The organism is Roseixanthobacter pseudopolyaromaticivorans (genome assembly GCF_043195145.2).
Taxonomy (GTDB): Bacteria; Pseudomonadota; Alphaproteobacteria; order Rhizobiales; family Xanthobacteraceae; genus NCEH01.
Genome location: NZ_CM195539.1, coordinates 3,966,613 through 4,195,609, shown reverse-complemented (window position 1 = coordinate 4,195,609; position 228,997 = coordinate 3,966,613). Strand labels below are relative to the sequence as shown.

Below are 228,997 nucleotides of genomic sequence, written 5' to 3'. Positions count from 1 at the left end.
ATCTCAAGGAGAATATCGCCGCGACCGAGGTCAAGCTCACGCCGGCGCAGATCGCCGAGCTGGACGCCCTGTTCGCGCCCGATGCGGTCGCCGGCACGCGCTATCCGGAAGCGGCGATGGCCAGCCTCAATCTGTGATCGGCGCCTGCGGGCTGCGGCCCGCCCCGAGCTCAAGCCCTCTCCCGCATGCGGGGGAGGGCGTTCGCCTTGCGCTCACGGGTGGCGCTGCACGAACACCCGGCTCTCGAAATCGAACACCAGCACCCCGTCCTGATTGGTGCCGGTGTTGTAGGCGATCAGCATGCCCCAGTCCGGCCGGCTCTTGGGCAGGAGCTTATCGCGGGCTTCGGTGGCATAAGTAATGACGTCGCCGGCATAGACCGGCTTCAGCCAACGCAGGTTCTTGAAGCCGGGCGAAGGCCCCGTCACCGGTACCGCGACGCCCTTGGCCACCCGTTCGGCGGCAGTGCGCTGCTGGTAGGCGACGAAATATTTCATCCAGGTGGCCGCGGTGTGCCAGCCGGAGGCGCACAGGGCGCCGAAAATGCTGCGCCGGGCCGCCTCTTCGTCCACATGGAAGGGCTGCGGATCATATTTGCGGGCGAACGCCACGATCTCGTCGCGGGTGAAGGTGTGGGTGCCCAGAATCTCGCGGTCGCCCACCTGGATCTCGTCGAAGAAGTTCATGCGAGGCGCGCTCCCGGATTGCGGCGGTTGAACAGCACCACGCATTCCTGTTCCAGCGCCACGCTGCCCGCCGGCTTCAGCAGCTCCAGCTTCAAGGTCACCAGCCCGAGGTCGGGACGCGACTTGGAACTGCGGCTCTGCAGCACCGTGCGACGCAAGGTGACGACGTCGCCGGGGAAGATGGGCTCGCGCCATTTGGTTTCGGTCACGCCCGGCGAGCCCTGGCCGGCGGCGCGCAGCAGGAAGCCGTCGCACATCAGCCGCATCATGATGGCGCAGGTATGCCAGCCCGAGGCGGCGAGCCCCCCGAGCATGGAGGCCTTGCCCGCCGCCGCATCGAGATGCATCGGCTGGGCGTCGAACTCGCTGGCGAAGGCGATGATTTCTTCTTCGGTGACTTCGTAGGAGCCGAAGGTCTTCACCTCCCCCTCGACGAAGTCCTCCCAAAAGATATCGGGCATCCCACCTCCTCCTGCTGGTTCCAGATGAGAGGGGAGGCGCGGGGCGCGGTCAAGCCGTGCGCGCCATCCTCGTCATGTGCCGCGCGCTAATTGGCGAAGCGGAAGTGCAGCACGTCGCCGTCCTGCACCACATATTCCTTGCCTTCCAGCCGCAGGCGCCCGGCATCGCGCGCGCCGGATTCGCCCTTGTATTGGACATAGTCCGCATAGGCGATGGTTTCCGAGCGGATGAAGCCCTTCTCGAAATCGGAATGGATCACGCCCGCCGCCGCAGGCGCCTTGGTGCCCTTGGTGATGGTCCAGGCGCGCGCCTCCTTGGGGCCCACGGTGAAATAGGTCACGAGGTGCAGCAGATCGTAGCCGGCGCGGATCACCCGGTTGAGGCCTGGCTCGTCGAGGCCGATGGCGTCGAGATAGTCCTTCTGGTCCTCCGCCGGCAGCACGGCGATCTCGCTCTCGATCTTGGCCGAGACCACCACCGCCTTGGCGCCTTCCTCGGCCGCGCGCTTGAACACTTGCGCGGACAGCGCATTGCCCTCCAGCGCCGAGGCTTCCTCCACGTTGCAGACGTAGAGGACGGGCTTTGCGGTCATCAGGCCGAGCATGGAGAAGGTCTGCTCTTCCTCGGGCTTGCGTTCCACGAGGCGCGCCGGCTTGCCCTCGCGCAGCAGCACCAGGGCGCGGTTCATCAGGTCCAGGGTTTCCTTGGCTTCCTTGTCGGCGCCGTTCTTGGTCTTCTTCTCCAGCGCCGTGGCGCGCTTTTCCAGGCTTTCGAGATCGGCCAGCATCAGCTCGGTCTCGATGGTCTCGATGTCATCCACGGGGGCGATCTTGCCTTCCACATGGGTCACGTCGCCATCCTCGAAGCAGCGCACCACATGGGCGATGGCGTCGCATTCGCGGATGTTGGCCAGGAACTGGTTGCCGAGCCCCTCGCCCTTGGAGGCGCCGCGCACCAGGCCCGCGATGTCCACGAAGGTGAGGCGGGTGGGGATGATCTGGCCCGAGCCGGCGATGGACGCCAGCGTGTCGAGGCGCGGGTCGGGCACGGCCACTTCGCCCACGTTGGGCTCGATGGTGCAGAAAGGATAATTGGCCGCCTGCGCCGCGGCGGTCTGGGTGAGCGCGTTGAAGAGGGTCGACTTGCCCACGTTCGGCAGGCCGACGATGCCGCATTTGAAGCCCATAGCTCAGCGATCTTTCAGCGAAGAGAAGACGGTCTCGATGTCCGTCGTGAAGGGATTGATCACGGTGGTGCGCTCGATGGCGAGGCCGTCTTGAAGATCCTCGCTCACCAGCAGCCGGCAATCCGCAAGGAGCGCGGATGCAATCATCAGGCAGTCCCACCATTCGAACTTGAAGCGATCCTCGATGTGGAAGGCCCGCCCCATCAGCTCGCTGGGCGAGGCGGAGTGGCAGGCCGGCATCAGATCGCCGAGGAAGTCCCGTATGGCATGGCGCGGCACGAAGGGAAACCGGTCGATGGCGAGCGCATAGAACTCGTTCGCCACCTGCGGGGTGATCACCAGCTCGGCGTGGCGGCGGATCGAGCGCAGGCTATGCCTCGTCAGCGCCCGCTTGCGGGCCGCGCTGCGGTCCTGGAGGTAGATCAGCATCCGCGCGTCCACCAAGCATCGCAGGCTCATGGCTGTCCTCACGCATCGGGGGTGGGGGTCCCTCCGGGTCCCAGCCCGGGCCGGAGAGCCAGCGGTCGAACGGGGCGAGCGGATCGGAATGGCCGCCCAGGGCGCGGCTGAGGCGGTCGGCGATGAATTTGGAAAGGCTCTTGCCTTCCCGTGCGGCGGCGAGGCGCACCTGGACGGTAAGTTCGTCGGACAGGGTGATGGTGATATTCTTCATGGGCGGCCCCCGCATGCGCCGGCCAGGATGCCCGTCCACAGTGGCGTCAGGCGCGCGGATCGCCAACGGTTTTCTTGTCGCTGAAGCCCTGCGCATCCAGGAACAGATGCGCGCGGTTCTGGAATTCCTCGGGCTTTCCGGCCACCAGCTGCTCGGCGAAGTCCGCGCATGCCTCGCACACCCCCTCGACCCAGGGCTTCTCGCTCTTGGCGAAATCGCCCAGGACGTAAGGGTGCACCAGCGTCTTGTCGCCCGGATGACCGATGCCGAGCCGCACCCGCCAATAGTCGTTGCCGCAGTGTGCGGTGATTGAGCGCAGGCCGTTGTGGCCGGCATTTCCGCCGCCCTTTTTGGTGCGGATCTTGGACGGGGGCAGGTCCAGCTCGTCGTGAAACACGAACACCCGCTCCAGCGGGATCTTGTAGAAGCGCATGGCTTCCGCGACCGCGCGGCCGCTTTCGTTCATGAAGGTCTCGGGCAGCAAAGCGAGCACCTTCTCGCCCGCGATCTCGCCCTCCGCGACGGCGCCCTGGAAGCGGCGGCGCCAGGGGGAAAGGCGATGGCGGCGGGCCAGGGCCTCCACCGCCATGAAGCCGATATTATGCCGGTTGCCGACATATTTCGGGCCGGGATTGCCGAGGCCTGCGAACAGGATCACGGTTCAACTCCGGCCCGAGAGGTCGATCAGGACTTGGTGGAGGTCGCGGCGGCGGAGGCGGCGGCGGCAGCCGCATCGTCCGCTTCAGCGTCCTTCAGGCCCGACGGCGCCACGACGGTGGCCAGGGTGTCGTCGCCATGCAGCGCCGAGACCACGCCTTCCGGCAGGCTGACCGACGACAGATGCAGCGACGCGCCGAGCTGAACGCCCGTCAGGTCCACGGCGATGTGGTCGGGAATGGATTCGGCCGGGCAATCCAGCTCCACCGCATGGTGGACGATGTTCAGCGTGCCGCCCGCCTTCAGGCCGGGAGAGGCTTCCTGCTTCACAAAGTGCACCGGCACTTCCACCGTCACGCGCGCACCGGCGGACACCCGCAGGAAGTCCACGTGCAGCGGCTGATCCTTGACGGGATCGAGCTGGTAGTCGCGGGGGATGACGCGGTGCTTCTTGCCGTTCACTTCGATGAGGAAGAGCGTGGTCAGGAAGTGGCCGGCGTAGATGGTCCGGGTGATCTCCTTGTGTTCCAGGGAGATGGTGATCGGATCCTGCTTCTCGCCGTAGATCACGGCGGGCACGCGTCCGGCGCGGCGCTCTTCACGGGCGGCCCCCTTGCCGGCCCGTTCGCGCGCCACAGCCTTCAATTCTTTGATGGCGGTCATGGCACTTAATCCTAATGTAAAAGGGTTCTCAAAGGCCAACGGCCGCTCGCGCGGCCGTCCGGCTTTCGCATTCGGCACGCCTCCAGGGGGGCGCATGCCAAAACGAAGGCGGGCTTATAGCCGCGTTGGCCCGCAAACGCAACAAAGGCGGGCAGGGGAGGGGGTTATGAGGGGAGGCGGTTTGGCACGGGCGGCATTGGTCGCGGCCGGCATCCTGATCGGAATGGGACCGGCCTGGACGCAGGGCGCGGCACCCCCGGCGGGTGGGGCGCGGATCATCGAATGGGATATTCCGCAGATCAGCACCTTGCCCGACGACGAATTCGGCCGCCTCGTGCGGTTCGGCCGCTCGGTGCTGGAGGCGACCTATGCCCATGTGGGGCCCGCTGTCGCCGATCCCGCCCTGCGCTTCGCCGGCAACAATCTGGCTTGCGCCGATTGCCATCTCAATGACGGGCGCAAGAAGTTCGGCCTGCCCCTGGTCGCCGCCTCCGCTGATTATCCCGCCTATTCGGCCCGCACCGCCCGCGATCTGACCCTCGCCGACCGGGTGAACCAATGCATGATCCGCTCCATGAACGGGCGCCCCATGCCGGCCGACGCGCGGCCCATGCAGGCCTTGCTCGCTTATCTCACGGTGCTGTCCACCAACATTCCCGCGGATGCCAAGATCTCCGGGAGCGGGGCGGGCTCCATGCCGGAGCTGGATCGCGCCGCCGATCCGGTCCGCGGCGCCGGCATTTTCCGCACCCAATGCGCCGATTGCCACGGAGCTTCCGGGCAGGGCGTGCGGCGCAATGTGGCCGATGCCGCGCTCGGCTATGGCGTGCCGCCGCTGTGGGGGCCGGACAGCTTCAATGACGGGGCGGGCATGAGCCGGCTCATCACCTTGGCCAATTTCGCCCACAACAACATGCCCAACGGCACCGACTGGCTGATGCCGCAATTGAAGGTGGAAGACGCCTGGGACGTGGCGGCGTTCGTGGATTCCCAATCCCGACCCGCCTTGGCGGGGCTGGAGCGCGACTTTCCGGACCTGCTGTTGAAACCGATCGACGCGCCCTATGGGCCTTATGCGGACGGCTTCTCCGCCGAACAGCACAAATACGGTCCCTATTGGCCGATCCGGGCGGAGATCGCGCGACTGAAGGCGGAGAAGGGCAGCGTGCCCAATCCCAACCTGAAATAGGCTATTTCGGCAGCGGCTCGGCGGAGCAGGTCTTCGCCGGGGTCACTTTGAACCAGTCGCCGCACTTGTCGCAGCCGGCGAGGCCGAGGCCGAAGCCCACCACGAGGGCGATCTGAAGAATACGGCGCATGTCGCGCTCCCTAATCCTGCGTCGCGGCGCACCATAAAGCAGGGCGCGCCGCTTTCAACCGGCGCGTTGGGGAAGCGCCCCGGCGCGGGGTCACAGAAAGCTCAACGGGTCCACGTCGATGGCCACCCGCACATTGCCCGTGGGCTTTGGCGCGCTTTCGCGCCAGCGCCGCAGATAGGCGGACAGATCGAAGGCGCGAGGCGAGCGCACCAGCAGCCGCCAGCGATGGCGTCCGCGCAGCAGAGCGAGCGGCGCCTCGGCGGGGCCGAGCACGCGCACGTCGGCATGCAAGGGCGCGCTCGCGGCCAGCCGGCGCGCATGGCCTTCGGCGGCATGGGCCTCGCTCGCCGAAACGATCAGGCTGGCCATGCGGCCGAACGGCGGCAGCTGGGCCTCCGCGCGGGAGGCGATCTCGCTTTCGTAGAAGGCCGCGCGGTCCCCCAGCATCAGCGCCTTCATCACCGGATGTTCGGGCATGTGGGTCTGGATGAAGCCGCGCCCCTCGGTGGAACCGCGCCCGGCGCGCCCGGCCACCTGATGCACCAGCTGGAAGGTGCGCTCCGCCGCGCGCGGATCGCCATGGCCGAGGCCGACGTCCGCATCCACCACCCCCACCAAGGCGAGGCCGGGAAAATTGTGCCCTTTCGCCACCAATTGGGTGCCGACGATGATGTCCACCTCGCCCTTGGCCACGGCGTCCAGTTCTGCCCGCATCCGCTCGACGCCGCCGGAAAGATCGCTGGAGAGCACGAGGCTGCGGGCGGCGGGAAACAGGGTCTGCACCTCTTCCTGGAGGCGCTCGACGCCGGGGCCGCAGGGAATGAGGCTGTCCTTGGCGCCGCAGGCGGGGCAGGTGTCGGGGATCGGCGCCTGATAGCCGCAATGATGGCAGGCAAGGCGGCGGCGGAAGCGATGTTCCACCAGCCAGGCCGAGCAGGAGGGGCACCGCATGCGGTGGCCGCACGCGCGGCACATGGTGAGCGGGGCATAGCCGCGCCGGTTGAGGAACAACAGCGCCTGGCCGCCTGCCGCCATCGTATCGGTGATCTCCGCCTCCAGGCGCGGGGCGATCCAGCGCCCGCGCGGCGGGCCTTCCTTGCGCAAATCGATGGGCGAGAGCCCCGGCACCTTGGCGCCGCCGAACCGCTCCGGCAAGGCGAGGCGCTTGTAGCGGCCGCGCCGCGCGTTCACTTCGGTCTCGATGGAGGGCGTGGCAGAGGCGAGCACGATGGGCGCTTTCGCGAGCCGCGCGCGCACCACCGCCATGTCGCGGGCGTGATAGGCGACGCCGTCATCCTGCTTGTAGGCGGGGTCGTGTTCCTCATCGACGATGGTGAGGCCGAGATCGCGGAACGGCAGGAACAGGGCCGAACGCGCGCCCGCGACCACGCTCACCTCCCCGTTGGCCACGCCCCGCAGCACCCGCGCCCGGCGTTTTGTGGAAACACCGGAATGCCATTCCGCCGGCTTCACGCCGAACCGGCGCGTGAACCGGTCCATGAAGGCCTGGGTCAGCGCGATTTCGGGCAGCAGGATGAGCGATTGCCGCCCTTCCATGATGGCCTGGGCCACCGCCTCGAAATAGACTTCGGTCTTGCCCGAGCCGGTGACGCCATCCAGCAGATGGACACTGAAGTCGCGCGCCTCCACCGCTGCGCGCAGCGCCTGCGCCGCACCAGCCTGCTCCGGCGAAAGCTCGGGCACGGCATGGGCGGCGTCCGGCGGATAGGCGGCGGGCTCTGGGGGGAGGACGAGGGTTTCCAACGCCCCGTCGTCCACCAGCCCGTCCACCACGGATGGGGAGACGCCCGCCTCGCGCGCCGCCTCGCCCTTGCCGCGTACGAATCCATCGGCAAGGAAGGCCAGCAACCGCGCGCGAGCGGCGGTCATCCGCTCCGGCGTGCGGCCGGTGGCGCGCACGCCCACCCGCTCGCGGCCGGGCCCTGGGCTTTCATCATGACGCAGCGCCATGCGCAGCACCATGCCGCGTGGCGCCAGAGTATAGTCGGCTATCCAATCCACGAGCCGGCGCAATTCCTCCGGCAGAGGGGTGTGATCGAGCTTGGCCTTGACGCTCTTGAGCTTGGCCGTGTTCACCCCGGCGGCATTGCCACGCAGCGCCCACACACACCCGACCATGCCGCGCGAGCCGAGCGGCACATGCACGAGATCGCCCGGGGCGAGCACGAGCCCGTCCGGCACGGCATAGGAATAGGGGGCGTCGAGGCCGAGGGGGAGCAGGACATCGACGAGGCGTTCGGTCATGTTCGCTTTTTGGTCCGAGCGGGCGGAAAGGTCAAAGGGGAGGGGGTGAACGCCCGCTTGGTACCCGCCCACCCGCACGGCGGCTCAGCGAAACCACGAAAACATAGCATTCACGCCGCGCCGGCCTTGCCTTCGCCATCACGCGCCGTTACCTGCAAGCCATGAAATTCCTCGATCAAGCCAAGATATATGTGCGCTCCGGTGATGGCGGGGCGGGGTGCGTCTCGTTTCGGCGCGAGAAGTTCATCGAATTCGGCGGTCCCAACGGCGGCGACGGCGGGCGCGGCGGCGACGTGTGGGTGGAGTGCGTCGATGGCCTCAACACCTTGATCGACTACCGCTACCAGCAGCACTTCAAGGCCAAGAAGGGCGAGCACGGCATGGGCGCCAACCGCACCGGCGCCAAGGGCGCCGACGTGGTGCTCAAGGTGCCGGCTGGAACCGAGATCCTGGACGTGGACGAGGAGACCGTGCTTGCCGACCTCACCCAGGTGGGCCAGCGCATCCGCCTGCTCGCCGGCGGCAATGGCGGGTTCGGCAATGCCCAGTTCAAGACCTCCACCAACCAGGCGCCGCGTCGGGCCAATCCGGGCCTGGAGGGCGAGGAGAAGTGGATCTGGCTGCGCCTGAAGCTGATTGCCGACGCCGGCCTCATCGGCCTGCCAAACGCCGGCAAGTCCACGTTTTTGGCGGCAACCACCGCCGCCAAGCCGAAGATCGCGGATTATCCCTTCACGACGCTGCATCCCGGCCTCGGCGTGGTGCGGGTGGACGACCACGAATTCGTCCTGGCGGATATTCCGGGCCTGATCGAGGGTGCCCACGAGGGGCATGGCATCGGCGACCGGTTCCTCGCCCATATCGAGCGCTGCCGCGCCCTGCTGCATCTGGTGGACGGCACCTGCGAGCACGCCGGCAAGGCCTATAAGACCGTGCGCGCGGAGCTTGCCGCCTATGGCGCCGGGCTCGACGAGAAGCCGGAGATCGTCGCGCTCTCCAAGATCGACGCGCTCTCTCCCGAACTGCTGAAGCAGCAGAAGGAGCGGCTGCAGCGCGCGGCGAAGAAGAAGCCGCTGCTGCTCTCGGCCCAGTCCGGCCAGGGCATGCAGGATGCCTTGCGCATGCTGTTCAAGGTGGTCACCGACGGCCGCGTGGAAGAAGCGGAAGCCGCGCCCAAGGCCGAGTGGCGGCCATGAGCGGCGGCGGGCAGCCCGGATTTTCAGTACAGGCGGGCCGATGATGGCGGGAGAACGCTTCGAACGCCATCGCCAGCCCTGGACCTCCGAGGAGATCCAGAAGCTGCACGCCTGCGCCAAGAAGGGCATGTCGCTGAAGGGGATCGCCCAGGCGCTGACCCGCAGCGAGGAATCCGTGAAGATCCGCGCCAAGGCCGACGGTCTCACCATCGCCAAGCTGCGCTGAACGCTCGGGGCGTTTGGCGCGGGGGCTTTGGCCTGGAGCGCGCGGCAGCCTCGCCTTCGCGCCTCTGGTCCCAAGAGCCGGCTTGGGATATCTGAGGCGGCTCCCGCCCTGCGCCGCCGACGGGCACCCCCGGACGCCGGCTGAAGTGAAGACCCGATCCGTGACCTCTGCCGTTCCCTCCCTCGCCGATTTCCGCCGCATCGTCATCAAGGTGGGCTCGGCCCTGCTGGTGGATTCCGCGCGCGGAAAAGTCCGCCTGCCGTGGCTGACCTCGCTGGCCGAGGACATCGGCGCGCTGCATGCCGAGGGCAAGGATGTGCTGGTGGTCTCCTCCGGCGCCATCGCCCTCGGGCGTACGGTGCTCGGCCTGCCGCGCGGCGCCCTGAAGCTGGAGGACAGCCAGGCGGCCGCCGCCGTGGGACAGATCGCGCTCGCGCGCACTTGGTCGGAAATCCTCGCCCATGAGAACGTCACCGCAGGACAGATCCTGCTGACCCTCAGGGACACCGAGGAGCGTCGACGGTACTTGAATGCCCGCTCCACCCTGGCGCGGCTTTTGGAATATCGCGCGGTTCCCGTCATCAACGAGAACGACACCGTGGCCACCAGCGAAATCCGCTATGGCGACAACGATCGCCTCGCCGCCCGCGTCGCCACCATGGCGAGCGCGGATCTTCTGATCCTGCTCTCCGACATCGATGGGCTCTATACCGCCCCGCCCGCCACCCATCCCGACGCGCGCCATCTGCCGGTGGTGCCGCGCATCACCGCCGAGATCGAGGGCATGGCGGGTGCCGCCGGCTCGGAGCTCTCGCGCGGCGGCATGCGCACGAAGATCGAGGCGGGCAAGATCGCCACCTCGGCCGGCACGCACATGGTGATTGCATCCGGCCATGTGAAAAATCCGCTGCGGGCGATCCTCGAAGGTGGGCGCTGCACCTGGTTCCTCAGCGGGGCCACCCCGGCGCGCGCCCGCAAGGCCTGGATCGGCGGCACGCTGGAGCCGCGCGGCATTCTCCATCTGGACGAAGGCGCGGTCGCGGCCCTGCGGCGCGGCGCTAGCCTGCTGCCGGCGGGCGTCACCCGCGTGGAAGGCCTGTTCGAGCGTGGCGACGCGGTGCTGCTGCGCGGGCCGGACGGCGGCGAGATCGGCCGCGGGTTGGTCGCCTATGACAGCGACCATGCCGAGCGCATCATCGGCCGCGCCAGCGCCGAGATCGAGGCCATTCTCGGCTTCCAGGGCCGGCTCGAACTGATCCATCGCGACGACATGGCCGTGGGCGCGGAATAGGCCTAACGCAAACGGGCTACCCTTGGGGACGCGCCTGCGTTATGCGTGGAGCCGGTGTGCGAGGCCTGCGGTTGCGCAACTTCCGTCTCCACGCCACCTGATGGTAAGGCTTGCGGCCGCTTCGCTTTTCCGGGCGACGGCCCGATCAGAGAGTTCGCCATGTCCATGTCCAGCGCCGCCCGAGTGAACGCCCCCGCGATCGCCGATCGCGCGGTGCCGCCGTCGGACATGGCCGGCGCCATGCTGGATATGGGCAAGCGCGCCCGCGCCGCCGCGCGTATTCTCGCCGTCGCGGATGCGGAGACGAAATCACGGGCGCTTCTGGCCTCTGCGCGCGCCATCCGCGCCGCCACGCCCGAGATCCTCGCCGCCAATGCTGACGACCTGGTGCGCGCGCGCGCCGACGGCATGTCCGCCGCATTCCAGGACCGGCTCGCCCTTACCGAGGCGCGGGTCGAGGCGATCGCCGCCGGCATCGAGGCGGTGGCCGCTTTGCCGGACCCCGTCGGCAAGGTGACGGAACGCTGGACCCGCCCGAACGGCCTCGTCATCGAGCGCGTGCGCACGCCGCTCGGGGTCATTGGCGTGATCTATGAGAGCCGGCCCAATGTGACGGCGGACGCGGCGGCGCTGTGCGTGCGCGCCGGCAATGCCGTGGTGCTGCGCGGCGGCTCCGACAGCCTGGGGTCGAGCGGCGCCATTCACAAAGCGTTTGTCGCCGGCCTCGCGGAAGCCGGCCTGCCGGCGGATGCCGTGCAGTTCGTGCCGTTCGCCGACCGGAGCGCGGTGGGCGAGATGCTCAAGGGGCTCGGCGGAAACCTGGATGTGATCGTGCCGCGCGGCGGCAAGGGCCTGGTGGCGCGGGTGCAGAGCGAGGCGCGCGTCCCCGTGTTCGCCCATCTCGACGGCATCGTCCATGTCTATGTCCACGCGCCCGCCGATCTCGACATGGCGAAAACCGTGCTGCTGAACGCCAAGATGCGCCGCACCGGCATCTGCGGCGCCGCCGAGACGCTGCTGGTGGACGAAGCGAGCGCGCCGACCCATCTCACGCCGCTGATCCAGATGCTGCTCGACGCCGGCTGCGAAGTGCGCGGCGATGCGGCGGCGCAGGCGGCCGATCCGCGCGTGTTGCCCGCAGACGATGCTGACTGGGACACGGAATATGAGGACGCGATCATCTCCGTGAAGGTGGTGGCGGATCTCGATGCCGCCATCGCCCATATCGAGGGCCATGGATCCCATCACACCGATTCCATCATCACGCAGGACGAGGCGGCCGCCCGCCGCTTCCTCTCCGAGGTGGATTCGGCGATCGTCATGCACAATGCCTCCACCCAGTTCGCGGATGGCGGCGAGTTCGGCTTTGGCGCCGAGATCGGCATCGCCACGGGCCGCATGCACGCGCGCGGTCCGGTGGGCGCGGAGCAACTCACCTCGTTCAAATACCGTGTGCACGGGGCCGGACAGACCCGTCCGTGACCTGCATGAAAAGCGCGCGCGCCCCGGAGGGACCGCCGGCAGCGTCGCTCAGCGAGAGCGCCGCCACGCGCCTGCCGCTGACCACGGCGGGCATGCGCATCGGCCTGTTCGGCGGCAGCTTCAATCCCGCGCACGGCGCCCATCGCGCGGCTAGCCTGCTGGCGCTGCGGCGTCTCGGCCTCGACCGGGTGTGGTGGCTGGTCACTCCCGGCAATCCCCTCAAGGATAACCGTAATCTGCCCTCCCTCGCGGCGCGGGTGGCCTATGCCCGCACGGTGGCGCACCATCCGCTGATCGATGTCACAGGCATTGAGGCGCGGCTCGGCACGCGCTACAGCTACGAGACCGTGGCGGCCCTGCGGGCGCGCTTGCCGCAGGTGCGCTTCGTGTGGCTGATGGGGGCGGACAATCTCGCTCATTTCAGCCGCTGGCAGCGCTGGCGGGATCTGGCGAACCTTCTGCCCATCGCCGTGGTGGATCGCATGGGCGACAGCCTCGCCGCCACCGCCTCCCTTGGCGCGCAGGCGCTGGGGCGGTTTCGAATCGACGAGAGCGACGCGGCCATCCTGCCCACTCTCGATCCGCCCGCGTGGGTCTTTCTCCACGGAATGAAATCCCCAGTTTCCTCAACGGGAATTCGCGCTGCACAACAGGCCGCCGGCTGGCCGGCGCGCGGGGCACTCGGCCACAAGTCTTGATTTTTCGTTGATTTGAGCGCATTTTACCTGCGTGGCCTCAGGGTTCGGCATCGCCTGCCCCAGGAGTCCGCATTAATTTTCGAGAGGATTTGGACCACTGTCCACGACGGCTCTCATGGCGGCCGCCCCCAACCCGGCGCCCGCATCGATTTCCGAAGCGCCCGACGCTGAGGAAGTCCTCGCCCTCGTTACCGCCCAGCTGGACGACGACAAGTCGGAAGACATCGTCTCCATTGACCTGCGGGGCAAAACATCGATCGCCGATTATATGGTGGTGGCGTCCGGCCGCTCGCAGCGGCATGTCGGCGGCATCGCCGAGCACCTCATCGAGGCGCTCAAGGCGGCCGGTGTGCGCGACGTGCGGGTCGAAGGCCAGCCGGCCTGCGATTGGGTGCTCATCGACGCCGGGGATGTGATCATTCACATCTTCCAGCCCGAGGTTCGCAGCTTCTATTCCATCGAGAAGATGTGGTCCGGGACCGCGCGCGCCTGATGGCGCGCGGCGTTTCCCGTTCGGGCTGAGCACGCGGTGCGCATTCTGCTGGTGTGCATCGGCCGGCTGAAAGCTGGGGCCGAGCGGGATCTTGTGACACGCTATGTCGAGCGGGCGCGGGCTTCGGGCCGCGCGCTCGGGCTGACCGGCTTCGAAACCCTGGAATTTCCAGAATCCGCCGCGCGCCGCGCGGAAGACCGCATGAGCGAGGAAGGTGCCACCTTGCTCGCCGCGATTCCCCCCGGCGCGGTGGTGGTGGCGCTCGATCCGCGCGGCCGCGCACTCTCCAGCGAGGATTTTTCCGCCCGCATCCAGGCCGAGCGCGATACCGGCGCCTCCGTCTTTTGTCTCGTCATAGGCGGTGCGGACGGGCTTGCCGATCCGGTGCGAGACCGCGCGAAGTTGATGCTGGCCTTCGGCGCCGCCACCTTCCCCCACCAATTGGTGCGGGTCATGCTGGCCGAGCAGCTCTATCGGGCCACCACCATTCTCTCCGGGCATCCCTATCACCGCGCTTGAAGCCCTCGCCCGCCTCAGCGTTCGGGCTGTGTCGCGGGCAAAGCTGTTTGATGGTTTACACATCCTCAACTTCGCACGCTTAAGTCTGCGTTCATGATGTTTCGCCCCGGGCCCTTCCTCTGCGTGGTGGCGGTCGGCCTCGCTCTCGCGCAGGCCGGGCCGGCGCGCGGCCAAGCGGCCGCGCCGGGAGCGGGCGCACCGGTGCCGGTGCCGCGCGCAGCAAAGCCCGCGCCGCGTCCGGCCGGCACCCCCGCTGTCGATACCGAAGCGTTGCAGAATGACGTGCGCCGCAATGCGGCTTTTCAGGCTCAGCTCCAAGCGGATCTGGCCAGCGCCACCGGCGATCGGGGCAAGCTGTCCCAGATGCTGGTGGACACCACGACGCATATCCGCGAGGTCGAGCAGAAGCTGACCGACGTGGAAAGCCGCATGGCGGAGCTGGACCGCAGCCGTTCCGCGCTGGCCGCCTCGCTGATGAGCCGGCGTGAGGTTCTCGCCGACGTGCTGTCCGCGCTGGTCCGCATGGGCCGCAATCCCCCGCCGGCCTTGCTGATGCGGCCCGACGATGCGCTCGATGCCGTGCGCTCCGCCATCCTTCTCGGGGCGTTGCTGCCGGAAATGCGGGTCGAGGCGGAGACGCTCGCGACCGACCTTGCCGAATTGAACCGGGTGCGCACCGAGTTGACCAGCGCGCGCGACACCCTCGCCACCCTGCGGTCATCTCTGGGCGAGGATCGCGCGCGCATCGCCGCGCTCGTCACGGAGCGCCAGCGGCGCCAGGCGGAGAGCGGGACCACCCTGCCGGCGGACAAGGCCCAGGCCGATTCCCTCGCCAAGGCCAGCGGCGACGTGCACGATCTCGTGACCCGGTTGGAAACGGAAGTGGCGCCCGCCGCGCGTGCCGCCGATGCCGCCCGCACCGCGCCTCAGGATGCCCCAGCGGCAGGAGGGGGCGGAAAAGCCCAGGTCGCGGCCTTGACCAACCCGGCGCGGCTTGCGCCCGCAATCGCCTTCACAGAGGCCAAAGGCTTGCTGCCATTACCGGTTGCCGGGGTGCGGCTGCGGGAATTCGGCGCGCCCGACGGGCTCGGCAGCACGGAAAAGGGCCTAACCATCGGCACTCGGGCGGGCGCGCAAGTCGCAGCCCCGAGCGACGGCTGGGTGGTATATGCTGGTCCATTCCGCTCCTATGGCCAACTCTTGATCATAAATGCGGGCGGGGGCTACCATATTCTTATGGCGGGAATGGAACGCATCACCGTGGACCTCGGGCAGTTCGTATTGACCGGGGAGCCCGTGGCGGTGATGGGAAGCGGTCCCCGGGCGGCAAATTCGGCCTCGGGACAGCCCCATTTGTATGTCGAGTTCCGCAAGGACGGAATTTCAATCGATCCCGCCCCATGGTGGGCGGCAACGGACAGTCAGAAGGTGCGCGGATGATGCGTCGTACGTCTCTATTTCTCTTTGGCGTTGCGGCCGGCGCCCTGGTGGCCGTCGCGGCGACCCAGCCTGGCATGCTTTCGAGCATGACCGCCCAGGCCGCGGCTTCTGATACCTACCGTCAGCTCAACCTGTTCGGTGACGTGTTCGAGCGGGTGCGTTCCGATTATGTCGAGAAGCCCGATGACAGCAAGCTCGTGGAAAGCGCCATCAACGGCATGCTCCAGGGCCTCGATCCGCACTCCTCCTACATGGACGCGAAGAGCTTCCGCGACATGCAGGTGCAGACTCGCGGCGAGTTCGGCGGCCTCGGCATCGAGGTCACCATGGACGACGGCCTCGTGAAGGTCATCGCGCCCATCGACGATACGCCGGCGGCCAAGGCGGGCGTTCAGGCGGGCGACATCATTACCAAGCTCGACGACGACCAGGTGCAGGGCCTGACCCTGAACCAGGCGGTGGAGAAGATGCGCGGCGCGGTCAACACGCCGATTCGCCTCACCATCGTGCGCAAGGGCCAGGACAAGCCGATCGAGATCAAGGTGGTGCGCGACACCATCAAGATCCGTGCAGTGCGTTCGCGAATCGAGAATGGCGACATCGCCTATCTGCGCGTCACCTCGTTCAACGAGCAGACCTTCGACAATCTGAAGAAGGCCATCGAGGACACCACCGCCCAGATCGGCCCGGATAAGATCAAGGGCTATATCGTCGATCTGCGCAACAATCCCGGCGGCCTGCTGGACCAGGCGATCGCGGTCTCGGACGCGTTCCTGGAGAAGGGCGAAATCGTCTCCACCCGCGGCCGCAATGCCGACGAGACCCAGCGCTTCAACGCGCGCGGCGGCGATCTGACCAAGGGCAAGCCGGTGATCGTGCTGACAAACGGCGGCTCCGCCTCGGCCTCGGAAATCGTCGCCGGCGCCCTTCAGGATCACAAGCGCGCCACCATCCTCGGCTCGCGGACGTTCGGCAAGGGCTCGGTGCAGACCATCATCCCGCTCGGCGGCAACGGTGCGCTGCGGCTCACCACGGCCCGGTATTACACGCCGTCGGGCCGCTCGATCCAGGCCAAGGGCATCGAGCCCGATATCGTCCTGATCCAGGATCTGCCGGAAGACCAGAAGGCCAAGATCGGTGCCGCCGGAGGCGATACCACGCGCGGCGAAGCCTCGCTGAAGGGCCATCTGAAGAACGGCGACGACGAGCAGACCGGCTCGCCGTCCTACGTGCCGGCCGATCCGAAGGACGACACGCAGCTGAAGATGGCTGTGGATCTGCTGGAAGGCACCATCAAGAACGCCGCCTTCCCGCCGAATCCGAACAAGACCACCTCCGCCAACTGAGGCGAATCCGGGCGGCTGCCGCGCAGGCGCCGCCCCTGCGTAAACGACCCGCCGGTTCTGCCGGCGGGTCTTTTTTTGCCGGAAAAAGAGTGTTTCCCTTTTGCGCTGCACCCACGGCGCGATGGCTTGCCGGCAGCGCGTTTTGCGGGCAAAGCTGCAGTACAAAAGGAAAATTTCTGCCCTAAGGGCAGGGAATTGCCGGTTTCGCGAGGCTGCGGTGCGTCAATGCGGCACTGTGCCCTTCACTCGGTCGTGTTGCCGCTTCGCAAAGCCTGTGTTAGGCAACCCCGACTTCCGGAGACCGGCCCTGCCGGCCTTTCGGGGGACAACATCGATATTCCCAACAGATCAAGGGTTTGGGTCTCCAATCGCGCGGATCGCGCGGCGGAGGTTGCGGACCCGAGAGAGGCGCGGGTGGCGGAGACGATCGTGTCAGGCATGGCGGGGCGCTATGCGACCGCACTGTTCGAATTGGCGAACGAGGCGGGAACCCTCGACGCCGTGCAGGCAGACCTCGGCACGTTGTCGGGCCTGATCGCGGAGAATGCCGACCTCGGCCGTCTCGTGCGCAGCCCGGTCTTCGGCGCGGAGGAGCAGTCCCGCGCCATCGCCGCTGTGATGGCGAGCATCGGCATCACCGGCATCACCGCGAATTTCGTGAAGCTGGTTGCGAGCAATCGCCGCCTGTTCGCGCTGCCGACCATGATTTCCGCTTTCAACGCTCTGGTCGCCGCCCATCGCGGCGAGGTGACGGCGCAGGTGACTGCCGCCGAGCCGCTGAGCGACACCCACATCGCCGCGCTCAAGGAAGCGCTGGCTCAAAAGACCGGCAAGGACGTGAGCCTCGACGTAACCGTCGATCCGTCCATCATCGGTGGTCTGATCGTGAAGCTCGGCTCGCGCATGGTCGATGCTTCTTTGAAGACCAAACTCAATTCTATCCGGCATGCGATGAAAGAGGTCCGCTGATGGACATTCGAGCCGCTGAAATCTCTGCCATCCTGAAAGAGCAGATCCAGAATTTCGGCCAGGAGGCGGAAGTCTCGGAGGTCGGTCAGGTTCTCTCCGTAGGCGACGGCATTGCGCGCGCTTATGGTCTCGACAACGTCCAGGCGGGCGAGATGGTCGAGTTCGAGAACGGCACCCGCGGCATGGCGCTGAACCTCGAAATCGACAATGTCGGTATCGTGATCTTCGGCTCCGATCGTGAGATCAAGGAAGGCCAGACCGTCAAGCGCACCGGCGCCATCGTGGACGTGCCGGTCGGCAAGGGTCTGCTGGGCCGCGTCGTGGACGCGCTGGGCAATCCGATCGACGGCAAGGGCCCGATCGAATACACAGAGCGCCGCCGCGTGGACGTGAAGGCGCCGGGCATTATCCCCCGCAAGTCCGTGCATGAGCCCATGCAGACCGGCCTGAAGGCCATCGACGCGCTCATCCCCGTCGGCCGCGGCCAGCGCGAGCTCATCATCGGCGACCGCCAGACCGGCAAGACCGCCGTCGCGCTCGACACCATTCTCAACCAGAAGCCCATCAACCAGGGCACGGACGAGAAGGCCAAGCTCTATTGCGTCTATGTGGCGGTGGGCCAGAAGCGCTCCACGGTCGCGCAGTTCGTGAAGGTGCTGGAAGAGCAGGGCGCGCTGGAATATTCCATCATCGTCGCCGCCACCGCTTCCGACCCGGCCCCCATGCAGTTCCTGGCGCCGTTCTCCGGCACCGCCATGGGCGAATTCTTCCGCGACAACGGCATGCACGCTTTGATCGTCCATGACGATCTGTCCAAGCAGGCGGTCGCCTATCGCCAGATGTCGCTGCTGCTGCGTCGCCCGCCGGGCCGCGAAGCCTATCCCGGCGACGTGTTCTATCTCCACTCGCGCCTGCTGGAGCGCGCGGCCAAGCTGAACGACGCCAACGGCGCCGGCTCGCTGACCGCCCTCCCGGTGATCGAGACCCAGGCCAACGACGTGTCGGCCTATATCCCGACCAACGTGATCTCCATCACGGACGGCCAGATCTTCTTGGAATCCGACCTGTTCTACCAGGGCATCCGCCCGGCGGTGAACGTCGGCCTCTCAGTGTCGCGCGTCGGCTCCTCCGCCCAGATCAAGGCGATGAAGCAGGTGGCGGGCAAGATCAAGGGCGAGCTCGCCCAGTATCGCGAGCTGGCGGCCTTCGCCCAGTTCGGCTCCGACCTCGACGCCTCCACCCAGAAGCTGCTGAACCGCGGCGCGCGCCTGACGGAACTGCTGAAGCAGGGCCAGTTCTCGCCGCTGAAGGTTGAGGAGCAGGTGGTCGTGATCTTCGCCGGCACCAACGGCTATCTCGACCCGCTGCCTGTGTCCAAGGTGCGCGAGTTCGAGGCCGGCCTGCTGCTGGCGCTGCGCTCGCAACACCAGGACATTCTCGACACCATTCGCACCTCCAAGGAAATGTCCAAGGAGACCCAGGAGAAGCTCACGAAGGCCATCGAGGCCTTTTCCAAGAGCTTTTCCTGAGCCTTTCCTCGAGATTGATGGACGGGCGCAATGGCGAGCCTGAAAGAACTTAGAAACCGGATCGCCTCGGTCAAGGCGACGCAGAAGATCACCAAGGCGATGCAGATGGTCGCCGCGGCGAAGCTGCGTCGCGCCCAGACCATGGCGGAGGCCGCGCGTCCGTTCGCCGAGCGGATGGATGCGGTCCTCGGCAATCTGGCCTCCGGCGTCACGGTCAGCGCCGATACGCCCCTCCTTCTGGCGGGCACGGGCAAGGACGAGAAGCATCTGCTGCTCGTCTGCACCTCCGAGCGCGGCCTGTGCGGCGCCTTCAATACTCAGATCGTGCGTTTCGCGCGCGAGCGGGCCTATGCCCTGATGGCCCAAGGGAAGGACGTGAAGTTCTTCTGCGTCGGCCGCAAGGGCTACGACCAGCTGCGCCGCACCTTCCCGAACCAGATCGTCGAGCTGGTTGACCTGCGGGCGGTGCGCACGCTGGGCTTCGTGAATGCGCAGGATATCGCGGAAAAGATCATCGCCCGCTTCAACAAAGGCGAGTTCGATGTCTGCACCCTGTTCTTCTCGCACTTCAAGTCGGTGATCTCGCAGATCCCGACCGCGCAGCAGATCATCCCCGCCACCTTCGAGGAGAAGGCCGGCGAGGCGAGCACCTATGATTACGAGCCGGACGAGGGCGAGATCCTCGCCGACCTGCTGCCGCGCAATCTCGCGGTCCAGGTGTTCCGCGCCCTGCTGGAAAATCAGGCGTCTTTCTATGGGTCGCAGATGAGCGCCATGGACAACGCCACCCGCAATGCGGGCGAGATGATCAAGAAGCAGACCCTCATCTACAACCGCACGCGCCAGGCCATGATCACGAAGGAACTCATCGAGATCATCTCCGGCGCAGAAGCGCTCTGACGGCAGCGCGGTCGAGACACAAGGACGACGAACTATGGCCAACCCCACCGGACGCATCTCTCAGGTCATCGGCGCCGTCGTCGACGTGCAGTTCGACGGCCACCTGCCGGCAATCCTCAACGCCCTGGAAACCACCAACCAGGGCAACCGCCTGGTGCTCGAAGTGGCCCAGCATCTCGGCGAGAGCACCGTGCGCACCATCGCCATGGACTCCACCGAAGGCCTGGTACGCGGCCAGCCGGTGACCGATACCGGCGCCCCGATCCAGGTGCCGGTGGGCGAAGCCACCCTCGGCCGCATCATGAACGTCATCGGCGAGCCGGTGGACGAGCTCGGCCCGATCGTCGGCGAGATGGTCCGCGCCATCCACCAGGAAGCCCCGACCTACGCCGAGCAATCCACTGAAGCCGAGATCCTGGTCACGGGCATCAAGGTGGTGGACCTGCTGGCGCCTTACTCCAAGGGCGGCAAGATCGGCCTGTTCGGCGGCGCCGGCGTGGGCAAGACCGTGCTCATCATGGAGCTGATCAACAACATCGCGAAGGCGCACGGCGGCTATTCCGTGTTCGCCGGCGTGGGCGAGCGCACCCGTGAGGGCAACGATCTCTACTACGAAATGATCGAGTCCAAGGTGAATGTGGACCCGCACGAGCATGACGGCTCGGCCGCCGGCTCCAAGTGCGCCCTGGTCTACGGCCAGATGAACGAGCCTCCGGGCGCCCGCGCCCGCGTCGCGCTGACCGGCCTCACCGTCGCCGAGCATTTCCGCGACCAGGGCCAGGACGTGCTGTTCTTCGTGGACAACATCTTCCGCTTCACCCAGGCGGGTTCGGAAGTGTCGGCGCTGCTCGGCCGCATTCCCTCGGCGGTGGGCTATCAGCCGACGCTGGCGACCGACATGGGCGCGCTGCAAGAGCGCATCACCACCACCACCAAGGGGTCGATCACCTCGGTGCAGGCCATCTACGTGCCCGCCGACGATCTGACCGACCCGGCGCCCGCCGCCTCGTTCGCCCATCTGGACGCGACCACCGTTCTGTCGCGCTCGATCGCGGAAAAGGGCATCTATCCGGCGGTGGACCCGCTGGACTCCACCTCGCGCATTCTCTCGCCGCTGGTGATCGGCGACGAGCATTACAATGTGGCCCGTCAGGTTCAGCAGACCCTGCAGCGCTACAAGTCGCTTCAGGACATCATCGCCATTCTCGGCATGGATGAGCTGAGCGAAGAGGACAAGCTTGTGGTGTCGCGCGCCCGCAAGATCGAGCGCTTCCTCTCCCAGCCGTTCCACGTGGCCGAAGTGTTCACCGGCTCGCCCGGCAAGCTGGTCGATCTCGCCGACACCATCAAGGGCTTCAAGGGCCTGGTGGAAGGCAAGTATGACCACCTGCCGGAAGGCGCCTTCTACATGGTGGGCACCATCGAGGAAGCCATCGAGAAGGGTAAGAAGATGGCGGCTGCGGCCGCCTGAGTTCAAGCGCCTGAGCCTTCGGGCCTGAAGGTTGATAGAGGCCGGCCCCATGTCCCGCGCAAGCGGATGCGGGGCCGGCATCGAACGCATCAAAGGCCCGCGCGGTCGGAGACACACAGATGGCCACCTTCCCCTTTGAGCTCGTCTCGCCCGAGAAGCTCCTCTTTTCCGGCCAGGTGCAGGAAGTGGGCGTGCCCGGTAGCGAAGGCGATTTCGGCGTCATGGCCGGCCATGCGCCGTTCATCGCCACATTGCGCCCGGGCATCCTGACCATTCATGCCGACGGTGGCGCAAAGCGCCTGTTCGTGCGCGGCGGCTTCGCCGAGGTGAACCCCACCGGCCTTACCGTTCTCGCCGAGCGCGCGGTGCCGGTGGAAGAGATCAAGCCGGAGATGCTGCGCCAGCTCATCAAGGACGCGCAGGAAGACATCGCCGACGCCCGCACCGATGAGGCGCTTCAGCGCGCCGAGGCGCAGGTCGCCGATCTCAAGCAGGTGCTGGACATTCTGGTGCCCGGCGAAGCGCCGCTGCCCCATTGAGGCATGTCGGCCCTTCGGGCAGGTCAGGAAAAATTAAGGCCCGGCATTGCCGGGCCTTTTTGTTTGGATGGGTCATCCGTCCCTAACCCGCTGCGCAGAAGGCCCTCGCTCTAAAGGCCGAGGCGACACCGAGCACCGCGTCACGACGAGCACAGGGTCATCCGCCCCGCCAAATGCATACAACGGCCCGCGCTGCGTCGGTCAGGGCATGGCGAAACGGCGGAAATCGTGGATGACCCGCTCGTAGACGGCGCGCTTGAAAGGCACCACCAGCTCTGCCGTGCGCTCCAGGTTCTCCCAGCGCCAATGGGCGAATTCGGGCCTGTGCTGGCCGCCGCCCGGCTTGAGAATGTCGATCTCCCCGTCCGTTCCGGTGAAGCGTAGGGCGAACCAGCGCTGCGTCTGCCCGCGATACTTGCCCTTCCATGCCTGCCCCGCGATGCGGCCGGGAAGGTCATAGTTCAGCCAGTCCTCGACTTCCCCGAGCCGGACCACCGAGCGGATCGAGGTTTCCTCATACAATTCACGCAACGCTGCCGCGAAGGGCTCTTCGCCCGCATCGATGCCGCCCTGGGGCATCTGCCAGGAATGAACCATGTCGACATGCTCAGGGCCGCCCGGACGCTGGCCCATGAACACTTGGCCAGCCTGGTTGAACACGGCAAGGCCGACGCATCGACGATAGGGCAGATCTTCCTGACGCTTCATGGGGCACCTCGTGTGGTTTCCGGCGGCGCGTTCGCGGCCCTGCTTAGCAAATCCGCGCCCCGTTTGCGCGGGACGTGAGCAGGGGCGCGCGCGGAAAATGACGCGCCCGATCCCACGCCCGCATGCCGCGCCGGAGGCCCGAGCGCGCGGCGTCAGTGCGCCCGCATTCCCCGCGGCAGGGCGGTCGCCGCCCAGGCGCGCAGCGACACCCAGGTGCGACGGTCGAGCAGGAAGCGGTCCACGGGCACGGAAGCGGCCAGCGCCTTCACCCGGCACAGCCCGGCGCCGCACCATTGGAACGCGCACTTCTCCAGCACCCGCCGGGAGGCGGGATTGACGACGCGGGCGGCGCCTGCAATCTGCGCGACAGCGGTTTCGGAAAAGGCATAGTCGATCACCGCCCGGGCCGCCTCGGTGGCGATGCCGCGGCCCCAGAACGGCTCGCCGATCCAATAGCCAAGCTCGGGCGCAGGCTCGCCGGGCCGGCGCGCGAACCCGCACATGCCGACCAGGGTGAGCTCCCCTTCCTGCTTCAGAAGCACGGCGAAGGTGGCGGCTTCCTCGCCCTGGGGCGCGTTTGCCACGAAGCTTGCCGCATCTGCGATGCGATAGGGATGGGGCAGGTTGGCGGTCATTTCCGCAATGCGCCGGCTATTGGCCAGCGCCGCAATGGCATCCACGTCCTCGATCTTGGGCGCGCGCAGCACCAGCCGCGCGGTCTCGAGGACGGGAATACAGCTTTCCTGCAGCGCAACTCCGGGTGGCGTCTCGATGATGGTCATGGCGGGCTCCAGGCCAAGGCAAAAGAAAACCGGGAAGACGTGCCCGTCTCCCCGGTTCATCGGAGCCCCAGCTTCCTGGTTCAGGCTCCCTCCGGTTCGACGAGACCGGCGGGATCCTGCATTTTCAGGTCTCGCCGGTTATTCAGCCGCCTCAAGGGCGGGGGTAGCTACAACAGAGACGAACGTGCGGTCGTTGGCTTTGGTGCGGAATTCAACTCGGCCTTCAATAAGCGCGAACAAGGTATGGTCCTTGCCCATGCCGACATTGGTGCCGGGATGCCATTTGGTGCCGCGTTGACGCACGATGATGTTGCCGGGAACAACTTCCTGGCCGCCGAAGCGCTTCACGCCAAGGCGACGGCCGTCGGAATCGCGGCCGTTGCGGGACGAACCGCCTGCTTTTTTATGAGCCATTTGCGCTCTCCGTTCTCAGATCAAGCTTCGGCCGCGGCCTGTTCGGCCGGCGCAGCTTGGGTTGCGGGGACGACGGCCTTGCCGTCGGTTCCGAGAATCTCGGTGATGCGCACGACGGTGAGGTCGGCGCGGAAGCCACGCTTGCGGCGCGAGTTCTGCCGGCGGCGCTTCTTGAACGCGATCACCTTGTCGCCGCGGGTCTGTTCGACCACTTCCACGGTAACGGAGGCGCCGTCCACGAGCGGGGCACCGATCACGGTGGTCTCGCCTGCCAGCATGAGCACGGGGAGCGACAGAATCTGGCCGGCTTCGGCGTCGATGATCTTGTCGACGGTGATGACGTCGTGCGGGGCGACGCGGTACTGCTTGCCGCCCGTCTTGATGACCGCGAACATCTTTGTCTCGCTTTCGTGTTCCACCCGCCTCGAAGGGAGGGCTTCTTTCGGTCGATTGGGAATATGGGCGCAAAGGCCCACGCGAAGCGGCTCGTGTACCCTTTGCCGGGTCGGTTTGTCAATGCGCCGGCTTGCGCAAAAACATGGAGCGGTGCCGGTTTGCGTCCGGCGGCGTGGTGTCTTAACCCTGCGTTTGAAACATCTTCAAGCGGGTTCCCATCACAGGTCCGCCACCTCCGCCACGCCAGGTTCGATTCGCAAGGGTCCCATCATGCACGACAAGCAGGCCGAAATTCCGGACGGCATGCCCGCCATCCGCACCATCGCCATGCCGGCGGATACCAATCCGAGCGGGGACATCTTCGGCGGCTGGCTGATGTCGCAGATGGATCTGGCGGCGGGTAACATCGCCGCCCGCCGGGCCCGCGGACGCTGTGCGACGGTGGCGGTGGAGGCGATCACCTTCCTCGGCCCGGTGTTCGTGGGAGACGAAGTGAGCCTGTTCGCCAACATCCTGTCGGTGGGCCGCACGTCGATGCGGATCGAGGTGGAAGCCTGGCGCCGCGCGCGCGAGGGCGAGGACACGCGCAAGGTGACGGAGGCGGTCTTCACCTTCGTCGCCATCGACGCCCACGGCAAGCCGCGCCCAGTCGGTGATGTCGCCTGAGCGGTGCTCGACGTCCGGGCGTGGAAAGGGTGTGCAGGGCGTCTTGTGCTTGTTTCCCGGCTCGGTTAGAAGCGCAGGACCACATAAACGGGCGCGGCGCGCCCGTGCCCCGGCTGGAGAGGTGGCAGAGTGGTCGAATGCACCGCACTCGAAATGCGGCATACGGGCAACCGTATCGGGGGTTCAAATCCCTCCCTCTCCGCCAATCACTGCGGTAAGTCGTTGAAAATAAAGACTTATCTATCTCAGGCGATGCCTCTCCCCACATTGCGCCCCACATTTTGAACGTGCTGCTCTCGCGTGCGCGCGAGGCGATCATCTCGCGTCGATGAACGCGTTCTGAGCCTCAGCGTTGAGCAGCGATTTCGATTGTATCGGGCGTCATACCTGCCTAAAGCGCGCTCTCGCGGGCAAATCAGATACATCGCCGCCTCGAACCGCTGAGGTTCAAATACTCAAGCGTGATTTGAGGTTCGATTTAACGTAAAAAAGCCCCCTCAGCACGATCTTATTGACAAAACGACGGTATTATGATACAATGTAGAGGCGGAGACTGCCGCCAGCCTCACGAAAGATCGCATCATGACTGTCAAATCTCAGACCACCTCGCACGGCATTCTCGTGCTCTTCAATGCGACGCCGTCCCAGGCCGCAAAGTTCGAAGGCGAAGCCGCTGAAAAGGCGCGCGTTGCTGCCGAGGGCCTCGGCCATCGCAGCGTCACGCTGAATCCGGCGAAGGACGCCAAGCTCATCACGAGTCTCGCGCGCGGCGCCTTCGACAAGGAGGGTGCTCCCCTGCTCGGCGCGGTCACGCCCCGCATGATCAGCGAGCTCTCAGCCGTGGTCGAGAGCGCGGCCAAAACGGCGCCTGTCGTGTCATTGATTCCGAAGGCCGCTGAGGCCAAGGCGGCAACAAAGGCGACGACGCCTGCGCCGGCCGTCGAAACGGCCGCTGAGGCCGCCTCGGGCGCCACGGACAAGCCTGTCTCTGCCGTGGCCATCGCATCGCAGAACATGCTCGACGGCGGCAATCTCGGTGTTGTCAGTAAGGAGGTCGCCGTGGGGCTCTGGCCCGAGATTGCCAGCGGCCATCTGGTGCTGGCGCCCGACTATGAAGAGGGTGCGTTCAACGGCTGGTGGCCGGCCGAGGTGATCAATCGCGACGCGACCCGGGCCACGCTCAAATGGCACGGCTTCGACGATCTGCCGGTGATCACGCGGCCGATCAGCCAACTCGCCCTCATGCATCCCGATTGCAAGGCGTGAGCGGGAAGCTGGGAGGCCTCATGGCCTCCCAGCACTTATTACCTGGGACCGGGCGGACAAAGACTAAGGCCGCTTGCGACCACCCTTCAGTGGCGACGGTGGCACTGCATCTGCCGGAGGCTTCTGCAGCAGATCGGCAACGGGCACTTCGAGCACATCCGCCAGTCTATCGAGAAGATCTATCGTGGGATTTTCCGTCTGGCGCTCGATGCCACCGACATAAGCGCGATCAATGCCGGAATCAGCCGCGAGTCGCTCTTGCGAGACTCCGCGAGCCACGCGCAATGCGCGGACGTTCCAAGCCAAAATAGCGCGCCCCTTCATGCGCTCGAAAGCAGCAGCCAGATGGCTATTAAACCACTGGCTATTGCCATCATGTATGAATATCTTCGTCGCGAAATACCTCCACGCCTCAGAAAGGAACCCCTCCGATGGCCTCTCCCAGGCTGATCAGGACGCTTGCGCTGTGCGGCAGCCTCGGCCTGCTCGCCAGCCCCGCCTTGGCCCGCTCCGAGTATGGCTACAAGGACCGGATCTTCGAGCAGAAGTACGTCCTGCCGGAAAAGCTCAGCGACGATGAGCTCGTAATGCTCCGCCTGCTGTTCATGACGATCGGCACCACCCCCGCGCAGATCGAGGCGTTCTTCGGCGCGGAATTGGCCCAGGCCATGGGTGGCGCGTGCGACACGGTCGTGATTTTGAAGAAGGCGATCTCCGCGCCGCCCCTCTCGCCGGCGCAGGACATGATCGCCAAAGCCGCCCAATCTTCGCCGGCCCCGACATCGAAGCCGCAGCAATCCGGATTGTCCGCCGACGAGCTCTGCCTGGCGCAGACGGTTCTGTTCAAGTTCGCCTATGCCGACAGCCTGTCGACCGACCGGCAATTGAGCGATCTGGCGGCCGCGACCCGCAGGCGCTTCGCGGCGAACTGGGTGTCGTTGGCCGAGTTGCAAAAGGCGGAGACGCAGACCGCCGCCGGCAGGCTCACCAATATCCGGTCGCGTGTGGCGCGCCTCGCTGCTGTCGGGGTCGTCGTTTCCGCCGCCGATGGGGGCGCCATGCAGGACAGCCCCGTCAAGGAGACCCTGAAGCAGCTTGTGGGAGATGAGCCCTACACCACCATCGATCGCCGCCTGACCGAGATCGAAGAGGAGGCGGTGCGCTCCCTTCAGGCGCACGAAGCGGCGCGCCGACAGGAAGAATTGCGGCAGCAAGAGGAAGCGCGCCTTCAGCAGGAAACGCGGCGCCAGGATGAGGCGCGGCGTGAGGAAGAAGGCCGCGCAATGCGCGATGCGGAGGCGCGCGAGAGGCAGGCACAGGCCACTGCCACGGCTGCCGCCGATGCTTTGGATGCCGCTCAAGCGCGTGTCGCGCGAGCACGCCAAGCCGTGCAGGCGGCCGAGCGGCGCTTGCAGGAGCGGTCCGCCGCGATACAGGCCGATCAGGCGCGCCGCATGCAGAGCCTGGCCATGGGCATGGCGCGGGGACCGTCCGGCATGGCGCAAGCGTTCCAGGATCTGGCGGGCGGCGGCGGTCCCGATCCCCTGGAAGGAGTGCGGCGCGAGCGAGCACAGGCGCAGCGCGAGCTCGATCAGGCCTTGGCCGCGCTCGCCACGCTGCGGTCAGCCCCAAAGACGGCTTCGGCGTCGAAGGCCGCATCCGTCGCACAGCCGGGCGAGGAGCGCTGCGTCGAAGGCGGCCGCTGCACCATCGTCGAGCGCACGGTCTTCTGCCGCACGCCGCAGCAGCTCACAGCCATCCTGTCGGAGCGGCCGGGGCCGGCGCGGCGCAGGGTGCGCGATCTCTTCGCCAGCACGGGCGACTGCACCATCCTCGACGTCGGCGACACGCTGCAATGGGTCGACGCCATCGTCGTCATCCAGCCGAAGGGCGAGGCGCCGGCCGAACTCATCCCGGTCGCACGCGCCGACGGCCAGCGCGGGCTCGTGCTCAGCGGCGGCGTGGGGATGGCCGCGCCCGCCACGGCGCAGCGCTGAGCCGCGATCTCACGCGCGTTTCCATCGCGTCATCAAACATCGCTTCATCACATCATCGCGTCACTACTTGGGGGAAAGCATGAAAGTTCTGATGAAAAACCCGAAGACGGGCGAGCTCAAGCGCATCAAGGTCGGCTGGAGCTGGGTCCTGTTCTTCTTCTCCACCTTCTTCGGCATTCCGCTGTTCCTGCGCCGCCTCTATGTCTGGGGCATCCTCATCAATGTGATCAACTTCTCCACGACCATCAGCCAGAGCCTGGCGGACCTGGAGCCGAAGGAGGTGGGGATGATGGTGGTCATGGTCTGCATCCTCGATCTCGGCCTGATGATCTTCTTCGCGGTCAAGGGCAACGAACTCACCGCCAAGAATTATCTGGAGCACGGCTGGGTGTTCGCCGATCCGGATTCGCAGGAGACCTGGTACGCCAAGACCAGATGGAGCCTCGCCATCGACCGGCCGCCGTATCGCACCGAGCCGCATCCCATGGAGCCGAACCGCACCGAGCCGACCCTACGGAGCGAAGGATGATTTTTCGCGAGAAACGCATCTTCGCGAGCCTCGCCTTCGTCGCCCTCCTGGCGGTGGCGGCTCCCTCCAGCCGGGCGCAGGCGGAAGAACCGGATTGCGAGGCGCCGGACTATCGCCCCGCCGATTTGCGCAAGCCCATGCGCTTCTTCTCTCCGCCGAATGCGATCTGCAGCGGCAATGCCGTCGAGCGCGCCGACCTCGCCGTCGGCATGATCACGCCCGACACGCCGCAGGCCTTCGCCGTCTTCGCCCGCGACAATCCCGATGGCGGCATGCTGCGGTTCGTCTCGCCCGGCGGGGATCTTGCCTCCGCCGCCAAGCTGGGCGAACTGATCCGCAAGGCGGGCTTCGGCACCAGCCTCGGGGAGATCTGCGTCGGCGCCTGCGCCTATGCCATCCTCGGCGGCGTGAAACGCTACATGATCACGCAAGATCCCGGCGCCGAGGACCAGGGGGACCAGTTCGACCGCTTCGAGGGCGCCACCGGCACCCGGCTCGGCGTGCATCAGTTCTCCTTCTCGGGCACGACCGCCTATGCCCAGCAGATCATGGGGCGGCTGATCGACTATACGCTGAGCATGGGCATCGATCCCCGCTTTCTGGCGATGTCGGCCAAGACGCCGGAGGGCGCACCCCGCTGGCTCACGGCGGACGAGATGCGCGCCTGGAACGTCGACAACACGGCGCGCCGCTATGCACCCCTCAGCCTAGAGGCCGCCGGGGGCATGGGCAGAGACATCGGCGCCACTGCCGAAGTGGCCACGAGCCGCTTCGACGATACCACCCGCCTGCGCCTGTTCTGCCGCAGAGGCCGCAAGAACCCGCTCGTCGCCTTGGTGTTCCAACCGGGCTCGCGCGATACGGCGCTCGGGCAGAAGACCGGCCGGCCGGACGATGTGCTGAGCATGCTGGAGAACCTCGACATGGAGGTGCGCTTCGAGCGCGGCGGCACGCGCAAACTCGCCGCGCGCGTGCTCGACATCAAGCCCAGCCCCACCGCCGAGGCGCCGTTTCAGCTCATCGCCGTTCTGGAGCTCTCTGGCGTGTCATTCCAAGAGCTGGAAGCCATAGTCGCTGTCTCCTTCCAGGACGCGGGCGATCTCTCCCGCGCCGACTGGTCGATCCAGGACGCCCTGCGCTTCCGCGTCTTCGGCGACCGCCGCTTGATCCACCTTGCCATGGCGAACTGCACCGAGTGAACTCTTGCCAATGAGGAGGCCTTCGATGAATCCACCAGCCATTCTGCGTCGCTTGCTGATCGGCATCGGCGCTGTCACCTTCGCCGTCCTGCTCTCTTGGCCGACGCTGCCTGCGACCGTCTCAAGCTGATGGACAAGGCCGCCTATCTCGATTTCGTCGTCGAGATCATTCGCCGCCGCGACGTTGCCAAGGGCTTCGAAGTGCTGCCGCGCCGCTGGGTCGAACCGATGGCGCTGCCTCCTGCGTCACAACGAGCGTCGGGTCGAGATCTCAAAGGCCATGATCCTCGTCGCTATGGGCGGAAATCTCGCCCGCCGAAATGCGCCCGTGATTTTCCAAAAAGGCTCTCAGTCACCCAAACACTTCCACTAGATGGTTCAGGATCACGCGGGTCTTGGGCGGCATACGACGGCCCAGGGGGATGAGGGCATGCACCGGCGGACCTTGCACATCCGCTTCCGGGAGGAGGTGAACAAGTTCGCCGGCCGTAACATGAGGGTTGGCGACCCGGTCGTAGATCTGCCCGATGCCGAGCCCGTTGATGGTGGCGTCCACATAAGCCCTGCCATCCCCCGTGATGAGGCTGGCTTCAGGAGAGATTTGGAGCATCTTTCCCCCATCTGCCACAGACCAGGGACGAATGGTGCCGGAGCCGGAGCGGAAGACGATGCCCTCATGGTCTCGAAGCTCGGCGATGGCCCCGATGGGGCCGCGCCGCTTCAGATAGTCCGGCGAAGCATAAAGGCCGAGGCGGATGTCGCACAGCTTGCGAACGGTCATGCTGCTGTCCGCCGCAAGCGCGCCGGCACGGATGACGATATCCCAGCCCTCTCCCACAGCATCGGACTGGCGGTCGCTCAGGGACAGTTCGAGCGTCACCTTCGGATAGCGCGCCCGCACGGAGGCGAACGTCGGCAGCAGCAGCTTGCCGAAGCCGATGGGCGCGTCCATCCGCACGCGCCCCACGGGCTCCGAGCGGCGGGCCGAGAGGGCGACCTCCGCCTCCCCGAGAGTGTCCAAGGCCCCGCGGGCTGCGTCGAGATAGGTCTCGCCCTCCTCCGTGAGGCGCACGGCGCGCGTCGTGCGTTGAAAAAGCCGGGTGCCGAGCCGCGCCTCCAGGCGCTGCACCGCCTTGCCCACATTGGACTTGCTGGTGGCGAGCTGCTCGGCGGCGCGCGTGAAGCTGGCATTTTCGGCCACGGCCACGAAGGCGGCGATATCCTGGATCGGCGGAGGGTTGCGGTTCATTGGAAGCTCGCGGGCGGATAAGCTGCGCTGAATTCAGAATTATCACCTTATCGGCTCCAATCCCATTCCGATCCTCATCTGTCGGTCGGATTGGAGTTATAAAAACTGTTTAACTTCAACATGTTAATTCGTCTGTCTCCGCGCGGGATATAGAGCGTCGCCATTCTTCAAGTTTATCGCGCCCAGGCACCAGCGCATATCCATCGCACACCGACAATGGCACCGATGCGCCCGCCGCGTGCGAGAGTAAAATGCAAAGACACATTCTCACCCGGGAACTGATCGAGGCCGACGGCATCGATGCGATCGCCGCCCGCGACGCACCCACGCTGCGGATCCTCTCGCCTTCGGAGCGCGCAGCCTCGCTGCGCGAGACCCTTGCCGAGCGGCCGGAAGGCGATGTCTGGCTATTCGGCTATGGCTCGTTGATCTGGAATCCGTCGATCCAATTCGTGGAGCGCCGCACCGCGCGCGTCGAGGGTTGGCATCGCGCCTTCTGCCTTTCCACTTTGGTGGGTCGAGGCTCGATGGACAATCCGGGGCTCGTTCTCGGCCTCGATGAGGGCGGTTCATGCGCGGGTGTCGCGTTCCGCATCGCCGAGGAGATGCTGGAGGCTGAGCTCTCTCTTGTTTGGAAGCGCGAGATGCTCGCCGCCGCCTACGTTCCCCGTTGGGTGGATGTGCGCGACGATGCCGGTGCGCGCTTCGGCAATGCCATCGCCTTCACCATCGACAAGGCAGGCCGCCATTATGCCGGCGGCCTCCCGGAAGACGAGGCGATCCAACGTATCGCCACCGCTTCGGGTGCGCTCGGCTCCTCGGCCGACTATCTGTTCCAGACCTGCGAAGGACTGCGCGCCCACGGGATCCCGGACACGGAGCTGGAAGAGCTTGCGGCCCGCGTCGCCGCGGTGCAAGCCGCCGCTGCGGATTGATCACTGTCGCCTCAAGGGAGACAGAGCATCGCGTTCGGATGCGTTTATCCGGCGCACAGCAAGGACCAAGTCGGAGACTTCCGCGGCTGCGTGCCGCTTCTGGATAAGCCTCCCTCATGGACCAATCGTTACCCCCACCGGTTTCGGGCCGGATTTCCGTCGTCGCCATCGTGTGCCTGGCGGCCCTGATCCTCCCTCTCAGCTTCTCCGGCGGCGCTGTCGCAACCCCGGCCATCGGCCGCGATCTCGGCGGCGATGCGGCGGCGCTGACCTGGATCACCAACGCCTTCATGCTCACATTCGGCAGCCTGCTCATGACCGCCGGCGCCCTCGCCGACAGGTTCGGCCGCAAGATGGTGTTCACCGGCGGCGTCGCGCTATTCGTGGCCTTCTCCCTGGCGCTGAGCTTCGCGCCGTCCATCGTCGTCATCGACGTCCTGCGCGCGGCGCAAGGGATCGGCGCCGCGGGCGCGCTGGCCGGTGGTTCTTCTGTCATGGCCCAGGAATTCCAGGGGCGTCGGCGTGCGCTCGCATTCAGCATGCTGGGCACCACTTTTGGCCTTGGGCTCGCCTTGGGGCCCGTCATTGCCGGCCTTCTCATCGATGCTTTCGGGTGGCGGTCCATCTTCCTCACCAGCACCGGCATCGGCGCGCTCTCCCTTCTCCTCGCCTTGCCGGCCTTGCGCGAGACGCGGGATCCCGATGCCACGCGCCTTGACCTTCCCGGCGCGCTGAGCTTCACCGCAACGCTCTCGCTCTTCACCTTCGCCGTCATCGAGGGGCCCGGGCGGGGCTGGGGCGATGTGCGGGTGCTGGCGCTTTTCGCCGGCGCGGCGCTGATGTTCGGAGCGTTCATCTGTATCGAGGTCCGGGCAACGCGCCCCATGCTGGATCTCAGCTTGTTCCGCTATCCCCGCTTCCTCGGGGTCCAGCTCCTGCCGGTCGCCACCTGTTACTCCTATGTGGTGCTGCTCATCCTGCTTCCGCTGCGCTTCATCGGCATCGAGGGCATGAGCGAGGTCGAAGCCGGGTGGCTCATGACGGCTCTTTCCGCGCCGATGCTGGTCGTCCCTTCTCTCGCCGCGACGGCCACTCGGTGGATCTCGGCCGGCCTCATGTCCGCCATCGGCCTTGCTGCAGCATCGGTCGGGCTCGTCTGGCTTGGTTCCGTGCCTTCGGGCGCAGGCCTCGGCTTCGTCCCGCCCATGCTTGTCATTGGGCTTGGCGCCGGCGTGCCGTGGGGACTGATGGACGGTCTGGCCGTGAGCGTCGTGCCGAAAGAGCGCGCCGGGATGGCAGCGGGCATCTTCAACACGTCGCGCGTGGCGGGGGAGGGCATTGCGCTCGCCAGCGTCAGCGCAGCTCTGGCCACCCTTACCGCGCTCGGTGCGGGCATCCTCGCGCCGGACTTGCCGCCGGCCCAGCTTGCCGAGATCGCGCAGCGCTTGGCTGCGGGTGACCTCGCTCACGCCCTGGCTGCGGCACCAGGCGTGCCCGTCGCGCAGCTCGTGGCGAGCTACAGCCGCGCCTTCGCCGGACTTGCCGGCGGGCTCGCGGTCATCACGCTCCTCTCAGCTTTCGCCATCTACATGTTCCTGCGGCAGACCGCTCCGGCCACGAGAGAGCCGGGCGGTGCGAGCGAAGCGACCATTGCCGGCTGACGGAGCCGGCCGGTCGCGGTCATGCGCATTCCGAACACAAGCGAAGGGGGCCCATGCCGGCCCCCTTCTCGCGCCTCGTGCATTTCACCGGCGATGTTCGGCCTGGACGGCGGCGCGCCCTCATTGTCTCCCCCAAAGAGACAGAGCATGGCGGTGCAGCTTGTTTATCTCTCCGGTGCGAGCGGCCATGTTGCCACCACGGGCGGCCATCAGGCCGAAACCTCCACAAGAGTAATTCCGAACCCATCCGTTCAGAACTCAAGGCGCGAAAGTATTGGCGAAGGCCGGCTGCGAAGTCGGCGGGCGTCGATGGCATTCGCCCGGACGACAGAAAGTCCCGAACATGAAGCGACCCATCTTGTCTCTACAGCTCGCGGCGGTCAGCCTTCTTGCGCTGATGGTGGCTGCCTGCGAGCCGAGCACCGTTGCAGCGCCCGCGCCTCCGACCGTCTCCGCCAGCATGCCGATGCAGCGGGAAGTCACGGGCTGGGACACGTTCACCGGCCGGCTCGAAGCCGTCGACACCATCGAAGTGCGCCCGCGCGTGGGCGGATATGTCGAGAAGGTCGCGTTCCGCGACGGCGATTACGTCCGCCGCGGCGACCTGCTGTTCGTCATCGATCCGCGACCCTATCAGGCGGCGGTGACCCAGGCCGAGGGGCAGCTCGCCCAGGCCCACGCCCAGCTCGATCTCGCCGGGAAGGAGCTTGAGCGTGCCACCTCGCTGGTGAAGACCCAGGCGATCTCGACCGCCACCGTGGACCAGCGCCAGCAGGCGCAGGACGAGGCCAAGGCGGCGGTCATGACCGCGACCGGAGCCCTCGATCGTGCGAAGCTCGATCTCGAATTCACCAGCATCCACGCGCCCATTGACGGCCGCATCAGCCGCAAGCTGGTGGGCGCGGGCAATCTCGTGGCCGGCGGCGATGCCGGCGCGACGCTGCTCACCACCATCGTCTCGCTCGACACCATCGACGCCTATTTCGACATCGATGAGCAGAGCTATCTGCGCTACCGCAGGCTGGCCGAGAAGGACGGTAACACCTCGATGGTGGAGCTCGGCGGCCAGGTGCAGGTGGCGCTTCCGGGCTGGAGCACCGCGCGCTTCACTGGCACGCTGAACTTCGCCGAGAACCGGCTGGATGCCTCCACCGGCACGCTGCGCCTGCGGGCGCGCATCGCTAATCCCGGCCATGCGCTCAATCCGGGACAGTTCGTCCGCATCTCCATGGTGGCGGACGCCCCGCATCCGGCCCTGCTTGTGCCCGCCTCCGCGGTGACGAGCGATAGCGCCCAGCAGGTCCTCTATGTGGTCGGCACGGACGACAGTATCGTCGCCCGCCCGGTCACGCTCGGCCGGGTGTTCGGGAAGATGCGCGAGGTCACGGGCGGTCTGGAGGCGAGCGACCGCGTGGTCGTCTCCGGCCTCCAGCGGGCCCAGCCCGGCGCCAAGGTCAATGTGAAGGTCGAAACACTCGATCCCAAGCAATTCGCGTTAAATGGAGGTGTGTTATGAACCTCGGACAACTCTCCGTCAGGCAGCCGATCCTGGCGATCGTCCTTTCCATCGTGACCATCATCGTCGGCGGCATCGCTTATCTAAGCTTGCCGGTGACGGAATATCCCGATGTCGTGCCGCCCACCGTGGTGGTGTCGACGAGCTATCCCGGCGCCTCCGCGCAGACGGTCGCGGATACCATCGCGACCCCCATCGAGCAGGAGGTGAACGGCGTTGAGGACATGCTGTATCTCTACAGCCAGGCCACCTCCGACGGCGGCCTCACCCTGACCGTGACCTTCAAGAGCGGCACCGATCTCGACAAGGCGCAGGTGCTGGTCCAGAACCGCGTGGCGCTCGCCGTCCCGCGCCTGCCCGAGCCGGTGCAGCGCAACGGCGTGTCCGTGAAGAAGTCGTCGCCGACCATCCTCTCCGGCGTCTTCCTCTATTCGCCGGACGGTAGCTACGACCAGCTGTTCGTCTCCAACTTCGCCCTGCGGCGCGTGGTGGACGTCATCAAGCGCATCGACGGCGTCGGCGACATCCAACTGTTCGGCGTGCGCGAATATTCCATGCGCATCTGGCTCGATCCGGAGCGCGCCGCGTCCTTCAATCTGACGCCCGCCGACATCCGCCAGGCGGTCAACGCCCAGAACACGCAAGTGGCCGGCGGCGTGGTCGCCGAGCCGCCGGTGGCGAGCCAGGCCTTCCAGCCGACCCTCATCTTCGAGGGGCGCCTCAAGAAGCCGGCCGAGTTCGGCGAGATCATCGTCAAGCGCGGCGCGGGCGGACGGATCGTGCGCCTGAAGGACGTTGCGCGCACCGAGATCGGCGCACTCACCTACACCACGGACAGCTATCTCGGCGACAAGCCGGCGGTGGCGCTCGCGGTGCTCCAGCGACCCGGCGCGAACGCGCTCTCCACTCAGGATGCCATCGCCCGCACCATGGCGGAGCTGAAGAAGGATTTTCCGCGCGGCATCGACTACGACATCGGCTACAACCCCACCGCCTTCATCGGTGACAGCATCCATGAATTGGTGAAGACCATCTACGAAGCCATGGTGCTGGTGGTGCTGGTGGTCGTCGTGTTCCTCCAGGGCTGGCGCCCTTCCATCATCCCCATCCTGGCCATTCCGGTCTCGCTGGTTGGCACCATGGCGGTGATGGGCGCGCTCGGCTTCTCCATCAACAATCTGAGCCTGTTCGGGCTCGTGCTGGCTGTGGGCGTGGTGGTGGATGATGCCATCGTCGTGGTGGAGAATGTGGAGCGGCACCTCGCCGAGGGCAAAACGGCGCGCGAGGCGACGCTTCTGACCATGCAGGAAGTGGGCGGCGCACTGGTGGCGATCGCCTTGGTGCTGGCCTGCGTGTTCGTGCCCACCGCCTTCATTCCCGGCCTGTCGGGCCAGTTCTTCCGCCAGTTCGGCATCACCATTGCCGTGGCCACCATGATCTCGCTGTTCAACTCCTTCACGCTTTCGCCAGCCCTGGCCTCCATGATGCTGAAGCGGCATGCGGCCCATGACGACCACGCGCCCAAGCGTGGCCTCGCCGCCCTGGGCACCCGCGCCGCGGACGTGTTCAACGCCGGCTTCGAGCGGCTCTCCGGACTCTATGGCGCGGCCGTGGTCCGGCTCGTGGCGCATTGGAAGGTCATGCTGGCGCTCTACGTCGTCCTGCTGGGCGCGACCGCCTATCTCCTCCTGACCACGCCCAAGGGCTACATCCCCACACAGGATCGCGGCTACATCATCGCGATCCCGCAGCTTCCGGCGGGTGCCTCGCTGGAGCGCACCACGGAGGTCGCCAAGGAAGTGGGGCGTATCGCGCTCGACATCCCCGGCGTCTCACACCTGCCGACCTTCTCGGGCTTCTCCGGCGCCACCCAGACCATATCGTCTTCCTCGGCCGCCGCCTATGTGGTGCTGGAGCCGTTCGAGGAGCGGATGAAGCATGGACAGACGGCCCAGTCGATCCTAGAGGAACTGAAGACGCGCGTTGCCCACATCACCGGCGCCAGCATCCTTGTTGTGCCGCCGCCACCGGTCTCGGGCATCGGCAGCGCCGGGGGCTTCTCCATGCGGCTCGAGGATCGCGGCGGCGTCGGCACAGAGGCGCTCGACAAGGCGACCAACGACCTTGTCGCAGCAGCCAATGCAACGCCCGGGCTGGTGGGCGTCTACACCACCTTCTCGGCCAACACGCCCCAGATCAAGGTCGCCATCGACCGTGAGCGGGCGGAAATGCTCTCCGTGGCGAGCGCGGACGTGAACAGCGCCATCGAGAGCTATTTCGGCTCCAGCTACATCAACGACTTCAACCTCTATGGCCGCACCTATCGCGTCACCGCCCAGGCCGACCTTCCGTTCCGCACCACGGCGGAGGATCTGGCCCGGATCAAGGTGCGCAATGCGGCGGGCGACATGGTGCCGCTCGGCAATGTGGTGACGCTCGCCGATGCCTTCGGCGCCGACCGCGTGCCGCGCTACAACCTCTATCCCGCGACCGAGGTGAACGGCGACACCTTGGCCGGCTTCGGCGCGGCCTATGGCATTACCAAGATGGAGGAATTGGCGAAGCAGGTGCTGCCTGCGGGCGTCAGCTTCGAATGGACCGACCTCAGCTACCAGCAGACCACCGCGGGGAGTATCGGCCTCCTGGTGTTTCCGCTGTGCGTGGTGTTCGTCTATCTCGTGCTGGCCGCCCAGTATGGAAGCTGGAGCCTGCCGCTCTCCATCCTCCTGATCGTCCCCATGGTGCTGCTCGCCGGTTCGGCCGGCGTGCGGGCGCTGGGGCAGGACATGAACATCCTGACCCAGATCGGCTTCATCGTGCTCGTGGGCCTTGCCGCCAAGAACGCGATCCTGATCGTCGAGGTGGCACGCCAGCTCGAGCAGGAAGGCCATGCCACCGTCGACGCGGTGGTGAAGGCCGCCCGGCTCAGGCTGCGCCCCATCCTCATGACCTCCTTCGCCTTCATCCTGGGCGTGCTGCCGCTGGTGACCTCCAGCGGGCCGGGCGCCGAGATGCGGCAGGCCATGGGCGTCGCGGTGTTCTCCGGCATGCTGGGCGTCACCTTCTTCGGCCTCGTCTTCACGCCCGTCTTCTACGTGGCGATCCGGCGGCTGAGCGGGGGGCGCAAGCCGAGCGTGGAGGGCACTCCTTCGCAGGCCGTGCACGCCTGAGAACGGGCAGAGCAGAGGCGAAAATCGAGGCGTCGCAAGTCCCACCTGCGGCGCCTTTTTTTCATCTCTTCATTGTCGCTCCAGAAGCGAAAGAGCGTCCGATTTTGGAGCATTTATCGCCAGCGCTGCGACGTCGATAAAGGGCCATCACACGCGGCGCCGAACGACGCGCCGCCCACAGCAAGGACGCTTCTCATGAAACTCTACATCGCCGACAACACCTGCTCCCAGGCGGTCCAGATCGTCGCCAACGAGCTTGGGATCGATCTCGACCTCGTGCATTTCGACGTGGTGGGCAAGACCACCTCCAATGGCGAGGACTTCGCCGCCCTCAACCCCATGCTCTACGTGCCGGTGCTGAAGACCGGCGATGGACGGGACGATCTCCTCTCCGAGACGATCGTCGTCACCTCCTACCTCGCCGACCAGCATCCCGACGCCGGACTGATCCCGGCGCGCGGCACGTTCGAGCGGGCGAAGTTCGACCAGCTCCTGGTCTTCATCGCCACCGAGATCGCGCAGAAGCACATCCCCCTGATGCGTAAGCTCATGAGCGAGGAGGGCATTGCCTGGGCCCGCGGCAAGATCGTCAGCGCCTACAAGATGCTCGACGACCGCCTCGCTGACGGCCGCCCCTTCCTGACCGGCGAGAAGGTGAGCGTGGCTGACGCCTATCTCTGGGCCACCTTCTGGCACAAGCGCTCCGGCGCGCTCATCGAGCACTTGAAGCACGTGATGGCCTGGAAGGCCCGCATGGATGCGCTTCCCTCGGTGCGCAAGGCGCTGAAGGAGGAGGCCGCGGTGGTCGCTCAGCACAAAGGCCGGCTCGCGGCGTGACCTTCATGCCCAAAAGAAAGGGCCCACGGCGTGCCGCGGGCCCTTGTTCTTGCGCGCATTTATAGTGGTCTTGGGAGGCGTAACTGAAGCATCTTGCGTTGTGGTGCCTAACACACGCCTAAGGACACACCGTAAAAAGGTTGTAGTAACTCAACTAGGTGTAGAATCGGGAGCACCACACTTCAACGGTGGGTCGGCACAGATAACGACAAGGCAGCGCTAAGCGCTCAACACCAATTCATCCCGGCCACCCTAACCATCTGCGGGGGGCCACGTCTCCCGTTCATAGTGCGTTGACCGGCTTGGTGCTCTCAGTGGTATCAAGTGAGGATCGGGGCGAGGAGGGCGCGTCCATTACCCCGCCAAGCTCCTCGCGACCGCTTTGGGCCAGTTCTGCCCTGGACATTGATCAGCGATATGTCCGCTTCTCGCTTGAAGGACCCAATAGCGGATAGTCTGCTACCGGCCCGAGGCTGTGTGAAAACCCCTGATGATGCTATGATCTGGCAGTGCTTCGGGGTGCCATATGGGACGTTTCGTTGAAGCTGCTGACCGCCGCCAAGCAAGCTTTTTGCCGACGTGCCTGGAAGACTATGTGGATGCTGACAACCCGGTCCGCATCATTGACGCCTTCGTCGATGAACTCGATCTGGCCGAACTCGGCTTTGCTCGCGTGCAGCCGGCATCGACCGGCAGACCCGGTTATGCCCCGGGCACCATGCTCAAGCTTTATGTCTATGGCTATCTGCACCAGCTGACCTCGAGCCGGAAGCTGGAGCGCGAGGCGCGCCGCAACATCGAACTGATGTGGCTGACCGGCAAGCTGGCACCCGACTTCAAGACGATCGCGGACTTCCGCCATGACAATGCCAGCGCGATCCAGATCGCGTGCCAGCGCTTCGTCGCCATCTGTCGTGCCCTTGGCTTGGTCGGTGGTGGCATGGTCGCGATCGACGGATCACGCCTGCGCGCAGTGAACACGCACGAGAAGAACTACACCAAGGGCAAGCTGGCGCGCCGTAAGGCCCATGTCGAGGAGAGCATCGCGCGCTATCTCGCCGAGCTTGAGGAGACCGACAGGGCGGAGACCGGCCCGGCCACTTCCAGGATTCATCACCTGACCGAGCGACTGGCGTCGCTGCGTGGTCGGCTTCGCGAACTCGAGGAGATTGGCCAGCAACTGCAAGCCGCTCCCGATGAGCAGGTGTCGCTCACCGATCCCGATGCCCGTGCCATGGCGACCGGGAGCGACCATCGCGGGGTAGTCGGCTACAACGTCCAGGCGGCCGTCGATACCCGACACCACATCGTCGTCGCCAATGCGGTGACCAACCGCGGTCATGACCGCTCGCATCTGCTGGAGATGGCCACAGCGGCCCAGGCCGAGACCGGCGCTGCCGAAATGATCGCCCTGGCAGATCGTGGATACTATGAGGGCGAGCAAATCCGCGCTTGCGCCGAAGCTGGCATCATCCCGATAGTGCCCAAGCCAAATACCTCACCGGCTCAGGCGCGCGGCTTCTGGGGCAAGGCTAGGTTCGTGCATGAGCCGCAGACCGACACCTATCGCTGCCCCGCCGGTCAACAGCTGCAGAAACGCTTTGCCCGGGTGGAGGGCGGCAAGCTCATCAGCGTCTACTTCAACCAGAAGGCCTGCAGCGCCTGCCCGTCGCGTCCCCTGTGCACAGCCGGCAAGGAGAAGCGCATCCGCCGATGGGAGCATGAGGCCGTGCTTGATGAGATGGAGCGCAGGCTTCAAGCGATGCCCGAAGCCATGGCGGTTCGCCGCTGTACCGTCGAGCACGTCTTCGGCACCATCAAGGGCTGGATGGGTGCGACCCACTTCCGAACGCGCGGCCTCAAGCACGTCGCCACCGAAGCCAGCTTGGCGATACTGGCTTACAACATGAAGCGTGCCATTGCCGTGGCCGGCGTGGCCCCAACACTCAAGGCGATAGCCGGGTGACCGGAGCCGACGCGCACCATGGAAAAGGCAGCTTGACCGATCAGCCGCGCAGAGTTCTCACACAGCCTCGGCCCCATACCGGCCATTTGTCGCTGTAGCAGCAAACTTCCCGTCCTAGCAGCAGAGACTACGGCGACGAAGCTACGTCTCGTGCAAATTGTCCCGGCGGACAGCCGAGCCGTTTGCGAAATGCTGTGCTGAAGGCACTCGCCGACTCATAGCCGATTTCAGCTGCGATCCGATCCAGCGTCTTAGTCCCGCGTGCAAGGGCCGTCTTGGCCATCGCCATGCGCCATCGCGTCAGGTACTGGATCGGGGCGCACCCCAACAGCTCGCTAAACTGCGCCGAAAAGCTGGAGCGAGACATCCCCGCGATACCGGCCAGACGCGTGACGGTCCAGTTCGCGCGCACATCGCCGTGCATGGCATGAAGCGCACGTGCGATGGCAGGATCGCCCAAACCGCGGAGCAGGCCTTCGGACAGGGCCGCGGCGCCGCTTCGGCGCCAGCGGAGGGTCTCCACCAGCATGGCCTCCAGCAGCCGTTCTATGATCAATTCCCGTCCTGGGAAATCGGTGGCGCATTCTTCGGAAAGAAGATCGACGAAGCGACCAAAGCGTGTCGCCCTGCCTTCGGAAGCCGGGATGTGGATGAGATCAGGCAGCAGCTTGAGCAATAGGGCGGCATTCACTTTGTCGAATGTGAAGCTGCCACCCAGCGCGGCGAAGTCGGCGTCACCATCCTGCTCGCCGTGGCGGACAGCTTCATTCCTTGGTTCTACGGGCACGCAGGCGACTCCGGGCTGGCTGCTCAGGGTAAACGCGGGCGTCGTGGGAAGGAGAATGAAGTCGCCTTTGGCAATCTGGATGGGCGTTTTGCCTTCAAAGGCCAGCCATGCCTCTCCTGCCAACACGAGGGTGAATCCCGGAGCATCATGGGCCTCGTACCGTACCCCCCATTGCCCGCGCCCGGAAATCGGCTTCGAGACGGCGGCCTTGGGTCGGAGCAGGCTGATGGTATCGCTCAAAGGATCCATTTCGGACGATCTATAATTATTTTCGGAGCTTTAATTATGTATCGTCTCTGCGGTCTCGTCCATCCTCCTTTCAGCGAACGTAAGGAGATAGTCCATGAGCAAGACGATCCTCATCACCGGCACCTCGTCGGGCTACGGCAAGGCGACGGCGGAGCACTTCCTGCGGGGTGGGTGGAATGTTATCGCGTCAATGCGGCGGCTGGATCCGGATATTTTCGAGGCCCCGACCGGCCGTCTGCGCGTGATGCCGCTGGACGTCACCTGTGAGCAAAGCATCGCTGCTCTGATCGATGCGGCGGGCCAGATCGACGTTCTGGTCAACAATGCAGGGGTTGGCGGTGTCGGCGCCTTTGAAGCCATGCCGATGTCACTCATTCGCCAACTCATCGCGACGAATGCGATCGGCGTCATGGCGATGTGTCAGGCGATCATCCCGCAGATGCGGCAGCGTCGGTCAGGTATGATCGTCAACGTGACATCGAGCGTCACGCTTGGCGAATTCCCCCTCGCCGCCGCCTATACGGCGTCCAAACAGGCGGTCGAGGGATTCAGCGCGTCTCTCGCACATGAGCTTGGCTATTTCGGTGTCGGCGTGAAGCTCGTTGAGCCGGGCTATGCCCCAACAACGCGGTTTGGTGCGAACGCCATTATCCCGGTTCAGGACCTGCTGCCGGGCGAGTATGCCGAGTTCGCCCGGCCGATCCTCGCATCCTTCGCAACGCCGGCGCTGACGACGCGCGAAAGCGATGTCGCGGAGGCGATTTGGGCCGCCGTCCACGATAAGACGGGACAACTCAGATTCCCGGCAGGTGCGGATGCCTTGGCGCTTGCTGAAGCCCGCTGACAGGTCGCTTCACGGATTCCAAAGGGCGCTCCGAAAGAGCGCCCTAGAGCGAGGGCGTCAGAGTCTGATTTGCAGCGGCCAGAGCATGTCCGCAATTGGCGCCACGACCTCACTCCATGGGTCCGATACGGCTGATGGTGGCTTTGCTCACGCCTGTGATTCGCGCGAGTTCGCGTACGCTCTCTCCCTCCGCCCTTCGCTGGGCAACGAAGGCACGCTGATCGGCCGAAAGCACATGCTTTCGGCCGAATCGCACGCCGCGCGCCTTGGCGCGCATGCGGCCTTCTCCCGTGCGTGTTCTGATCAGCTCACGCTCGAATTCGGCAAGACCAACCAAGCACGGTGAGCATGAGACGGCCATGCGGCGTGGTCGTATCGGCCCAGCCGTCGCCGAGAGACTTGAAGGCGGCACCGCGCTCGGCGATCTCGGCGAGAATATTGAGCAGATCACGCGTCGAGCGTGCCAGGCGATCAAGTCGAACGACCAAAAGCGTGTCACCCACTTGCAAGGCGGCCAGACATTTTCGCAATTGCCGGCGGTCCGTTTTGGCGCCGCTTGCCGTCTCCTGGAATAGTTTCTCGCAGACGGCAGTCCTGAGGTGTTCGATCTGTCTATCTAAAGTCTGCCTATCAGTTTAGATGTGCGTATGGACATAATAATTTGCCGCATAATAATATATTATAGGACATCCAGCGCGATTATATTTAAAATAGCAAATATAATATAATATAATTTGATATATGAGGCGCATTTCATTAAATTCTATGGTCGGATATATCATGTTTTGACGTGGAAAAACTGAAATGGAAATACTCATCCGGCCTTCGGCACCGCGCGTCCTTTCTCTCGCTGGCGAGAATACGATGCATGAACACGCCGTATAAGGGGGGAGCAACGCGCCAAGGTCGCGCTTACAGGGCCTACGACATCCTATCGATGCGCCTCGAGGACTTATCTGCTCATTCCTGCTAGGATGACATTTGAAGTCGATCCGGCTGGGTATTTGGTTGCCGTGTTCGCACATGAGAACAAACATAGAATGTCGAAGCGGCTCACGTCGGCTCGAACGGATCCGCCACGGTCAAAGATCCGGTTTCCGGCTGGGGAAGCGATGCCGGTCGGTCCGACCGGCTTCCCGGTTGTCGGCATCGGAGCCTCGGCGGGGGGGCTGGAAGCCTGCAAGAAATTCCTTGCCGCTTTGCCGGCCCATTCCGGGATGGCCTTCATCCTGGTCCAGCACCTCGATCCCACCCATGAGAGCATGATGGTGGACCTGTTGGCGGGCCACACCTCTTTGGTTGTCTGCCAGGCGGCGGACGGGATGATGGTGGAGCGCGATCATTTATACGTCATTCCGCCCGGCTCGGATCTTTCCGTTCGCGGCGGACTCCTGCGGATTTCTATGCCTAAGGCCCGGCACGGGGCGCGCCTTCCGTTCGACTTTCTGTTGCATTCGCTGGCCGAGGCCTATGACAAAGATGCGGTCGCAGTGGTGCTTTCAGGGACCGGATCCGATGGTACCCTCGGCGTCGTTGCCGTGAAGGCGAAAGGTGGCTTTGTCATCGCCCAGGAGCCGGAAGAGGCGGGCTATGACGGGATGCCGCGTAGCGCGATCGCGACGGGAGCAGTGGACCTTGTGCTGCCGGTTGCCCGGATTCCCCAGGCCCTCGCCACGCGTGAACCTGAGCCCGCCGCGAACATTGAAGGCACGGCGCTGGGGGCAATCGTCGAGTTGCTGCGCACCCATACCGCCTACGACTTCACCCTCTACAAGCAGGGGACCCTGCAGCGGCGGACCGAGCGGCGGATGGCGATGGCCTCCATCGGCACCGATGGGATGGAGCGCTACCTCGAACGGCTGCGGCAGGATCCAGGTGAACTCGAGCTTCTGGCGAAAGACCTGCTCATCAATGTCACGAGCTTTTTTCGCGATCCCAAGGTCTTTGAGTTTCTCGCGCAGAAGATCCTGCCGGACCTGATCCGCAATCACGTTCGCGAACAGCCGCTGCGCCTATGGGTCGCCGGGTGCAGTTCGGGCGAGGAGACCTATTCCCTCGCCATGCTGTTTTTCGAGGCGATGGAAGCTGCGGAGCGCCCCATTCGGCTTCAGGTGTTCGCGTCCGATATCGATGCCGACGCGGTCGCACTCGCGAGGGAGGGCTTCTATCCCAAGACCATAGAGGCGGAGGTGTCGCCGGAGCGGCTCGCCCGCTTCTTCTCCAGGGAGGAGCACGGATACAGGATCGGCCCCGACCTTCGGGCCGCCGTGGTGTTCACCGTGCAGAACGTGCTCGCGGATCCGCCGTTCTCTCGGCTCGACATGATCTCGTGTCGCAACCTGCTGATCTATCTGGGCCCGCAGGCCCAGGAAAAGGTCGTTTCGCTGTTTCATTTTGCCCTGCGGGAAGGTGGTCTGCTGCTGCTCGGAACCACGGAAACCGTTGGTAACTCCGCTCCACGGTTCGAGATCATCTCGAAGTCCGAACGGCTTTATCGGCACACGGGCCGGAGCCGGCCGGGGACGCTCGACTTCTCGGTCAGCACCGGGGAAGGCGTGCGCGTTCCGGTACGGCCCGCGCAAGGACAGGCGGCCTCACGCCGGAACACGCATGCGGACTTATGCCGGCGTCTGGTGCTAGATGCCTATGCGCCCGCCGCCGTTCTGATCAACCGCAAGCATGAATGCCTCTATTATCTTGGATCGACGGACGATTATCTCAGGCTCGCGCCCGGGCTCCCGATGCATGACCTGCTGTCTTTGGCGCGCGAAGGCGTGCGCACCAAGCTGCGGGCGGCGATCCAGCAGGTATCCCAGGAACGAGCGCGGGTCGTTGTCGATGGCGGACGGATCGTCCGGAACGGGGTATCGCACGCCTTCAGCATTGCCGTGCAGCCGGTTCTGCATGAGGGAGAAGACCTGCAGCTGATCTGCTTCATCGACGCGCCCGCGCAGGCTGGCAAAAGCGGCCGTCCCCCGTCGCGCCGCAGCCTTCCCCGTGTGAGCGAGCTTGAGCAGGAGCTTGACGCCACGCGCATGGAACTCCAGGGCGCGATCCGTAATTTGGAGATTTCAAGCGAAGAACAGAAAGCGGTCAACGAAGAAGCGCTTTCGGTCAATGAAGAGTTCCAGTCGACGAACGAGGAGCTGCTTGCCTCCAAGGAGGAGCTGCAATCGCTCAACGAGGAGCTGACGGCTCTGAACGGCCAGCTCCAGGAGACCCTGGAGCGTCAGCGCACGACATCGAACGACCTGCAGAATGTCCTCTACAGCACGGATGTCGCGACACTGTTTCTCGATACCGAGCTCAAGATCCGTTTCTTCACGCCGGAAACCCGGCTGCTGTTCAACCTCATTCCCGGTGATGTCGGGCGTCCGTTGTCGGACCTCAGTTCGCTCGCCGCAGACGGCGCACTTTTGTCCGACGCGACCGCTGTCCTGAAGGATGGCGCGCCGCACGTGCAGGAGATCGAGGGCGCCAACGCCGCGTGGTATCTTCGCCGCATCCTGCCCTATCGCACCCAGGAGGGCGGGATTGGCGGCGTGGTCATCACCTTCGTCGACATTACGGAGCAGCGGCGGATCGCCGGCGCGCTGGAAGCGGCCAAGCGGGAGGCGGAACTTGCGAATGCCGCCAAATCGCGGTTCCTCGCCGCCGCGAGCCACGATCTGCGTCAACCCCTGCAATCGCTGGTCCTGCTTCAAGGGCTGCTGGCGAAGTCGATAGAAGGCGAGAAGGCCAACAGGTTGGTCCTGCGGCTCGACGAGACGGTCAGTGCCATGTCCGGCATGCTGAATGCGCTGCTCGATATCAATCAGATCGAAGCGGGCACGATCCATGCGGCCGTCGTGAGCTTCCCGATCGATGACCTGCTCAACCGGCTGAGGGAAGAACTGACGTACCACGCGCATGCCAAGAGGCTCGTCTTGCGCGTCATTCCGTGCGGGATCTCCATCGAGAGCGATCCGCGCCTGCTTGAGCAGATGATCCGGAACCTGATCTCCAACGCGTTGAAATATACATCGCGCGGACGTGTTCTCGTGGGCTGCCGCAGGCACGGCGGCCAGCTGCGGATCGAGGTGTGGGATACCGGGATCGGCATCCCCGATCAGGAGCTTCAAGCGATCTTCGAAGAATACCACCAGATCAACAATGCCGCACGCGAACGCAGCCGCGGCCTGGGCCTGGGTCTCTCCATCGTGCAGCGGCTCGGCATCCTCCTGGGTCATTGGGTGCATGTGCGGTCCATCCCCGGCAAGGGCTCGGTCTTTTCCATCGACGTCGGCATCACGCCGAGCCGGAGCGAGCCGATGGCGGCAGAGCCTCCCCTCGCCGTAGCCGACCCCCGAGACGATCGGATTCGGCAGACGGCGGCCATCCTGGTGATCGAGGACGATCCCGACGTGCGATCCCTGCTTGAGCTGCTGTTGACGGGCGAGGGACATATCGTGGCCGCGTCGCGCGATGCCGTGGCAGCCCTGGAGCTGGTGGAGCGGGGCGCGATCCGGCCCGACCTCATCCTGGCCGACTATAACCTGCCCAACGGCATGAACGGGCTCCAGGCCGCCAGACAGCTGAGGGCGACGCTTCAGGACCGGATACCGGTCATCCTCCTCACGGGCGACATATCGAGCGACGCCGCGCAGGACATCGCGCTCGGCGATTGTATGCAACTGACCAAGCCGGTGAAGCCGAAGGATCTGGCGAGCCTCATGGAGCGGCTGCTTCCGCAGAGGGACACCGCGCGCAACCGCGAGGCTTCGCGCGCGGCGTCCGGCACGCAAGCGGGTGCCCCGGTCGTGTTCATCGTCGATGACGACAGCCATGTGCGCGAAGGCATGCGCAGCGTGCTCGAGGAGGACGGCAGGATCGTGGAGGACTACGACAGCTGCGAGGCTTTCCTTGCGGCCTATCGCCCGGGTCGGCCGGCGTGCCTTCTCGTGGACGCCTCCCTGCCGGGAATGAGCGGGCTCGAATTGCTCCGGCGCCTGCGCGATGCCGCAGATCGGCTGCCCGCCATCATGATCACCGGAAATAGCGACGTGCCCACCGCCGTTCAGGCCATGAAGGCCGGCGCCGTCGATTTCATCGAGAAGCCGGCCAGCCGCGAAGATCTTCTTGCCAGCGTCGCACAGGCCCTGGACCAGGCACGCGACGGCGGCGAACGCTCGAACCGGCGCGCCGCCGCGGAAAGCCGCTTGGCGTCACTGACCGGGCGGCAACGCCAGATTCTGGACCTCGTGCTCGCCGGCCACCCGAGCAAGAACATCGCGGCCGACCTTGGCCTGAGCCAGCGCACGGTCGAAAATCACCGTGCCACGATCATGAAGAAGACCGGCTCGAAGTCGCTTCCGGCCCTCGCCCGCCTCGCCCTCGCGTCCACCTGGACCGGCGACGAGGAGACCTTCGAGTAAGCGGACTGGACGGCCCTGTTTCTGTCAGACGAACCTGCGCCGCCGCGGGTCGCGGGTCTGGTCGCGAGCGATGCCGCGCATAGGCCGGACCGCTTTTGCCGGACCGCTTTGAGTAGTTTCCGACCCTCGCCCCCCATGTCCGGCGGAATAATATGGCGACGCGACCCATGCCCGAATGCATTCGAGCCTTTGCCGCCGGCGCAGGTCATGCCGCTGCAATGCTGATTTCCAGCTTGCGCGCCGCGACGTCTTTCAAGGATGTCGATTTCCGGGAGACTAGAATGTCCACGATTTTGCTGATCGTCATATTGATTTTGGTGCTTGGGGGTGGCGGCGGCTATTATGGCTTCAGCCGGTACGGCGGCCGAGGAATCGGCGGTGTGATTGGTCTTCTCCTGCTCGTGCTGATCGTGCTGTGGCTGCTGGGCGCGCTCCAGGGACTAAGCCTTGGCCATATGTGATCGCGCGCCAGGCGCGGTGACCCAAGGAAGGAGATTGCGATGAAGGCGCTTGTGTACCGCGGGCCGGGACAGAAAGCCCTGGAAGAGCGCGCAAAGCCGCAGATCAGGGCGCCGGGCGACGCGATTGTGAAGATGGTGAAGACGACCATCTGCGGCACCGACCTGCATATTCTCAAGGGCGACGTCGCGACCTGCGCTCCGGGCCGGATCCTCGGGCATGAAGGGGTGGGGATCATCGAATCCATCGGTCCCGGCGTCACTTCCTTCCAGCCCGGCGACCATGTCCTGATCTCGTGCATTTCCTCCTGCGGAAAGTGCGATTATTGCCGGCGCGGCACGTATTCGCATTGCACCACCGGCGGCTGGATCCTCGGAAATGAGATCGACGGCACTCAGGCGGAATATGTGCGCACGCCCCACGCCGACACCAGCCTCTATCTGATCCCCGCCGGCGCCGACGAGGAAGCGCTGGTGATGCTGAGCGATATCCTGCCCACGGGGTTCGAGTGCGGCGTCCTGAACGGCAAGATCGCACCTGGTTCCACCGTCGCCATCGTCGGGGCCGGACCCATTGGGCTCGCCGCGCTGCTTACGGCCCAGTTCTATGCGCCGGCGCTGGTCATCATGATCGATCTGGACGACAACCGGCTCGCTCAAGCCCGGCAATTCGGTGCCACCCACACCATCAACAATGCCGACGGAACAGCGTTGCAGACGGTCAAGACCCTGACCGAAGGACGCGGCGTCGATGCCGCAATCGAAGCCGTCGGTATTCCCGCGACGTTCGTCCTGTGCGAGGAACTGGTTGCCCCCGGGGGCATCATCGCCAATGTCGGCGTTCATGGCCAGAAGGTCGATCTTCATCTTGAAACGCTGTGGGCGCGGAACGTCACAATCACCACCCGGCTGGTGGACACGGTCTCCACGCCCATGCTGCTGAAAACGGTTCAGGCCGGGAAGATCGATCCGGCGCGCCTCATCACGCATCGGTTCAAGCTCGAACAGATCCTTGAAGCCTACGACACGTTTGCCAACGCAGCCGATACAAAGGCGCTGAAGGTCATCATATCGGCTTAGAGCCGGATCTGCCCATATTGAATCGCCTTGGGCGTTTCAATATGGGCAGATGCGAGGTGGTGCGATCAGCAGGCCCTGGCGTCCGGGACCTCAAGGCGCCCCTTCTTTGTCGATGACGACACAGATGATGGCACGGGAGATGTCGGCTTCCCGAAACGGCTTCTGAACCACGACGGCGGACGGCAGAAGCGTTTTGATTTTCAGAACGTCTCCGCTGATGAAGAGATGCGGCACATATCCGCCCCGGCAAATTGTCTCAACGGCGGACATGCCGCTTCCTTCTTGCAGCATCGCATCGACAATCATCAGGTCTGGCTTGGACTTGTTCGCGGCTCTGACCGCTTCGGTCTCCGTGGCCTCGATTGCGTAGACATCATGCCCCATGGCTTCGAGCAGCTCAGCCAGATGCATGCCGATCACGGCATCGTCCTCAATGATGAGGATTCGCAGCGCGTTCATCGCTTGACCATCCACATGTCACCCGAGCTCCCGATTGCCGAATAAGGCCGGCCCGGTTCATGAACATAAGAGCATGACCTTCGATCCCGGGGCGCATGTCAGGCTCAACCGGGGCGACCTTAGCTCGCGATCGCGGGCGCGGAGCAGGGTCGGAAACTACTCAACTTCGCGCGGCATCAGAATGATTCGATCCCGACGTCGACAAAGGTCCTGCGCGCAAGAGGCTTTTGGCGGAAAGTCACAGGGAGAAGCCGTGCTCAAGAAGAGCCGCGAAATGTCTCGCGGCGAGCGGGCGGCTGAACAGAAAGCCCTGTCCCAGCTCGCAATAGTGATCCTTTAGAAATTCAAGCTGCGCAATTTCCTCGATACCTTCTGCTACGACACGCTTATTGAGGATATTTCCCATCCCAATGATGGCACTTATGATGGCTCCATCGGGGGCGGACGTTATGTCTTTTACAAACGATTGATCTATTTTAATGATATCGATGGGAAATTGCTTCAGATAGTTCAGGCTCGAGTAACCTGATCCAAAATCGTCTATTGCCAATGATACTCCCATGTCTTTCAATTTTACGAGAACCTTTTTGCTAAGTTCTGCATCGCCCATCAGGACGTTCTCAGTTATCTCCAACTGAAGAAGTGCAGGATCCAGGCACGTGTCACGCAGAATAACACGCACGCCGTCCACGAAATCACTTCGGCGAAACTCGACTGCCGATATGTTCACGGCCATGGATAAGGTATTTAACCCGGCGTGGCCCCATTGTTTGGCCTGCTGGCAAGCCTGACGCAATGCCCAGCGCCCAATCGGGACGATCAGGCCGCAATCTTCCGCAATTGGGATAAACTTCTCAGGAGAAATTATTCCGCCCGTCGCGTCGAACCATCTCAACAACGCTTCGCATCCGATAATGCGGCCGGACTCCAGATTAATCAAAGGCTGATAGTGCAAAACCAGTTCGTTGCGATCCATGGCCAGGTGTAGTTTTGATTCGATTGATTGTCGCTCAATCGCTCTTAAGTTCATTTCTTGATCGTAGAATTTGTACGTATTTTTACCATTCTTCTTTGCGTAATACATAGATGTATCGGAATTTTTGATCAATGTATCCGAATCTTCTCCATCGTGCGGATACATGCTTATGCCCATGCTTGCGGATATATATAATTTATGATTCTTTAAAGAGAACGGAGCTTTTAACTTTGACAATATTTTGTCCGCGGTTAAAGCAACGCGCTCAAAATTGTCATTTATCGACAAAAGTATCACAAATTCGTCTCCACCTTGCCGGCTTACGGTATCCGATTCTCGAACCGACGACAAAAGACGCGCCGCGATGGCCTTAAGAAGGTTGTCGCCGATTTCATGACCGAGCGAATCGTTGATATTCTTGAAATTATCAAGGTCTAAAAAAAGTACCGCGATCTGCATGTTCCGCCGTTTGGCGGTCCTGATGGCCTGAGACAGACGATCGGTTAGCAGCACGCGGTTGGGCAAATTGGTTAGAAAATCGTGCTGCGCGAGATGCGCCATCTTGATGCTCATGGCCTGCGCGGCGCTGACGTCATGAAAAACCATGACCGCCCCCACAATTTTTCCTGCCCAATTGTGCACCGGTGCCGTCGAATCTTCGATGGCCGCCTCGCTACCGTCCCGCCTGAGAAGAATCGTGTTTGCGTTCAAGCCCATCGGCTTGTCCTGCTGAAGCACGAGATCGACGGGATTCCTGCAGGGTTGGCGGGTCGCGCCATTGATGAGCTTAAGAACTTTGGATATCGGCTGGCCTTGCGCCTCCGCTCGGTCCCATCCTGTTACGACCTCCGCGGAAGAATTAAAATAATCTATCAAACCCGCCAGATCGGTGCTAATGACTGCATCGCTAATCGAGTTTAGAATGATTTCCGCTCGCACACTCTTTTCATAATAGGCTTCTTCAACGATAGTTCTCTGAATGATATTTCGGACGACTTGACGGATTGCCTCCTTCCCAAACCTCCCCTTCAGAAGGTAGCCGCGGGCGCCCAGGCGAACTGCTTCCAACGCCAAAGCTTCTTCTTCGGCCGGGATTAGAATGATCACCGGTACATGAAGTGCCGCAGCGAACACGCTCGTAAAAGTCGCTATTCCAGAACTGTCATCGAGCGAAAGGCTCGCGATCACCGCGTCGACCCCCCCGGCGCTCAGGCGAGCTACTCCGTCCGCGAGCCGCCGTGAAGATTCAACGGCGAACGAGTCGTCGTCAGAGTCAAAAAGAGCATCCTTGATGCAATGAATATCAGATGTGATGCCTGAAATGACAAGTATTCTGCTGTGTTGATACGGCAAAATACAATCGTACATCTAGATTATCCCTTTATGCATTATCGGCATCCGATCAAACTGGCGCCTGACGTTGCGTCAAAATATTTCATGAAACTATACGATCGCATTCCAATCGTATAGCTTCGGAAAATACTCAAACACTCAACCGAGCGGGCTGACTTGATCCAAGCGGCGGGATAGGGGCGGGTTCAATCGCTGAACATTGTCAGATGAGCGATCCCGCAGGCACTTAAACAAATACCACTAGGCTCAGGACCTGTTAATTTCGTTTGATCTGTGATTCACAGTGTCCGGTGAGGAGCCTGTGATCGGTGATTTGTTCCTGCTGAGCGAGCGTCAGATGGCGCGGATCTCGCCGTTCTTTCCCTTGGCCCACGGGTGCCACGGGTCGATGACCGGCGGGTGGTGAGTGGCATCGTCTATGTGATCCGCAACGGTCTGCAATGGAAGGATGCGCCGAAGGACTACGGCCCACACAAGACGCTGTACAACCGCTTCATCCGCTGTAGCCGGCTCGGGCAGGGCGACCGCATCTTCGCGAGCCTTGCTGGGGAAGGGCCCAAACCCTAGCGCATCATGATCGATGCCACTCATCTGAAGGCCCACCGCACTGCATCGAGCCTGCTCAAAAAGGGGCTGTTCCCCGTCGTATCGGGCGCACCAAAGGCGGATTGAATTCCAAGCTGCATGCCTCCAAAGCGATGAGATGCAACGCCACGCGAAAACAAGCGCCCTGCGTCCCTTTTCTCACTTTGGCATCATCCAGTTGAAAGATGAAGATGCCAATGCCACGCGCCATTCGCGATTAAAAATCGGTGCATCGAGCGCTACGGTCGATGCCACCGACTGCTATTGGCGCAACGACCTCACTCAATGGGTTCGATACGGCTGATGGTGGCTTTGCTCACGCCTGTGATTCGCGCGAGTTCGCGCACACTCTCTCCTTCCGCCCTTCGCTTGGCAACGAAGGCACGTTGATCAGCCGAAAGCACATGCTTGCGGCCGAATCGCACGCCGCGCGCCTTGGCGCGCATACGGCCTTCTCCTGTGCGTGTTCTGATCAACTCTCGCTCGAATTCGGCAAGGCCGCCAAGTACGGTGAGCATAAGACGGCCATGCGGCGTGGTCGTATCGGCCCAGCCGTCGCCGAGAGACTTGAAAGCGGCACCGCGCTCGGCGATCTCGGCGAGAATATTGAGCAGATCACGTGTCGAGCGCGCCAAGCGATCCAGCCGGACGACGAGAAGCGCATCACCGGCTTGCAAGGCGCCCAGGCATTTTCGCAGTTGTCGGCGATCAGTTTTAGCGCCGCTCGCCGTCTCTTGGAATAGCTTCTCGCAACCGGCGGCCCTGAGGTGTTCGATCTGGCTATCTAAAGTTTGTCCATCAGTTGAGACGCGCGCGTAGCCGAAAATCATTCTCGTATTATGATACTATATTATGAGACAGTCAACGCGTTGATATTTAAGAACATAAATATCGTCTCATATATTTTGATATTTGAGACACGCTCTTTTTGGAGAAAATTGAGAAAGACCTCCTAAACGTAAGCGCGGACGCTCCTTCAGAGCCGAAAAATCATAAGTGCTTGTAGATTGCCGGCAGTTTATCCCTCGGCCGAGCTGCGTCAAATTTGAGTGCATAGACGACGCGGCCCAGCATACTTCAGCTAAAATCTCGAATGAGACCGGCGCATTGTTGGTCATTAGCGCTGTTGCTAAGGCCGGGTAATAACCCATCCGCGAGGTATCCATTTAGAAGTTTGAGCGCGTAGAAGAGCGCAGGCGGCCCGATCAAGCTTGTCTCCTATTGTGTCTTTGTAAGTCCGTTTCGGTCCTGTGCGGCCACTTTCCACCTCCCGTAAAATCACGATGGGGCTTCGAGAGCCTTATTTGGCAAAAACGGGGCGCCGGAGCGTGGAGAGCATCATGTCCGCTGAACATAAAATAAGAGAACGGGAAGAAACGGCAGAGGAACGTTGGTCGCGCTTCCGCCCCATCGTCACCGGCGACGACTATCTGAACAGTCTGCGAAGCCGTGACATCGATCTCTATCTTTTCGGCGAGCGGATCGGCGACCCGGTCGAACATCCCATTATTCGGCCTTCCATGAACGCATTGAAGGCGACATATGATCTTGCCCTGGAGGACCCGGAGCTGGCGACAGCGGAATCTCCGCTGATCGGCAGGCGGGTGAACCGCTTCCTTCATTTGGTGGAATCTCCCGACGACCTGGTGATGAAGAATCGGATGCAGCGCCGGCTCGGCCAGATGACCGGAACCTGCTTTCAGCGCTGCGCGGGCCTCGACACAATCAGCGTGCTGCATTCGATCACTTATGAGATTGATCAGAAGCACGGCACCTCCTATCACGAGCGCTACATCGACTTCATCAAGAAGGCCCAGGAAAACAACATCATCATCGGCGCGGGTATGACCGATCCGAAGGGCGACAGGAGCAAGCGCCCCAGCGAGCAGGCAGACCCCGATCTGTTCATGCACGTCGTCCGGCGCACCCCCGAGGGGCTCTATGTGAAGGGGGCGAAGGCCCACATGACAGGCGGGTTCAATTCGCATTGGATCTGCGTCATGCCGACCATGAACCTGACCGCAGAAGACCGTGACTATGCGGTGGTCGGTGTGGTTCCGGCGGATGCCGTGGGCCTGACCTATATCTACGGCCGACAATCCTGCGATACGCGCGCAATGGAGGCCGGCGATATCGACAAGGGAAATGCGAAATTCGGCGGACAGGAAGCCTTGGTAGTCTTCGACGACGTGTTCATTCCCTGGGAACACGTGCTCATGGACGGCGAATACGAATTCGCGCAGGAGATGGTGGCGCGCTTCACCGCCTATCATCGGGCGAGCTACGTCTGCAAGACCGGGCTCGGAGATGTCCTCATCGGGGCCACCGCAACCGTGGCGGAATACAACGGCGTCGAGAATGTTTCCCATGTCAGGGACAAGCTGGTGGAGATGACCCACCTCAACGAGACGATCTATTCCTCCGCCATTGCATCGTCCCATGAAGCCAAGCCGCTGGCATCGGGCATCTATATGAACGATGTGATGCTGGCGAACATCTGCAAGCACAACGTGACGCGCTTTCCCTACGAACTGTCGCGACTGGCCCAGGACATTGCCGGCGGGCTCATGGTCACCCTGCCGTCCCAGCAGGATTTCGAAAGCGCGGTGACCGGGCCGCTGCTGGAGAAATACCTCAAGGGCCGCTCCAACGTGCCGGTCGAGCATCGCGCGCGGCTCCTGCGGCTGATCGAGAACATGACCCTGGGTCGCAATGCGGTCGGATATCTCACCGAATCCATGCATGGTGCCGGATCGCCGCAAGCGCAGCGCATTCAGATCCATCGCACAATGAACGTGGAGCAGAAGAAGGGCTACGCCAAGGCCCTCGCGGGCGTGACATCGAGCCTTCCAGGCGAAGCGGACTGAACCTGGCGGTCCGAGCCCGGTTCATTATACTGGCTCAAGCCCGCGCCCGGCGATGCCTGCGCGGGCTTCTTTTTTGTCTCACCGATCGCCGCCCGCTGCGGGAAGGCCCACGGCGGAGCGACCGTCGAATGCCCACCTTGCGGGAAGTTTTCCGGGCGATCCAACCGCCACGGCCTGCGCGGGTCCTCTCTCTGCGCTGATGGATTCGGTCCCTGCTCTTGCGATCCCAGGCGGGAAGAACACCGCTCGGAATGCAGCAAAATTCCCGCTGAGCCTTTCTGAAGCTTTGTGTCTGCGGATCTGCGCCAAATGCGGGGCCCTCATGCATGATTTCGGGAAGCGTGGTCGATTCGGTGCATTTTTTGGTCTCTTTCCGCCCTCGCGCGCAGATTGGAGGTGTTTAACTTCACGTTGACCTCGTTACGCGACGCCCCTCACCGGGCACCGCGATAAATAAAAGAGAGGCGGCAGGTGGGAACGCTGAGCGGGCTTAAAGTGGTGGAGATGGCCGGACTTGGCCCTGCTCCATTCTGCGCGATGATGTTGGCCGATCTCGGCGCGCGGGTCATACGCATCGAGCGTCCCGATGCAGAGGACGGGCGTGGAAACGTCCTGCTGCGCAATCGTCAATCCATCGCTGTCGACGCGAAGAAGCCCGCTGGGCGCGATATCATCCTGGAGCTGGTCGAAGACGCCGATCTTCTCATCGAGGGCTTCCGCCCCGGCGTAATGGAACGCCTCGGCCTGGGGCCGGACGCCTGCCTGGGAAGGCATCCGCGCCTTGTCTACGGACGGGTGACGGGCTGGGGGCAGGACGGGCCTCTGGCGCAGGCGGCAGGTCACGACATCAATTATGTCTCGCTCGCCGGGGTCACGCATTCCATCGGCTCGCCCGGCGGTCCCCCCGTGCCGCCACTGAATCTGGTGGGCGACTATGGCGGGGGCGGGATGCTGCTGGCATTCGGCCTCATGGCGGCGGCATGGGAAGCGGCGCGCACGGGTAAAGGGCAAGTCATCGACTGCGCCATGGTGGATGGCGCCTCCACCTTGCTCGCGGAATATTATTCATTCCATGCAGCCGGGTCATTTCAGGGGGAGCGGGGTACGCACCTGCTTGATGGCGGCGCCCATTTCTACGGATGCTACGAAACCTCGGATGGCAAATATATCTCCATCGGCGCCCTGGAATCGAAATTCTACCGCCAACTGCTGGCCCGCCTCGGCATCGAGGACGCGGCCTGGCTGAACCAGGCCGATCCCGGGCAGTGGGTCATGCGCCGCGCGCGGTTCGCGGAAATATTCAGGACCCGCACGCGCGACGAATGGTGCGCCTTGCTCGAGGGAACGGACGTGTGCTTCGCGCCCGTCCTGGCCTTCGGTGAAGTCGGCGGACATCGTCACATCAAGGCGCGCGAGACCCTCATCGAGATCGACGGCATCGTGCAGCCCGCACCCGCGCCGCGGTTCGGCAGAACACCGTCATCGTTTCCCGAGCCTGGCAAGCTGCCGGGAGCGGATACGCGCACGGTCCTTGCGGACCTCGGCATGGACGAGCGGACAATCTCGGCCCTCATGCGCGAGGGTGTCGTGGGCGAACCTGCCGGCGCGCAGCCGGACAACCTTCTAGTTGCCGATAGCGGAGGGTCGAAATGACCATCACCACATTGATGCTCGGGGTCATCACCGGGCTTGCGCTTGCCAGCGTCTATATCCTCGTCGCGGTAAGCTTCACGATCATCCTGGCGGCCAGCGGCGTCTTCAATTTCGCCCAGGGAACGGTCGTGATGATCGGCACCATCCTGGCCTTCGTTCTCGGCGTTCAGCTCGGCTGGGCGCCGCTCGCAACCGCCGCCGCAACGGCAGGTGCAGGTGTGCTCGCGGGACTGTTGACCCATCTCGTCGCGGTCTGGCCAGCCATGGGGCGGTCCCGATCCTTCTCCCACACCACGATGCTGACCACGATCGGCCTTGCCACGGCGGTCAACTCGTTCGCCTCGATCCTCTTCGGCAGCGATTCCCACCGGGTGCCGTCCTACGTCTCCGAGGATCCGCTGTTCCTGCTCTCGATCCCCGTCCGGCCGATCTATCTGCTCATGATCGCCACCGGCATCGCCGTCACCGTGGCGGTCGAATGGGTGGTTCGGCGCACGTCCGTCGGGCACATCTTCCGGGCCACCCTGGAAGATCCGGAATGCGCCCAGCTCTTCGGCGTCAATACCGGCAAGGTGATCGCCATCGCCTTTGGCCTAGCCGGCGCGATGTCGGCGCTCGCCGGCATGCTGATCGCGCCGGTGATCGCCGCATCGGCTTATTCCGCGCAGGAACTCGCCTTCTACGGCTTTGCAGGCATGGCGCTGAGCGGCTTCGGCAGCTTCGCTGGGGCGCTGTTCGGCAGTGTCATCGTCGGCCTCATCAGCGGCATCGTTCCCTCCATCGCCAATCCGCAGCTCGCACTGCCGCTGATCTGGCTGGTGGTGGTCGCGATCCTCCTGGTCAAGCCGTCCGGGCTGTGGGGCACCGCCGGGCTGTTCGGCTCGGGCCGCATCCGCGAAGTCTGACCCACGCAACGGCATCAATAAAAACGGTCAAGGGGATACGCTCATGTCTGTCCGCTCTTCGGGCGAAGTGGAACGGGAAGGCCGGCGATGGCAGGCCAGATGCGCGCGGCGGCGGAGCGTTTCCATCCTGTGCGTGGTTGCCCTGCTCGCGCTTCTCGCCTGCGTTCCTCTGATCTCCAGTGGGTCCTACAGCCTCGGCCGGTATGAGGTCGCCATCGCCTACATCATCGTGGCGATCGGCATGAACCTGACCTTCGGATATACCGGCGAACTGGTGCTGGGCTATCCGGCGATCATGGCCTCCTCGGCCTATACGGCGGGGATGCTAAGCGCTCACGCCGGCTGGGACGTGAGTGCGACATTCCCTTGCGCCATGCTCGCCGGGATGTGCGCCGGCCTTGTCATCATGGCGCCCGGCCTCAGGGTGCGCGGATGGTATCTGGCGCTTATCACGCTGTTTGCCATCATTGTCCTGCCCAAGCTGGTGATGCTGGGCGAGGAATGGACCGGCGGCGAATACGGCCTCACCGGCATCCGCGCCATCGAGGTCAATGGAAAGCCTCTGCCCGGCTGGGCCATGTTCGAGCTCAGCCTCGCACTGTTCGCCCTCACCCTGCTGGCGATCTGGAACTTCCTGCGCTCGGGCTGGGGCACGCGGCTGCGCGCCCTGCGGGATGCACCGTCCGGGGCGCGTGCGGTCGGCCTGAATCCGGCCAAGCTGCGCCTTACGGTATACGTCCTGTCGAGCATTCCCGCTGCCCTCGCCGGCTTCTACCTGGCCTACGCGGAACGCTTCATCAATCCCGACGCCTTCGGCATGAGCCTGACGCTGCTCCTGCTCACCGGCGTTGTCCTCGGCGGCGCGGGCACGCTGTTCGGACCGATCATCGGCATGGCGCCGCTGCTGGCGCTCAGCTTCTGGGTCGGTCCCTTCAGCCCCTACAACGCGATCACGCTCGGCCTGGGATTGCTGGTCGGCTCGCTGGTGTTTCCCGATGGCGTGATGCCCGCCCTGGTGCGCCTTGTCGGCCGTTTGGAAAAGAAGATCCGGCTTCAGCCGGCCTCGCCCGGTGACGCGGGCGAGGACGAGACCCGCAGCGAGGTGGTCTATCTGCAGCCGGCGGCGGTGGACACGACGCAAACCATCGTGCGCGTCGAGGACCTCAAGGTCCGGTTCGGCACCAACCTGGTCCTTGCCGGCGTCAGCCTCAAGCTGCGGCAGGGCGCCTTGATCGGCCTCGTGGGGCCCAACGGGTCGGGAAAATCGACCCTGCTCAACGCAATTTCCGGCTTCATCGCGCCACAGCAGGGACGCATCTTCGTCGGCGACCAGGACATGTCGGGGAGAGCGGTGCACGAAGTGGCCCTCTCCGGCGTCGGGCGGACGTTCCAGATTCCCCAGCTCATCGAAGATGCGACGGCGCTCGAGAACATCGCGCTCGGCCTGCTCGGCGCCCGGCCCGGCCGGCTGGTATCGTCGATCCTGCGGTTGCCCGGCCTTGTGCGCCAGGAGCGGGAGGATCTCCATCGCTGCCTCGCGACCCTCGCCGAAGTGGGCCTTCCGGCGTCCGTCATTTCCATCCCCGTCGCCGAATTGCCGCTCGGGCTGAAGCGGATCGTGGAGATCGGCCGCGCCGTCGTGTCCCGGCCCAAGCTGCTTCTCCTCGACGAGCCGGCCGCTGGCCTCAACGACAAGGAGCGCCTGCAGCTCGGCCACCTGCTGAACCGGCTGAAGCAGCAGGGCATCACCATCCTCGTCGTCGAGCACAACGTGCCGTTCGTCATGGAATTCTGCGACGAGCTGGCGCTGCTGGAAGCGGGGAACATCGCGTGCCACGCCGCCACCTCCGGGCCGCTTCCGGCACGGCTGCTCAATTATCTGAGCTACGCTCCTGACCAACCGAAATTCGCCTGAACCATCTGGGTGTCCCATGAGCTTATCGGTAAGAAATCTCTGCTCTTGGCATGGTCAGGCTCAAGTTCTCTGGAACGTCGATATCGACGTTGGCGAGGGCGAGGTTCTGGGCATCCTGGGTCGCAACGGTGCCGGAAAGACCACCTTGCTGCGGACGCTCGCGCGCCTGCACGACAAGGCCTCCGGGAGCGTGGAAATGGCCGGGCGCGACATCAGCCGCCTCAAGCCCCACGCCGTGGCGCTCCACGGCATGGCGCTGGTCCGCGACGGCGGGCGCCTGCCGGCGTCCCTCACCGTGCTCCAGATGCTCGAACTCGGCCAGCGGCTCGCCCGCAGCCGAGGCAAGGCGCCACGCTCGCTGGAAGAGACATGGCGCTGGTTTCCCTTGCTCGAATCCCTTCAGCGAACGCGCGCCGGCCTGCTCAGCGGCGGCCAGCGACAGGCCCTCGCTTTGGCGGCGGCTTTTGCCTCCCGGCCATCGCTCGTCTTGCTGGACGAGCCCTCGGCCGGCCTTTCGCCGCCGGTGGCGAGCGAGCTGTTCGCGACCATTCGAAAGCTCGCCGCAGACGGCCTGACCGTGGTCGTGGTCGAGCAGCAGGCGGCGTGGCTCGTAGATCTCGCGCACCGCGGATACCTGCTCGAATCCGGGAAGGTTTCGGCCGAGGGAAACCTCACGGACCTCGTGGACAATAATTAAAAGGGAGGAAACATCATGCTGCTCGCCCGCCCGGCTCCGCAAGGGAGACGTCGCATACCGATCAAACGGCTAGCCACCACGTTCACCTGCGTCGCAACCCTGTTCGCATCGCTCTCTTTCGCCGCCATGCCGGCCGCGGCCGCCTCCAAGAAGGATGAGCCATTCCGCATCGGCGCGATTCTGGCGAAGACCGGCGCCTTCTCCCAATATGGCCAGTTCATCGAACAGGGCCTGCGGGTCGCGGTGAAGCGTATCAACGCGAGCGGTGGAATCATGTCGCGCCCCGTGGAGCTGATCGTCCGCGATGACGCCAGCAATCCCGGCCGCGCGCTTCTCGCGGCGAAGGAGCTGGTGAGCGACCAGAAGGTGGACTTCATCTATCCCGAGGTCATCAGCGGCCTGGTGCTCGCGGTGCTACCCTACACGAGCGAGCAGAAGGTTCTGACCGTCAGCAGCGGCGCGAGCCCGATCATCGGCGACACGAAGAAGTTCCCCTACAGCTTCCAGCTTGCCGACATCGCCAGCAAGCGGACCGAGGCCGTCGCCATCGCGCTGAAGAAGCTCGGCGGCAAGAAGGTGGGCATTCTCGTCAGCACCAATCCCCCGCAGGTTGCGCTCGGCGATACGCTCGCCGCCGATCTCTCGAAGAAATACGGGATGGAGGTCGCCGGCTATAAACAGTTCAGCGTCGATGCGAAGGACCTCGCGCCACAATTGCAAAGCCTGCGCGATGCCGGCGCCGATATCATCGCCTTCGACAGCGGTGCGCGCGAAGGGGTGCGCGTGGTCATGACGGGCATGCAGACCCTGGGCTGGAAGGCCAAAGTGGTGAGCGAGCCCGCGGTGCTCTACGGGGATCTCACCGAACAGGTTCCTTCCTCCGTGCAGGACCAGTTCGTCGCGGTCAACTATCGCATCGGCACCTGGACGGGCGCGCCACGGCCCGGCCTGGAATCCATCATCGAAGACCTGAAGAAGGAGGGGCCGATCAACAATCTGCCCTACAGCGCACTCGCAATGGATGCGGTCTATATGGCCAAATGGGCGTTTGAGACCGCTCTGAAGGAAAAGGGCAATACGGACCCCGATACGCTAAAGGAAATCCTGGAGACCCGCAGCGCGCTGCCGCCCGGCTACGGCATCGTCTTCCAAGATCCGAAATATAGCGCGGACGATCATACGACGGTGAATGCGGATTACAGCAAGATGTGGGGCCTCATAAAGGTCAGCAAGCCGCATGATGGCGCCTATGAAGGCGAGGATCTCTCACTTACGGAATGAAATGGCCGGAGGCTTCGGGCCACAGTGCCCGAAGCACCCCACGTACCCGTTTCCAAGTGTGCAAGCCGCGAAGACGTCCGTCTGCGGCGCATTTAGACAAGGTGGCGCAATGCGTGCACGATCTGAGATCGAACAGCTTATCCGGCAGCGGGTGTCCCAACATCCTTCGGCAGTGTGGTTGAAGTTCAAGGGCGATCAATACCGCTGGGAGGAAGTCCTTTCGCTTTCGCAACGCGCGGCGAATGGCCTGTTGAGGCTTGGTGTGCGGCCGGGCGACAAGGTTGCGTTGATGGCGAGCAATTCGCCGGAGTTTCTGTGGCTATATTTCGGCGTTCTGTTCATCGGCGCGGATGTGGTGCCGCTCAATCGCTGGCAACGCGGACCAGCGCTGGAACATATGCTCGCGGATTCTGGCGTCGCCGCCATCGCCTTCGATCCCGATCTGGAACCCTTCATACAGGAGGCACGCGGGCGCGCCGATAAGCTGCGGGTCCTGATCACTGTCAATGCCGAGAACCCCAGTTCGCAAAGCATCGATCTCGCCGCGCTTATGGACGCCCCGGACACGGAGCCGGACGTGCAGGTCGACACGCCGGTGGGCGCCGTCGGCCTGCTCTACACCTCGGGCACCACCGGTCGGCCGAAGGGAATCGTCGCCTCCAAGTACGAGCCTCTGCTCAGCCCCTTGCTGTCGGCCATCGGCGTGCGGCCGGGCGAAACCATGTATGCCTGCCTGCCGCTGTTCCATGCCAACGCCCTTCTGATTTCCGCCCTGGGTTCGATCCGCCTGGATGCCAAGCTTGCGCTCGCCGAGCGCTTCAGCGCCTCGCAATTCTGGGATGACTGCCGCAAGTTCGACGCCGTCGAGGTCAATACGCTGGGCGCGATGGCTCCCATCCTGATGAAGCAGCAAGCGAAGTCCGACGACCGCGACAACCCGGTGCGGACCTTTCTCTCTGTCGGCACGCCCGCCGGCGTCTGGCGGGATTTTGAAGAGCGGTTCGCAGTCAGGATCGTGGAATGGTACGGCATGTCCGACGCACCCGGAATCCTGTTGAATACCTTTGGAAAAGTCGGTTCGGTCGGCAAGCCAGCGACGGGAGCCGAGTTCATGGTGGTGGACGAGGCCGGGCAGCCGCTGCCTCCGGGGCAGTGCGGCGAATTGTGGTTCCGACATGCCGCCGGGCAGGCCACCGCCTATCACAACCTGCCGGAAGCCACCGCAAGCGCCTATGAAGGCGGGTGGTTTCATTCCGGCGATCTTGGCGAACAGGACGAGGACGGATTCTTCTATTTCCGAGGCCGGGCCAAACTCGCGATCCGCCGTCGCGGCGAGAACATCTCGGCCTGGGAGGTGGAGGCGGTGCTCGACGCTTGCCCCGAGGTGCTCGAATCTGCGGTGATCGGCGTCCCTTCGGAGGTCGGCGAGGAAGAGGTTATGGCCGTCGTCGTGCCGCAGCCGGGACACAGCGTATCTCCCGAACGGCTGCTGGAATTCTGCGAGGGCAAGCTTGCATATTACGCAGTCCCGAGATTTGTCGAGATCGTCAGCTCCCTGCCCAAGACCGGGACGCAGAAGATCCAGCACAATGTGCTGAAGGAGCGCGGGCGCACATCCGCCACGTGGGACCGGGAGGCGGTGGGGTTCGCCGTGGCGAGAGGCCGGAGATGACCGCGTTGAAGAGTAGTGCGCAATTGAGCGCGCCGGGCGAGGTATTGTGCGAATATTCCGAAGACGGCGCGGTGCTGGATATCGTCCTGAACCGACCGTCGAAGCGAAACGCCCTGTCGCCGCCGATGGCGCGTGAAATCACGGCCGCGCTGAAGCGCGCGGTTCGTGAAAACGTCCATATGGTCGTCTTTCGCTCTACCGTGAACGGTGCTTTCTGTGCCGGGTTCGATATCGGCTACATGGGAGACGCTTCCAGCGACCCGGCAGAACCGCTCTACGAACTCTATACCTGCCTGGAGCACCTGCCGGCAGTAACGGTGGCGTTCGCCGACGGCCTCGTGGTTGGCGGCGGCGTCGAACTGTTCCTGTGCTGCGATCTGCGGCTTTCCTCGCCGCTCTCGACCTTCAGGATGCCGCCGGCCAAGCTCTCGGTCGTCTATGAGCGCGAGGGCATAGCGCGCTTTATCCGTCGGACAGGGCTCGCCGCGACCACCGAGCTATTCCTGACTGGCCGGAGCCTGACGGCACAGGAGGCGGAACGATGTGGCCTCGTCACCCGCGTCATGACCGAAGATGCGTTCCTCGACTATCGCGCGGACATTTTAGCCGGCGCACCCCTGGCCCAGCAGGCCATGAAGGAAATCATCGTCGCACTCACGGCCACGCCGGGCATGAGCGATGAGCGCTTCGGGCAGCTCAAGCGGACCGTATCCAATAGCCTGGACCGCGATGAGGCCCTCAATGCGTTTAAAGAGAAAAGACCGCCCCGGTTCACCGGGCGCTAGAGGGAGAATTCATCAATGCCGGCTATCGTGTCGCAGCCTGAGATCATCTCCAGGGGGCACAAGTTGCTCGAAGCGCCGATCTTCGACCGGACGCTCGGCTTGCTTTTCACCGATGCGGAGCGCGGGGGCGTGTGGCGCCTGGATGAGACAGGCGTACCCCAACTCCTGATCCCGCATCGGCGCGGCATCGGCGGAATGGCCATCCACGCCGCAGGCGGCGTCGTCGTCTCGGGCAGAACCGTTGCCTTCAAACCGATCCCGGATGGCGGCACTGTTGCCCTGATGCAGAACGATCCGGCAGCCGGCCGGATAGGCTACAATGATCTCGTGACCGACCGGAGTGGACGCATTTATGTCGGCTCCATGAGCTTCGTTCCGATGCTCGGCCAGATCGAAACGGAGAAGCGCGGAAGCCTTTATCTCATCGGGCTGGATGGCGCGGCGAGCGAGGTGGCGCAGGGCATCCGCCTTTCGAATGGCCTCGGATTCTCCGCGGACGGAGCATGCCTCTATCATGCCGATTCCCTGGCACACTGCGTCTACGCATATGATGTGGCCGATGACGGATCGCTCTCCCCGCCGCGCGTTTTCGTCACCACGGCCGAAGGGATGCCCGATGGACTTGCTGTCGCGGAAGACGGCAGCGTGTGGGTGGCGATGTTCCAAGCCGGCCTTGTCGTGGCCTATAATTCCAAGGGAATGGAAATCCATCGCATCTGGCTTCCGACGCCAATGGTCACCAGCCTGTGCTTCGGCGATGCCGACAACATGTCTTTGTACATTGTCTCTGCGTCGGGCGGGACCGACCCGGAGGTCGGCGGCTGCATCTATCGCATGCGCCTCGACGTTGCGGGCGTCGAACGGTACCCGGCGAAGATTTCATTGAAGGTGGACCACCACGCTTCGCTGTCCCCGGCCTGATGACCGAGTCTGAGCGTACGAAACATGGCCACGATCGGATCGCATTATTTCAGGGAGTGTCTGCGAGGCGCCCGGGCAAAGGGCGTTCGCACGCAGACCCTTCTTGATCGCGCAAACGTTCCCGCCGTCGTTCTCGCTCCGCTCGGCCGCGGCACGACCCAGCAGATGGCAAGCCTTGTGCGCTGCATCTGGAATGAACTCGACGACGAGTTCATGGGATTTACACAAATGCGGGTCAAACGCGGCGTGTTCGAAATGATGGCGCGCCTCGTCCTGCAGTGCGTCTCAGTCGAGGAGATGTTCGAGCTCGGCGTGCGCTTCTACAATCTCATCACGGACGACATTGTCATGCGCCTGGAGCGCACGCCGGACGAGGTGATCTTCAACGTGACCATGAAGCGCGAGGACCTCGACCCCGCGCATTACTTCATCGAATTCTGGCTCGTCATATGGCATCGCTTCCTGGGGTGGGCCTGCGGCTCCCCCGTTCCGCTGAACTGGGCGGCGTTCACCTATGAATGCCCGTCCAATTATCTTGAGGAATTCAAGTACCTCTTCCCGTGCCGTCACTATTTCAACGCAGAATCGACCTGCATCTCGGTCCCTCGCGAGCACCTGAAGCTGCCGGTCATCAGGAGCAACAAGGAGCTCGAGGAATTCCTGGCGTGCGCGCCGCTGAATTTCATGACGATGCCCAACCTGGACCAGAGCTATACGCGCAGGATCAGATCGCTGCTCGTATCGGAATATGGCGAGGGGATGCAATTTCCTGCTTTTTCCGAAGTGGCCGTGCATCTGCATATGACAGAGCAAACCTTGCGCCGAAGACTGCGGGAGGAATCATCGTCCTATCGCGGCATCAAGGAGAATATTCGCAGGGATACCGCGCTGCGAAAGCTGCTGCGGGGCAATGCATCCATCGGCGACATCGCGCTATCGGTCGGCTATTCCGAGACGCGCGCATTCACCCGTGCATTCCGGCAATGGACGGGCACCAGCCCGGTCCGCTACCGCCGCGAAGTCTTGTGCGATTCGGAAGAACCATAGCCCGCTCGGCTTCGATGTACCCCAGTCAACGCTAGAGTTATAGGCACAGCATGAAGATGACCGCGATCTCCGGTGGCACTTTGCAGATGAGACGAAGTGTTTATTTCGAGGATGCCGCGCCCGGCGAATTGATCACACTCCCCGTTTCGTGCTTCCTGATCCAGCATCCGCAAGGCAACGTCCTGTTCGATACCGGATGTCATCCTGAGCTCGTGACGGATCCTGTCTCCCGCATCGGTGGCATGGCGAAAATGATGCGCGTGATATCCGAGGCGTCCGTCAACGTGGTTCAGGCCCTGGAGCATATGGGGATAACGCTGGGAGACATCGACGTCGTCGTCAACTCGCATCTGCACCCGGATCATTGCGGGTGCAACGGGTTCTTCGGATCGGCCACCCAGATCTGCCATCGATGCGAGCTCGAAGCGGCCCGGCAGGAAGAGGCCGAGCGCGCGGGTTATTTCAAGGCCGATTGGGCAGGCGGGCCGCCATTCACCGAAATCGATGGGGAATATGATGTTTTCGGCGATGGCCGCATCGTCCTGATCCCACTTCCCGGCCATACGCCGGGAAGCATCGGCGCCTTGGTCACGCTCGACCGCGACGGCCCTTTTCTTCTGGCTTCGGATGCAGCGAGCATGCGCGAAAATCTCGACCAGGGAACCATTCCGCGCAACACGTGGGACAAAGGCCAGTTTATGGGCTCGATTAAAGAAATGCGTCGATATCAGAACATGGGGTTTAATGTAATATATGGTCACGATTATCGACAATGGGTCAAGATCGAACAAAAAAAATATTTCGCGTAAAAAATCCTATAATCAGCCAATATTGGACGCTCCGCACCCTGCGCGGCACTTGGCGCGCTACGCGTTGAAGCTTATGGCCCTGAAATGGAATTATTGAAGCGGCAAGATTGGCGCCGCCTTCATATACGCACAACTCACAAGCGAGGTGGCTGAAAGGCTTGCGTCGGGCTGAATGCGCCATCTGCACAATGACCTCAGCCGCATCGGTTTCGCGCGCAATGGTCTTAAGTTGAGACCATCCACCATCCCTCAGAAGGGCTTCCAACCGGTTCGCATCAGGCTGGAGCCTCCTTCACGACGGCAAGCCTCATCATAGCCGCGAGCCGTCATATCTCGCCCGCCATTTCTCTCGCGTGGAAGCAGCAGGAGGGAATCAGAGGAAAGCCTGGTCCCAACCGCCTTCAGGGCATATTGGGTCATGTGATCAGGGGTTACGAATACGCGCCCGATCCAAATGCGCCGCACCCGCGTATCTCTAATCAGTGCAGCATTATTTTCAGTCGCCCAGAGATGGAATTTCTCTCGAAAGCGAGAGACAGGCGGCTGCAGAAAGATTGCATGGCAATGCAGGCCGTCATTCAGAGTGACGTCATTGAGCTCAACTTTGGTGTGTTTTGGAACGGGTAGATCCGGCGCGACAAGCATCAAGGGCAGCTTGTGGCGCTCTTGATGGGAATTCGGTCGGCGAGCAAAACGCGTGATGATCCGAGAATATATACGTTCGATATCGGCGTGCATCTGATCGATTTTTTTCGCTTTAAGCGAAAAAGTGAGAGGGTGAAACATGAAGCTCATGAAGAAGGGCCTATACCCTTGCTCAACTTGATCTGAGACCCACTCCCCATAGGCGAACTGGAGCTCTCTCGCTGGGGTATAAGGCACTCCCTGATGCCCGAGATTAGAAGCCATGATATACACCTCATATAAGCAGATAATTGATACATTGCATAATCGACAGATATCTCATCATCGAATGTCTCTGTTTGTTATATAGAAAATTGATGATATTGATGTATGTCGATGATGTAGATAGTCATGTCTAAAGAGGCATGTGTTTCATTGCCATTTAGACATGACTATTCATATGCAGAGCGATTTTGCACCACATTGAATTGGCATGAGGTCGTTGCGATTGCGTTCGGGATTGCCACGACGCGCGCTGGCGACATGACTAATTAACAGTATTGCAAAATTGTCGAATTGCGATGCGAGGGGCAGGTTTCGGCATGCAAATCCCGGCGAAACCATAGCTTCGGAGGGCATTAGGTGTCGAAGGCGCCGATTTACTGCTTACCTACTCCGGCGCGCTCTTGCAGCAAGCGAAAAGCCACCTACAGATAGGCGCAGCGTTAAGCAAGACCTTCATGCCGAACTCCGCGGAGATCACGCAAGGCATCGTATTTTGGTGGTGCTTAAAGGCCGATTACCTTTGCCCAAGCCACTGCGATTTCATCGAGTTAGCTGCTCTCGAAATGCCTGTAGAGGCACGCGAGATTGGCCTCCGAAGTAGCGGGCTTATACTGAAATAATTGCTCAAGGTGAGCAGATAGGCTGGCCGAAACAGGTCATAGTTTTGAGGCTCTGCGCCGAGTTCGCACGCGGGGGGATCACGGAAGGCCCTGTGCCAGCGTAACCGGCCTGAAAACGTATCCCCGAAAAGTGCCGGCTACCCGTGTGATCACTTTGCACCTGCGCGTTCGAAGAGGCGCAATTTTTGCGCGATTTAGTTTCAGTTGATTAATCTGTTTATTAACAAGAGTGAGAGCGACAGATGTGGTCGAGACAGATGGCTGCCTCGACCCTGCCATTTCAAAGCCAAACTTTTCCGGGTCAGACTGCGTTTGACGTGGTGCTCACGTGCTTATTTATGCGCAGCAGCGCTTGCTTTCGACACCTCGACCGCGAGTTCGACAAGCCCCTCATATCGAAGGCATAGTACGTATGGCTTCATGGTCGAGAAGCCCTTCACCTTCACTTGGCGGACATGATGCAAGGCGTCCTTCCCGGGCATGAGCACCCCGCGCAGCTGCCACTGCCGCAGGATTTCCTTCTGTTCAGCAGGGGCGACGAGGTCGTCAAGGCGGTGTCGGAAGATAGCCAAGACGCGTTGGTTGTTCGACTTTCTTCGGAAGCCCAATGCGGAATCTCTTATGTCCGAAGGAAAAGCGTCGCCTTCTGCGACGACGGGAAATTTTTCGGAATCAAGGCGTGCTGCCGCCACACGGCGTAGTACGGCCTCGGCCCTTTGCTCCGCTGTCGGCTTCAGTGCACGCTTGAAAACTCTAAGAGCGCAGCGCGAAAGATGCTTTGCTGTAAAGGGGACCACGTTGTACTCGGCCGCCAGGCTTCCGGCTCCTACTAGAAGCGCGAAGGCCTTGGCCATCTCCGCCCCCACTTGCCCCACATAGGGCTGGGTCTTGGCCTCGAAGGCGGCCATCGCCGCCTCGACCTTCTGGAGCGAGCTGTCGTCCGCCACGACGGCATGAACGAATTCGCGAACCAAATGACCATAATGGGATCGAATGGTCTTCATTGCGCGCCGCAGAAGCTTCGCGCGGGCCTTGGGGCCCTTCTGGAAGTCGAAAAGACCCTTGCCCTTTGCCAGCGTCAGAAAGGTCATGCCGGGGTTCGGTCGATCTTGGAGTGCTTCCGGGTCGTGCGAGTCTATTGATAACACTAGGGCCGGGGCATCGCTTGCTTGCTGAACGTGATCACCGGTCGAGCCCTGAACCTTGGTCGCTGCTGCGGCTGCTGCGGTCAGGGCACGGCGTCGGACTTTGAGATCTCCCCCGGCGTGGCGCGTGGAAACCGCTTGAATCAGAGTGGATCCTGAACCGGCAGAGAGGCGCCCCCGCTTGGTCAGATCGGTCACTGGCCAAATGTTCGCCTCAGAGGGATTTTCGACCATAGACATTGCCCACCGCAGGCAGAGCTCTCTTTCATCAGCTGTACCTCCGCTGAGGTGCAGAAGACCGATATCGGGCCCATCGATCAGGTCGAGAAGGGGTGCGGCGCAAGCCGCCGCAGCCATCAACGTCAGCACGCTGGAGGTTGCGAAAATCTCCTGCGTCGACGCCTTCCAGCCCTCGAAGGAGCCCGCGACCGGCGGCATGGCGACGCTCGCGGGGCCATCGAATTTCAGTTCATTTGGATCACGCCCGATGGTCATGTCGGGGAGGACAAAGCAGGTGCCATGCCAGCCGATCCGCCGGGTGACGTTGGTGATGGGTGCGCTCGTCCCCGTGAGTACCTTCTCGACGTCGGACCGGCACAGGCGCATATCCGTTGGCATCGCCACCCCCTTGGCGAGCAAATGCGCCAGGACTTTTCCGGGTGTTGCCGCCCATGATCGCGGCATCGAAATACGCAACGCTTCGCCGTCGGTGGAAGCGCATCCCAAAACGGCGGTGAATTCGCCCGTGTGTAAGTCCCTGCGCAACTCGGTGAGCGTGAGCCAATTGGGCTGAGGATTTGGAATATACATTTTCGTGATCCGCCGTGAGCACGTGAAACGTGCGTTGAAAAGGAATGCAGGGCGAGGCGCCGCTGCGGGTGGATTAACAAGATCGGCAAAAGGGGATGCGCACGCGCATGCTTCGCGGTGGGCCCGTGCGCGCGGATTAAGGACGATCGGTCCAGCCACGTTCCATCAGCAACCGGATATCCTCCGTGCGCCACGCTGTGATGCGGGGGCCAAGCTTCGTGGGTTGAGGATAACGCCCGGTCTTCACACCCAGCAGCCACGTGCTGCGCGATACCGGAATAGGCCCGTTCGGAGCGATTATATCAGTGAGGCGAACGAAGCCATTTTTGGAAAAGTCGATGCTCATATGAGCCTCCTCGTTTGGGGACGAGGGGGTTCACAAGATTCAAAAAAGAGGTCTCAAACGGCCTCGTAGATGCGTCTAGAGGGTCTCTAGACGCGAATTGGCCAAAAAATGACTAAATTTGAGATCGCATTCCGCACGACGAATTAAATCAAATAGCCCGTAAAAGGGGCTCATCCTTAGGACCAGTTTTTCGCTATGGATCGTTGCAGCGCGCGGGATCTTAAGGATCCCATTTTCGGTGCAGGGTGCTCACGTGCTCACGCTGACGGCAAGAAGGACGTTTGCAAAGGCGGATGAGCGAGCATGAGACATTGGTTCACGCTTGCGAAAGCGCATGGCGTCAGTTGGAATGAAGCCGATAACCGACGGGGCCGGTCCGGCATCATCTATTGAAAGCCGCATAATTGCGCCTCTCAGTTGGAGGCGCGGGGAATGTCTGTCGCAAAGGTGGCCCAGTCGTTCATCAGCGCACGGCGCTTCTCGAAAAGATCGCCGCGCCGATATGCAGCCTCCACCTTGCTTTCGATCGTGTGGGCCAATGCCATTTCGCAAACCTCGCGCGGATGGCTCGTAGCTTCTGATGCCCAATCGCGAAATGCGGACCGAAACCCGTGCGCCGTGATCTCAAGCTTGAGGCGGCGAAGCACCATCAGGAACGCCATATTTGACATCGACGATCCAGGCGAGCGGCCGGGAAAAATGAATCCCTCAGTTGTCATTTGAGCCGCCTGTTCGAGAATCTCAACGCAGCGCGCGGAAAGCGGCACGCGATGGATGCGCTTCGCCTTCATGCGCGCCGCTGGCACGGTCCATACTTTCTCCACAAGATCGATTTCGCTCCACTCGGCGCCGATCACTTCGCCAGTCCGAGCAGCCGTCAGGATCAGAAACTCAAATGCCAGCCGCACGTGCAGGGCGGCATCGCACGTGCTCATTCTAGTGATGAATGCTGGCACCTCAGAGAACGGAAGAGCGGCATGATGTTCCTTCTGTTTGCCCTGTTTCGGAAGCCCTCGCTCGACCCCTTCAATCGGGTTGTCGCCGGTCCGATAACCGGAGGCCTTAGCCCAGTCGAAAACAGTCCCAATTCGCTGCTTTAGCCTTCGGGCCGTTTCGGGCTTAACCAACCAGACGGGCGAGAGGACCCGCAACAATTGCGGCGTTCCAACCGTATCGATCCGCAGGCTGCCAATCTCTGGAAAAGCATAGGTCTTGAGTGTCATCAGCCACTGGGCGGCGTGCTTCGGATTCTTCCAGGAGGGCGCATGCTCGGCATGAACTCGCTCCGCGGCTTCGGCGAAAGTCGGGGCTACCGTCACCGTCTTGCGCCTCTCAGCGAGAGGATCACCTCCCTCCCGCGCGATCCGGCAGAACCCGAGAGCCTTCTCTCGCGCTTCGACAAGGCTGACTAGGGAGGCGCTCCCCAGCCCCATATCGCGACGTCGACCTTGGACCATAATGCGCAGCAGCCAGCGCTTGGCTCCGCTCTTATCGACCTCGAGGTACAGCCCGTTGCCGTCCGCATATCGCCCCGGTGTCTTTATCTGGCGCACCTGTAGAGCAGTCAGCGCCTTTTCCGGATGCCTACCACGCTTTTTCATCCGCCCAATTCAAGCCCCACATTTCACCCCACATACTAACTCGGATCTAGCGATATTTCAAGACACGTCGTCGAACAATAAAATTCAGTAACTCATTGACTCTAATAGGTCAATTTGAATGCCAGCGAACATCGTCGGACGCTGATTTGGCTGCCTCCCTCTCCGCCACTTCTTAAGCTAAAGCGCTACCCACGAGCATGCGGCTGGATCAGGGATCGACCTTGCCTGCGGGAATCGTCCCCCTGACCCTTGTGTTTCCAGGTCCGGATGGCCTGGAAACATAAGGCGCGACAGTGCGGCTGGGCACGAGCTTACAATCGAAGCCGGAAAGGCCCTTGGAAGCCGCCGGTCAGGTCTGGGCGCGATCTAATGGATCGCGGCCGTAGCTTCGATCTCGACAAGCCAGTCCACATTTGCCAGGCCTGAAACCACCACCGCGGTTGCCGCCGGAAACGGGTCTTTGAAATACTTGCGCCGCACCTCCATCACCGTCGGCAGATATTCCCGGGCGGTGAGATAGATGGTGAGGCGGCAGACGTCCGCGAGGGAGCCGCCTTCCGCCTCGACAATCGCCTTGATGTTCTGGATGACCTGCTCGGCCTGAGCCCGCACATCCCCTGGCCCGACGTTCACACCGGCTGCGTCCTGGGGCACCTGTCCGGAAATGTGGAGAAGGGCGCCGCCTTCGGAACGCACGGCGAGCGAGAACGGCGCGGCCGGGGATTTGAAGACGCCCTTAGGCTTCACTTCCTTGATTGTCATGGTCCTCACTTCCCTTTCGGCTTTCGAGAAAATGCGATCAGGGACGGCCTCGGCGCCGCTCACGGCAGGAGATGGCGCGCGGAGAGGTTTCGCATCAGCTGGCGCGTTCCGAAATTCCACGGCGGACACGCATCCGAGGGGCGCACCGTGTTCCGCAATTCGCCCAGCAGCGGATCGGAGATGACGACCACGTCACCCCAATGGTGCGTGAAGCCCTGTCCGGCCTCGCCCCTGTCCTGGACCGGCGTGAAGAGCGTGCCGAGGAACAGGACGAAGCCGTCCGGATACTGATGATTGGGTCCGATGGCCTGAGCCACCAGATCGACGGGGTCGCGGCTGATCTCCGACATGGAGCTGCCGTCTTCGAGGACAAAGCCATCCTCGCCTTCCACCCGCAGCTTCACCTCGGACCGGCGGACCTGGTCGAGCCCGTAGCCCTCGTCGAGGAGGCGGACGAAGGGGCCGACTGCGCATGAGGCATTGTTGTCCTTAGCCTTACCCAGCAGCAGAGCCGAGCGCCCCTCCACGTCTCTGAGATTGACGTCGTTCCCGAGGCTCACACCCTTGATCTCGCCACGGCTGTTGACGAACAGCACGATCTCCGGCTCGGGATTGTTCCAGTGCGACATGGCGTGGACGCCGACCGCCGCGCCCCAGCCGACGCAGGACATGGGCTGGGCCTTGGTGAAGATTTCCGCATCCGGCCCGATGCCCACTTCGAGATATTGGGACCACAGCCCCTCTTCGATCAGCGTGCGCTTCAGCGCGTCCGCCTCGGGCGAGCCGGGGACGAGGTTCTTCAAATTGCCGCCGATGCTCGCCTCGATCTTCTGGCGGAACATCAAAGCAAGCGACGGGTCGCCCGCGACCTTCTCCTCGATCACCCGTTCCAGAATGGACTGGGCGAAGGTGACCCCGCTCGCCTTCACCGACTGGAGATCGCAAGGGGCCAGCAGATGGATCTGCGAGGGGTCGGCGGCCTGGGAGGAGGCCGCGATCGCCGCCAGCGAGCCGATGTGGCGCTTGTCCACCGCCCGAAGGAAGCCGGCGCAGTCCTCCAGTTCCAGGAGATCCGCCATGGTGGGGGCGGTGGAGGAGGTTATGTCGTAGACTTCACCATCGCGCACGAGGACCACGGCGGGCCCGGCGACGTCCGGAAGCCAGACGCGGCCGAGGAAGGTTCCTTCGGGAGGAAGAGACAGGGTAAAGCTCAAGGCGTGCCTCCTTTGCCACCAGCAATGTCCGGTCGGCGCTCGCGTTCGGGGCGAGCGGTCTCATCGGTCCAGGCGGTCGAAGAGCCGATTTTGTTGGACATGAATGCCGGTCTAGGGGTTAAGGGTATTTAGGGCGGTGTCAATCCGAAATGTTGGACAAATGGATCAAGCTGGAGCGAAGGCCGTGAGCGTCGGAAACAAGGGAAAGCTGGCGGGCCAAGCCGAGAGCGAGACTGCGTCCGGCTCCGCCGTAGACCAGATCATCGACGCGATCCAGCGCCTCATCGACGAGCGGGGCCTGACGGTGGGGGACGCGCTGCCGGGCGAGATCGAGCTCGCGAGGCTTTTCGGCTCCAGCCGCAACACGGTACGCGAGGCGATGCGGACCTTGCGCGCCTACGGCATCGTTGAGGCGCGCCAAAAAAGCGGCGCGATCTTGATCGACGACCGGCATGCGGCCGCCATGCGGCTTTTCTCCTTCGGCTTCCGCCTGTCCGCCGACATTTTCACCGATATTCAGGAGTTTCGCCGGCTGGTGGAGGAAGGCATTCGCGAGCGCGTCTTCTCCAATGTGACGCAACAGGATCTCGAAACCCTGGAGGCCCTCACCTGGAAAATGGAAGAGGCGACCTCGGTCGCGGACGCTGCGGAATTCGATTATGCCTTCCACAGTCAAATTGTTAGAATGTCCAACAATAAAACGACCGAAGATGTCTATCTGATCATGCGCCCCGTCATCCAGAAACTCATGGAGAGCGGCAAGAGAGAGCGCACGCAGCGACGGGACATCGCCGCCGAGCACCGCGCCATCATCGACGCCATCCGGCAGAAGGACGGCGCCGCCTATACCTATTGGGTCGGCCTTCATCTCAGGTCCGGCCTGAAGTTCATTCCCGAGGCCGGCGCCAAGGCCAAGGAGGCGCTGCCCGAAGGGTGAGGACCTTGATCCGCCGCCCTAGGGCATGAACTGGCCGCCATTCACATCGATGATCTGGCCCGTGATGTAGCCCGACATCTCCTGCGAGGCGAGGAAGGCGAAGATCCAGGCGCAGTCCTCCGCGGTGCCGAGGCGCCCCATGGGGATGGTCTTGCGCACGGCCTCCTGCGTGTCGAGGGGGGTCGCGGCGTGAAAGGGCGTTGCGATGAAGCCGGGAGCCACGGCGTTCACGCGGATTGCGTCCTTGGCGAATTCCTTGGCCATGGAACGCGTCAGGCTGTGGACCGCGGCCTTCGCGGCGGCATAGAGGCCGGAGCCGGGAGCGCCGCCGTTGCGGCCCGCGATGGAACCCACATTGATGATCGCCGCATGCGCGCTGCGGCTGAGCGTGGGATGGGCCGCCCGGGCCGTCTCCAGCACCGCGCGCACGTTGAGCGTTGTCACCCTGTCCCAAATGTCGTCGTCGAAGGCTTCCAGCGGCGTACGCCCCACCAGGGAACCGGCATTGTTGATGAGCACGTCGAGGCCACCCAGATTTTCCACCGCGCTGGAGACGATGCCGGGAATCGCGCCCGGCACCAGAAGGTCTCCACCCACGACTTCGGCCGCCCCGCCGGCACGGGCGATTTCCTCGGCGAGCGTCTCTGCGCCCTGCCGGTTGGCATTGTAGTGCAGACAGACGCGAGCGCCGCAGGCGGCGAGAACGCGGGCCGCTGCCGCGCCGATGCCCGAGCTCGAGCCGAGGAGCAGGACACGGTGGTCGGACAAATCGATGTGCGAGGTCAATTCGGATCTCCTCTTGCGGCCGGCGGCGCAAGCTGGCCAGCGCCGCCGTCGTCAGACGGGCCTCAGATCGGGGGAAGGGCAGGGTCCTGATGGGCGAGGGCGATCATGACGCCGCGCAGTTCCGCGAGGCCCTTCAGGCGGCCGATGCAGCTGTAGCCGGGGTTCACTTTCTTCCCGATATCGTCCACCAGCACATGGCCGTGGTCAGGACGCATGGCGATCTGCCAGTCCGCGCGCCCGGCCGCCTTGCGCTTTGCTTCCTCTTCTAGGAGCGCGCGGATGACGGCCACCATATCCACGCTGCCGTCGAGATGGTCGGATTCGTGGAACGATCCATGGTCCTCGCGGCGGACATTGCGCAGATGGACGAAATTGATGCGCGGCCCGAACTCGCGGATCATGGCGACGATGTCGTTGTCGGCCCGCACGCCGTAGGAGCCGGTGCAGATGACGATGCCGTTCGCGGGACTGTCGACGGCGCTCAGGATGTGCCGCAGATCTGCCGCCGTTGAGACCACGCGGGGCAGGCCGAACAGGGAGAAGGGCGGGTCGTCCGGATGGATGACCAGCTTGACGCCGACCTCCTCGGCCACCGGAACCACTTCCTTGAGGAAGTGCACGAGGTTCGCCCGCAGCTTGTCCGGCGTCACGTCCCGGTAGAGGTCGAGCTCGCGCAGGATGCCCGCGCGGTCGTATCGCCCTTCGCCACCGGGCAGCCCGCAGATGATGTTGTCCTCCACCTGGCGGATATCATCCGGAGTCCAGCCGGCGTGGCGCTGCCGGGCCTTCGCAACCACGGCGGGATCGTAGAAGCCGGCGGCGGCGTCGCCGCGAAGCACACACACGTCGTAGGCGACGAAGTCGATCATGTCGAAGCGGAGCGCAAGGCCCGTGCTCGGCATCTCATATTCAAGGTCGGTGCGGGTCCAATCCACCACCGGCATGAAATTGAAGCAGATCACCGGAATGCCCGCCCCGGCGAGGCTGCGCAGGCTGGTTTTCCAGTTCTCGATGGCGCGCTGGGCGCCCGGCCCGCCGATCTTCACATCGGTCAGCACCGGAATGCTCTCGCAGACCGACCAGACCAGACCCTCCTTCTCGATGAGCGCCTTGTGCGCAAGCACATCGTCCAGGGTCCAGGGCTCGCCATTGTACTTGTGGTGCAGGGCCGTCACCACGCCCTTGGCGCCCGCCTGGCGGATATGTCGGAGCGTGACTGGATCGTTCGGGCCGTACCAGCGCCAAGCCTGCTGCATCGCCATCGCCTCATTGTTGGACATTTCAATCTATTTTCAGGGTAATTAGGGAAATAAGCCTCACCCGTCAATTAAAATGTTGGACAAATGAATCGACCTCGGATTAATTGAGCTCCGGCCGACGACTGAGAAAGCGACAAATTATCGATTTTCGATTTTCGATTGGCGATGAACGGATCAAACTTTAAGATCAGGAAAAAGTGAGGAAACGCCGATGAGCACACCGCGGACGGACATTGGTTTGCGTTTCCCCTCGCGGGAGCAAATGGCGCGCGGTCTCAATGCAGGTGATGTCCGAGACCTCATGGTCGGCGGCATCGACGTGCACATTCACACCAATCCGCACGTCTTCCCGCTCAGTCACTCGCAGGACGTCATCGCTTTGGCGCAGGATGCCCATGCCGCGGGCATGCGCGCGCTGGTCATCAAGGACATCGGGCCTTCGACCACCGGAACCGCCTATGTGGCGACCCGCCTAGGGCCGGGCATCCCGATCTACGGGGCGCATGTGATGAATCTCGCCAGCGGCGGCGTGAACCCGCGCGCTGTCTGGGTGGCGCTAACCCATGGCGACGGCGCCCGGGTGGTGCACTTCCCCACCGGCGACAGCCGCAATCACTATGAATACCGCAAGCGTTACTATGCGGGCGTTAACCTGCCCCTCGGCGAGGAGGAGGCGATCACCGTGCTTCGCGACGGGAAACTCATCCCCGAAGTCCGCGAAGTCATCAGTCTGGTCAAGGAATACGACGCCTGCCTCGCCACCTGCCATCTCTCGGCGGAGGAAAGCCACCACGTGGTGCGCGAAGCCAAGGATCAGGGCCTGAAGCGGATCATCGTCAGCCATTCTCAATGGGCCATGACGCGCCTGACGCATGCCGACCTGAAGGAGTTCGCGGCGCTCGGCTGTCTGATCGAATTCGATTTCGGCCTGATGATGCCATTCATGCACTTCGTCCATGGCGAGCCCACCAAGAACCCGCAGGATGTTGCGGCCGCCATGAAGGACATCGGCATCGAGCATTGCTTCATGAGTTCCGATCTGGGCCAGCTCTATTCGCCCGTCCCAGTGGAAGGCATGCGCTCCTACATCGCGATCCTGCTGAAAGTCGGGATTTCCCCTGAGGAGATCCGCACGATGTTCCACCGCAACCCCGCCCGCATCATCGGGCTGGAAGCGTGGTGATTGCGCCGCGGCCGATTGAAATCCACTGGCAGAGGACTTCCAGGACGCCATGAAGCCTTCCACATCGCCCCTGGGCCAGCAACTGACCTTTCAAAGCGGCACGCCCGGGGGGCGCAGACGCATTTTCCGCAATGAGAATTACAAGGGCTATCTGTTCGTCGCTCCGGCGGTGCTTCTGCTGCTGCTCTTCGCGGCCTATCCGCTGGTCTCCTCCCTGTGGTTGAGCCTGAACAGCGTCGAGGTCCTCAGCACCGAGCGCGCGTTCGTCGGGCTGGAGAATTACCGCGAGTTGTTCTCCACGGAGGATTTCTGGGATGGGCTGTGGAACGGCCTCGTCTTCAGCTTTTTCACCGTCGTGCTGCAGCTTCTGGCCGGCATCGCCACGGCGCTGCTGCTCAATAACGCCTTTCGAGGCCGGGCGCTGGTGCGCGGCCTCATCCTGTTTCCCTTCGTTGCGCCGACCATCGTGGCCGTGCTCGTGTGGAAATGGATCCTCAATGACCTCTACGGTGTCGCCAATCTGGCGCTGATGGATCTCGGTATCATCAGCGAAGGCATCGCCTGGCTCGGCTCCCCCCAATTCGCCATGCCGAGCGTCATCCTCATCAATGTCTGGATGTTCTTTCCCTTCATCACCATCCAGGTCCTGGCGCGCCTGCAGGTGATCCCGAGCGAGCTTTATGAGGCGGCGCGGGTGGATGGAGCGGGGGCGTTCCAGCGCTTCTGGTACGTCACGCTGCCCGAGCTGCGCTCGACCATCCTGCTGGTGGTCTTCATTCGCGGCCTCTGGATGTTCAACAAGTTCGACACGGTGTGGCTGCTCACCCAGGGCGGCCCGGTGGGCAAGACAAAGACCTTGCCGATCCTCGCCTATATCCAGGCGTTCCAGGAATACCAGCTCGGGGCTGGGGCCACGACCTCGGCATGCATCTTCATGCTGCTGGCGTTGTTCGGCTTTTGGTACGCGCGCAAGCTCAAGACGGAGAACGGCCGATGATCACGGCATCGCGCGTCCTGCTCTGGGCGCTCATCATTCTCACCGTCTGCATCGTGGGCTTTCCGCTCTACTGGATGCTGATCTCCTCGGTGAAGCCATTCTCCGATCTCTTCAGCCGCAGCTTGTCGCTGCTGCCCAGCGAGCACTTCACGCTGGCGAATTACGGCCGGCTGCTGCGCGAAACTATGTTCCCGCAGTATTTCCTCAACAGCCTGATCGTCTCGACGCTGGCTACCGGCGGCTGCATGGTGGTGGCGGTGTTCGCGGCCTATGGCATCACGCGCTTCAAGTTCTTCGGCCGCGACCTGATCGCCAGCAGCGTCCTGTTTACCTACATGTTCCCCCCGATCCTGCTGTCGATCCCGCTTTTCGTCATGCTGAAGAATATCGGGCTCATCAACAGCCTCATCGGCCTTTCTCTGGCGCACGTCGCCTTCACGCTGCCGCTCGTGATGTGGCTGGCCATCATCTTCTTTGAGGCCATCCCGCTGGACCTGGACGAGGCCGCGATGATCGACGGCGCCAGCCGCCTGAATACCCTGTGGCTGGTGGTGCTACCCGTCGCCCTTCCGGGTCTGGTGGCCATGGGCGTGTTCGCCTTCATCATCTCCTGGAACGACTACCTCTTCGCCTTGGTGCTCATTGTCGACGAGAGCAAGAAGACCCTCCCGGTGGGGGTCGCGGGCTTCGTCGAGGCGACCAGCGTCGAATGGGGGCTGCTGATGGCGGGCGGCGTGCTCATCACCCTGCCCGTGCTGGTCGGATTCGCCTTCGTCCAGAAATGGCTCATCCAAGGCCTCGCGGCCGGCGCCGTGAAGGGATGAAAGACTTCGAGAGGGAGGACAATATGAAGAAACGACTGAACGTCCTTTACGCCGCAGCAATTTCGCTTTCGTCACTGGTCATGGGTACCGCAGCTTGGGCCGGGACGGTCCGGATCATGACCACGGAAACCAATCCGGACACCAAGCAGGTGCTGGAATCGGTCATCGCCGACTATGAGAAGGCCAATCCGAACACCAAGATCGAAGTTCAATATGTCGGTTTCCAGGATCTGACCCAGAAGCTCATGGCGGCGGTTGCGGCCGGTGACCCGCCCGAGGTGTTCAACGTCCAGAACCAGTACGAGACTTTCGAACTGGCACGAAAGGGCATCATTCGCCCGGTCGACTCGATCATCGATCACGTGGGCCGCAAGGACTATTTCGACCGTGTGCTGAAGGCGATGACGCTGGACGGCAGCGTCTGGGCCGTGCCCTTCAGCATCGGCGTGAATGTGCTGTGGTATCGCAAGGATCTCTACGACAAATACGGCCTCAAGGAGCCCAAGACCTGGGATGAGTACCTCCACAATCTCGAGGTCCTCACCAAGTCGGAAGGGCAGGGCGGCGGCAAGTTCTACGGCACCGCCATGTCGGTCGGGGACACCTGGCTGACCAATGACATCGTCCAGAACTGGATGTGGTCCAACGGTGCGACCGTGTTCGACAAGGACGGCACGGTAACGCTCAACAAGCCCAACGCGGTGGACACCTTCACCTTCCTGGCCAAGGTCACCTCCTTCGCGCCTCCTGGCGTGAACAACTATTCCAACAACGAGATGATGAACGCCTTCGCAACCGGGGCGGTGGGGCATACGGACTATCCCTTCCGTTTGCTGAGCTATCTCCAGCAGTTCAACCCCCAGCTCCTCGATGTCGCGGTGCCCATGCTTCATCCGGCCGGAAGTGGGCCGGGCGCGCACCCCTCGGCGCTGCTCTACCTCAAGAGCTGGGCGTTCTCGAAGGGCGCGAAGAACCAGAAGGAGGCGGAAGACTTCATCTCCTATCTGGAGACCGGGGACCGGAAGATCCGGATGATGAAGACGGTGCCGGTGCATTACTGGCCGCCGCTGAAGAGCGTCTCGGAGAATCCGTCCTTCCTTGACCAGCCGCTCTTCAAGACGGCGGCGGGCGAGAAGTCCCTGGCGGTTCTGAAGCAGGCCATCGATGTGGGGCAGTTCCCGCTGAACGAAGCCGGCGAGCCGCAGCTCAAGCTGGGCCCCGTGCTCCAGAGCCGCTCGCTGGCGAAGATCCTCGAGCAGGTGGTGATCCGCAAGACCCCGGCGGAGACGGCGGTGGACGCGGTGGCGAAGAAGCTGAAATAGCCGCTCCATCCGGCGCCGCCCTTGCGAGCGGCGCCGGACATGCTTCCCCGGCGCGGTGCGCCTGTGCTTCCTGGCGAAGAGATGGTTGAGATGCGCGTAATCGATTTCCGGTCCCGCCCCAATACCAAGGAGTATCTGGTCGCGTTGGACTCCCCCATCCAGCAGACCGTGATGCGCAGGCTCGGCTCTCCCGTGCCCCCGCCGGTGACGTTGGAGCAGTGGATCGAGAATTTCGAGGCGGATGGCGTCGAGCGGGTGGTGTTTACCGGCCGCCAGTCCGAAGGCACCACCGGGCACGATGTGACTAACGAATATGTGGCGAAGACGGCGCAGCGCTTCCCGGGCAAGGTGATTGGATTTGCCGGCATCAATCCCCTCCAGGGCATGCGCTCGGTCCGCGCCGTGGAACATGCCGTCAAGGTCCTGGGTCTGAAGGGCGTTTCGGTCGATCCCTATGGCGGGCTGGTCGCCGCCAACGACCGCCGGCTCTATCCGGTCTATGCGAAGTGCGCGGAACTGAACGTGCCGGTGGTGATCACCTGCGGGCCATTGCCGTTTCCAGGACCGCGCCTTGCCCATGGTGACGTCCGCGCCATCGACGACGTGGCCTGTGATTTCCCGGAACTGACCATCATCGTCGACCATTCCGGCTGGCCTTGGGTGACGGAGACTATCGCCATCGCGTTCCGGCACGAGAATGTCTTCATCGACACCTCGCTCTACTCCCACCTGCCAGGCGCGAACCTCTTCGCGGAGGCGGCGAACACCATCATCCCCGACCGCATCCTGTTCGCGAGCTGTTTCCCCGTGGTGCCGGTGAAGACAGCAATCGCGCGCGTCTCGGCCCTGCCGTTCACGCCGGAGGCGCTGGAGCGGGTGCTGCATACGAATGCCGAAGACCTCCTGCGCAAGTGCGGCTGCATCTGAGGCGGCCGGACCGCGAAAGGACCTGGACACCCCAATGGCCACCATCGACAAGATCGTCACCCAGCACGTCTCGATCCCGTTCGAGCGTCCCCTGCAGACGGGCAACCATGTCTATCGGGACCTGGAGAACGTGTTGATCGAGATCCATGCCGGCGGGCTCGTCGGCATCGGATATGCGTTCAACTTCGCCTTCCGCCAGGCGGCGGCGATCCGGTTGATCGTGGAGGATCTGGCGCAGCCCCTCGTCGGCACCAAAGTCGCGGACGTGCGGGCCCACGCGCGTGCCATGTGGCGGCAGCTCAACTTCATCGGCCAGACGGGCCCTTCCGCCATGGCGATGAGCGTCGTCGATACCGCGCTGTGGGATCTGTTCGCCCAGTCCCTGGCGACGCCGCTCCACCGGTTGCTCGGCAGCGTGCGTTCGCAGATTGAGCTCTATCCCACGGGCGGCTTCCTGGCCGATCCCATCGAGGCGGTGATCGAAGAGGTGGAGCGGCATCGCGCGGCGGGCTTCCGGCGCTGCAAGATCAAGGTGGGCCGTCCCGACTGGCAAATCGACGTGGCGCGCGTCGGGAAGCTGCGTGCGGCGGTCGGCGACGACTTCGGCATCATGATCGACGCCAACCAGGCTTGGAGCGTCGCGGACGCTATCGCCGCGGGGCGTCGCTTCCAGGACCTCGGCGTGTGCTGGTACGAGGAGCCAGTCTCGGTCTACGACGTTCCGGGCACCGCGCGGGTGGCGGACGCGCTGGACATGCCGGTCGCCGCCGGGGAATCCGTGTTTACGCGGTACGGCCACCTCGAGCTGCTCGACGGCAAGGCCTGCGACGTGCTGATGCCCAATCTGATGCGGTGCGGCGGGCCGACCGAGTTCATGGAAGTGGGCGCCCTTGCCGCGGCCCGGCATGTGCCCGTCTCCTCCCACACCTTCACGGAGATTTCCGCGCATCTCGTCGCGGCCATGCCCAACGCCACCTTCTGCGAATATCTGCCCGGCTGGTGGGAGAAGCTCTTCAACGAGGAGCAGAACATCGTCGGCGGCATGTTCCACTTGCCGAACCGGCCCGGGCTCGGCCTCTCCTTCTCCCGCGAGATCATTGAAAGGTACGGGAGCCATGGCTGACGTTCACGCACACGGCGCCAAGGCATTCGAGGGCCGAATGGACATCTCGGACACGCTCTTCTGGGACATGCTCGTCGCGGCGGCGGCGGATGATGCGGACCTGCGGGGCAAGGCGGCCCACGCCCGCGCCTGCGCCTTCGCTGTCAGGATCGACGATGCGCAACACCTCTTGGAATTCCACCGGGGCGATCTGGTGCGGCTGGAGGGGCGGGAGCTTACCGGAATTCGCTTCTCCATCAGCGGGCCAAGGAGCGAGTGGGAGAAGGTGATCACCGGCGCAGTCCCTTATGCCCAAGCCATCAACGTGTTCCACGGGCTGTTGCGGGTCGAGGGCGACGCGCTCTCCGCCATGTGGATGACACCGGCGCTCTGGCAGCTCTGGCGCGTGTCGGCCCGGATTGTGGGAGGCATCGGACATGGCTGAGATTCTCGGGCGCTATGTCGAGGTGCGCGGGCGCCAGACCTATTATGAGGCGTGCGGCGAAGGCCCGGCGATTGTCGCCATTCATACTGCGGGGCGGGAGGGGCGGCAGTGGCACGGCGTCATGCAGGCGCTCGCTGGCCGCTACCGCGTGATCGTTCCCGACCTGCCCGGCCATGGCAAGAGCTGGCCGCTCGCCGGCAATGCCTGCCTCCAGGACGCGCACGATATCGCGCAATGGCTGCGGGATTTCGCGGCTGTCGCTGTCGGGGACAGCTTCATTATCACCGGCTGCTCGCTCGGCGGGAACCTGTCGCTGCTTCTGGCGGCGGTCGCGCGCGAGGTGCGTGCCGCGGTAGCGCTGCAAGGGTGCGACCACACGCCGACCTTCACCGAGACCGCGCTCGACCTGATGACCCATCCCCAGGTGAGCCTGATGCACGCGAACATGGATTTCTCCATGAGCCTTGTCGGCTCCGCGGCGACGCCCGAGGGGCGGGCCTTCTCGGAATGGGGTGTCCTGTCCATCATCCCCGTCGCTCAGCAGGGCGATTTGCGCGCCTATGGCCGGTGCGACATCCGCCCCCTGATGGACAAGGTGAAGGTGCCGGTGCTCCTCGCCCATGGGTCGGACGACTGGCTGGCCTCCCGCGAGATGGTGGAGGCGACCCGGGGTCGCCTGGTCAACGCGCCACTGGTGCGCATGGTGCCGCTGCCCGGGCTCGGCCATTTCCCGCATCTCGAAGCCCCGGGCCGCGTCGCCGACATGATGCTCACTTTCTTCGACGAGGCGGGGCTGTGATGCCGCAGGCGTCGAAATCCTTCCCGTTGCATAACGAACAGGTCTCTCCATGGCACCCGTGCTGATCGATCAAGTGAAGAAGGCCTATGGCTCCGTCGCCGTGCTTCACGGCGTCTCCATCGACATCGCCGATGGCGAGTTCGTGGTGCTGGTGGGTCCGTCCGGCTGCGGAAAATCCACGCTCCTGCGCATGATCGCGGGGCTGGAGAACATCACCGGCGGGCGGATGATGATCGGCAACCGCGTCATCAACGATGTCCCTCCCAAGGAGCGGGACATCGCCATGGTGTTCCAGAATTACGCGCTCTATCCCCACATGACCGTGGGCGCGAACATGGGCTTTTCGCTAAAGCTGCGGAAGGCGCCGAAGAGCGAGATCGAGGTGCGGGTGAAGCGGGCGGCGGAAATCCTGAGCCTGTCACACCTGCTGGACCGGTTCCCACGCCAATTGTCCGGCGGCCAGCGCCAGCGCGTCGCCATGGGCCGCGCCATTGTGCGTGATCCGCAGGTGTTCCTGTTCGACGAGCCGCTTTCCAATCTCGATGCCAAGCTGCGCGTGCAGATGCGCACCGAGATCAAGGAACTGCACCAGCGCCTCAAGACCACGACGGTCTATGTGACCCACGACCAGATCGAGGCCATGACCATGGCCGACAAGATCGTGGTGATGCACGACGGCGTGGTGGAGCAGATCGGCGCGCCGCTCGACCTTTACGACAAGCCCGCAAACCAGTTCGTCGCCGGCTTCATCGGCTCGCCCTCGATGAATTTCATCAAGGGGCGGATCGAGAAGGACCGGTTCCGAACCGACAACGGGATCGTCCTGCCTTTGGCCGGCGCGCCGGAGAGCGATATGGGCCGGCCCGCCGTCTACGGCATCCGCCCCGAGCATTTCCGTGTTTGCGAGGGCGCCTTGCCCATGGAAGTGGCTGTGGTAGAGCCCACGGGATCCGAGACGCTGGTCGTCATGCGCGCTTCGGGACAGGAAATGACCTGTCTGTTCCGCGAGCGCATTTTGCCCAAACCGGGCCAGATGATCCAAGTGCAACCGGATATCGATCTGGTGCATCTGTTTGACGCCGACAGCGGCCAAAGGTTGCATTATTCATGAACGCGACCTTTCGTTCGCATCAGGGTACGCCATGATATCAAACGCCCCCTCCGATACGGACGTTTATGCCGAACAGGATCTTTTTGAGGGGCGGCGGCCGCGCTCGCTGACGTCGGCGATTTTCGACCGGCTGCGGGCGGATATCCTCACCTGCCGGCTGAAGCCCGGAGAGAAGCTTCCCATCTCCGCCCTCGCCCAGGCGTTCGACGTGAGCCTCGCGGCGGTGCGCGAGGCGCTCTCCCGCCTGGTGGCAGACGGCCTCGTGCTGGCCGAGGACCAGCGCGGCTTCCGTGTGAGCCCCATATCGGAGTTCGACCTCGAAGACCTGACCCGCACCCGGATCGAGATCGAGGTCCTCGCCCTGCGCCGCTCCATGGAAGAGGGGGGCGACGCCTGGATGGCGGACGTGCGCCAAGCCTGGGACGATCTGCGCCACGCGCCCTATATGAACCCTTCGGACGCGAGCCAGCATAACGAGGGGTGGAACACCCTGCACGACCGGTTCCACCGCACCCTGACCCAGGCGTGCGGGATGGTGTGGCTGCTGCGCTTCCGCGACTCCCTGCACGAGCAGAGCGAGCGCTACCGCCGTCTCGCGCGCCCGGCAGGCCTCTTCACACGCGATCCCTTCACAGAGCACGCCAACATCGCTGAAGCCGTGTTCGCCCGGGACGCCGACACCGCAGCGCTTCTCTTGAAACAGCATTTCACCAAGACCATGGAATTGGTGCGTGCTGCCAGCAAAGCCGAGAATTCGCCCTTTCACCTCCCCAAAAAGGCAGATGTTTCCGATGGCAAGCGGCGAAAATCGATGCGCTCATGACATGAGATCGACTTTCCATCGCCGTTTATTTCAACATGCTGCAAACAAGCGTGGCCGAAGAGGGTAACGGCCAATTGTGCTCGGCAAAGAACGCACGCCAAATCAAACCGTCAATACAGGAGCGTGAGCGTTCACGGCAGAAGCCCCGTATGCGGTTTGGGGTGAAGCGAGGGCTGCTCCGGGAGCAAACCCTCGCGTGCGTTTATTGCGCAGCCTGGACCGCGCGCGTGTCTGGCCCGAATTCCCGCTCCATCTCGCGGCGCAGCCGGACAACCGGGTCGGCGGCATCGATCGCCACGTCGTCCCAGGTGACGCAGGCGCCTTCCGGCACATCGCGGATCAGGCTGACATGCTGCGCGAGGCCGAGCGGCAGATAGCCATCGCGCAGGGAAATTTCGGCGGGCACCTGCTTGCCCCACACGCAGAAGCCGCCCTCGCCATCCAGCACTTCCCCCGCCCGCAGCGCGCGCTTGGCGGTGGCGGACACGTCCGCATTGAAGCAGATCGGTACGCCCGTCGGCTCATTGCGCAATGCTGCCGAGGCCGCCGAAATGCCAAGCTCCATCCCGTTCAGATGGATCGGCCGGTACAGGGTCGCATAGCGTCCCGTGCTGTCGGGCAGGGCATGATATTCCCGCAGGCATTCGCGGCTGTAGGCATTGTCCTCCGCCGCCTCGAACACGACGAACGTGCCGTGGCTCAATTCATGCGGGATCGGCGAGCCGTCGCGCCGCACCGAGGAGACGCATTCGGTGACGCCGGCCTTCTCCAGGCTTCCGCCATCGCTGCGCGGACGGCAGACGTTGGAAATCTCGAAGCGCGAGGCGGGCGGGAAGGACAGGCCGTTGGTCTGCGCGTGCAAGCCGGTGGCGTTGCAGATGGCGGTCATCTCGATGCCGGACTTGGTGCCATCCAAGAAGCTGTTGAACATCTTCGGGTTGATCGTGGAGCGATCTGAAACGTCGATGAAGCCTTCCAGGATATCGTAGATGGTCTCCGGCGTGGACTGGTGGAAATGCGGCAAGTAGCGCGTTCCCTTGCCGGCCGCGACCACCTTGAAGCCGCTCGCCCGCGCCCAGTCCACATGCTCGCACACGACGGCGGGCTGATCGCCCCAGGCCAGGGAATAGACGACGCCGGCCTGCCGCGCCTTGCGCGCAAGAAGCGGGCCCACGAGCACGTCCGCTTCCACATTCACCATCACGATGTGCTTGCCCGCCGCGATGGCGCCGAGGGCGAGACGCACGCCGGTCTTGGGGTCGCCGGTCGCTTCGATCACCACTTCGATCTCGGGCGCGTGGACCAGGGCGTCCGCGTCGTCGGTGAGGTAGGTGCTGCCGTTGCGGGCGGCATCGGCAAACGAGGTGGCGGCATATTGCTCCTGCGGCCAGCAGGAAAGCTTGAGCTGCGCGGCGGCACGGGAAACATTCAAATCCGCCACCGCGACCACATGCATGCCCGGCGTGGTGCGGGCCTGGGCGAGGAACATGGTTCCGAACTTTCCGGCGCCGATCAGGCCCACCGTCACGGGGCGCCCGGCATCTTGGCGTTCGAGCAATTTGGCATAAAGATTCATCGGCTTGGCCTTTGTCTTTGTATTCCGAGCAAAAAGTCCGCGGCGGCCCGTGTCAGGCGCGGGGCGGGGGTGGCGGGATGGTGAGGCTCACGTTCACGCTCTTGGTCTCGGTGAAGCTGTCGAGCATGCCTTCCAGGGACATCTCGCGGCCGATGCCGCTTTCCTTCACGCCGCCGTAGGATTGCCCGAGCGCCTGCCCGCCGCCCTGGTTCACCTGCACCCAGCCCGCCTCGATGGCATGGGCGGTGCGCAGCGCGCGGCCGATATCGCGGGTCCAGACATAAGCCGCGAGGCCGTAATGGCTGTCGTTCGCCATGCGGATCGCCTCGGCCTCGTCGCGCCAGGGGATCGCCACCAGCACCGGCCCGAAGATCTCCTCCCGCGCCAGCCGCCATTCGTTTGAAGTGTCGGCGAAGATCGTCGGGAGAGCGAAATAGCCTTCCGACAGAGGACCCTCGCGCGGCGGCAGACCGCCCATCACGAGCCGCGCCTCGGAGCGGCCGAGCCCCTCCTCCACATAGCCGCAGATCTTCTTGAACTGGCGTTCGTTGATGATGGCGCCGATGTCGGTCGCCTCGTCCAGGGGGTCGCCGATCTTGAGCGCGGAAGTGCGGGCCACCAGCTTTTCGAGGAACGGCTCGAAGATGTCGGCATGGAGAAACAGGCGCGAGCCTGCTGTGCAGGACTGGCTCTGCCGGGTGAAGCGCATGGACGCGATGATGCCGTCCACCACCCAATCCTCGTCGGCATCCTCATAGACGACCGACGGACTCTTGCCGCCGAGTTCGAGCGATACCGGCGCAAGGCGATCGGATGCCGCGCGCATGATTGCCTTTCCAACCCCGGTGGACCCGGTGAAGCTGACCTTGCGCACCAGCGGATGGCCGGCGAGGGGGGCGCCGCATTCCTCCCCATAGCCGGTGACCACATTGACCACGCCCGGCGGCAGATGCTGCTGGCAGATCTCGGCGATCAGCAGCACCGCGAGCGGCGCATCCTCCGCCGCCTTCAGCACGATGGTGTTGCCGGCGCAGATCGCCGGGGCGATCTTCAGCGCCGCGAGCTGGGCCGGTGCGTTCCAGGGCACGATGGCGCCCGTGACGCCGATGGGCTCGCGGCGCGTGTAGCTCAGCACGCCTTCGCCGAGGGGAATTGTCAGCCCCTTCAGTTCGCCCGCGAGGCCGCCGAAATAGCGGAACGCGTCCGCCACCATGCGTGCCTCGCCGCGCGCCTGCGTGCGCAGGGCATTGCCGGTTTCCGCGGAGATGGTGCGGGCGAGCTCTTCGAGCCGCGCCTCCAGCGCCTCCCCGATGCTCGCGAGCAAGCGGCCCCGCTCGCGTGCCGCGATCCGCGCCCAACCGGGGAACGCGGCCGCCGCCGCCTGGACGGCCCGGTCCACATCCACCGCCCGCGCGCGGGGCACCTCGCCGATGGGCGAGCGGCGCGCGGGATTTTCGACCGTGATCGTTTCCCCGGAAGCCGCAGCCTGCCAGGCACCGCCGATCAGCATGGAACGGGTTTGGAAGGGGACTGCGGCCGGGGTGGCGGGGTTATGTAAAGTATTCATGATGTCTTCTCTTTCGGAATCATCGGCTCACGCGTCTGACGTCCGCACATTATCGCCCTCGATCAGCTTGATGATGGCGGAGTAATCGAGCTCGCTATGGCCCGCCTGGCAGAACACCCCGTACAGCGCCGCAGCGAGGCCGCCCAAGGGCAGAGCCGTGCCGGACTGGATCGCGGCCTGCTGGGCCAGCTTGAGGTCCTTCAGCATCAGCTGGGAGGCGAAGCCGTTGCGATATTCCCGGCTGGAAGGCACGTTCGGGACAAGGCCGGGCACCGGCGGGTAATTGGTCAACGAGAAGCACCCGCCGGTCGAGACCGCCGAGATTTCCTGCATCTTGCGCGCATCGAGCCCGAGGTGCCGCGCCAGCGCGAACGCCTCGGACACGGCGATCATGGAAATGCCCGCGAGCAAATTGTTGCAGAGCTTGGCGGCCTGTCCGACCCCCGGCTCGCCGGCATGGAAGATGCGGCGCCCCATGGCCTCGAGCACGGGACGGGCCCGTTCCAGATCCTCCGCGCTGCCGCCGACCATGAAGGTCAGCGTGCCCGCTTCCGCACCCATGACCCCGCCGGACACCGGGGCGTCAAGCACTGCGATGCCGCGTTCGCGCCCCGCCGCATGAAGACGGCGCGCATCCGCCGTATCGATGGTGGAAGAATCGATGGCCATGCTGCCCTTGGCCATCTTCGCGAGCACGCCGTCATCGCCCAGGAAGATTTCGAGCACATGGCGCCCCGTCGGCACCATGGAGATCACGAAATCCGCCCCTTCCACCGCCGCGTCGACGCGCGAAGCCGTCTTCAAGCCGGCCTCCGCAGCCTTGCGGCCAACTTCTTCGCTGGGGTCGTAGACGTGAACGTCATGCCCCGCGGCCGCGAGGTTGCGGGCCATGGGAAAACCCATGCGCCCCAACCCGAGAAAGCCAACCTTCGCCATCGATAACCTGCCTTGTGTGAGAAGAAAGTGCGGGCCGGATCAGTTTGCGGCCTTCGTGACGAGCGGACAGCCGCCGGCACTCAACGGACGGAACGCCACCTCGGCGGGGATTTCGGCCTTGTAGGTGTAGTAGTCCCACGGATACTTGGACTCGGACGGCTTCTTGACCTCGAACAGATACATCGGGTGCATCTTGCGGCCGTCTGCGCGAATATAGCCCTTGCCGAACAAAGGATCGTCGGTGGGCATTTCCTTCATCTTGGCGACCACCTTGGCGCCGTCCTCGGCGCTGCCCAGCGCATCCACCGCCTTCAGATAATGCAGGACCGAGGCGTAGACGCCGGCCTGGACCATCGAAGGCTTTGCGCCCTTTCGCAAAGCTGCAAACCGCTCCGAGAACGCCCGCGTGCCGTCGTTCATGTCCCAATAGAATGGCGAGACGAGCACGAGGCCCTGCGCCAGCTTCAGCCCCAGCGAATGGACGTCTGTTACGTAGATCAGAAGCCCCGCCAGCCTCTGACGCGAGCCGGTGATGCCGAATTCGGCCGCTTGCTTGATGCTGTTGACCGTGTCGTCGCCGGAATTCGCCAGCGCGATGACGTCCGCATTCGAGGCCTGCGCTTGGAGCAGGTAAGAGGAGAAATCCGCCGTCCCGTTGGGATGGCGCACCTTGCCGAGGACCTTGCCGCCGTTCGCCAGGACCATCTTTTCGGTGTCGCGCTCAAGGGCGTAGCCGAAGGCGAAATCCGAGGTGAGGAAGAACCAGGTCTTGCCCCCCGTATCCACGACGGCCTTGCCGATGCCATTGGCGAATGCCCAGGTATCGTGCGTCCAATGGACCGTATTGGGCGTGCAGGCCGACCCTGTGAGATCGGACACGGCCGGGCCCGATGCCAGCATGACCTTGTTCTTGTCCTTGACGATCTGGTTGACGGCGAGCGCGGCGGCGGAATTTGTCACGTCCGCGACCACATCGACGCCATCGGTATCGAACCATTTGCGCACGATGGACGAGGCGATATCGGCCTTGTTCTGGTGGTCGGCATTGACCAGCTTCACCGTCCAGCCTTTGGCTTCAAGGCCTGAATCCTTGATCGCGAGCTGCGCGGCGACCACGGAACCGGGGCCGCCCATATCTGAATAAATCCCGGACTGGTCGTTGATCACCCCAATGGAGACAGTCTTTTCAGCGCTCCATGCGCCCGTGACCCAGAGCATGGGCAACACCATGCCGATGCGTAAAAAATTACGCCGTACCATTGGCTTAACCTCCCAACATGACGATCGGTCTGACGCCGAACTTTTGCCCCCGCCTCCATCAATCCGATTGCATCGGGAAAAATCGATGGGATGAGCGCGTGTGGATTAAGGAACAAGGCGGGCGGGTGATCTATGTTAAATTTCGCACAACCGGTGCGATGGGATTGACACATGGCCTCCACCTTCAACTGGGACGATCTGCAAGCTTTTCTGGCGATCGCCCGCACCGGGCGGCTGACGGAAGCGGCGCGTTCCATGTCGATCGAGCACACGACCCTCAGCCGCCGCATCACGCGGCTGGAGGCGGCGCTGGCGATGAAGCTGTTCGACCGGCGCCCCACCGGCTACAGCCTCACGGCCGATGGGGAAGCGCTGGTTGTACGTGCGGAAGCCATTGAAGCCACTGCCGTGGGCATCCTCTCCAACCATGCCGACCCGCGCATCGCGCTGACCGGCGTGGTGCGGGTCGGGGCGCCCGAGGCCTTCGGTACCTATTGCCTGGGCGGGCGCATCGGCGAATTATCGCGGAGCTACCCGGGCCTCATGATCGAACTCGTGGCGATGCCGCGCGCGTTCAGCCTGTCGCGGCGGGAGGCGGATGTGGCCATTGCGTTGTCCCGTCCGCCGAGCGGCCGCCTGCATGCCCAGAAGCTCACGGACTACGAACTCGGCCTCTATGGATGCTCCACTTATATCGAGGCCCACGGCGCGCCGAAGGACCGGGCCGATCTGATCCATCATCGGTTCGTCGGCTATATCGACGACCTGCTCTTCGCTCCGGAGCTGGATTACTTCTCCTCGACTTTTCCGGGCATCGACCCCTCGGTGAAGATATCGAACGTGATTACACAGATGTCAGCCACCCTCGGCGGGGCCGGGCTCTGCATATTGCCCTGCTTCATGGCCGACCGAGAATCAAGTCTGCGGCGCGTTCTGCCGGATACGGTGCGGATCATGCGGACCTATTGGATCTTGTGCCATTCCGACATGCACAATGTCCCCCGCATCAAGGTCATCATGAAATTCATCTCAGAGGTGGTGCGCGACAAGCGATCGATGTTTCTGCCCACCGTGGCCGCGAAAAGCCGGTGAGACGCGCTGCCCGTAATCTCCCTGCGGGTATGGGCGAGATCAAGGGCTAGGCCGCCATCTCCCGGACGGCGTTGAGATCGGCCACGAAGGCTGCGTAGGCCGCTTGCCTGGCCGGCTCGTCCTGCAGGCGCAACAAATAGGACGGATGAACCGTCAGATAGCCGCGCCGGTTATCGAAGAGGAGAGGACCGCGTTCTCGCGTGACCGCGACTTTCCGACCGGCCAAAGCCAGCCCCGCCGTCGCCCCGAGCGCGACCACTACCCGCGGATGGACGAGATCCAGTTCCTGATTGAGCCACCAACGCGCATGCGACACCTCGCCTGCCGTCGGCGTCTGATGGATACGCCGCTTGCCGCGTTGGATAAACTTGAACTGCTTCACGGCATTCGTAACGTAGACGCATTCGCGGGAAATACCGGCTTCCGCCATCGCCCGGTCCAGCAGCCGGCCGGCGGGGCCGACAAAGGGACGACCCTGGAGGTCTTCCTCGTCGCCCGGCTGCTCGCCCACAAATGCGATGGCAGCTCCCACCGGCCCGTCGCCCGGCACCGAATGGGTACCGCCCGGCACGAGCGGCGGCTCCGCCGCCAATGCCGCATTGAGGGCGTCCAGCGTGGCGAAGCCGGCGGGCTCCACCGGGCCATGTTGCGCGTCGCGAGCGGTCATGCCGCCCTCGCTTCGGGGCGCCAATGGATATGGAGCCGTTTCATCAGCTGGGCTGCGTCTTCGGGCGCGTGAAGCTTGTCCGTATTGTCGAAAAACACGAATACGTCGCGCGGTTTCGGGTGGCTCTCGGGCGCGCCAGCGAAGTCGCCATCGGTCATCGCCCGCCCCTCGGTCCAGGCCTTCACGCGCTTCGCCCACAGATCCAGCGCTGCCGGCTCATAGCGCGAGCGATACAGTTCGCTCGACCCGTGCAGGCGGCAATAGGCGAAGTCCGCGGTCAGATCCATCAGCCGCGGCCACTCCACAGTGTCGGCGCAGACCAGCGCGACGCCGTGCTCGCGCAGCAGATCGATGAAAGCTGAATCGCGAAAACTCTCATGGCGAATCTCCATGGCGTGGCGCAGCGGGCGCTGGGCGTCGGTTTCCGTAGCGTCGCGTCCATCGAGCCGGAAATCGTGTCGTCCGGCGAGGCGGGCAGCGGCGTGTGTATCCATCGGCAGGAGAGTGAGGAAATCGCGGATCAGTCCGGGATCAAAGCGGAAGCTCGGCGGAAATTGCCATAGCAGCGGACCAAGTTTCGGGCCGAGCCGCAGCAATCCCGAGGCGAGGAAATTGGCCAGCGGCGTTTCGATCTGGCGCAGCCGCTTGGTGTGGGTGATGAACCGCGAACCCTTGACCGCGAACAGAAATCCCTCCGGCGTCTCGTCGGCCCAGCGGGCGAACACGTCCGGCCGCTGCAGGCCATAGAAGGTTCCGTTGATCTCTAGCGCGGGAAATTGGTGGGCCGCAAAGGTCAGTTCGCGTTTCCGCGTGAGACCCTCTGGATAGAAATTGCCGCGCCAGGGCGCATAGGTCCAACCCGAGACGCCGATGCGCGGTACGCCGCGATGTGCCGTCACGGCTGGTCGCCCAGCGACGAAAATATCAGGCTTACACGGAGCATCGGCGATGTCCTCGGGATCGTCGTCGCTCATCCAACCGTGTCGCCGGACGGTTGGTTCCGCAAGAGTAATGGCGACGCGCGGCATTCGCTGAAGGGCAAAACGGTCGCTCGCGCATCCGTGCCGTCGGGATGGCCGGCTCGGACAGGTCTCGATATCCCGCTTGACACTTAAACTATGTAGCGTTCATATTTGCGCTACATATTAAAAACCAAACATTCAGCCGCGCGACTGCCTCCACGGGCGTCGTGAAGGCGAAGCCAGAGCCGGAACAATTGAGGCGGTAGATGAACGCGGTTGCCAAGCATCCCGAAGAGCAAGTGTATTCGTCCCCCAAACCCAACCCGTTGCTGGAGGTGTCCGGAGTGACGCTCCAGTACAAGACGCGCGATTTGCTCGTTACGGCGACCCGCGATGTCAGTTTTGAAGTTTATCCAGCAGACCGTTTCGTGCTGCTGGGGCCTTCCGGCTGTGGCAAATCAAGCCTGCTGAAAGGTGTCGCCGGGTTCCTTGAGCCGGTAGCGGGCTTCATGCGGCTGAACGGCGAGATGATTACCGGCGCCGGTCCAGACCGCATGATGGTGTTCCAGGACTTCGACCAGCTGATGCCGTGGAAGACCGTTCTGGAAAACGTGATGTTCCCGATCCTGGTGAGCCGCCGCTTTCCCCGCGCCGCAGCGCGCGAGCGGGCCTTGGCCAGCATCGCGAAAGTCAAGCTCAGCAAGTTCGCGGATGCTTATCCGCACATGCTCTCCGGCGGCATGAAGCAGCGCGTCGCCATCGCCCGCGCCATGGCCATGGAGCCCGCCATTCTCCTGATGGATGAGCCCTTTGCCGCCCTCGACGCCCTCACGCGCCGCCAGATGCAGGACGAACTGCTGCAGCTGTGGGACGACATCCGCTTCACCGTGCTGTTCGTCACCCACTCCATCGAGGAGGCGATCGTGGTCGGCTCACGCATCCTCGTGCTCACGCCGCACCCCGGCGAGGTCAAGGCGGAGCTGAACTCCCACCAGTTCGATCACACCCATCTCGGCGGGAGCGATTTCGTGGCCCTAGCCCAGAAGATCAACACCATGCTTTTCGCCGAGGGTCACAATGGCTGAACTGTCCCCTGTGCCGGCCGCCCGGCTATCTCCCCCGATCCGTCCGGAATTCGTGCGCACGGCGCCGCGCGCGCGTGACGCCGGCGCGATCGAGCGCCCGCTTTCGCTCTGGGAACACCTCACCAACATGGAGGGTGTCCGCCGCGGGGCCATCGTCGTCGCGCTCATGGTGGCCTGGCAGCTTTATGCCATCTGGCTCTCCAACCCGTTGATGTTTCCGACCCTGACCGACACGATGCGGGCATTGTGGGACGGCCTCGTCCACGGCGTACTGCTCCAGCGGATCGGCGCAACGCTTCAGGTGCTGATGACCGGCTACGCGATCGGCATCGCTCTTGCGGCCATGTTGACCACCTTCGCCGTCTCCTCGCGGCTCGGTGCCGATCTTCTGGCGACCCTCACCGCCATGTTCAACCCGCTGCCGGCGATCGCCCTTCTGCCGCTGGCGCTGCTGTGGTTCGGGCTCGGTGTGCCCAGCCTTGTCTTCGTCATCGTGCACTCGGTGCTCTGGGCGGTGGCTCTCAATACGCTGACGGGATTCCTGGGCGTGTCTGAAACCCAGAGACTGGCCGGCCAGAACTATGGTCTGCGTGGCGTGCGCTACGTGGCCTTGATCCTGATCCCTGCCGCTTTTCCCTCCATTCTCTCCGGGCTCAAGATCGGCTGGGCTTTCGCGTGGCGGACCCTGATCGCGGCGGAGCTGGTGTTCGGCGTTTCGTCGCGCACCGGCGGGCTCGGCTGGTTCCTGTTCGAGAAGCGCAACCAGCTGGAAACCGACCAGGTCTTCGCGGGGCTGACCTGCGTCATCATCATCGGGCTTCTGGTCGAGGGGTTGATCTTCCGCACCATCGAGGCCCGCACCATCCGCCGCTGGGGCATGAGCCGGGCCGGCTGATTTCACCCACACGCACAAGCCAAGGAAAAGAGCAGTCCCATGCGTATTCGCCTTCTCGGTACAGGCACGCCTACGCCCTCCCTGCGACGGATGTCTTCCGGATACCTGATTGAAACCGGCAACGACGTGATCGTCATGGACCACGGCTTCGGGGCCCATCATCGCCTGCTGGAGCTTGGTGTCCCCGCGACCAAGGTGACCCACCTCTTCTTCACCCATCTGCATTATGATCATTGCGGCGACTATGGCCGCCTGCTGCTGACCCGCTGGGACCAGGGCGCCGATCGCATTCCCGAACTGAAGGTCTACGGACCCTCTCCAATCGCGGAGATCACGGAGCGATTGTTCGGCACCGATGGCGTCTACAACGCCGATCTGGTGGCGCGAACCTCCCATGGGTCGAGCCTCGACCTGTTCCAGGCACGCGGTGGAACCTTGCCGCGTCCCCGGCCCGCGCCCCAGGTCACGATCCTTTCGCCGGGGGACATTATCCAGGGCGAGGGATGGACGCTGGAAACGGCCCAGGTGAACCACTTCCAGCCCTTCCTCGTCACCCTCGGGTTCCGGCTGACGACACCCGAAGGTGTCTTCGTCTATTCTGGAGATAGTGGCCCGGCGGAGAGCATGCACGTGCTTGCCAAGGACTGCGACGTGCTTGTGCACATGTGCCATTACCTTTCGGGGACAAACTACAGTGCCGATTTCTCCCACAGCTGCATGGGGCATATGGAGCTCGCGGAGCTAGCGCACGCTGCCAGGGTAAAGAACCTGGTGCTCACCCACATTACCGAGCAGTTCGACCGGCCGGGCCTGCGCGAGCGTGTCGTCGCCGATATCTCGCGCGTCTATCGCGGCAACATCTTTTTCGGCGAGGATCTGATGGAGATCCCGCTAAAGGGGCCGGAGAACGACCGCCTGCTTTGATTGAATGAACGAGACGCCGAACCGGCGCGGAACCTTCCAGGCAACAGGGGAACAAGATGAAACCACTTGCTCGGATGGCCGCATTGGCCATCCTTCTTGGCGCCGGCCTCACCCCGCACCTCACCCGGCCGGCCGAGGCCGCAGAGGTGCGCGTCGTCAGCGGCCTCGGGCTGTGCTACCTGCCCATGATCGTCGCTGCCGAAAATCGGCTGATCGAAAAGCATGCTGCAGCCCTCGGGATGCCCGGCGTCAAGGTCACCTACACTCAACTGACCAGCGGTCCAGCCATCACCGACGCGCTGATCTCCGGCAATGCGGATATCGCCATGGCCGGCACCTCTGTGATGCTGAACCTGTGGGACAAGACGGTGAAGTTCGCGCCCGTGAAGGGCATGATGGCGATTTGCGATTCACCAATCTATTTCAATACGATCGACCCCGCGATCAAGTCCATCAAGGACTTCAAGCCCACCGACCGGATCGCCATGGCATCGGGCAAGGGAACGCAGCACGCGCTGATCCTCGAGATGGCTACCGCCCAAGCGTATGGCTTCGATCAGCGCAACAAGTTCGACACGCTGGCGATCACCATGTCGCATCCCGACGGCGTCGCCGCACTGCTTTCGGGCGGCGCGGGCGCGAAGACGCACGTCACCACCGTGCCCTTCATTCAGATGGAGCTCGCCAATCCAAACGTGCGCACGATCTTAAGCTCCTATGAGGTGACGAACGGCCCGAATACGTTAATCACGGCGTATGCGAACGAAAAGTGGCGGATCGAAAATCCCAAACTCTACGACGCAACTTTCTCCGCGCTCAAAGAGGCGATGGCGCTGATCGCCGCCGACAAGGTGGCTGCTGCGGAGACGTTCAAGAAATTCGACACATCAAAGCTCAGCGTTTCTGAAGTGGTTACGATCCTCAACAATCCCGACATGATGAGTTTCTCGCCCACCCCGCACAAAGTCATGATGTTTGCCGAGTACATGCACAAGACAGGTTTGCTGAAGAATCTCCCCGGCTCTTGGAAGGAGGTATTTTTCAGCAATGTGCATGACCTGCCCGGCGACTGAAGGCTTGTGACGTACGGCGCGCGCCGCGCCGTACGTCTTGCTCAACAGCTGGAATGTCAGTAACACACCACCCCTTATTGCGTTCGGATCTCCCATGATGAAGCCTCGGGCTGTTCGCTCGAAACCCGAAAAGGCAGATACCGTCACCAAGGCTCCGGCGTCGGAAGCGGGCAGCGCTTTCTGGCGCCGCTTTGCGCCAAAGCATCCGGGCCATGCGCCGAAATATCTTCAGCTCCGCGATGCCGTGCTGGCCGGGATTCGCGAGGGATTCTGGAGTCTTGGCGATCGCCTGCCGGCGGAAAAAGACCTCGCCCTTGCGACGGGGCTCAGCCTCGGCACGGTGCAAAAGGCTTATCGCGAACTGGTTCAGGATGGGGTGGTGGATCGTCGCCAGGGGCGCGCGGGTAGCTTTGTCAATCGGGAGCCGCGCCCGGTGGATACGGTCTGGCACTTTCTGTTCAGCGACGAACGGCGGGAGAACTTCTTTCCTGTCTTTCCACAGGTCGATCGCGTGCACCGGCACAGCAACCGCGGCTCCTGGAGCATGCATCTCCAGTGGGCCGAGGGTGAAATGGTGCAGATTGACCGTATTGTGGACATTGGACACGAGTTTTTAGTGTATAGTCAATTCATCATTGATGCCCGCGTCTATGACCAGGCGCGCAAGGGAAAGACGACCGCCCTTGAAGGCATCAATTTAAGGCGTGAGCTCAACCTGAGTGTCCAACGCATGACTTATGATATTCGCATAGAGCAGTTGCCGAGCCATATATGTTCCAAAATCTGCGTTTCAGCAAAGACCATCGGCATGGTGGTTGAAATATTCAGCTCGGCAAATCCCGCGAATAACGGTTCGTTTCAACGTATCTTTATCCCGCGTACGCAATTTTTCATGCGTATCGAAAGCCAGGCGCCCCGCTCCGCTTGACCGGTCCCCAGCGGGTCCGCATCCTTCCATCTGCCCGGCGCGGTGAAGGTGGGGTGAGAAGAGCCCGGCGATCGAACAATCAGGGATCGGGTCGATCCCAGTCAATGGATGCGATCCGTGGATCGGCGGCAAAGGCGTCACGTGGAAACTCGACACCCTGGCGCGGAAACTCGCACAAGGCCTGGACGCCGGACAGGCTCAGGCGAATGCGCCAGGTCTGTCGCTCGACGGGTGCGGGCTTTTCGAAGGCACGACACCTGAGGATCGCAAGGTTCGCCCCCTGCGCCGGGTCGCGCACCGATCTGTAGCGGATCACGTCGCCGTCGGCCGCTCGGGCCGCGTCCGCGAAGGATTGGCAGTGGCTGTAATCTGTAAGATCGGTCCAAAGGTCCTCGTCCTGAGAAAGCGGTTCGCGCATCAGGTCCAGGAGGCGCGCCGTTCCGATCGTGGTCGAGATGGCGGTGTACTCCGCCGCATCAGACGGCCAGGGTGTGGCTGGCGACTCGGCGAAGAATAGAAGCCGATAGAATGCCATCTCCGCGACGGCGGTCGCCGGGCTCTCGGCTGCGTAATAGATGCCGAGCGTGCGTCCGGCGCGCCGGAAGCGCGAGCCGTCGGGATAGGTGGCGCCGTAGCGGAATGGCGTTGCCAGCAGGAAGTCGAGGTGGCGGCACTCTGGCGGGATCGCAGGCTTCGTCTCTTCGACTAGGTCTTCGAGCAACGCCTGTTCGGCGAGCGTATCCGTCAGCTTCAGCGTCGAGACACGGTGCTGGGCTTCGACAAGCCGCCAGCACGCGCCGTCGAAACGTTGGAACTCAGACGAGAGCGCGACGCGCGTCCAGATAGGCGATGACATCGACGAGCCCGCTCACGGTTTGGAGTTTCTCGATCGGCCGGGCGTCGAGGACGGCGTTGGGATTGGCGAGCCAACTGGCTGCGACCTTCTCGTCGCCACCGGCAATCGCGTCGAGCGACCGGAACAGGCGAACGAAGAGAACCGCCAGCTCGAACGGCTTCGTGCCGGGCTCAAGCCCGAACTCGCCACGCTTCATGCGCGATACCGTCGCCTCGCTGACCCCGATGACAGTGGCCAAAATCCGGGCTGTCACGCCCAGCTGCTCCGCGGCGCGCAGAACCGCCTTGGTGACGACGGCGGACGCTTCGGGGCGGGCGGCGGCGGACTGAAGGGCGGTCATGAGTTGGTCCTTTCTCATGAAATTATATGATATAATAATTTCTAAAGAAACTAAAATTGCGCGATGCTATTGAAGGCCTCGGCAATGCGCTTGCCGCACCATCAGCCGCCGAAATGACCAGGCCGCATAGCCCCTCAGGGGCCCGGGCAAAGAAGATGGCGTGCTGCTCGATCGATTGGCCGATCACACAAACAGACATTCGGGGACAAAAACTATTTGTCTTGAAGTCGGCGGGCAAATGCCTATTCTGACGCCTGCCGTTCAGATGGATCGGGAGAGGGCGCTTCGGCGCCGCCGAAGGAGCAACCGCCCCGGAATCTCTCAGGCAAAAGGACCGATTCATCAGGCACTCTGGAGAGAGATCAGGATCATTCCTGGTCCACCGAAGGGGATATCCGCCTTGGCGGAGAAGCTCTCAGGTTCCGTGACAGAGGGGGCGTAACCGTCACGGAAGAGAGTCTTGAACATGGGACATGTGATTGTTATCGGCGCGGGCATCACCGGCGTCACCACCGCCTATGCCTTGCTGCGCCGTGGGCACGCGGTGACCGTACTGGAGAGGCACCCCTACGCCGCCCTCGAAACCTCCTTTGCCAACGGTGGCCAGCTTTCGGCCAGCAATGCCGAGGTCTGGAACCAGTGGTCCAACGTCGCCCGCGGCATCCGCTGGATTTTCACCCGCTCCGCTCCGCTGCTCCTGAATCCAAAGCCGAGCTGGCACAAGATGTCCTGGCTCGCGGAATTCGTCGGCCAGATCCGCAGATACGAGGACAACACCATCGAGACGGTCCGCCTCGCCATCGAGGCGCGGCGGCATCTGTTCGAGATCGCCGAGCGGGAAGGCATCGCATTCGATCTGGAACAGCGGGGTCTCATGCACGTCTATCGCGACAAGGCGAGCTTCGCCCATGCCACCGAGGTCAACGCCTTGCTGAAGCGCGGCGGCCTTGAGCGCGCGGCGGTGACGCCGGAGGAAATCAAGACCATCGAGCCAAGCCTCGAAGGCGCTTTCCACGGCGGATTCTTCACCCCGCGCGATGCCTCCGGCGACATCTGCCGGTTTACGCGCGGCCTTGCGGCGGCGTGCGAACGCCTGGGGGGAAGGTTCGTCCATGGCGTCGAGGTGCGCGCCATTCGCGACGGGGGGAATTCCCGCTTGGTCGAATGGCACGGCGTGGACGATGTGCAGGCCATGGGGTCGCTGGCGGCCGACCGCGTGGTCATCTGCGGCGGTGTCGGTAGCCGGCGGCTGGCCGCTCTGGTGGGCGAACGGCTCAACGTTTATCCGGTGAAGGGCTATTCGATCACCGTCGCGGTGAAGCCGGAGGATGTGCACCATGCCCCGCGTGTGGCCCTGCTGGACGATGCCGCGAAGATCGTGACCAGCCGCCTCGGCGACAGCCGGTTCCGCATCGCCGGCACGGCGGAACTGAACGGCTACAATCGCGACGTTCGGGCCGATCGCACCGCGCCCCTCGTGAGCTGGACGCGGCGCCATTTCCCGAAGCTCGATACCAGCGACGTTGCGGTCTGGGCGGGGTTGCGGCCCATGCTGCCGGGGATGCTGCCGCGGGTCGGCGCAAGTCGGCGGGCGCGCAACGTGTTCTTCAACACCGGCCACGGCCACCTCGGTTGGACCCTATCCTGCGCCACCGCCGAACTGGTTGCGGCGCAGATGTCCGCTTGAGGGCGCGCCGGCGGGCGGAGCGAAACCGTCCGCCGGCCGCCCCGTACTCAATCTTTGGCCGCGTGCATGCGGATCAGGCGCCCATAGATGCGTTGTGCCGCTTCGATTTCGTGCACGCCGCACCATTCGTCGGTGACATGGGCCTGGCTGGATTCGCCAGGCCCAAGGATGACGACGGGCGCCGGCGCGAGCCCCGCAAGCACCGAGGCATCGGTGAAGAAAGACGCGCCGCGCGCCGGTTCGGCGGCATAGCCCTCCGCTTCGCGTGCCGCCGCGCACATGGCGACGAACGGTGCGCCCGGATCGGTCCACACCGGTGCAAGATCGTGGACGCATTCCACGCGGCTGTCATCGCCCGCGACGGCGGCAAGACGGGCCCGCACCTCCGCATGGTCCATTCCTGGTAAAGTCCTGATGTCCACATGCAAGCGGGCACGATCCGGCACCGCGTTGGGAGCGTGACCGCCATCGATCAGGCCGACATTCACGGTGGCTTGTCCCAACACCTCATGGCGGCCTGCGAATTCCATGTCGCGGAAGGCGAGGGCGGCTGTGCAGGCGCGATAGATCGCATTCACTCCGAGGTGCGGGGTGGAGGAATGGGCCGACACGCCTGAGAAATGCACGAAGCAGAAGACGGCGCCCTTGTGGCCGAGGGCAAGGGCATTGGAGGTGGGCTCTGCGACGATCCACCCGCCGATCTCGGGCAGGGTGACCCGATCCCGCGCCAGCGCCAGCGCGCCCTCGCATCCGCGCTCCTCGCCGGCGGTGATCACGAGGGCAAGGTCTGCCGCGATGTCGCGCGCGTCGATCGCCGCCGCGGCGAAGGCCGCAACCGCCGCCTTCATGTCGGAGGCGCCCCGCCCATAGAGGCGTCCCTCGCTGATCTCGCCGGCGAAGGGATCATGGTGCCAGGGAGCCGTTCCCAGCGGGACCGTGTCGAGATGGCCGGTGAAGGCGAGGGCCGGGCGCCTTCGCGCGCTGCGCCGCACGGCCACGAGATTGACGCGACCGGGGGCAAAGCGATGCTGCTCCACCTCAAATCCGGAGGCCGCCAGCTGCGGGGCAAGGATGTCTGCGGCGGCTTGCTCGTTGCCGGGCGGATTGCAGGTGTCAATGCGCATCAAGGCGCGGGCAATTTCGATTGCATCTGTCATATTGAGCCGACCTCCGCCCGCATCACACCATTGTCCCGAACGGATGTAAAAGACAAAAAATTGCATATTGATAATTTGACTTTTTATGTCTGGAAGGCCTATGGGGAGCCATGCGGCCGGCGGACGCTTCGCTGTCGATAGGTGGTGGGGCCGCAGTGCGCTATCTATCGTGGAACGCGGCGAGCCGCGGCTTTGCCCTATAGGGGAGAAGGTCTTGATTACCGGCCGAACGGCAACAGAGATCGCCCAGTCCATCCGCTTAGCGGTCGATGCGGGGCGACTGAAGCGTGGCGCGTCACTCCCGACCGTGCGCCAGCTGGCCGAAGAGCTGGGCATCAACCGCAATACTGTTGCCGCGGCCTACAAGCAATTGTCCGATAGCGGCATCGTCGAGGGCAGAGGCCGGCAGGGAAGCCGCGTCGCGCCGGACAGAGCCGCGCCAACGCCTTCCGCCTCGCCGCGCGATCTTGCCGGTGGCAACCCCGACCCCGCTCTCCTGCCGGACATGACATCCGTGCTGCGCGGCGTCGGCTGGCACCAAAGATCCTATGAGGACCCTCCCGATGACCCGGAGCTGCTCCGCCTCCTCGGCCAGCAGTTCGCGCTGGACGAGCTGCCCATGGGCGAGCTGTGGCTCGCCTCGGGCACTTTCGATGCGATCGGGACCATTCTGCGCAAGCTGCTCTCGGTTGGCGACGCGGTGGGCGTCGAGGACCCGTGTTTCATGACCACGCTCGGCCTGATGCGCCAGGGGGGCTATGTGCCGCTGGCCATGCCGGTAGACGACGAGGGGGTGACGCCCGAGGGGCTGCGCCACGCGCTCGAGACAGGCGCGAAGGCCGTCATCCTGACACCGCGCGCCCATAATCCCGTGGGTGGGTCCTGGAGCCTGCCCCGCCTTGCCGCCCTGCGCGAGGTGATGAGGGCCTATCCCGACGTGCTGATTATCGAGGACGACCATTTCGCCGTGCTCTCGCGCTTTGCGCCCATGACGCTGGTGGAGCCGGGGCGTCCGCTCTGGGCGATCATCCGCTCGGTGTCGAAATATATCGGGCCGGATCTTCGGCTGGCGGTGGTTAATTCCAGTCACGAGCTCAGCCGCGCGAGCCTGTCGCTGAGCGCTTTCACGTCGCGTTGGGTCAGCTCGATTCTTCAGAAATCGGTGCTGGCGGTTCTCACTGCGCCCGGCTACCGGCAACTCGTTGCCAGCGCGGCGGCCGCCTATGAGCGGCGGCGCGAGGATGTGATCGCCGCATTGGCAGGCCGCGGCATCAAGGCCCACGGCTGCGACGGCATGAATGTCTGGATTCCGGTGGCGGACGAACAGACTGTGGCGCGCCGGCTGCTCGATGCGGGCTGGACAGTGCGCACGGGCTCCGTCTTCCGACTTGCTGCGCCTTCCGCGATCCGTATTACCACCAGCGTCATCCCGAAGCCGTTGGCGGAGGAATTCGCGCGCACGCTCGATTCGATCCTGCGCGAGGAGGTGGTTGAAAGAGGCGCGTGAGCCTCTTTCAACCTGCGTGCGCCCGCTCTTTCAAGCCGAGCGGGCAAGTCCCGCATCATCGGGAGCGGCCACACCGAGGCGGCGGGCAACGCGACGTGCGGTCTCGATCCGCTGCGCTGTCAGCTCCTTCACGGATTCCCGTGCCGCGGCCACAACCTCCTTCGGCGCCCGCTCCGGCGTCCCGGCGTCGAATGGCGGCTCGGGGTGGTACTGCATGTAGAGCTGGATCTGCTGCGCAACCTTATCGCCGCGAAGCATCGCCGCGAGCTGAAGCGCCCCGTCGATTCCCGAGGTGACGCCGCCGGCGAAGATGTAATTGCCCTCGATCACCACCCGGTCTGTGAGGGGAATGGCGCCGAGATAGGGAAGCACGTCGATGGCGGCCCAATGGGTGGTCGCCCGCTTGCCCTTGAGGAGCCCGGCCGCGCCACAGATGAGGGCGCCGGTGCACACCGAAAACACGAACATCGCGCCGGCCGCCTGGGTGCGAATGAAGTCCAGCGTCTCCTCATCCTCCATCAGCGCCTCTTGGCCGGGACCGCCGGGGACGTGCAGCACATCGAGCTTCGGCATTTCCGCGAAGGTCTTTTCCGGCGTGAGCGTCAGCCCGCGCGTGTCCTTCACTGGCGCGCGCGTCTTGCCGGCGATGTGGAGCGTGGAGTTCGGAATGCGGGCGAGGACCTCGAAGGGACCGGTGAAATCGATCTGGTCCAATCCCTCGAACAGGATCGAACCGATGTGAAGGTGCTGGTTTGACGGGATCATCGTGGGCCTTCCTCGGTTGGGCCGCGTCTCGCGGACGCCCTTATGTGACAAACCACCGATCGATCGTCAAGACAAACTAGGTACAAAATAAGAATGACTTTTAATGTCTTTTCATGAGGAAATGGCCATTGGTGGGCTTCATAATAGGATATGCCCATTTGGAGGCAGGGCGAAAAAACAGGCGGGTACCCAATTCTCATACTTGAAGTAAGACAAAGCCTAATATATGAAGACAAATGTAAGACAAAAAGGGGAACGGTAATGAATGTTTCGGACAAAGCGGACACGCCGTTGGTGCGGCTGGTCAGATTGCGCTGGCGCGTCGCGATCTCCCTCAGCCTTGCAATGATGCTGATCTATTTCGGCTTCATGGGGCTCATCGCCTTTCACAAGCCGTTGCTGGCCATGATCGTCGCGCCGGGCGTCTCGGTCGCGCTCATCGCCGGTCCGAGCATCATTGTCTCGGCCTTCCTGCTGTGTGCCGCCTACGTGTTGTGGACCAACAAGGTCTACGACCCGGCGGTTCGCGCTCTCAAAAGATGAGGAGGCAGCGATGCCAAGCACTCAGAGTGGTCTGTCGATCGCCTTCTTCCTCAGCTTCGTCGTGCTGACACTTTGGATCACCTATGTCGCCGCACGGCGCACCCGCAGCACGACCTCCTTCTTCACCGCAGAAGGGCGGATCTCCGCCTGGCAAAATGGCTGGGCCCTCGCCGGCGATTTTCTCAGCGCGGCGGCGCTGCTGGGCATCGCGGGAATCATCACCTCGAATGGTTTCGACGGCCTCGTTTATTCGATCGGCTGGCTGGTGGGATGGCCGATCATGCTGTTCCTGATCGTCGAACCCCTGCGCAACGTCGGCAAATTCACCATGGCTGATCTGGTCGCGTACCGGCTCAATCAGCGCTGGGTTCGCTCGGCGGCCGCCATCGGCTCGCTCACCGTTATCCTGTTCTATCTGATCGCCCAGATGGTCGCGACCGGCGCGCTCATCAAGCTGCTGTTCGGCATTCCCTATTCCACGGCCGTGCTGATCGTCGGCGCGGCCATGCTGGTTTATGTCCTGTTCGGAGGCATGATTGCCACGACCTGGGTTCAGGTCATCAAAGCCATCATGCTGCTGGTCGGCGGGGCGGTGCTGGCTGCCCTTGTGCTCAGCCACTTCAGCTTCGATCCGCGGGCCCTGTTCCAGGCGGCGGCGCAGCAGTTCGGCGACAGGGTGCTCCAGCCGGGTGAGAAGGTCGTGCCCGGGGGCTGGGAGGCTATCTCGCTGGCGCTCGCGCTCATGTTCGGCACCGCCGCGATGCCCCATGTGCTAATGCGCGTCTATACGGTCAAGGACGTGCGGGACGCCCGCCTCTCGATCACCTACGCCACCGGCCTGATCGGCATCTTCCATCTGTTCGTGCTGGTCATCGGGTTCGGCTGCATGGTGTTGGTGGGCCCGGCCGTGGTCGCCAAGGCCGGCGGCGGCGGCAACATGGCCGCTCCATTGCTGGCGCTCACCCTCGGCGGCGAGGCCTTCTTCGGCTTCATCTGCGCCGTGGCCTTCGCCACGATGCTCGCGGTGGTCGCGGGGTTGACGCTCTCCGGCGTTGCCACCCTGTGCCACGACATCTGGACCAACGTGGTGCGCTCAGGTCACGCGCCGGAGAAGGAGAAGATGGCGGTGGCCCGCATCTCCACTATCCTCATCGCGGTGCTAGCGGTCGCGCTCGGGTCCCTTTTCGAGGGGCAGAACGTGGCCTTCATGGTCGGCCTAGCCTTCTCGGTGGCCTGCGCCGCCAATTTCCCCACCCTCGTGCTGTCCATCTCCTGGCGCAGACTCTCCACCGCCGGAGCGGTCTCCAGCATCCTGGTGGGAACGCTCGTCTGTCTCACCATGATCCTGCTGTCGCCGACCATCCAGGTGGACGTGCTCGGGGGAAAGCTTGCCGACCTCCAGTCGCACTGGTGGTTCATCCCCATGCGGAATCCGGCCATCGTCGCGATGCCGCTTTCGTTTGCGACCGCCATCGTGGTGTCGCTGCTCACACCGGAGCGGGAGGCGGCGGAAAAGTTCGACGCGCTGCGCGATGCCATCGTCTTCGGCCCTGCACGGTCCGATCCAGCCCCGGCGGAAGTTGAGGTTGCGACCGCAGGCGCCAAGCCGCAAGCCCTCTAGCCCCCGACAGATACCGGACGGGGAGCCCGCTTGGCGGAGCTCCCCGCCGTTCGAACTGTAAGCCCCTCGGAGCCCTCCATGAAATTGACCTGGTTCGGACATTCAGCCTTCCGCATTGAGACGGGAGCGGCGGTTGTCCTCATCGATCCGTTCTTTACTGGAAACCCCACCTTTCCCGGCAGCATCGAAGATGCCGCGCAAGGGGTGACGCATATTCTCGTCACCCACGGGCATGACGACCACCTCGGGGACGCCGCGGCGCTTGCGGCGCAGAGCGGCGCCCAGGTGATCGCGAATTTCGAGATATGCCAGTATCTGGCCGCGCAGGGTGCGTCGAACATCAATCCCGGCAACACCGGTGGCGGCGTCTCCTGTGGCGGCTTTGACGTCGCCTTCATGCCGGCCGTGCATTCGTCCGGCGCCATGGCCGAGGGCGGCCGCTCCCTCTACCTCGGCAATCCCAACGGTCTCATCCTGAAGCCGCAGAACGGGCCTTCCGTCTTCCATATGGGGGACACGGACATCTTTGGCGACATGGCATTGATCCATGAATTCCACGCGCCGAAGGTCGGGATCGTGCCGGTGGGGGACCGTTTCACCATGAGCGGAAGGGTGGCTGCGGTCGCTGTTCGACGCTATTTCCATTTTGATGCGGTGATCCCCTGTCACTACGGCACTTTCGGCCTGCTGGCGCCGGATCCATCCGATTTCATGGCCGGCCTCGCTGGAGCGAGCACGAGAGTCATCGTTCCGTTGGCAGGAAAGGCATTCGAGATTTGACAGCCGTCAGGACATGGAGGCCGGAGCATTGCGTAGTCCCGGGCTTTGGTCCGGCCGAAGCTGGAAATTTCCCGGATCATCTTCGGTCCGGCGAAGAGAAAACTCCCCAAGGAGACATCGTCGGCCCTGGAGGCGCGGATCAGCCACGCTGACCGTTGACCGCGCCCCTCCACGGGCTGCCATCTATCAAAATTTCTTTCAAAAAAAGGCATAATTTTTTGCTTTCCTGATGCAAGCGGGTCGCGTCATCCTTTCTTCCGAAGATCTTTCGGAAAGTGCCTATCGATGGGATCGCAAGTTTCCTCTGCATCGTGTGCTCAGGCCTCTCCAACCGTGCATGAGCGGTGTTGGAGCGACGCGCGTGATGTTGATGGACGAGATCTGCGCAAGCTGTTCGGCACCTTCTTGACTGGCGTCACAATTGTTACCGCGCTCGACGAGACGGGAACACCAGCAGGCTTTACCGCGAACTCCTTTACCTCTGTCTCTCTCGACCCACCGCTGGTGCTGGTCTGCGTCGCGAAATCGGGCCGTTCCTACGATGCATTGCGTCGAGCGGCGCGCTTCGGCATCAGCATCCTCTCCGACGCACAGAGGGACGTATCGGCCGCCTTCGCCGGACGCGAGGGCAAGAAATTCGATGCAGCATCCACCTGGTGCCGGCCCGGCGGGCCGCCGCTGATGGAGCGCGCACTCAGCGTCATGGAGTGTGCACGCGAGAGCGTGATCGAAGCCGGCGACCACGTGATCGTGGTCGGGCGGGTTCTCGGCTTCGTCATGAACGAGGGCCAACCGCTCGGCTATTTTCGGGGCGGCTACAGCGCGGTGACGGCTGACCTCACAGCCCTGGAGCGGAGCGGCGAAGCCCTCTTGGTCTCCGGGCTCATCGACTGCCTCGGCCGCGTCCTGCTTCTCCAGCGCCTTGGAGAGGCCCGCCTTGCCCTCCCCTGTACCGCACTTCGGCACGGCGAGGACCACCGCCAAGCTTTGCCCCGCATGCTGGAGCGCCTCGGCCTCTCAGCGGAGATTTCGTCGCTTTATTCGGTGTTTCAGGACGATGGCGCGCCGCATACCGAGATGGTGTTCCGCGGCACGTGTGAAAGCGTCCCGGAGCGGCTCGACCTGCCGGATGGGTCACGGCTGGTCCTTGCCGCACAGGCCGACGCGCCGTGGCGGAACGTTGCCGGCCGCTCCCGCGCCAGCGTTCTGCAGCGGTTCTTCCGCGAACGGAACGATGCGCACTTCGGCATCTATTGGGACACGCGCGACGGCGGCCGGATCGCCCCTCTCGCCGGTCCCCCAGGCCCCTGGCGCCCGGAGGCCAGCGACGCCCCCGGCGAGTCCAATTAGACTGCAAGGACCAGAAAAATGGAGTTCGTGTATTTTCTTTCCAGCTACATGCCGGATGCGGCCTATGGCGGCAAACGCGTGTATGCCGACATGGTGGAGCAAGCCGTCGCCGCAGAGAAGCTCGGCTTCCGTGGCGTGGCCATCCCCGAGCATCATCTGATCAATATTCTGATGGTGCCTTCGCCTCTTCAAATGGCGGTGAAGATCGCAGGACTGACCTCGCATATCGACCTCATCACCTCGATCATGATCCTGCCCGTCCGGGATATGCGGATTCTGGCCGGCGAGATCGTGCAGGCGCACATGCTGTGTGATGAACGTCTCGTGGCGGGGGTCGGACGCGGTGCCTTCGATTACGAGGTCTCGCGGCTCGGTACGCCCATCGGGAAGACTCGGGAGAAGTTCATTGAATCCATCCAGGTGCTGGAAGCGTTGCTGAGCCAGCCGGACGTCTCCTGGGACGGCGCCTATTATAAGTTTGACCCCATCACCATCATGCCTCGCCCCCAGGGCAAGGTGCCGCTGATGGTGGCGGCCATGGCCCCCGAGTCCATCTTCGATTCCGCACGGCGCGGCTATCACATCCAGACCACGCCGCTCAGCGGCAGCCACGATGTGCTGCTCCAGCAGGTGGACGCCTTCAAGCGAGGTAAGGCGGCGGGTGGGGAGAAAGCGCGTCATGCCCGTCTCTCCCTGCAACGCGGCCTTTACGCCGCTCGCAACGAGGCGGACGCCCGGCAGAAGATCGAGATGGCGAGCGAATATTACAAGCGCTTCTTCAACATTCGCGGTCCGGGCTTGGTGGATCGAGGGATGATCCGGGCGCTGCCCCGCGAGCAGACCTTGGAAGAACTCTCCCAGAACCTGATTGTGTGCCCGCCATCCGAGATGATCGATCGGCTCGCCGTCTATGCCGAGGCGGGGATCGATGAGGTCTATTGTCCGTGCGGGTACGGCCAGTCCCATGCCGAGACCCTGGAAATGATGCAGCGCTTCTCGGAAGAAGTGATGCCGCACTTCGTTCCCAAAAAGGCGCCGCCCCCGGTGCGCAGCGCGACCCCCGACCTTGCGGTGCAATGAGGATCCCACAATGCCCATGATACGTGTCGAAATGTTCCCCGGCCGCACGCTCCAGCAGAAGCGCGCCTTTGCCCAAGTGGTAACCAACAGCTTCGTGGAAATCTGCGGCGGCAAGCCGGAGAGCGTCCATGTGGTGTTCCAGGAAGTGGAGTCCAGCGATTGGGCGGTAGCCGGAACGCTCATCTCGGATAAGTCCGCGGCGCCTGCGCCACTCGTCGCGAAACCGACGGCCTAGGGGCACCGGACATGACTCAGGCTGTCGATTGCGTTTATGTGGTCGAAGGGAAGGGGCCGCCAGTCTTCATGGTGCACGGGATCGGCGCGCGCCGATCCGTTTGGGGTGCGCTCACCGAGCATCTGAAGAACGATTTCACCTGCATCGCCTATGACTTGCGGGGGCATGGCGATTCGCCGAAGGGCCCAGGTCCGTTCGGCCTCGATGAACTGGTGGCCGATCTTGAAGCCCTGCGTGCCAAGCTCGGCATCGAGCAGGCTCATGTGATTGGCCATTCTCTCGGGGGCATGATCGGTCCGGCTTACGCCCGCGCCTATCCCGATCGGGTGAAGACCCTCGGGCTTCTGTCCACCGCCGCCTTCCGCACCAGCGAGGACAGCGCAAAAGTCCGAGGTGTGGTCGCGGCCATGGAGGAGAACGGCATCCCCCAATCACTCGGAACGCTGGTGGACCGCTGGTTCACCGATGCGTTCAAGGAAGCCAATCCCGACAAGGTGGAAGCGCGCCAGCAACAGGTGCTCGACACCGATCCCGACGTCTTCCTCAATGTCTTTCACATCTATGCGGAGACGGAGATGGGACCCTGGCTGCACGAGGTCGAAACCCCGTCCTTGGTGCTGACCGGCGAGAATGACGGGGGCTGCAATCCGCGTCTCAACAAACTGATTGCCGACGCTCTGCCCCATTCGGAACTGGTGCTCCTGGACAAACTGAAACACGCGATTCTCATCGAAGCGAGCGACCGAATCGCCGAGCCGGTCCGGCGCTTTCTCAGTACGCACGGATGAGAGGAGGTCGGGTGGAGGCGCATCGACATAAGGAAAAAGCGTTCGCGTCCCTATTCTGGGGCGAGCGCCTCTTCCGAGCGCGCGACGGCGGCCCGCAGCAGGCTCAGCATCTCCTGGATATGCCCGCCCCCATCGCCCGCCTGGATCAGGCAGTGGATGTTCCGCACGAAGCGCGGCGCATTTCGCACGATGTGCAAGGTGCCCTCCTCTATGAGAGGGCGAACAAGAGTGAAGGGGAAATAGCCGGAGCCGCCGAAAGCCAGCATGTAGCGCAGCATCCTTGGCCCGAGATTACCCGTCACGGTGGGAGTGATCTTGTCCTGATAGGTGGAACTGTGCAGTTCCCGGAAGCCGGAGCCCCAGTCCGTGTAGATGTAATCGGGGCTCCAAGTCATGACCGACCGCGGGACGGTGGAGACCAGGATGAGCGTCTGGGTACCAAGGACCTCAACATTGACGTTCGGTCGCACGACGGGCGTGTAAACCACGCCGAAATCCAGCAGCCCTTCGGCGATTTCGCGTCCGATCCATTGCGCGCTGGCCACCTCGGACCGGACCGCCACTTCCGGATGCGTCTTGCGAAAAGTGATGAGGACGTCGAGGAGCAGCGTGTCCCAAAGCGATTCTTCCGCACCCAGCGAGAGAATCGAATCGACCCCCGGGGGAAGGCCCACTTCCTGCAGGGCCCGGCGCCATGTGGTGACCATGACTTCCGCGTGGCGGAGGAATTGGATGCCTGCCGCCGTCAGTTCCACCCGGCCCTTCTGCCGGTTGAAGAGCCGGCGGCCGAGCTCCTCCTCCATTGCCTTGATGCGCATCGTCGCCGCGGTTTGCGTGATGCCGAGGCGTTCGGCGGCCAGGCTGAAATTGCCGGTCTCAACGATCTCGAGGAAGGTGATTACAAACCGGATATTCATCGATCGCTCCGCGGCGTCCCGTCGCCTGCGCGGGGCGCGCCCTCATGCCGCCATCTGCCCGCCCGTGGCTTTGCTTATGTGAAATGCGAGCGGAAATTTTCCCTTAATAAAAAATGACCTTCCAGAATTTAGGTCCGCATTTCAAGCGGGTCGTCATCATACCTGCCAGATCAGGAGGGGAACATGCCTTTATCAAAGACTTTATATGAAAAGGACCTTTACCCGGAAATCGAGGATGCGCGCGAGACATCTTATGGCGCCGACTGTCTCGAGCTTGTGGAGGACCAATATAAACGGGGCTTGATGGACCGCAGAATCTTTATGCGAGCTCTAGGACTTCTCGCGGCACTGCCTATGGCGAGCCTGTCCCGTCCGGCTGTGGCGGCCACCCAGCAGCTCATGATCGTCAACTGGGGCGGCATCTCCCGGCCCGCTTATGCCAAGGCCTTCGGCGCACCCTATGAGGCGGCCACCGGCATCAAGCTGGAGCAGGACGGCAGCGGCCCCCTTCCGGCGAAGGTGCGGGCGATGGTTCAGTCCGGAAAGGTGATCTGGGATCTGCTCGATTTCGACGCCAGCAAGGCACTCGTGCTTGACAGGGAAGGTCTGCTTCAGCCCATCGACTATGACATCGTGGACCGCAATAAAGTCTATCCCGGCTGGGCTTACCGGGCTGGCGTTGCCTTCTACATCTATTCGTGCGTCCTGTGCTTCGACGCCAGCAAGTTCCCCGGCGCCAAGCCAAACAGCTGGAAGGACTTCTGGGACGTGGATCGTTTCCCCGGCCAGCGGGCTATGCGGAAAACGCCAGAGGGCCAGATCGAAGCTTGCATGATGGCCGCGGGCCGTTCCGTAAAAGACGTTTATCCCATCGACCTTGACCTTGCCGTGGCCAAGGTGAAGGAACTGAAATCCCACCTCGTAGCCTGGACCACCAGTGCGCAAAGCCAGGATGTGCTGCGCAACGGCGAGGTAACGATGTGCAACCTGTGGCATTCGCGCGCCGGCGCGCTTTACAAAGAATCCTCCGGCCGCTTCGACTGGACCTGGAACCAGGGCCTGATGAATGTGGACGTCTGGTCCGTGCCCAAGAACAATCCCGCAGGACCGGAAATGGCGATGCGGTTCATCGCCTTCGCCCAGGATCCTGAGCGTCAGGTGGAGTTGCTCAAGCTGATCGGCAACGGTCCGGTCAATCCGGCCGCGGCGGCGCTGGTGCCCGACGATCTCAAGAAATTCGATCCCACCCAGCCGGACCATCGCGTGATCCAAGCGGAGCTCAATCCGGAATGGTGGAATGCGCCGAGCGGGAAGGGCGACAAGTCGAACGACACCCTCGCCCGCGAGATGTGGCTGGACGCGCTGTCGTCTTGAGCCGGAATTCGCGGCAAGCGCTCCTGCGCGGCCATGGCAAGCAACAAGGGGACCACGGACGATGACGATCGCCGGTACCGCGGCGCCGCAGGAATGGGCGTCGCATGCGCTCAGGCTGAACGGCATTAGCAAGCATTATGGACGGCACGTTGCCTTGGACGACGTGTTCCTGAGTATTCCGCGCGGCCAGTTCGTCACGCTGCTGGGGCCGTCGGGTTCCGGCAAGACGAGCCTGCTCATGGCGATAGCGGGCTTCATGGCCCCGACCAGGGGACAGATCTTCCTGGACGACCGGGACATTACCGATGTTCCGCCGGAGCGGCGGAACTTCGGCATGGTGTTTCAAGGCTACGCGCTTTTTCCGAATATGACCGTAGAGGAGAATGTCTGGTTCCCGCTGCGGGTTCGCGGCGTCTCCCGCGGCAGTGCCAAGGAGAGGGTCCGAGCGAGCCTGAGCATGGTTCAGCTTGACCATCTTGGGGACCGCTACCCCTCTCAGCTGTCCGGCGGTCAACAGCAGCGCGTCGCCCTGGCGCGGGCGCTGGTTTTCGAGCCGAGCCTGCTGCTGCTCGATGAGCCCATGTCTGCCCTCGATCGCCAATTGCGGGCCGAACTGCAGTGGGAGCTGCGCTCCCTTCATCGCCGCCTGGGCGTGACTTTCGTCAATGTGACCCACGACCAGGAAGAGGCCCTGTCCATGTCGGACGAGATCGTCATCCTGCGGGGCGGCCGGATCGAGCAGGCTGGAAAACCCGCCGATCTCTATGACAGGCCAGCATCGGCCTTCGTGGCGGGCTTCCTGGGAGACAGCAATTTCATCCGTGGGCGCACGACGGCCACCCGCGAAGGCAGCTTCGAGCTCACCGTCGGGCAGGCCACCATCGTGCAGTCAGGCTCGCCCCACGCTGTCGCCGGCAGCCATCCCCCGGTGCTGGCCCTGCGGCCGGAGAAGCTCGCCGTTTCGAGGGCGCGGCCAAACCTCGCCAATGCTCTGGAGGGGACGATCGTCGACGCCAAGTATCAGGGGTCGGCCTATTCCGTGCAGGTGAGAAGCCCCGATCTCGGCCTGCTGACCGCGCGCCTGGCGCCAAACCCCGCGGAGCCCAAGCCGGAGGTGAATGCCTCGGTCTGGATCGGCTGGGGGGCGGACGACGCCGTGATCGTGAGGGAAAACTGATGTCGGACACCGCGCTCTCCCGTAGCGAACGCTCCCGCTATTTGGTCCTGGCCCTGCCCGCGATATTGATGATGGGGGTGTTTTTTGCCATCCCGCTCCTTCAGGTGCTCTGGCTGAGCGTCAGTGAGCCGCGCCTCGGTTTTGAGAACTATCAGGAGATCGCAACCAATCCGCTGATTGCCCGCATCTGGATGACGACGCTGCGCGTCTGCCTCATCACGACGGTGATCTCCGTGGTGTTCGGCTATGTCGTTGCCTATGCCATGACGGTCGTCGGCCCGCGCCAGCGGATGGGGATGATCTTCTGCATCCTCGCCACTTTTTCATTCAGTGTGCTGGTGCGCGCCTTTGCTTTCGTCGTCCTTCTGCGCACGGAAGGCATACTGAACGAGGCGCTGCTGGCGATGGGGCTGATCCACCAGCCGCTCCGTCTGCTGCGAAATGAGGTCGGCGTGGTGATCGGCATGGCGCATTATGGTCTGCCCGTCGCGATCCTTGCCCTCTATTCCAACCTGCGCGGCATCAATGCCAAGCTCATGGACGCCGCGCGCGGGCTCGGCGCTTCCGGCTTCCAGGCGTTCCGGGTGGTCTACCTGCCCCTGTCGGTGCCGGGCATTCTCGCGGCGTCGGTCCTGGTGTTCGTCTATTCCCTCGGCTTCTTCATCATTCCGGCCCTGCTGGGGGGCGGTCGCGTGGTCATGATTGCCGAATATATCCGCGTCGGCTTCGAGGAGACCTTGCGCTGGGGCTATGCGACGATGCTTGCGACCACGCTCGTGGCCGTGGTCCTCATCCTGCTCGCCGTGATGTCGCGGTTCGTCGACCTCAGGAAGGCGTTCGGCTGATGTCCATAATCAGAACAACCTTTCCACGCGTCTCGCTCCTGGTCCTGGCTTGGCTGGTGCTTGCTTTCCTGGTGGTGCCGCTGACGGTGATCCTGCCGGTCTCCTTCACCGACCAGCCGTTCCTGTCGATGCCCAAGCACGGGCTTTCCCTGAAGAATTATATCAGCTTCTTCAGCGACCCCGTGTGGCTGGCCTCGACGGCTCAAAGCTTCATCATCGCGATCTGCGCCACGTGCCTTGCGGTGGCGTTCGGCGGCTTGTGCGCGGTCGCGTGCTGGCGCCTCGGCGGCCGGCTCGCAACCGCCCTGCGCCTCCTGATGCTGGCGCCGCTCATCGTGCCCACCATCGTCCAGGCGGTGGGCATGTATCGGATGTGGGCTTGGCTCGGCATTTACGACACCTATCTCGGCGTCATCATCGCCCATGCCATCGTCGGCCTGCCCTATGTGGTGGTTACGGTCAGCGCCGCCCTTGCCACCGTCGATCCGAAGTTGGAGCAAGCGGCCAGGAGCCTCGGCGCGTCCACCGGGCAGGCGGTGCGCCTCGTGATCTTCCCCAATATCGCCGCCGGGCTTTTCTCCGGTGCGCTGTTCGCGTTCGCCCACTCCTTCGATGAGCTCATCGTCGTCCTGTTCCTCACCAGCCGCGCTATCGCCACGCTGCCCAAGCGCATCTGGGAGGGCCTCCAGGACGACATCGACCCGACCATCGCAGCCGCCGCGGTTCTGCTGCTGCTGTTCACTCTCGGCGCCATGGCGATAAGCCAGCTCGTCAAGGCCCGCTCCGCCCGCGGACGATTGGCCACCGAGAAGGACAACGGCGCGGCCCTGACCGTGGCCGCTTCCGCGCCCATGGCCAAGCCGGAGAGGGGCCGGTCCGCCTAGGCGGGCCGAATGGACCTACCCACATGAGAAGGGAATATCATGAGCGATGATTTCTCAACCGGCCTCTCGGTCCGGAACACCTTGTTTGGCGAGGAGAGAACGCGGCAGGCATTTGCGGCGGAAGATGCCCTGACCCAAGATTTTCAGACCCTCATCACCACCTATTGCTTCGGAAGCTTGTGGGGACGGGAGGGAGCCGAGTGGCGCGACCGGAGCCTGATGACCATGTGCATCGTCGCGGCCCAGCACCGTTTCGCGGAGTTCGAGACGCATGTGCGCCTCGCGCTGCGCAACGGCTGCGACAAGGAGCTGATCACGGAAGTGGTGCGCCATCTCACGGTCTATTGCGGGGTTCCCACGGGCGCGGAGGCGTTCCGAGCGGCCCAGCGGGTGTTCCAGGAGAACGCCGGCTGAGACATCCCGGCATGCGGCTGAGAGGCCACTTTCCACACAATGGCCTGGAGCCGCCGCTTTGAAATTCCTATGTACATGAAACTATAAACGCATCCTCCCAACGGGGATGCGCCCGGCGCCGCTTACTCTCTCAAAACCCGAGTCTATCCCGCCGGTTGAGTTGCCCCACAAAGGAATGCCTTCATGTACCCTGACGTTCAGCTGCACATTGACGGTGTATGGCGCGATGCCGAGCATGGACGCTCCATCCCCGTGCTCAATCCCGCGACTGAAGAACAGATCGGCACCGTCGCGCACGCCTCGCGCGCCGATCTCGACGCCGCGCTCGACGCCACCGCCAAGGGCTTCAAGGTCTGGAGCAAGGTGTCCGCCTTCGATCGCTCGAAGGTCATGCGCAAGGCCGCCGATCTCCTGCGCGAACGCGCCGACGGCATCGCCCGCCTGATGACGCTTGAACAGGGCAAACCCCTGGCCGAAGCCAGGGCGGAGACCAACGCCGCAGCCGACATCATCGATTGGTTCGCCGAGGAAGCCCGCCGCGCCTATGGACGCGTGGTGCCCGCCCGGGCACCTGGCGTGTATCAGCTTGTCATCAAGGAACCGGTCGGCCCCGTCGCGGCCTTCACGCCCTGGAACTTCCCCATCAACCAGGTGGTGCGCAAGCTTTCGGCGGCACTGGCGGCGGGGTGCTCCATCATCGTCAAGGCGCCAGAAGAAACCCCGGCGTCCCCGGCCGAGCTCATCCGCGCCTTCATCGACGCTGGCGTACCCAATGGCGTCATTGGCTTGGTCTATGGCGTGCCGGCGGAGATCAGCGAATACCTCATTCCCCATCCCATCATCCGCAAGGTGACTTTCACCGGCTCCACGCCGGTGGGCAAAAGGCTTGCGGCTCTGGCGGGCGAGCATATGAAGCGCGTGACCATGGAGCTCGGGGGCCATTCGCCGGTGATCGTGTTCGACGACGCCGACGTGGACGCCGCCGCCGGGCAGATCGCCGGCGCCAAGTTCCGCAATGCCGGACAGGTCTGCGTTTCCCCCACGCGGTTCCTGGTGCAGGAGAAGGTCTATGACCAGTTCGTGGACCGCTTCGTTTCCGTCGCCAAGAGCCTGAAGGTGGGCAACGGCCTGGAGGAGGGCATCAACATGGGCCCGCTCGCCAATGAGCGCCGTATCCCCGCCATGGAAGCGTTGCTTGCCGACGCTCAGCAGAAAGGTGCCGAATTGCGCACCGGTGGCGCTCGCATCGGAAATAAAGGCTATTTCTTCGAGCCCACGGTCGTCACGGGCGTCAGCCGCGAGATGCGCATGATGAACGACGAGCCCTTCGGCCCCCTCGCCATGATCCTGCCGTTCCACGATTTCGAAGAGGCCGTGGACGAGGCGAACCGCTTGCCCTACGGATTGGCGTCTTATGCCTATACCCGCTCGGCCAAGACAGCGAACGCCGTCGCTTCGTCGGTCCAGGCCGGCATGATGACCATCAATCACCTGGGCCTCGCCCTGCCCGAAGTGCCGTTCGGCGGCGTGAAGGACAGCGGTTACGGCTCCGAGGGTGGCTCCGAGGCGATCGAGGCCTATCTCAACCCGAAGTTCGTCTCCCAGGCGGGCATCTGACGTCAAACTGACTCCGAGTTCCCCTTTCCGATCGGTCCGTCAGTCCACCGCGTGTGGATCGATAGCCGATTGCGGAGGGGCTTGGAGCCTCTCCGGCCGCGCCCGCTTATGTGGGCGGAGCGCCGCCGGGGCTTTATGCAGGAATGTTCGGAAGGCCGGTGAACGAGCGAATCCAACCTTCTCTCACGCCGGTGACCGAGCCTCTATGGCGTCTGTCGGATGGGGCCGGCCTATATTTCCGCCATCGCCACGCTGGTCTACGGCGGCGGCGCGCCTCGTGTAGGAACTGAAATGGCCGAGAGAGATCTGCCAAACTAACGTCCGACGATGTTCGCTGGCATTCAAATTGACCTATTAGAGTCAATGAGTTACTGAATTTTATTGTTCGACGACGTGTCTTGAAATATCGCTAGATCCGAGTTAGTATGTGGGGTGAAATGTGGGGCTTGAATTGGGCGGATGAAAAAGCGTGGTAGGCATCCGGAAAAGGCGCTGACTGCTCTACAGGTGCGCCAGATAAAGACACCGGGGCGATATGCGGACGGCAACGGGCTGTACCTCGAGGTCGATAAGAGCGGAGCCAAGCGCTGGCTGCTGCGCATTATGGTCCAAGGTCGACGTCGCGATATGGGGCTGGGGAGCGCCTCCCTAGTCAGCCTTGTCGAAGCGCGAGAGAAGGCTCTCGGGTTCTGCCGGATCGCGCGGGAGGGAGGTGATCCTCTCGCTGAGAGGCGCAAGACGGTGACGGTAGCCCCGACTTTCGCCGAAGCCGCGGAGCGAGTTCATGCCGAGCATGCGCCCTCCTGGAAGAATCCGAAGCACGCCGCCCAGTGGCTGATGACACTCAAGACCTATGCTTTTCCAGAGATTGGCAGCCTGCGGATCGATACGGTTGGAACGCCGCAATTGTTGCGGGTCCTCTCGCCCGTCTGGTTGGTTAAGCCCGAAACGGCCCGAAGGCTAAAGCAGCGAATTGGGACTGTTTTCGACTGGGCTAAGGCCTCCGGTTATCGGACCGGCGACAACCCGATTGAAGGGGTCGAGCGAGGGCTTCCGAAACAGGGCAAACAGAAGGAACATCATGCCGCTCTTCCGTTCTCTGAGGTGCCAGCATTCATCACTAGAATGAGCACGTGCGATGCCGCCCTGCACGTGCGGCTGGCATTTGAGTTTCTGATCCTGACGGCTGCTCGGACTGGCGAAGTGATCGGCGCCGAGTGGAGCGAAATCGATCTTGTGGAGAAAGTATGGACCGTGCCAGCGGCGCGCATGAAGGCGAAGCGCATCCATCGCGTGCCGCTTTCCGCGCGCTGCGTTGAGATTCTCGAACAGGCGGCTCAAATGACAACTGAGGGATTCATTTTTCCCGGCCGCTCGCCTGGATCGTCGATGTCAAATATGGCGTTCCTGATGGTGCTTCGCCGCCTCAAGCTTGAGATCACGGCGCACGGGTTTCGGTCCGCATTTCGCGATTGGGCATCAGAAGCTACGAGCCATCCGCGCGAGGTTTGCGAAATGGCATTGGCCCACACGATCGAAAGCAAGGTGGAGGCTGCATATCGGCGCGGCGATCTTTTCGAGAAGCGCCGTGCGCTGATGAACGACTGGGCCACCTTTGCGACAGACATTCCCCGCGCCTCCAACTGAGAGGCGCAATTATGCGGCTTTCAATAGATGATGCCGGACCGGCCCCGTCGGTTATCGGCTTCATTCCAACTGACGCCATGCGCTTTCGCAAGCGTGAACCAATGTCTCATGCTCGCTCATCCGCCTTTGCAAACGTCCTTCTTGCCGTCAGCGTGAGCACGTGAGCACCCTGCACCGAAAATGGGATCCTTAAGATCCCGCGCGCTGCAACGATCCATAGCGAAAAACTGGTCCTAAGGATGAGCCCCTTTTACGGGCTATTTGATTTAATTCGTCGTGCGGAATGCGATCTCAAATTTAGTCATTTTTTGGCCAATTCGCGTCTAGAGACCCTCTAGACGCATCTACGAGGCCGTTTGAGACCTCTTTTTTGAATCTTGTGAACCCCCTCGTCCCCAAACGAGGAGGCTCATATGAGCATCGACTTTTCCAAAAATGGCTTCGTTCGCCTCACTGATATAATCGCTCCGAACGGGCCTATTCCGGTATCGCGCAGCACGTGGCTGCTGGGTGTGAAGACCGGGCGTTATCCTCAACCCACGAAGCTTGGCCCCCGCATCACAGCGTGGCGCACGGAGGATATCCGGTTGCTGATGGAACGTGGCTGGACCGATCGTCCTTAATCCGCGCGCACGGGCCCACCGCGAAGCATGCGCGTGCGCATCCCCTTTTGCCGATCTTGTTAATCCACCCGCAGCGGCGCCTCGCCCTGCATTCCTTTTCAACGCACGTTTCACGTGCTCACGGCGGATCACGAAAATGTATATTCCAAATCCTCAGCCCAATTGGCTCACGCTCACCGAGTTGCGCAGGGACTTACACACGGGCGAATTCACCGCCGTTTTGGGATGCGCTTCCACCGACGGCGAAGCGTTGCGTATTTCGATGCCGCGATCATGGGCGGCAACACCCGGAAAAGTCCTGGCGCATTTGCTCGCCAAGGGGGTGGCGATGCCAACGGATATGCGCCTGTGCCGGTCCGACGTCGAGAAGGTACTCACGGGGACGAGCGCACCCATCACCAACGTCACCCGGCGGATCGGCTGGCATGGCACCTGCTTTGTCCTCCCCGACATGACCATCGGGCGTGATCCAAATGAACTGAAATTCGATGGCCCCGCGAGCGTCGCCATGCCGCCGGTCGCGGGCTCCTTCGAGGGCTGGAAGGCGTCGACGCAGGAGATTTTCGCAACCTCCAGCGTGCTGACGTTGATGGCTGCGGCGGCTTGCGCCGCACCCCTTCTCGACCTGATCGATGGGCCCGATATCGGTCTTCTGCACCTCAGCGGAGGTACAGCTGATGAAAGAGAGCTCTGCCTGCGGTGGGCAATGTCTATGGTCGAAAATCCCTCTGAGGCGAACATTTGGCCAGTGACCGATCTGACCAAGCGGGGGCGCCTCTCTGCCGGTTCAGGATCCACTCTGATTCAAGCGGTTTCCACGCGCCACGCCGGGGGAGATCTCAAAGTCCGACGCCGTGCCCTGACCGCAGCAGCCGCAGCAGCGACCAAGGTTCAGGGCTCGACCGGTGATCACGTTCAGCAAGCAAGCGATGCCCCGGCCCTAGTGTTATCAATAGACTCGCACGACCCGGAAGCACTCCAAGATCGACCGAACCCCGGCATGACCTTTCTGACGCTGGCAAAGGGCAAGGGTCTTTTCGACTTCCAGAAGGGCCCCAAGGCCCGCGCGAAGCTTCTGCGGCGCGCAATGAAGACCATTCGATCCCATTATGGTCATTTGGTTCGCGAATTCGTTCATGCCGTCGTGGCGGACGACAGCTCGCTCCAGAAGGTCGAGGCGGCGATGGCCGCCTTCGAGGCCAAGACCCAGCCCTATGTGGGGCAAGTGGGGGCGGAGATGGCCAAGGCCTTCGCGCTTCTAGTAGGAGCCGGAAGCCTGGCGGCCGAGTACAACGTGGTCCCCTTTACAGCAAAGCATCTTTCGCGCTGCGCTCTTAGAGTTTTCAAGCGTGCACTGAAGCCGACAGCGGAGCAAAGGGCCGAGGCCGTACTACGCCGTGTGGCGGCAGCACGCCTTGATTCCGAAAAATTTCCCGTCGTCGCAGAAGGCGACGCTTTTCCTTCGGACATAAGAGATTCCGCATTGGGCTTCCGAAGAAAGTCGAACAACCAACGCGTCTTGGCTATCTTCCGACACCGCCTTGACGACCTCGTCGCCCCTGCTGAACAGAAGGAAATCCTGCGGCAGTGGCAGCTGCGCGGGGTGCTCATGCCCGGGAAGGACGCCTTGCATCATGTCCGCCAAGTGAAGGTGAAGGGCTTCTCGACCATGAAGCCATACGTACTATGCCTTCGATATGAGGGGCTTGTCGAACTCGCGGTCGAGGTGTCGAAAGCAAGCGCTGCTGCGCATAAATAAGCACGTGAGCACCACGTCAAACGCAGTCTGACCCGGAAAAGTTTGGCTTTGAAATGGCAGGGTCGAGGCAGCCATCTGTCTCGACCACATCTGTCGCTCTCACTCTTGTTAATAAACAGATTAATCAACTGAAACTAAATCGCGCAAAAATTGCGCCTCTTCGAACGCGCAGGTGCAAAGTGATCACACGGGTAGCCGGCACTTTTCGGGGATACGTTTTCAGGCCGGTTACGCTGGCACAGGGCCTTCCGTGATCCCCCCGCGTGCGAACTCGGCGCAGAGCCTCAAAACTATGACCTGTTTCGGCCAGCCTATCTGCTCACCTTGAGCAATTATTTCAGTATAAGCCCGCTACTTCGGAGGCCAATCTCGCGTGCCTCTACAGGCATTTCGAGAGCAGCTAACTCGATGAAATCGCAGTGGCTTGGGCAAAGGTAATCGGCCTTTAAGCACCACCAAAATACGATGCCTTGCGTGATCTCCGCGGAGTTCGGCATGAAGGTCTTGCTTAACGCTGCGCCTATCTGTAGGTGGCTTTTCGCTTGCTGCAAGAGCGCGCCGGAGTAGGTAAGCAGTAAATCGGCGCCTTCGACACCTAATGCCCTCCGAAGCTATGGTTTCGCCGGGATTTGCATGCCGAAACCTGCCCCTCGCATCGCAATTCGACAATTTTGCAATACTGTTAATTAGTCATGTCGCCAGCGCGCGTCGTGGCAATCCCGAACGCAATCGCAACGACCTCATGCCAATTCAATGTGGTGCAAAATCGCTCTGCATATGAATAGTCATGTCTAAATGGCAATGAAACACATGCCTCTTTAGACATGACTATCTACATCATCGACATACATCAATATCATCAATTTTCTATATAACAAACAGAGACATTCGATGATGAGATATCTGTCGATTATGCAATGTATCAATTATCTGCTTATATGAGGTGTATATCATGGCTTCTAATCTCGGGCATCAGGGAGTGCCTTATACCCCAGCGAGAGAGCTCCAGTTCGCCTATGGGGAGTGGGTCTCAGATCAAGTTGAGCAAGGGTATAGGCCCTTCTTCATGAGCTTCATGTTTCACCCTCTCACTTTTTCGCTTAAAGCGAAAAAAATCGATCAGATGCACGCCGATATCGAACGTATATATTCTCGGATCATCACGCGTTTTGCTCGCCGACCGAATTCCCATCAAGAGCGCCACAAGCTGCCCTTGATGCTTGTCGCGCCGGATCTGCCCGTTCCAAAACACACCAAAGTTGAGCTCAATGACGTCACTCTGAATGACGGCCTGCATTGCCATGCAATCTTTCTGCAGCCGCCTGTCTCTCGCTTTCGAGAGAAACTCCATCTCTGGGCGACTGAAAATAATGCTGCACTGATTAGAGATACGCGCGTGCGGCGCATATGGGTCGGGCGCGTATTCGTAACCCCTGATCACATGACCCAATATGCCCTGAAGGCGGTTGGGACCAGGCTTTCCTCTGATTCGCTTCTGCTGCTACCTCGTGAGAGAAATGGCGGGCGGGACACGACGGCTCGCGGCTATGATGAGGCTTGCCGTCGTGAAGGAGGCTCCAGCCTGATGCGAACCGGTTGGAAGCCCTTCTGAGGGATGGTGGATGGTCTCAACTTGAGACCATTGGCCTGCCGGAAGCGATGCCCGGCGATCAAGGTGCAACTGGTACTGTCGACCCAAAGCGGCCCTCTCAGCGCAACGTTGTAAACGGCCGCTTTGCGCCCCCATTTCGGTCTTAGAGGCGATCCTTGCCTCCGCCCGAAAGCAGATATTGCGGTGGCTGCGCCGCGCCTTCCAGCAACGCCGGATCTAGCGCGGCTTGGGGAGCGAAGCGAGCGGAGCCCGGCCGGCGAAGTCGGTGCGTTACTGACGCTTCTTGCCACTTGAACGCGCATTGCGCGCTGGTTTTTTATCCTGCGCCAGCCCTTTGATGGTTCGAAACCGTCTGGCGAAATTGTACACGTCGTGCTGACCGAGTTTCAAAACGGCGTCTGCTTGCGCCGGTGTCGCCTCGATTACGCGAGCGTTGAGTTCCTTGTCTAAAACAGCAACAGCGAATGAGTGGGTGAATTCTCCGTCTTCACCCGCATCGTCGCCGTATCGTTTCTTCTCCTGATAGCGTTGGAGTTTGACCAGAACGATAAGGTCACGATCCAGGTCGGTCAGAAGCTTCGATAGGAACGCGCGGTCGCAGTAGAGTGCAGCTCCGGTATGCCGGTTTTCGCTTTCGCCGTTGCCTTGCCAGCCGCCCCATGCGTTGTATCGAAACGCTGTCGAACCGTTCTTCTGTTGCCATGCATGCGACCAAGGCTCGGTCGCAGTGAGTTGGAAGCGTTGGATGACGGACGTCGCGGGCCGATAGATGGAAAGCGCCGACGGAGCACCAAAAGGATCGCGTTCGTCCAAACTCTCCGACCGCTGGAGATGCGTAATCCACGGCTCACAAGGTTGCATCTCATCGTGACGGAAACGCGGGTCTTCCTCGTCGTGCGGCTCATGAAAGGGCAGCCACATATGAAACGTGGGTGATGTTGCAACGGCGAGCGCCGTCAACTCCGCTTGCCTTGGATCGACTAGGCTGGACATGACACTGCAATCCACACCATCCGGCGATTTCCACCATGCTTGAACGGCAAGGCCCTCCGGCAACTGAAGCCCTATGCCGGCAAGCGACAGCAGGAACGTCTTGTCGGTAATTAGCAGATCTCGTTCCGCTTCATCGCCGACGCCCGTTCTCAGATCATTCAACGCAACCAGGGGACAGCGCCCGGTCCCATCGGATATCCAGTAACCGTCCTTGCGCGTGATGCGGTACTCTGACAACCAATCCTGCCACGGATCGTCATAGTAGCTCTCATCCGTAACGGGACGCGCCAAAAGCAGGTGCCCTGCGACGAGCGCCAGCGCATGCCAGGCAAGATAAGTGCCGTGCGATTGGTACGCTTCCTCAGTTGGCCGATAATAGCCGCGCTGACTGTATGGGCGATCCCTGCCGGAAAAGTCGTTCATCGACGTAACGCTGGGCGCCCATGCCCTAATCCATTCATGGCTGAGGTCCTTGATGCGCCACATCGGAAGTCCGAACACCCTCGCCAAATTGTCGATTTTGTACTTTTCGAAGTCGTAGTCGAAAAAGAAATGCGGCTCCGGTTTCGGAACATCTTTCGGCCGCTCCCACGGGAAATCCCGGACGGCGTTGGTGCGCGTCTTGGCAAGGGGAAACGGCGAAACGTTCACCTTGCCGATCCTTGCCTGAAGCTTCTTCGCGTTCGCAACACGCCGGCCCACGAGACAATGCCGCAAGGCCTCAGATGCTGCTTCGCGAAGTCCGACATGCGGGAAGGTATCATCGAAGGCCACTGCTTCCAGGTTGGATTGAAAACGCAAGACTTCGGACGGATGATCTAGCGCGACGCGGGCAACGGCCAACAAAAACCATAGCTGCGCGTTCTGTTTGAAGAACGGGAGCGACCGGTCCTGAAACGCCCCGGCATCGGCAGCACCGAACAGCGTGAACATCCGCGCGATGACGGACCAATGCCCATGCCTGGCCATCGCTTGAACCGCATGTGCCGCCCGCCAACGTTCATTGGCAACCGGTGAGCCGAGTACGAACAATAGCAATCCGGCGGCTATTTGGTCCGGGTCCGTTCCGGCGTTCAGCTCTTCGCGCCATGGTCCGTCGCCGATGTCGTCCGCGAGTCTTGCCGCACCACTGTCGAGTAGACGGGCAAGTGCAGCACGTGGCGCGGCCGCATCGGCGCGTTTTGAGAGGATTGTCGCGGTGCTTAGCCACGTTATCGCCGAGGCATCCAGTTCCCTGGTCGTCGCCGCCTCGACCAGTGCAATGGCGAGTTCGTCGATCGGTGTTCCCGTCACTTCCGACAGTTTGTGGATGTCGGAAGCAAAGCCCCATTTTTTGCTAATCAGGTCTTTGGCATGCTGGCGAACGAGTCGAACGCCGAAACCGGACAGAGACGCCAGTTGAGTCGGCGAGTCTTTTGCCCACTCGTCCTTGACGGCTTGCATCAAGTCATTCTTTTCGGAGAGCTCTAAATTTCGAGCCGATACGATAGCTTCCAGGTGCTTGGCCCGATCCACATAGGCAACGCGAGCACGCAGCGACCTATGAACCTGCGATTTGTTGAACGGCCAACCGGGCAGAGCTTCCAATTTTTCCACAAAGCCCTCGAACGACGCAGCATCGGTTGGGTCGGCAGCGGCCAACGCGTCTTTCAGCACGGCTTCCCGGGTCGCCTCCTCCTTCTTGCGAACAATATCCGGCCCGGTGTGGTTCGACATAGATGGGCGGCTTTCGGTATCGGTTTCTCGCCGCAACGTGCCGCGCCGTTCAAAAGTTCAAGGCGCGCGACAAACCTGGCCGCTATCTTTGGATCGGAATCGAAGGCTTTACGGAGTTCCGCGAGGTAGTGTCTGGAAGAGCGGCCGGGAAACGAGTGCTCGTATTGATCGAGCACTTCATGCAGAATTGCGTCGGTAGCACCTCGCTTAAGCAAGGCCCTGACGAGATCGTTCCAGCCCCAATGCCACAAAGGCTGCGGATCAACCAGCCAAAGAAGTGACACGGCCGACGACGAGCTCAATGCGCCGTCGTTCATTAGATGCGTGAGCGCAGACGGCAGCGTAAGGCTCAGATCAACTTTGCCGCGATCATGCCAGCGGGCAATTTGTGCAAGGTACGCAGCACCCGAGACCCGGGAAAAAGCCCTCGCCGTCAGCGGCCAATGCCATTTATGCGAGTCATAGACATTGATCTCGGAAATCTTGGCAAGGCGAAGCGCCAGCGGCGGCGGCAAACCGGCACCGCGCAAGGTGGCCGCAAATTCCAAGAGTTCGTACGTGAATTCGTAGTCGCCCGAGCCTATGGCCTCGAGCTCCTTCAATCCGCGTTTGAAGACCGATGCGGCTTCGGCGCGATTGGCGCGCAGAAGCGCGCGTGACAGTTGGGCGAACAATTGGCTGCGATGTTGTACTTCCTCTTCGCGCTCAATCAATCGGACGGCCAACACGGCCAGGCTCCCAGCATGACTGTGACAGTCGTGCCGCTCCGCGAGCCGTTTGACGAAGCCGATCACTGTTTCGGGCGCCAAGATTTCGCATGCCTCCAAACAATCGGCCAATTGCGGGGCGGTGACCGGCGTGAGCAGATCGAGCGCTGTGAAGAGCTCGAATGCGCATCCCTTGTAGAGAGCATTTGCAAATAGCACCTGCTCACGCGGGACATACGAGCCGCGTTCGCTGGTCTTCGTCTGCTGCGTTTTCCATGCATCAAAGAACGCAGAAGTTGCCACCTTCCTGTCGGCGGATTTCACAGCTGCGATCATGGTCGTAAGCTGTCTCATCAATTCAAGCAGAGGGAGGACGCCGCGAAAAATACTATCCGATACGTGGTATCGCTCCGATGACGACAGTGTTCCTTTCTTCCGTCGTTCCTCGATTTGCGCCGTTGTCTTGTCCGTGGTCCTTTCCAGTTCTTTGAGGCGCTGATTCAACAATTCCCGCTGCGCCTTATCCGTCGAAGGCCGTGGGGCGTCCTCGATCAACACCCAAAGTTCCTGTGGCAGACAATCGAAGAAGTTAGCTACGCGCGACTCGATCACGCAGCGGGCGGCGAGGCCTAGCGCAAACGGAACGAGCCGCTCGATATGCCACGCTTCACGCAGCAACCAAATACCATAGCGTTCAGTTGCCGCGACCAGCAATGTCGCATTCAGCTCCCTCGTCATGCCGAGATTCGCCATTCGGACGGCGCACCGCATCAATGCCTTGCGGTATGTGTCATCGTGCTGCCTGCTACTGAATTCGTCAGGAAGATCCTTGGCGGTACCCAGCTTTGCCGCGACTTTTTTCATCAACGACCGTGCTTGGGACCGGGAAGAAAAGTTAGGAAAGTTCGCGAACGATGCGACAATCAGCGCCGGGGGCACTCGAGCCATGGAGAAAACTCTGACCAGCGTCTTCGCAAATTCAGGCAGTTTGCCGAATGCCTCCGTCGCCGCGCAGTATTCGAACAGTCGGTTTGCAACCAAGAATCCGTAGAACGGCTTCCAGCAGGAGATATAACTCGCAAGATTTTGTGCGTTACCCTTGGCGAACATATAGAAGGCAATGGAAGCGAAATCGCTGTATTCGGGACCACCGCCCCGACGTTGCTCCTCATCTTGTTGTTGGTGCCATCGGTGCCAGTCATCCGCCCTGACGGCATGCCCGTATGCCTCGGGACTATCGCCGTCGGCGATATAAGCGGTCGCCAATCGAGCGTGGCGTGTTCCAGGCCAGCCGGTGCGTGTTTCGAACAGACGCCGCAACGCCTCGGGATCGCCGAGACCGACCACCAAGTCCGGCTGTTCGAGCAAATAGTCTTCCCCGCGCTCGTCAACGATCACGAGTGCGGCTAGCTCGACCAGCAGATCGACGGTGGCGCTGAAATCCTTATCCTTGGCGGCCGCGCCCACCGCCGTCCGCAGCCTATTGAGCCGAATAGCGCGTTTTGCCAGATCGCTGTCGAGTTCAGCCGGGAACCGAGTATCGAATGCCAGAGCACGCAGTAAATCGGTCCGTCCCATCGCAAAGAGCAGCGCGGGAAGAGACCGGGCCGCATAAACCGAAGATCCCTGTGAGCTGGTCAAACGTGTTGCGACGCCTTCCAGCAGCGAGAGTTGTTGCCCGTAGGATTGCCGAACCAACGTTTCCGTCGGTTCGTCGCGGAAGATAAGCCCGTGGCGCGTACGCTCCAGAAGCGGCGAGAGGTCCGCTGCGAAGCTTTCCACTTCGGAACGAGCAATTCCGAACGCTGCCGCTATTTCGTCGACGGGGACCGGAGGAGGAAGTACCGAAAGGGCGCAAAGAAACGCTGCAACTTCCTGGCGCGTGCTGCCCTTATCATCGGCTAGGCGTATCGCCTTCTCAATTCTCTGGCTAATGAGATCGTTCAGATCGATATCGGCGGCACCGGTATCGACTTCGGCTAAGGATCGATCCGGTTCAATCAGATTGGCCATCACCCGGGGATTGCCGTTCGAGCGGCGGTGAATGGCTTCGATCTGGGAAGCCGTGGATTCGGGACGCCGCTTCTTGATAAAGGCCTGGCTTTCGGAGATCGAGAATGCGCTGAGCGCGAATTCCTTGCACTGGCTCCGGCCAATCGCCAGCGCGCGACGCTCGGTCCGCGCTGTCGCGATACACACGAGACCATCGACGGACGGCGAAAGGTACGACAAACTCTCAAGCAACATCTGTGGAAATGAGGCCTGCCCCCGGTCGCGTGCCTCCATGGCTGCATTGTCGGCGGCGTCGATCATGACAATCAGACGCGCCGCAGGGTGGACACGGCGCAAGACCTCAATGGACTGCGAGAAACGTTGGACACTCCGGCGCACCACCTCTGTCGCATCGGTGGCGCCAGGAAGGATGGGATCACACAGGCCACGACATGCGAGTTCATTGACGATGTGCATCAATCCCTGCTCAGGGCGATGCCGGACATCGAGGGGCGAACGGTAAGCGCCACCGCCAAAGCAATCGAAGATGACCACTTCGTCGGTCTCGGCCAGGCGAGTTGCGACGCTCTGAAGGAAGACGGTCTTGCCGACGCCGCCGGCTGCATGAACAATCCATAGGTTTGAGCTGGCCAGCTCATTTAGGAACGGGCGCAATTGCTCGCGTTCGACGACCGGACCCGGTTCAGCAAACGCCTGCGGAGTGGGAAGGAGGTCGCGCTCGTGAGCAATTCCGAGTTCCGCCAGCACGTCGATGTGAGTGATGATGTTGTTCTGCTGTCCGGCATGACCAGCTTTATTACGCACCAATTGCCGAAGCTCACCCAGCCTAGCGCGTGCAATGGCGTCACTCGACGCCGACCAGTCAGCAATGATACGCGCATTGCCTTTTTCGACTGTACGCAGATCGCCCCCTTGACCATAGAGCGACAGCTTGGCCGCAAACACCTTGCGTTGTTCGCCACTCAAAGGAATCGCATCTAAAAGATGGTCGTACTGTACGCGAATTTTTTTATTCGACGGCACAGTCCCTTCAGCCAAAGAAGAAATGGCACCGATCAGTTCAGGACTGATGGGTCGATTGGTGTAGATCGCGTAAGAAATCTTGCATTCCACGCTCGACTGGTCAGGTCTTGATAAGAACGCCGCTTCTGATTTCGCAAATTTTGCAAGCGTCTCGGCGGCATCTGAGGCGAGAAAATTGGTGGTCTCCTTTGCAATCGAGTATTTGAATTGCGCTATTTCGATGCGCGTCGCATCTCGAAAATTTGGCGCCGGACCGTAGTAGAAGGTAGCATCCGCGATCTCGTTAGTCGCCTGGCTGGCACCCTTCTGGTCTTCAACAGACAGCCCTTCCACGGCAATCCCGCATAGCTTGTCGCGCGGCACCAGCAACGCCAACGCGCGCCTCGCCAACCAAGCTTCGTGGTATTGGTGCCCATCTCGCGAGGCGCGTACTTTGTCGATAGCGCTATCTGCCATAGCTCTCCTTGTTCGTCGTTTTTCCGAGACTGAGGACGAGGGCTGATCCGACATCCGAAAAAGTGTGAGCTCACTCAGGTAACGGTTGAAATTGCGCATGGCTCGCGGCTTGAGCCATTGGATGTTCACAATGGAATCGAGAGTCGAATGACAGCATTCTACGATCTACACGCACAAGCGGACTGTCTGCAACCGGGCCCCAAACCGGCCATTCGTCGCCGTAGCGGCAAACTTCCGTTCCTGGCGCAACGACCTCACTCCATGGGTCCAATACGGCTGATAGTGGCTTTGCTCACGCCTGTGATTCGCGCGAGTTCGCGCACGCTCTCTCCCTCCGCCCTTCGCCTGGCAACGAAGGCACGCTGATCGGCCGAGAGCACATGCTTGCGGCCGAATCGCACGCCGCGCGCCTTGGCGCGCATGCGGCCTTCTCCTGTGCGTGTTCTGATCAGCTCTCGCTCGAATTCGGCAAGGCCGCCAAGTACGGTCAACATGAGGCGGCCATGCGGCGTGGTCGTATCGGCCCAGCCATCGCCGAGAGACTTGAAGGCGGCACCGCGCTCGGCGATCTCGGCGAGAATATTGAGCAGATCACGCGTCGAGCGCGCCAAGCGATCAAGCCGGACGACGAGAAGCGTATCACCGGCTTGCAACGCCGCTAAGCATTTTCGCAACTGTCGGCGGTCCGTTTTGGCGCCGCTTGCCGTCTCTTGGAATAGCTTCTCGCAACCGGCGGCCCCGAGGCGTTCGATCTGGCTGTCTAAAGTTTGCCCATCAGTTGAGACGCGCGCGTAGCCAATAATCATTTGCGCATTATGAGACTATATTACGAGACAGTCAACGCGTTGATATTTCAGAACATAAATATCGTCTCATATATTTTGATTTTTGAAACACGTTAATGGGATGCTAGGCAGAATATCCAGAAAATTATTACCATATTTTATATGATGTGCTGCTAGGATCGGGCTCTGATCGGGGACGGTCATATGGCTAGGTCGTATATTGATGGTTCATTGCCTGGCCGCTCATCGCAGTTGGCCGGTCGCCATCGGACTGACGCCGGGCAACATCGCCGATATCAGCATGGCCCGACCGATGCTTGAAGCTGCGCGCTCAAACCCGCGGTTGAGCGCTACAAGGCCTATGAGGCAGAGCATCTGCGCAACTGGCTGAAGGCGCACCGCATCGTGCCCTTCATTGCCTTCAACCGCCGGACCTATCGCAGGCACGCTGTTATTCAGCGGCCTGTTCAGTCGGTTAAAAAGCCGACGACGCCGCGCTACCCGATACGGCCGTCTCGCTCATCAGAGAACCCTCAATATGAGTCTCCTACTTAACGCAGGATTTTCGTCAGAGTAGTAAATAATAATCCGACGAATATCATTTAATCGATCGAAAAGACTTCGTATTAATTATTGCCATTAAAATATTTATTGCATATTTTTTAGGTAATAATTAAATAGAAAATGGGAAAATATGAGGATTAATTTAACATGAACGCGACCGCTCATTTCATCTCCGGGCTTCCTCGCTCGGGTTCAACCCTATTATCTTCAATCTTACGTCAGAATCCGCGCTTTTCCGCGTCTATGACGAGCCCGATCTATTCATTGTGGATGCCACTACTCCACAAGCTGAGTGGCGCTAGCGAATTCAGCATGTTTATCAACGACGAAAAGCGCAAACGCATCCTTCAGGGCATTTTAAATGCCTTCTACGCCGATCAAATGAGTGACGTTATTTTCGACACCAACCGGTCTTGGACAGGGCACTTGGCTCTCATCAAATCGCTTTATCCGCAGGCTCGCATCATCTGCTGCGTGAGGGACATCGGCTGGATCATTAACAGCATCGAACTGATGCTTCGTAAAAACCCTCTTCAAACCTCTCGCCTCTTCCAATTTAAGCCCGGTGGCACGGTCTATGCGCGAACTGAAACCTTGATGCATCCCGAAAATGGCCTCGTAGGTCTTGCCTGGAGCAATCTCCGCGGCGCTTGGTTCAGCGAGTTTGCACCGAGCTTAATCATCATGGAATACGATACGCTCGTGCGCCATCCGGATCGAACAATCCGTCGCCTTTACGATCTGATCGAGGCACCCCGGTTTACCCATGACTTCGGTCATGTCGCCGCAGACGAGCCCGTCTATGATGCCCAATTGGGCATGCCAGGGATGCACATGGTTCGGGCGCGGGTAGAGGCGTCCGAACCAAAGCTCTCTATCCCACCCGACATCTTTGCCAAGTACAAAGATGCCAGCTTTTGGAAGATGGCGGAGCTGAACACACACGGAGCGGCATTTATCTAAGCTGAATGCCCCTACTTCTCAGCTAGTGTGAGGCGGCAAGCTGCACCGGTATGTTGGTGTCGTTGGCTGGAGCGGGGATGGAGGAAATTGGGCCGGTGGTCGGCCTAAACCCGGCCATGGCTTCGATAAGACGTGCACTCTGTGCTGTAAGGTCGGACCAATCGCTCGTCGAAGCTCCCGCAGCCGGGGAGGTGATTCCATAGAGAGCTTGGATGGCATCGATATCGGTCGCATCCAGAGTCTCATTGGCGCCTGTCATGACGGGGGCCATAATCGAGCCTGAATCAGAGCTGTCGGCGAGCCCCAGAGCGTGGCCGATTTCGTGCAACGCCATCTGTTCGAACTCGGCCTGAGTATCGCCATAAGCATACCGGCCGTTTGCATCGACAATCAGAGCATCTTGAGCAGGGTCTTCCAGGAAAATTCGCGCGCCGTGCTGGATGCTACCACGTTCCGCACTAAATTCAGTGTAACCTAATTCTCCGGTTGCCGCAGTATCAAAGTCTTTCCAGCCGACTTGGATATCCGCACTTGTTTCGCCTGCCACCTCTTTGAACTGCAAGCCTGACGCTTGCCCCCATGTGGCAAACGCTTGTTGGATTTCGCCCTCCAACTGCCCGCCCTCACCCCCGCTCGGAACGGAAAGGCTCCAAGTAATTGTCGGTGTAGCTGTCAACGATGTCCATTTGGGTCCCTCGAAGGCGGCCGCCGAGAGGCCAGCAAGTACGGGACTATTTGCCGCCGTCATAGCTTGTAAGCGAGCAGCCTCTGCGGCGACCGCCGCAGTCGGATTCCTCGCTGCAAGATCGGCGGCCGCGATGGCACCAATATCTGTGCTCGAAAGGGCTTTCAGACTTGCAAACCCATAGCCGCCGAAGCCGCCGAAATCACCGAAGTCTCCACCATCATAGCCGCCGAAATCGCCGTAGTCGCCATAGCCACCGTCCCCGTCGTAGGGATCATAAACATCGCCTTCATCGACGCCGAAGAAATCATTCCCTTGCCCGAACAGACCATCGTCAACACCGGACCAAACAATCACATTGCTATAGATCGCGTCAGTTATATTAAAATTACCTATGATACCTACGACGTTGCCAGCTCCCCCGTTGAGTACATTAAAATCTCCCTGTACGCCTATTTCGTCGCCACTTGAAAACGAAAGTCCATTGTTGCTGCCTGCTACGGTAACTTGAGTGTCCCGATCAAGGTAAATACCCGTGGGCTGTCCGTTTGCGGTTGTTCCACCAAATGCCGCGCCGGTCGCATATAAATTGTCGACTCCACCGTTGGTATTTCCAACCCAAGTTTCGTCGCCTGCACCTATATTAGATATAGTATTAGTGCTTCCATACACCCCCAAGGTGTCCCCAGAATTTTCAACAATCGAATTCCCATTTCCGCTGATATTAGCTTGGGAGTTATTATCAAACCAAATCTCAGAAGTTTGATTGTCTGCTGTAACGCCATTTCCATCGTTATAGGCTGAAATGTTATCCGCATTTCCGTTGGTATTTGTAATTCTAGTGAGATCGTTCAAGCCAGCCGAAATAACGTTCCCGCCGCCGGAGGTATTTACGGTGTCGCCAGTATTCTCCCAAATCTGTCCATTGTTCCCACTGAAATACGCCTGGGTATTGTCAGCGAACCAGATGCCCGCTCCCTCGCCTTCCGCGGTTACCCCGCCAACACCATCATTGGTGGCATAAATTGAATCGTAATTTCCGAACGTATCATTGATCTTGGTTAAATCTCCATATCCAGCATATATCGTATTTCCGCCGCCGTCTGTGTTAATTGTATCTCCCAATGACTCTAATATAATCCCGCCATTTGCCGTAATGTTCGCCTGCGTATTGTTATCGATTGAGATTTCCGACGTTCTACCGTCCGCAGCTGCGCCCGCAGTGCCATCGTAGGAGTATATGGTATCGTAACTTCCATAAGTACCTGAAATTTCAGTCGCATCATTATATTGAGTAGATATGGTGTTTCCACCGCCACTGGCATTAAGAGAATCGCCATTCCCTTCATAAATATCTGCGTCGTCTGCAACGACGGTTGCCTCGGAGTTATCGCCAACTTGGATTTGCGATGTTTGACCATTGGCCGCTACCCCGCTGGTTCCAGCGTAGGCATAAATGGTATCGTAGATTCCATTCGTCGAGGAGATGCTTGTCGCATCATTATACTGCATTGAAATGATATTTCCGCCCCCGCTGGCGCTTACGGAAACTCCGTTGGCTTCTGCTATAGAGGCGCCGTTGGCACTGACATATGCTTGAGTATTTGTGCCCAAAACGATCTGCGACGCTAGTCCATTCGCGGTAGAACCGATGGTTCCATTATAGGCGAATATGTTATCGTAACTTCCATCTGTTCCGGCAACTCCAGTTGAATCACTGTACCCCATAATAATGGAGTTGCCGCCACCATCAGAATTGAGAGTAACACGGTCTTCTTCGACGATGCCGTTATTGCTGCCTGACACATTTGCCTGAGCATCACTATCAATGAAGATGCCGGTTAAATTTGCATCGGCCATGCTCGCGCCATAGCTGTCGCCCGAGGCGCTCACCGAGTCGGCGTTCCCGTCTGTCCCGCGGATTTCGATGCGATCTCCGCTTCCCGCCTGAATGGCGTTACCGCCACCTTCAACGATGATGTCGTCGTCGCCGCTCGCGATAATTGTATCGCCGGAGCCGATGATGGTGACGTGATCCCCTTCAGAAACGTTGATGACTGCGTTACTCTCTGTGATGACGTCGCTCTCAGCGGCAACAATCACATTTCCAACGCCAGATGCATTGAGTGAGACGCCGTTTCCTTCATTGATAGTGGTGTTACTTCCGCTGACATTTGCCTGAGCATCGTCCAACAATGAAATCTGAGAGATCTGCCCGTCGGCGGTGAAGCCGCCCGTTCCAGCATAAGAAAAAATATTGTCATAAGATCCATAGGTCTCGGCAATTGTGGTTGCATCGCCTTGACCCATTGAGATCGAATTGCCACCACCATCCGCATTGAGCGACGCAAAATTTCCCTCGCCGATCTGCGCGCCGTTCCCCACAAAATTAGCCTGGGAATTGTCTCCGATCGAAATCTGAGAAGCTAAGCCGTTGGCCGTAGTGCCACCCGTTCCGTCGTAAGCATAAATGGTATCGTAGTTCCCACCGGTTCCGCCGATACCGGTGGAATCGCTATAGCCCATCGAAATAATGTTACCGCCGCCTGTGGCATAAAGGGAGGCCCCGTTGCCTTCCGCAATTTGTGCGTCGTTGGCGGCGAGATAGGCTTGGGAATTGTCGCCTATCAAGATCTGCGAACTCATGCCGTTGGCCGTGGATCCGCCGGTTCCATCATATGCGAAGACATTATCGTAATCGCCGTTGGTGCCGCTAACTCCGATAGAATCATTGTACTCCATGGTGATGGAATTGCTGCCACCAATCGCATTGAGGGAAACACCATTGCCCGCGCCAATATTGGCACCACTGGTGCTGACATTCGCCTGGGAATTGTCGCCCAACAGGATCTGAGAGATCAAGCCGTCTGCGGTTTGCCCTGCCGTCCCTTCAGGTGCAAAAATATTGTCGTAAACTCCTGCCGTCTCGCTGATCTGAGCGGCGTCGCCGGCTCCCAACGTGATCAGGTCCCCACCACCGGCGGCGTTGAGCGAGACGCGATCCCCGACGACGATGCCGTTGTTGTTGCCATTTATGTCGGCTTGAACATCGTCATCGATAAAGATGCCGGTTAGGGCCCCGTCCGTCATAGCGGAACCGTAACTGTCGCCCGCCGCGCTCACCGAATCGGCATTGCCGTAGGTCCCGCTGATTTCGATGCGGTCCCCGGCACCCGCTTGAATGGCATTGCCGCCACCTTCGACGGTGATGTCGTCGTTACCGTTTGCGATGATCGTATCGCCCGACCCAATGATCGTGACGTGATCACCGGCGGCCACGCTGATCGTCGCATTGTTTTCCGTAATGGTGTTGTTTTCGGAGGCGTGGATCACGTTGCCGAACCCGCTGGCGTTCAGCGTGGCATTGTCGTCTCCCTCGATAACGGCGTTGCTGCCGCTGACGTTAGCCTGAGTGTCATCCCCTAATGTAATCTGTGATGTCTTGCCGTCGGCGGTGACTCCGCTCGAACCGTCGTAGGCATAAAGTGTATCGTAATTCCCATAGGTATCGGTAATCGTGGTCGCATCGTTGTTCGCCGTGGAGATCACGTTTCCGCCGCCATCGGCATTGACGGAGACGCCATCTCCTTCGGCTATCCGCGCATTGTTCGCGGTGATATCGACCTGAGAATTGTCACCGACGACGATTTGAGAGGCATGACCATCGGCCGACACGCCGGTTGTTCCGCCATATGCGTAGATGGTATCGTATGCCCCGCTGGTGCCTGAAATTCCCGTCGAATCGTTTTGCGCCATCGTAATGACATTTCCGCCGCCGCTGGTGTCGAGAGAAACGCCGTTGCCTTCCTCGATCTGCGCGCCGGTTGAGCTGACGTAGGCTTGGGAATTGTCGCCGAGCACAATTTGCGATGCTAAGCCGTCTGCCGTGAAGCCGGCGGTGCCTGCGCTGGCGAAGATGTTGTCGTAGACACCTCCGGTCCCCGAGACGCCCAGTGCGTCGTTTGTTCCCATTGTGATGGAATTGCCGCCGCCCGAGGTGTTGAGAGAGGCTCCGTCGCCCTGTTCAATCGTGGCTCCGCTCGCGCTGATGTCAGCTTGGGTATTGTCGTCCATCCAGATCTGAGAGGTCAGGCCGTTCGCGGTGGTTCCGGTTGTCCCAGCGGACGCGAAGACGTTGTCATAAATGCCGCCGGTGCCTGCGATCTCGGTCGCATCGCTTGTCCCCATGGTGATGGAATTTCCGCCGCCTGTAACAACGAGTGAGACACCATTTCCCTCAATGACACCGTCATTGTTTCCACTAACATCGGCTTGGCTGTTGTCGTCGAGGAATATGCCCGTCAGGGTCCCGTCCGCCAACGTCGTGCCGTAGGTATCGCCTGTAGCGATCACGGCATCGGTATTACCTTCAGTTCCGCTGAGTTCGATCCGGTCGCCAGATTGGGCCTGAATCGTGTTTCCGCCTCCTTGGATTGAAATGTCGTCACCGGTGCTGGCGAGAATGCTGTTACCTGTCCCGATAATTTCCACTTTAAGGCCAACGGGAACTGATAACGTACTGTTGTCCATCTCATATTCAACAGTTCCATCCTCGTGTAACGACACGATGGCTCCGCTCGGCACCTCAATACTAGCGTGTTGATCTTCACTTGTTGGGATAAGTTGAATCTCGGGCTGATTTTGAAACCCGCCAATCAATATGGATGGATCGATGTATAGCTGAAATGCTGTCCCACTCTGAAGCGACCCTTGTGTGATGGACCATGCCCCTTGCCCCAAATACGCAGGAGCACCCGAAGATATACTTGGCACAGTGATGGAGGTCTGCCCAAAATTTATGGTTTCTGTACCATCATTATTAAAAAGCTCCGTGAGATCTATAGCTGAGCTCGCGTTTCCGATTTGAAGTTGAACAGAGGGGCCAGTAGTATCATTAGAAAACGCGGCTTGCGTAAAACTTCCGTCCAACCAGCTAAGATTTAGTGATATAGGCAGTCCAGATTGATTTATTTCCGAATTAATTTGCACTTGCGATCCAGAGTAATCCTGCGAGGGTAACGAGAATACAAAATTTCCGCTATCATCTATTCCCGCAGCGAAACCAAAGGAAGACCCGGTATATTGATGTGCTGGTAGATAGGCATTCGTAAAATACAATACCTGACTCTCAAATCCGATAATCGATGACGCTGATTGCTCAATATTTCCTTGAAATATAGATTGAATTCCAGCCCACTCTAAACTCCCAAGCGCCGCTGCGACGTCGGATGGAGTAAGGCTGCTTGCATAAAGGTTATCTGCGAGGTTGTTACTTTGCTCTTCCGGTGCTAAATTTCCATTGCTCCAGTCTAGTCCCATTGCCGCAGCGGCCGCGCCGCCCCAAGCGGTTACGGGTATACCTAACGCCGCGAACTGTAGATAATGGTAAGTTGCTTCCTGGTTAGCTGTGGGTAATTGGTCGGGGGCTGCGGCAATTAACGCCATATCGGCTGTCGCTAAAGCTACGATGAGAGGTCCGCGTTTTTGATTATATTCATCCAATCCAATTGCATCAATAATATTCTGATTTGCAGTTTTTCCGAATAATTCCGTATTGTTTATAACACTTATTGCCAGTCCTGCGTAAGATCGAAAGTCGGTTTGCGCATTATAATATAATAAAATGTTATTAATCGCCTCTTGAGTGTGGCCAGACGTGAGTTCTATTTTTGCATTATCAATGTAATTTTGAAGTGAAAGGATTTGGTCATGCGTATAGCCAATCATCGCGCGCGCTCCATATTTGTGAGATTCTATCTATTTTCTCTCGAACGAGTGCAGTAAATTTTGCAGCCGCTCTTCTATTTCTATAGAATTAGGCGCGTGCTGCCGTCCGAAGCTATATATTACACCGACATCCCCATTGAAAGATTCGTTGATAGTACAGATGGGATAGGGGATGTACGCGAGCCCGTGGCCAAAGTCATCACAACTGACAACAAGCATATGCGTTTTGTACTCTCCGACAAATATATCTGGTGGAGCCCCTTTATCAAAATGATACAATTTAAGGTTCTTTTCATGATATTCGAAATCAGAATCGGCGTGATTTCGTAAAGTTAGATAATAATGCAGCAAATCATTCGGCGCCTGCGGGCGACGTGGATACTCAAAAAGCGCTATAAATTGATCATGCCACCCCAAACGGTCAAAGTCAGCAGCATTTTTATCAGTCTTTGGAGATAAATCAGGTAAAAGAGCTCTGATTGTGAAAGAAGAATATCCATTCTTTTCATGCGGCAGCGTGAAGGTCATGAGATATTTAGCTGGAATATCATAAATTATATCTCCCATTGTGATGCTTATGATTTTATTGCCTGAATCCGTTGCCAGGGTATGATGTTCGATATTGGTTGGTGAGAGAATGGTATCTGCGCGCAGAGGTTGAGAACGCATCAAAAAAACATGAAAAAGAGATAAGGTGGTTATCACCCAGAACCGAACAAATACGGAACCGTTCGTTTCGGCTCGATGGAATCGGTGTGAGCCGCTCGATTGAGCGTGAATCTCCAGAGTATCGTTAGTCTTCTGTATTGGATGGAATTTAAATACGGTCATCTCGTGCACCATGAAAATTTCGCGTACGTAATCACGATTGCCCCATTCTATCTTTCCTGCCCGAAATCGTACTTGTACCGCAGAAGTGGCGAAAGCAGGAACTAGATTACCCTGCGTCGGCCGGTCTTGATCTCCGCTGTGATAGCCATACCCGCCTCCAAGGACCTCCACCCCTCTCGGTTTGATCTATAATACTATTTCCTGTTTTATTCGCTATATCACTGGCAATAGTGCCGGCGTTGGCGATTCATATATTTCCACTATATAGAATGCCGCCATTTCCGGTGCCGGTTGCTGAAATTTGACGGACAATAGTGCTTATTTCATCTAAGCTTGTAGCCTGATTTATTTCCGATATCTGAGTTGAAAAATCTGGCATCTATCTCTACAAAATAAATTTTTAAAAAAACAAGCACAATTATCTATTTTGATAATATGCATTCGTTGGAAAAAAGTAATTTACCGGTAAATCGCTCAATTCCTCGTATTTTCAATGGGTACGGCTTATCCTCATTTGGTCTTCCGTCAAAAAATAAATTGCTAATTAAATTCTTAACGAGAATCTCATCGTCAATCGAAAATTGTACGCGTGCGCCTGGGGTCTTATTTGCGACATTGCGCCTATCAACGTATCCGAACGAAATAATAATGAGATCATAATCATTCTTATTTTCGAGAAATAGACGCTTGAATTCCCCATAAAAAACTCTACCGTTTGAAAACTCGATGCCAAATGTATCGTGTCCAGAATCGTCGCCACCGCGCACCGCACCTGCATAGCAAGCCTTGCCGTTCTCGAAACTCACCCAGTCGAACATCCCCATGACTGCCTCTAATAGTGAACAGGCTTTTGTGTTACGGTTAAGCCTCGTCAACCGCTACCTCTCCCGCCCGAAGTCGTGCTTGTACCGCAGAAGTGGTGAAAGCAGGAACTCGATTACCCTGCGCCGGCCGGTCTTGATCTCCGCTGTGATGGCCATGCCCGGTTCCAAGGACATCCACCCCTCTTCGGTCTGGAGGCCGGTCTCGCTCACTGTAATGTGCGCGATATAGGCTGGCTGCTGCGCTTGGCGCTCCGCATCGCTTTCCGGCACCTCGGCATCGCTCGGCTTTGAAGCCTGCGTCTGCGGGGCCGCGACATCGCGGCTCACATTCGTTACCGTCCCGTGCAAAAGACCGTAGCGCGTGAAGGTGAAAGCCTCCACCTTGATCTCTGCCGCCTGTCCTGCATGAACGAAGCCCACGTCCCGATTGGCGAGATTGGCTTCAATCTCCAGGTGGCTGTCCTTCGGCACCACCATCATGAGCGGCTGCGCCGGTGTCACCACCCCGCCGATGGTGTGGACGGCAAGTTGCTGCACCGTGCCGTCCACCGGGGCGGTAAGGGTCTGGAGACCACGGCGTTGGGCCGCTTTCACGGCATCCTGGCCATGCTCGGCGGCTTGTGTCTGCGCCTTAGCCAAATCGAACAGCAGGGTCTTGCGGTATTCCGCCTGGGTCTCGTCGCGCTGGCGTTCCAATGCGCCGAGGGCTTCTGCAACTTCCTCCCCGCGGTGAGTATCTACGATAATCTGCCGCTGCTGCTCCACCATCTGCTGCTCTGCCTGAAGGGAAAGCAGCTTCGTGCCAAATCCCTTCTGCACGAGGGCATCGCGGATCTCAAACTGCCCCTTCAGCATGGGCAGAGCCGCTTCGCCCTTTTCGATGGTGGCCTTGACCTCACGTGCTTCCGCCTGCTTCTGCGCGATCTGGCGATCGAGCGCGGTGAGCTTGGCCTGGTGTTCGGCGCGCTGCTCCTCGGTCTGCCGCCGCGCGGTTGTGACGAGAGCCGGATCGACGCCTTCGGGCGGCGCGAAGATGGAGATGTCATCTGCGAGCAACGCGGTCACTCGGGCGATATCGAGCTGGTCCTGCATGAGGTCGCGGTCGAGACGCCTTTCGTCCGCTTCGTTGGCGGTGGGGTCGATCTCCACCAGCACGTCGCCAGCATTTACGATGTCGCCGTCGCTGACGTGGATGGCTCGCACCACGCCGGTCTCGAACGGCTGAATCGTCTTGGTTCGCCCGGTCGGCACAATCCGCCCTGGAGCCGTCGCAATGATGTCAATCTTCCCGACGCAGCTCCAGATCAGCGCTGCCACGAAGAAGCTCACGATCGTGCCCCCGATGGCCCGCCCCAGGGGAGAGGCTGGCGTCTCCATGATTTCAAGGGCGGCCGGCAGAAACTCCAGTTCAGCCCGCGAACGGGGAGGTTTTGGGCGCGGCAGGGGCACCACCGTGGCGGATGCTGTTTCAACCGACTTCATGGAGGCCTGCCTGCAGACGATGGAGGCTGGCATAGCGGCCCCCCGTGCTGATCAGTTCGTCATGGCTGCCATCCTCAACGAGCCGACCCCGCTCCAGGGTGAGGATTCTGTCGGCCCTACGCACCGTCGAGAGGCGATGGGCGATGATAATCACGGTGCGCCCTTGCGCGATCCGGCTCATATTCTGCTGCACCGCCCGTTCGCTTTCATAATCCAGCGCGCTGGTGGCCTCATCGAATATCAGGATGCGAGGGTTGCCGATGAGGGCTCGTGCGATGGCGATGCGCTGGCGCTGGCCGCCGGAAAGGCTGCTGCCGCGTTCGCCCACCATGGTGTCATAGCCTTGCGGCAATTCCAGAATGAAATCGTGTGCGCCGGCTAGTTGCGCTGCCGCGATCACCCGTTCCATAGGCAGGCTGGGATCAACGAGGGCGATATTTTCCCGCACCGTGCGGTTAAACAGAACATTCTCTTGCAGCACCACGCCGACCTGGCGGCGCAGCCACGCCACGTCCACCATGGCGAGATCTACGCCATCCACCAGGACCCGGCCATTCTCCGGGACGTAGAGGCGCTGCACCAGCTTGGTCAGCGTCGACTTACCCGAGCCAGAAGGTCCGACGATGCCCACCATTTGGCCTGGTGGAATCGTCAGGCTGATATCGCTGAGAATGGTTCCTCCGTCGGCCCGATAGCGGAACGTGACATGTTCCAAGGTAACCGCCCCACGTATCGCCGGCAGCGGTGCTCGGCCAGGACTGAAGGTCGGCTCCGGCGTTGTGTTCAGGATATCTCCGAGGCGTTCGATGGAGATGCGGGCCTGGTGGAAGTCCTGCCAGACCTGCGCCAACCTCAATACAGGCTGGGCAACACGCCCCGCCAGCATATTGAACGCCACCAGCTCACCGACAGTAAGCCAGCCGTCGATTACGAGGCGGGCGCCGAAATAGAGCGTCGCCGCAGTCACCACCTTACTGATGAGCTGCACGCTTTGGCTCGCCCAGGTGCCCAGGCTCAACACCGAAAAGCTGGCACGGACATAGGCGGCAAGTTGCTCCTCCCAACGCCGCTGCATCTGCGGTTCCACTGCCATGGCCTTGAGCGTCTCCACGCCCGAGACGCTCTCAACCAGGAAGGCCTGGTTTTCTGCACCGCGATTGAACTTCTCCTCCAGGCGCCGGCGAAATAGTGGCGTCACACCCAAGGAGAGGCCGACATAAAAGGGAAAGGAGCCGATTACGATCCAGGTCAGCAGTGGCGAATAGGCAAACATCACCGCCAAAAACACCACCGTGAAGACGAGGTCGACAAGAAGGGTCAGCGAGGAACTAGTTAGGAAATTGCGGATGTTCTCCAACTCCCGCACCCGGGCCACCGAATCACCCGCCCGCCGCGCTTGGAAATAGGCGATGGGCAGGCCGAGGAGATGACGATAGAGCCGCGCGCCCAACTCCACATCGATACGGTTGGTCGTATGGGCAAAGACATAAGTCCGCAACGCGCCAAGCACGGTCTCGAAGATGGATACGGTCAAGAGTCCGATCACGAGAAGATCGAGCGTTGTCAGGCCGCGATGCACCAAAACCTTGTCCACGACGACTTGAAAAAAGAGCGGAGTAATCAATGCAAAAATTTGAAGAAAGAAAGACGCGATCAGCACCTCGGCGAGTAATCGACGGTACTTCGTCATAGCCTGGAGGAACCAGGTAATGTCAAAGCGTCGGCTGAGATCGGAAAGTTGCGCGCGGCGGGTCATCAAAATGAGGCGGCCGCTCCACACCGCCTGAAACTCGGCCCGCGTCATCTGCGCGGGACGCCCGGAAACGGGGTCATGAATTAAAGCCGTGTCGTCGGTGACTTTGCCGAGAATGACAAAGGACCCGTCTATCCGCTCTGCAATCGCCGGCAGGGGAGTACGGGTGAGCTTCTGCCAAAACGAAGTAAGAGCCCGAGCCCTCAAGCCGAGGGCTTTAGCAGACCGCAAGATATCCGGCACCCCGGTAGGAGCTCCGCCGAGTTGATGCTGAAGCGGCTCCACCTCTGCCGCAATACCGTGCATGCGAAGCATGAGCACTAAGCATGCAAGCCCGGACTCGCGGACCTCGTTGGATCCTGCCTTCGGCCTCATGCAGCCATCCTCCCCATCCATTGAGATTATGGGGCCAGACAATCACCGAACACAAGGCGGAGGGAGATAAAGATGGATTATGACTTCGGGAAAACGGCAGAATTTCCCTACGTGTATCTTTATATTTATAACTATTACTCTAGGTAGCCTGACCCAGAGGACAATATAAGCCGATTCGCGATATATTTTACATATCCGTAAGGTACATAATGAATTGTATGGATTATTTATATTATTAACTAAAAATATATAATGTAATTATATTTTTACAGAAAAAATAATGTATTTAGTATCCACCATAATTTATAGAAATTATCATAAATAATGATTTTGACACGGGGTGCATGTTTCATCATATACAATTCACTTCAATAAATCACCTATTTCTAATTGTATTTCTATGAAATTCAATATCACCATTGCGAGCATTTAGTGAAAAGCTAGTCCGAGATTTTTTTCTGAACCGACACCGCTCACTCTCGACGGATGAATTCTGGATGAGGGGAACGCAGCGCAACCAATGCTTTCTGATCACAATTTTGTCACCTCGGACTCCGGCTTCGGGCGAGCCGCTGATGGTCCCTTTCACCACTCCCCTCATTTTTTCTTTGAGAGAACGATTCCGCAGGCCTTGAGGGTGGCGATGAAGGCATCTTCTCGGCCGTCATCCGGGAAGGTGAGGGTCTGGCCTGCGATCGATGCGGTCAATTCCCCCTTCTGCGCCATCAGATAGGTTGCGAGGCTGGAGGCCTGCTGGTTCTCCGACAGTCGGGCGATGAAGATCGGGCCGACCTTGCTCGGCTCGACGGCCATGTCGATGGAGAGCGGCGCGGCATTCCCAGCCCGGAACGTCGCCCTCTGAGCGGTCGGTTTGGCCGGCATGAGATCGGCGCGGATGGTGAGGCCGACCATGATATCCCGATCATCCTGGCATTCGAAGGCGAGCATGGCCTTGTCGCTCGGCAACATGGCGATGGAATAGGGGCGCCGGGATTGGGCATCGACACCGTTCTTGACGATCCAGGCGACAGGCGTTGCGGCGAGCACGGACGCCATGAGCGTGGCAATCATGTCTGTGGTTCCTTTGATGGACAGGGACGTGGAAGTCACTCGGTGCAGTTCGCCATGGCAAGGTGGATCAAGCGGCGGTCCCCGAAGACGCGGAAGCGCAGGGCGTCCTGGATGGACCAATCGGCGCGGGAGAGATCGCCCCCGTCCTGGAAGGAGACAGCGACTATGGCTTCCAGCTCTTGGAATGACACGCCAGAGAGCTCCAGAACGGCGATGAGCTGAAACGGCGCCTCGGCGGTGGGGCTGGGCTTGATGTCGAGCACGCGCGCGGCGAGTTTGCGCGTGCCGCCGCGCTCGAAGCGCACCTCCATGTCGAGGTTCTCCAGCATGCTCAGCACATCGTCCGGCCGGCCGGTCTTCTGCCCGAGCGCCGTATCGCGCGAGCCCGGTTGGAACACCAAGGCGACGAGCGGGTTCTTGCGGCCTCTGCGGCAGAACAGGCGCAGGCGGGTGGTATCGTCGAAGCGGCTCGTGGCCACTTCGGCAGTGGCGCCGATGTCTCTGCCCATGCCCCCGGCGGCCTCTAGGCTGAGGGGTGCATAGCGGCGCGCCGTGTTGTCGACGTTCCAGGCGCGCATCTCGTCCGCCGTGAGCCAGCGGGGTGCGCCCTCCGGCGTCTTGGCCGACATCGCCAGAAAGCGGGGATCGATGCCCATGCTCAGCGTATAGTCGATCAGCCGCCCCATGATCTGCTGGGCATAGGCGGTCGTGCCCGAGAAGGAGAACTGATGCACGCCGAGCCGGGTGCCGGTGGCGCCCTCGAAGCGGTCGAACTGGTCCCCCTGGTCCTCGGCGCCGGGATCTTGCGTGATCATGTAGCGTTTCACGCCGCCGAGGATGGCATAGGCGCAGGCGCCGACGCAGATCTCCCCGAGGCTGGTGCCGAAGCCGGCCTTGCGGATCAGTTCGCCCAGCTTAGCGGCGGAGGCGAGATCCCCGCCGGGCGAGACGAACTGCAGCATGCCGCCATCGGGATTGTCGCGGGCGAAGGCGGCGAAGGCCTGCGGCGTCTCCGGCGTGATCATGCCGACGGCGAGGTCTGAGCGCTCGACGGCATTGCCGCTGCAGATCGCGTTCGGCGGAGAGAAGAAGCGCATGGGCTTGCGCAAATCGGCGGGGCGATAGTCCGGCGCCTCGCAATCCGGTTCTTCCGCCTGCGCCCGGCTGGAGGGAGCCGCCACCGCCAGGAGGGCGACGGCGCCGAGGCTTACGAAGATGCGGGAGATCATCCCTCGCTCCGCATGGTCGGCTCGGTGCGGTTCGGCTCCATGGGATGCGGCTCGGTGCGATAGGGCGGCCGGTCGATGGCGAGGCTCCATCGGGTCTTGGCGTACCAGGTCTCCTGCGAATCCGGATCGGCGAACACCCAGCCGTGCTCCAGATAATTCTTGGCGGTGAGTTCGTTGCCCTTGACCGCGAAGAAGATCATCAGGCCGAGATCGAGGATGCAGACCATGACCACCATCATCCCCACCTCCTTCGGCTCGAGGTCCGCCAGGCTCTGGCTGATGGTCGTGGAGAAGTTGATCACATTGATCAGGATGCCCCAGACATAGAGGCGGCGCAGGAACAGCGGAATGCCGAAGAAGGTGGAGAAGAAGAACAGGACCCAGCTCCAGCCGACCTTGATGCGCTTGAGCTCGCCCGTCTTCGGGTTTTTCATCAGAACTTTCATGCTTTCCCCCATAATGAAGCGATGATGTGATGACGCGATGGAAACGCGCGTGAGATCGCGGCTCAGCGCTGCGCCGTGGCGGGCGGGGCGATCCCAACGCCGCCGCTGAGCACGAAGCCGCGCTGGCCATCGGCGCGTGCGACCGGGATGAGTTCGGCCGGCGCCTCGCCCTTCGGCTGGATGACGACGAGGGCGTCGACCCATTGCAGCGTGTCGCCGACGTCGAGGATGGTGCAGTCGCCGGTGCTGGCGAAGAGATCGCGCACCCTGCGCCGCGCCGGTCCCGGCCGCTCCGACAGGATGGCTGTGAGCTGTTGCGGGGTGCGGCAGAAGACCGTGCGCTCGACGATGGTGCAGCGGCCGCCTTCGACGCAGCGTTCTTCGCCCGGCTGCGCGACGGATGCGGCCTTCGACGCCGAAGCCGTCTTTGGGGCTGACCGCAGCGTGGCGAGCGCGGCCAAGGCCTGATCGAGCTCGCGCTGTGCCTGTGCTCGCTCGCGCCGCACTCCTTCCAGGGGATCGGGACCACCGCCGCCCGCCAGACCCTGGAACGCCTGCGCCATGCCGTATGGCCCCCGTGCCATGCCCCGGTTTTTACCGAGACCGACAAACGGGATGATGGGGTGTCAATCGCAGGCTTGTGGCCGGGTTTTCCGGTGCGTTCGATCCAATCGAGGATTGCGCCAAGCTCTCCTTGCAGGGTGATGGAGAGGTCGCGGCGCATCGGGCCGGGGGTGATGATGATGCCGTCGATGATCTCGCGGATCGCCTCGGCCGCCTCTGCCGCGTCGTCGGGGTGGTCGAGCGCGGCGGTCAGGCGCTCGATCCTACGCCGGTAGGTCTCGGCAATGCCGGGGTGGATGTCGGGAACGTCCTGTGGCGCGTCGGAGAGACGGGCGGTGAGGCTGTCCTGTCGGGCCTCAAGCTCGGTCAGGCGGTCGGACAGGGCGCGGTGATACCCGCCTTGCTCGATGACGCGCACGATCTCGGCAATGGCTTTCGTGATGTCGCCCAGTTCCTTGCGGCTGGCTTCGGCCGAGTTTCGGCGGTCGCGATTGAGCCGGTTGGTTTCCTCGGCATAGACTCGCATGGCCTCGGCGGCGATCTCCGGCGTCATCATTCGCTCGCACAGGCCGGCCAGCACACGCGCTTCCAGAGCCTTGCGGTCCACGGTGCGGGCGTTGTCGCAGCCATTGCCCAGCACATGATTGGTGCAGGCGTAGCGGTCCTGCCCGCGACGGGCATAGGAGCCGCCGCAGCAGCCGCAGAACAACAGGCCGGACAGCAGGGTGCGCGGGCGATGGGTGGCGTTGAGGCCGCCATTTCGGGCGAGGCTGCGCTTCATGCCCTCGCGCGATGCCTCGATCTGGGTCTTGTACCGAGCGGTCAGCTCGTCCTGCCGCGCCTTGGCGGCGTCCCATAGCTCCTGCGGCACGATGCGAAGCTCGGGAGCCTCCGAACGTATCCATTCGCTTTCGGGATTGACCCGATAGGCGAAGTGACCCGTATCGGGGTTTTTCAGCTTCTTCTGCCGGTTCCAGCGGATCACGCCGACGTAAAGCTCGCAATTGAGGATGCCGGAACTGATGATGCGGTTGCCCCTGATGGTGGTGTCGTTCCAACGCTTGCCGGTGGGGCTGGGGATGCCGTCGCGGTTCAAATCGGCGGCGATGCGCTGCGGCCCCTTTCCGGCGACATATTCGCGGAAGATGCGGCGCACGATCTCGGCCTGTTCCTCGATGATCTCGCGTTCGCCACGGATCGGCTCGCCGCGCGCGTCGAGCTGCTGGACGACGCGATAGCCATAGGCGTTGCCACCGCCAATCTTTCCGGCCTCGACACGGCCCCTGATGCCGCGATGGGTCTTGATGGCAAGGTCTTTGAGGAACAGCGCGTTCATCGTGCCTTTGAGGCCGACATGGAGCTCGTTGATCTCGCCCTCGGACAGGGTGAAGATGGTCACGCCCGCGAAGCGCAGGCGTTTGAAGACGCCCGCCACGTCTTCCTGATCGCGGCTGATGCGGTCCAGCGCCTCGGACAGCACCATGTCGAAGCGCCCTGCCTGTGCGTCGGCAAGCAGGGACTGGATGCCAGACCGGATCAGGGACGCGCCCGATATGGCCCGGTCGAAATAGGTCTCCGCGACCGTCCAGCCCTCGCGGGCGGCGCGCTCGCGGCACTGGCGCAACTGGTCCTCAATGGAAGCGTCACGCTGGTTGTCGGAAGAATAACGGGCATAGAGCGCAACGCGCGGCATCGGACGGGCAGTCATCGGGGCGGTCCTTTCACTCCTTGTCGGCCCCGTCCCCCGTCGCCTCGGATGCGTTGGGCCTGTTGTCGTTGGCGGCGGTCAGCCGCTCGAAATCCTCTCGCGCCATGCGGCGGCCGATGATGCGGGCCAGCGTCAGCGCTGCGCGGTCGATCTTGAGCCAGGTTTCCGCACTCGGCTCGCCCTGCGGGCCGTTATTGTCGTTGGCCGGTTTGAACCGTTCCGGCCTTGATTCACTGTCGTCTTCCATGCCGCTTCCTGCCGTGTTTTCGAGACAAACAGGCATGAAGCGGCACGGGATTCAGCCTGTGAAGGCATAAAACTCACGCGTGCGGCGTTGGCGAAGTATCGGCGGCATATAGGACGGGTCACGCTGCCTGCAAAGCCTTCTGAACAGCCTTCGGCGCGCGGTCGATGACCAGAAGATAAGCGCGAGTCGGCCCTTCCGGTTGGCGCGAACCCTGTTCCCAATGGCGCAGCGTGTTGACGCTGAACCCGAACCGTCCGGCAAATTCTTCCTGCGTCATGTCGAGCTTCGTGCGGATCGCCTTCACGTCGATCCGCTCGGGAACATGGACGCGATAGGCGTTCGCGTCGGCCTTGCCCTCGGCATAGGCCAGAGCCTCGTTAAGGCCACGCCGGATGCTGTCGGCAACTGTGTTCATCACTTTCTCCTCTTGAAGGCGTCCACCAGCAGCATGGTCAATTGGCGGAAGTCGTTCTTGTCCTGCTGGCTCAGATCGGCCCGCTCGTTCTTGGCGTAGGCGGTGAGCGCAAAGAGCGGCATGTCGGCGTCGTGGTAGAAGTAGATCACCCGCGCGCCGCCGCGCTTGCCTCGCCCTTCCAGCCCCCAGCGGACCTTGCGGATGCCGCCTGTCCCCGGAACGAGATCGCCGGCCGTGGGATTGTGGGCCAGATAGTCCACCAGCAAAGTACGCTCGTCATCGCCCATCAGCTTGCGCGTCGCCGCCAGGAACTCCGGGGTTTCCACGACACTGACGGGAACCGATTTTGCCTTGTTTGATATTACTCCACTGACTCAGTCGATGCAATCGAAATGATGATCCAATGGATTATAATCGTGCCGCCCCTGCCGCCTGTTCGTTCCGAATTGGGAGCGCGACCGCGCCCACAATCCGCCCTTGCCTGCTTGGAGAGCCCTGACCGGAGCGGCGGCGGGCGGTCAAGGCGGGCGCTTCAGCGCCCCTGCGCAGCGGCTCGGCCTTGAGGGCTGACGCCGTTCTGGTTCCATCCCTACCGGCAGCAAAGGCCATGCCTCCGCCCTCATCAGAAATCATCGAAGTCGGACTCGCTCCGTGGACGCCATCCGACGGGATTGGCGATCCATCGATTGACATCGGACTCCTTCCACCCCGTACCGTTGACGCTGATCCTGATCTGCGCGGGAAAGGTGCCCTCGGCGATCTTGCGGTAGATGGTGGACCTGGACAGCCCGGTCCAGGCAAGGACGGTTTTCAGGCGGATGATACGGTCTGGTTGGCGCATGGCTGGCCTGCCTCATGCTGGCTGTTTCTGACAACTGCTGGGACCAGTCAGGTCAGGCGGTTACACGCGCGCAAGAGGGTTCAACACGTCGCAGGGCTGTGGCGCAGGAACGGCGGCAAATCGGATGGGTTCAGATGCCGATGCCGCGTCCCCTGCCGAGGCCGAGACCGTGGGTGAAGGCGAGTTCCTGGCCGAGGCTACGGCCTGATTCCATACCGATGCCGAGGTCTTTCTTGCGGCCCGCTAGGATGGACTCTAACTGCGGATCGCGTTCGAGGCTTTTGGCCATATTGCCCATCTCTGCCCGCGTCGCCTTGTAGCTGGAGATGTCGCCCGCCTGATACTGGCGCTGGCTGGTCTGTTCGAGCTTCCGCCAGCGCTCCACAAAGCGGTCGGCCCGCCAACCCGGATTGCGGCCGGGATCGGTGCGGATTTCGGTTTCGAGCTGGACGGCGCGCACGGCACGAGCAACCTGGCCGACCGCCGTCTCGCGGACAAGGTCTGGGTTCTTGACATAGGCTGCTTCCGCATCGCGCCAGCCATACGGGCGAACCTCCTCGAAGGCCTTGCGGGCCTCGGTCAGTTCCCGCATCTGTACAGGACTTGCCTTGCCCTCCGCGTCTCCGGCGCTGAGGATCGCATCGATGGCGCGGGCATGGCGCACGAGGGCATCGGTGCGGGCGCGGCGCAACGACACCTCCGGGTCTTCCGCCGCCGCACTTTGCGGCCCCTCCCTTTCCAGCCGCTGCACACCATTCCCGCCGGGCACAGCGTCTGCGGGGGAGCGCACCCCGTCGAGCATCCCGTCGATCCGGTCGCGCAGCTTTTCGGGCACGAGTCTGCGCACGATCTCGGCGACACGGGCGCGGAAGGTGATGCCGCGCCGCTCGGCGTAATCCCGCGCCGGATCGATCTGCTCATAATCGGACGCCATGTCCTTGGCCCGGTCGCGCGACAGGGTGCGCACGAGCCGGTCCTGATTGGCAAAGTCGTCGCGGCCGTAATGCAGCTCCATGCCGTCGCGATGTCGCGACAGGGCGACATAGCTGCCATGGGCATCCAGCCCAGGTGTCGCCAGAACATGGGTGCGGTCCACCGTCATCCCTTGCGCCTTGTGGATGGTCGCCGCATAGCCATGGTCGATGCGGTCGTAATCCTTCAGGTCGAAAGCAACGGAACGGCCGTCATCGGTGCGCACCGACATGGATTGTTCGCTGACCTGTTCGATGGTGCCGAGCGTGCCGTTTTTCACGCCAAGCCCGCGTTCGTTTTGCAGGAACATGACGCGATCCCCGCTGGCAAAGTTCCGCTCGCCGCGCTCGACCGTGACGCGCACGTCCTCGCCCAGATCGCCGGCCTCCCGCATCCGCTCGCGTGCTGCCTCGTTGAGTTCCTGTACCTCGGCATTGGTATGGGTCAGGATGATGCGGCTATCGTCTGGATGCGCCTGCCGGTCGCGGTCCCAGCGCTCGATCAGATTTTTCCGCGCGTCCTCCCGCGTCGGAGCGGCATGGACCATGTCGTGGGAGCGGTAGGCTTCAAGAGCGTTGCCGGTTTTACCACTGGCAAGATTGCGCGTGGCGTCGCGCTGCCAGTCCTCGCGCTGGCGGCGCACCTCACCGATCTCCGCGCCGCCGTGGCGTTCGTGAATCGAGCGGAAGGCCGCGCCGGCTTCTATTGCTTGCAACTGCCGCGGATCGCCGACCAGCACGACCTTTGCGCCAGCCTCGGCGGCATGGGACAGCACGCGCTCCATCTGCCGCGTGCCGACCATGCCGGCCTCGTCGATCACCAGAACATCGCGGGCGGTGAGCACGTCGCGGCCCTGTCCCCAACCATGTTCCAGGCTGGCGATGGTGCGCGACGCGATGCCCGATCCGCCTTCCAAATTTTCCGCCGCGATACCGGACAGCGCCACGCCCCGGACCTCGTAGCCAGTCGCTTCCCAAGCCTCGCGCGCCACGCCCAGCATCGCGCTCTTCCCCGTCCCGGCATAGCCGACCACAATCCCAAGATCGCGCCCGTCCGTGACATGCGCCAACGCATCGGCCTGCTCGCCGGACAGAACAAGGCCGCGTTCTTCCGCACGGGCAAGCGCCGCCGCTCTGTCCCTGTCGTTGACTTCATGATGTTCGCGGTCGGCCATCAATTCAGCGGCGCGGTGCAGGCGCTGTTCGGCCTCGATCATCTCGCGCGTGGTGAAGCGGTCCTCGCCGCGTCCGTCCTTGCCGAGTTCGACCAGATTGGGCGAAGTGCGCATCGCGCTCATCACCTCATTGAACTGGTCGATCCCGTCGCTGTGCCGGTGCGCGAACATCGCCATGTCCCGGCGCGTGAAGGTCGATTGCTGATGGGTGATGGCGTCCAGCGCCAGGGCTGGATTGGCGATGATGCGCTCGCCGTTGCCGCGCGCGATCTCGAGGTGCATTTCCGCGCGGTCGGCGGCTTCGATCCCTTCGCCCTCGATCCGCTGCGCGGTTGCGCCGATCTGGCTTTGTGGCTCCAGCGCGATGCCCTGGGCCTCCAGGCTGCGATGGTCGATCCGTGCGTCGATGTCGAGTTCGGCCAGCCGTTCGTTGGCGAGCGCGGCCCAGCGTTCCCGCCAGCGTTCGACCATCTCGGTGCGGTTCCAGTCCCGCACCTTCGGGCCGAAGCCGTTTTCGTCCACCGCACGCATGGTCAGCATGACATGGGCGTGGGGTTTGGGACTCCCATCCTCGGCCCTGTCCCAATGCACATTGAGGTCGGCGATCATGCCCTGATCGACGAATTCGGACCGCACGAAGTCGCGGGCGAGTTCGATGCCCTGCGTCTGCGTCATCTCGCGCGGAAGGGCGAACTCCACCTCGCGGGCAAGCTGGGCGTCCTTGCGGACCTCGAAGGCTTCCACATCGTTCCAGAGCCGTTCGCGGTCGCTCCATTGCTCGGGTGCGTTCTCCGGCAGCAGCACCTCGGAATGGACGACGCCGCGTTTGGCGGAAAAGTCCTGCACGCGGTCAATGCGCTCGTCGCGCAGCCGCGAGGCCGAGCGGTAGGCGGCGGACGCCACCGCGCTCGAACCGGATTTACGGCCAATGACCTTGACATGGAGATGATAGATCGCCATCGCGATCAGATCATTTGCACGACAAAGCGCACGTCGGAACGACGTATAAGCGCGCCCTCCCTCGAAAAAATCTCGGGAGGGACCGGGCCGTGCCACACCGTCCCGGCAACCTTACAGCATTCCGGCAGAGGCTCAACTATCATCGCTCCATCGACAACTTATGGAGGACATGATGCGCAAGCCACGGGACTTCGACGCGGAACTGAGGTCGCTCGAAGACAAGACGCGAGACCTGAAAGCCCGCAAGGTGCAGCAGCTTGGCGAACTGGTCATTTCGACCGGCGCCGACGCCCTCAGCCCCGACGAACTGGCGGGCGCGCTGATCGTGCTGGCCGAGACGAAGGATGCCGGAAAGAGGGAGGCATGGGCGAAGCGCGGGGCCGCGTTCTTTCACGGCCGGGCGCGGCGACCTGCATCGGCGCCTCACCGCGACGCGGGCGGCGCTACGGCACAATCGGGCGGCGCGCAACCGGCATCAGGCGGCGCGGGCTCGACATGACATGCGCACATGGCAGGTCGAGCGCCGCAAGCGCACCCGGCATCTGATCGAACTCGGCGGCCTCGTCGTCAAGGCCGGCATCGTGGACCTGACCGGCGATGACCGCGCCATCATCCTCGGCGCGCTGCTCTGGATGGCCGACAAGCTGCAAGGCGATCACGGCGATCACGCGCGAAGCCTGTGGGCTGCAAAGGGAAAGCAGGCGTTCGAGTATGACTGGCCATCAGCATCGCCAAACGACACGGCCCCTTCGGCGCGCGTCGTGGTCATGGAAAGAGAACGCGCAGCAAGCCATCCGCCAGTTGGAGGCCTCCAAAAACCCCTGTGCAAATCGGCGTTGGGCTGATTCTCTCGCTGCTTTTTGAGGCGGATCGCGGGCATGGTGGATCAATCGCCGAGTTTCTTCGACTTCGATGATCGGATGGCGGCACTGTTGGCGAAGGGCGACGATCTGGAGCGGGTGAAGGCGCTGGTCGATTTCGAGATGTTTCGACCTGCACTGGAAGCCGCTGTGCTGCGCGCGGACCGGTCGAAGGGCGGCAGGCCCGCCTTCGATCACATGCTGATGTTCAAGGTCCCCGTGGGGATGTCCCACCCGATGTTGAAAAGAGCGCGGCGGACGTGGCTGGTTGAGGAGGCTATGCAGCCTCGCGGACAGGGTCAAGGCCGGCGCCGACGGCGCACTCGGCCTGATGGGCGAGAAGGGCGGCGCGCAGGCTGGGCAACTGGTTGTGGGCCTTCAGTCGGCGGAAGCCCTTGGCGGCTTCGATCATGGCGGCCCCTGTCCAGCGCAGGGCCATGGCCGCATCCCGCCACCGCTTCACGTTGCGGCAGACGCGCCGGATGGTGCCGTTCATGTTCTCGATGATGTTGGTGCAGGCCAGCGAGCGCCGCAGTTCGGTCGGCAGCCGCAGGCGCGTGACGGTGAGGATCTCGTCGAGGCCCTCCAGGAGGCTGGCCGAGACACCCGGAGCCTCGCGCTCGAGCCGACGGGCGAGATTGCGGATCAGCGTTTCGGCCTTGTCGGCGTCGTCCAGCTCCCAGGCTTGGCGAAGAGCCCTGCGCACCGAGGCGTGCAGGGATTTCGGCAGGCGCTCGGTGATGTTGCGGGCCTTGTGGACCTGACAGCGCTGGATCGGCGCACTTCGGCCGAAGCTGTTGCGGATCGCCTTCGACAGGGCACGCGAGCCGTCGATGATGAACAGGCGACAGACGGCGGGGTCGAGGCCCCGGCCGACCATGTTGTCGAGCAGGGCCTGGCAGACGGCGGCGTTCTCGCTTGCCCCCTCCATGACCCCGAGCGGGTGCTTGTCGCCGTTGCCGTCGACGCTGACCGCCGCCAGCAGGATCAGGTCCTGAGCGATGTGGATGCCGTCGATCTGGATGACCAGCAGATCCAGCGCGGAGAGGTCGGCGGCCATCCACGCCTTCATCGTCTCGGCCGACAGCGCCACGAAGCGACGCGACACCGCCGATCGGGTCACGCCGGCTCCCCGCTCGGCGGGGATGTCGCCGCCGGGCAGGCGGACGGCGCCGCCGAACTTGCGGGTCGACACGTTCATCAGCATCAGATTGAGCGCCCATTGGCCGAGAAGATCCTCGTCGACCGCCGCCGCCCAGCTCGGCAGGGGCATCTCACCGCCGAGCGGGCACGAACCCGAGGGCGCTCGACTTCGACCTTGCCGCCGTGAAAGCCGATCTTTCCCTTGGCTCTGCCCCAACGATGAGCCTCCCGATCGCCACCGCGACCATGGCGCGGGCCGCAGAGCCGAGCCGCATCCTCTTCCATCATACCGGTGAGAGTGGCCAGCCCGGCCGTCAGGCACAGGCGTTCGAAGCTGGCGCGGACCTCGTCCACAGCTGCCTCGACGAGCGCAGACGGTGTCACCGCTGCCGATGTGGTAGGTTTCTTCATGGCGTTGCTTTCCTTCGAGGATTCGACACCCGAGCCTTAAGAGCCGGATTCAAAAGTTCACGCGGTTTTGCAATGTCTTACGATGCGGCGTGTTAGCATGCGGATGCTGGCGATGTGGGCGAAGGCGGTCGCGCTTTCGATGGATTTCTCCCAGTCCTTTGCGAGGCGGCGGCAGCGTCCGAGCCATGCGAATGTCCGCTCGACCACCCAGCGGCGGGGCAGGACGACGAAGCCCTTGGCCGCGTCGGAGCGCTTGACGATCTCGATGGTCCAGCGTCCGTGGCCGGCCATGGCGTCCTTTAGCTTGTCGCCGGCATAGCCGCCATCGGCGAAGACCTGGCGCAGCCACGGATGGCGGGAGCGGATCGCCCTGAGCAGGTCGGGAGCACCGTCGCGGTCCTGCACGTCGGCCCCGTGGACCATGACGAAGATCAGCAAGCCGACCGTGATGGCGCCGATCGCCTTGCCGCCTTCCGAAATGGTGAGGCTCGCCTGGGCGATCTGTAGAGTCGAGGACGGGCGCGGTGGCATTGCCCCGTTTCCCGTCCCCGCTCATCAAACCGGACGTACGGATTTCCCGCATCCGGCTTTCCGACTGGTTTCACCGCAAGGCCCACGGCGACGACCGACTGCGCTCGCGTCGAAGGCATCGGACGGCCAATTCCCCGTAGACATATTCTCGAGAGAACCGGTCCGCTCCACGCCCCTGCGCTTTGTGTCGTTGACGGAGGAAGTGCCGCGTTCGGTCATACACATGCTGATCGACGGCCTCGTATGCCGACGCGAGGGCGCCGTAGGAGAAGTAGGCCGACCAACCGCGCAGAACGCGGTTCAACCGTGCTCGCACTTCGTCCCAAGCGCCCTTGTTGCCGGGCACCAGAAGTTCGCCGATCTTCACCTTGACCCGCTGCACGCTCTTCTTGGACGGGCTCGCCCCCAGGTGCCAGCGACCTCCATTGGGAAGGTGGCGCGGTCCCAGTGTGTAGCCAAGGAAGTCGAAGCCTTCACGCCGGGCATTTTTCACCGAGGTTTTCGCCTCGTTGAGCGTCAGCCCGAGCTTCGTCATCACCGCCCTCGTCCAGGTCAGAGCCTCTTCCGCGTGTCCGCGGCTGAGGATGACGAAGTCGTCGGCATAAGAGATGACATGTGCGTGGAACACCTCGCCGCGCCCCGTCAACCGCCAATGCTTCAGGAATCGGTTCATGTAAATGACGGAGAGCAGCGGACTGGCGACACCACCCTGGGGGGGTGCCGCGAGCGCTGCTCTTGCCGCCGCTCATGTGCCGTTTCCCGTCGCCATCCCGTTCCTCGACCGGCACTTGCAGCCACAGCTTGATCAGCCGCAGCACATTCCGGTCGAGGACACGGCGGGCCACCGATCGGAGGAGGTCCGCGTGCGGGATCGTGTCGAAATACTTCGACAAGTCGGCATCGACGACGTCGGTATAGCCCTGGTATAGCCCCGGCATAGCAGCCGGTGCGTTTCCTTGACGGCATCGATCGCGCTCCGACGCGGCCGATAGCCGTAGGCACCGTCCTCGAAGTCCGCCTCGAAGATCGGCTCCAGCACGATCTTGGCTGCGGCCTGAACCACCCGGTCCCGGATCGTCGGGATGCCAAGCGGACGTTCGCCGCCGCCAGGCTTTGGGATCATCACCCGCCGCACTGGATCAGGCTGGTAGGACTTCGAGACGAGGTCCTCGCGCAAGCTCGCCAGCCACGCGTCTATATCCGCCGCCTCGATCTGTCCGAAGGTCATCCCGTCCACACCTGGCGCACCCGCATTGGCGCGGGCAGTCACCGCGACGAATGCAGTTATTGGAGGTGTCCAGCTGAAGCGGATCGTGGCGGATTTGTCGCTCGACGACCCGCGCACGCTACCGACCGCGGAGGAGGCCGCCGCCGCCATCGTACCGTTGTGCCTGCCGGCGTGCGAGGACACCGGGCGGCTCTACGATTTCCCCACCCGGAGCTTCCTCGACTTCCGGATGCCAGCCTGAGGCCGGCGCTCACAGGGCGAGGCGCACCAGCCTCTGCCCCGCCTCCACCTGCTCGCCGACCCGGCAGACGATCTCGGCGACGATGCCGTCCCGCGGGGCGGTGACGGGGTTCTCGAACTTCATCGCCTCGATCACCGCCAGCACGTCGCCGCGGGCCACCCGTTCGCCCGCCTTGGCCGCGACCGCGACCACGAGGCCGGGAATCTCGGCGCTGGCCCAGTCGGTCGCCTCCGCCTCGTCCGGGCCGCCGCGCACCCGGCGCGAGACCTCCGCGCGCGCGCCGTCGATGATCACCTCCACCGCATCGGGCAGCACCAGCGCGCGCCAGCGCCGGCCGTCGAGCATGCCTTCGAGGAGGCCGCCGGAACCGCGCCCGCCCTCGACCGTCGCGGTCAGCCGCATCCCGGCGGTCTCGGCCTCCACCGTCACGGCGCCGCGCCGGGCGGAAAGGACCCGCACGGCGGCGCGTGCCCCGGCGATTTCCAGGACCATCGCGCCGAGCGGCGCGCCCTGCGCCAGCGCGTGCCGGCCATAGGGCGCCGCGCTCGCCTGCCAGGGCGAGGCCGGCCCGCTTCCCTCCGGCATGGCGTCGAGCACGACGGCGGCGCCGGCCACCGCGGCTAGCGCGCCGGGCGCGGCCGCGCCGAGGAGCTCGGGCAGAACCTCGTCGATGAGGCGGGTGTGCGCCGTTCCGGCCGCCACCTCCGGCCGCGCCGCGAGCGCCGCGAGGAAGCCGAGATTGGTCGCGACCCCCATCACCGCGGTCTCGGCGAGGGCCGCGCGCATGCGCGCCAGTGTCTGCCGCCGGTCGTCGCCATGGACGATGATCTTCGCGATCATGGGATCGTAGTGGGGCGGCACGGGGCTTCCAGCCTCGACCGCGCTGTCGATGCGCGCCCCGGAGGGCCAGGCGAGGTGCGTGACGCGTCCCGGCGCCGGCCGGAAGCCCGCGGCCGGGTCCTCCGCATAGAGCCGGCACTCGATGGCATGGCCGCGCGCGTGGATCTGCTCCTGGGCGAGCGGTAGCGGCGCGCCCGAGGCGAGGCGCAATTGCCATTCCACGAGGTCGAGGCCGGTGATCGCCTCCGTCACCGGATGCTCCACCTGGAGGCGCGTGTTGACCTCCAGATAGTAGAATGCCCCATCGGCGCCGACGATGAACTCGAACGTGCCGGCATTGCGGTAGGTCACGGCCCGCGCGCCGGCGACCGCCGCCTGCGCGAGGCGCGCCCTGAGGGCGTCCGGCAGGGTGGAGGCGGGGGCTTCCTCGATCACCTTCTGGTGGCGGCGCTGGAGCGAGCATTCCCGGTCGAACAGGTGCACCGCGCCGCCCGCGCCGTCGCCGAACACCTGCACCTCCACATGGCGCGGCCGCTCGATCAGGCGCTCCACCAGCAGGCGCCCGTCGCCGAAGCTGGAGCGTGCGGTGCGGATCGCCGAGGCGATCTCGGCGCGGGCGCCCGGCTTCGTGACCACCTGCATGCCCTTGCCGCCCCCGCCCGCGGCGGGCTTCAGCAAGGCGGGATAGCCGGTCGCCGCGATCAGCCGCTCCACCTCCTCCACGTCGTCGGAGGCCGCGGCCGAGCCGGGCACCACCGGCACGCCGGCCTCGGCCATGAGCGCCTTCGCCCGCCCCTTGTCGCCGAGCGCGGCGATGGTGTCGGGCCGCGGCCCGACGAAGATCAGCCCCGCCGCCTCCACCGCGGCGGCGAAGTCCGCATTCTCCGAGAGGAAACCGACGCCGGGATGGATCGCGTCGGCACCCCGCTCGCGCGCGGCGCGGATCAGCGCCGCCCCGTCGAGATAGGAGCGCGCCGCCGGTGCCGGGCCGATGCGCACCAGGTCCGCCGCCCCCTCCAGGTGGGGCGCGCCGCGGTCGGCGTCGGAATAGACCGCCACATAGGGGATGGAGAGCCGCGCGCAGGTGCGGGCGATGCGCCGGGCGATCTCGCCGCGGTTGGCGATCAGGAGCTTGCCGATCATGGCTACATCCGGAACACGCCGAAGCGGGTCTCCCCCTTCGGGCCGCCTTTCGCCATGGCGAGGGCGAGGGCGAGGAAGGCGCGCGTCTCCTCCGGCTCGATCACCGCGTCCACCCACAGGCGGGCGGCGGCGTGGAGCGGGTGGCTCGATCGCTCGTAGGCGGCGCGGATGGGGGCCTCGAAGCGCGCCCGCTCCTCCGCGTCGAAGGTCCGCCCCGCCTTGGCCAGCTGGCCCTCGCGCACCAGGCCGAGCACGGTCGCGGCCTGCTCGCCGCCCATCACCGAGGTGCGCGCATTGGGCCACATGGCCATGAGGCGCGGGCCGAAGGCGCGCCCGCACATGGCGTAGTTGCCGGCGCCGTAGCTGCCGCCCACCAGCAGGCTGAGTTTCGGCACCGCGGCGGTCGCCACCGCATTCACCAGCTTCGCGCCGTGTCGGGCGATGCCGCCCGCCTCGTATTCCTCGCCCACCATGAAGCCGCTGATGTTGTGCAGGAACAGCAGCGGCACGCCGCGCTGGCAGCACAGCTCGATGAAGTTCGCCGCCTTCTGCGCGCTCTCGGCATAGAGCACGCCGTCGTTCATGAGCACGCCGACGCGGTAGCCCTCGATGGCGGCGGTGCCGCAGATGATGGTGCGGGCATAGCGCGCGCGGTACTCGTCGAGCCGGCCGCCGTCGATGAGGCGGGCGAGGATCTCGCGGGCGGGCAGGCGCTGGCGCGGGCTCGCCGGGATCAGGCCGGCGATCTCCGAGGCCGGGCTCAGCGGCGGCTCGGGCGGAAGGTCCGGGCCGGGCAAAGGCGGCGCCGGGGCGCGGGCGAGGATGGCGCGCACCAGGAACAGCGCCTCCACGTCGTCCTCGGCCAGATGGTCGGCCACCGCGCTGCGGCGGGTGTGCACGTCGGCCCCGCCGAGGGTCTCGGCTTCCACCACAACCCCGGTCGCCGCCTGCACCAGCTGCGGGCCGCCGAGGAAGATGGTGCCGGTGCCGCGCACGATCACCGTCTCGTCCGCCATGGCGGGGATGTAGGCGCCGCCGGCGGTGCACGAGCCCATGACGGCCGCGATCTGCGGCAGGCCCAGCGCGGACATCTCGGCGATGTTGCGGAAGATGGCGCCGAAATGGTGCGCGTCGGGGAAGATGTCCTCCTGGTGCGGCAGGAAGGCGCCGCCCGAATCCACCAGGTAGACGCAGGGCAGGGCATTCTCCCGCGCCACCTGCTGGGCGCGGATCTGCTTCTTCACCGTGAGGGGATAATAGGTGCCGCCCTTCACCGTGGCGTCGTTCGCCATGATCATGACGAGGCGCCCGCCGACGCTGCCGACGCCGGTGACGATGCCCGCCGCCGGGACCGGCTCGTCATAGACGCCGTGGGCAGCGAGCCGGCCGATCTCCAGGAACGGGGTCGCCGGGTCGAGCAGGAGCGAGATGCGCTCGCGCGCGGTCAGCTTGCCGCGCTCCTTGTGGCGCGCCACCGCCTCGGCCGGCCCGCCCGCCGCGGCGAGCCGCGCGGCCTCCTCGATCGCCGCGCACTGGAGGCGGAAGGCCTCGGCGTTGTCGGGGGGAACCGCTTGCGCCGGCTCTTGCTCGGGGTCTTGGGCGGGAGTGTCCGGCAGGGCCGCCATTCAGGCGGCCTCCGATCCGGCGGGCGGCAGCACGGCCGGAAGGCGCAGCAGGCCGTTGCCCATGGCCTTGCCGGTCTGGTCGAGGCGCAGTGTGCGCGTCGCCCCGCCGCCGAGCGCCCGGCGCATGATCACGACCACGGCCTCGATATTGTCCATGGGATAGGTCTCCACGTCGCCCTGGACCCAGTCGCCGAACAGCGCCTTGACCCGCTCGGGCGTGAGGCTCGCCAGGAGCACGGGATAATCCTGCGGCGTGCGGGCGATGACCCCCACCGAGACCACGTCGCCCTTGTCGCCGGAGCGCACATAGGCGAAGTCGCGAAGAAGCTGCATGGCTCAGGCCTCCAGGAGCGAGACGCGCTGCGTCACCACGGACTGCGGCACGAGGGTGGGCCACACGCCGTAGACCGGGCGCGGCTTCATGGGCGTGCCGAAGGAGGTGCCGCCCGGCCCCATGATCCAGAGCTGCGCGCAGGCCCGGCGCACCTTCTCCGCCTCCTGGCGGGTGGCGGTGTGGACCGCGACGCGCAGGCCGATCTCCGCCGGCTCGTAATCCGGCATGGGGGAGGCCGGCCCGTGCAGCATGTTGACGCCCACGAGGTCGAACTGCACCGCGTCGGCCTTCAGCTTCAGGCGCTCGAAGCGCTCGCCGAGGGTCTGCTTCGCCTTCTCGGCGCGCCCCAGCGCGTCGGGCCAGGGGAAGAACATCATGCCCTCGCCGATCCAGCCGTCCTCGTAGCCCACCACCAGCTTGAGGGTTTCCGGGCGCGGGCCGCCGCCCATGTGGGAGAGCCGGACGCGGTCCGGCCCGATCTCCTCCAGCCGCACGCGAGTGAAGTCGGCGACGCCGTCCGGCATGAGGTAGCGGCGCGGATCGCCGATCTCGTAGACGAGGTGCTCCTTGACGGTGAACGGGTCCACGCGTCCGCCGGTCTGGTCGAGCTTGGTGATGACCGCGGTGCCGTCGCCGTCGAACTCGACGATGGGAAAGCCGACCCTGCCCATGTTGGGCATCTCGTCGAAGCGGGAGGACATGCCGCCGGTGGCGGCGGCGGCGCACTCCACCACGTGGCCGATGGTGATGGCGGCGGCGATGCGGTCGGTGTCGGCCGCGCCGTAGCTCCAGCCGAACTCGTGCATCAGCGGGCCCACATAGAGCGCGTTGTCGGAGACCCGGCCGGCGATCACCACGTCCGCCCCCTGGGCGAGCGCCTCCACGATGCCGGAGCTGTCGGTATAGACGTTGGCGGCCACCACGCGGTTGCGGATGGCGGCGAAGTTGGTCTCGCCGGTGTCGATGTTGGTGAGGTCGGTGCCGCTCTCGATCAGCTCGTCCAGCCGGTCGAGCACGTCGTCGCCTTCGATCACGCCGATGCGCAGGCCGTTCAGCCCGAGCTCGCGGGCGAGCGAGCGGATGCGCTCGCCGGCCGCGCGCGGGTTGGCGCCGCCGCCGTTGCAGACGATGCGGGTGCCGCTCTTGCGGGCGAGAGGAAGAAGAACGGAAAGGTGCGCGGGAAGATCGGGAATGTACCCCGTCTCCGGGTCCTTCAGGCGCTGGCGCTGGAGCAGCGCCATGGTCAGCTCGGCGAGATAGTCCATGGAGAGATAGTCGAGCGTCCCCCGCTCCAGCAGCTCGACCGCAGGGTCGAAGGCATCTCCCCAGAAGCCGGAACCGGCCCCGAGCCTCAGCGAACGCCTCATGCGCGCCTCTCCCAAAGAAATCATTCTTCCGCAACGCCATAGGCCGGGGCGCGCCGAGGCGCGCCGGGTCCCGCAGGGTCCGGATCGATGCAGAGGGTGCGTCGCTGCGGGGCGTAAAGTCAAGTGTATTTCGAAAATCAGTTCCGCAAGATGGATTTTTGTTTGACCCGCCCGCCGGGCAGGCACTAAGGTCGTCGCCAGAGAAGGGCGCCCCGAGCGCTCCGGCCCGCCATCGGGCCCGCCCTGGAGGAAGGCGCCGCGCCATGCAGGCGGATGAGGTGGAACTGGCCGTCGCCGACGGCATCGCGCGTGTCACCCTGAACCGGCCGGCGCGGCGCAACGCCCTCACCGCGTCCATGGCGAACGCGCTCACCGCCGCGTGGGCCCGCATCGACGCGGACCAGGCGATCCGCGCCGTCGTGCTCGCCGCCGCCCCGTGCGGCACCTTCTGCGCCGGCATGGATCTCAAGGAGATGGCCGCGGCGCGGGCCGAGGGCGCGGACCTCCTCGCACGCATCGCCGATCCGTTCCAGGAGCGCCTGCGCGCAGTCCGCCAGCCGGTGGTGGCGGCGCTCAACGGCCATTTCAGCGGCGCCGGCATGCTGCTCGCCATGGGCGCCGACATCCGCGTTGGCCTCGCCGGATCGCGCGCCGCCATCTCCGAGGTGCGGTTCGGCCGGGGCACCTCCTGGGCCGTGCCGCTGCTGTGGATGCTGCCGCAGCCGGTGCTGAGCGAGATGATGCTCACCGGCGCGCCTTTGCCCGTGGAGGAGCTGTGGCGCCACGGCTTCGTCAACCATCTCGAGGCGACGCCGGAGGTGGTGCTGGCGCGCGCCCTCGCCCTCGCCGGCCAGATCGCCCGGAACGCGCCGCTCTCCGTGCGCGCCGCCAAGGCAACGCTCGCCGCCGGCATGGACCTCGGCTGCGCGGGCGGGCTCGCGCGCGGCGCCGAGCTTCACCGCGCGGTCTATGCCAGCGCCGATGCACAGGAAGGGCCGAGCGCCTTCGCCGAGGGGCGCGTGCCCGTCTGGCAGGGCCGGTGACCAGGAAGGAAGAGCAGGAGCGATGATCGATCAGCCGTTTCCCGAATTGAAGGTCGGCCAGTCCAAGGTCTCGCGCGGGCGCACGCTGACCGAGACCGACGTGGTCAACTTCTGCATGCTCACCGGCAACTGGCTGGAGATCCACGCCAACGAGGAGTTCGCCAAGACCGCGCGCTTCGGCCGGCGGGTGGTTCAGGGCTCGCTCGTCTTCTCCATCGTCAACGCGCTCCTGCCCTTCGATTCGAGCGTGGTGGACGCGTTCTACGGCGTGGACCGGCTGCGATTCCTCAAGCCCACCTTCATCGGCGACACCCTGTGGGCGCGCTCCGAGATCATCGACCTGCGCGAGAAGGACGGAGGCGCCGGCGTCGCCACGCTCGAGCTCGTCGGCGCGAACCAGCGCCGGGAAAAAGTCATGCGCTGCGAGTTCAGCCTGCTCATCTTGGGCGCGCGCCTGCTGCCGCCCTCGAACGACCCCTTCACCCTTGCGGAGCCTGCGGCCCAATGAACTTCCTCAACAGCGAACAGAGCGCCTGGCACGACACCGTCGACCGCTTCATGGAGAAGGAGATCACGCGCGAATACATCCGCACCCAGGACGAGGCGCGCGCCTACCCTTACGAAGGCTATGAGAAGATCGCCAAGGAAGGCTGGCTGCGCCTGCTGATCCCGGAGGATCACGGCGGCTACGGCGGCGACATCTTCGACTACGCGCTCATGTGCGAGGGGCTCGGCAAGTTCGGCTTCGACTTCGCGACTGCGGTGCTGGTGCCCACCTTCACCGCCATGAACATCGTGAAGTTCGGCAACGACGCCCAGAAGGCGGACTATCTCGAACCCTTCATGTCCGGCGCGCGGCGCTTCTCCATCTCCATCTCCGAGCCCTCGGCCGGCTCGGACGCTGCCAGCACTCGCACCCGCGCCCGACGCGACGGCGAGAGCTACGTCATCAAGGGCCAGAAGCTCTGGTGCAGCGGCGCGGCGGCGCAGAACGTGACCATCCAGATGCTGGTGCGCACCGACCCGGAGACCGCCAAGCACCGCGGGCTCTCGGTGCTGCTGGTGCCCAACGACACGGCGGGCGTCGACATCCGCCGGCTGCCGACTCTGGCGCGCCGCGCCACCGGCACCACGGAGATCTTCCTCGACGACGCGCGGGTGCCCGCCGCCAACCTGCTCGGTCACGAGGGGCAGGGATGGGAGATCATCACCGATCATCTGGAGTTGGAGCGCATCGCGGTGTCCGCCGCCTATGTGGGCAATGCCCAGACCGCGGTGAGCGACGCGCTCGCCTATGCCCACGAGCGCGAGCAGTTCGACCGGCCGATCTTCGATTTCCAGGTGATCCGCCACATGCTCGCCGACATGCAGACCCAGGTGGATGCCGCCCGGCTCCTGGTCTACCGCGGCGCCGAGCTCGCCTCACGGCACGAGCCGTGCGCCAAGGAGGTGGCCATGGGCAAGCTGTTCGCATCCGAGACGCTGCAGAATGTCTCGCGCATGGGCATGCAGATCCTCGGCGGGCACTCCATGCTGCCGGACTCGGACATGGAGCGCTATTTCCGCGAAGGCATGCAGAGCACCATCGGCGGCGGCACCTCGCAGATCCAGCGCACCATCATCGCCAAGGCCATGCACCAGAACCCGGGCTGAGATGGCGCGTCTGTTCCAGCCCCTCGGCCTGCGCGGCCTCACGCTGAAGAACCGCGTGGTGGTCTCGCCCATGCAGACCTACAGCGCGCCCGAGGCGCGCGCGACGGCCTGGCACCAGGCGCATCTCGCGCGCTTCGCCCTCGGCGGCGCCGGGCTGGTGGTGGCGGAGGCCACCGCCGTGACCCCGGAGGGGCGCTCGACCGACCTCGATCTCGGGCTCTGGGACGGTGCGCAGGAACACGCCCTGCGCGGCCTCGCGGAAGCGGTCCACGCCTGCGGCGCGGCGCTCGGCGTGCAGCTCCAGCATGCAGGCCGCAAGGCGGCGACGTCCGCGCCGTGGGAGGGGTTCCGGCCGCTCGCGCCGGAGGCCGGCGGGGCGGTGCTCGGGCCGACCGATGCGCCCGCGGCTCCCGGCGGCCATGTTCCGCGCGCGATGGCGCCATCCGACATGGCCCCGCTCGTGGCCGCCTACGCGGCTGCGGCCCGGCGCGCCGATACGGCGGGCGTGGACCTCATCGAGATCCACATGGCCCACGGCTATCTCCTCCACAGCTTCCTGTCGCCCCTCTCCAACACCCGCGCCGACGCGTACGGCGGGGCGATCGAGGGGCGCATGCGATTTCCTCTCGAAGTGGTGGAGGGCGTGCGGGCGGCCTGGCCGGCGCACAAGCCGCTCGCCTGCCGAATCTCGTCGGTGGACGGGATCGGCATCGGCTGGTCGCTGGAGGATTCCCAGGTGCTGGTGAAGGCGTTGATCGCCGCCGGCGTCGACCTGGTGGACTGCTCCTCGGGCGGCATGATCCTGCCGAGCGGCCAGATGATGGTGCCCCGCGGCCCAGGCTTCCAGGTGCCGTTCGCGAGCCAGCTCAGGCGGGCGACCGGCGCCTGCGTGATCGCGGTCGGCGGCATCGCCGATGCGGCCGAGGCCGAGGCGGTTCTGACGCGCGAGGATGCGGACCTCGTCGCCATCGGCCGCGCGATGCTCGCCGATCCGAACTGGGCGCTCCACGCCGCCGCCACGCTTGTTGAGGACGGCGGCTGGGCGCACTGGCCGAAGCCGTTCGGCTGGTGGCTGGAGCGCCGCGCCCGCGCCGCGGGCCGGTACAAGGCTTAGGTCCCGCCGGCGCTCGCGCCATTGCCGCCTTGTCGACCGGGATATGTTCCGGTGCGGCGGCGTGCTGATCTTCCTGAAAACCACGACGGCCATCGCGAAGCGCCGGACGCCTCGCCGGGCGCCCGCGCGCGGCGGCGCGTCTTTTGTGGCCCGAAACAGCTTGCGCCCGGATCGCGGGACGATCCGGGCGCAAGGATTTCGATCGACGGTGCGGGGGGCCAGGGCCGCGGCGCAGGCGCGGCCGAAGCTAAAGCTTCAGATCCGCGGGCTGCCGCTGTGCGGCGCCGGCCGATCGCGGCTCGCGAAAGTGGCTCACCCCTGCCAGCGCCGCGATCATGATCAGGCCGACGATGTCGCTCCAGGCCGCCGGATAGAACAGCAGCGCCGCCGCGCCATAGACGAAGATCCGCAGCGGCCAGTTGAGCGGGCCGAAGAAGTAGCCCGTGGAGGCCGCCGTGATGGCGATGATCGCGATGGAGGTGATGCCCGTGTCATAGGCGATCTGCAGCCACGAGCCCTCCATCAGCACCCCGGTGCGGAAGATGAAGAGGAACGGGATCAGGTAGAGCCCGATGGCCAGCACCACCGCATGCCCGCCCACCTTCCAGAAGTTCACTTTCGCTATCGAAGCAGCCGCGAACACGCTCGCGCAGACCGGCGGCGTGATGGCGGACAGGATCGCGAAATAGAAGATGAACAGGTGGGCGTTGAGCGGGGCGACGCCGAGCTTGATGACGATGGGCGCCGCCACCGCCGCCGCCAGGATGTAGGAGGCGGTGGTGGGCACGTCCATGCCGAGAAGGATGGCGAGCACCGCGGTGAGGATCAGCACGAAGACGAGGTTCTCGCCCGACAGCGACAGGATGAGGCTCGACACCTTCACACCCACCCCGGTGGCGGTGAGCACCTTCACCACAATCGCCGCGCAGGCGAGCAGCACCGCGATCATAGCGATGGCCCGGCCGGCGTCGTAGAGGCCTTCCAGCACCTGGCCCAGATACTCGCTGTAGGTGGCGCCGAGCTCATGAGCGCGGCCCTCGGCCAAGCATTTCGCGCCGCGCAGGATCACTTGGGTGACGACCAGCATCGCCACCGCCGTCGCGCCCGCGAGGGTGGGGGTGAGGTCCATGGCGAGCATGCCGATGAGGACGCCAACCGGCAGATACATGGGCAAGGCGGTGTAGGGGTCGAGCAGCTCGCGCGCCGACGGCATCTCCGAGCGGTCGAGCGGGCGGATGTTCATCTTGCGCGCGCGGAATCCGACGCTGAACCAGATGGTGAGGAAGTAGAGGATGGCCGGGATGAGGGCGGCGCCGACCACGCTGGAATAGGGAATGTCCAGCATCTCCGCCATGATGAAGGCGCCCGCCCCCATCACCGGCGGCATGATCTGCCCGCCCGCCGACGCCACCGCCTCGATGGCGGCGGCGTAGCTCTTGGTGTAGCCCGCCCGGTGCATGGTGGGGATGGTGATGGGGCCGAGCGCCATCACGTTCGCCACCGCCGATCCGGTCACCGTCCCGAACAGGGCGGAGGAGGCGGTGCACACCTTCGCCTGGCCGCCCCAGCTGCGGCCGGCGATCAGGGTGGCGAGCTTGATGAAGATCTCCGTCGCCCCAGTGCTGAGCAGCAGCGCGCCGAAGATGATGAACACCGCGATCACCCGGGTGCCCATGTCGACCATGTAGCCGAAGATGGTCTCGGTGGAGGCGTAGGTGGTCTCGATCAGCGTCAGGGTGGAGACGCGCGGCGGCTGCCACGGCCCGCTCACATAGGCGCTGCCCAGATAGAAATAGAGTAGCCCGGTGAGCGCGAGCAGCGGCAGGAACCAGCCGATGGTCCTGCGCGCCGCCTCCAGCACCAGGGCCAGCGCGATGAAGCCGAGCGCGAGGTCGAGCGTGCTCAACTCGCCCATGAAGTCGGACAGGCGCTGGTTGTTGAGCGCCACGTGGAAGCAGACGTAGTAGCCCGCGAGCGCCAGCACGATGTCGAGGATGCGGCGCGCGCCCTTGCTCCCGCCCTCGACGGCCGAGAGCAGGAACACCGACCCGAGCCCGAGCCCGAGGAACAGGCCCCGCTGGACCAGCGGCTCCATCATCCCCGCGAACGAGGTGTAGAGCTGGAACAGCGCGAATCCGATGAGGATGATCCGCAAGGAGAACGCCGTGCTCTTGCCGAGCCAGCTGTCGGTGGTGCCGTCTGCCATCTGAGCGCCTCTGACGTTCGCAGCCGAAGGAATTATTGCGCCGACTTCCAGTGGGCGAGCGCGCCGGGATGGACGGCGATGCCGATCTCGACCGTCTCGAGCAGCGACTTCTTGAAGTCGTAGTCCTTCAGCTGCGGCCACACGCTGATGAGGATCTGCCGGTTCTGGTCGATGGCGTGGGCGATCTTCTTCGCGGTCGCATCGTTCATCAGCGACAAACGCGTGGCATAGACGATCGGCACCGAGGGCGTGGCGAAGGCCGGGTTGTCCTTGATGAAGCCGACCGGGATGGTGACGAAGCTCACGCCCGGGATCTTGGCGAGCACCTTCTCCTGCTGCTCCTTGGTGAAGCCCAGGATGCGCATGTCCACCTTGGTCATCAGCTCGCGCAGAGTCGCGTCGACGCGCGAGGCGGCGGCGTACTTGGAGTAGCCCACGAGCTGGTTGTTGCCGACGCCCTCGATGGCGTCGTTCACGGTGCCGTAGATGTAGCGCGGCTTGATGCCAAGCAGGTTGAAGCTCTGGGTGACGAGCAGCTCGCCGCCGCTGCCGCGAATGCCGGGCGTGAAGTTCTTGCCCGTCAGCCCGTTGAGGTCGGTGATGCCGCTGTCGACGCGCACCGCGATGTTGATGATGGAATCGTCATAGGGGTAGAGCGCCACGAGGTCGGCCACCGGCTTGCCCTCGAACTGGCCGGTGCCGTTCTTCGCCTGCACAAAGACGTCGCCCGCCACGAGGCCGAGGTCGATCTCGCCCCGCGCCAGCCGGCGCACGTTGTCGACGCTGGCCCCGGTCTCCACCACCGTGACCGTGGTGCCCGGATTTCCCTTCTCGATGGCCTGCGCCATGCCCACGGCCACCTGGTAGTGGCTCGACGTGGCGTTGGTGGCGCCGAGCGTGAGCGTCTCCGCCCCGGCCGGCAGCGCCAGCAGCGCCGCGAAGGCGCCGCCGCAGAAGAGGGCCGACGCGCGGCCGCGGCCGCGCCGGCGGCCCATGAGAAGCCCAATAGCGCGAGAGAAGTGTCCCCGCATGTCGTTCCTCCAAAGTTTTTCTTGTCGCACGCCGGGTCGCGCCGGCGGTCACGGGATGAACGCCGGCGGCGCGCACGAACGCGCCGGGCCGGGCCCTCATCGTCCCGATACTTATGAACGTGACACAGATCGGAGGAAGGTACAATTACATTTTGAAAATACGTTCCGCACAGTGAGTTTTTGATGTAGCCTGATCGCCGTGCCATCATTCGGCAAGGAACGGAATCGGTGATGCATCCCGACGAGATCGTGCAATTCGAGGCCGCAGACGGCCTCGCCACCATCACCCTGAACCGCCCGGAGCGGCGCAACGCCCTGTCGGTCGCTGCCGCCGAGAGGCTCTTCGACCTGTGGGAGGAGGTAGACCGGCGCCCCGAGATCCGCGCCGTGATCCTCACCGCCGCGCCCTGCGGCACGTTCTGCGCCGGCATGGACCTGAAGGAGGCGAGCAGCATCGGTGCCAAGGGCGGCGACGTACTGCAGATAATTCGCGACCCGTTTCACGAGCGCATGCGCCGCGTGCGCGCGCCTATCATCGCCGCCATGACCGGCCACTTCGCCGCAGGCGGCTTCATGCTCTCGCTCAACGCCGACATCCGCATCGGCGTCGCCGGCACCAGCGGCGGGATCACCGAGGTGAAGCGCGGGCGCGGCTCGCCCTGGGCGGTGCCGCTCCTCTGGCAGATGCCGCAGCCGCTGGTGATGGAGATGGTCCTCACCGGCGAGCCCCAGACGATCGAACGCCTGCACGCCATCGGCTTCGTCAATTATGTGGAGCCGACGGCAGAAGCGGCGCTGGAGCGGGCACGGACGCTGGCGCGCATCATCGTCGCCAACGCTCCGCTCTCGGTGGCGGCGGGCAAGCAGTCGTTGCTCAATGCCATGAGCCTGGGCTGCGACGCCGGCCTTGCCGAGGCCAAGCAGATCTATCGCTCCGTCTATGACAGCCGCGACGCTCAGGAGGGCCCGCGCGCCTTCGCCGAGAAGCGCGCGCCGGTCTGGACCGGGACTTAGAGTGCGATTGGTCGCTCCGGAAGCGCGAGGCGCTTCCACGTGGACTGTGGTTCGCTCTCTAACTTATTGAGAGAGCCGGATTCGGCGTAGGCGAATCCGGCTTGAGGGTGCGAGCGTGGGAAGGATCATGGCGCCATCCAAGGACAAGACCACCGAGGTCGTCTCGCTGGCGCGCGGGCTCGCCATATTGCGGGCTTTCCGCGCCATCGACGCGCCGCTCGGCAACAAGGAGATCGCCGAGCGCACCGGGCTGCCCAAGGCGACCGTGGCGCGGCTCGCCTACACGCTGTGCGCCATGGGCTATCTGCGGCAGGTGGGGCCGCACGCCCAGTACCACCTCGGCGACAAGGTCTCCACGCTCGGCTACACGGTGCTGCGCACGCTCTCGGTGCGCCAGGTGGCCGAGCCGCTGATGCAGGCCATGGCCGACAAGCACGAAATGTCGGTCGCGCTCGGCATCGGCAACGGTCCGGACATGATCTATCTGCATTATTGCTCGGGTCCCGAGACCATCACCATGCGCCTGCATATCGGCGCCCTGGTGCCCATCGCCCAGTCGGCCATGGGGCGGGCCTATATGTGGGCGCTGCCGCCGCCGGCACGCGAGGCCCACATGCAGGCCATCCGCGCCGCGGCTGGCCCCTCCGCCGACGCGATGGAGGATGGCCTGCGCGAGGCCATCGCCGAGGTGGACCGGCGTGGCTTCTCGGTCTCCTTCGGCGACTGGCGCCGGGAGATATATGCGGTGGGCGCGCCGGTGTGGCTCGACCGCGGCGAAACCATCCTGGCGCTCAATTGCGGCACGCGGCGGCGCGATCTCGATCCGGCGCGGTTCCAGGACGAGCTGGGACCGGAGCTGATGGCCATGTCGAGCGAGATCGGCCACCGCATGGATCAACTGGGCGCGAGCTTCTGGGGCGACTGACCTTTCCATGGATGACCAGATCGACGAAAGCACCGCCGAAGACCGGGCCGCCCCGGCCCCGCGCGACATGGTGCGCCGCCGCCGCCAGCGCGGGGTGATCGCGCAGGACCGCGACTTCGTGAACGCGCTGGCGCGCGGGCTCATCGTGCTCGAGGCGTTCGGCACCACCCAGTCGGTCTGGCTCAGCGGCATGGAGGTGGCGGAGAAGGTGGGCCTGCCCAAGCCCACCACGTCGCGTCTGCTCCAGGCGCTGGCCGGCCTCGGCTATCTGCACTATTCGCCACGCCGGCGGCAGTTCCGCATCGGCACGGCGGTGCTGGCGCTGGGATTCGCCGCGCGCGAGCCGTTCAGCCTCGGCGACCTGGTGCGGCCCTACCTGAAGGAGCTGGCGGACACCTTCGCGGTCCATGCCTCCCTCGCCGCGCGCGACCGCCTCGACGTGATCGAGCTCGAGGTGTGCCACTCCCTCAACACGCTCATGACCCTGCGCCTGGAAGTGGGCTCGCGCATCCCGCTGGCAGGCACCGCCACCGGACATGCCCTGATCGCGCCGCTGGCCGAGAACGAGCTCCAGTATCTCCTCGGCCTGCTGCGCGAGCGCCACGCCAAGCGCTGGGACACCCTGCTCGCCAGCATCGAGACCGGGCGGCGCGAGGTGGCCGAGCAGGGCTTCACCACCGCGTCCGCGAGCTGGAACACCGACATCAACGGCGTGGCCGTGCCGCTGGTCTTCCCCGGCGGCTCGCCGGTCTACGCGCTCGCCTGCGGCGCCCCGGCCCGGCACCTGCCTGGCTGGAAGCAGCGCAAGATCGGCCAGCGCCTCGTGCAGATCGCCCGCGAGATCGAGCGCCGCCTGCTGGACGGCAACGTGGCGGCCCATCCCGGTGTCCCGGAGGTTTCCGATGTCCGATGAGGTCCTGCTGGATCGCCGGCCCGACGGCGTCGCGCTCCTGACCCTGAACGATCCCGCGCGGCGCAATCCGCTCTCCGACCGCCACATGCTCGATGCCCTGGTGGCGCGGCTCAGGGAGGTGGAGCAGGACGGCGCCGTCCGCGTCCTGGTGATCACCGGCGCGGGGCCGGTGTTCTCCGCCGGGGGCAACGTGAAGGACATGCGGGCGAAGGCCGGCATGTTCGCGGGGCCGGCGGTGGAGATCGCCGAGGCCTACCTGTCGGGCGTGCAGCAGATCCCGCAGATCATGCAGCGGCTCGACATCCCCACCATTGCCGCGGTGAACGGGCCGGCCATGGGCGCGGGCTGCGACTTGAGCCTCATGTGCGACATGCGCCTCGCCTCGGGCACGGCGCTGTTCGGCGAGGTGTTCGTCAATCTCGGCATCGTCTCCGGAGACGGCGGCGGCTGGTTCCTGGTGCGCCATGTGGGTTACCAGCGGGCGTGCGAGATCAGCTTCCGCGGCCGGCCCATCGATGCCGCGGAGGCGCTGCGCCTCGGCCTGGTGCTCGACGTGGTGCCAGAGGAGGAGCTTCTGCCGCGCGCGCTCGCGCTCGCCGGCGAGATCGCCGCCAAGCCCGCGCCGGCGATCCGCATGACCAAGCGCCTTCTGCGCATGGCGGAGCGCACCCATCTTCAGGACTTCCTCGGCGCCGCCGCCGCCATGCAGGCGGCCGCCCATGGCAGCGCCGAGCACGACGCGGCGCTCGACGCCGCGCTCGCCCTGCGCGCCCGCGCCTCCTGAGGCCGGGGCGGCGCTCAGTTCCGCAGCAGGCCGTCGGGGTCCACGATGCCGCGCAGCAGCTCCAGCTCGCGCGCGGTGGGCGCGGGCGTCTCCGGCACCTCGGCCGGCACTTCGAGCGCGAAGCCGGTCTTCGCCGCCACCTCGTCCACCGAGCTCCAGGCATGCACCGACTTCAGGCGCATGCGCAGGGTCTGCGGGTTGAAGTCCATCACCGCCAGCGGCGTGATGCAGAAGCGGGGGCCGCCCTTCAGGCCGGCCGCCTTGACGCTTTTCGGCCCGTCAAGGAAGCCGGGGGAGGTGACGAAGTCCACCTTCTCCACGAAGGTGCGGGGCGAGTGCGCGGTTGTGCAGATGTAAAAGCGCCGCGACATGGCGGCATAGGAGATGTTGGCGGCACCCGGCCCGCGCATCTTCGGCTTGTCGATGGTGCCGCCCACGAAATGCAGGTTGATGTTGCCGTGCGCGTCCACCTGCATGCCGTTGTGGAAGAAGAAGTCGAGGCCGCGATGGGAGTGGCCGAACAGTTCCAGGAACGTCTCCGAGGCCTCGCACGCCCCGAGCGCCCGGTCGTCCAGCATGGAGTTCCACAGCTTTCTGGGCCGCGGATTGACGAACATCTCGCCGGCGATCTGAATGTTCGGCGCATGGGTGAGGCGGGCGAGCAGGATCGCCGCCATGGGAATGGCCGCCGACGCCCCGGCAGCGCCGAGCTCGCCATCCTCAAGGTCGCGGGAGAGATAGACGGCCTGGAGCTCGGCCGGCGCGCAGTCGGTGGTCATAGGGATGCGGCCTCCTCCTCGAGCGCGCGCATTCGGGCGGTGCCGTCGGCGAGAGCGAGATAGTCCTCCTGGCGCGCCGGCGCGCGCACGTGAGCCGCGATGTAGTCGGCGAGCCTTTCCCGCGCGCCGTCGGCGCCGCGCCGGGCGGCCTCGGCGAGGTCGGCATAGTGCTCGATATAGGCCTCGTCGATGGAGTAGAGCGGGAAGCTGCCGGTGGGGTGGGCGCCGTAGGGGATCTCCACCACCGCGTCCACATAGATGCAGGGGATGGAGGTCTCGCGCGGGCGCGCGATGATCTCATCCGGCGGGACGATGCGGTCGACGCTCACGATCACCGTCTCGGCGGCGCGGGCGATGAGCTGGTCCGCATAGGTCATGGTGGCGAGGTGGCGCACGTTGCCGTAGGCGTCGGCCTCCTGGGCATGGAGCAAAGCGAGCTTGGGGCGGATGGCGCGGGTGGCGTAGAGCGCTTCGCCGGTGAACGGGCAGGTGATTGGGGCGACGAGCGGATTGTGCTTCGGCACGTCCGAGCCCTTCCAGGCCGCCACTGGCTGGAACGGCACGCCGTTCGCCGCCGCCAGGAGCCCGCCGACGATAGACAGCGCGTCGACGCAGTGGGCGGTGACGGTGCCCGCCTCCACGGCGCCGCGGAAGGCGGGGCACATGCGGTCCTCCAGCGTCACCGCCGGCAGGAACGTCTCCGCCACGCAGCCCGCAGCGATCAGCAGGTCCACGTCGAAGCCGGAGCCGGGCGAGGAGACGAGCTTGAGCTTCTTGCGGCCGAGCCGGATCACCTCGCGCACCAGGGCCAAGGGGCGGCCCTGCTTGAACAAGCCGCCGATGGCGAGGAGGTCCCCGTCGGCGAGTGTGCGCGCGATCAGGGCGCCGGCATCCTTTGCGGCGATGCGCTTCTCGCGCCTCTTGCCCGGCGCGCTCACGACGGCACGCCCATGCGGAACACGGTGGCGTCGAGGATCCACGCGCCCTCGCCGGCGCGTCCCACGCCCACCGGGTTGAGCTCCAGGCCCGCAAAGTCGTGGCCGAGGCCGGGCGCGAGGTCAGCGACGGCGACCGCAAGGTCGGTCAGCGCCTCCACGTCGAGCGCCGGCCGGCCGCGCGCGCCTTCGAGCAGCGCCGCGATCCGGCAGCTGCGAATCATGGCGGCGATCTCCTGGGGGTCCAGCGGCAGGATGCGCACCGCCACGTCCCGCATGATCTCGGTGTAGATGCCGCCGGCACCGAAGGTGAGGGTGGGGCCGAACTCCGGGTCCAGGCCTAGGCCAAGGATCACCTCCGCCTGGGGCCGCACCGTCTCGGCGAGGAGGAAGCCTTCAAGCGTGAGGGCATGCGTCTTGATGCTGTCCAGCATCGCCGCGATCCTCGCCTTGAGCGCCGCCTCGTCGGGCACCGCCACGGCCACGAGGCCGAGCTCGGACTTGTGGACCACCCCGGCGGCCATGCCTTTCAGCGTCACCGGATAGCCCACCTCGCGGGCGGCGGCGAGGACCGCCGCACCGTCTGCGCCGGGCACGAACGCCTCGCGCGGAAAGGCGAGGCCGCGGGCCTTCAGCAGGTCCTTGCTGGCCGCCTCGCTGAGGGCGACCGGCACGCCGTCGAGGCGCAGCTCCCGGCCCTCGGCCGGACCCTCGCGCAGCAGGCGGGGGGGCGCGCGCCGCGCCGCGTCGGCCACCGCCGCACCGGCCACCGCCGCCACGAAGGTGTCGATGCGGGTGAAGACCGGCACGCCCTCGCGCCGCAGCCGCCCGAGCGCGGCGCCGTTGAAGATCTCCGCGGGCGAGACCAGCGAGATCGGCTTGCCGGTGCGCCGGCTGGCGGCGATCATCGCATCGGCCACGTTCTCCGCCCAGGGCGGCACGATGGGGGTATTGGCGACCGCGATGCCGTCGAAGGCGGGATCGTCCGCGAAGGCGTCGAGGCAGGTGGCGAAGCCCTCGGGACGGCGGAACGGCGTGCCGGCGATGTCCACTGGGTTCCTGGTGGACAGGAACGCCGGGATGTCGGCCCGCATGCGCGCCACGGTGGCCTCCCCGGGCGCGGGAAGGGACACGGCGCCGCTGCTCTCCAGCGCGTCGGCGACGCAGCCGCCATAGCCGCCGGAAACGGTGAGGATGCCAAGGCTGCGGGTGGCGCAGGCGGTCGCCACATATTGCGCCACCGGCAGCAGGTCCTCGATGGCGGCGACATCCACCCAGCCGAGCTGGCGCACCGCCGCCTCGTAGGCGCCGCGCTCGCCGACCAGCGCGCCGGTATGGCCGGCGGCGGTGCGCCTGCCTGCCTCCGAGCGGCCAGCCTTGTAGAGCGCCACCGGCTTGCCGGCGGCATGGGCGCTGCGCGCGGCCGCCAGCAGCCGGCCGCTCTCGCGGATGCCCTCCACATAGAGCGCGATGGCGCGCGTCGCCGGGTCGTCGACCAGGAACTGCACGAAGTCCGCGAGGCCGGTCGCCGCCTCGTTTCCCGTGGAGATGACGTGGCTGAGGCCGATGCCGGCGCGCTCGGCCTCCTCCATCAGCGCGCTGCCGAGCGCCCCGCTCTGCACCACGAGGCCCACCACGCCCGGGCGCGGCAGGCTGGCGGTGATGCGGCTGGTGGAGCTCAGGGCGACGCGCCGGCCGAGATTGACGAAGCCGGTGGTGTTCGGTCCAAGCATGGCCGCGCCGTGGCTGCGCACCAGCGCGGCGAGGCGCGCCTGCTTGGCGGCGCCCTCCTCGCCGGATTCCGAGAACCCGCCGGTGATGACCACGAACGCCCGCACCCCGAGGCCGAGCGCCTCTTCCACCGTGGCGTAGACGTCGTCGGCCGGCACCGAGATCACTACGCAGTCCGGAACATGGGACAACTCGCGGAGGCTGGTGACGGTCTCGACGCCATCGATCACCGCCTTCTCGCGGGTCACCAGATCGATGCGCTGGTCGTAGCCGTGCAGCCGCAGGTGATCGAAGATCGCGCGCCCGCCCACCTGGAACGTGGCCTTCTTGGTGGAGACGCCGACGATGGCGATGGAGGCGGGGTCGATCAGCTTCTTGAGAGACACGGAGCATCCTTCCGGCTGGGGCGGCGCGCTGACAAACTGATAATCCGGCCGGGATCGAAATCAAGAAAATAAAAATGCGTTCCGCATAATGGATTAGAATCTGGACTTGTCGGGGAAACTCCGATACCCCTTCCGGCCGGAGCGAGATCCGTGCAGATCCACGCGCTTTGTCGCTGGATCGGCGGCTCGCGCGGAGATGGAGAACGGGGTGTCCGGCCCGAATTGTCGTGCACGCCGGTCGGCGCGCATGCGAGCAAGCGCGGCATCTCGGGGAGGGTACCGGTGGCGCTGGATCATGAAACCTTCACCCTGCTCAAGGACACCGTCCGCCGCTTCGTGGACGAGCGGCTGATCCCGGCCGAGCCGGCGGTGGCGGAGAGCGACGTCATCGATCCGGCCATCCTTTCGCAGATGCGCGAGCTCGGACTGTTCGGCCTGTCGATCCCGCAGGAGTGGGGCGGCCTCGGCCTCGGCATGGCCGAGGAGGTGGAGATCGTCATGGAGCTCTGTCGCGCCGCGCCCGCCTTCCGCTCGGCGGTTGGGACCAATATCGGCATCGGCTCCCAGGCGATCGTGCTCGCGGGCACCGAGGCGCAGCGCCAGCGCTACCTGCCGCGCCTCGCCAGCGGCGAGCTTGTCTCGTCCTTCGCCCTGACCGAGCCCGATGCCGGGTCGGACGCCGCGTCCCTGCGCACCCGGGCGGTGCGGCGCGCCGACGGCAGCTGGGTCATCAACGGCACCAAGCGATACATCACCAACGCCCCCGAGGCCGGGCTCTATACCGTCATGGCGCGCACCTCCGACACGCCGGGAGCGGGCGGCATCTCCTGCTTCCTTGTGGAGCGCGAGGCGCTGGGCCTCTCGCTCGGCCCGTGGGATCGCAAGATGGGCCAGCGCGGCGCCCACACCAGCGACGTGATGTTCGAGGACTGCGTCGTCCCCGCCGATGCGCTCGTCGGCGCCGAGGGCCAGGGCTTCAGGGTCGCCATGCGGGTGCTCGACAAGGGGCGTCTGCACATCTCCGCCGTCTGCGTGGGCGCGGCGACGCGGCTCATCGAGCTGAGCGCCGCCTATGCATGCGAGCGCCAGCAGTTCGGCCGGCCCATCGCCGAGTTCCAGCTGGTGCAGGCGCTGCTCGCGGACAGCTATGCGGAGACCTACGCCGCCCGCTCCATGGTGCTCGATGCCGCGCGCCGGCGCGATGCCGGCGAGAACGTCACCATCGAGGCCTCGGCCTGCAAGATGTTCGCTTCCGAGATGGTGGGCCGGGTCGCCGACCGCGCGGTGCAGATCCACGGCGGTGCCGGCTACATGTCGGAATATGCCGTTGAGCGTTTCTTCCGAGACGTGCGGCTGTTCCGCCTTTATGAGGGCACCACCCAGATCCAGCAGCTCATCATCGCCCGCGAACTGCTGCAGAAGATCAAGAACTGAGCGCGCGGCGCCCGCCTGCGCACGGAGGACGCGATGAACGACGCCTATATCTGCGATTTCGCGCGCACGCCCATCGGCCGCTATGCGGGCGTGCTGAAGGACGTGCGGACGGACGATCTCGCCGCCCATCCCATCCGCGTCCTGATGGAGCGCAATGCGGGCGTCGACTGGGAGGCGCTGGACGACGTGGTGTTCGGCTGCGCCAACCAGGCGGGAGAGGACAACCGCAACGTGGCGCGCATGGCCGCGCTGCTCGCCGGACTGCCGGCCAGCGCCCCCGGCACCACGGTGAACCGCCTGTGCGGCTCGGGGCTCGACGCGGTGGGCATCGGCGCGCGGGCGATCATGACCGGCGACGCCGACCTCGTGATCGCCGGCGGCGTGGAGAGCATGACCCGCGCGCCCTTCGTCATGGGCAAGGCGGCGGAAGCGTTCGCGCGCCAGGCGGAGATCTTCGACACCACCATCGGCTGGCGCTTCGTGAACCCGCTGATGAAGGCGCAGTACGGCGTCGATTCCATGCCCGAGACCGGCGAGAACGTGGCCGAGGACTTCCAGGTCTCGCGCGCCGACCAGGACCTGTTCGCCTATCGCTCCCAGCAGCGCACCCGCGCGGCGCAGGACAGCGGCTTCTTCGACCGGGAGATCGCTCCGGTCGAGATCAAGGGCAAGAAGGGCGCGCTCGTCCGCGTGGAGAAGGACGAGCACCCGCGCGACACCACCCTGGAGCAGCTCGCCGCCCTCAGGGCGCCGTTCCGCAAGGAGGGCGGCACCGTGACCGCCGGCAACGCCTCCGGCGTCAATGACGGGGCGGGCGCGCTGATCCTCGCCTCGGCGGCGGCGGCCCGCAAGTATGGCCTCACGCCGCGCGCCCGCATGGTGTCGGTGGTGCAGGCGGGGGTGCCGCCGCGCATCATGGGCATCGGCCCGGCGCCGGCGACCAGAAAGCTCCTGGAGAAGAACCGTCTCGCCCTCGCCGACATCGACGTGATCGAGCTCAACGAGGCGTTTGCCGCCCAGGCGCTCGCCGTGCTGCGCCAGCTCGGCTTGCCGGACGATGCGGAGCACGTGAACCCGCACGGCGGCGCCATCGCCCTCGGCCATCCCCTCGGCATGTCCGGCGCGCGGCTCGCCATGACGGCGGTGAGCGCGCTGGAGGCGCGCGGCCAGAAGCGCGCGGTCGCCACCATGTGCATCGGCGTCGGCCAGGGCATCGCCGCCCTCATCGAGCGGGTCTGAGCCATGGACGCGGCGACCTCTCCCGTCCGGGTCGAGCGGCACGGCCCGGTCGGCGTGGTGGTGATCGACCATGCGCCGGTCAACGCCCTGTCCAAGGGCGTGCGGCAGGGCCTGCGCGACGCCGTGGGCGCGCTCGGGGCTGACCCCGGCGTCAGCGCCATCGTGCTGAGCGGCGGCCCGGGGCGCTTCATCGCCGGCGCCGACATCCGCGAGATGAGCCTGCCGCCGGACGACCCGCTCCTGCCCGACGTGATCGCGGCCATCGACGCGCTGGACAAGCCCGTCGTGGCGGCCATCGACGGCGCGGCGCTCGGCGGCGGCTGCGAGGTCGCGCTCGCCTGCGACCTGAGGATCGCCAGCCCCAAGGCCCTGGTGGGCCTCACCGAGACGCGGCTCGGCATCATCCCCGGCGCCGGCGGCACGCAGCGCATCGCGCGCCTCGTCGGCATCGCCGACGCCATCGCCCTCGTCTGCGAGGGGCGCATCCTCAAGGCGCAGGACGCGCTCGGCCTCGGCCTGCTGGACGAGGTGGTGGACGGCGACCTGATCGCCGTCGCCGTCGCCCGCGCGCCGCAGGCCGCCAAGCGGCGCCTGTCCGAGCGCGCGGTGCCCGAGGGCGACGCCGCCCGCGAGGAGGCCGCCGCCGCGGCGGCGCTGAAGGGCGCCAAGGGCCTTCCGGCCATCGCCGAGGCGGTGCGCGTGGTGCGCGCCGCCCGCGGCACGGCCTTCGCGGCGGGCCTCGCCGACGAGCGCGCCACCTTCCTCGCGCTGCGCGAGAGCCTTGAGGCGAAGGCGCTGCGCCACCTGTTCTTCGCCGAGCGCGAGGCCGGCAAGGTGCCCGGCCTCGAAGGCGCGGCGGCGCGCGTGCTCAAGCAGGCGGCGGTGATCGGCGCCGGCACCATGGGCGCCGGCATCGCCGTGGCGCTGGCGGATGCGGGGCTCCCCGTGACGCTGGTGGAGCGCGACGCCGCGGCGGCCGAGGCCGGCCTCGCGCGGGTGCGCGGGCTCTATGAGCGGCCCGTGAAGAGCGGCCGCCTGTCCCAGGCGGAGGCCGACAAGCGACTCGCCGCAATCACCGCCACCAGCGATTGGCAGGCGCTCGCGGACGCCGATCTCGTCGTCGAGGCGGCGTTCGAGGACATGGCGGTGAAGGCCGACATCTTCGGCCGCCTCGACGCGGTGGCCAAGCCCGGCGCGGTGCTGGCGAGCAACACCTCCTATCTCGACCTCGACGCCATCGCCGCCGCGACCTCCCGCCCGCAGGACGTGGTGGGCCTGCACTTCTTCGCCCCCGCCAACGTCATGAAGCTGCTGGAAGTGGTGCGCGGGAAGGCGACCGCGCCGGACGTGCTCGCCACGGCCCTGGCGCTGGCGAAGCGGATGGGCAAGCAGCCGGTGGTGGCCGGCAATTGCGACGGCTTCATCGGCAACCGCATCTATGCGGTCTACCGCCGCCACGCGGAATATATGGTGGAGGACGGCGCCACGCCGGAGGAGGTGGACGCGGCGCTGGAGGCCTACGGCTTCGCCATGGGCGTCTTCGCGGTCTCCGACATGTCGGGGCTCGACATCGGCCATGCCATGAGGAAGCGCCGCGCGGCGACCCGCGATCCGGCGGAGCGCTACGTCGTCATCGCCGACGCTCTGGTGGAGGCGGGCCGGCTCGGCCGCAAGACCGGCGCCGGCTGGTACGCCTACGACGCGGCGGGCGGCAAGTCCGCCGATCCGGCCGTCGCCGAGGCGGTCGCCGCCGCCCGGCGCGCGGCCGGCATCGCGCCGCGCGCCTTCACCGCCGGGCAGATCCAGCGCCGGCTTCTCGCGGTGATGGCCAATGAGGGCGCGAAGGCGCTCGGCGAGGGCATCGCTCTGCGGGCGTCCGACATCGACCTCGCCTTCGTCAACGGCTATGGCTTCCCGCGCCTCAAGGGCGGGCCCATGTTCGCCGCCGACGAGATGGGCCTTGCCGCCGTGCTCGCGGAAATGGAGGCGGCCCACGCGGCGGGCGGCGCGGGGTCCGAGCCGGCGCCGCTGCTGGTCGAGCTGGCGCGCAGCGGCGGGCGCTTTGCCACCTGGACGCGGTGAGAGCTGGCGGCGCGATGCGACTTTGCCATTGCCTCGCCGGCCCGAATGGGCATTTTGCCCGGCAACGGATGTATCTCAGGCGGGCGTCATGACCGCCCCTTGGCCGAGGCGGCGCGAAGAGGCGGGACGACGATGACGGTTTCGACGCAGGTGGAGGCGCCCGAGCTCAGCGAGGTCGCTCCGGGCATCCTCAGGGTGCGGGTGCCCCTGCCCTTCCCGCCGCGCGAGGTGAGCGCCTGGCTGCTCTCCGGCGCGGACGGCTGGACGCTGATCGATTCGGGCGTGGACGACGCGCCCACCCGCGACATCTTCACCCGCGTGCTCGCCGATCCCCGGCTCGGCGGCGCGCCGGTGGAGCGCCTCCTCGTCACCCATTTCCACCCGGACCATATCGGCCTCGCGGGCTGGCTCCACGGGATCACCGGCGCCGATCTCCATATGAGCCGCACCGAATGGCTGCAGGCGAACCTGCTGCTGAAGGAGGACCCGGCCGAGGAGATGGCCGCGCTGGTCGCCCATTGCCGGCGCGCCGGCGCGCCGCAGGAATTCCTGGAGTACCTGCCGAAGCGCGGCATGCTGTACCCGAAATGGGTGGGCCCGCTGCCGCGCCGCTACCTGCGGGTCGCCGCGGGCGACGTGCTGAAGATGGCGGGGACCGAGTGGCGGGTGATGATCGGCGAGGGCCACGCGCCGGAGATGATCTGCCTCCATTCCGCGGAGCGCGACCTGCTGATCGCGGCGGACCAGATCCTCGGCCACATCTCGCCCCATATCGGCGTGCAGCCCTCCGATCCGGGCGCCGACAACCTTTGCGCCTTCCTGCGGTCGCTGGAGACGTTCGAGGCGCTGCCCGCGGGCACGCACGTGCTGCCCTCCCACGGCGAGCCGTTCGACGGCCTGCATGCCCGCATCGCCGTCCTCAAGGCGCACCACGAGGAGCGGCTCGCCCGCCTGATCGACTTCTGCGCCACCCCGCGCACCGCCATGGACACGCTGGAGGTGCTGTTCCGCCCGCTGCCTCTGGAGCAGACCGGCTTCGGCCTCAGCGAGGCGCTGGCGCACCTGCGCCATCTGGTGTTCAAGGGCGCGCTGGCGCAGGGCGTCGCGGACGGGCGCTGGGTGTTCACGCGCGCCTGAGGCTCCGGGCGGCGGGGAATCAGAGGCCGAGGCGGATGCTGCCCGGCGCGTCTTCCGCGAACACCGCGGCCTCCGCCAGCGCATGGCCGTGGAGGCCGAGGCAGGGCCCTTCGATCCGTGCCGCTCTGGGATTCCCTACCTCACCTTCCTCACCGGCAGCGCCCTCCTGTTCGCCTTCCAGGCGGTGCGCCTGGTCGGCCGGCTCCGGTCCATGCGCCCGTGCGCGCAAGCCGACCGCGCTCTTCAGGTTCGGTGGGCTTCTGGCCATCACGACCCTGCTCATCGCGGGTGGCGGCGACTGGTCGGCTCTCGGCGTCGTGCCGAGCACCATCTGGGACTCGGTCACCAATTTCACGCTCACGGCTGTGCCGCTCTACATCCTGATGGGCGCCATCATCGCGGCGTCCGGCATGGGCGCGGAATCCGTCGGCAAGCTGTTCCTGGCGGGCATCCTGCCGAGCCTGCTGCTCGCGCTGCTGTTCACCGCCTATCAGATGTGGCTCGCCCGCCGGCGGTTCGTCAGCGCCGCGCAGCCTGTGCGCGCGGGTCCCGTCAGCATGTCCGATCACATGCGGGCGCTGGTGGAAATCCTGCCCGTGGCGACGCTCATCGCCATCATCCTCGGCTCGGTCTACAGCGGCATTGCGACGCCCACGGAAACGGCGGCCATCGGCGTCGCGGTCAGCCTGCTGCTGGCCTCCGTGCTCTATCGCGAGCTCGACTGGCAGAAGTGCCGGCTCATCCTGATGGAGACCGGACGTGGCAGCATCATGGTGATGACGATCATCGCGGGCGCCATGGTGTTCGGCTACGCGCTCACCACCACGGACATCGCCCCCACGCTGTCGCGCGTGATGGCGCGGGTGGACTTGCCGCAGTGGCTGGTCTTCATCGCCATCAACCTGCTCCTGCTGTTCCCTGGATGCTTGCTGGAGACCTTGTCGATCATCGTGATCACCACGCCCATCATCATCCCCATCATCGACACGTTCGGCTGGGACAAGGTCTGGTTCGGCGTGATCTTGATGATCAACATGGAAATGGCTTTGATCACGCCGCCGGTGGGCCTCAACCTGTTCGTGGTGAAGGGCGTGGTGCCGGAGGTGCCGCTGGGGCGCATCATCTCCGGCACGCTGCCTTATGTTGCGATCATGGCGCTGGCGCTGGCGCTGGTTGCGGTTTTCCCCCAGCTGGGTTTGTATCCTCACAGGTCTCCTGACGGCATGGTAGTGGGTTTCAAATCTCCACGGTCAGCCAATGTCTATCTCGGTCAAAACCTGCCCATGGCCAGGCTCTGCATGCGGCGCGCCTGATCGGCCTGGATCGCGGCGGAGCGCTCCTGCAAGCGCCGCTCTGCCGACTGCACGGCCTGGCGCGCCCGCGCGACACGCGCTTGGGCGGCATCCAAAGCATTGGCGGCAATGGTGGTCGGAGTGACGGTTGGCGCCTGTACCTGTGCCCGGGGCGCCTCAGTGCCGTGGATCGCGCGGTCCAACTCTTGACGCCGCGTTTCATCCAGACGGCGCGCTTCCTCCTCGTACCGCGCTTGCTGCTGCTTGAGCGTCGCGCCGCGCTCTTCAAGGGAGCGCACCGCCTCCTCCTCGATCTCGGTCAGGCGGCGGTCGATGGTGGCATAGGGCTCGTCCCCGGAAAGCTGCGTCAGTGCCTCCTGGATGGGACTGTCCAGCATGGCGCCCCCATCGGCGGCGGACACGACGACGCCGACAGCGGCGAGGCGCGCCACACGTTGGAGAATGTTCGAGAGCCGCTGGGCGGCGGCCAGCACCTGCGGCCGCTGCAGCTCGGCCTGCGCAATCCAGTGGGCGGCGAAGCGCCTGCGGGTCGCGGCCGCCAGATCGCTCAATTGCCGATCGGTCGAGAGGCTATCGGCATAGGCCTTTTTGAAGAGCACGGTCTGCGCCAGGCAAAGCTCGGCGCCGGGCACCTCGGGACGCTGCATCTTCACGGCCTGTGCCGTCCCGGACTCCGCGGCCTGCGTGAGGACAGTCTGCGCCTCAGAGGGAGGCGGCCGGGAGACCACCTTCTTCAGGATCACGACGGTGTCGCACATGCCGCCCATGGCCTGTGCCAGTTCCGCGCTGAAGAGCGTGTCGACCTGCCCGGGGTCGGCCCCGAGCAGCATGAGCCCCAGGCGGAGCTGAATGAGCTCATCGTCGGTGGGCTTTTCCGGCAGGACGTACTTCTGCTCGAAGATCCGTTCCTTGTAGCCGTACTCGGCCTTAGCGAAGTGAGGGAAGGCGAGCAGGCCAAGGCTGCCGCACAGCGCAAGCGTCCTGATCAGCCTGGGAGAGGCCATCGGAGGGATTCCTTTCTGAGGCGCGGAGGTATTTCAGTCGCGGCGAGAGTACGCCTTGTATCCATTATGGACATTACGTAACATACAAATTGTTCGTAGACGCTGCAAGGCAGATCGGAACATTTCGTTCGCATGGATCTCTTCGCAGCGAACATTCGGGCACGGGCGGCACAGCTCGGCATCTCCAACGCTGAGGCCGCTCGCAGGGCCGGCCTCAACGAGCGCCGCTATGCCCATTACATCAGCGGAGCGAGGGAGCCTGACTTGGCCACTTTGGTGAGAATCGCAAAAGCGCTCGGCACGACGCCCGACGCGTTGCTGGGCGTGAAACGCGAGCCCGACGACATGGCCGCGCCAACCGACCGCTCGATGCTGATCGACCGCATCGTCACGGTGGTGAACAATCTGGAGACTTATGAACTCGAGATCGCGGTGACACAGGCCGAAGTGATCCTGCGCCTGCAGCAGGAAAAGGGCCCCAAGACGGCCTGACGCTCGCCTTCCTTCACACACTGCCGATGGCACCAATCTGGACCGATCGGCTCTTGTCGGCTGAGACCACAGGAGGGGTGCAAGCGCCCCTCCTTTCTCTGTCCGACTGGCTCAGAGGGCCTCCCGCTCACGCCTTGCAATCGGGATGCATGAGGGCGAGCTGGCTGATCGGCCGCGTGATCACCGGCAGATCATCGAAGCCGTGCCATTTGAGCGTGGCCCGGGTCGCATCGCGATTGATCACCTCGGCCGGCCACCAGCCGTTGAACGCACCCTCTTCATAGTCCGGCGCGAGCACCAGGTGGCCGCTGGCAATCTCGGGCCAGAGCCCCACGGCGACCTCCTTACTGACAACACCGAGATTGCCGCCGTCGAGCATGTTCTGCGATGCGATGGCCACGGCAGCGACAGGCTTGTCCGTGGCGCCCGAGGCGGCCTCAGCGGCCGTTTCGACGGCCGGCGCTGTCGTCGTCGCCTGTGCTGCCGCCTTGGCCTCAGCGGCCTTCGGAATCAACTGCACGACAGGCGCAGTTTTGGCCGCGCTCTCGACCACGGCCGCGAGCTCGCTGATCATGCGCGGCGTGACCGCGCCGAGCAGGGGAGCACCCTCCTTGTCGAAGGCGCCGCGCGCCAAGCTGGCAATGAGCTTCGCGTCCTTCGCCGGGCTCAGCGTCACGCAGCGATGGCCGAGGCCCTCGGCAGCAGCGCGCGCCTTTTCGGCGGCCTCGCCTTCGAACTTTGCGGCCTGGGACGGCGTGGCATTGAAGAGCACGAGAATGCCGTGCGAGGCGGCCTGAGATTTGACAGTCATGATGCGATCTTTCGTGAGGCTGGCGGCAGTCTCCGCCTCTTTATCTTATCATAATACCGTCTATTTGTCAAGCAACTCGTGCCGAGGGGAGGCTCTGGCTTCATTTCGGATCGAATATTTTGTTCTTGAACCTGGGCCTATAGTCACCCCGCTTGTCTGTCCGGAGTTGCAAAGCTCGGATCATCGATATGGTTTGTGGCAGGCATGGCCGATATTCGAAAACCAAGCGGCTTGGACGCAAACTGCGATTTTAAGCAGAACTGCGATGCGCCGATGATCGGATTCGGCCGAATGCGGCCCGGAGCTCAATATCGCTTGGCCTCGCGTGCGCGAGGCTGTTATGGCTCTCAAAGATACGCGGTGAAATGCAGTGGGATTCCGCTTTTTGCGCACCGAACTCACGAAGCTGCAGCCGCGAAAAATGTAGGCATGCCTGTAGGCATGAAAAATTCGCTACCTGCATTTTTCATTTAAAATCAATATCATCTTTCATTACTTCGACTCCTTCCGATGGCGGAGGTCATCCGGCAGGGCATCGCACAGACCGGTCGTTAAAGGCGGCCGATCGGATGTCTGATTGGAAGGTCCCTTCGCGCCGCTGCGGCTCGATTCCTTCCACCTTCCCTCAGCCCTCAAAATCCCTTGGGCTGCATTCCAGCTGACCTGCCCCTATTGAGTGATCCAGTTTGACCCTAATGCATTGTCGGCCTTTGTGCCGGGTTTGATATTGGCGGTGGTGCACGATGGCGGCCGGCGCCGGTGGTTTGTAGCCGAGCGGCAATGAGGTCGCTCAGTGTTGTAATGCTGCCACCAACTCTCGATGACGATCCTGGCCGCGGCAAGGCTGTAGAAGATCTCGCCATCGAGGAGTTCGTCGCGGAGCTTGGAATTGAAGCTCTCGCAATAGCCATTCTCCCACGGCGAGCCCGGCTCGATGAAGGCCGTCCTGGCCCCGACAGCGGCGATCCAGTCCCGGACGGCGGTGGCGATGAACTCCGGGCCATTGTCTGAACGAACATGCCCCGGCACGCCCCGCAGCACGAACAGGTCCGTCAGAACGTCGATGACGGCGGTCGAGTTGAGCTTCCGGTCGATGCGGATGGCCAAGCATTCCGGGGTATATTCGTCGATGACGTTCAACATGCGGAACTTTCGGCCATTGTGAGTGCGATCCTCGACGAAGTCGTAGGACCAAACGTGGTTGGGATATTCCGGCCGCAGCCGCACGCAGGACCCGTCATTGAGCCAGAGCCGGCCTTTCTTCGGTTGCTTGTGCGGCACCTTAAGCCCCTCCCGCCGCCAGATCCGCTCCACCCGCTTGACGTTCACCGCCCACCCGGCGGCGTGCAGCAAGGCCGTGATCCGGCGATAGCCATAGCGTCCGTACCGAGTGGCGAGTTCGACGATGTCCGCGGTCTGGGCCGCCTCGTCGGCACGGCCCACCGGCACCTTGCGTTGGGTCGATCGATGTTGCCCCAGAACCCGGCACGCCAGCCGTTCCGACACGCCGAGCTTGCTCACAACGTGTTCGAGGCAGCGACGGCGCCGGGCGGGGCTCAGAAGTTTTCCGCCGCAGCTTCCTTCAGGATCAGCTTCTCGAGTGTCAGATCCGAGACCGCCTTCCGCAGCCGCTCGTTCTCCTTCTCGAGTTCCTTCAGCCGCTTGACCGGGTCGCTCTTCAGCCCGCCAAACTCCTTGCGCCAGCGGTAATACGTGAACGCCGTCACCGCAATCGCCCGGATCGCTTCGGCAACGGGGCGCCCCTACGACACAAGAAGTCGACCTGCCGAAGCTTCGCGACGATCTCTTCCGGCTTGTGCTTCTTCTGCGCCATTGCGCCATCCTCCAAAGGCCCGAAAGCCTACTTCACGGAGGACCACTTTTCAGGGGGCAGGCCACTGCTGCGGGACGGATGAATGGGCGTACCGGAGCGTTTGTGCCAAGAGATGGGTCAGATGAAGGTGTTGGACCACTGATGTTGTTGTCGGGAAGGGAGCCAAGATCCCGTTGCTTCCTCAGACGAAATGGACACCTACTGCGCAGGTAAGCGCTTGGAAGCGAGGTGAATGTGATGTGGTCGTCGGACAACCCCTATCTCCAGGGCGCCTTCGCCCCGGTCTCCCGGGAAATCGAGCAATCGGATCTTGAAGTCGTCTCTGGTGCCATCCCTGCCGAACTGAGTGGGGTCTATATGCGCAACGGCCCCAATCCACGCTATGAACCCATCTCCTATGCCTATCCTTTCGATGGCGATGGCATGATCCATGCCGTCTATTTCGACAATGGGCGGGCCCGGTACAAGAACCGCTTCGTGCGCACGCGCGCGCTGGCGGTGGAGCACCGCGCCGGGCGCGCGGTCTATGGCGGGGTGTTCCATCCCGTCCCTGTCGATCCGGCCCTCGTCGGGCCCGACGGTGATCCGGGCCCGTTCAAGAACGGCGCCTACATCAATGTGCTACGCCATGGAGACCATCTCCTCGCGCTCGGCGAGGCCGCGCCCGCCTACGAGATGACCATGGAACTGGAGACGGTCGGCGAGTGGCAGGCAGGCGGTGATCGCCCGCTCGAACTCGGTGCCCATAACCGGCATCACCCCGTGACGGGGGACATGTTCGCGATCTCCTATTCCATCGACGAGCCGGTGGTGACGGTGCATCACATCGATCGCGCCGGCGTACGCGTGCGCTCCTTTCCGGTGCAGCTTGCGGCGCCGGCGATGATCCATGACTTCATCCTCACCGAACACCATATCGTGCTCCTGGTCGGGCCGGCGATCTTCGATCTCGCGGCCGCCGCCGAGGGCAATCCGTTTCTGCAATGGCGCCCTGAACTGGGCACCCGCATCTGCGTGATGCCGCTGAGCGGGGAGACTCCCGTCTGGCTCGATGCGCCGGCTTTCTTCGTCTTTCATTTTGCCAATGGCTTCGAGCGCGGGTCGCAGATCGTGGTGGACTATGTCCGTCACAGCCGGTTGGCGCTGGGCTACAAGGGCAATGACAGCGCGCCGCCGGCGCTCCGTCGTATCGTGCTCGACCTGTCGTCCCGGCAGGTGCGAGAAGACGCGTTCACCTGTCCTCTCGTCGAATTCCCGCGCATCAACGATCGCCTGGAGGCACGCGCCAGCCGCTACGTCTACGTTCCCACCGTTTCCGAGAGCCTCGACGCGTCCCATCGCCGGCGCGCGACCTTCAACTGCCTGCAGAAGGTGGACATGGAAACGGCGCGCACGGACAGGCACGATTTCGGCGACAGGCTGATTGGCGAGCCAGTGTTCATTCCGAGGGCGGAGGGCACCGGCGAGGACAACGGCTACATTGCCACATTCCTCCATGACACCATCGACGAGACCAGCCAGTTCGTCTTGCTTGACGCGCGCCGGATCGACGAGGCGCCGGTGGCCGTCATCCGCCTGCCGCAGCGGGTTCCGCAGGGCCTGCACGGCACCTGGATCTCAAAATGACTTCACGCATTCCTTTGACCCGCCGCCTGCCGGCGGCGTGAGGTCGGCATCGCTTGCCGAGAGGGCGTCGGACAGCATCCGGAATTCCGAGGACAGGCGCTCGAGGGTACGGGCGAGGAAGCCGCTGGAGGGCGAAGGGCCAGTGGAAGAGATCTTGGCAGCCGCGTGAGGGGCGTCCGCCGCGAGGCTTGAGAGGCCGGCGGTGAAGGCGGCGCGGAAGGGGGCGAGGTCTTCCGGTGCCTGCGCCAGGGCCGGGGCGGCGGCCATCAGCGCGTTCAGGGTGTTCAGCATCTGCTGGAGTGCGGCCGCGGCGCGCAGCAGGCCGGTGAGCGCGGCCGGGTCGCCGCCCACCTCGGTCATGGCGTGCTCCAGGCTGGCCTGGAGGTTCGTCGTATCGCGCCCGGCCTGCCGGCGGGCGACCTCGGCGGCGGCGCTGTCGCCGTGCCCGGCGGCGTCGAGCGCGAGGCCGGCATAGGCGGCCATGGAGGTGAGCGAGGCATTGAGCAACGCCGGCAAAGCGCGGCGCTCGAAGGTGGGCCAGAGCAGGTGCCCGCCCACGAGGGCCAGCAGCGCGCCGATGCCGGTGGCCACGAGGCGCATCAGGCCCACGTCCAGCGTCAGGCCGGGATTGAGCATATGCTCGTAGGGAATGAGGCCGGCGGAGAGGAAGAATATGGCGAGGCTGTAATTGAAGGGCAGCGCCGCCATCATCCAGAAGAAGGCCACCGCTACGAGGGCAAGCTGCAGCGCCGGCGCGGGCAAGAACGGCATGAGCGCCATGCCCAGCAGGATGCCGGCGGTGGTGCCCACGATGCGCTGGATGGTGCGCATCAGCGTCATCCCCGCATAGGGTTTGAGCACCACGGTGACGGTGAGCGGAACCCAATAGCCGAAGGGTTTCGGGAAGACCCAGAAGATGGCGACCGCAAGGCTCGCCACCACCGCGAAGCGCAGCGCATGGCGCGCCACCACAGAGTTCCAGTGGAGGTTCTCCAGCAGCGGGTCGAGCCAGTTCGTGGCAGGCGCGGGCGCCGTGGGGAGAGGGGCCGGCGCTTCGGTGCCAAGCAGGATGTGGACCGCGCGGGAGAGCTCGCGCCCCATGCGCCATTCCAGCATCTCCTCGCCCGGGCTCGGGGCGGGCGGCGCGTCGACGCGGTGGGGGTCGAGTTTTTCGGCAAGGGCGCGCAGGGCGGCTTCATCCGGCCGGCCCTGGAGGGCGGCGCCGATGGTGCGCATGGCCTCAAGGAAGAGGGCAGGGGCCGCAGCGCCTTCCTCCTTCATTGCGGCGCCGAGGGAGAAGAGCCGGTCGGCGATCTCGATGAGGACGAGGATCTTCCGGCTGGCGGCGCCCGGAGCCTGGAGCGCCCCGCGCATCTGCCCGGCGACACGGCGCGCCTCCGTGATGGCGCTGCGCACGCGGGTTTCGGGCGAGACCGGGGCCACGCCCGAAACCGTCCCCAGATAGTCCGCCACGGCGCGATAGCAGGTGGCCGCCTTCGTACGCACGGGGGCATGGGGGCCGCCGAGGCGCAGGGTGAAGGTGAGCAGCAACATGAAGGCGCCGCCGGCCGCGAACAGGGCGCCGAGATAAAGGGCATGCGCCAGAGAGTGATCGTCCACCGGCAGGCCCAGCTCCACATAGGCCCAGGCGATAGGGAGGGACATGATGGCATAGGCATTGTCATAGACGCCCATCATCCCCGTGATCATGCCCCATGCCAGCATGCCCGCCATGGCCAGCGGCAGGTTCGCGCCGGCCAGCACGCCGGTGGCGAGCGCGAGGCCGCCGAGCAGCGATCCCACTGCGAGGCGAAGCGGCTGGTGGCGGTCGCCATCGTCCAGGCAGTCCCCGATGGCCAGCAGATAGGCGCCGATGCCGACCCAGATGAGCGAAGGCATGTGCAGCGCCCGCGCCAGCAGGAGAGGAACGAACAGGCCGACGAGGGTGCGCGCTGCCAGCACATAAGCGAGGCGGCTGGCGTCGAATGCCAGCAGGTCCGCCGCCACCAGCCGCGCGCGGCTGCGCCAGCCGAGAGCGGGCAGGGCCTCAGGCGGTGTCGGATGCGCGATCATGGATCACCTTCCAGATGTCCGGCGCGCGGGCGGGCATTTGCAGGCTGCGAGCCGTGGGGTAATCGCACAGCGCATCGGCAAGCGCGTTCATCACCGCCGGTGGCGCGGCGGCGGCGCCGGCCTCGCCGCAGGCCTTGGCGCCGAACACGTTGGTGCGGGAGACGAGGCCGTTGTCGATCCAGGTGACATCCGGCACCTCGACGGCGCGGGGCATGGCATAGTCCATGAAGGAGCCGGCCAGCGGCTGGGCGCTCGCGCCGTCATAGGCGGCGAGCTCCATGAGCGCCTGGCCGATCCCCTGGGCGACGCCGCCCTGGACCTGGCCGAGCACCGCAGCCGGGTTCAGCACCGCGCCGAAATCATCGACCGCAGTATAGGCCAGGATGGTCACCTCCCCGGTCTCCGGATCGATCTCCACCTCGCAGGCATGGCAACCGTTCGCGCAACTCCCGTGGGTGAGGATGCCACGGGATTCCCCGTCCAGTGCGCCGGGGGAGGTGATGGCGATCTCGGCGATGCTCATGGAACGGTTGGTGTCCGCAAGGGTGAAGATGCCCGTGGCGAAGTGGATCGTTTCAGGCGGCACCTTCCACACCCCGGCCAGCAGGGTGCGGCCGCGCGCCTCTACGTCGAGGATGGCCTGCTCCAGCGCCTTGGACGAGGTGAGGAGTGATTTTGAGCCGCCCGTGCCGCCGCCCCGGCCGAGGGCGCCGGTGTCGCCCTGGCGCACCTTGATCTTCTCGATGGGCAGGGCGAAGTTCGCCGCGGCATGGCGGGCGAGGGGCAAGGCGTGGTCTTGCCCGGTGGACTGGGTACCGATGGTCATGTCGAGGCTGCCGTCGGGGCCGAACACCAGGGTGGCGCCCTCCACCGGCAGCTTGTCCGGCTCGATCATGCGGGCGACAGCGAGGCCACCGTTGGATTCTAGGTAGTTGGCGAAGCCGAAACCGCGCAGGCGTCCGCGCGCCGCGCTCTCCGCCCGGCGGTCCTCGAAGCCGGCGCGGTTCGCAGCCTTCAGGCAGCGGCGCTGATTGTCCAGGAAGCGGCCGCCGTCAATGGTGAGGCCGGTCACTGAGGTGAGGCTCTCCGCCTGCGCCTCCGGCAGGTTGCGGGCGCGCAGCTCGGCCCGGTCCATGCCGATCTCGTCCGCGGCGCGGTCGATGAGGCGCTCCAGCACATAGGTCGCCTCGGGCCGTCCGGCGCCACGATAGGAATCCACCGGGACGGTGTTGGTGAACGCGCCCTTCACGGCGATCTCGATGGCGTGAAATCGATACGCCCCGGCCTGGACAGGGGCGCCGACGCCGGTGGCGGTGAGCGGCGTGTACTGGGAGAGGCAGGCCCCCATGTCCACGGTGATGTGGACGCGGATGGCGAGGAAATGTCCCTCCGCATCCAGCGCCAGCTCGGCCTGCGTGCGATGGTCGCGGGCCTGGATATCGGAGAGGAAGGCTTCCGCCCGGCTACAGGTCCAGCGCACCGGCCGCCCGGTGGCGCGGGCGGCGGCGAGCACCAGGGCATATTCGGGATAGGTGAAGATCTTGGAGCCGAAGCCGCCGCCCACATGGGGCGTCACCACGCGCAACTTCTCCGGCGCGATCCCCATGGCCTTGGAGAGGATGCGGCGGACGAAGTGCACGCCCTGACTGCCAGTGACGAGGGTATAGGTGCCGTCCGCCGGGTCATGCACGCCAAGCGCTCCGCGCGGCTCGATGGGGGCGGGGGCGATGCGCGGGTTGCGCAGCGTGATGCGGGCCACATGGGCCGCGTGCGCGAATTGCTCCGCGCACGCGGACTCATCGCCGAACAGCCAGTCGAAGCAGAGATTGTCCGGGGCGTTGTCCCACACCGGCACCGGGCTCGGGCCGGGCACGGCGACGACGGGCAGCACGTCATAGTCCACCTCCACCAGGGCGGCGGCATCGATCGCGGCCTCTTCGGTCTCGGCGACGATGAAGGCCACCGGCTCGCCCACATGGCGCGCCTTGTCGGCGGCCAGCACCGGCCGATCCGCCTCGGTGCGCGCCCGCCCGTCCCGGCAGACGAGCGGCATCACGCAGCCGAGTGGCGCGATGTCGGCGATGTCCGCCGCGGTCAGCACGGCCAGCACGCCCGGCGCCGCCTTCGCTCTCTCCGTGCGGACGGCGCGGATGAGCGCGTGGGCATGGGGGGAGCGCAGCACGTGGCCGTGGGCCTCCCCCTCCAGATGGATGTCGTCCACATAGCGCCCCGTGCCCCGGAGGAAGGCCTCCTCGTCGCGGGCATAGGCGGCGACGTCCTGGTGCCAGAAGGTCATGGCGCGCCTCTAGGGCATGACGGGGGGATGATAGGTGAAGGTGGCCATCAGCGCCGCGGCGAGGACCATCACCACCGGGAAGTGGATACAGAACTGCACCGAGGTGTAGCCGATGAGGTCCTTTGACTTCAGGCCGAGGATGCCCAGCAGAGGGAGCATCCAGAAGGGGTTGATGAAGTTCGGCAGGGTCTCGGCGATGTTGTAGACCATCACCGTCCAGCCGAGATGCGCTCCCACCTCGTTGGCCGCCTTCATCACATAGGGCGCCTCGATCACCCATTTGCCGCCGGCGGAGGGGATGAAGAAGCCGAGCACCGCCGAATACATCCCCACCAGATAGGAGAAGACCGTGGAGTTGGCGGAGGCGCCCACGAACCAGTGGGCGATGGTGTCCGACAGCGTCGCCCCGGAGGGATTCTGCACCTTGGTGAGGATCTGGGCGATGCCCGCATAGAAGGGGAATTGCAGCAGCACGCCCGAGACGCTGGGCATGGCTTTGGCGAACGCCTCGATGAGGCTGCGCGGGCGCCAGTGCAGCAGGATGCCCAGCAGCAGGAAGACGAAATTATAGGTGTTGAGGCCCGACAAGGTGATGAGCGGGTTGCCCGAGGAGAAGGTCTGCCACAGCCAGCCCAGCGCCAGGGCCACCACCAGGATGGTGAGGATGGGCGAGAATTCCAGGAAGTCGCCCGGCCGGGTGGGCTTGCGGGGCTCGATGGCGTCGCTGCCGAGCGTGACGCCCAGGTCCTCCGCCGTCTTCGCCTGCCCCGGGGCGGGAGTGGTGAACCAGCAGATGGCGGCGGAAAGCAGGATGACCGCCAGGGTGACGACGCCATTCTGCCAGGTGAGGATGGTGTCGGAAAAGCCGATGACTCCGGTAATGGGCAGGAGGCTCGCCGGGATGGAGGCGGCATTGGCCTGCAATTGGGCGGCGGAGGATGTGATGCCCAAAGTGAAGCCGCAGCCGAGGCCGAGATAGCCCGCCGCGCCCGCCGCCCTATAGTCGAGGCGGATGTCGTTGCGTCGCGCGATCTCCTTCACCAGGAGGCCGGAGAAGATGAGGCTGAGCCCCCAGTTCACCAGCGAGAGCAGGATGGAGAGCACGCCCACGAACATCACCGCGCCGCGCCCGGTCCTGGGCACGCGGGCAAGGCGGCGCAGCGCCGCCGCCACGGGCGGCGACATGGCCACTACGTAGCCGCCGATGGCCACCAACGCCATCTGCATGGTGAAGGGGATGAGGTTCCAGAAGCCGTCGCCGAAGGCGCGGCTGACGGCCAGCGGCGAGCCGCCGTGCAGCATGGCGCCGATCGCGATGAAGATCACCGCCAGCAGCACGAACACATAGGCGTCCGGGAACCAGCGCTCCGCGAAATCAACCATGCGCCGGGAGAATCTCGCGAGGATGTTCTGGCGCCCCGGCGGCTCTGCCGCGCGGGCGCCTTTCTGCACCGTGTCGGTCATCGGTCTGTTCCCCTTCGCTCCAGGATTCATAGAGGCCGGCTATGGAAGGTGTCCGCCTTGTGGGGCGGCCTCTTGTAACGCTCTACAGTAGCGCGTTACACATTTAAGTCACGCGCTACATGGCGCGTCAAGCCGAACTTGCGTAAGATCGCGAGTCAGGGAATGCCGGGCGGCCGCGTACGGCGCGCCGCGGCTGAGAGAGCGTTCGCGTCATGGATCAGAATTTGCGGGAGCAGGTGGTCGAGCAGGTGAGGGCCGAGATCATCTCCGGCCAGAGCGCGCCGGGCACCATGTATTCGGTGCCTTCCCTAGCGGCGAGCCTCGGTGTGTCCACCACGCCGGTGCGCGAGGCGCTGCTGGAGTTGGCCCGCATCGGGCTCATCGAACCCATGCGTAACCGCGGCTTCAAGGTGATGGAGCCGACGCTCACCGAGCTGCGCAACCTGTTTGACCTGCGCGAGGTTCTGGAAGTCCATGCGGCGCGAATCATCGCCAGAGATCCGGCCCGCGACCTTTTTGGCCTGCGTCCGCTGGCCGACGAGATCGCCCGGGCGGTGGAGAAGGAAGACGTGCGCTTCTATCTGGAGGCCGACCGGCGCTTCCACCGGGCCTTTACGGACGCGGCGGGGAACGCTCTCCTGACCGAGACGGTGATGGGCCTGCGCGACAAGATGCGGCTCTATGGTATCGCCTCGCGCACCGGCCATGAGCGCCAGGCGGAATCCGTGGCGGAGCATTTCTTGCTGCTCGATCTTGCAGGGGCCGGCGACGTCGAGGGCGTCGCCAACCTTCTGCAGCGGCATATTCGCTCCTGGGAACCCATCTTCGCCGATGCCTTGACACGCACAGCGCGCGACGTTGCGCGCGAGCCGATCGGGCGGTGACGGAACTCGTCTTGGGATGCTTCCTTGCGGCTTTCGCTATCCCGCACTGTCATAAGAACCTCGAGGTTATCTGGGCCGAAGCGGCCGCGGTGCAATGTCACGATCGTCCGGATTCGATGTGAAACATCGCTCTCCGCCATCCTATTGCGATGGCCAACGCCCGCGAGCAGAGGATGTTGACCGCACATCCTCGCGCATAATCGCGCCGCGCGCCTCGAATATCTGCATTAATTCGTGCGATCTTGAAGTATTATTTGATTCACTTGTGAGTATTTAGGATGTGTTCTATTTTAAAAATACAAATAGATGTTCGATTTTTAGTGATATTTAAATGTTATATATTGGAAATCGTAGCTTAAAAATTAGCGTTTCTATTGGCTTTAAGGCTTGATTTAGTCGCCCATCGTTGATGGAGGACGGGCCGATGATGGGCGAGCGGATGTTGATGCGGGAGGCGCTGCTCTACGAGTTCAGCCTCGAACGCCATGTTCCTGTGAGCCACCTCGTGCGGGGCATCACAGGTCGTCGACCTCGCCGGTGTCCGGGCGCATCTCAAGCCCTTCTACAGCGAGACCGGCCGGCCCTCGGTCGACCTGAGCTGATGATCCGGATGCTGCTGATCGGCTATTGCTTCGGCATCGCTTGGAGCTGCGGCTGTGCGAGGAGGCGCATCTCAACCTCGCCTATCGGTCGTTCTGTCGCCTCGACCTGGAAGGCGCCGTGCCGGACTACTCCACCTTCTCCAAGACCCTCGGCGGCGGTGCACGCCTTTTCGGCGACCTCGCCTTCGAACTTTGCGGCCTGGGGCTGCGTCGCATTGAATAGCACGAGAATATCTGGAGAGGCGGCATGTGATTTGACGGTCATGATGCGATCTTTCGCGAGGCCGACGACAGTCGGAACCTCTGCATTGCATCGTAATACCGTATATTTTGTCTAGCAACTCGTGCTGATGGGGAAATTTTTCTTCAAGCCGAAGCTCAAATCGCGATTTAATATTTGACCATCAGCGGCTCAGAGCTGCGATGTACCTGATATGCCCGCGAGAGCGGCCTTGGGGAGGTATGACGCCCGATATAATCGAGAGCGCGGCTCAGCACCGAGGCGCAGAACGTGTTCATCGACTCGAGATGAGCGCCTCGCGCGCACGCGAGAGCAGCACGTTCAGAATGTGGGGCAAAATGTGGGGAGAGACATTACTCAAGAGAAATAAGTCTTTATTTTCAACGACTTATAGTAGTGATTGGCGGAGAGGGAGGGATTCGAACCCTCGATACGGTTGCCCGTATACACGCGTTCCAGGCGTGCGCCTTCAACCACTCGGCCACCTCTCCACGGCGCAGCCACACGGCACGCGCGGAACTCTTATGCAACGGCGGACCTGGTTTGAAAGTGCCAGGGCAATGCCCTTCGTCTTCCGACCACGCCGTCCTTCGTGCTCCGCCGGCGCCTCCCCATTGTGATGGGAGGGCACAGGCGCGGTGCACGGCATACCCGCCGAAGCTGTCGTGAAACGTGCGGCGCCGGTTGAAGCGCCACGCTCGGGCAAGGCGGCGGAATATAGCGGCTCGCGCGTGCGAGACAAGACGGTCGGTGAAACTTTCTGCCCGGCTCAACACAAGCTTTTGCGCACGCCCGAAATTGCCTGTGGGTCGCCGCTAGAAGCCGCTCCACAACGCGATCTTTCGCTGCGCAGCGCTCGCCGCGAGGGTGTGGAGAGGGCGCCGCTCTGGCGCCCGGTCCGGTTCAGTCGCGCAGCAGGTCGTTGATGGAGGTCTTGGCGCGGGTCTTTTCGTCCACCCGCTTTACGATCACCGCGCAATAGAGCGAGGGGCCGGGACGGCCGTCCGGGAGCGGCTTGCCGGGCAGAGACCCGGGCACCACCACCGAATAGGGGGGAACCTCGCCTACGAAGACTTCGCCGGTCTCCCGGTCGATGATCTTGGTGGACGCAGAAATGAACACGCCCATGGAGAGCACGGAGCCGCGCCGCACCACCACGCCTTCCACCACTTCCGAGCGAGCGCCGATGAAGCAATCGTCCTCGATGATCACGGGGCCGGCCTGGAGCGGCTCCAGCACGCCGCCGATGCCCACGCCGCCGGAGAGGTGGACATGCTTGCCGATCTGCGCGCAGGAGCCCACCGTGACCCAGGTATCGACCATTGAGCCTTCGCCCACATGGGCGCCGAGGTTCACGAACGAGGGCATCAGCACCACGTTGGGTGCGATATAGGCGGAGCGGCGCACGATGGCGCCCGGCACGGCGCGGAAGCCGGCGGCGCGGAATTCGCTCTCGCTCCAGCCCTCGAACTTGGAAGGCACCTTGTCCCACCAATGGGCGCCGCCGGGGCCGCCGGGAATGGTCTCCATGTCGTTGAGGCGGAAGGAGAGCAGCACCGCCTTCTTCAGCCATTGGTTGACGTGCCAGCTGCCATCGGCGAGCGGCTCCGCGACCCGGGCTTTGCCGGCATCGAGCAGGGCAAGCGCCGTGTTCACCGCATCGCGCACGGGGCCAGTGGTTTCGAAGCCGATTTCGGCGCGGGCCTCGAAGGCCGCATCAATGATCAGCTCCAGGTCGGGATTGGCGGTGGCGACGGCAACGTTCGGCATGGTTTCCTCTTGAGGCTGCGGCGCCTTCCTGGCGTGCCGCGTATCGGAATGGGGCAGGTGCTCAGCCGCGCTCTTTCACGGAGACAAATTTCAGCTTGGGCCATTCCTCGATGGCGCGATCGAGCACCCATTGGCTGCGGGCGAGATAGACCGGCGCCTCGTCGCGGTCGCGGGCGATGGAGGAGCGGCTGGTTTCGATGAAGCGCTCGATCTCCGTCCGCTCGCCGATGATCCAGCGGGCGGTCACGAAGGAGACGCTCTCATAGCGGATGGGAACGCCATATTCCTTTTCCAGCCGCGAGGAGAGCACGTCCAATTGCAGCGTGCCCACGACGCCGACGATGGGGGAGGGGTCGGAGATCGGGCGCAGCACCTGCACCACGCCCTCTTCCGCCATGTCCTGCAGCGCCTTGGACAGCTGCTTGGCCTTGATGGGGTCCGCCAGTAGCACCCGGCGCAGGATTTCCGGGGCGAAATCGGGAATGCCCTCGAAGCGGATCACCTCGCCCTCGGACAAGGTGTCGCCGACCCGCAGCATGCCGTGGTTGGGAATGCCGATGATGTCCCCCGCGACCGCCTCGTCCACTGTCTCGCGCTCCTGGGCGAAGAAGAAGATGGGGTTGGCGATCGCCATGTGGCGCTTCTCGCGCGCGTTATAAAGCTTCATGCCGCGCTTGAAGGTGCCCGAGCACAGGCGCACGAAGGCCACGCGATCGCGATGGTTCGGGTCCATATTGGCCTGAACCTTGAAGACGAAGCCGGAAACATTGTCTTCCTCCGGCTGCACGATGCGGCCGTTGGCGCTGCGCGGCAGCGGGCTCGGGCCGAAGGTGCCGAGCCCGGCGAGCAATTCGCCCACGCCCGCTTCCTTGATGGCGCTGCCGAAGAACACCGGCGAGAGATGGCCCTCGCGGAAGCTCTCCAGATCGAACGGCGGCAGCACGCCGAGCGCGAGGGTCAGCCCCTCCACCGATTCGGCGATGATGCGCGGGTCGATGCCCTCGACCTCAAGCAGGTCTTCGGGCTGCTCGAAATGCACCAGGCGCGTCAGCAGGCCGCCGCGCTCCTCGGCGAAGCGGGCGCATTTGTTGGGCACGTCGATGAGGCCGCGGAAATCCGTGCCCATGCCCACCGGCCAGGTGAAGGGCGTGAGATCCAGCGCCAGGGTGGCGGCGATGTCGTCCATCAGGCCGAGGGGCTCGAGGCCCTCGCGGTCCACCTTGTTGATGAAGGTGAAGATGGGGATGTCGCGCAGGCGGCACACTTCGAACAGCTTGCGGGTCTGGCTCTCGATGCCCTTGGCGGCGTCGATCACCATCACCGCCGCGTCCACGGCAGAGAGGGTACGATAGGTATCCTCGGAAAAGTCCGAGTGGCCCGGCGTATCGAGCAGATTGTAGACGATGCCGTCGCGCTCGAAGGTCATCACCGAGGAGGTGACCGAAATGCCGCGCTGCTGCTCGATTTCCATCCAGTCGGAGCGGGTGCGGCGGCGGTCCCCGCGCGCCCGCACCTGGCCCGCCATGCGAATGGCGCCGGAGGCAAGCAGCAGCTTTTCCGTCAGCGTGGTCTTGCCCGCGTCGGGATGGGAAATGATGGCGAAGGTGCGCCGGTGCGCAAAATCGGGAGCTTCGGCGGAAGACGCCGTGACGTGGGCGGTAGGATCGAGCATGCGCGCCTTATAATCCGAAAAGTCGGCGCGAGAAACGGTCTCGCACTTCGTCCTTCGCCTTGGGCAATGTGCGGCCGGAGGGGCGGGGAGATTCCCTCCAGGGCCGACGGTCATGCGCCATGCCGTGGTCGCGCGGGGCGGCTAGCATGAGGTTGGTGGCGAAGACCACGCAAAAGGGAGGACGGGGCATGGCGTGGGTTAAGCGGAACCGGCACGGCAGCGTGGGTCTTTGCGCGGCTTTGGCGATCGCTGCGGCTGTGCTGCTGGGGCTTGCCCTGCCGGCCCAGGCGCTGCTGGCGCCACACTATTACGAGCAGGCGCGCAAGGAAGCGGCCAGTGTCATCGTCATTGCGGTTCGCGCGGTGACGCCGCCTTCATCGGCATATGGCGCCTGCCAGGTGCACGGGCGGGTTCAGGCGGTGGAGCGCGGCGCGGCCTATGCGGTCGGGCAAGATGTCTCCCTCGCCGTGCCTTGCCGAACGGCCGGCGCGCAGCCGCCTTTGGGTGGCATGATCTATCAGGATGTGGACGCGCTGCGCGCGACGCCGTTCGGCCGCGCCTATCTCGATGCGCAGGGCGCACTCGCCTTGTCGCAATATGAGCCGTTAAAAACTTGGCCCTGAGGCGCGGCAGGCGGCTTCACGAAGCGCCGGTCCGCGCGAAACGGCTCAGTCGCCCTGGCCGGGCTCGGGGGAGAACAGCTCTTCCTTGCCCGGCTTGCCGTCCCATTCCTTGGCGTCCGGCGGGGCGTCGCGCTTCAAGGTGATGTTGGGCCAGCTCTTGGCGTAGTCGGCATTCAGCGACAGCCATTTCTCAAGGCCCGGCTCGGTATCGGGCTTGATCGCCTCGGCCGGGCATTCCGGCTCGCACACCCCGCAGTCGATGCATTCGTCGGGGTGGATCACGAGCATGTTTTCGCCCTCGTAGAAGCAGTCCACCGGGCACACGGAGACGCAATCCATGTACTTGCAGCGGATGCAGTTCTCGGTGACGACATAGGTCATGGCTTATCCCTTTCGCGCGCCGGACTACTCCAGCCCGGCGCGGCGCGCAAGCGAAGCGAACGCCGCACACACGCTTTTTACTGTGTCAGGATGTTATTTCGTCAAAAAGCTCACTTGCGGATGTAGCATCCCCGCGCCGATCAATAAAGGCACGGACGCGCAGCACCCGCACGCCGTGATCGAGGGCGACGGTCACCACTTGCCCTTCGCGCACCGAATAGCCCGCGCTCAGCACGCGGGCGCTATCGACACGCACATGGCCGGAGCGGATGAGGCCGGCCGCGTCGCTGCGCGCGCGCACCACCCTTGCGTTCCATAGCCAGCGGTCAAGCCGCTGGCGCTGGGGCGCGCCGGCTTCGGGGAAATTCCCGTGCGGCGCGTCCTCGTCGCGATAATCGTCCTTGGCCACTCAGCCGCCTTTCTTGTCCGCCTCCATGCGCGCCTTCAAGGCGGCAAGCGCGGCGAACGGGCTGTCAGGATCGGCGGGCTTCTCGCGGCGGCGGTCGGAATGAACCTGCACGCGTTCCGGGCGCGGCCCGCGCGGGGCATCGCCTTCGCGCGGCGGACCGCGGAATGGACGGTCGTTGCGCGGCGGGCGCTGACCCTGCCGCTCGCCCTGGCGCTCGGTGCGCGGCTCGCCGACAGCATTCTCGGCGCCGGGCGCGGTGGCGGTCACGTCCGTGCCGCCCTCGCGGGGACGATCGAACCTGCGATTGGGCGGACGGCCTTCCCGACGCTCACCTTCGCGGCGTTCGCCGCCGGAGCGCTGGCCTTCGCGTTGGCCTTCCCGCTGCCCATGCCCTTCACGTGCGCCGTGCTGGGGCCGCTCGCGGCGCGGGGCGCCGGGCGGGCGGCCGGGCCGCCACACTTCAATGAGCGCAGGCTCGCCGGTGACTTCGGCAACCGCCGCTTCCATGGCTTCGCTGGTGATCTCGACAGAAGCTTCGGCGCCGGTCGCGGCATCCTCGTTGGCCGGAAGCTCGCTGCTGGCGAGCGCCTCCACGAGTTCCGCTTCCGGTTCCAGGGCCGGACTTGCCTCGGCGTCGACGGTCTCGACCTCGGCCACCTCCGCGGCTTCGACCTCGATCGCTTCGGCTTCGGACGGCGCAGCCTCGACACCCTCGGCGATCACGTCTACCGGCGCATCGGCCGTTTCAGCGCCTTCAGCCTCGCCGGCGGGGGCTCCGTCGTCGGGGCCGAACAGCAGGTCGGCCTCGATGGCGCCTTCCGGTGCCGGGGCCAGCTCCTGGGCCGGTGCGGCGGCGACCGGCGCTTCAGCCTCGGCCGGCGGCGCTTCGCGCTTCTCCATGCGATAGCCGAGCGAACGCAAGATAGAGGCGAAATCCTCGCCCGAGCAACCGGCCAGCGAGGTCATGCCGACGGTGACGGTGAAGCCGCGCCCATCGACGGCACCGGCCGGCTTGGGGCCGGGGGAATTCGGACGCCACGCCAATGCCGGGCGAATCAGATCGGCGAGGCGCTCGAGAATGTCCACGCGCACGGCCCGTTCGCCGCAGACGCGGAAGCCGACAGCGCGATACAGGCTCTTGTGGATCTCGTGATCCACCGGGATCGAGGTGCGTCCGGAGGCGGCAAGATGGGGCAGCTCGTCCAGCCCCTTCTGGGCGAGGCCGCCATGCTTGAGCGCGAACAGTTCCGCCGCCAGCGCGCGGGGCGCAGGCTTAAGCAGGCCGGGCAAATAGATGTGATGGGCACCGAAGCGCACGCCATAGCCGCGCAGCGTGGCGCGGGCGGCCTGGTCGAGGGTCTTCATCTCCTCGGCGACGCGGCTGCGCTCCAGCACGCCAAGCGCTTCCACGATCTGGAAGGCGATGCCGCGCCCGATGCCGGTGATGTCCTCGGCCTCGCCCAGCTTCAGCAGCGGGCCGAGCAGCTTTTCCACATGGGCCTTCAGCCACAGCGTGAGGCGGGCTTCCACCTGTTCGCGGGCCGGACCGGTGAGATGCTCGTCGGAAATGATCTTGAAGCGCGGCTTCAGAACCTCGTCGCCGGGAATCAGCTTGGCGATCGGCTCGCCGGTCCAGCGGATGGTGCCGTCGGCGGTCAGCACGAAGGCTTCGTCCACCGCCTGGCCCACGCGGGTGGCGCGCGCCTCGATCTCTCCCGCCAGCGCTTTCTGGGCGGCAGCCCGCAACGCCTTCGCTTCCTCTCCGCCGGCGGCCGGATCGGGTGCGAACTGGAATCCCTGGAGGTGGCCGATCACATGGCCCTCCACTTTAACATCGCCGGTCTTGCTGATCTCAGTCTCGAGCATCGTATTCTCTCGCAGGCGTCGCATGAGCACGCTTGTCCTTCGATCCACGAACCGCTGCGCCAGCCGCTCGTGCAATGCGTCGGAAAGCTTGTCTTCGACCCCTCTTGTGACGCCTTGCCAGTGCTCCGGATCCGTGAGCCAGTCGGGGCGGTTGGCAACGAAGGTGAGTGTCCGCACCTGCGCAATCCGTCTCGACAGCGTGTCGATGTCTCCTTCCGCGCGATCGGTCAAGGCGATTTGACGTGCGAACCATTCATCGGGGAGTCTTCCACCATCTCCGACATGGCCGAAAATGGTCGAAACCAGCTCCGCATGGGCGCCGGGAGAGATCTTGCGATAGTCCGGCACCTGGCATGCGTCCCAGAGCCGCGCGATGGCGGCAGCGTTGGTGGCGCGTGCCGCTACGTCCGCGTCGCGGCTCATGATTTCGAGCACCTCCACGTCATCCGCCGTCGGCGCGCGGGTCAAACCCTCCTCGCGAGGCGGTACCGAGAGGCTCTCCATCAAGGATTTGAGGGAGGTGAAATCCGGCACCGCGTTGCGCCATTGCAACACTTTTGCCGTGTCAAAAACATGACTTTCCAGCCGTTCCACCAATTCCGGCTCGAAAGGGGCGCAGCGCCCGGTGGTGCCGAAGGTGCCGTCGCGCGTGGCGCGGCCGGCGCGGCCGGCGATCTGGGCCATCTCCGCCGGGTTCAGGCGGCGGAACTGCCAGCCGTCGAACTTGCGGTCCGAGGCGAAGGCCACATGGTCCACGTCGAGATTGAGCCCCATGCCGATGGCGTCGGTCGCCACCAGATAATCCACCTCGCCGCTTTGGTAGAGCTCCACCTGGGCGTTGCGGGTGCGCGGAGAAAGCGCACCCATCACCACCGCCGCCCCGCCCCGCTGGCGGCGGATCAGTTCGGCGATGGCATAGACCTCCTCGGCCGAGAAGGCGACGATGGCCGAGCGTGGCGGCAGGCGGGTGATTTTCTTTTCGCCGGCAAACGACAAAGTGGACAGGCGCGGCCGGACCGACACGGTCACACCGGGCAGCAGCTTTTCCACCAGCGGCCGCATGGTGGCCGAGCCGAGCAGCAGGGTTTCGAACCGCCCGCGCCGGTTGAGAACGCGGTTGGTGAAGACGTGGCCGCGGTCCAGGTCGCAGGCGATCTGGATTTCGTCGATGGCGACGAACGCGACATCGAGATCGCGCGGCATCGCTTCGATGGTGGCCACCCAATAGCGCGGATGGGGCGGCTTGATCTTTTCCTCGCCGGTAACGAGCGCGACCTGTTCCGGCCCGACCCGCTCAACGATGCGCTGGTAGACCTCGCGCGCCAGAAGGCGCAGCGGCAGGCCGATGAGCCCGCTTTCATGGCCGAGCATGCGCTCGATGGCGAGATGGGTCTTTCCGGTATTGGTCGGCCCGAGCACCGCGGTCACGCCCCGCGCCCGGATCGAGCGCGGCAAGACGGCCAGCTTTGTCACATCGTCCATCAGCGCGCGGCGTCCGCAATCTCAGGAAGGGCAATTGTGGGAAGCCCCTCGTCCGGGGCTCTGTATCATATCGGGGCAGGAAGGCCAGGATGCTAGCCCGCACGGGAACATGGGCGGAACAAAGGCTGAGCGAATCGCTCACCGGGCCGGTGGGCTCGATGTTCTCTTTTTGGTCCCTGTCCCGCAGCGGGACGGCGGCGCGCTCCGGACGGAACAAAGGCGGACGAAATGCAGTCCGAATCGGCATAGGCCGCGAAAGCGTCTTTTGTTCACGGGTAAGTAGGAACCGCCGCGCGCTCGCCCGTGTTATGGCTTCGGACAGGCGGTGCGGTCCTCCGCGCCGGACGTGGGAGGGAAACATGCGCAGTGCTCAGTCGAGATTCGCCGTCATCCTGGCCTTCGGCCTGGTGCTGGCGGGGGGCATGGCCCCGGCCGCCGCACAGACGACCAATGCACCGCTCGACGTTCGGCCGAGCCCGCAAGCCACCCAACCCGGCGCCGTCTACGATTCGACCGGCAGCGTGCGTTCCGCGCCCGCCACCGGGGCCATCGTGCCGCGCGGCGCGCCGCAGGGCGTCAGCACCGTGCCGCCGGAGCCCAATCCCTCGGTTAATCCCGGCCGTAACGCGCTCGGCTGCCCCGACATGGATCCGCTTTGCCAGAACGGCCGCTGAGAGCGCCGCGAAACCGCCGCCACGCAAGCCTCGGCGCTCGCGCGCCTTCACGCCTGCGTGCGTGCGCTTGACACGGGCATGGGGGCGTCGCTTCTAGGCGGAATGGAAAATCTGGCCGAACCAACGGCTCCGACCACAGAAGCGGAAGACGCCCTTGCCCGGCGCGAAGCCGACCAGCCCCATTCCCCGGTGGTGCGGTTCGGGCCCGAGCGCCCGCTGCGCCTGGATGCCGGGGTCGCGCTCGATCACGTGCAGATCGCCTACCAGACCTATGGCGAACCCAATGCCGCGCGCTCCAATGCGGTTCTGGTGTGCCATGCCCTGACCGGCGACCAGCACGCCGCCAATGCCAATCCCGTCACCGGCAAGCCCGGCTGGTGGGAGACTTTGGTGGGGCCGGGCAAGCCGATCGACACTGAGCGTTTCTATGTCATCTGCGCGAATGTGCTCGGCGGCTGCATGGGCACCACCGGCCCGGCCTCGCTGAATCCGGCCACCGGCCAGCCCTACGGCCTCGACCTGCCGGTGGTGACCATTCGCGACATGGTGAACGCCCAGGCCATGCTGCTGGACCATCTCGGCATCGAGCGCCTGTTCTGCGTCGCCGGCGGCTCCATGGGCGGCATGCAGGTGCTGCAATGGGCGGCGAGCTATCCCGAGCGCGTGTTCGCGGCATTGCCCATCGCCACCGCTGCGCGCCATTCGGCGCAGAACATCGCCTTCCACGAGGTCGGCCGGCAGGCGGTGATGGCCGATCCGGAATGGCAGGGTGGCCATTATCTCAAGCAGGGCCACACGCCCCATCGCGGCCTCGCGGTGGCGCGCATGGCGGCGCACATCACTTATATGTCGGACCAGGCGCTGCATCGTAAATTCGGCCGCCGGCTGCAGAACCGGGCGCTGCCCACGTTTGGCTTCGATGCCGATTTCCAGGTGGAAAGCTATCTGCGCCACCAGGGGGAATCATTCGTCCAGCGGTTCGATCCCAATTCCTATCTCTATGTCACGCGGGCCATGGATTATTTCGACCTCGCCGCGGATTACGACGGCGTGCTCGCCAATGCGTTCCGCGGCTCCAAGACGAGGTTCTGCGTGGCGTCATTCACGTCCGACTGGCTATTCCCCACCGAGGATAGCCGGGCGATCGTGCATGCGCTGAACGCCTCGGGCGCGAGCGTGTCGTTCACCGAGATCGACAGCGACAAGGGCCATGACGCCTTCCTGCTGCACGAGCCGGAACTGTTTGCCATCGCCCACGGCTTCCTCGACAGCGCCGCGAAGGCCGCCGGCCTGCCGGCCGCGCGCAGCCGGTGAGGACGCTATGGCCGTGAGGGAATTGAGTTCGGACGAGGCCACCGTGCGCTTCTCCTCCGTGCGCGTCGATCTGATGGTGATCGCCGACATGGTGGCGCCCCACTCGCGGGTGCTGGATGTCGGCTCCGGGGACGGGGCGCTGCTGGATCTGCTCGCCACGACGCGCGGCTGCGATGCGCGGGGCATCGAGCTGTCCCGCGAAGGGGTGAATGCCGGCGTGGCGCGCGGCCTTTCGGTGGTGCAGGGCGATGCGGACGTGGATCTCGCCCATTATCCCGACGACGCATTCGACTACGTCATCCTCTCCCAGACCCTCCAGGCCACCCGTCGCCCGCGCTGGGTGATGGAGCAGATGCTGCGCATCGGCCGGCGCGCCATCGTCTCGTTCCCGAATTTCGGGCATTGGCGCTCGCGCTTCGACCTTTTGATCTACGGGCGCATGCCGATTACCGACAACATGCCCTATTCCTGGTACGACACGCCAAATATCCACTTCTGCACCATCCGCGACTTCGTGGCCCTCGTGGAGGTGCTGGACGCCCGCATGGAAAAGGCGGTGGCGCTGGATTCCTCCGGCCACCCGGTGCGCTTCAACATGCCGTGGTGGGTGTGGAACCTGCTGGGCGAGCAGGCAGTATTCCTGCTGAGCCGGAACGATTGAGGATCGCGCGTCCCGCCGGCACCCCCTGGCCGAAGACCGGTTCCAGCACCGGCACCAGCGCGGCGCGTTTCACGGGCGTCGGGCGATAGAGCTGCTTTGTCGCCTCCACCACGTGGACGCCGGCGAACGGCAGCGAGAGTCGTGCGCCGACCCGCTCCCAGGCGACGGCCGTGCGCAGCAGCCAATTGTTGGAGACCGGCGGAAAATACAGCGCCTCATCCCAGCCCGAAGGGGTGAACAGCGCTTCGCGCAGCAGCCGCACGACTTGCCCGCGCGAGAACGGGCGGCCGTTGCCGAACGGCGTGGTGTCGAGCCGCGCCCAGACCCCGCGCCTGTTGGGCACCACCGCCAGCAGCCGCCCGCCCGGCGCCAGCACGCGCCAGACCTCGCGCAGCATGTCGGCCGCGTCCGGGGTCATCTCCAGCAGATGCACCGCCACCACCCGGTCCACCGAGGCATTGGGCAGGGGCAGGGCGGTTTCGTCGGCAAGCGCGGCGAGGGTCGGCGCGGCGGAGGGCCAGCGCACCACGCCCTGGGCGGCGGGCATGATGGCGATGCATCGTTCCGCCTCGCCCCGGAACACGCCCAGATAGGGCGTCGCATAACCGATGCCGAGCACCGAGAGGCCCTGCACATTATTAAAGCGGGCGCGCACCGCGCGGCTCACCAGCCGGCGCGTGACGACGCCCAGGGGCTGGGCATAGAAACTGCGCAGATCCACGACGTCGAGATACATGGCGCCCCTTTCGCGATCCGCCCTTATAGCATGGTCGCACGGTGCCGAAGCGCTGCGACCATCCGGCCGGCTTGCCCTGCGCGACGGGCGTGATACTCAAAAGCGGACATGCGTACGCCGTATCGGCGCGCGCAGGACAATCCTCGCAGGGAGGGCGCCACCCATGTCGGTCGAAATCCGGATCATTCCCTGCCTCAGCGACAATTACGCGGTGTTGCTGCACGATCCCGCCACCGAGGCGACGGCAGTGATCGACGCGCCCGAGGCGACCCCGATTATCGAAGCGCTGGATCGTGAGGGTTGGCATCTCACGCACATCCTCGTCACGCACCACCACGCGGACCATGTGGACGGGGTGATGGCCCTGAAGGGCCAATACGGCGCCACTGTCGTGGGCCCGAAGCGCGAGGCCGCCGGGATTCCCGGCATCGACGTGGAAGTGGTGGATGGCGACCCGGTGGCGGTCGGCTCGTTCATCAGCCGGGTGATGGAAACGCCGGGCCACACCGCCGGCCATATCGTCTATCTGTTCGAGGGCCAGCGGCTGCTGTTCGCCGGCGACACGCTGTTCGTCATGGGCTGCGGCCGGCCGATCGAATGCGACCCGCCTGTGTTGTGGCATTCGCTGGTGCGCCTGCGCACCCTGCCGGACGATCTGGCGGTCTATTGCGGCCACGAATATACCGTCGCCAACGGCAAGTTCGCGCTTTCTGTGGACCCGGAGAATGGTGCGCTCCTCGGCCGCGTCGCGGAGGCGGAAGCGGCCCGCAGGGATGGCCGGCCCACCATTCCCGCGCTGTTGGGCGACGAGAAGCTGACCAATCCGTTCCTGCGGGCGGACGACCCGGCCATGGCCGAGCGCCTCGGCCTCGGCGAATCCGACCCCTCCGCGGTGTTCACCGAGTTGCGCGCCCGAAAGAACGTGTTTCGGGGATGAGCGGCGGCATGGCCGGCCTTTCGGCGCAAGAGGTGATTGCGCTGCTGGGGCTTGAGCCCCATCCGGAGGGCGGCCATTTCCGCGAAACCTTCCGGGAAACCGCGCCGGATGGCGGGCGCGGCGCTTCAACCGCCATCTATTTCCTGCTGGCGCAGGGCGAACGCTCCCATTGGCACCGGGTGGACGCGAGCGAGGTGTGGCACTGGCACGCAGGCGCGCCCCTGATGCTGAGCATCGCTCCGTCCGGCGGGCCGGTGCGTCATCTGCACCTCGGGGCAGATCTCGCCTCTGGAGAACGGCCGCAGGGCGTTGTGCCTCCGGGCCATTGGCAGGCGGCGGAAAGCCTCGGCGCCTGGACCCTGGTGGGATGCACCGTCGCGCCGGCGTTCGATTTCGCCGGCTTCGAACTGGCGCCGCCCGGCTTCGAGCCCTGAACGGACCTGCGCCTCAATCGCGCTCGAAATGACCGGGCGTGAAGACCCAGACCACCAAGCCCTTGATTTCCCATTTGGGCGGCACCCAGCGCGGGTTCAGCGGCGCGGGCTCCGCTTGCGCGATTTTTTCGGTCTTCGCCTTGGCGCCGGCGCGGGTGGCATCCCCGTTTTGAGCGGCCATCACCGGGCCTGAGGCGAGGGCGGCCAGCACCGGCAAAAGCGCCAGCAGAGAGGTCCTGACACGGGCTTTCATAATCTCGACTCCCACGTTTGCAGGTCTCGCAAAATTCCGTAAGGGCACGTTCGCCTGCGCATCCCCCGAGCGGTCCTTCGCGCGCCTTTCACGACATCCAGCTGAAGCGGCACCACGAGAAAGTTTTGTAATTTGGAGGCTGGGCCCCTCCCATACCTCCTCCACTTTACGCTAGGATGAGCCCGCATTCATCCATTCACGTCGTTGAACACGGGGACGTGTGAGCGGCAACCTTCGATATCGCCCGGCCGGCGTGTGCCCGGGGGCGGGTGCAGCCTGCGGGGGACGCACGATGGGAACGACTGTTGCGCAAAAGATGGAGCGGGCCTGGGCGATCCTGCGCTGGCGCTATCTCCAGGCTGGCGCCTTTCCCTATCACGAGCGCAGCTTCCTCGGCCGGATCGGCAATTGGGACGACAAGGGCATGCGCCCGCTGATCGTGGTCCAGTCGCACCGCCGCTCGGGCACGCATTTTCTTATCGACGAAATCCGCGCGCGCTTTCCCGTGGCGCGGGAATGGATGCATCTCGATGGCGATTTCTTCGCCCGCCTCATGCATATGCCGGTGGTCATCAAGAGCCACGACGCCTATTTCGGCGAGAAGCTGAGGGAGCGGAGGCCCTGGCATTCCTACATGCACTGGGTGGCGGCGTCTTCGCTCTACACCAATGCCAAGCATGTCTACATCGTGCGCAACCCACGCGACGTGCTGCGCTCGCAATTCTATTTCGATCTGAAGGGCCACGAACCGGCCTATCGCGTCGATCCGGACACCAGCTTCGCCGACTATGTGAAGGCGCCCTCCGCCCGCGATCCCGACGGCAAGCTCAGCCAGGTCGGCTATTGGTGTGCGCACGTGAAGGCCTGGCTCGATCGGCCGGAGGCGCACATCCTGCGCTATGAGGATTTGCTGTCGCAGCCGGAAGTGGAGATGGAGCGCCTCGCCACCTATCTGGGCCTGGAATTGCAAAAACCGCGGACAGTGAAAAGCTCGGCCATCGGCCGCAAGACCACCGAGCGCCGCTCCAAGGAAAAACTGGCGGCCTGGGGCCCGGACGAAGAGCGGCTCCTGGAAGTGGAGTTGGCGCGTCACGGCCTGCCGGACTTCGGCTATGGCATCGCCGCCCCCCCGGCGGCCACGCGTGGCGCCCCCATCAAGCCGGCGGAGCGGCCGGTGCGCACCTATTCTGCTTCTGCCGGTCTTGCACGCAGCGTTCATTCCTGACGCGACGAACCCTGTACGCATCGCGCGCCACGGGACGGGCGCGAAAAGAAAGGCGGCCCGAGGGCCGCCTTCTTCATTTGTGATCGGCCAGGACGCTCAGGCGCGGACCAGATCGCCCAGCAGATTGGCGGCCAGCGTCACCTTCGAGAGGCTGAGGCCGGAGGCCACGATGTCCTGCACCGTGGCGCGGGTGCGGTCGACCTCCTTGCGGCGGCGCTGGACGAACGCCTCCAAGGCCGCTTCGCCCGCGCCCTCGCCGGCCAGGATGCCGGCGCTGACCTGCCGCACGAAGGCTTCGATCTGGCCCAGCGCCCGGTCGAGCGCGAGGCGGTCGTAATAATCGGCCGCCGTGATGTTGCGCGCCGCGCCGGCGATTTCGTCCACCGCGAAATAACGACCCGCGGCGAAGAAGGTGGCCGCCGCATCCTCGATCGACCGACCCGTGGTCTGCGAGAGCAAAGCGATGTCGGAGGCGGCAGCGAGCGCACGCAGCAGGGTGATGCGGCGGGCGAGATCTTCCGGCACCCGCTTTTCCACCAGCGCCGCCGTCTGCCGCTCGCCGCGCAGGCGCCATACCTCCGGCAGGCTGGTGTCGAGCGCGCCGGCGACATCGGTGATGGCGCTGTGATAGCGCTCCACCACCGCGCCGAGACCAGTGCCAAGGTCCACATTACGCAGGAACCACACGGTGCGACCCACCGCGAGGTCCTGCACCTCGGCATAGAGCTGCAATTGCACGGCGCCGTCGATCTTGTTGTCGAGGGCGTCGATCGCGGCGTTCAGCGCGCCGAGGTCGAAGCTGTCGCGCACCGCTGCATAGGCGCGCACCACGCTCGCCGCATCCATGCCGGTATGGTCGCTGATGCGCGCGATGCAGGCCGGTCCGCCCTGGTTGATGATGGCATTGGCGAGCCCGGTGGCGATGATCTCCCGGCGCAGGCGATGGGCGGTGATGGCATTAGGGAAGCGCTGCTCGATGGCGGACGGGAAGTAGTGTTCCAGCTCAGCCGCGAGATAAGCGTCGTCCGGCACGTCCGAGGCGAGCAATTCGGAATAAAGCGAGATCTTGGCATAGGCGAGGAGCACCGCCAGCTCCGGCCGGGTCAGGGATTCTCCGCGCGCGCGGCGTTCCTGGATCTCCGCGTCGCTCGGTAGATATTCCACGGAGCGATCCAACTCGCCGCGCAGCTCCAGCATCTGCATCAGGCGCTGCTGGAAGGCGAGATCCTCCACCCCGCGCCGCTCGGCGAGGGAGATGGCGAGGGTCTGGAGATAATTGTTGCGCAGCACCAGCAGGCCGACGTCGCTGGTCATTTCGCCCAGCAGCGCCGCCCGGTCCGGGGGCGAAAGCAGGCCATCGGCCACCGGGATGGACAGCGCAATCTTGATGTTCACCTCCACGTCGGAGGTGTTCACGCCGGCCGAATTGTCGATGGCGTCGGTATTGAGCCGCACGCCGGCGCGTCCGGCCTCGATGCGGCCGCGCTGGGTCATGCCGAGGTTGGCGCCTTCGCCCACCACCTTGACCCGCAATTCGCGTGCGGCGATGCGGATCGCGTCGTTGGCTCGGTCGCCGGCCTGGGCGTCGGTTTCCGTGGAGGCGCGCACATAGGTGCCGATGCCGCCGAACCAGAGCAGGTCGGCCTTGGCTCTGAGGATGGCGCTCATCACCTCCGTGGGCGTCGCCTCCAGCTTGTCGAGCCCGAGCACGGCGCGTGCCTGCTCCGACAAGGCGATGCTCTTGGCGGTGCGGGGATAGATGCCGCCGCCCGGGGAGATCAGGGCCGGATCGTAATCCGCCCAGCTGGAGCGCGCGAGATTGAACAGGCGCTGGCGCTCGGCATGGGAGCTCGCGGGATCGGGATCAGGGTCGAGGAAGATGTGGCGATGGTCGAAGGCCGCCACCAGCTTCAGCGCGGTGGAAAGAAGCATGCCGTTGCCGAACACGTCGCCCGACATGTCGCCCACGCCCACCACGGTGATCGGCGTGGTCTGGATGTCCACGTCGATCTCGCGGAAGTGCCGCTTCACCGCTTCCCAGGCGCCGCGCGCGGTGATGCCCATGGCCTTGTGGTCGTAGCCCACCGAACCGCCCGACGCGAAGGCGTCGTCGAGCCAGAAGCCGTGCTCCTGCGAGAGCCCGTTGGCGATGTCGGAGAAGGTGGCGGTGCCCTTGTCGGCCGCAACGACGAGATAGGGGTCGTCGCCATCCACACGCACCGTCAGAGGGGGATGCACGACCTCGCCGCCCTTGAGATTGTCGGTGATCTCGAGCAGCGCGGTGACGAAGATCTTGTAGGCGGCGATGCCCTCGGCCTGCACGGCGTCACGCGAGCCGCCGACGGGCAGGTGCTTGGGCACGAAGCCGCCCTTGGCGCCCACCGGCACGATCACCGCATTTTTCACCTGCTGCGCCTTCACGAGGCCGAGCACCTCGGTGCGGAAGTCCTGCGGCCGGTCGGACCAGCGCAAGCCGCCGCGCGCCACATGGCCGAAGCGCAGGTGCACGCCTTCCACCCGCGGGGAATAGACGAATACTTCGTACTTGGGCCGGGGCAGGGGCAGCCCTTCCACCTTGGCGCTGTCATACTTGATCGCGATGGCGCCCTTGGGCCGGCCGTCCGCGTCCAGCTGATAGAAGGTGGTGCGGATCGCGGCGTCCACGAGATTGACGAAGCGGCGCAGGATGCGGTCTTCGTCCAGCGAGGAGACGTCCGCCAGCGCGGTCTCGATCTCCTCGCGCAGCGGCGCGCCGCGGGCCGCGCGGGCTTCCGGGCTCGCATCCAGGCGCGGGTCAAAGGAGGTGTGGAACAGCTGGACGATGCGGGCGGCGACGTCCGCGTGGTTGACGAGTGTCGTCCACAGATAGTCCTGGGAATAGGGGATGCCGGCCTGCCGCAGATAGCGGGCAAGCGCGCGCGCCAGCGCCACGTCGCGCCAGGCAAGGCCGGTATCGAGCACCAAGGCGTTGAAGCCGTCGTTCTCCGCTTCGCCGCGCAGCACGGCGGTCAGCAGGTCTTCCAGCCGTGCGGCCGAGCCGGACACCTCGATGGTGCCGCCGTCGACCCGTTCCAGGGTCATTTCGTGCAGCCACGAGCGACGCGTCTCGGCGTCGGCGCTGCACACCGGCTCGATGTGATAGGTGCGTTCGTTGATCGCCTTGAGGCCCATGTTTTCCAGCATGGGCACGCGCTCGGAGAGTGGCAGCGGGCGGCCGAAGGAGAGCAGGCGCAGGGAGATGCGGTTCGCCGGATCGCCGGGCCGGCGATAGAAGTCGAGCGCGATCGGTCGTTCGGGGGAAAGGCGTTCCAGGCGCTCGATGTCGGCCACCGCCGTGTCGATGCCGTAGGCGGCGATATAGCCGGCGTCGAACGCCTTGCCGTAGCGCTCGAACAGGAGGCCGGCATCGCCGACGCTCGGCGTCTCGCGCAGCGCCTGGCGCAGGCGATCGCTCCAGGAGAGCACATCCTCGGCCACCGCGGCTTCCAGCGCCGCGCGATCCACCTCGGGCGTGCGGCCTTCGCGCCGGCCGATGATGTAATGCACGCGCGTCAACGGAATGTCGGACAGGAAGGACGGGAAGGCCGCCGAGACGTGGCCGCCGAAGGCGGTCGCGAGGCGGTCGCCGACCTTGTCCCGCAGCGCCGCGTCGAAGCGCTCGCGGGGCACATAGACCAGCACCGACACGAAGCGGTCGAACGCATCGACGCGCGGCAGCACCCGCACGCGCGGACGATCGTAGAGCGAGAGGATATCGCGGGCGAAGACCAGGAGCGTCGCCGGGTCGATCTGGAACAGGTCGTCGCGGGGATAGGTCTCCAGAACCGTGCCGAGCGCCTTGCCCGAGTGGCTTTCGCGGTCGAGCCCGGCCTCCTCCACCACCAGTTCCACCTTGCGTCGCAGATAGGGGATCTGGCGCACCGAGTCGGTATAGGCCGTGGAGGTGAAGAGGCCGATGATGCGCAATTCGCCGAGCAGGCGGCCATCGTCGGCATGCAGCTTCACGCCCACATAATCGAGGAACGTGCGGCGGTGGACGCGCGAGCGCAGGGACGACTTGGTGACGATGAGCGGCAGCGGGCCGGCCAGGAACTGGCGGATTTCCGGCGTGGTCACCACCGCTTCCTCGCCGAGGCGCAGCTCGTGCACATCGCGGTCGCGCAGGATGCCGAGGCCCTCCTCAGCGACTTCCAGGCCTCCGTCGGCGGCGAGCGCATAGCGCCGCACGCCGATGAAGATGAAGTCGTCATTGGCCAGCCAGTCGATAAAATCGGCGGCTTCCTTGCGGTCGTCCTTGGAATAGGGCTGAGACTTGCGGCGGAAGCCCTCCGCCGCCTGGCGCACCTCGGCTCGCATGGCCGTGAAATCGACATTGGCGGCGCGCACGTCGGCCAGCGTCTTGTCGAGCGCGATCTTCAGCGCCTCGCGCCCCTCGGTGGTTTCCAGCGCCTGGATGTGGATGTGGATCAGGCTCTCGCGGATGCTGCGCTTGCGGCCCTGGGAGAGGTCGGTCTCGACGCCGATCACCCGTCCCTCGCCGTCGCGTTCGACCGCGAAGATGGGATGGGTGACGAACTTGGCCTCATAGCCCTGGTCCGCCAGCTCCCCGGCGATGGAATCGAACAGGAAGGCCATGTCGTCATTGACCGTCTCGACCACCGTGATGGCGGGAGCGCCGGCCCATTGCGGATTGAACACCCGCACGTCGTGATGGCCCGGCACGCGACCGGCGAGGTGGGCGTGGGCCTCGCGGCACAATTGGGCGAGGGCTTCCGGGAGCAGGGTTTCCACGTCCTCCGGCGCGGCGCCGGCGAGCAGGGCGCGGGCGAAGAAGGCGGGCACGGGACCGTCCGCCAGCAGGCTTACCGCTTCCTCGATGCGTGCCTGGGCGCCAAATCCGAGTTCCGAACCTTGAAATCCTTGGACGTTCATGGCCTCTCCCCCTTGGCGACCGCGCGTAGCGCGGGGCCCCGCCGCCCTCGATCGGACGTTCTGCACTGGGTTTCGCTCAGAGCCGCGACGGAACGATGACGGGGACCCATTCGAAGGGGATCAAGATGACCGCGCCGAAGAGCTCAGGCAAGCCCAAGAAATCCCAGCTAAAATCTGCCGAAAATACAGGCGAGCCCAAGAAAGGGGCGGTGCAAGCGGCGGTTCAGGCTGTCGCGCGCGCCGCGAAGACAGTTTCCGCCAAGGCCACGCGGACCGGCAGGCCGGCCGCCAAAACGCCCGCCGTCCCGCCGCCCCGGCCGGCGGACGATACGCCTCGGATCGCGCTCGATCTGAAGCCCGCGCCTCTCGACGAAGCAAACCAGGTCTATTTCGACAAGTGCATGGAGAAGCTGGGCTTCGTGCCGAATGTTCTCGCCGCCTACAGCTTCGATCTCGCCAAGCTGAATGCCTTCGCCGGCATGTACAACAATCTGATGCTCGCGCCTTCCGGCCTTTCGAAGCTGGAGCGGGAGATGATCGCAGTGGCGGTTTCCAGCGTGAACCGCTGCTATTATTGCCTTACCGCCCATGGTGCCGCGGTCCGAGCGCTGTCGGGCGATCCCATCCTGGGCGAGCAATTGGTGATGAATTATCGCGCCGCGCGCTTGGAGCCGCGCCAGCGCGCCATGCTGGACTTCGCCGTGAAGCTCACCGAGCGGCCCCACGAGGTGGAAGAGGCGGATCGCGCCGCGTTGCGCAAGGTCGGTTTTTCCGAACAGGACATCTGGGACGTGGCGGCGGTGACCGGCTTCTTCAACCTGTCCAACCGCATCGCCAGCGCCACCGACATGCGGCCGAACCCGGAATATCACGGGCAGGTGCGCTGAGCGGCGCGCCGCGCGCGGGAGGCCGAGCCGAAGTCTCCCGCACCAAAATCATCGCACAGGGCCGGCCTTCGCGTTATATTTGCGAAAATATAATTCGGAAGGCCGGCATGCTGCATCCTTTCCCATTCCCATCCCCCCTCTCCGCACGGCCTGCCGCGCGCTGTCTCGGTGCGGCCGGAGTGTTTTTCCTCGCGCTCTGCCTCGGCGCGCCGAATGGACGCGCGGCGGAGGGGCAGGGCTGTTCCGGCGGCGCCTGGCCGCTGGAGCGGGCGAAGTCGGCCCTCGATGCGGCGCACACACAATTGGCGAGCGGCAGCCAATTGCCGGCGGCAGATGGCGCGTTCGTGGTCGAACTGGTGCCGCTGGCGCAGGCCAAGCTGCCCTATCCGCCCGCGCGGCTGCCTGCCGAAAATACCACTTTTGCCGGCTTTCTTCTCATCCCCGCGCCCGCGGCCGGGCGCATCGAGGTGAGCCTTTCGCAAGCCGGCTGGATCGACCTGGTGCAGGATGGCAAGACCCTGCCGGCCGCCGCTTTCACCGGCGTGAAGGGCTGCGAGGGATTGCGCAAGAGCGTGCGTTTCGAGGTGGCGCAGCGCCCGCTCGTGCTGCTTCTCACCGGCGTTTCTGTGGATCGCCTGAAGCTGGCCGTGGCGCCGGTTCCCTAAAGGGCAAGGGCCAAGCCGCCATGCCTGGGATCTGCTCAGACTTTAGGCTCAGCTTGTCCCTATTGACGGCAGCCAAGTTTACCGTGCTAGGTTGCGGCGCAAGATCAAAAGCATCACCAAAGATGCGGTCTCAGGGGGAGCCGGGCGGGCGCATCGCGCCCCGGGCCGAAACAAGCGAGGGCGCAGAGCACGATGACGGACACTGTCTCAGACGTGCCCTACATCGTTGAAGCAGAAGGTCTCACGAAAGAGTTCAAGGGTTTCGCGGCGGTCAAGAACGTCAACCTGCGGATTCGGCGGCACACGATTCATGCCCTCATTGGGCCGAACGGTGCCGGTAAGACCACGTGCTTCAACCTGATCACGAAATTCCTGGAGCCGACCCGTGGCGTCATCCGCCTGAACGGCAAGGAGATCACCCGGACCAAGCCGGCCGACGTGGCGCGGCTGGGCATGGTGCGCTCGTTCCAGATCTCGGCGACGTTCGGGCATCTGACGGTGCTGGAAAATGTGCGCGTTGCCCTGCAGCGCGCGCTCGGGACCTCGTTCCACTTCTGGCGGTCCGAGCATTCGCTCGACGCGCTGAACGACCGCGCCATGCAATTGCTGGAAGAGGTGGATCTTACCTCCTACGCCAAGCATGAAGCGGTGGAGCTGCCCTACGGCCGCAAGCGGGCGCTGGAAATCGCCACCACGCTCGCGCTCGAGCCGGAAATGCTGCTGCTCGACGAGCCGACCTCCGGCATGGGGCGCGAGGATATCGCCCGCACCGCCGATCTCATCAAGCGCGTGTCCGCCAACCGCACGGTGCTGATGGTGGAGCACAATCTTTCGGTCGTGGCCGATCTGTCGGACGCCATCACCGTGCTGGCGCGCGGCGAGATTCTCACCGAGGGGCCGTATTCGGAAGTCTCCAAGAACCCGCAAGTGATCGAGGCATATATGGGAACGGGGCATGGCCATGGGTGAGGCGGCCTCCGCCGCGCCGTTGCTCGCGGTGCGCGATCTGCACGGGCATTATGGCGAGAGCCATGTCCTCCACGGCATGAGCTTCGACATCCACAAGGGCGAGGTGGTGACGCTTCTGGGCCGCAACGGCGCCGGCAAGACCACCACCATGCGCGCCATCATGGGCCTGCTGCGCAAGCGCGCCGGCTCGATCCGCTATGAGGGCAACGAGACCGTCAAGCTCGCGCCCAACCATATCGCGCGCCTCGGCATCGGCTATTGTCCCGAGGAACGGGGCATCTTTGCCAGCCTGAACGTGCGCGAGAACCTGCTGCTTCCCCCGGTGGTGCTGCCTGGCGGCCTCTCCGTGGACGAGATCCACGACCTGTTCCCCCGCCTGGAGGAACGGCGCAACAGCCAGGGCACCAAGCTCTCCGGCGGCGAGCAGCAGATGCTGGCGATCGCGCGCATCCTGCGCACGGGGGCCAAGCTGCTGCTGCTCGACGAGCCCACGGAAGGGCTGGCGCCGGTGATCGTGCAGCATATCGGCGACATCATCCGTGCGCTGAAGACCAGGGGCTTCACCGTGCTGCTCGTGGAGCAGAACTTCCACTTCGCCTCGACCGTCGCCGACCGCCATTATGTGGTGGAGCACGGCAAGGTGGTGGACATGGTCCCCAACGACAAGATCGCGGAAAACGCGGCGCGTCTCGAAGCCTTTCTCGGCGTCTGAAGCCGGGTTTTCGGAACAACGCAACCGGCAGCACCGCCGGAGGAGGAAACAAGATGCGTCTTGCAACCGTGTTCATGGCGGCCGCGAGCCTATTCGCCGTCACCGCCGCCCAGGCCCAGACCACGCCGGTCAAGATCGGCGTACTCACCGATATGTCGAGCCTGTATTCGGACCTCGCTGGCCCGGGCTCGGTGTGGGCGGCGAAGAAGGCGGTGGAAGATTTCGCCGCCACCAACAAGGATCTGAAGGTGGAGGTCGTCTCGGCCGACCACCAGAACAAGGCCGACGTCGGCACCTCCATCGCGCGCCAGTGGTATGACGTGGACGGCGTCGACATGATCGTCGATACGCCCAATTCCGGCGTCGCGCTGGCGGTGAGCCAGGTGACGAAGGAAAAGAACAAGGTGTTCGTGAATTCGGGCGCCGGCTCGTCCGACCTCACCGGCAAGGCCTGCACGCCCAACACGATCCATTGGACCTACGACACCTGGTCGCTGGCCAATGTGACCGGCAAGGCCGTGACCAAGAACGGCGGCGATACCTGGTTCTTCCTCACCGCCGACTATGCCTTCGGCCAGGCGCTGGAGCGCGACACGTCCGAAGTCGTCAAGGCGAACGGCGGCAAGGTCGTCGGCTCGGTGCGCGTGCCGATCAACAATTCCGACTTCTCCTCCTTCCTTCTGCAGGCGCAGGGCTCCAAGGCCAAGGTCATCGGCCTCGCCAATGCCGGCGGCGACACCATCAACTCCATCAAGCAGGCGGCCGAATACGGCATCGTCGACGGCGGCCAGAAGCTCGCCGGCCTGCTGGTGTTCATCTCCGACATCCATTCGCTCGGCCTCAAGACCGCGCAGGGCCTGAACCTGACATCGGCCTGGTATTGGGACATGACGGACGCCAACCGCGCGTTCGCCAAGGAGTTCGCCGCGGCCAACGGCGGCAAGTATCCCACCATGGTGCAGGCCGGCGTCTATTCCGGCGTGACCCATTATCTCAAGTCCGTGGCGGCGCTGAAGTCGGCCAAGGACGGGGCGGCTGTGGTCGCCGAGATGAAGAAGATGCCGACCGACGACAAGCTGTTCGGCAAGGGTGAATTGCGCGCCGACGGCCGCCAGATCCACCCCATGTATCTGTTCGAGGTGAAGAAGCCTTCGGACTCCAAGTATCCCTACGACTATTACACCTTGAAGGCGACGATCCCCGCCAACGAGGCGTTCCGTCCGCTCGACCAGGGCGATTGCCCGCTGGTCAAGAAGACCTGATGGCGCCCGCGGGCCGGCGTCACGCCGGCCCGCTCTCTCCTGTTGCAGAGACCGATCCATGTTCGAGCTAATCGGCATCGCCCCTCAGGCCTTGTTCGGCCAATTGCTGCTGGGCCTGATCAACGGCGCCTTCTATGCCATGCTGAGCCTCGGGCTCGCGGTGATCTTCGGCCTGTTGAACGTCATCAATTTCACCCACGGCGCCCAGTACATGATGGGGGCCTTCGGCGCCTGGATGCTGCTGAACTACGCGGGCATCCCGTTCTGGGGCGCGCTGGTGCTCTCACCCATCGTGGTGGCGGTGATCGGCATGATCATCGAGCGGCTGCTGCTGCGCCGGCTCTATCATCTGGACCACCTATACGGGCTGCTGCTGACCTTCGGTCTGGCGCTGATCCTGGAAGGGCTGTTCCGCCGCCAGTATGGCGCCTCCGGACTGCCCTATAACAATCCGCTGCCGGGCGGCACCAATCTCGGCTTCATGTTCCTGCCGAATTACCGGGCCTTCGTGGTGGTCGCTTCGCTGGTGGTGTGCATCGCCACCTGGTTCGTGATCGAGCGCACCAAGCTCGGCTCGTATCTGCGCGCGGCGACCGAACGGCCGGACCTCGTCCAGGCGTTCGGCATCGACGTGCCGCGCATGATCACGCTGACCTACGGCTTCGGCGTCGGCCTTGCGGCGCTCGCCGGCGTGCTCGCGGCGCCCGCCTATCAGGTGAGCCCGACCATGGGCTCGAACCTCATCATCGTGGTGTTCGCGGTGGTGGTGATCGGCGGCATGGGATCGATCATGGGCGCCATCGTCACCGGCTTCGGCCTCGGCCTCGTGGAGGGCCTGACCAAGGTCTTCTATCCCGAGGCTTCGTCCACGGTGATTTTCGTCATTATGGCCCTCGTGCTTCTGGTGAAGCCCGCGGGCCTGTTCGGTACGGTGAAGTGAGGCCATCATGACTTCCGCGTCCTCCCCCGCCGTCGCCCCCGCGCCTGCTTCCGCCAACGCCTTCACCCCCACCCGCATCGCCATCGCGGTGGTGGTGCTGGGGCTGCTGGTGGTGGCGCCGTTTGCGGTCTATCCCGTGTTCCTCATGAAGGTGCTGTGCTTCTCGCTGTTCGCGTGCGCCTTCAACCTGATGCTGGGCTACACCGGCCTGCTGTCCTTCGGACACGCCATGTTCTTCGGCGGGGCCGCCTACATCACCGCCTATCTGGTGAAGATCAAAGGCTTCCCGCCCGAGTTCGGCATCCTCGCGGGGACGGCGTTCGCGGCGTTCCTCGGGCTGCTCACCGGCCTGCTGGCGATCCGCCGCGTCGGCATCTATTTCGCCATGGTGACGCTCGCGCTCTCGCAGATGTTCTTCTTCTTCTGTCTCCAGGCGCCATTCACCGGCGGCGAGGACGGCCTTCAGGCCGTGCCGCGTTCGGCGATGTTCGGCTTCCTGGACATCTCCAAGGACATCAACCTCTATTATGTGGTGCTGGCGATCTTCCTGGTCGGCTTCGCCATCATCTACCGCACCATTCACTCCCCCTTCGGACAGGTGCTGAAGGCGATCCGCGAGAACGAGCCGCGCGCGATCTCGCTGGGCTATCGGGTGAACCAGTACAAGACCCTTGCCTTCGTCCTGTCGGCGGCGCTGGCCGGGCTCGCGGGTTCGACCAAGGCGATCGTGTTCCAGCTCGCTTCGCTCACCGACGTGGCGTGGCCCATGTCCGGCGAGGTCATCCTGATGACCCTGGTGGGCGGCATGGGCACCGTGCTCGGCCCGGTGGTGGGCGCCACCATCATCGTCACCATGCAGAATTATCTCGCGAGCTTCGGCGAATGGGTGCTGGTCATCCAGGGCGTGATCTTCGTGGTGGTGGTCTCGCTGTTCCGCCGCGGTATCGTCGGCGAAGCGCTCGCGCTGATGCAATTGATGCGGGATCGCGCGTCGAAATAACGGTGCGCGCCGAAGTGTCACGCAAGGGGCCCGCGAGGGCCCCTTTTTCTTGGCGTGTTTCGCGCGATGCCGATGGGCGGCGTCCCCGGCGTGCCGTGGGCATCGGCCCCGAGCCATGCGTCCTTTCGCATTGAAGCGAAAACATTTTTCCTTCATAGAAACAGCACGAAAGGCATGGCGCCGAGGAGAGGGCATTGGAATGAACGTGGCCAGCGAACGCAGCTTCCGCACGGCGCCCACCGAGGCGACGACCTTCTATGCGCGGATCTTCGGCCGGCGCGGCGTGGTCGCCTCGCACCATTATTTCTCCTCGGCCGCGGGCATCGATGCGCTGAAGGCGGGCGGAAACGCGATCGACGCAGCGGTCGCGGCGACCCTGGTGGAGGGCCTGCTGAACCCGAACATGCACACCATCGGCGGAGAATGCCCGATCCTCATCGCGCCGGCAGGATCGGGCGAAGTGGTCTGCATCAACGGCAATATGGTGGCGCCGGCCCGCGCGACGCCGCAGGCGTTCCGCGACCGCGGCCATGAGGTGGTGCCGGCCGAGGGGATTCTCGCCGCCGGCGTGCCGGGCGCCTTCGGCGCGCTCATCGTGGCGGCCCAGCGCTACGGCCGCCTGAGCTTCGCGGACCTCTCCGCGCGCGCGCTGGATCTCGCCCGCACCGGCTTTCCGGTCCATGCCGGGCTGATCCGCCAGCACAAGTTTGGCATTGCCGACAATCGCGAGAAGTTCCTGGCCCAATGGCCCGGCAGCGCGGCGCTCTATCTGCGCGACGGCGAGCTGCCCGCCGAGGGCTCGGCCATGACCAATCCCGCCTTCGCTGGCATGATCGACTATCTCGCCTCGGCCGAAAAGGCGGCCGGCGGCGCACGCGAGCAGGGCCTCCAGGCGGTGTTCGATGCCTTCTACAAGGGCGACGTCGCCGCGCAGATGGTGGCGTTCTCGGATGAAAAGGGCGGGCTGCTGACACGCGCGGATTTCGCCGCCTTCGAGGTTCCGGTGGAGGCGCCGGTGTTCATCGATTACGCAGGCGCGCGGGTGCACAAGACCTCGGCCTGGACCCAGGGCCCGGCACTGCTGCAGACGCTCTCCATCCTGAAATCCTTCGATCTGCCGGCGCTCGGCCACAACAGCGCGGACTATGTGCATCTGGTGGTGGAGGCGATGAAGCTCGCCTTCGCCGACCGCGAGCAATATTACGCCGACACCCGCCAGGTCTCCGTGCCGGTGGAGGCGCTGCTGTCGGATGCCTATGGCGCCCTGCGCGCCGGGCTCGTGGACATGCTCCATGCCAGCGCCGAGATGCGCCCTGGCGATCCGGTGGAGGATGTCGCCTTGCTCGCGGCGGCGGAGCGGCGTCCGCTCACCAATTG

At 64.1% G+C, this 228,997-nt stretch carries 196 protein-coding genes, 2 tRNA genes, 7 pseudogenes and 1 riboswitch (2 of these 206 running past the window's edge); of the genes and pseudogenes, 118 read left to right on the top strand and 87 right to left on the bottom strand.

The genetic code is table 11. The features are described from left to right. Positions 1–137, top strand: partial view of an aldo/keto reductase gene (locus V5F68_RS19685; protein ID WP_394015871.1) — the end only. The gene continues 847 nt to the left of window position 1, outside the view; the window shows 137 of its 984 coding nt (coding positions 848–984); the start codon falls outside the window, past its left edge; it ends in the stop codon at positions 135–137. A 75-nt stretch (positions 138–212) separates the two neighbouring features. Here the strand turns inward: V5F68_RS19685 and V5F68_RS19680 are convergent, their stop codons facing one another. The 7 genes from V5F68_RS19680 to V5F68_RS19650 all read right to left on the bottom strand — a co-directional run bounded on the left by V5F68_RS19680 (position 213) and on the right by V5F68_RS19650 (position 4,327). Next, positions 213–686: a MaoC family dehydratase gene (locus V5F68_RS19680; RefSeq protein WP_394015872.1), complete on the bottom strand. Its 474-nt coding sequence runs from the start codon at positions 684–686 to the stop codon at positions 213–215. After that, the gene (locus V5F68_RS19675; protein WP_348843797.1) at positions 683–1,147 is read right to left on the bottom strand and encodes a MaoC family dehydratase; all 465 of its coding nucleotides are present in this window, start codon (positions 1,145–1,147) and stop codon (positions 683–685) included. Before V5F68_RS19675 ends, V5F68_RS19680 begins: the two co-directional genes overlap by 4 nt. A gap of 86 nt (positions 1,148–1,233) precedes the next feature. Further along, complete coding sequence (gene ychF, locus V5F68_RS19670; RefSeq protein WP_394015873.1) at positions 1,234–2,334, bottom strand: redox-regulated ATPase YchF; 1,101 nt, start codon at positions 2,332–2,334, stop codon at positions 1,234–1,236. Positions 2,335–2,337: 3 nt separating this feature from the next. Then, complete coding sequence (locus tag V5F68_RS19665; RefSeq protein ID WP_394015874.1) at positions 2,338–2,763, bottom strand: PIN domain-containing protein; 426 nt, start codon at positions 2,761–2,763, stop codon at positions 2,338–2,340. Beyond that, a complete protein-coding gene (locus V5F68_RS19660) occupies positions 2,705–3,007 on the bottom strand; it encodes a hypothetical protein (protein WP_394015875.1) in 303 nt (100 codons plus the stop codon). The genes V5F68_RS19665 and V5F68_RS19660 overlap by 59 nt, the downstream gene beginning before the upstream one ends. A gap of 46 nt (positions 3,008–3,053) precedes the next feature. Continuing rightward, on the bottom strand, positions 3,054–3,665 hold the full coding sequence (gene pth / locus V5F68_RS19655) for an aminoacyl-tRNA hydrolase (RefSeq protein WP_394015876.1): 612 nt from the start codon (positions 3,663–3,665) through the stop codon (positions 3,054–3,056). Positions 3,666–3,691: 26 nt separating this feature from the next. Next, positions 3,692–4,327: a 50S ribosomal protein L25/general stress protein Ctc gene (locus V5F68_RS19650; protein WP_394015877.1), complete on the bottom strand. Its 636-nt coding sequence runs from the start codon at positions 4,325–4,327 to the stop codon at positions 3,692–3,694. Positions 4,328–4,493: 166 nt separating this feature from the next. On the opposite strand from V5F68_RS19650, the gene V5F68_RS19645 reads away from it, so the two are divergent. Beyond that, positions 4,494–5,516, top strand: a complete 1,023-nt coding sequence (locus V5F68_RS19645) for a c-type cytochrome (protein WP_394015878.1) — start codon at positions 4,494–4,496, stop codon at positions 5,514–5,516. Position 5,517: 1 nt separating this feature from the next. Here V5F68_RS19645 and V5F68_RS19640 read toward each other — a convergent pair whose 3' ends face one another. Both V5F68_RS19640 and V5F68_RS19635 read right to left on the bottom strand, forming a co-directional pair. Further along, the gene (locus V5F68_RS19640) at positions 5,518–5,646 is read right to left on the bottom strand and encodes a hypothetical protein (RefSeq protein WP_348843804.1); all 129 of its coding nucleotides are present in this window, start codon (positions 5,644–5,646) and stop codon (positions 5,518–5,520) included. A 90-nt stretch (positions 5,647–5,736) separates the two neighbouring features. Continuing rightward, complete coding sequence (locus V5F68_RS19635; protein ID WP_394015879.1) at positions 5,737–7,911, bottom strand: primosomal protein N'; 2,175 nt, start codon at positions 7,909–7,911, stop codon at positions 5,737–5,739. Between the two features lie 161 nt (positions 7,912–8,072). On the opposite strand from V5F68_RS19635, the gene obgE reads away from it, so the two are divergent. The 14 genes from obgE to V5F68_RS19565 all read left to right on the top strand — a co-directional run bounded on the left by obgE (position 8,073) and on the right by V5F68_RS19565 (position 22,010). Then, positions 8,073–9,107 carry a GTPase ObgE gene (gene obgE / locus V5F68_RS19630; protein ID WP_394015880.1) on the top strand — a complete coding sequence of 345 codons (1,035 nt, stop codon included), beginning with the start codon at positions 8,073–8,075 and terminating at the stop codon, positions 9,105–9,107. Between the two features lie 40 nt (positions 9,108–9,147). After that, a complete protein-coding gene (locus tag V5F68_RS19625) occupies positions 9,148–9,333 on the top strand; it encodes a hypothetical protein (RefSeq protein WP_394015881.1) in 186 nt (61 codons plus the stop codon). Between the two features lie 160 nt (positions 9,334–9,493). Next, complete coding sequence (gene proB / locus V5F68_RS19620; protein WP_394015882.1) at positions 9,494–10,624, top strand: glutamate 5-kinase; 1,131 nt, start codon at positions 9,494–9,496, stop codon at positions 10,622–10,624. 183 nt (positions 10,625–10,807) lie between these two features. After that, positions 10,808–12,106, top strand: coding sequence for a glutamate-5-semialdehyde dehydrogenase (locus tag V5F68_RS19615; RefSeq protein ID WP_394015895.1), 1,299 nt, complete (start codon positions 10,808–10,810; stop codon positions 12,104–12,106). Positions 12,107–12,111: 5 nt separating this feature from the next. Further along, a complete protein-coding gene (locus tag V5F68_RS19610; protein ID WP_394015883.1) occupies positions 12,112–12,804 on the top strand; it encodes a nicotinate-nucleotide adenylyltransferase in 693 nt (230 codons plus the stop codon). 115 nt (positions 12,805–12,919) lie between these two features. Next, on the top strand, positions 12,920–13,297 hold the full coding sequence (rsfS, locus tag V5F68_RS19605) for a ribosome silencing factor (protein WP_348843809.1): 378 nt from the start codon (positions 12,920–12,922) through the stop codon (positions 13,295–13,297). Positions 13,298–13,333: 36 nt separating this feature from the next. After that, complete coding sequence (rlmH, locus tag V5F68_RS19600) at positions 13,334–13,816, top strand: 23S rRNA (pseudouridine(1915)-N(3))-methyltransferase RlmH (RefSeq protein WP_394015884.1); 483 nt, start codon at positions 13,334–13,336, stop codon at positions 13,814–13,816. Positions 13,817–13,909: 93 nt separating this feature from the next. Then, entirely contained in the window at positions 13,910–15,256 is a 1,347-nt protein-coding gene (locus tag V5F68_RS19595) for a murein hydrolase activator EnvC family protein (RefSeq protein WP_394015885.1), read from the top strand. Continuing rightward, positions 15,253–16,602, top strand: a complete 1,350-nt coding sequence (locus V5F68_RS19590; protein WP_394015886.1) for a S41 family peptidase — start codon at positions 15,253–15,255, stop codon at positions 16,600–16,602. Before V5F68_RS19595 ends, V5F68_RS19590 begins: the two co-directional genes overlap by 4 nt. 438 nt (positions 16,603–17,040) lie before the next feature. Beyond that, a complete protein-coding gene (locus V5F68_RS19585) occupies positions 17,041–17,571 on the top strand; it encodes a F0F1 ATP synthase subunit delta (protein ID WP_348844555.1) in 531 nt (176 codons plus the stop codon). After that, positions 17,571–19,100, top strand: coding sequence for a F0F1 ATP synthase subunit alpha (gene atpA, locus V5F68_RS19580; protein WP_348843814.1), 1,530 nt, complete (start codon positions 17,571–17,573; stop codon positions 19,098–19,100). The genes V5F68_RS19585 and atpA overlap by 1 nt, the downstream gene beginning before the upstream one ends. 30 nt (positions 19,101–19,130) lie before the next feature. Next, positions 19,131–20,000, top strand: coding sequence for a F0F1 ATP synthase subunit gamma (locus tag V5F68_RS19575; RefSeq protein ID WP_348843815.1), 870 nt, complete (start codon positions 19,131–19,133; stop codon positions 19,998–20,000). Positions 20,001–20,034: 34 nt separating this feature from the next. Then, a complete protein-coding gene (atpD, locus tag V5F68_RS19570) occupies positions 20,035–21,471 on the top strand; it encodes a F0F1 ATP synthase subunit beta (RefSeq protein ID WP_394015887.1) in 1,437 nt (478 codons plus the stop codon). Between the two features lie 119 nt (positions 21,472–21,590). Beyond that, the gene (locus V5F68_RS19565) at positions 21,591–22,010 is read left to right on the top strand and encodes a F0F1 ATP synthase subunit epsilon (protein ID WP_394015888.1); all 420 of its coding nucleotides are present in this window, start codon (positions 21,591–21,593) and stop codon (positions 22,008–22,010) included. 201 nt (positions 22,011–22,211) lie between these two features. On the opposite strand, the gene V5F68_RS19560 is transcribed toward V5F68_RS19565, so the two are convergent. The 4 genes from V5F68_RS19560 to rplU all read right to left on the bottom strand — a co-directional run bounded on the left by V5F68_RS19560 (position 22,212) and on the right by rplU (position 24,309). Continuing rightward, positions 22,212–22,718, bottom strand: coding sequence for an RNA pyrophosphohydrolase (locus V5F68_RS19560; RefSeq protein WP_394015889.1), 507 nt, complete (start codon positions 22,716–22,718; stop codon positions 22,212–22,214). A 152-nt stretch (positions 22,719–22,870) separates the two neighbouring features. Then, positions 22,871–23,500 (bottom strand): GNAT family N-acetyltransferase, encoded by a 630-nt coding sequence (locus tag V5F68_RS19555; protein WP_394015890.1) that lies wholly within the window; start codon positions 23,498–23,500, stop codon positions 22,871–22,873. Positions 23,501–23,638: 138 nt separating this feature from the next. Next, the gene (gene rpmA, locus V5F68_RS19550; RefSeq protein WP_348843820.1) at positions 23,639–23,914 is read right to left on the bottom strand and encodes a 50S ribosomal protein L27; all 276 of its coding nucleotides are present in this window, start codon (positions 23,912–23,914) and stop codon (positions 23,639–23,641) included. Positions 23,915–23,934: 20 nt separating this feature from the next. Then, the gene (gene rplU, locus V5F68_RS19545) at positions 23,935–24,309 is read right to left on the bottom strand and encodes a 50S ribosomal protein L21 (RefSeq protein WP_394015891.1); all 375 of its coding nucleotides are present in this window, start codon (positions 24,307–24,309) and stop codon (positions 23,935–23,937) included. Between the two features lie 271 nt (positions 24,310–24,580). Between rplU and V5F68_RS19540 the strand changes: the two genes are divergently transcribed. From V5F68_RS19540 to V5F68_RS19530, 3 genes are all read left to right on the top strand, one after another. Next, positions 24,581–24,976 carry an acyl-CoA thioesterase gene (locus V5F68_RS19540; protein ID WP_394015892.1) on the top strand — a complete coding sequence of 132 codons (396 nt, stop codon included), beginning with the start codon at positions 24,581–24,583 and terminating at the stop codon, positions 24,974–24,976. A 115-nt stretch (positions 24,977–25,091) separates the two neighbouring features. Continuing rightward, positions 25,092–25,181: transfer RNA gene (locus V5F68_RS19535), tRNA-Ser, on the top strand. A 377-nt stretch (positions 25,182–25,558) separates the two neighbouring features. Continuing rightward, positions 25,559–26,242, top strand: a complete 684-nt coding sequence (locus tag V5F68_RS19530) for a hypothetical protein (RefSeq protein ID WP_509274586.1) — start codon at positions 25,559–25,561, stop codon at positions 26,240–26,242. Positions 26,243–26,305: 63 nt separating this feature from the next. On the opposite strand, the gene V5F68_RS19525 is transcribed toward V5F68_RS19530, so the two are convergent. Further along, positions 26,306–26,566 (bottom strand): helix-turn-helix domain-containing protein, encoded by a 261-nt coding sequence (locus V5F68_RS19525; RefSeq protein WP_348846213.1) that lies wholly within the window; start codon positions 26,564–26,566, stop codon positions 26,306–26,308. Positions 26,567–26,673: 107 nt separating this feature from the next. Between V5F68_RS19525 and V5F68_RS19520 the strand changes: the two genes are divergently transcribed. From V5F68_RS19520 to V5F68_RS19505, 4 genes and pseudogenes are all read left to right on the top strand, one after another. Next, positions 26,674–28,239 (top strand): hypothetical protein, encoded by a 1,566-nt coding sequence (locus V5F68_RS19520; RefSeq protein WP_509274585.1) that lies wholly within the window; start codon positions 26,674–26,676, stop codon positions 28,237–28,239. 91 nt (positions 28,240–28,330) lie between these two features. Further along, positions 28,331–28,768 (top strand): hypothetical protein, encoded by a 438-nt coding sequence (locus tag V5F68_RS19515; RefSeq protein WP_509274584.1) that lies wholly within the window; start codon positions 28,331–28,333, stop codon positions 28,766–28,768. Continuing rightward, positions 28,765–29,967, top strand: coding sequence for a COG3904 family protein (locus tag V5F68_RS19510; protein ID WP_509274583.1), 1,203 nt, complete (start codon positions 28,765–28,767; stop codon positions 29,965–29,967). Before V5F68_RS19515 ends, V5F68_RS19510 begins: the two co-directional genes overlap by 4 nt. A gap of 93 nt (positions 29,968–30,060) precedes the next feature. Next, positions 30,061–30,340, top strand: a pseudogene (locus tag V5F68_RS19505) (hypothetical protein); the annotation flags it as partial. On the opposite strand, the gene V5F68_RS19500 reads toward V5F68_RS19505, so the two are convergent. Next, on the bottom strand, positions 30,320–31,216 hold the full coding sequence (locus V5F68_RS19500; RefSeq protein WP_394016397.1) for a LysR family transcriptional regulator: 897 nt from the start codon (positions 31,214–31,216) through the stop codon (positions 30,320–30,322). The pseudogene V5F68_RS19505 and the gene V5F68_RS19500 sit on opposite strands and share 21 nt — an antisense overlap. 251 nt (positions 31,217–31,467) lie before the next feature. Between V5F68_RS19500 and V5F68_RS19495 the strand changes: the two genes are divergently transcribed. From V5F68_RS19495 to V5F68_RS19470, 6 genes are all read left to right on the top strand, one after another. Beyond that, a complete protein-coding gene (locus V5F68_RS19495; protein ID WP_394016398.1) occupies positions 31,468–32,151 on the top strand; it encodes a gamma-glutamylcyclotransferase in 684 nt (227 codons plus the stop codon). Between the two features lie 116 nt (positions 32,152–32,267). Next, positions 32,268–33,812 (top strand): MFS transporter, encoded by a 1,545-nt coding sequence (locus V5F68_RS19490; RefSeq protein ID WP_394016399.1) that lies wholly within the window; start codon positions 32,268–32,270, stop codon positions 33,810–33,812. Between the two features lie 343 nt (positions 33,813–34,155). Further along, positions 34,156–35,328 (top strand): efflux RND transporter periplasmic adaptor subunit, encoded by a 1,173-nt coding sequence (locus V5F68_RS19485; RefSeq protein ID WP_394016400.1) that lies wholly within the window; start codon positions 34,156–34,158, stop codon positions 35,326–35,328. Beyond that, positions 35,325–38,498 (top strand): efflux RND transporter permease subunit, encoded by a 3,174-nt coding sequence (locus V5F68_RS19480; RefSeq protein WP_394016401.1) that lies wholly within the window; start codon positions 35,325–35,327, stop codon positions 38,496–38,498. The genes V5F68_RS19485 and V5F68_RS19480 overlap by 4 nt, the downstream gene beginning before the upstream one ends. A 195-nt stretch (positions 38,499–38,693) precedes the next feature. Then, a complete protein-coding gene (locus V5F68_RS19475; protein WP_394016402.1) occupies positions 38,694–39,335 on the top strand; it encodes a glutathione S-transferase family protein in 642 nt (213 codons plus the stop codon). 526 nt (positions 39,336–39,861) lie between these two features. Further along, positions 39,862–41,301 (top strand): IS1182 family transposase, encoded by a 1,440-nt coding sequence (locus tag V5F68_RS19470; protein ID WP_394016432.1) that lies wholly within the window; start codon positions 39,862–39,864, stop codon positions 41,299–41,301. A 127-nt stretch (positions 41,302–41,428) separates the two neighbouring features. On the opposite strand, the gene V5F68_RS19465 is transcribed toward V5F68_RS19470, so the two are convergent. Beyond that, the gene (locus tag V5F68_RS19465; protein WP_394016426.1) at positions 41,429–42,337 is read right to left on the bottom strand and encodes an AraC family transcriptional regulator; all 909 of its coding nucleotides are present in this window, start codon (positions 42,335–42,337) and stop codon (positions 41,429–41,431) included. Positions 42,338–42,431: 94 nt separating this feature from the next. Here V5F68_RS19465 and V5F68_RS19460 point away from each other — a divergent pair, with 94 nt between their 5' ends. Further along, on the top strand, positions 42,432–43,181 hold the full coding sequence (locus tag V5F68_RS19460) for an SDR family oxidoreductase (RefSeq protein WP_394016425.1): 750 nt from the start codon (positions 42,432–42,434) through the stop codon (positions 43,179–43,181). 109 nt (positions 43,182–43,290) lie between these two features. Here the strand turns inward: V5F68_RS19460 and V5F68_RS19455 are convergent, their stop codons facing one another. Then, positions 43,291–43,458, bottom strand: a complete 168-nt coding sequence (locus V5F68_RS19455; RefSeq protein WP_394100507.1) for a helix-turn-helix domain-containing protein — start codon at positions 43,456–43,458, stop codon at positions 43,291–43,293. A gap of 31 nt (positions 43,459–43,489) precedes the next feature. After that, positions 43,490–43,789 carry a recombinase family protein gene (locus V5F68_RS19450; RefSeq protein ID WP_509274716.1) on the bottom strand — a complete coding sequence of 100 codons (300 nt, stop codon included), beginning with the start codon at positions 43,787–43,789 and terminating at the stop codon, positions 43,490–43,492. A 432-nt stretch (positions 43,790–44,221) separates the two neighbouring features. Between V5F68_RS19450 and V5F68_RS19445 the strand changes: the two genes are divergently transcribed. The 3 genes from V5F68_RS19445 to V5F68_RS19435 all read left to right on the top strand — a co-directional run bounded on the left by V5F68_RS19445 (position 44,222) and on the right by V5F68_RS19435 (position 50,133). After that, positions 44,222–48,595: a chemotaxis protein CheB gene (locus V5F68_RS19445; protein WP_394016331.1), complete on the top strand. Its 4,374-nt coding sequence runs from the start codon at positions 44,222–44,224 to the stop codon at positions 48,593–48,595. Positions 48,596–48,762: 167 nt separating this feature from the next. Next, positions 48,763–49,056 carry a DUF3309 family protein gene (locus V5F68_RS19440; protein WP_394104131.1) on the top strand — a complete coding sequence of 98 codons (294 nt, stop codon included), beginning with the start codon at positions 48,763–48,765 and terminating at the stop codon, positions 49,054–49,056. 39 nt (positions 49,057–49,095) lie between these two features. Continuing rightward, positions 49,096–50,133 carry a zinc-dependent alcohol dehydrogenase family protein gene (locus tag V5F68_RS19435; RefSeq protein WP_394016329.1) on the top strand — a complete coding sequence of 346 codons (1,038 nt, stop codon included), beginning with the start codon at positions 49,096–49,098 and terminating at the stop codon, positions 50,131–50,133. A gap of 90 nt (positions 50,134–50,223) precedes the next feature. Here V5F68_RS19435 and V5F68_RS19430 read toward each other — a convergent pair whose 3' ends face one another. Together V5F68_RS19430 and V5F68_RS19425 are read right to left on the bottom strand one after the other, a co-directional pair. Continuing rightward, positions 50,224–50,592: a response regulator gene (locus V5F68_RS19430; protein ID WP_394016328.1), complete on the bottom strand. Its 369-nt coding sequence runs from the start codon at positions 50,590–50,592 to the stop codon at positions 50,224–50,226. A 238-nt stretch (positions 50,593–50,830) separates the two neighbouring features. Next, positions 50,831–52,936, bottom strand: a complete 2,106-nt coding sequence (locus V5F68_RS19425; RefSeq protein ID WP_394016327.1) for a putative bifunctional diguanylate cyclase/phosphodiesterase — start codon at positions 52,934–52,936, stop codon at positions 50,831–50,833. A 289-nt stretch (positions 52,937–53,225) separates the two neighbouring features. On the opposite strand from V5F68_RS19425, the pseudogene V5F68_RS19420 reads away from it, so the two are divergent. Next, positions 53,226–53,610: pseudogene (locus tag V5F68_RS19420) on the top strand (transposase); the annotation flags it as partial. Between the two features lie 14 nt (positions 53,611–53,624). Further along, the gene (locus V5F68_RS19415; protein WP_394016332.1) at positions 53,625–53,810 is read left to right on the top strand and encodes a hypothetical protein; all 186 of its coding nucleotides are present in this window, start codon (positions 53,625–53,627) and stop codon (positions 53,808–53,810) included. Here the strand turns inward: V5F68_RS19415 and V5F68_RS19410 are convergent. Next, complete coding sequence (locus tag V5F68_RS19410; protein ID WP_394016326.1) at positions 53,785–54,336, bottom strand: recombinase family protein; 552 nt, start codon at positions 54,334–54,336, stop codon at positions 53,785–53,787. The genes V5F68_RS19415 and V5F68_RS19410 overlap by 26 nt on opposite strands. A 510-nt stretch (positions 54,337–54,846) precedes the next feature. Between V5F68_RS19410 and V5F68_RS19405 the strand changes: the two genes are divergently transcribed. From V5F68_RS19405 to V5F68_RS19355, 11 genes are all read left to right on the top strand, one after another. Further along, the gene (locus tag V5F68_RS19405; protein WP_394016325.1) at positions 54,847–56,373 is read left to right on the top strand and encodes a 4-hydroxyphenylacetate 3-hydroxylase family protein; all 1,527 of its coding nucleotides are present in this window, start codon (positions 54,847–54,849) and stop codon (positions 56,371–56,373) included. 504 nt (positions 56,374–56,877) lie between these two features. Further along, a complete protein-coding gene (locus tag V5F68_RS19400; RefSeq protein ID WP_509274715.1) occupies positions 56,878–58,026 on the top strand; it encodes a CoA transferase in 1,149 nt (382 codons plus the stop codon). Then, a complete protein-coding gene (locus tag V5F68_RS19395; RefSeq protein ID WP_394016323.1) occupies positions 58,023–58,931 on the top strand; it encodes a branched-chain amino acid ABC transporter permease in 909 nt (302 codons plus the stop codon). Before V5F68_RS19400 ends, V5F68_RS19395 begins: the two co-directional genes overlap by 4 nt. Before the next feature lie 43 nt (positions 58,932–58,974). After that, positions 58,975–60,846, top strand: a complete 1,872-nt coding sequence (locus tag V5F68_RS19390) for a branched-chain amino acid ABC transporter ATP-binding protein/permease (RefSeq protein ID WP_394016322.1) — start codon at positions 58,975–58,977, stop codon at positions 60,844–60,846. A 16-nt stretch (positions 60,847–60,862) separates the two neighbouring features. Beyond that, positions 60,863–61,543 carry an ABC transporter ATP-binding protein gene (locus V5F68_RS19385; RefSeq protein ID WP_394016321.1) on the top strand — a complete coding sequence of 227 codons (681 nt, stop codon included), beginning with the start codon at positions 60,863–60,865 and terminating at the stop codon, positions 61,541–61,543. Positions 61,544–61,558: 15 nt separating this feature from the next. Continuing rightward, positions 61,559–62,824 (top strand): ABC transporter substrate-binding protein, encoded by a 1,266-nt coding sequence (locus V5F68_RS19380; protein WP_394016320.1) that lies wholly within the window; start codon positions 61,559–61,561, stop codon positions 62,822–62,824. Then, complete coding sequence (locus V5F68_RS19375; protein WP_394016319.1) at positions 62,793–64,496, top strand: AMP-binding protein; 1,704 nt, start codon at positions 62,793–62,795, stop codon at positions 64,494–64,496. The genes V5F68_RS19380 and V5F68_RS19375 overlap by 32 nt, the downstream gene beginning before the upstream one ends. After that, positions 64,493–65,281, top strand: a complete 789-nt coding sequence (locus V5F68_RS19370; protein WP_394016318.1) for an enoyl-CoA hydratase/isomerase family protein — start codon at positions 64,493–64,495, stop codon at positions 65,279–65,281. Before V5F68_RS19375 ends, V5F68_RS19370 begins: the two co-directional genes overlap by 4 nt. A 15-nt stretch (positions 65,282–65,296) precedes the next feature. Next, the gene (locus tag V5F68_RS19365; RefSeq protein WP_394016317.1) at positions 65,297–66,202 is read left to right on the top strand and encodes an SMP-30/gluconolactonase/LRE family protein; all 906 of its coding nucleotides are present in this window, start codon (positions 65,297–65,299) and stop codon (positions 66,200–66,202) included. Positions 66,203–66,226: 24 nt separating this feature from the next. Beyond that, positions 66,227–67,249 (top strand): AraC family transcriptional regulator, encoded by a 1,023-nt coding sequence (locus V5F68_RS19360; protein ID WP_394016316.1) that lies wholly within the window; start codon positions 66,227–66,229, stop codon positions 67,247–67,249. Positions 67,250–67,305: 56 nt separating this feature from the next. Beyond that, complete coding sequence (locus tag V5F68_RS19355; protein WP_394016315.1) at positions 67,306–68,058, top strand: N-acyl homoserine lactonase family protein; 753 nt, start codon at positions 67,306–67,308, stop codon at positions 68,056–68,058. Positions 68,059–68,307: 249 nt separating this feature from the next. Here the strand turns inward: V5F68_RS19355 and V5F68_RS19350 are convergent, their stop codons facing one another. From V5F68_RS19350 to V5F68_RS19325, 6 genes are all read right to left on the bottom strand, one after another. Then, on the bottom strand, positions 68,308–68,967 hold the full coding sequence (locus V5F68_RS19350; RefSeq protein ID WP_509274582.1) for a hypothetical protein: 660 nt from the start codon (positions 68,965–68,967) through the stop codon (positions 68,308–68,310). A 952-nt stretch (positions 68,968–69,919) separates the two neighbouring features. After that, a complete protein-coding gene (locus V5F68_RS19345) occupies positions 69,920–71,542 on the bottom strand; it encodes a DUF927 domain-containing protein (RefSeq protein WP_394016419.1) in 1,623 nt (540 codons plus the stop codon). A gap of 136 nt (positions 71,543–71,678) precedes the next feature. Further along, positions 71,679–71,888, bottom strand: a complete 210-nt coding sequence (locus V5F68_RS19340) for a helix-turn-helix transcriptional regulator (protein ID WP_394016418.1) — start codon at positions 71,886–71,888, stop codon at positions 71,679–71,681. Between the two features lie 413 nt (positions 71,889–72,301). Beyond that, a complete protein-coding gene (locus V5F68_RS19335) occupies positions 72,302–73,489 on the bottom strand; it encodes a tyrosine-type recombinase/integrase (protein ID WP_394016417.1) in 1,188 nt (395 codons plus the stop codon). Positions 73,490–73,855: 366 nt separating this feature from the next. Then, positions 73,856–74,251 (bottom strand): RidA family protein, encoded by a 396-nt coding sequence (locus V5F68_RS19330; RefSeq protein WP_394016172.1) that lies wholly within the window; start codon positions 74,249–74,251, stop codon positions 73,856–73,858. 59 nt (positions 74,252–74,310) lie between these two features. Continuing rightward, complete coding sequence (locus tag V5F68_RS19325; protein WP_394016173.1) at positions 74,311–75,465, bottom strand: fumarylacetoacetate hydrolase family protein; 1,155 nt, start codon at positions 75,463–75,465, stop codon at positions 74,311–74,313. Between the two features lie 184 nt (positions 75,466–75,649). Between V5F68_RS19325 and V5F68_RS19320 the strand changes: the two genes are divergently transcribed. Continuing rightward, positions 75,650–76,402, top strand: a complete 753-nt coding sequence (locus tag V5F68_RS19320) for a FadR/GntR family transcriptional regulator (RefSeq protein ID WP_394016174.1) — start codon at positions 75,650–75,652, stop codon at positions 76,400–76,402. 18 nt (positions 76,403–76,420) lie between these two features. Here V5F68_RS19320 and V5F68_RS19315 read toward each other — a convergent pair whose 3' ends face one another. Continuing rightward, positions 76,421–77,188: an SDR family NAD(P)-dependent oxidoreductase gene (locus V5F68_RS19315; protein WP_394016175.1), complete on the bottom strand. Its 768-nt coding sequence runs from the start codon at positions 77,186–77,188 to the stop codon at positions 76,421–76,423. Between the two features lie 62 nt (positions 77,189–77,250). Further along, the gene (gene uxuA / locus V5F68_RS19310; protein WP_394016217.1) at positions 77,251–78,444 is read right to left on the bottom strand and encodes a mannonate dehydratase; all 1,194 of its coding nucleotides are present in this window, start codon (positions 78,442–78,444) and stop codon (positions 77,251–77,253) included. A gap of 214 nt (positions 78,445–78,658) precedes the next feature. On the opposite strand from uxuA, the gene V5F68_RS19305 reads away from it, so the two are divergent. The 10 genes from V5F68_RS19305 to V5F68_RS19260 all read left to right on the top strand — a co-directional run bounded on the left by V5F68_RS19305 (position 78,659) and on the right by V5F68_RS19260 (position 87,980). Further along, entirely contained in the window at positions 78,659–79,630 is a 972-nt protein-coding gene (locus tag V5F68_RS19305) for a DUF6282 family protein (RefSeq protein ID WP_394016176.1), read from the top strand. Positions 79,631–79,679: 49 nt separating this feature from the next. Continuing rightward, positions 79,680–80,627 (top strand): carbohydrate ABC transporter permease, encoded by a 948-nt coding sequence (locus V5F68_RS19300; protein ID WP_394016177.1) that lies wholly within the window; start codon positions 79,680–79,682, stop codon positions 80,625–80,627. Beyond that, complete coding sequence (locus V5F68_RS19295; RefSeq protein WP_348843864.1) at positions 80,624–81,451, top strand: carbohydrate ABC transporter permease; 828 nt, start codon at positions 80,624–80,626, stop codon at positions 81,449–81,451. Before V5F68_RS19300 ends, V5F68_RS19295 begins: the two co-directional genes overlap by 4 nt. A gap of 116 nt (positions 81,452–81,567) precedes the next feature. Next, positions 81,568–82,773: an ABC transporter substrate-binding protein gene (locus tag V5F68_RS19290; protein WP_394016178.1), complete on the top strand. Its 1,206-nt coding sequence runs from the start codon at positions 81,568–81,570 to the stop codon at positions 82,771–82,773. 90 nt (positions 82,774–82,863) lie between these two features. Beyond that, a complete protein-coding gene (locus V5F68_RS19285; RefSeq protein WP_394016179.1) occupies positions 82,864–83,700 on the top strand; it encodes an amidohydrolase family protein in 837 nt (278 codons plus the stop codon). 34 nt (positions 83,701–83,734) lie between these two features. Next, a complete protein-coding gene (locus V5F68_RS19280) occupies positions 83,735–84,823 on the top strand; it encodes a mandelate racemase/muconate lactonizing enzyme family protein (protein ID WP_394016180.1) in 1,089 nt (362 codons plus the stop codon). Beyond that, a complete protein-coding gene (locus V5F68_RS19275) occupies positions 84,816–85,247 on the top strand; it encodes a hypothetical protein (RefSeq protein ID WP_394016181.1) in 432 nt (143 codons plus the stop codon). Before V5F68_RS19280 ends, V5F68_RS19275 begins: the two co-directional genes overlap by 8 nt. Further along, complete coding sequence (locus V5F68_RS19270; protein WP_394016182.1) at positions 85,240–86,046, top strand: alpha/beta fold hydrolase; 807 nt, start codon at positions 85,240–85,242, stop codon at positions 86,044–86,046. The genes V5F68_RS19275 and V5F68_RS19270 overlap by 8 nt, the downstream gene beginning before the upstream one ends. 49 nt (positions 86,047–86,095) lie before the next feature. Beyond that, on the top strand, positions 86,096–87,157 hold the full coding sequence (locus tag V5F68_RS19265) for an ABC transporter ATP-binding protein (RefSeq protein ID WP_394016183.1): 1,062 nt from the start codon (positions 86,096–86,098) through the stop codon (positions 87,155–87,157). A gap of 31 nt (positions 87,158–87,188) precedes the next feature. Next, positions 87,189–87,980, top strand: coding sequence for a GntR family transcriptional regulator (locus V5F68_RS19260; protein ID WP_394016184.1), 792 nt, complete (start codon positions 87,189–87,191; stop codon positions 87,978–87,980). A 202-nt stretch (positions 87,981–88,182) separates the two neighbouring features. Here V5F68_RS19260 and V5F68_RS19255 read toward each other — a convergent pair whose 3' ends face one another. Genes V5F68_RS19255 through V5F68_RS19240 form a run of 4 tightly spaced genes read right to left on the bottom strand, consistent with a single transcriptional unit; the run spans position 88,183 to position 93,319 of the window. Continuing rightward, on the bottom strand, positions 88,183–89,556 hold the full coding sequence (locus V5F68_RS19255; protein WP_394016185.1) for an NAD(P)H-dependent oxidoreductase: 1,374 nt from the start codon (positions 89,554–89,556) through the stop codon (positions 88,183–88,185). Between the two features lie 52 nt (positions 89,557–89,608). After that, positions 89,609–91,123, bottom strand: a complete 1,515-nt coding sequence (locus V5F68_RS19250) for an aldehyde dehydrogenase family protein (protein ID WP_394016186.1) — start codon at positions 91,121–91,123, stop codon at positions 89,609–89,611. Positions 91,124–91,150: 27 nt separating this feature from the next. Further along, complete coding sequence (gene mmsB / locus V5F68_RS19245; RefSeq protein ID WP_394016187.1) at positions 91,151–92,059, bottom strand: 3-hydroxyisobutyrate dehydrogenase; 909 nt, start codon at positions 92,057–92,059, stop codon at positions 91,151–91,153. A gap of 39 nt (positions 92,060–92,098) precedes the next feature. Beyond that, positions 92,099–93,319 carry an ABC transporter substrate-binding protein gene (locus tag V5F68_RS19240; RefSeq protein WP_394016188.1) on the bottom strand — a complete coding sequence of 407 codons (1,221 nt, stop codon included), beginning with the start codon at positions 93,317–93,319 and terminating at the stop codon, positions 92,099–92,101. 171 nt (positions 93,320–93,490) lie between these two features. Here V5F68_RS19240 and V5F68_RS19235 point away from each other — a divergent pair, with 171 nt between their 5' ends. Next, positions 93,491–94,411: a LysR family transcriptional regulator gene (locus V5F68_RS19235; protein WP_394016189.1), complete on the top strand. Its 921-nt coding sequence runs from the start codon at positions 93,491–93,493 to the stop codon at positions 94,409–94,411. Between the two features lie 46 nt (positions 94,412–94,457). Here V5F68_RS19235 and V5F68_RS19230 read toward each other — a convergent pair whose 3' ends face one another. Then, the gene (locus V5F68_RS19230; RefSeq protein WP_394016190.1) at positions 94,458–95,078 is read right to left on the bottom strand and encodes a UdgX family uracil-DNA binding protein; all 621 of its coding nucleotides are present in this window, start codon (positions 95,076–95,078) and stop codon (positions 94,458–94,460) included. Further along, entirely contained in the window at positions 95,075–96,052 is a 978-nt protein-coding gene (locus V5F68_RS19225) for a DUF72 domain-containing protein (protein ID WP_394016191.1), read from the bottom strand. Before V5F68_RS19225 ends, V5F68_RS19230 begins: the two co-directional genes overlap by 4 nt. Before the next feature lie 254 nt (positions 96,053–96,306). On the opposite strand from V5F68_RS19225, the gene V5F68_RS19220 reads away from it, so the two are divergent. The 5 genes from V5F68_RS19220 (at position 96,307) to V5F68_RS19200 (ending at position 100,945) form a co-directional block, all read left to right on the top strand. Next, positions 96,307–97,125: an ABC transporter ATP-binding protein gene (locus tag V5F68_RS19220; protein WP_394016192.1), complete on the top strand. Its 819-nt coding sequence runs from the start codon at positions 96,307–96,309 to the stop codon at positions 97,123–97,125. Next, positions 97,118–98,020: an ABC transporter permease gene (locus tag V5F68_RS19215; RefSeq protein ID WP_394016193.1), complete on the top strand. Its 903-nt coding sequence runs from the start codon at positions 97,118–97,120 to the stop codon at positions 98,018–98,020. The genes V5F68_RS19220 and V5F68_RS19215 overlap by 8 nt, the downstream gene beginning before the upstream one ends. A 39-nt stretch (positions 98,021–98,059) precedes the next feature. Beyond that, complete coding sequence (locus tag V5F68_RS19210) at positions 98,060–98,944, top strand: MBL fold metallo-hydrolase (protein WP_394016194.1); 885 nt, start codon at positions 98,060–98,062, stop codon at positions 98,942–98,944. A 56-nt stretch (positions 98,945–99,000) separates the two neighbouring features. Next, a complete protein-coding gene (locus V5F68_RS19205; RefSeq protein WP_394016195.1) occupies positions 99,001–100,017 on the top strand; it encodes an ABC transporter substrate-binding protein in 1,017 nt (338 codons plus the stop codon). 94 nt (positions 100,018–100,111) lie between these two features. Next, on the top strand, positions 100,112–100,945 hold the full coding sequence (locus V5F68_RS19200; RefSeq protein ID WP_394016196.1) for a GntR family transcriptional regulator: 834 nt from the start codon (positions 100,112–100,114) through the stop codon (positions 100,943–100,945). Between the two features lie 79 nt (positions 100,946–101,024). Here V5F68_RS19200 and V5F68_RS19195 read toward each other — a convergent pair whose 3' ends face one another. Together V5F68_RS19195 and V5F68_RS19190 are read right to left on the bottom strand one after the other, a co-directional pair. Then, complete coding sequence (locus V5F68_RS19195) at positions 101,025–101,801, bottom strand: RES family NAD+ phosphorylase (RefSeq protein ID WP_394016197.1); 777 nt, start codon at positions 101,799–101,801, stop codon at positions 101,025–101,027. Further along, positions 101,761–102,141, bottom strand: coding sequence for an antitoxin Xre-like helix-turn-helix domain-containing protein (locus V5F68_RS19190; protein WP_394016198.1), 381 nt, complete (start codon positions 102,139–102,141; stop codon positions 101,761–101,763). Before V5F68_RS19190 ends, V5F68_RS19195 begins: the two co-directional genes overlap by 41 nt. A 261-nt stretch (positions 102,142–102,402) precedes the next feature. Next, positions 102,403–102,488: riboswitch (glycine riboswitch) on the top strand. 119 nt (positions 102,489–102,607) lie between these two features. On the opposite strand from V5F68_RS19190, the gene V5F68_RS19185 reads away from it, so the two are divergent. Next, positions 102,608–103,828, top strand: coding sequence for a D-amino acid dehydrogenase (locus V5F68_RS19185; RefSeq protein WP_394016199.1), 1,221 nt, complete (start codon positions 102,608–102,610; stop codon positions 103,826–103,828). A 47-nt stretch (positions 103,829–103,875) separates the two neighbouring features. On the opposite strand, the gene V5F68_RS19180 is transcribed toward V5F68_RS19185, so the two are convergent. Next, the gene (locus V5F68_RS19180; protein WP_394016200.1) at positions 103,876–104,985 is read right to left on the bottom strand and encodes a M20 family metallopeptidase; all 1,110 of its coding nucleotides are present in this window, start codon (positions 104,983–104,985) and stop codon (positions 103,876–103,878) included. A gap of 214 nt (positions 104,986–105,199) precedes the next feature. On the opposite strand from V5F68_RS19180, the gene V5F68_RS19175 reads away from it, so the two are divergent. Beyond that, positions 105,200–106,492, top strand: a complete 1,293-nt coding sequence (locus V5F68_RS19175) for an aminotransferase class I/II-fold pyridoxal phosphate-dependent enzyme (RefSeq protein WP_394016201.1) — start codon at positions 105,200–105,202, stop codon at positions 106,490–106,492. Between the two features lie 30 nt (positions 106,493–106,522). Here the strand turns inward: V5F68_RS19175 and V5F68_RS19170 are convergent, their stop codons facing one another. Continuing rightward, entirely contained in the window at positions 106,523–107,257 is a 735-nt protein-coding gene (locus V5F68_RS19170; RefSeq protein WP_394016202.1) for a DJ-1/PfpI family protein, read from the bottom strand. 261 nt (positions 107,258–107,518) lie between these two features. Between V5F68_RS19170 and V5F68_RS19165 the strand changes: the two genes are divergently transcribed. The 7 genes from V5F68_RS19165 to V5F68_RS19135 all read left to right on the top strand — a co-directional run bounded on the left by V5F68_RS19165 (position 107,519) and on the right by V5F68_RS19135 (position 113,654). Beyond that, positions 107,519–107,800 (top strand): DUF485 domain-containing protein, encoded by a 282-nt coding sequence (locus V5F68_RS19165; RefSeq protein WP_394016203.1) that lies wholly within the window; start codon positions 107,519–107,521, stop codon positions 107,798–107,800. 10 nt (positions 107,801–107,810) lie between these two features. After that, positions 107,811–109,421 (top strand): solute symporter family protein, encoded by a 1,611-nt coding sequence (locus V5F68_RS19160; protein WP_394016204.1) that lies wholly within the window; start codon positions 107,811–107,813, stop codon positions 109,419–109,421. 78 nt (positions 109,422–109,499) lie between these two features. Then, on the top strand, positions 109,500–110,201 hold the full coding sequence (locus V5F68_RS19155) for a metal-dependent hydrolase (protein ID WP_394016205.1): 702 nt from the start codon (positions 109,500–109,502) through the stop codon (positions 110,199–110,201). A 405-nt stretch (positions 110,202–110,606) separates the two neighbouring features. Beyond that, positions 110,607–111,551 carry a flavin reductase gene (locus V5F68_RS19150; RefSeq protein WP_394016206.1) on the top strand — a complete coding sequence of 315 codons (945 nt, stop codon included), beginning with the start codon at positions 110,607–110,609 and terminating at the stop codon, positions 111,549–111,551. 18 nt (positions 111,552–111,569) lie between these two features. Continuing rightward, positions 111,570–112,631, top strand: coding sequence for an LLM class flavin-dependent oxidoreductase (locus tag V5F68_RS19145; protein WP_394016207.1), 1,062 nt, complete (start codon positions 111,570–111,572; stop codon positions 112,629–112,631). A 10-nt stretch (positions 112,632–112,641) separates the two neighbouring features. After that, a complete protein-coding gene (locus V5F68_RS19140) occupies positions 112,642–112,866 on the top strand; it encodes a tautomerase family protein (RefSeq protein ID WP_394016208.1) in 225 nt (74 codons plus the stop codon). Positions 112,867–112,877: 11 nt separating this feature from the next. After that, entirely contained in the window at positions 112,878–113,654 is a 777-nt protein-coding gene (locus V5F68_RS19135; RefSeq protein WP_394016209.1) for an alpha/beta fold hydrolase, read from the top strand. 50 nt (positions 113,655–113,704) lie between these two features. On the opposite strand, the gene V5F68_RS19130 is transcribed toward V5F68_RS19135, so the two are convergent. Continuing rightward, the gene (locus tag V5F68_RS19130; protein ID WP_394016210.1) at positions 113,705–114,571 is read right to left on the bottom strand and encodes a LysR family transcriptional regulator; all 867 of its coding nucleotides are present in this window, start codon (positions 114,569–114,571) and stop codon (positions 113,705–113,707) included. A gap of 354 nt (positions 114,572–114,925) precedes the next feature. Here V5F68_RS19130 and V5F68_RS19125 point away from each other — a divergent pair, with 354 nt between their 5' ends. The 10 genes from V5F68_RS19125 to V5F68_RS19080 all read left to right on the top strand — a co-directional run bounded on the left by V5F68_RS19125 (position 114,926) and on the right by V5F68_RS19080 (position 126,523). After that, a complete protein-coding gene (locus V5F68_RS19125) occupies positions 114,926–115,945 on the top strand; it encodes a polyamine ABC transporter substrate-binding protein (protein ID WP_394016211.1) in 1,020 nt (339 codons plus the stop codon). 61 nt (positions 115,946–116,006) lie between these two features. Then, positions 116,007–117,122, top strand: coding sequence for an ABC transporter ATP-binding protein (locus tag V5F68_RS19120; protein ID WP_394016212.1), 1,116 nt, complete (start codon positions 116,007–116,009; stop codon positions 117,120–117,122). Further along, positions 117,122–117,967, top strand: coding sequence for an ABC transporter permease (locus V5F68_RS19115; RefSeq protein ID WP_394016213.1), 846 nt, complete (start codon positions 117,122–117,124; stop codon positions 117,965–117,967). Before V5F68_RS19120 ends, V5F68_RS19115 begins: the two co-directional genes overlap by 1 nt. Beyond that, entirely contained in the window at positions 117,967–118,851 is an 885-nt protein-coding gene (locus V5F68_RS19110; RefSeq protein ID WP_394016214.1) for an ABC transporter permease, read from the top strand. The genes V5F68_RS19115 and V5F68_RS19110 overlap by 1 nt, the downstream gene beginning before the upstream one ends. Positions 118,852–118,890: 39 nt before the next feature. Continuing rightward, positions 118,891–119,265, top strand: a complete 375-nt coding sequence (locus tag V5F68_RS19105) for a carboxymuconolactone decarboxylase family protein (protein ID WP_394016215.1) — start codon at positions 118,891–118,893, stop codon at positions 119,263–119,265. Between the two features lie 183 nt (positions 119,266–119,448). Beyond that, on the top strand, positions 119,449–120,882 hold the full coding sequence (locus tag V5F68_RS19100; protein ID WP_394016216.1) for an NAD-dependent succinate-semialdehyde dehydrogenase: 1,434 nt from the start codon (positions 119,449–119,451) through the stop codon (positions 120,880–120,882). A 459-nt stretch (positions 120,883–121,341) separates the two neighbouring features. Further along, a complete protein-coding gene (locus tag V5F68_RS19095) occupies positions 121,342–122,529 on the top strand; it encodes a tyrosine-type recombinase/integrase (RefSeq protein WP_394016417.1) in 1,188 nt (395 codons plus the stop codon). Positions 122,530–122,942: 413 nt separating this feature from the next. Further along, positions 122,943–123,152: a helix-turn-helix transcriptional regulator gene (locus V5F68_RS19090; protein ID WP_394016418.1), complete on the top strand. Its 210-nt coding sequence runs from the start codon at positions 122,943–122,945 to the stop codon at positions 123,150–123,152. A 136-nt stretch (positions 123,153–123,288) separates the two neighbouring features. After that, entirely contained in the window at positions 123,289–124,911 is a 1,623-nt protein-coding gene (locus tag V5F68_RS19085) for a DUF927 domain-containing protein (RefSeq protein ID WP_394016419.1), read from the top strand. 952 nt (positions 124,912–125,863) lie between these two features. Beyond that, entirely contained in the window at positions 125,864–126,523 is a 660-nt protein-coding gene (locus tag V5F68_RS19080) for a hypothetical protein (protein WP_509274581.1), read from the top strand. A gap of 270 nt (positions 126,524–126,793) precedes the next feature. Here V5F68_RS19080 and V5F68_RS19075 read toward each other — a convergent pair whose 3' ends face one another. From V5F68_RS19075 to V5F68_RS19065, 3 genes are all read right to left on the bottom strand, one after another. After that, positions 126,794–129,232 (bottom strand): hypothetical protein, encoded by a 2,439-nt coding sequence (locus tag V5F68_RS19075; protein WP_394016366.1) that lies wholly within the window; start codon positions 129,230–129,232, stop codon positions 126,794–126,796. Further along, positions 129,166–133,431, bottom strand: a complete 4,266-nt coding sequence (locus V5F68_RS19070) for a hypothetical protein (RefSeq protein WP_394016365.1) — start codon at positions 133,429–133,431, stop codon at positions 129,166–129,168. The genes V5F68_RS19075 and V5F68_RS19070 overlap by 67 nt, the downstream gene beginning before the upstream one ends. Before the next feature lie 254 nt (positions 133,432–133,685). Continuing rightward, positions 133,686–134,237 carry a recombinase family protein gene (locus V5F68_RS19065; RefSeq protein WP_394016364.1) on the bottom strand — a complete coding sequence of 184 codons (552 nt, stop codon included), beginning with the start codon at positions 134,235–134,237 and terminating at the stop codon, positions 133,686–133,688. 690 nt (positions 134,238–134,927) lie between these two features. Between V5F68_RS19065 and V5F68_RS19060 the strand changes: the two genes are divergently transcribed. Then, complete coding sequence (locus V5F68_RS19060) at positions 134,928–135,743, top strand: sulfotransferase family protein (RefSeq protein WP_394016363.1); 816 nt, start codon at positions 134,928–134,930, stop codon at positions 135,741–135,743. A gap of 22 nt (positions 135,744–135,765) precedes the next feature. Here V5F68_RS19060 and V5F68_RS19055 read toward each other — a convergent pair whose 3' ends face one another. The 15 genes and pseudogenes from V5F68_RS19055 to traA form a co-directional block, all read right to left on the bottom strand. After that, complete coding sequence (locus tag V5F68_RS19055; protein WP_394016362.1) at positions 135,766–142,155, bottom strand: matrixin family metalloprotease; 6,390 nt, start codon at positions 142,153–142,155, stop codon at positions 135,766–135,768. A 30-nt stretch (positions 142,156–142,185) separates the two neighbouring features. Continuing rightward, positions 142,186–142,998 (bottom strand): hypothetical protein, encoded by an 813-nt coding sequence (locus V5F68_RS19050; RefSeq protein WP_394016361.1) that lies wholly within the window; start codon positions 142,996–142,998, stop codon positions 142,186–142,188. A 410-nt stretch (positions 142,999–143,408) separates the two neighbouring features. Then, positions 143,409–143,810: a hypothetical protein gene (locus V5F68_RS19045; RefSeq protein WP_394016360.1), complete on the bottom strand. Its 402-nt coding sequence runs from the start codon at positions 143,808–143,810 to the stop codon at positions 143,409–143,411. Positions 143,811–143,864: 54 nt separating this feature from the next. After that, complete coding sequence (locus V5F68_RS19040; RefSeq protein ID WP_394016359.1) at positions 143,865–145,292, bottom strand: HlyD family type I secretion periplasmic adaptor subunit; 1,428 nt, start codon at positions 145,290–145,292, stop codon at positions 143,865–143,867. Next, positions 145,279–147,420 (bottom strand): type I secretion system permease/ATPase, encoded by a 2,142-nt coding sequence (locus V5F68_RS19035; protein WP_394016358.1) that lies wholly within the window; start codon positions 147,418–147,420, stop codon positions 145,279–145,281. The genes V5F68_RS19040 and V5F68_RS19035 overlap by 14 nt, the downstream gene beginning before the upstream one ends. Positions 147,421–148,017: 597 nt before the next feature. Then, positions 148,018–148,491: a hypothetical protein gene (locus V5F68_RS19030; RefSeq protein WP_394016357.1), complete on the bottom strand. Its 474-nt coding sequence runs from the start codon at positions 148,489–148,491 to the stop codon at positions 148,018–148,020. A 35-nt stretch (positions 148,492–148,526) separates the two neighbouring features. Next, on the bottom strand, positions 148,527–149,720 hold the full coding sequence (locus V5F68_RS19025) for a COG3904 family protein (RefSeq protein ID WP_509274727.1): 1,194 nt from the start codon (positions 149,718–149,720) through the stop codon (positions 148,527–148,529). Continuing rightward, positions 149,717–150,154 carry a hypothetical protein gene (locus V5F68_RS19020; RefSeq protein ID WP_509274726.1) on the bottom strand — a complete coding sequence of 146 codons (438 nt, stop codon included), beginning with the start codon at positions 150,152–150,154 and terminating at the stop codon, positions 149,717–149,719. Before V5F68_RS19020 ends, V5F68_RS19025 begins: the two co-directional genes overlap by 4 nt. 74 nt (positions 150,155–150,228) lie before the next feature. Continuing rightward, on the bottom strand, positions 150,229–150,729 hold the full coding sequence (locus V5F68_RS19015) for a hypothetical protein (protein WP_509274725.1): 501 nt from the start codon (positions 150,727–150,729) through the stop codon (positions 150,229–150,231). 626 nt (positions 150,730–151,355) lie between these two features. Beyond that, positions 151,356–152,423: pseudogene (locus V5F68_RS19010) on the bottom strand (recombinase family protein); the annotation flags it as partial. Between the two features lie 28 nt (positions 152,424–152,451). Further along, positions 152,452–152,685, bottom strand: a complete 234-nt coding sequence (locus V5F68_RS19005; RefSeq protein ID WP_281805241.1) for a hypothetical protein — start codon at positions 152,683–152,685, stop codon at positions 152,452–152,454. A gap of 118 nt (positions 152,686–152,803) precedes the next feature. Then, the gene (locus V5F68_RS19000; RefSeq protein WP_281805239.1) at positions 152,804–153,100 is read right to left on the bottom strand and encodes a helix-turn-helix domain-containing protein; all 297 of its coding nucleotides are present in this window, start codon (positions 153,098–153,100) and stop codon (positions 152,804–152,806) included. Then, the gene (locus V5F68_RS18995; protein WP_281805236.1) at positions 153,100–153,426 is read right to left on the bottom strand and encodes a type II toxin-antitoxin system RelE/ParE family toxin; all 327 of its coding nucleotides are present in this window, start codon (positions 153,424–153,426) and stop codon (positions 153,100–153,102) included. Before V5F68_RS18995 ends, V5F68_RS19000 begins: the two co-directional genes overlap by 1 nt. Positions 153,427–153,722: 296 nt before the next feature. Next, a complete protein-coding gene (locus V5F68_RS18990) occupies positions 153,723–153,941 on the bottom strand; it encodes a helix-turn-helix transcriptional regulator (protein ID WP_281805234.1) in 219 nt (72 codons plus the stop codon). A 130-nt stretch (positions 153,942–154,071) separates the two neighbouring features. After that, a complete protein-coding gene (gene traA / locus V5F68_RS18985) occupies positions 154,072–157,047 on the bottom strand; it encodes a Ti-type conjugative transfer relaxase TraA (RefSeq protein ID WP_281805232.1) in 2,976 nt (991 codons plus the stop codon). Between the two features lie 172 nt (positions 157,048–157,219). On the opposite strand from traA, the gene V5F68_RS18980 reads away from it, so the two are divergent. Next, the gene (locus tag V5F68_RS18980; RefSeq protein WP_281806382.1) at positions 157,220–157,546 is read left to right on the top strand and encodes a conjugal transfer protein TraD; all 327 of its coding nucleotides are present in this window, start codon (positions 157,220–157,222) and stop codon (positions 157,544–157,546) included. 1 nt (position 157,547) lies between these two features. Continuing rightward, a complete protein-coding gene (locus V5F68_RS18975; RefSeq protein WP_281805229.1) occupies positions 157,548–157,892 on the top strand; it encodes a conjugal transfer protein TraD in 345 nt (114 codons plus the stop codon). Positions 157,893–158,184: 292 nt separating this feature from the next. Here the strand turns inward: V5F68_RS18975 and V5F68_RS18970 are convergent. The 4 genes and pseudogenes from V5F68_RS18970 to V5F68_RS18955 form a co-directional block, all read right to left on the bottom strand. Continuing rightward, positions 158,185–159,461: pseudogene (locus V5F68_RS18970) on the bottom strand (IS256 family transposase). A gap of 57 nt (positions 159,462–159,518) precedes the next feature. Beyond that, positions 159,519–159,908, bottom strand: a pseudogene (locus tag V5F68_RS18965) (IS5 family transposase); the annotation flags it as partial. 154 nt (positions 159,909–160,062) lie between these two features. After that, positions 160,063–160,665 carry a group II intron maturase-specific domain-containing protein gene (locus V5F68_RS18960; RefSeq protein WP_509211071.1) on the bottom strand — a complete coding sequence of 201 codons (603 nt, stop codon included), beginning with the start codon at positions 160,663–160,665 and terminating at the stop codon, positions 160,063–160,065. Positions 160,666–160,797: 132 nt separating this feature from the next. Continuing rightward, the gene (locus V5F68_RS18955) at positions 160,798–161,220 is read right to left on the bottom strand and encodes a reverse transcriptase domain-containing protein (protein WP_394016264.1); all 423 of its coding nucleotides are present in this window, start codon (positions 161,218–161,220) and stop codon (positions 160,798–160,800) included. 85 nt (positions 161,221–161,305) lie between these two features. Here V5F68_RS18955 and V5F68_RS18950 point away from each other — a divergent pair, with 85 nt between their 5' ends. Continuing rightward, positions 161,306–161,461, top strand: a complete 156-nt coding sequence (locus V5F68_RS18950; RefSeq protein ID WP_281805226.1) for a hypothetical protein — start codon at positions 161,306–161,308, stop codon at positions 161,459–161,461. A gap of 9 nt (positions 161,462–161,470) precedes the next feature. On the opposite strand, the gene V5F68_RS18945 is transcribed toward V5F68_RS18950, so the two are convergent. The 4 genes from V5F68_RS18945 to V5F68_RS18930 are packed head-to-tail and all read right to left on the bottom strand — an operon-like array spanning position 161,471 to position 166,770. After that, positions 161,471–163,444, bottom strand: coding sequence for an ATP-binding protein (locus tag V5F68_RS18945; protein WP_281805224.1), 1,974 nt, complete (start codon positions 163,442–163,444; stop codon positions 161,471–161,473). 2 nt (positions 163,445–163,446) lie between these two features. Continuing rightward, a complete protein-coding gene (locus V5F68_RS18940) occupies positions 163,447–165,069 on the bottom strand; it encodes a carboxyl transferase domain-containing protein (RefSeq protein WP_281805222.1) in 1,623 nt (540 codons plus the stop codon). Continuing rightward, complete coding sequence (locus tag V5F68_RS18935; protein ID WP_281805220.1) at positions 165,070–165,402, bottom strand: AtuA-related protein; 333 nt, start codon at positions 165,400–165,402, stop codon at positions 165,070–165,072. A 3-nt stretch (positions 165,403–165,405) separates the two neighbouring features. Beyond that, the gene (locus V5F68_RS18930) at positions 165,406–166,770 is read right to left on the bottom strand and encodes an acyclic terpene utilization AtuA family protein (protein WP_281805218.1); all 1,365 of its coding nucleotides are present in this window, start codon (positions 166,768–166,770) and stop codon (positions 165,406–165,408) included. Positions 166,771–167,033: 263 nt separating this feature from the next. On the opposite strand from V5F68_RS18930, the gene V5F68_RS18925 reads away from it, so the two are divergent. The 4 genes from V5F68_RS18925 to V5F68_RS18910 are packed head-to-tail and all read left to right on the top strand — an operon-like array spanning position 167,034 to position 170,580. Then, positions 167,034–167,813, top strand: a complete 780-nt coding sequence (locus tag V5F68_RS18925) for an enoyl-CoA hydratase/isomerase family protein (protein WP_281805217.1) — start codon at positions 167,034–167,036, stop codon at positions 167,811–167,813. A 22-nt stretch (positions 167,814–167,835) separates the two neighbouring features. Further along, on the top strand, positions 167,836–168,321 hold the full coding sequence (locus V5F68_RS18920; RefSeq protein ID WP_281805215.1) for a MaoC/PaaZ C-terminal domain-containing protein: 486 nt from the start codon (positions 167,836–167,838) through the stop codon (positions 168,319–168,321). Then, complete coding sequence (locus tag V5F68_RS18915) at positions 168,318–169,466, top strand: acyl-CoA dehydrogenase family protein (RefSeq protein WP_281805213.1); 1,149 nt, start codon at positions 168,318–168,320, stop codon at positions 169,464–169,466. Before V5F68_RS18920 ends, V5F68_RS18915 begins: the two co-directional genes overlap by 4 nt. 1 nt (position 169,467) lies before the next feature. Then, the gene (locus tag V5F68_RS18910) at positions 169,468–170,580 is read left to right on the top strand and encodes an NADH:flavin oxidoreductase/NADH oxidase (RefSeq protein WP_394016265.1); all 1,113 of its coding nucleotides are present in this window, start codon (positions 169,468–169,470) and stop codon (positions 170,578–170,580) included. A 247-nt stretch (positions 170,581–170,827) separates the two neighbouring features. Here the strand turns inward: V5F68_RS18910 and V5F68_RS18905 are convergent, their stop codons facing one another. Then, complete coding sequence (locus V5F68_RS18905) at positions 170,828–172,786, bottom strand: TRAP transporter permease (protein WP_281805209.1); 1,959 nt, start codon at positions 172,784–172,786, stop codon at positions 170,828–170,830. Between the two features lie 32 nt (positions 172,787–172,818). Further along, positions 172,819–173,817, bottom strand: a complete 999-nt coding sequence (locus V5F68_RS18900) for a TAXI family TRAP transporter solute-binding subunit (protein ID WP_393976602.1) — start codon at positions 173,815–173,817, stop codon at positions 172,819–172,821. Between the two features lie 231 nt (positions 173,818–174,048). Between V5F68_RS18900 and V5F68_RS18895 the strand changes: the two genes are divergently transcribed. From V5F68_RS18895 to V5F68_RS18880, 4 genes are all read left to right on the top strand, one after another. Continuing rightward, a complete protein-coding gene (locus tag V5F68_RS18895; protein ID WP_281806378.1) occupies positions 174,049–174,831 on the top strand; it encodes an enoyl-CoA hydratase/isomerase family protein in 783 nt (260 codons plus the stop codon). Between the two features lie 127 nt (positions 174,832–174,958). Next, a complete protein-coding gene (locus V5F68_RS18890; protein ID WP_281805205.1) occupies positions 174,959–175,756 on the top strand; it encodes an IclR family transcriptional regulator in 798 nt (265 codons plus the stop codon). Positions 175,757–175,763: 7 nt separating this feature from the next. Then, entirely contained in the window at positions 175,764–176,669 is a 906-nt protein-coding gene (locus V5F68_RS18885; RefSeq protein WP_281805203.1) for an IclR family transcriptional regulator, read from the top strand. Then, entirely contained in the window at positions 176,659–177,453 is a 795-nt protein-coding gene (locus V5F68_RS18880) for an enoyl-CoA hydratase-related protein (RefSeq protein WP_281805200.1), read from the top strand. The genes V5F68_RS18885 and V5F68_RS18880 overlap by 11 nt, the downstream gene beginning before the upstream one ends. 14 nt (positions 177,454–177,467) lie before the next feature. On the opposite strand, the gene V5F68_RS18875 is transcribed toward V5F68_RS18880, so the two are convergent. Genes V5F68_RS18875 through V5F68_RS18865 form a run of 3 tightly spaced genes read right to left on the bottom strand, consistent with a single transcriptional unit; the run spans position 177,468 to position 181,284 of the window. Further along, on the bottom strand, positions 177,468–178,232 hold the full coding sequence (locus tag V5F68_RS18875; RefSeq protein WP_281805198.1) for a CoA-transferase subunit beta: 765 nt from the start codon (positions 178,230–178,232) through the stop codon (positions 177,468–177,470). Further along, entirely contained in the window at positions 178,229–179,170 is a 942-nt protein-coding gene (locus V5F68_RS18870; protein WP_281805196.1) for a CoA transferase subunit A, read from the bottom strand. Before V5F68_RS18870 ends, V5F68_RS18875 begins: the two co-directional genes overlap by 4 nt. Continuing rightward, on the bottom strand, positions 179,167–181,284 hold the full coding sequence (locus V5F68_RS18865) for an acetate--CoA ligase family protein (RefSeq protein ID WP_394016266.1): 2,118 nt from the start codon (positions 181,282–181,284) through the stop codon (positions 179,167–179,169). The genes V5F68_RS18870 and V5F68_RS18865 overlap by 4 nt, the downstream gene beginning before the upstream one ends. Positions 181,285–181,566: 282 nt before the next feature. Between V5F68_RS18865 and V5F68_RS18860 the strand changes: the two genes are divergently transcribed. From V5F68_RS18860 to V5F68_RS18845, 4 genes are all read left to right on the top strand, one after another. Further along, the gene (locus V5F68_RS18860) at positions 181,567–182,718 is read left to right on the top strand and encodes an acyl-CoA dehydrogenase family protein (RefSeq protein WP_281805192.1); all 1,152 of its coding nucleotides are present in this window, start codon (positions 181,567–181,569) and stop codon (positions 182,716–182,718) included. 33 nt (positions 182,719–182,751) lie between these two features. Then, complete coding sequence (gene pcaF / locus V5F68_RS18855) at positions 182,752–183,957, top strand: 3-oxoadipyl-CoA thiolase (RefSeq protein WP_281805190.1); 1,206 nt, start codon at positions 182,752–182,754, stop codon at positions 183,955–183,957. 3 nt (positions 183,958–183,960) lie between these two features. Continuing rightward, positions 183,961–186,039, top strand: coding sequence for a 3-hydroxyacyl-CoA dehydrogenase NAD-binding domain-containing protein (locus V5F68_RS18850; protein ID WP_281805188.1), 2,079 nt, complete (start codon positions 183,961–183,963; stop codon positions 186,037–186,039). A gap of 132 nt (positions 186,040–186,171) precedes the next feature. Next, positions 186,172–187,176 (top strand): MBL fold metallo-hydrolase, encoded by a 1,005-nt coding sequence (locus tag V5F68_RS18845; protein ID WP_281805186.1) that lies wholly within the window; start codon positions 186,172–186,174, stop codon positions 187,174–187,176. Positions 187,177–187,195: 19 nt separating this feature from the next. Here the strand turns inward: V5F68_RS18845 and V5F68_RS18840 are convergent, their stop codons facing one another. Beyond that, positions 187,196–187,444: a hypothetical protein gene (locus V5F68_RS18840; protein WP_394016267.1), complete on the bottom strand. Its 249-nt coding sequence runs from the start codon at positions 187,442–187,444 to the stop codon at positions 187,196–187,198. A gap of 49 nt (positions 187,445–187,493) precedes the next feature. Here V5F68_RS18840 and V5F68_RS18835 point away from each other — a divergent pair, with 49 nt between their 5' ends. Next, positions 187,494–188,489 carry a TRAP transporter large permease subunit gene (locus V5F68_RS18835; RefSeq protein WP_394016268.1) on the top strand — a complete coding sequence of 332 codons (996 nt, stop codon included), beginning with the start codon at positions 187,494–187,496 and terminating at the stop codon, positions 188,487–188,489. Here V5F68_RS18835 and V5F68_RS18830 read toward each other — a convergent pair. Then, positions 188,447–189,493: a hypothetical protein gene (locus tag V5F68_RS18830; protein WP_394016269.1), complete on the bottom strand. Its 1,047-nt coding sequence runs from the start codon at positions 189,491–189,493 to the stop codon at positions 188,447–188,449. The two genes, V5F68_RS18835 and V5F68_RS18830, sit on opposite strands and share 43 nt — an antisense overlap. 132 nt (positions 189,494–189,625) lie before the next feature. Between V5F68_RS18830 and V5F68_RS18825 the strand changes: the two genes are divergently transcribed. Then, positions 189,626–189,985 carry a helix-turn-helix domain-containing protein gene (locus V5F68_RS18825; protein WP_394016270.1) on the top strand — a complete coding sequence of 120 codons (360 nt, stop codon included), beginning with the start codon at positions 189,626–189,628 and terminating at the stop codon, positions 189,983–189,985. A gap of 127 nt (positions 189,986–190,112) precedes the next feature. Here the strand turns inward: V5F68_RS18825 and V5F68_RS18820 are convergent, their stop codons facing one another. Both V5F68_RS18820 and V5F68_RS18815 read right to left on the bottom strand, forming a co-directional pair. After that, complete coding sequence (locus V5F68_RS18820) at positions 190,113–190,757, bottom strand: hypothetical protein (RefSeq protein WP_394100496.1); 645 nt, start codon at positions 190,755–190,757, stop codon at positions 190,113–190,115. Between the two features lie 731 nt (positions 190,758–191,488). Beyond that, positions 191,489–192,630: pseudogene (locus V5F68_RS18815) on the bottom strand (IS3 family transposase). A 237-nt stretch (positions 192,631–192,867) separates the two neighbouring features. Here V5F68_RS18815 and V5F68_RS18810 point away from each other — a divergent pair. Next, positions 192,868–194,256, top strand: a complete 1,389-nt coding sequence (locus tag V5F68_RS18810) for a carotenoid oxygenase family protein (RefSeq protein WP_394016392.1) — start codon at positions 192,868–192,870, stop codon at positions 194,254–194,256. Here V5F68_RS18810 and V5F68_RS18805 read toward each other — a convergent pair. The 3 genes from V5F68_RS18805 to V5F68_RS18795 are packed head-to-tail and all read right to left on the bottom strand — an operon-like array spanning position 194,248 to position 200,089. Beyond that, entirely contained in the window at positions 194,248–196,329 is a 2,082-nt protein-coding gene (locus V5F68_RS18805) for an FUSC family protein (protein ID WP_394016393.1), read from the bottom strand. The two genes, V5F68_RS18810 and V5F68_RS18805, sit on opposite strands and share 9 nt — an antisense overlap. Beyond that, a complete protein-coding gene (locus tag V5F68_RS18800; RefSeq protein WP_394016394.1) occupies positions 196,304–198,625 on the bottom strand; it encodes a xanthine dehydrogenase family protein molybdopterin-binding subunit in 2,322 nt (773 codons plus the stop codon). Before V5F68_RS18800 ends, V5F68_RS18805 begins: the two co-directional genes overlap by 26 nt. Before the next feature lie 9 nt (positions 198,626–198,634). After that, a complete protein-coding gene (locus tag V5F68_RS18795) occupies positions 198,635–200,089 on the bottom strand; it encodes a short-chain fatty acid transporter (RefSeq protein ID WP_394016395.1) in 1,455 nt (484 codons plus the stop codon). Between the two features lie 212 nt (positions 200,090–200,301). Between V5F68_RS18795 and V5F68_RS18790 the strand changes: the two genes are divergently transcribed. Both V5F68_RS18790 and V5F68_RS18785 read left to right on the top strand, forming a co-directional pair. Beyond that, on the top strand, positions 200,302–200,973 hold the full coding sequence (locus V5F68_RS18790; RefSeq protein ID WP_394016396.1) for a GntR family transcriptional regulator: 672 nt from the start codon (positions 200,302–200,304) through the stop codon (positions 200,971–200,973). Between the two features lie 424 nt (positions 200,974–201,397). After that, positions 201,398–201,741 (top strand): annotated as a pseudogene (locus V5F68_RS18785) (transposase); the annotation flags it as partial. A gap of 476 nt (positions 201,742–202,217) precedes the next feature. Here V5F68_RS18785 and V5F68_RS18780 read toward each other — a convergent pair. From V5F68_RS18780 to V5F68_RS18770, 3 genes are all read right to left on the bottom strand, one after another. Next, positions 202,218–202,307, bottom strand: a tRNA-Ser gene (locus tag V5F68_RS18780). Positions 202,308–202,719: 412 nt separating this feature from the next. Beyond that, positions 202,720–203,586, bottom strand: a complete 867-nt coding sequence (gene dapD, locus V5F68_RS18775) for a 2,3,4,5-tetrahydropyridine-2,6-dicarboxylate N-succinyltransferase (RefSeq protein WP_394015659.1) — start codon at positions 203,584–203,586, stop codon at positions 202,720–202,722. 61 nt (positions 203,587–203,647) lie between these two features. After that, positions 203,648–205,258 carry a peptide chain release factor 3 gene (locus V5F68_RS18770; protein WP_394015660.1) on the bottom strand — a complete coding sequence of 537 codons (1,611 nt, stop codon included), beginning with the start codon at positions 205,256–205,258 and terminating at the stop codon, positions 203,648–203,650. A 188-nt stretch (positions 205,259–205,446) separates the two neighbouring features. Between V5F68_RS18770 and V5F68_RS18765 the strand changes: the two genes are divergently transcribed. Then, a complete protein-coding gene (locus V5F68_RS18765) occupies positions 205,447–205,881 on the top strand; it encodes a hypothetical protein (protein ID WP_394015661.1) in 435 nt (144 codons plus the stop codon). Positions 205,882–205,926: 45 nt separating this feature from the next. Here the strand turns inward: V5F68_RS18765 and fdxA are convergent, their stop codons facing one another. From fdxA to V5F68_RS18750, 3 genes are all read right to left on the bottom strand, one after another. Beyond that, on the bottom strand, positions 205,927–206,262 hold the full coding sequence (fdxA, locus tag V5F68_RS18760; RefSeq protein ID WP_394015662.1) for a ferredoxin FdxA: 336 nt from the start codon (positions 206,260–206,262) through the stop codon (positions 205,927–205,929). Positions 206,263–206,347: 85 nt separating this feature from the next. After that, on the bottom strand, positions 206,348–206,671 hold the full coding sequence (locus V5F68_RS18755; RefSeq protein WP_394015663.1) for a S4 domain-containing protein: 324 nt from the start codon (positions 206,669–206,671) through the stop codon (positions 206,348–206,350). Next, entirely contained in the window at positions 206,672–210,019 is a 3,348-nt protein-coding gene (locus V5F68_RS18750) for a helicase-related protein (RefSeq protein ID WP_394015664.1), read from the bottom strand. A gap of 359 nt (positions 210,020–210,378) precedes the next feature. On the opposite strand from V5F68_RS18750, the gene V5F68_RS18745 reads away from it, so the two are divergent. From V5F68_RS18745 to metW, 3 genes are all read left to right on the top strand, one after another. After that, positions 210,379–210,693 carry a hypothetical protein gene (locus V5F68_RS18745; RefSeq protein ID WP_394015665.1) on the top strand — a complete coding sequence of 105 codons (315 nt, stop codon included), beginning with the start codon at positions 210,379–210,381 and terminating at the stop codon, positions 210,691–210,693. A 102-nt stretch (positions 210,694–210,795) separates the two neighbouring features. Further along, a complete protein-coding gene (gene metX, locus V5F68_RS18740) occupies positions 210,796–212,007 on the top strand; it encodes a homoserine O-acetyltransferase MetX (protein WP_348844560.1) in 1,212 nt (403 codons plus the stop codon). A gap of 7 nt (positions 212,008–212,014) precedes the next feature. Then, positions 212,015–212,668, top strand: a complete 654-nt coding sequence (metW, locus tag V5F68_RS18735) for a methionine biosynthesis protein MetW (RefSeq protein WP_394015666.1) — start codon at positions 212,015–212,017, stop codon at positions 212,666–212,668. Here the strand turns inward: metW and V5F68_RS18730 are convergent. Further along, a complete protein-coding gene (locus V5F68_RS18730) occupies positions 212,598–213,404 on the bottom strand; it encodes a class I SAM-dependent methyltransferase (protein ID WP_394015667.1) in 807 nt (268 codons plus the stop codon). The genes metW and V5F68_RS18730 overlap by 71 nt on opposite strands. A 163-nt stretch (positions 213,405–213,567) precedes the next feature. On the opposite strand from V5F68_RS18730, the gene gloB reads away from it, so the two are divergent. Together gloB and V5F68_RS18720 are read left to right on the top strand one after the other, a co-directional pair. Beyond that, positions 213,568–214,341: a hydroxyacylglutathione hydrolase gene (gene gloB / locus V5F68_RS18725; RefSeq protein WP_394015668.1), complete on the top strand. Its 774-nt coding sequence runs from the start codon at positions 213,568–213,570 to the stop codon at positions 214,339–214,341. Between the two features lie 8 nt (positions 214,342–214,349). Then, positions 214,350–214,775 carry a cupin domain-containing protein gene (locus V5F68_RS18720; RefSeq protein ID WP_394015669.1) on the top strand — a complete coding sequence of 142 codons (426 nt, stop codon included), beginning with the start codon at positions 214,350–214,352 and terminating at the stop codon, positions 214,773–214,775. 13 nt (positions 214,776–214,788) lie between these two features. On the opposite strand, the gene V5F68_RS18715 is transcribed toward V5F68_RS18720, so the two are convergent. Further along, complete coding sequence (locus V5F68_RS18715) at positions 214,789–215,028, bottom strand: hypothetical protein (protein WP_394015670.1); 240 nt, start codon at positions 215,026–215,028, stop codon at positions 214,789–214,791. Between the two features lie 292 nt (positions 215,029–215,320). Here V5F68_RS18715 and V5F68_RS18710 point away from each other — a divergent pair, with 292 nt between their 5' ends. Beyond that, positions 215,321–216,253 (top strand): sulfotransferase domain-containing protein, encoded by a 933-nt coding sequence (locus V5F68_RS18710; RefSeq protein WP_394015671.1) that lies wholly within the window; start codon positions 215,321–215,323, stop codon positions 216,251–216,253. Between the two features lie 96 nt (positions 216,254–216,349). On the opposite strand, the gene V5F68_RS18705 is transcribed toward V5F68_RS18710, so the two are convergent. Next, positions 216,350–221,185, bottom strand: coding sequence for an NAD-glutamate dehydrogenase (locus tag V5F68_RS18705; RefSeq protein WP_394015672.1), 4,836 nt, complete (start codon positions 221,183–221,185; stop codon positions 216,350–216,352). A 338-nt stretch (positions 221,186–221,523) separates the two neighbouring features. Here V5F68_RS18705 and V5F68_RS18700 point away from each other — a divergent pair, with 338 nt between their 5' ends. The 8 genes from V5F68_RS18700 to V5F68_RS18665 all read left to right on the top strand — a co-directional run. Then, entirely contained in the window at positions 221,524–222,072 is a 549-nt protein-coding gene (locus V5F68_RS18700) for a peroxidase-related enzyme (protein WP_394015782.1), read from the top strand. Positions 222,073–222,179: 107 nt separating this feature from the next. Continuing rightward, positions 222,180–222,737, top strand: a complete 558-nt coding sequence (locus V5F68_RS18695) for a hypothetical protein (protein ID WP_394015673.1) — start codon at positions 222,180–222,182, stop codon at positions 222,735–222,737. A gap of 192 nt (positions 222,738–222,929) precedes the next feature. Further along, positions 222,930–223,706 carry an ABC transporter ATP-binding protein gene (locus V5F68_RS18690; protein ID WP_348843939.1) on the top strand — a complete coding sequence of 259 codons (777 nt, stop codon included), beginning with the start codon at positions 222,930–222,932 and terminating at the stop codon, positions 223,704–223,706. Continuing rightward, a complete protein-coding gene (locus tag V5F68_RS18685) occupies positions 223,693–224,418 on the top strand; it encodes an ABC transporter ATP-binding protein (protein WP_348843940.1) in 726 nt (241 codons plus the stop codon). The genes V5F68_RS18690 and V5F68_RS18685 overlap by 14 nt, the downstream gene beginning before the upstream one ends. A 53-nt stretch (positions 224,419–224,471) precedes the next feature. Then, on the top strand, positions 224,472–225,680 hold the full coding sequence (locus tag V5F68_RS18680) for an ABC transporter substrate-binding protein (RefSeq protein WP_394015674.1): 1,209 nt from the start codon (positions 224,472–224,474) through the stop codon (positions 225,678–225,680). 58 nt (positions 225,681–225,738) lie between these two features. Next, the gene (locus V5F68_RS18675) at positions 225,739–226,620 is read left to right on the top strand and encodes a branched-chain amino acid ABC transporter permease (protein WP_348843942.1); all 882 of its coding nucleotides are present in this window, start codon (positions 225,739–225,741) and stop codon (positions 226,618–226,620) included. 7 nt (positions 226,621–226,627) lie between these two features. Further along, entirely contained in the window at positions 226,628–227,620 is a 993-nt protein-coding gene (locus tag V5F68_RS18670; protein WP_394015675.1) for a branched-chain amino acid ABC transporter permease, read from the top strand. 199 nt (positions 227,621–227,819) lie between these two features. Continuing rightward, positions 227,820–228,997, top strand: the 5' portion of a protein-coding gene (locus tag V5F68_RS18665; RefSeq protein ID WP_394015676.1) for a gamma-glutamyltransferase family protein. It continues 604 nt past the right edge of the window; the window shows 1,178 of its 1,782 coding nt (coding positions 1–1,178); the start codon lies at positions 227,820–227,822; its stop codon lies off the right edge, out of view.

What these genes read in the sequence shown, in the direction of transcription:
- V5F68_RS19680 (WP_394015872.1), bottom strand. Translation starts at nt 686, where the DNA reads ATGAACTTCTTCGACGAGATCCAGGTGGGCGACCGCGAGATTCTGGGC.
- V5F68_RS19675 (WP_348843797.1), bottom strand. Translation starts at nt 1,147, where the DNA reads ATGCCCGATATCTTTTGGGAGGACTTCGTCGAGGGGGAGGTGAAGACC.
- ychF (WP_394015873.1), bottom strand. Translation starts at nt 2,334, where the DNA reads ATGGGCTTCAAATGCGGCATCGTCGGCCTGCCGAACGTGGGCAAGTCG.
- V5F68_RS19665 (WP_394015874.1), bottom strand. Translation starts at nt 2,763, where the DNA reads ATGCTGATCTACCTCCAGGACCGCAGCGCGGCCCGCAAGCGGGCGCTG.
- V5F68_RS19660 (WP_394015875.1), bottom strand. Translation starts at nt 3,007, where the DNA reads ATGAAGAATATCACCATCACCCTGTCCGACGAACTTACCGTCCAGGTG.
- V5F68_RS19650 (WP_394015877.1), bottom strand. Translation starts at nt 4,327, where the DNA reads ATGACCGCCATCAAAGAATTGAAGGCTGTGGCGCGCGAACGGGCCGGC.
- V5F68_RS19645 (WP_394015878.1), top strand. Translation starts at nt 4,494, where the DNA reads ATGAGGGGAGGCGGTTTGGCACGGGCGGCATTGGTCGCGGCCGGCATC.
- V5F68_RS19640 (WP_348843804.1), bottom strand. Translation starts at nt 5,646, where the DNA reads ATGCGCCGTATTCTTCAGATCGCCCTCGTGGTGGGCTTCGGCCTCGGC.
- V5F68_RS19635 (WP_394015879.1), bottom strand. Translation starts at nt 7,911, where the DNA reads ATGACCGAACGCCTCGTCGATGTCCTGCTCCCCCTCGGCCTCGACGCC.
- obgE (WP_394015880.1), top strand. Translation starts at nt 8,073, where the DNA reads ATGAAATTCCTCGATCAAGCCAAGATATATGTGCGCTCCGGTGATGGC.
- V5F68_RS19625 (WP_394015881.1), top strand. Translation starts at nt 9,148, where the DNA reads ATGATGGCGGGAGAACGCTTCGAACGCCATCGCCAGCCCTGGACCTCC.
- V5F68_RS19610 (WP_394015883.1), top strand. Translation starts at nt 12,112, where the DNA reads ATGAAAAGCGCGCGCGCCCCGGAGGGACCGCCGGCAGCGTCGCTCAGC.
- rsfS (WP_348843809.1), top strand. Translation starts at nt 12,920, where the DNA reads ATGGCGGCCGCCCCCAACCCGGCGCCCGCATCGATTTCCGAAGCGCCC.
- V5F68_RS19595 (WP_394015885.1), top strand. Translation starts at nt 13,910, where the DNA reads ATGATGTTTCGCCCCGGGCCCTTCCTCTGCGTGGTGGCGGTCGGCCTC.
- V5F68_RS19590 (WP_394015886.1), top strand. Translation starts at nt 15,253, where the DNA reads ATGATGCGTCGTACGTCTCTATTTCTCTTTGGCGTTGCGGCCGGCGCC.
- V5F68_RS19585 (WP_348844555.1), top strand. Translation starts at nt 17,041, where the DNA reads ATGGCGGGGCGCTATGCGACCGCACTGTTCGAATTGGCGAACGAGGCG.
- atpA (WP_348843814.1), top strand. Translation starts at nt 17,571, where the DNA reads ATGGACATTCGAGCCGCTGAAATCTCTGCCATCCTGAAAGAGCAGATC.
- V5F68_RS19575 (WP_348843815.1), top strand. Translation starts at nt 19,131, where the DNA reads ATGGCGAGCCTGAAAGAACTTAGAAACCGGATCGCCTCGGTCAAGGCG.
- atpD (WP_394015887.1), top strand. Translation starts at nt 20,035, where the DNA reads ATGGCCAACCCCACCGGACGCATCTCTCAGGTCATCGGCGCCGTCGTC.
- V5F68_RS19565 (WP_394015888.1), top strand. Translation starts at nt 21,591, where the DNA reads ATGGCCACCTTCCCCTTTGAGCTCGTCTCGCCCGAGAAGCTCCTCTTT.
- V5F68_RS19560 (WP_394015889.1), bottom strand. Translation starts at nt 22,718, where the DNA reads ATGAAGCGTCAGGAAGATCTGCCCTATCGTCGATGCGTCGGCCTTGCC.
- V5F68_RS19555 (WP_394015890.1), bottom strand. Translation starts at nt 23,500, where the DNA reads ATGACCATCATCGAGACGCCACCCGGAGTTGCGCTGCAGGAAAGCTGT.
- rpmA (WP_348843820.1), bottom strand. Translation starts at nt 23,914, where the DNA reads ATGGCTCATAAAAAAGCAGGCGGTTCGTCCCGCAACGGCCGCGATTCC.
- rplU (WP_394015891.1), bottom strand. Translation starts at nt 24,309, where the DNA reads ATGTTCGCGGTCATCAAGACGGGCGGCAAGCAGTACCGCGTCGCCCCG.
- V5F68_RS19540 (WP_394015892.1), top strand. Translation starts at nt 24,581, where the DNA reads ATGCACGACAAGCAGGCCGAAATTCCGGACGGCATGCCCGCCATCCGC.
- V5F68_RS19530 (WP_509274586.1), top strand. Translation starts at nt 25,559, where the DNA reads ATGACTGTCAAATCTCAGACCACCTCGCACGGCATTCTCGTGCTCTTC.
- V5F68_RS19525 (WP_348846213.1), bottom strand. Translation starts at nt 26,566, where the DNA reads ATGAAGGGGCGCGCTATTTTGGCTTGGAACGTCCGCGCATTGCGCGTG.
- V5F68_RS19520 (WP_509274585.1), top strand. Translation starts at nt 26,674, where the DNA reads ATGGCCTCTCCCAGGCTGATCAGGACGCTTGCGCTGTGCGGCAGCCTC.
- V5F68_RS19515 (WP_509274584.1), top strand. Translation starts at nt 28,331, where the DNA reads ATGAAAAACCCGAAGACGGGCGAGCTCAAGCGCATCAAGGTCGGCTGG.
- V5F68_RS19510 (WP_509274583.1), top strand. Translation starts at nt 28,765, where the DNA reads ATGATTTTTCGCGAGAAACGCATCTTCGCGAGCCTCGCCTTCGTCGCC.
- V5F68_RS19500 (WP_394016397.1), bottom strand. Translation starts at nt 31,216, where the DNA reads ATGAACCGCAACCCTCCGCCGATCCAGGATATCGCCGCCTTCGTGGCC.
- V5F68_RS19495 (WP_394016398.1), top strand. Translation starts at nt 31,468, where the DNA reads ATGCAAAGACACATTCTCACCCGGGAACTGATCGAGGCCGACGGCATC.
- V5F68_RS19490 (WP_394016399.1), top strand. Translation starts at nt 32,268, where the DNA reads ATGGACCAATCGTTACCCCCACCGGTTTCGGGCCGGATTTCCGTCGTC.
- V5F68_RS19485 (WP_394016400.1), top strand. Translation starts at nt 34,156, where the DNA reads ATGAAGCGACCCATCTTGTCTCTACAGCTCGCGGCGGTCAGCCTTCTT.
- V5F68_RS19480 (WP_394016401.1), top strand. Translation starts at nt 35,325, where the DNA reads ATGAACCTCGGACAACTCTCCGTCAGGCAGCCGATCCTGGCGATCGTC.
- V5F68_RS19475 (WP_394016402.1), top strand. Translation starts at nt 38,694, where the DNA reads ATGAAACTCTACATCGCCGACAACACCTGCTCCCAGGCGGTCCAGATC.
- V5F68_RS19470 (WP_394016432.1), top strand. Translation starts at nt 39,862, where the DNA reads ATGGGACGTTTCGTTGAAGCTGCTGACCGCCGCCAAGCAAGCTTTTTG.
- V5F68_RS19465 (WP_394016426.1), bottom strand. Translation starts at nt 42,337, where the DNA reads ATGGATCCTTTGAGCGATACCATCAGCCTGCTCCGACCCAAGGCCGCC.
- V5F68_RS19460 (WP_394016425.1), top strand. Translation starts at nt 42,432, where the DNA reads ATGAGCAAGACGATCCTCATCACCGGCACCTCGTCGGGCTACGGCAAG.
- V5F68_RS19455 (WP_394100507.1), bottom strand. Translation starts at nt 43,458, where the DNA reads ATGCGCGCCAAGGCGCGCGGCGTGCGATTCGGCCGAAAGCATGTGCTT.
- V5F68_RS19445 (WP_394016331.1), top strand. Translation starts at nt 44,222, where the DNA reads ATGTCGAAGCGGCTCACGTCGGCTCGAACGGATCCGCCACGGTCAAAG.
- V5F68_RS19440 (WP_394104131.1), top strand. Translation starts at nt 48,763, where the DNA reads ATGCCCGAATGCATTCGAGCCTTTGCCGCCGGCGCAGGTCATGCCGCT.
- V5F68_RS19435 (WP_394016329.1), top strand. Translation starts at nt 49,096, where the DNA reads ATGAAGGCGCTTGTGTACCGCGGGCCGGGACAGAAAGCCCTGGAAGAG.
- V5F68_RS19430 (WP_394016328.1), bottom strand. Translation starts at nt 50,592, where the DNA reads ATGAACGCGCTGCGAATCCTCATCATTGAGGACGATGCCGTGATCGGC.
- V5F68_RS19425 (WP_394016327.1), bottom strand. Translation starts at nt 52,936, where the DNA reads ATGTACGATTGTATTTTGCCGTATCAACACAGCAGAATACTTGTCATT.
- V5F68_RS19415 (WP_394016332.1), top strand. Translation starts at nt 53,625, where the DNA reads ATGCAACGCCACGCGAAAACAAGCGCCCTGCGTCCCTTTTCTCACTTT.
- V5F68_RS19410 (WP_394016326.1), bottom strand. Translation starts at nt 54,336, where the DNA reads ATGATTTTCGGCTACGCGCGCGTCTCAACTGATGGACAAACTTTAGAT.
- V5F68_RS19405 (WP_394016325.1), top strand. Translation starts at nt 54,847, where the DNA reads ATGTCCGCTGAACATAAAATAAGAGAACGGGAAGAAACGGCAGAGGAA.
- V5F68_RS19400 (WP_509274715.1), top strand. Translation starts at nt 56,878, where the DNA reads ATGGCCGGACTTGGCCCTGCTCCATTCTGCGCGATGATGTTGGCCGAT.
- V5F68_RS19395 (WP_394016323.1), top strand. Translation starts at nt 58,023, where the DNA reads ATGACCATCACCACATTGATGCTCGGGGTCATCACCGGGCTTGCGCTT.
- V5F68_RS19390 (WP_394016322.1), top strand. Translation starts at nt 58,975, where the DNA reads ATGTCTGTCCGCTCTTCGGGCGAAGTGGAACGGGAAGGCCGGCGATGG.
- V5F68_RS19385 (WP_394016321.1), top strand. Translation starts at nt 60,863, where the DNA reads ATGAGCTTATCGGTAAGAAATCTCTGCTCTTGGCATGGTCAGGCTCAA.
- V5F68_RS19380 (WP_394016320.1), top strand. Translation starts at nt 61,559, where the DNA reads ATGCTGCTCGCCCGCCCGGCTCCGCAAGGGAGACGTCGCATACCGATC.
- V5F68_RS19375 (WP_394016319.1), top strand. Translation starts at nt 62,793, where the DNA reads ATGAAGGCGAGGATCTCTCACTTACGGAATGAAATGGCCGGAGGCTTC.
- V5F68_RS19370 (WP_394016318.1), top strand. Translation starts at nt 64,493, where the DNA reads ATGACCGCGTTGAAGAGTAGTGCGCAATTGAGCGCGCCGGGCGAGGTA.
- V5F68_RS19365 (WP_394016317.1), top strand. Translation starts at nt 65,297, where the DNA reads ATGCCGGCTATCGTGTCGCAGCCTGAGATCATCTCCAGGGGGCACAAG.
- V5F68_RS19360 (WP_394016316.1), top strand. Translation starts at nt 66,227, where the DNA reads ATGGCCACGATCGGATCGCATTATTTCAGGGAGTGTCTGCGAGGCGCC.
- V5F68_RS19355 (WP_394016315.1), top strand. Translation starts at nt 67,306, where the DNA reads ATGACCGCGATCTCCGGTGGCACTTTGCAGATGAGACGAAGTGTTTAT.
- V5F68_RS19350 (WP_509274582.1), bottom strand. Translation starts at nt 68,967, where the DNA reads ATGGCTTCTAATCTCGGGCATCAGGGAGTGCCTTATACCCCAGCGAGA.
- V5F68_RS19345 (WP_394016419.1), bottom strand. Translation starts at nt 71,542, where the DNA reads ATGTATATTCCAAATCCTCAGCCCAATTGGCTCACGCTCACCGAGTTG.
- V5F68_RS19340 (WP_394016418.1), bottom strand. Translation starts at nt 71,888, where the DNA reads ATGAGCATCGACTTTTCCAAAAATGGCTTCGTTCGCCTCACTGATATA.
- V5F68_RS19335 (WP_394016417.1), bottom strand. Translation starts at nt 73,489, where the DNA reads ATGAAAAAGCGTGGTAGGCATCCGGAAAAGGCGCTGACTGCTCTACAG.
- V5F68_RS19330 (WP_394016172.1), bottom strand. Translation starts at nt 74,251, where the DNA reads ATGACAATCAAGGAAGTGAAGCCTAAGGGCGTCTTCAAATCCCCGGCC.
- uxuA (WP_394016217.1), bottom strand. Translation starts at nt 78,444, where the DNA reads ATGCAGCAGGCTTGGCGCTGGTACGGCCCGAACGATCCAGTCACGCTC.
- V5F68_RS19305 (WP_394016176.1), top strand. Translation starts at nt 78,659, where the DNA reads ATGAGCACACCGCGGACGGACATTGGTTTGCGTTTCCCCTCGCGGGAG.
- V5F68_RS19300 (WP_394016177.1), top strand. Translation starts at nt 79,680, where the DNA reads ATGAAGCCTTCCACATCGCCCCTGGGCCAGCAACTGACCTTTCAAAGC.
- V5F68_RS19295 (WP_348843864.1), top strand. Translation starts at nt 80,624, where the DNA reads ATGATCACGGCATCGCGCGTCCTGCTCTGGGCGCTCATCATTCTCACC.
- V5F68_RS19290 (WP_394016178.1), top strand. Translation starts at nt 81,568, where the DNA reads ATGACCACGGAAACCAATCCGGACACCAAGCAGGTGCTGGAATCGGTC.
- V5F68_RS19285 (WP_394016179.1), top strand. Translation starts at nt 82,864, where the DNA reads ATGCGCGTAATCGATTTCCGGTCCCGCCCCAATACCAAGGAGTATCTG.
- V5F68_RS19280 (WP_394016180.1), top strand. Translation starts at nt 83,735, where the DNA reads ATGGCCACCATCGACAAGATCGTCACCCAGCACGTCTCGATCCCGTTC.
- V5F68_RS19275 (WP_394016181.1), top strand. Translation starts at nt 84,816, where the DNA reads ATGGCTGACGTTCACGCACACGGCGCCAAGGCATTCGAGGGCCGAATG.
- V5F68_RS19270 (WP_394016182.1), top strand. Translation starts at nt 85,240, where the DNA reads ATGGCTGAGATTCTCGGGCGCTATGTCGAGGTGCGCGGGCGCCAGACC.
- V5F68_RS19265 (WP_394016183.1), top strand. Translation starts at nt 86,096, where the DNA reads ATGGCACCCGTGCTGATCGATCAAGTGAAGAAGGCCTATGGCTCCGTC.
- V5F68_RS19260 (WP_394016184.1), top strand. Translation starts at nt 87,189, where the DNA reads ATGATATCAAACGCCCCCTCCGATACGGACGTTTATGCCGAACAGGAT.
- V5F68_RS19255 (WP_394016185.1), bottom strand. Translation starts at nt 89,556, where the DNA reads ATGAATCTTTATGCCAAATTGCTCGAACGCCAAGATGCCGGGCGCCCC.
- V5F68_RS19250 (WP_394016186.1), bottom strand. Translation starts at nt 91,123, where the DNA reads ATGAATACTTTACATAACCCCGCCACCCCGGCCGCAGTCCCCTTCCAA.
- mmsB (WP_394016187.1), bottom strand. Translation starts at nt 92,059, where the DNA reads ATGGCGAAGGTTGGCTTTCTCGGGTTGGGGCGCATGGGTTTTCCCATG.
- V5F68_RS19240 (WP_394016188.1), bottom strand. Translation starts at nt 93,319, where the DNA reads ATGGTACGGCGTAATTTTTTACGCATCGGCATGGTGTTGCCCATGCTC.
- V5F68_RS19235 (WP_394016189.1), top strand. Translation starts at nt 93,491, where the DNA reads ATGGCCTCCACCTTCAACTGGGACGATCTGCAAGCTTTTCTGGCGATC.
- V5F68_RS19230 (WP_394016190.1), bottom strand. Translation starts at nt 95,078, where the DNA reads ATGACCGCTCGCGACGCGCAACATGGCCCGGTGGAGCCCGCCGGCTTC.
- V5F68_RS19225 (WP_394016191.1), bottom strand. Translation starts at nt 96,052, where the DNA reads ATGAGCGACGACGATCCCGAGGACATCGCCGATGCTCCGTGTAAGCCT.
- V5F68_RS19220 (WP_394016192.1), top strand. Translation starts at nt 96,307, where the DNA reads ATGAACGCGGTTGCCAAGCATCCCGAAGAGCAAGTGTATTCGTCCCCC.
- V5F68_RS19215 (WP_394016193.1), top strand. Translation starts at nt 97,118, where the DNA reads ATGGCTGAACTGTCCCCTGTGCCGGCCGCCCGGCTATCTCCCCCGATC.
- V5F68_RS19210 (WP_394016194.1), top strand. Translation starts at nt 98,060, where the DNA reads ATGCGTATTCGCCTTCTCGGTACAGGCACGCCTACGCCCTCCCTGCGA.
- V5F68_RS19205 (WP_394016195.1), top strand. Translation starts at nt 99,001, where the DNA reads ATGAAACCACTTGCTCGGATGGCCGCATTGGCCATCCTTCTTGGCGCC.
- V5F68_RS19200 (WP_394016196.1), top strand. Translation starts at nt 100,112, where the DNA reads ATGATGAAGCCTCGGGCTGTTCGCTCGAAACCCGAAAAGGCAGATACC.
- V5F68_RS19195 (WP_394016197.1), bottom strand. Translation starts at nt 101,801, where the DNA reads ATGTCATCGCCTATCTGGACGCGCGTCGCGCTCTCGTCTGAGTTCCAA.
- V5F68_RS19190 (WP_394016198.1), bottom strand. Translation starts at nt 102,141, where the DNA reads ATGACCGCCCTTCAGTCCGCCGCCGCCCGCCCCGAAGCGTCCGCCGTC.
- V5F68_RS19185 (WP_394016199.1), top strand. Translation starts at nt 102,608, where the DNA reads ATGGGACATGTGATTGTTATCGGCGCGGGCATCACCGGCGTCACCACC.
- V5F68_RS19180 (WP_394016200.1), bottom strand. Translation starts at nt 104,985, where the DNA reads ATGACAGATGCAATCGAAATTGCCCGCGCCTTGATGCGCATTGACACC.
- V5F68_RS19170 (WP_394016202.1), bottom strand. Translation starts at nt 107,257, where the DNA reads ATGATCCCGTCAAACCAGCACCTTCACATCGGTTCGATCCTGTTCGAG.
- V5F68_RS19165 (WP_394016203.1), top strand. Translation starts at nt 107,519, where the DNA reads ATGAATGTTTCGGACAAAGCGGACACGCCGTTGGTGCGGCTGGTCAGA.
- V5F68_RS19160 (WP_394016204.1), top strand. Translation starts at nt 107,811, where the DNA reads ATGCCAAGCACTCAGAGTGGTCTGTCGATCGCCTTCTTCCTCAGCTTC.
- V5F68_RS19155 (WP_394016205.1), top strand. Translation starts at nt 109,500, where the DNA reads ATGAAATTGACCTGGTTCGGACATTCAGCCTTCCGCATTGAGACGGGA.
- V5F68_RS19145 (WP_394016207.1), top strand. Translation starts at nt 111,570, where the DNA reads ATGGAGTTCGTGTATTTTCTTTCCAGCTACATGCCGGATGCGGCCTAT.
- V5F68_RS19140 (WP_394016208.1), top strand. Translation starts at nt 112,642, where the DNA reads ATGCCCATGATACGTGTCGAAATGTTCCCCGGCCGCACGCTCCAGCAG.
- V5F68_RS19135 (WP_394016209.1), top strand. Translation starts at nt 112,878, where the DNA reads ATGACTCAGGCTGTCGATTGCGTTTATGTGGTCGAAGGGAAGGGGCCG.
- V5F68_RS19130 (WP_394016210.1), bottom strand. Translation starts at nt 114,571, where the DNA reads ATGAATATCCGGTTTGTAATCACCTTCCTCGAGATCGTTGAGACCGGC.
- V5F68_RS19125 (WP_394016211.1), top strand. Translation starts at nt 114,926, where the DNA reads ATGGCGAGCCTGTCCCGTCCGGCTGTGGCGGCCACCCAGCAGCTCATG.
- V5F68_RS19120 (WP_394016212.1), top strand. Translation starts at nt 116,007, where the DNA reads ATGACGATCGCCGGTACCGCGGCGCCGCAGGAATGGGCGTCGCATGCG.
- V5F68_RS19115 (WP_394016213.1), top strand. Translation starts at nt 117,122, where the DNA reads ATGTCGGACACCGCGCTCTCCCGTAGCGAACGCTCCCGCTATTTGGTC.
- V5F68_RS19110 (WP_394016214.1), top strand. Translation starts at nt 117,967, where the DNA reads ATGTCCATAATCAGAACAACCTTTCCACGCGTCTCGCTCCTGGTCCTG.
- V5F68_RS19105 (WP_394016215.1), top strand. Translation starts at nt 118,891, where the DNA reads ATGAGCGATGATTTCTCAACCGGCCTCTCGGTCCGGAACACCTTGTTT.
- V5F68_RS19100 (WP_394016216.1), top strand. Translation starts at nt 119,449, where the DNA reads ATGTACCCTGACGTTCAGCTGCACATTGACGGTGTATGGCGCGATGCC.
- V5F68_RS19095 (WP_394016417.1), top strand. Translation starts at nt 121,342, where the DNA reads ATGAAAAAGCGTGGTAGGCATCCGGAAAAGGCGCTGACTGCTCTACAG.
- V5F68_RS19090 (WP_394016418.1), top strand. Translation starts at nt 122,943, where the DNA reads ATGAGCATCGACTTTTCCAAAAATGGCTTCGTTCGCCTCACTGATATA.
- V5F68_RS19085 (WP_394016419.1), top strand. Translation starts at nt 123,289, where the DNA reads ATGTATATTCCAAATCCTCAGCCCAATTGGCTCACGCTCACCGAGTTG.
- V5F68_RS19080 (WP_509274581.1), top strand. Translation starts at nt 125,864, where the DNA reads ATGGCTTCTAATCTCGGGCATCAGGGAGTGCCTTATACCCCAGCGAGA.
- V5F68_RS19075 (WP_394016366.1), bottom strand. Translation starts at nt 129,232, where the DNA reads ATGTCGAACCACACCGGGCCGGATATTGTTCGCAAGAAGGAGGAGGCG.
- V5F68_RS19070 (WP_394016365.1), bottom strand. Translation starts at nt 133,431, where the DNA reads ATGGCAGATAGCGCTATCGACAAAGTACGCGCCTCGCGAGATGGGCAC.
- V5F68_RS19065 (WP_394016364.1), bottom strand. Translation starts at nt 134,237, where the DNA reads ATGATTATTGGCTACGCGCGCGTCTCAACTGATGGGCAAACTTTAGAC.
- V5F68_RS19060 (WP_394016363.1), top strand. Translation starts at nt 134,928, where the DNA reads ATGAACGCGACCGCTCATTTCATCTCCGGGCTTCCTCGCTCGGGTTCA.
- V5F68_RS19055 (WP_394016362.1), bottom strand. Translation starts at nt 142,155, where the DNA reads ATGATTGGCTATACGCATGACCAAATCCTTTCACTTCAAAATTACATT.
- V5F68_RS19050 (WP_394016361.1), bottom strand. Translation starts at nt 142,998, where the DNA reads ATGGTGCACGAGATGACCGTATTTAAATTCCATCCAATACAGAAGACT.
- V5F68_RS19045 (WP_394016360.1), bottom strand. Translation starts at nt 143,810, where the DNA reads ATGGGGATGTTCGACTGGGTGAGTTTCGAGAACGGCAAGGCTTGCTAT.
- V5F68_RS19040 (WP_394016359.1), bottom strand. Translation starts at nt 145,292, where the DNA reads ATGAAGTCGGTTGAAACAGCATCCGCCACGGTGGTGCCCCTGCCGCGC.
- V5F68_RS19035 (WP_394016358.1), bottom strand. Translation starts at nt 147,420, where the DNA reads ATGAGGCCGAAGGCAGGATCCAACGAGGTCCGCGAGTCCGGGCTTGCA.
- V5F68_RS19030 (WP_394016357.1), bottom strand. Translation starts at nt 148,491, where the DNA reads ATGATTGCCACGCTCATGGCGTCCGTGCTCGCCGCAACGCCTGTCGCC.
- V5F68_RS19025 (WP_509274727.1), bottom strand. Translation starts at nt 149,720, where the DNA reads ATGATCTCCCGCATCTTCGTAAGCCTCGGCGCCGTCGCCCTCCTGGCG.
- V5F68_RS19020 (WP_509274726.1), bottom strand. Translation starts at nt 150,154, where the DNA reads ATGAAAAACCCGAAGACGGGCGAGCTCAAGCGCATCAAGGTCGGCTGG.
- V5F68_RS19015 (WP_509274725.1), bottom strand. Translation starts at nt 150,729, where the DNA reads ATGGCGCAGGCGTTCCAGGGTCTGGCGGGCGGCGGTGGTCCCGATCCC.
- V5F68_RS19005 (WP_281805241.1), bottom strand. Translation starts at nt 152,685, where the DNA reads ATGGAAGACGACAGTGAATCAAGGCCGGAACGGTTCAAACCGGCCAAC.
- V5F68_RS19000 (WP_281805239.1), bottom strand. Translation starts at nt 153,100, where the DNA reads ATGAACACAGTTGCCGACAGCATCCGGCGTGGCCTTAACGAGGCTCTG.
- V5F68_RS18990 (WP_281805234.1), bottom strand. Translation starts at nt 153,941, where the DNA reads ATGCGCCAACCAGACCGTATCATCCGCCTGAAAACCGTCCTTGCCTGG.
- traA (WP_281805232.1), bottom strand. Translation starts at nt 157,047, where the DNA reads ATGGCGATCTATCATCTCCATGTCAAGGTCATTGGCCGTAAATCCGGT.
- V5F68_RS18980 (WP_281806382.1), top strand. Translation starts at nt 157,220, where the DNA reads ATGCGCAAGCCACGGGACTTCGACGCGGAACTGAGGTCGCTCGAAGAC.
- V5F68_RS18975 (WP_281805229.1), top strand. Translation starts at nt 157,548, where the DNA reads ATGCGCACATGGCAGGTCGAGCGCCGCAAGCGCACCCGGCATCTGATC.
- V5F68_RS18960 (WP_509211071.1), bottom strand. Translation starts at nt 160,665, where the DNA reads ATGAACCGATTCCTGAAGCATTGGCGGTTGACGGGGCGCGGCGAGGTG.
- V5F68_RS18955 (WP_394016264.1), bottom strand. Translation starts at nt 161,220, where the DNA reads ATGACCTTCGGACAGATCGAGGCGGCGGATATAGACGCGTGGCTGGCG.
- V5F68_RS18945 (WP_281805224.1), bottom strand. Translation starts at nt 163,444, where the DNA reads ATGATCGGCAAGCTCCTGATCGCCAACCGCGGCGAGATCGCCCGGCGC.
- V5F68_RS18940 (WP_281805222.1), bottom strand. Translation starts at nt 165,069, where the DNA reads ATGGCGGCCCTGCCGGACACTCCCGCCCAAGACCCCGAGCAAGAGCCG.
- V5F68_RS18935 (WP_281805220.1), bottom strand. Translation starts at nt 165,402, where the DNA reads ATGCAGCTTCTTCGCGACTTCGCCTATGTGCGCTCCGGCGACAAGGGC.
- V5F68_RS18930 (WP_281805218.1), bottom strand. Translation starts at nt 166,770, where the DNA reads ATGAGGCGTTCGCTGAGGCTCGGGGCCGGTTCCGGCTTCTGGGGAGAT.
- V5F68_RS18925 (WP_281805217.1), top strand. Translation starts at nt 167,034, where the DNA reads ATGCAGGCGGATGAGGTGGAACTGGCCGTCGCCGACGGCATCGCGCGT.
- V5F68_RS18920 (WP_281805215.1), top strand. Translation starts at nt 167,836, where the DNA reads ATGATCGATCAGCCGTTTCCCGAATTGAAGGTCGGCCAGTCCAAGGTC.
- V5F68_RS18915 (WP_281805213.1), top strand. Translation starts at nt 168,318, where the DNA reads ATGAACTTCCTCAACAGCGAACAGAGCGCCTGGCACGACACCGTCGAC.
- V5F68_RS18910 (WP_394016265.1), top strand. Translation starts at nt 169,468, where the DNA reads ATGGCGCGTCTGTTCCAGCCCCTCGGCCTGCGCGGCCTCACGCTGAAG.
- V5F68_RS18905 (WP_281805209.1), bottom strand. Translation starts at nt 172,786, where the DNA reads ATGGCAGACGGCACCACCGACAGCTGGCTCGGCAAGAGCACGGCGTTC.
- V5F68_RS18900 (WP_393976602.1), bottom strand. Translation starts at nt 173,817, where the DNA reads ATGCGGGGACACTTCTCTCGCGCTATTGGGCTTCTCATGGGCCGCCGG.
- V5F68_RS18895 (WP_281806378.1), top strand. Translation starts at nt 174,049, where the DNA reads ATGCATCCCGACGAGATCGTGCAATTCGAGGCCGCAGACGGCCTCGCC.
- V5F68_RS18890 (WP_281805205.1), top strand. Translation starts at nt 174,959, where the DNA reads ATGGCGCCATCCAAGGACAAGACCACCGAGGTCGTCTCGCTGGCGCGC.
- V5F68_RS18885 (WP_281805203.1), top strand. Translation starts at nt 175,764, where the DNA reads ATGGATGACCAGATCGACGAAAGCACCGCCGAAGACCGGGCCGCCCCG.
- V5F68_RS18880 (WP_281805200.1), top strand. Translation starts at nt 176,659, where the DNA reads ATGTCCGATGAGGTCCTGCTGGATCGCCGGCCCGACGGCGTCGCGCTC.
- V5F68_RS18875 (WP_281805198.1), bottom strand. Translation starts at nt 178,232, where the DNA reads ATGACCACCGACTGCGCGCCGGCCGAGCTCCAGGCCGTCTATCTCTCC.
- pcaF (WP_281805190.1), top strand. Translation starts at nt 182,752, where the DNA reads ATGAACGACGCCTATATCTGCGATTTCGCGCGCACGCCCATCGGCCGC.
- V5F68_RS18850 (WP_281805188.1), top strand. Translation starts at nt 183,961, where the DNA reads ATGGACGCGGCGACCTCTCCCGTCCGGGTCGAGCGGCACGGCCCGGTC.
- V5F68_RS18845 (WP_281805186.1), top strand. Translation starts at nt 186,172, where the DNA reads ATGACGGTTTCGACGCAGGTGGAGGCGCCCGAGCTCAGCGAGGTCGCT.
- V5F68_RS18840 (WP_394016267.1), bottom strand. Translation starts at nt 187,444, where the DNA reads ATGGCCAGAAGCCCACCGAACCTGAAGAGCGCGGTCGGCTTGCGCGCA.
- V5F68_RS18830 (WP_394016269.1), bottom strand. Translation starts at nt 189,493, where the DNA reads ATGGCCTCTCCCAGGCTGATCAGGACGCTTGCGCTGTGCGGCAGCCTT.
- V5F68_RS18825 (WP_394016270.1), top strand. Translation starts at nt 189,626, where the DNA reads ATGGATCTCTTCGCAGCGAACATTCGGGCACGGGCGGCACAGCTCGGC.
- V5F68_RS18810 (WP_394016392.1), top strand. Translation starts at nt 192,868, where the DNA reads ATGTGGTCGTCGGACAACCCCTATCTCCAGGGCGCCTTCGCCCCGGTC.
- V5F68_RS18805 (WP_394016393.1), bottom strand. Translation starts at nt 196,329, where the DNA reads ATGATCGCGCATCCGACACCGCCTGAGGCCCTGCCCGCTCTCGGCTGG.
- V5F68_RS18800 (WP_394016394.1), bottom strand. Translation starts at nt 198,625, where the DNA reads ATGACCTTCTGGCACCAGGACGTCGCCGCCTATGCCCGCGACGAGGAG.
- V5F68_RS18795 (WP_394016395.1), bottom strand. Translation starts at nt 200,089, where the DNA reads ATGACCGACACGGTGCAGAAAGGCGCCCGCGCGGCAGAGCCGCCGGGG.
- V5F68_RS18790 (WP_394016396.1), top strand. Translation starts at nt 200,302, where the DNA reads ATGGATCAGAATTTGCGGGAGCAGGTGGTCGAGCAGGTGAGGGCCGAG.
- dapD (WP_394015659.1), bottom strand. Translation starts at nt 203,586, where the DNA reads ATGCCGAACGTTGCCGTCGCCACCGCCAATCCCGACCTGGAGCTGATC.
- V5F68_RS18770 (WP_394015660.1), bottom strand. Translation starts at nt 205,258, where the DNA reads ATGCTCGATCCTACCGCCCACGTCACGGCGTCTTCCGCCGAAGCTCCC.
- V5F68_RS18765 (WP_394015661.1), top strand. Translation starts at nt 205,447, where the DNA reads ATGGCGTGGGTTAAGCGGAACCGGCACGGCAGCGTGGGTCTTTGCGCG.
- fdxA (WP_394015662.1), bottom strand. Translation starts at nt 206,262, where the DNA reads ATGACCTATGTCGTCACCGAGAACTGCATCCGCTGCAAGTACATGGAT.
- V5F68_RS18750 (WP_394015664.1), bottom strand. Translation starts at nt 210,019, where the DNA reads ATGGACGATGTGACAAAGCTGGCCGTCTTGCCGCGCTCGATCCGGGCG.
- V5F68_RS18745 (WP_394015665.1), top strand. Translation starts at nt 210,379, where the DNA reads ATGCGCAGTGCTCAGTCGAGATTCGCCGTCATCCTGGCCTTCGGCCTG.
- metX (WP_348844560.1), top strand. Translation starts at nt 210,796, where the DNA reads ATGGAAAATCTGGCCGAACCAACGGCTCCGACCACAGAAGCGGAAGAC.
- metW (WP_394015666.1), top strand. Translation starts at nt 212,015, where the DNA reads ATGGCCGTGAGGGAATTGAGTTCGGACGAGGCCACCGTGCGCTTCTCC.
- V5F68_RS18730 (WP_394015667.1), bottom strand. Translation starts at nt 213,404, where the DNA reads ATGTATCTCGACGTCGTGGATCTGCGCAGTTTCTATGCCCAGCCCCTG.
- gloB (WP_394015668.1), top strand. Translation starts at nt 213,568, where the DNA reads ATGTCGGTCGAAATCCGGATCATTCCCTGCCTCAGCGACAATTACGCG.
- V5F68_RS18720 (WP_394015669.1), top strand. Translation starts at nt 214,350, where the DNA reads ATGGCCGGCCTTTCGGCGCAAGAGGTGATTGCGCTGCTGGGGCTTGAG.
- V5F68_RS18715 (WP_394015670.1), bottom strand. Translation starts at nt 215,028, where the DNA reads ATGAAAGCCCGTGTCAGGACCTCTCTGCTGGCGCTTTTGCCGGTGCTG.
- V5F68_RS18710 (WP_394015671.1), top strand. Translation starts at nt 215,321, where the DNA reads ATGGGAACGACTGTTGCGCAAAAGATGGAGCGGGCCTGGGCGATCCTG.
- V5F68_RS18705 (WP_394015672.1), bottom strand. Translation starts at nt 221,185, where the DNA reads ATGAACGTCCAAGGATTTCAAGGTTCGGAACTCGGATTTGGCGCCCAG.
- V5F68_RS18695 (WP_394015673.1), top strand. Translation starts at nt 222,180, where the DNA reads ATGCTGCATCCTTTCCCATTCCCATCCCCCCTCTCCGCACGGCCTGCC.
- V5F68_RS18690 (WP_348843939.1), top strand. Translation starts at nt 222,930, where the DNA reads ATGACGGACACTGTCTCAGACGTGCCCTACATCGTTGAAGCAGAAGGT.
- V5F68_RS18685 (WP_348843940.1), top strand. Translation starts at nt 223,693, where the DNA reads ATGGCCATGGGTGAGGCGGCCTCCGCCGCGCCGTTGCTCGCGGTGCGC.
- V5F68_RS18680 (WP_394015674.1), top strand. Translation starts at nt 224,472, where the DNA reads ATGCGTCTTGCAACCGTGTTCATGGCGGCCGCGAGCCTATTCGCCGTC.
- V5F68_RS18675 (WP_348843942.1), top strand. Translation starts at nt 225,739, where the DNA reads ATGTTCGAGCTAATCGGCATCGCCCCTCAGGCCTTGTTCGGCCAATTG.
- V5F68_RS18670 (WP_394015675.1), top strand. Translation starts at nt 226,628, where the DNA reads ATGACTTCCGCGTCCTCCCCCGCCGTCGCCCCCGCGCCTGCTTCCGCC.